The sequence below is a fragment of the Gracilibacillus boraciitolerans JCM 21714 genome (genome assembly GCF_000521485.1).
GTDB classification, from domain to species: Bacteria; Bacillota; Bacilli; order Bacillales; family Amphibacillaceae; genus Gracilibacillus; species Gracilibacillus boraciitolerans.
The window spans coordinates 346,029-576,714 of record NZ_BAVS01000001.1; the positions used below are offsets into that span (position 1 = coordinate 346,029).

General features: G+C 35.1%; 215 protein-coding genes, 47 pseudogenes and 1 other annotated feature (2 of these 263 only partly in view). Of the genes and pseudogenes, 24 read left to right on the top strand and 238 right to left on the bottom strand.

Annotated features, from left to right (window positions below; translation table 11 throughout):
- Both parE and JCM21714_RS01800 read right to left on the bottom strand, forming a co-directional pair.
- Positions 1–1,328, bottom strand: a pseudogene (gene parE, locus JCM21714_RS01795) (DNA topoisomerase IV subunit B); it reaches 632 nt to the left of the window's first position.
- Positions 1,329–1,402: 74 nt separating this feature from the next.
- Complete coding sequence (locus JCM21714_RS01800) at positions 1,403–1,816, bottom strand: CoA-binding protein (protein ID WP_035721254.1); 414 nt, start codon at positions 1,814–1,816, stop codon at positions 1,403–1,405.
- Positions 1,817–2,038: 222 nt separating this feature from the next.
- Here JCM21714_RS01800 and plsY point away from each other — a divergent pair, with 222 nt between their 5' ends.
- The 3 genes from plsY (at position 2,039) to yidD (ending at position 3,943) form a co-directional block, all read left to right on the top strand.
- The gene (gene plsY / locus JCM21714_RS01805) at positions 2,039–2,623 is read left to right on the top strand and encodes a glycerol-3-phosphate 1-O-acyltransferase PlsY (protein ID WP_035721257.1); all 585 of its coding nucleotides are present in this window, start codon (positions 2,039–2,041) and stop codon (positions 2,621–2,623) included.
- A 154-nt stretch (positions 2,624–2,777) separates the two neighbouring features.
- On the top strand, positions 2,778–3,701 hold the full coding sequence (gene folE2, locus JCM21714_RS01810; RefSeq protein WP_035721261.1) for a GTP cyclohydrolase FolE2: 924 nt from the start codon (positions 2,778–2,780) through the stop codon (positions 3,699–3,701).
- 14 nt (positions 3,702–3,715) lie between these two features.
- The gene (yidD, locus tag JCM21714_RS18995) at positions 3,716–3,943 is read left to right on the top strand and encodes a membrane protein insertion efficiency factor YidD (protein ID WP_084040540.1); all 228 of its coding nucleotides are present in this window, start codon (positions 3,716–3,718) and stop codon (positions 3,941–3,943) included.
- Positions 3,944–4,042: 99 nt separating this feature from the next.
- Here the strand turns inward: yidD and JCM21714_RS01815 are convergent, their stop codons facing one another.
- From JCM21714_RS01815 to JCM21714_RS01840, 7 genes and pseudogenes are all read right to left on the bottom strand, one after another.
- The gene (locus JCM21714_RS01815; RefSeq protein ID WP_035721266.1) at positions 4,043–4,345 is read right to left on the bottom strand and encodes a hypothetical protein; all 303 of its coding nucleotides are present in this window, start codon (positions 4,343–4,345) and stop codon (positions 4,043–4,045) included.
- Positions 4,345–4,770, bottom strand: coding sequence for an acyl-CoA thioesterase (locus JCM21714_RS01820; RefSeq protein WP_035721270.1), 426 nt, complete (start codon positions 4,768–4,770; stop codon positions 4,345–4,347). Before JCM21714_RS01820 ends, JCM21714_RS01815 begins: the two co-directional genes overlap by 1 nt.
- Positions 4,767–7,049 carry an AAA family ATPase gene (locus tag JCM21714_RS01825; RefSeq protein ID WP_035721273.1) on the bottom strand — a complete coding sequence of 761 codons (2,283 nt, stop codon included), beginning with the start codon at positions 7,047–7,049 and terminating at the stop codon, positions 4,767–4,769. Before JCM21714_RS01825 ends, JCM21714_RS01820 begins: the two co-directional genes overlap by 4 nt.
- Before the next feature lie 21 nt (positions 7,050–7,070).
- Positions 7,071–7,667 (bottom strand): redoxin domain-containing protein, encoded by a 597-nt coding sequence (locus tag JCM21714_RS01830; RefSeq protein WP_052000326.1) that lies wholly within the window; start codon positions 7,665–7,667, stop codon positions 7,071–7,073.
- 142 nt (positions 7,668–7,809) lie between these two features.
- A pseudogene (gene acnA / locus JCM21714_RS01835) lies at positions 7,810–10,519 on the bottom strand (aconitate hydratase AcnA).
- Positions 10,520–10,699: 180 nt separating this feature from the next.
- Entirely contained in the window at positions 10,700–10,804 is a 105-nt protein-coding gene (locus JCM21714_RS23330) for a hypothetical protein (RefSeq protein WP_305037888.1), read from the bottom strand.
- A 5-nt stretch (positions 10,805–10,809) separates the two neighbouring features.
- Positions 10,810–11,793, bottom strand: a complete 984-nt coding sequence (locus tag JCM21714_RS01840) for a PAS domain S-box protein (protein WP_268748262.1) — start codon at positions 11,791–11,793, stop codon at positions 10,810–10,812.
- Positions 11,794–12,001: 208 nt separating this feature from the next.
- Here JCM21714_RS01840 and JCM21714_RS01845 point away from each other — a divergent pair.
- Positions 12,002–12,488, top strand: a pseudogene (locus tag JCM21714_RS01845) (DUF2621 family protein).
- A gap of 46 nt (positions 12,489–12,534) precedes the next feature.
- Here JCM21714_RS01845 and JCM21714_RS01850 read toward each other — a convergent pair.
- The 6 genes and pseudogenes from JCM21714_RS01850 to JCM21714_RS01875 form a co-directional block, all read right to left on the bottom strand.
- The gene (locus JCM21714_RS01850; RefSeq protein WP_035721276.1) at positions 12,535–12,960 is read right to left on the bottom strand and encodes a Na(+)/H(+) antiporter subunit B; all 426 of its coding nucleotides are present in this window, start codon (positions 12,958–12,960) and stop codon (positions 12,535–12,537) included.
- A gap of 40 nt (positions 12,961–13,000) precedes the next feature.
- Positions 13,001–13,704, bottom strand: a pseudogene (locus tag JCM21714_RS01855) (cytochrome c biogenesis CcdA family protein).
- A 115-nt stretch (positions 13,705–13,819) separates the two neighbouring features.
- Entirely contained in the window at positions 13,820–14,044 is a 225-nt protein-coding gene (locus tag JCM21714_RS01860) for a YneF family protein (protein ID WP_035721279.1), read from the bottom strand.
- Positions 14,045–14,180: 136 nt separating this feature from the next.
- Positions 14,181–16,188 (bottom strand): annotated as a pseudogene (tkt, locus tag JCM21714_RS01865) (transketolase).
- A gap of 162 nt (positions 16,189–16,350) precedes the next feature.
- On the bottom strand, positions 16,351–16,578 hold the full coding sequence (locus tag JCM21714_RS01870) for a DUF896 domain-containing protein (RefSeq protein WP_035721281.1): 228 nt from the start codon (positions 16,576–16,578) through the stop codon (positions 16,351–16,353).
- A gap of 123 nt (positions 16,579–16,701) precedes the next feature.
- The gene (locus tag JCM21714_RS01875) at positions 16,702–17,367 is read right to left on the bottom strand and encodes a YneB family resolvase-like protein (protein ID WP_035721283.1); all 666 of its coding nucleotides are present in this window, start codon (positions 17,365–17,367) and stop codon (positions 16,702–16,704) included.
- A gap of 262 nt (positions 17,368–17,629) precedes the next feature.
- On the opposite strand from JCM21714_RS01875, the gene lexA reads away from it, so the two are divergent.
- Positions 17,630–18,253, top strand: coding sequence for a transcriptional repressor LexA (lexA, locus tag JCM21714_RS01880; protein WP_035721285.1), 624 nt, complete (start codon positions 17,630–17,632; stop codon positions 18,251–18,253).
- 156 nt (positions 18,254–18,409) lie between these two features.
- On the opposite strand, the gene JCM21714_RS01885 is transcribed toward lexA, so the two are convergent.
- The 124 genes and pseudogenes from JCM21714_RS01885 to JCM21714_RS23485 form a co-directional block, all read right to left on the bottom strand.
- Positions 18,410–19,339, bottom strand: a complete 930-nt coding sequence (locus tag JCM21714_RS01885) for an N-acetylmuramoyl-L-alanine amidase (protein WP_084040541.1) — start codon at positions 19,337–19,339, stop codon at positions 18,410–18,412.
- A 224-nt stretch (positions 19,340–19,563) separates the two neighbouring features.
- Positions 19,564–20,894, bottom strand: a pseudogene (gene glnA / locus JCM21714_RS01890) (type I glutamate--ammonia ligase).
- A 24-nt stretch (positions 20,895–20,918) separates the two neighbouring features.
- Positions 20,919–21,314: a MerR family transcriptional regulator gene (locus JCM21714_RS01895; protein WP_035721287.1), complete on the bottom strand. Its 396-nt coding sequence runs from the start codon at positions 21,312–21,314 to the stop codon at positions 20,919–20,921.
- A 146-nt stretch (positions 21,315–21,460) separates the two neighbouring features.
- Positions 21,461–22,680: pseudogene (locus JCM21714_RS01900) on the bottom strand (methionine gamma-lyase family protein).
- Positions 22,677–23,930, bottom strand: a complete 1,254-nt coding sequence (gene hflX / locus JCM21714_RS01905) for a GTPase HflX (protein ID WP_369403383.1) — start codon at positions 23,928–23,930, stop codon at positions 22,677–22,679. Before hflX ends, JCM21714_RS01900 begins: the two are co-directional and overlap by 4 nt.
- Before the next feature lie 78 nt (positions 23,931–24,008).
- A complete protein-coding gene (hfq, locus tag JCM21714_RS01910; protein WP_035721289.1) occupies positions 24,009–24,233 on the bottom strand; it encodes an RNA chaperone Hfq in 225 nt (74 codons plus the stop codon).
- Between the two features lie 38 nt (positions 24,234–24,271).
- Positions 24,272–24,868 (bottom strand): tRNA (adenosine(37)-N6)-dimethylallyltransferase MiaA, encoded by a 597-nt coding sequence (gene miaA / locus JCM21714_RS23450; RefSeq protein WP_369403418.1) that lies wholly within the window; start codon positions 24,866–24,868, stop codon positions 24,272–24,274.
- Positions 24,814–25,206, bottom strand: coding sequence for a tRNA (adenosine(37)-N6)-dimethylallyltransferase (locus JCM21714_RS23455; protein WP_369403384.1), 393 nt, complete (start codon positions 25,204–25,206; stop codon positions 24,814–24,816). Before JCM21714_RS23455 ends, miaA begins: the two co-directional genes overlap by 55 nt.
- Before the next feature lie 69 nt (positions 25,207–25,275).
- A pseudogene (mutL, locus tag JCM21714_RS01920) lies at positions 25,276–27,112 on the bottom strand (DNA mismatch repair endonuclease MutL).
- Positions 27,113–29,711: pseudogene (gene mutS / locus JCM21714_RS01925) on the bottom strand (DNA mismatch repair protein MutS).
- Positions 29,712–29,907: 196 nt separating this feature from the next.
- Positions 29,908–30,471, bottom strand: coding sequence for an outer spore coat protein CotE (locus JCM21714_RS01930; RefSeq protein ID WP_035721291.1), 564 nt, complete (start codon positions 30,469–30,471; stop codon positions 29,908–29,910).
- Between the two features lie 473 nt (positions 30,472–30,944).
- Positions 30,945–31,364, bottom strand: coding sequence for a YlbF/YmcA family competence regulator (locus JCM21714_RS01935; protein ID WP_035721293.1), 420 nt, complete (start codon positions 31,362–31,364; stop codon positions 30,945–30,947).
- Positions 31,365–32,945, bottom strand: a complete 1,581-nt coding sequence (gene miaB, locus JCM21714_RS01940) for a tRNA (N6-isopentenyl adenosine(37)-C2)-methylthiotransferase MiaB (protein WP_035721295.1) — start codon at positions 32,943–32,945, stop codon at positions 31,365–31,367.
- 113 nt (positions 32,946–33,058) lie between these two features.
- Positions 33,059–33,979, bottom strand: coding sequence for a dipeptidase (locus tag JCM21714_RS01945; protein WP_035721298.1), 921 nt, complete (start codon positions 33,977–33,979; stop codon positions 33,059–33,061).
- A 70-nt stretch (positions 33,980–34,049) separates the two neighbouring features.
- Complete coding sequence (locus JCM21714_RS01950; protein WP_035721300.1) at positions 34,050–34,310, bottom strand: stage V sporulation protein S; 261 nt, start codon at positions 34,308–34,310, stop codon at positions 34,050–34,052.
- A 125-nt stretch (positions 34,311–34,435) separates the two neighbouring features.
- Positions 34,436–35,237: pseudogene (gene ymdB, locus JCM21714_RS01955) on the bottom strand (2',3'-cyclic-nucleotide 2'-phosphodiesterase).
- Positions 35,238–35,308: 71 nt separating this feature from the next.
- Positions 35,309–36,874 (bottom strand): ribonuclease Y, encoded by a 1,566-nt coding sequence (rny, locus tag JCM21714_RS01960; protein WP_035721305.1) that lies wholly within the window; start codon positions 36,872–36,874, stop codon positions 35,309–35,311.
- Positions 36,875–37,242: 368 nt separating this feature from the next.
- The gene (gene recA, locus JCM21714_RS01965; RefSeq protein WP_035721308.1) at positions 37,243–38,289 is read right to left on the bottom strand and encodes a recombinase RecA; all 1,047 of its coding nucleotides are present in this window, start codon (positions 38,287–38,289) and stop codon (positions 37,243–37,245) included.
- Positions 38,290–38,483: 194 nt separating this feature from the next.
- Complete coding sequence (locus JCM21714_RS01970) at positions 38,484–39,740, bottom strand: competence/damage-inducible protein A (RefSeq protein WP_035721311.1); 1,257 nt, start codon at positions 39,738–39,740, stop codon at positions 38,484–38,486.
- Positions 39,740–40,319: pseudogene (gene pgsA, locus JCM21714_RS01975) on the bottom strand (CDP-diacylglycerol--glycerol-3-phosphate 3-phosphatidyltransferase). The gene JCM21714_RS01970 and the pseudogene pgsA overlap by 1 nt, the downstream one beginning before the upstream one ends.
- Before the next feature lie 163 nt (positions 40,320–40,482).
- Complete coding sequence (locus JCM21714_RS01980) at positions 40,483–41,397, bottom strand: helix-turn-helix domain-containing protein (RefSeq protein ID WP_235182540.1); 915 nt, start codon at positions 41,395–41,397, stop codon at positions 40,483–40,485.
- 259 nt (positions 41,398–41,656) lie between these two features.
- Positions 41,657–41,914 carry a DUF3243 domain-containing protein gene (locus tag JCM21714_RS01985; protein ID WP_035721316.1) on the bottom strand — a complete coding sequence of 86 codons (258 nt, stop codon included), beginning with the start codon at positions 41,912–41,914 and terminating at the stop codon, positions 41,657–41,659.
- An 86-nt stretch (positions 41,915–42,000) separates the two neighbouring features.
- Complete coding sequence (locus JCM21714_RS22655) at positions 42,001–42,303, bottom strand: SDR family oxidoreductase (protein ID WP_268748273.1); 303 nt, start codon at positions 42,301–42,303, stop codon at positions 42,001–42,003.
- Position 42,304: 1 nt separating this feature from the next.
- Positions 42,305–42,727 (bottom strand): SDR family NAD(P)-dependent oxidoreductase, encoded by a 423-nt coding sequence (locus JCM21714_RS22660; protein WP_268748263.1) that lies wholly within the window; start codon positions 42,725–42,727, stop codon positions 42,305–42,307.
- Positions 42,728–42,740: 13 nt separating this feature from the next.
- The gene (locus JCM21714_RS23465; protein WP_369403387.1) at positions 42,741–42,926 is read right to left on the bottom strand and encodes a hypothetical protein; all 186 of its coding nucleotides are present in this window, start codon (positions 42,924–42,926) and stop codon (positions 42,741–42,743) included.
- A complete protein-coding gene (gene yfmH / locus JCM21714_RS01995) occupies positions 42,911–44,023 on the bottom strand; it encodes an EF-P 5-aminopentanol modification-associated protein YfmH (protein ID WP_369403388.1) in 1,113 nt (370 codons plus the stop codon). Before yfmH ends, JCM21714_RS23465 begins: the two co-directional genes overlap by 16 nt.
- Positions 44,013–44,582: a M16 family metallopeptidase gene (locus JCM21714_RS23470; RefSeq protein WP_369403389.1), complete on the bottom strand. Its 570-nt coding sequence runs from the start codon at positions 44,580–44,582 to the stop codon at positions 44,013–44,015. Before JCM21714_RS23470 ends, yfmH begins: the two co-directional genes overlap by 11 nt.
- A gap of 5 nt (positions 44,583–44,587) precedes the next feature.
- Positions 44,588–45,298, bottom strand: coding sequence for a peptidase M16 family protein (locus JCM21714_RS23475; RefSeq protein ID WP_369403390.1), 711 nt, complete (start codon positions 45,296–45,298; stop codon positions 44,588–44,590).
- Between the two features lie 175 nt (positions 45,299–45,473).
- The gene (locus tag JCM21714_RS02005) at positions 45,474–46,196 is read right to left on the bottom strand and encodes a GntR family transcriptional regulator (RefSeq protein WP_035721320.1); all 723 of its coding nucleotides are present in this window, start codon (positions 46,194–46,196) and stop codon (positions 45,474–45,476) included.
- Between the two features lie 98 nt (positions 46,197–46,294).
- Positions 46,295–48,624, bottom strand: a pseudogene (locus tag JCM21714_RS02010) (DNA translocase FtsK).
- A 143-nt stretch (positions 48,625–48,767) separates the two neighbouring features.
- On the bottom strand, positions 48,768–48,986 hold the full coding sequence (locus tag JCM21714_RS02015) for a YlzJ-like family protein (protein WP_235182541.1): 219 nt from the start codon (positions 48,984–48,986) through the stop codon (positions 48,768–48,770).
- On the bottom strand, positions 48,986–49,705 hold the full coding sequence (locus JCM21714_RS02020) for a ClpP family protease (protein WP_035721324.1): 720 nt from the start codon (positions 49,703–49,705) through the stop codon (positions 48,986–48,988). Before JCM21714_RS02020 ends, JCM21714_RS02015 begins: the two co-directional genes overlap by 1 nt.
- Positions 49,706–50,062: 357 nt before the next feature.
- A pseudogene (gene dapA, locus JCM21714_RS02025) lies at positions 50,063–50,939 on the bottom strand (4-hydroxy-tetrahydrodipicolinate synthase).
- Between the two features lie 154 nt (positions 50,940–51,093).
- Positions 51,094–52,306, bottom strand: a pseudogene (gene dapG, locus JCM21714_RS02030) (aspartate kinase).
- A gap of 13 nt (positions 52,307–52,319) precedes the next feature.
- A complete protein-coding gene (locus JCM21714_RS02035) occupies positions 52,320–53,372 on the bottom strand; it encodes an aspartate-semialdehyde dehydrogenase (protein WP_035721327.1) in 1,053 nt (350 codons plus the stop codon).
- A gap of 94 nt (positions 53,373–53,466) precedes the next feature.
- Positions 53,467–54,060 carry a dipicolinate synthase subunit B gene (locus JCM21714_RS02040; protein ID WP_035721331.1) on the bottom strand — a complete coding sequence of 198 codons (594 nt, stop codon included), beginning with the start codon at positions 54,058–54,060 and terminating at the stop codon, positions 53,467–53,469.
- 69 nt (positions 54,061–54,129) lie between these two features.
- Complete coding sequence (locus JCM21714_RS20735) at positions 54,130–54,270, bottom strand: hypothetical protein (protein ID WP_235182542.1); 141 nt, start codon at positions 54,268–54,270, stop codon at positions 54,130–54,132.
- The gene (dpsA, locus tag JCM21714_RS02045; RefSeq protein ID WP_235182543.1) at positions 54,254–55,012 is read right to left on the bottom strand and encodes a dipicolinate synthase subunit DpsA; all 759 of its coding nucleotides are present in this window, start codon (positions 55,010–55,012) and stop codon (positions 54,254–54,256) included. Before dpsA ends, JCM21714_RS20735 begins: the two co-directional genes overlap by 17 nt.
- 150 nt (positions 55,013–55,162) lie before the next feature.
- On the bottom strand, positions 55,163–55,402 hold the full coding sequence (locus JCM21714_RS02050) for a YlmC/YmxH family sporulation protein (protein ID WP_035721333.1): 240 nt from the start codon (positions 55,400–55,402) through the stop codon (positions 55,163–55,165).
- A gap of 18 nt (positions 55,403–55,420) precedes the next feature.
- Positions 55,421–56,641, bottom strand: a complete 1,221-nt coding sequence (locus JCM21714_RS02055; protein WP_035721337.1) for a M16 family metallopeptidase — start codon at positions 56,639–56,641, stop codon at positions 55,421–55,423.
- A 114-nt stretch (positions 56,642–56,755) separates the two neighbouring features.
- A pseudogene (gene pnp, locus JCM21714_RS02060) lies at positions 56,756–58,874 on the bottom strand (polyribonucleotide nucleotidyltransferase).
- Between the two features lie 251 nt (positions 58,875–59,125).
- Positions 59,126–59,394 (bottom strand): annotated as a pseudogene (gene rpsO / locus JCM21714_RS02065) (30S ribosomal protein S15).
- 129 nt (positions 59,395–59,523) lie between these two features.
- Positions 59,524–59,697, bottom strand: coding sequence for a riboflavin kinase (locus JCM21714_RS23480; RefSeq protein WP_369403419.1), 174 nt, complete (start codon positions 59,695–59,697; stop codon positions 59,524–59,526).
- A gap of 14 nt (positions 59,698–59,711) precedes the next feature.
- Positions 59,712–60,464 carry a riboflavin biosynthesis protein RibF gene (gene ribF, locus JCM21714_RS02070; protein ID WP_369403391.1) on the bottom strand — a complete coding sequence of 251 codons (753 nt, stop codon included), beginning with the start codon at positions 60,462–60,464 and terminating at the stop codon, positions 59,712–59,714.
- A gap of 11 nt (positions 60,465–60,475) precedes the next feature.
- Positions 60,476–61,387, bottom strand: a complete 912-nt coding sequence (gene truB / locus JCM21714_RS02075; protein WP_035721341.1) for a tRNA pseudouridine(55) synthase TruB — start codon at positions 61,385–61,387, stop codon at positions 60,476–60,478.
- 87 nt (positions 61,388–61,474) lie between these two features.
- The gene (rbfA, locus tag JCM21714_RS02080) at positions 61,475–61,828 is read right to left on the bottom strand and encodes a 30S ribosome-binding factor RbfA (protein WP_035721344.1); all 354 of its coding nucleotides are present in this window, start codon (positions 61,826–61,828) and stop codon (positions 61,475–61,477) included.
- 21 nt (positions 61,829–61,849) lie between these two features.
- The gene (locus JCM21714_RS02085; protein WP_035721347.1) at positions 61,850–62,128 is read right to left on the bottom strand and encodes a DUF503 domain-containing protein; all 279 of its coding nucleotides are present in this window, start codon (positions 62,126–62,128) and stop codon (positions 61,850–61,852) included.
- Positions 62,128–64,220, bottom strand: a pseudogene (infB, locus tag JCM21714_RS02090) (translation initiation factor IF-2). The gene JCM21714_RS02085 and the pseudogene infB overlap by 1 nt, the downstream one beginning before the upstream one ends.
- Positions 64,221–64,280: 60 nt before the next feature.
- Positions 64,281–64,547, bottom strand: a pseudogene (locus JCM21714_RS19000) (L7Ae/L30e/S12e/Gadd45 family ribosomal protein); the annotation flags it as partial.
- A 1-nt stretch (position 64,548) separates the two neighbouring features.
- A complete protein-coding gene (gene rnpM, locus JCM21714_RS02095) occupies positions 64,549–64,818 on the bottom strand; it encodes an RNase P modulator RnpM (RefSeq protein WP_035721350.1) in 270 nt (89 codons plus the stop codon).
- A 12-nt stretch (positions 64,819–64,830) separates the two neighbouring features.
- Positions 64,831–65,977 (bottom strand): annotated as a pseudogene (nusA, locus tag JCM21714_RS02100) (transcription termination factor NusA).
- A gap of 13 nt (positions 65,978–65,990) precedes the next feature.
- Complete coding sequence (rimP, locus tag JCM21714_RS02105; RefSeq protein ID WP_035721353.1) at positions 65,991–66,464, bottom strand: ribosome maturation factor RimP; 474 nt, start codon at positions 66,462–66,464, stop codon at positions 65,991–65,993.
- Positions 66,465–66,773: 309 nt separating this feature from the next.
- Positions 66,774–71,078: pseudogene (locus JCM21714_RS22665) on the bottom strand (PolC-type DNA polymerase III).
- A 233-nt stretch (positions 71,079–71,311) separates the two neighbouring features.
- Positions 71,312–73,015, bottom strand: a complete 1,704-nt coding sequence (locus JCM21714_RS02115; protein WP_035721356.1) for a proline--tRNA ligase — start codon at positions 73,013–73,015, stop codon at positions 71,312–71,314.
- A gap of 31 nt (positions 73,016–73,046) precedes the next feature.
- Entirely contained in the window at positions 73,047–74,306 is a 1,260-nt protein-coding gene (gene rseP / locus JCM21714_RS02120) for an RIP metalloprotease RseP (RefSeq protein ID WP_035721359.1), read from the bottom strand.
- Between the two features lie 26 nt (positions 74,307–74,332).
- A complete protein-coding gene (dxr, locus tag JCM21714_RS02125; protein WP_035721361.1) occupies positions 74,333–75,478 on the bottom strand; it encodes a 1-deoxy-D-xylulose-5-phosphate reductoisomerase in 1,146 nt (381 codons plus the stop codon).
- A gap of 25 nt (positions 75,479–75,503) precedes the next feature.
- Positions 75,504–76,285, bottom strand: a pseudogene (locus JCM21714_RS02130) (phosphatidate cytidylyltransferase).
- Positions 76,286–76,299: 14 nt separating this feature from the next.
- Positions 76,300–77,067 (bottom strand): undecaprenyl pyrophosphate synthase, encoded by a 768-nt coding sequence (gene uppS / locus JCM21714_RS02135; protein ID WP_035721363.1) that lies wholly within the window; start codon positions 77,065–77,067, stop codon positions 76,300–76,302.
- A gap of 170 nt (positions 77,068–77,237) precedes the next feature.
- Positions 77,238–77,795 (bottom strand): ribosome recycling factor, encoded by a 558-nt coding sequence (frr, locus tag JCM21714_RS02140; protein ID WP_035721365.1) that lies wholly within the window; start codon positions 77,793–77,795, stop codon positions 77,238–77,240.
- Positions 77,776–78,522 carry a UMP kinase gene (gene pyrH, locus JCM21714_RS02145; RefSeq protein WP_035721367.1) on the bottom strand — a complete coding sequence of 249 codons (747 nt, stop codon included), beginning with the start codon at positions 78,520–78,522 and terminating at the stop codon, positions 77,776–77,778. The genes frr and pyrH overlap by 20 nt, the downstream gene beginning before the upstream one ends.
- Before the next feature lie 145 nt (positions 78,523–78,667).
- A complete protein-coding gene (gene tsf / locus JCM21714_RS02150; protein ID WP_035721370.1) occupies positions 78,668–79,555 on the bottom strand; it encodes a translation elongation factor Ts in 888 nt (295 codons plus the stop codon).
- Between the two features lie 83 nt (positions 79,556–79,638).
- Positions 79,639–80,397 carry a 30S ribosomal protein S2 gene (gene rpsB / locus JCM21714_RS02155; protein ID WP_035721373.1) on the bottom strand — a complete coding sequence of 253 codons (759 nt, stop codon included), beginning with the start codon at positions 80,395–80,397 and terminating at the stop codon, positions 79,639–79,641.
- Positions 80,398–80,553: 156 nt separating this feature from the next.
- The gene (locus JCM21714_RS02160; RefSeq protein WP_035721376.1) at positions 80,554–81,030 is read right to left on the bottom strand and encodes a DUF6115 domain-containing protein; all 477 of its coding nucleotides are present in this window, start codon (positions 81,028–81,030) and stop codon (positions 80,554–80,556) included.
- A gap of 11 nt (positions 81,031–81,041) precedes the next feature.
- Complete coding sequence (locus JCM21714_RS02165) at positions 81,042–81,347, bottom strand: hypothetical protein (RefSeq protein ID WP_035721379.1); 306 nt, start codon at positions 81,345–81,347, stop codon at positions 81,042–81,044.
- Between the two features lie 65 nt (positions 81,348–81,412).
- Positions 81,413–82,051, bottom strand: a complete 639-nt coding sequence (locus JCM21714_RS20760; protein ID WP_369403420.1) for a FapA family protein — start codon at positions 82,049–82,051, stop codon at positions 81,413–81,415.
- On the bottom strand, positions 82,008–82,793 hold the full coding sequence (locus JCM21714_RS20765; protein ID WP_052000328.1) for a flagellar assembly protein A: 786 nt from the start codon (positions 82,791–82,793) through the stop codon (positions 82,008–82,010). Before JCM21714_RS20765 ends, JCM21714_RS20760 begins: the two co-directional genes overlap by 44 nt.
- 2 nt (positions 82,794–82,795) lie before the next feature.
- A complete protein-coding gene (locus tag JCM21714_RS02175) occupies positions 82,796–83,581 on the bottom strand; it encodes a FliA/WhiG family RNA polymerase sigma factor (protein WP_035721382.1) in 786 nt (261 codons plus the stop codon).
- A 28-nt stretch (positions 83,582–83,609) separates the two neighbouring features.
- A complete protein-coding gene (locus JCM21714_RS02180; protein WP_035721385.1) occupies positions 83,610–84,104 on the bottom strand; it encodes a chemotaxis protein CheD in 495 nt (164 codons plus the stop codon).
- Entirely contained in the window at positions 84,104–84,736 is a 633-nt protein-coding gene (locus tag JCM21714_RS02185; RefSeq protein ID WP_035721388.1) for a chemotaxis protein CheC, read from the bottom strand. The genes JCM21714_RS02180 and JCM21714_RS02185 overlap by 1 nt, the downstream gene beginning before the upstream one ends.
- A gap of 3 nt (positions 84,737–84,739) precedes the next feature.
- Positions 84,740–85,207: a chemotaxis protein CheW gene (locus tag JCM21714_RS02190; protein ID WP_035721392.1), complete on the bottom strand. Its 468-nt coding sequence runs from the start codon at positions 85,205–85,207 to the stop codon at positions 84,740–84,742.
- A 10-nt stretch (positions 85,208–85,217) separates the two neighbouring features.
- Positions 85,218–87,257 (bottom strand): chemotaxis protein CheA, encoded by a 2,040-nt coding sequence (locus JCM21714_RS02195; RefSeq protein WP_035721394.1) that lies wholly within the window; start codon positions 87,255–87,257, stop codon positions 85,218–85,220.
- Positions 87,258–87,264: 7 nt separating this feature from the next.
- The gene (locus JCM21714_RS02200; RefSeq protein WP_035721397.1) at positions 87,265–88,314 is read right to left on the bottom strand and encodes a protein-glutamate methylesterase/protein-glutamine glutaminase; all 1,050 of its coding nucleotides are present in this window, start codon (positions 88,312–88,314) and stop codon (positions 87,265–87,267) included.
- Positions 88,315–88,320: 6 nt separating this feature from the next.
- The gene (locus JCM21714_RS20770; protein WP_235182546.1) at positions 88,321–88,677 is read right to left on the bottom strand and encodes a MinD/ParA family ATP-binding protein; all 357 of its coding nucleotides are present in this window, start codon (positions 88,675–88,677) and stop codon (positions 88,321–88,323) included.
- The gene (locus JCM21714_RS20775; RefSeq protein ID WP_235182547.1) at positions 88,674–89,177 is read right to left on the bottom strand and encodes an AAA family ATPase; all 504 of its coding nucleotides are present in this window, start codon (positions 89,175–89,177) and stop codon (positions 88,674–88,676) included. Before JCM21714_RS20775 ends, JCM21714_RS20770 begins: the two co-directional genes overlap by 4 nt.
- A gap of 1 nt (position 89,178) precedes the next feature.
- Positions 89,179–90,294, bottom strand: coding sequence for a flagellar biosynthesis GTPase FlhF (gene flhF / locus JCM21714_RS02210; RefSeq protein WP_035721400.1), 1,116 nt, complete (start codon positions 90,292–90,294; stop codon positions 89,179–89,181).
- Positions 90,291–92,328: pseudogene (flhA, locus tag JCM21714_RS02215) on the bottom strand (flagellar biosynthesis protein FlhA). Before flhA ends, flhF begins: the two are co-directional and overlap by 4 nt.
- Positions 92,329–92,422: 94 nt before the next feature.
- Positions 92,423–93,507, bottom strand: a pseudogene (gene flhB, locus JCM21714_RS02220) (flagellar biosynthesis protein FlhB).
- Positions 93,470–94,282: a flagellar biosynthetic protein FliR gene (gene fliR / locus JCM21714_RS02225; RefSeq protein WP_052000329.1), complete on the bottom strand. Its 813-nt coding sequence runs from the start codon at positions 94,280–94,282 to the stop codon at positions 93,470–93,472. The pseudogene flhB and the gene fliR overlap by 38 nt, the downstream one beginning before the upstream one ends.
- 3 nt (positions 94,283–94,285) lie before the next feature.
- Positions 94,286–94,555: a flagellar biosynthesis protein FliQ gene (fliQ, locus tag JCM21714_RS02230; RefSeq protein ID WP_035721403.1), complete on the bottom strand. Its 270-nt coding sequence runs from the start codon at positions 94,553–94,555 to the stop codon at positions 94,286–94,288.
- Positions 94,556–94,580: 25 nt separating this feature from the next.
- Positions 94,581–95,260, bottom strand: a pseudogene (fliP, locus tag JCM21714_RS02235) (flagellar type III secretion system pore protein FliP).
- Positions 95,253–95,879 carry a flagellar biosynthetic protein FliO gene (locus JCM21714_RS02240; RefSeq protein WP_052000330.1) on the bottom strand — a complete coding sequence of 209 codons (627 nt, stop codon included), beginning with the start codon at positions 95,877–95,879 and terminating at the stop codon, positions 95,253–95,255. The pseudogene fliP and the gene JCM21714_RS02240 overlap by 8 nt, the downstream one beginning before the upstream one ends.
- Before the next feature lie 58 nt (positions 95,880–95,937).
- Positions 95,938–96,303 carry a response regulator gene (locus tag JCM21714_RS02245; RefSeq protein ID WP_035721405.1) on the bottom strand — a complete coding sequence of 122 codons (366 nt, stop codon included), beginning with the start codon at positions 96,301–96,303 and terminating at the stop codon, positions 95,938–95,940.
- A gap of 23 nt (positions 96,304–96,326) precedes the next feature.
- Positions 96,327–97,538, bottom strand: coding sequence for a flagellar motor switch phosphatase FliY (fliY, locus tag JCM21714_RS02250; RefSeq protein ID WP_035721407.1), 1,212 nt, complete (start codon positions 97,536–97,538; stop codon positions 96,327–96,329).
- Positions 97,528–98,536: pseudogene (gene fliM / locus JCM21714_RS02255) on the bottom strand (flagellar motor switch protein FliM). Before fliM ends, fliY begins: the two are co-directional and overlap by 11 nt.
- Before the next feature lie 27 nt (positions 98,537–98,563).
- On the bottom strand, positions 98,564–98,980 hold the full coding sequence (locus JCM21714_RS02260) for a flagellar basal body-associated FliL family protein (RefSeq protein WP_035721409.1): 417 nt from the start codon (positions 98,978–98,980) through the stop codon (positions 98,564–98,566).
- Positions 98,977–99,195 carry a flagellar FlbD family protein gene (locus JCM21714_RS02265; protein ID WP_035721412.1) on the bottom strand — a complete coding sequence of 73 codons (219 nt, stop codon included), beginning with the start codon at positions 99,193–99,195 and terminating at the stop codon, positions 98,977–98,979. Before JCM21714_RS02265 ends, JCM21714_RS02260 begins: the two co-directional genes overlap by 4 nt.
- 50 nt (positions 99,196–99,245) lie before the next feature.
- Positions 99,246–100,139: a flagellar basal body rod protein FlgG gene (gene flgG, locus JCM21714_RS02270; RefSeq protein ID WP_035721414.1), complete on the bottom strand. Its 894-nt coding sequence runs from the start codon at positions 100,137–100,139 to the stop codon at positions 99,246–99,248.
- Positions 100,140–100,219: 80 nt separating this feature from the next.
- Positions 100,220–100,582 carry a TIGR02530 family flagellar biosynthesis protein gene (locus JCM21714_RS02275; RefSeq protein WP_035721417.1) on the bottom strand — a complete coding sequence of 121 codons (363 nt, stop codon included), beginning with the start codon at positions 100,580–100,582 and terminating at the stop codon, positions 100,220–100,222.
- Between the two features lie 12 nt (positions 100,583–100,594).
- A complete protein-coding gene (gene flgD, locus JCM21714_RS02280; protein ID WP_035721420.1) occupies positions 100,595–101,050 on the bottom strand; it encodes a flagellar hook assembly protein FlgD in 456 nt (151 codons plus the stop codon).
- 10 nt (positions 101,051–101,060) lie between these two features.
- On the bottom strand, positions 101,061–102,551 hold the full coding sequence (locus JCM21714_RS02285; RefSeq protein WP_035721423.1) for a flagellar hook-length control protein FliK: 1,491 nt from the start codon (positions 102,549–102,551) through the stop codon (positions 101,061–101,063).
- Between the two features lie 31 nt (positions 102,552–102,582).
- Entirely contained in the window at positions 102,583–103,176 is a 594-nt protein-coding gene (locus JCM21714_RS02290; protein ID WP_035721426.1) for a MotE family protein, read from the bottom strand.
- A gap of 4 nt (positions 103,177–103,180) precedes the next feature.
- On the bottom strand, positions 103,181–103,627 hold the full coding sequence (gene fliJ, locus JCM21714_RS02295; RefSeq protein ID WP_035721429.1) for a flagellar export protein FliJ: 447 nt from the start codon (positions 103,625–103,627) through the stop codon (positions 103,181–103,183).
- Positions 103,627–104,943 (bottom strand): flagellar protein export ATPase FliI, encoded by a 1,317-nt coding sequence (gene fliI / locus JCM21714_RS02300; RefSeq protein WP_035721432.1) that lies wholly within the window; start codon positions 104,941–104,943, stop codon positions 103,627–103,629. Before fliI ends, fliJ begins: the two co-directional genes overlap by 1 nt.
- Complete coding sequence (gene fliH / locus JCM21714_RS02305; protein ID WP_158413460.1) at positions 104,918–105,679, bottom strand: flagellar assembly protein FliH; 762 nt, start codon at positions 105,677–105,679, stop codon at positions 104,918–104,920. Before fliH ends, fliI begins: the two co-directional genes overlap by 26 nt.
- Entirely contained in the window at positions 105,672–106,682 is a 1,011-nt protein-coding gene (gene fliG / locus JCM21714_RS02310) for a flagellar motor switch protein FliG (RefSeq protein WP_035721438.1), read from the bottom strand. The genes fliH and fliG overlap by 8 nt, the downstream gene beginning before the upstream one ends.
- 15 nt (positions 106,683–106,697) lie before the next feature.
- On the bottom strand, positions 106,698–108,302 hold the full coding sequence (gene fliF, locus JCM21714_RS02315) for a flagellar basal-body MS-ring/collar protein FliF (protein WP_035721441.1): 1,605 nt from the start codon (positions 108,300–108,302) through the stop codon (positions 106,698–106,700).
- A gap of 46 nt (positions 108,303–108,348) precedes the next feature.
- Complete coding sequence (gene fliE, locus JCM21714_RS02320) at positions 108,349–108,654, bottom strand: flagellar hook-basal body complex protein FliE (RefSeq protein ID WP_035721444.1); 306 nt, start codon at positions 108,652–108,654, stop codon at positions 108,349–108,351.
- A gap of 28 nt (positions 108,655–108,682) precedes the next feature.
- The gene (gene flgC / locus JCM21714_RS02325; protein WP_035721447.1) at positions 108,683–109,141 is read right to left on the bottom strand and encodes a flagellar basal body rod protein FlgC; all 459 of its coding nucleotides are present in this window, start codon (positions 109,139–109,141) and stop codon (positions 108,683–108,685) included.
- Positions 109,142–109,143: 2 nt separating this feature from the next.
- Entirely contained in the window at positions 109,144–109,536 is a 393-nt protein-coding gene (flgB, locus tag JCM21714_RS02330) for a flagellar basal body rod protein FlgB (RefSeq protein WP_035721450.1), read from the bottom strand.
- Between the two features lie 267 nt (positions 109,537–109,803).
- The gene (gene codY / locus JCM21714_RS02335) at positions 109,804–110,568 is read right to left on the bottom strand and encodes a GTP-sensing pleiotropic transcriptional regulator CodY (protein WP_035721453.1); all 765 of its coding nucleotides are present in this window, start codon (positions 110,566–110,568) and stop codon (positions 109,804–109,806) included.
- 17 nt (positions 110,569–110,585) lie between these two features.
- Complete coding sequence (gene hslU, locus JCM21714_RS02340; protein ID WP_035721456.1) at positions 110,586–111,992, bottom strand: ATP-dependent protease ATPase subunit HslU; 1,407 nt, start codon at positions 111,990–111,992, stop codon at positions 110,586–110,588.
- A gap of 15 nt (positions 111,993–112,007) precedes the next feature.
- Positions 112,008–112,553, bottom strand: a complete 546-nt coding sequence (hslV, locus tag JCM21714_RS02345) for an ATP-dependent protease subunit HslV (protein ID WP_035721459.1) — start codon at positions 112,551–112,553, stop codon at positions 112,008–112,010.
- Between the two features lie 21 nt (positions 112,554–112,574).
- Positions 112,575–113,480 (bottom strand): tyrosine recombinase XerC, encoded by a 906-nt coding sequence (gene xerC / locus JCM21714_RS02350; protein ID WP_035721462.1) that lies wholly within the window; start codon positions 113,478–113,480, stop codon positions 112,575–112,577.
- Positions 113,481–113,889: 409 nt separating this feature from the next.
- Entirely contained in the window at positions 113,890–115,971 is a 2,082-nt protein-coding gene (topA, locus tag JCM21714_RS02355) for a type I DNA topoisomerase (RefSeq protein ID WP_035721465.1), read from the bottom strand.
- Between the two features lie 148 nt (positions 115,972–116,119).
- Positions 116,120–116,845, bottom strand: a complete 726-nt coding sequence (dprA, locus tag JCM21714_RS02360; RefSeq protein ID WP_235182548.1) for a DNA-processing protein DprA — start codon at positions 116,843–116,845, stop codon at positions 116,120–116,122.
- Entirely contained in the window at positions 116,806–117,015 is a 210-nt protein-coding gene (locus JCM21714_RS20780; protein ID WP_235182549.1) for a hypothetical protein, read from the bottom strand. The genes dprA and JCM21714_RS20780 overlap by 40 nt, the downstream gene beginning before the upstream one ends.
- Positions 117,016–117,080: 65 nt before the next feature.
- On the bottom strand, positions 117,081–117,986 hold the full coding sequence (gene sucD, locus JCM21714_RS02365) for a succinate--CoA ligase subunit alpha (RefSeq protein WP_035721468.1): 906 nt from the start codon (positions 117,984–117,986) through the stop codon (positions 117,081–117,083).
- 38 nt (positions 117,987–118,024) lie between these two features.
- Positions 118,025–119,191 (bottom strand): ADP-forming succinate--CoA ligase subunit beta, encoded by a 1,167-nt coding sequence (gene sucC / locus JCM21714_RS02370; protein ID WP_035721474.1) that lies wholly within the window; start codon positions 119,189–119,191, stop codon positions 118,025–118,027.
- Positions 119,192–119,668: 477 nt separating this feature from the next.
- Positions 119,669–119,953, bottom strand: a complete 285-nt coding sequence (locus tag JCM21714_RS02375) for an EscU/YscU/HrcU family type III secretion system export apparatus switch protein (RefSeq protein WP_035721476.1) — start codon at positions 119,951–119,953, stop codon at positions 119,669–119,671.
- Positions 119,950–122,007: a TP0910 N-terminal domain-containing protein gene (locus JCM21714_RS02380; RefSeq protein ID WP_500784394.1), complete on the bottom strand. Its 2,058-nt coding sequence runs from the start codon at positions 122,005–122,007 to the stop codon at positions 119,950–119,952. The genes JCM21714_RS02375 and JCM21714_RS02380 overlap by 4 nt, the downstream gene beginning before the upstream one ends.
- A 15-nt stretch (positions 122,008–122,022) precedes the next feature.
- Positions 122,023–122,790 (bottom strand): ribonuclease HII, encoded by a 768-nt coding sequence (gene rnhB, locus JCM21714_RS02385; protein ID WP_035721480.1) that lies wholly within the window; start codon positions 122,788–122,790, stop codon positions 122,023–122,025.
- Positions 122,791–122,859: 69 nt separating this feature from the next.
- Entirely contained in the window at positions 122,860–123,717 is an 858-nt protein-coding gene (ylqF, locus tag JCM21714_RS02390) for a ribosome biogenesis GTPase YlqF (protein ID WP_035721482.1), read from the bottom strand.
- A 23-nt stretch (positions 123,718–123,740) separates the two neighbouring features.
- Positions 123,741–124,295, bottom strand: a complete 555-nt coding sequence (gene lepB, locus JCM21714_RS02395; protein ID WP_035721484.1) for a signal peptidase I — start codon at positions 124,293–124,295, stop codon at positions 123,741–123,743.
- Positions 124,296–124,394: 99 nt separating this feature from the next.
- Positions 124,395–124,739: a 50S ribosomal protein L19 gene (gene rplS, locus JCM21714_RS02400; RefSeq protein WP_035721487.1), complete on the bottom strand. Its 345-nt coding sequence runs from the start codon at positions 124,737–124,739 to the stop codon at positions 124,395–124,397.
- Between the two features lie 132 nt (positions 124,740–124,871).
- Entirely contained in the window at positions 124,872–125,606 is a 735-nt protein-coding gene (trmD, locus tag JCM21714_RS02405; RefSeq protein ID WP_200868429.1) for a tRNA (guanosine(37)-N1)-methyltransferase TrmD, read from the bottom strand.
- Complete coding sequence (gene rimM, locus JCM21714_RS02410) at positions 125,606–126,115, bottom strand: ribosome maturation factor RimM (protein ID WP_035721492.1); 510 nt, start codon at positions 126,113–126,115, stop codon at positions 125,606–125,608. The genes trmD and rimM overlap by 1 nt, the downstream gene beginning before the upstream one ends.
- An 18-nt stretch (positions 126,116–126,133) precedes the next feature.
- Positions 126,134–126,520, bottom strand: a complete 387-nt coding sequence (locus JCM21714_RS02415; protein WP_035721494.1) for a YlqD family protein — start codon at positions 126,518–126,520, stop codon at positions 126,134–126,136.
- Between the two features lie 471 nt (positions 126,521–126,991).
- The gene (locus JCM21714_RS02420; protein WP_035721497.1) at positions 126,992–127,219 is read right to left on the bottom strand and encodes a KH domain-containing protein; all 228 of its coding nucleotides are present in this window, start codon (positions 127,217–127,219) and stop codon (positions 126,992–126,994) included.
- A gap of 19 nt (positions 127,220–127,238) precedes the next feature.
- Positions 127,239–127,508: a 30S ribosomal protein S16 gene (rpsP, locus tag JCM21714_RS02425; RefSeq protein ID WP_035721500.1), complete on the bottom strand. Its 270-nt coding sequence runs from the start codon at positions 127,506–127,508 to the stop codon at positions 127,239–127,241.
- Positions 127,509–127,586: 78 nt separating this feature from the next.
- Positions 127,587–128,952: pseudogene (ffh, locus tag JCM21714_RS02430) on the bottom strand (signal recognition particle protein).
- 13 nt (positions 128,953–128,965) lie between these two features.
- A complete protein-coding gene (locus JCM21714_RS02435) occupies positions 128,966–129,289 on the bottom strand; it encodes a putative DNA-binding protein (protein ID WP_035721502.1) in 324 nt (107 codons plus the stop codon).
- Positions 129,290–129,370: 81 nt separating this feature from the next.
- Positions 129,371–130,315: a signal recognition particle-docking protein FtsY gene (gene ftsY / locus JCM21714_RS02440; RefSeq protein ID WP_052000331.1), complete on the bottom strand. Its 945-nt coding sequence runs from the start codon at positions 130,313–130,315 to the stop codon at positions 129,371–129,373.
- Between the two features lie 72 nt (positions 130,316–130,387).
- Positions 130,388–133,540: a chromosome segregation protein SMC gene (gene smc / locus JCM21714_RS02445; protein WP_369403421.1), complete on the bottom strand. Its 3,153-nt coding sequence runs from the start codon at positions 133,538–133,540 to the stop codon at positions 130,388–130,390.
- Positions 133,541–133,569: 29 nt separating this feature from the next.
- Entirely contained in the window at positions 133,570–133,956 is a 387-nt protein-coding gene (locus JCM21714_RS23485; RefSeq protein ID WP_369403392.1) for an AAA family ATPase, read from the bottom strand.
- A 146-nt stretch (positions 133,957–134,102) separates the two neighbouring features.
- Between JCM21714_RS23485 and JCM21714_RS02450 the strand changes: the two genes are divergently transcribed.
- Positions 134,103–134,324 carry a DUF1128 family protein gene (locus JCM21714_RS02450; RefSeq protein ID WP_035721505.1) on the top strand — a complete coding sequence of 74 codons (222 nt, stop codon included), beginning with the start codon at positions 134,103–134,105 and terminating at the stop codon, positions 134,322–134,324.
- 449 nt (positions 134,325–134,773) lie between these two features.
- Here JCM21714_RS02450 and rnc read toward each other — a convergent pair.
- From rnc to JCM21714_RS02495, 11 genes and pseudogenes are all read right to left on the bottom strand, one after another.
- Positions 134,774–135,461: pseudogene (gene rnc, locus JCM21714_RS02455) on the bottom strand (ribonuclease III).
- A gap of 147 nt (positions 135,462–135,608) precedes the next feature.
- On the bottom strand, positions 135,609–135,842 hold the full coding sequence (acpP, locus tag JCM21714_RS02460; protein ID WP_035721508.1) for an acyl carrier protein: 234 nt from the start codon (positions 135,840–135,842) through the stop codon (positions 135,609–135,611).
- A gap of 37 nt (positions 135,843–135,879) precedes the next feature.
- Positions 135,880–136,620 (bottom strand): 3-oxoacyl-[acyl-carrier-protein] reductase, encoded by a 741-nt coding sequence (gene fabG, locus JCM21714_RS02465; RefSeq protein WP_035721511.1) that lies wholly within the window; start codon positions 136,618–136,620, stop codon positions 135,880–135,882.
- Positions 136,620–137,066, bottom strand: coding sequence for an ACP S-malonyltransferase (locus JCM21714_RS23490; RefSeq protein ID WP_369403422.1), 447 nt, complete (start codon positions 137,064–137,066; stop codon positions 136,620–136,622). The genes fabG and JCM21714_RS23490 overlap by 1 nt, the downstream gene beginning before the upstream one ends.
- Before the next feature lie 14 nt (positions 137,067–137,080).
- Complete coding sequence (locus tag JCM21714_RS23495) at positions 137,081–137,566, bottom strand: ACP S-malonyltransferase (RefSeq protein ID WP_369403393.1); 486 nt, start codon at positions 137,564–137,566, stop codon at positions 137,081–137,083.
- Positions 137,567–137,569: 3 nt separating this feature from the next.
- A complete protein-coding gene (plsX, locus tag JCM21714_RS02475) occupies positions 137,570–138,577 on the bottom strand; it encodes a phosphate acyltransferase PlsX (RefSeq protein WP_035721514.1) in 1,008 nt (335 codons plus the stop codon).
- A gap of 3 nt (positions 138,578–138,580) precedes the next feature.
- A complete protein-coding gene (fapR, locus tag JCM21714_RS02480) occupies positions 138,581–139,159 on the bottom strand; it encodes a transcription factor FapR (protein WP_035721835.1) in 579 nt (192 codons plus the stop codon).
- Between the two features lie 134 nt (positions 139,160–139,293).
- Positions 139,294–141,042, bottom strand: coding sequence for an ATP-dependent DNA helicase RecG (gene recG / locus JCM21714_RS02485; protein WP_369403394.1), 1,749 nt, complete (start codon positions 141,040–141,042; stop codon positions 139,294–139,296).
- A complete protein-coding gene (locus JCM21714_RS23500) occupies positions 140,937–141,317 on the bottom strand; it encodes a hypothetical protein (protein ID WP_369403395.1) in 381 nt (126 codons plus the stop codon). Before JCM21714_RS23500 ends, recG begins: the two co-directional genes overlap by 106 nt.
- 60 nt (positions 141,318–141,377) lie before the next feature.
- Positions 141,378–143,049, bottom strand: a pseudogene (locus JCM21714_RS02490) (DAK2 domain-containing protein).
- A gap of 47 nt (positions 143,050–143,096) precedes the next feature.
- The gene (locus tag JCM21714_RS02495) at positions 143,097–143,459 is read right to left on the bottom strand and encodes an Asp23/Gls24 family envelope stress response protein (RefSeq protein WP_035721517.1); all 363 of its coding nucleotides are present in this window, start codon (positions 143,457–143,459) and stop codon (positions 143,097–143,099) included.
- A gap of 415 nt (positions 143,460–143,874) precedes the next feature.
- On the opposite strand from JCM21714_RS02495, the gene rpmB reads away from it, so the two are divergent.
- Positions 143,875–144,063, top strand: a complete 189-nt coding sequence (gene rpmB / locus JCM21714_RS02500) for a 50S ribosomal protein L28 (protein WP_035721520.1) — start codon at positions 143,875–143,877, stop codon at positions 144,061–144,063.
- Positions 144,064–144,120: 57 nt separating this feature from the next.
- On the opposite strand, the gene spoVM is transcribed toward rpmB, so the two are convergent.
- The 14 genes and pseudogenes from spoVM to JCM21714_RS02565 form a co-directional block, all read right to left on the bottom strand.
- The gene (gene spoVM / locus JCM21714_RS23505; RefSeq protein ID WP_084040543.1) at positions 144,121–144,216 is read right to left on the bottom strand and encodes a stage V sporulation protein SpoVM; all 96 of its coding nucleotides are present in this window, start codon (positions 144,214–144,216) and stop codon (positions 144,121–144,123) included.
- A 109-nt stretch (positions 144,217–144,325) separates the two neighbouring features.
- On the bottom strand, positions 144,326–144,982 hold the full coding sequence (locus JCM21714_RS02505) for a thiamine diphosphokinase (RefSeq protein WP_035721524.1): 657 nt from the start codon (positions 144,980–144,982) through the stop codon (positions 144,326–144,328).
- Positions 144,983–145,110: 128 nt separating this feature from the next.
- Positions 145,111–145,764 (bottom strand): ribulose-phosphate 3-epimerase, encoded by a 654-nt coding sequence (gene rpe, locus JCM21714_RS02510; protein ID WP_035721527.1) that lies wholly within the window; start codon positions 145,762–145,764, stop codon positions 145,111–145,113.
- A gap of 1 nt (position 145,765) precedes the next feature.
- Positions 145,766–146,649 (bottom strand): annotated as a pseudogene (rsgA, locus tag JCM21714_RS02515) (ribosome small subunit-dependent GTPase A).
- Complete coding sequence (gene pknB / locus JCM21714_RS02520) at positions 146,650–148,650, bottom strand: Stk1 family PASTA domain-containing Ser/Thr kinase (protein WP_035721530.1); 2,001 nt, start codon at positions 148,648–148,650, stop codon at positions 146,650–146,652.
- Positions 148,644–149,396 (bottom strand): Stp1/IreP family PP2C-type Ser/Thr phosphatase, encoded by a 753-nt coding sequence (locus JCM21714_RS02525; RefSeq protein WP_035721533.1) that lies wholly within the window; start codon positions 149,394–149,396, stop codon positions 148,644–148,646. The genes pknB and JCM21714_RS02525 overlap by 7 nt, the downstream gene beginning before the upstream one ends.
- Positions 149,397–149,420: 24 nt before the next feature.
- A complete protein-coding gene (rsmB, locus tag JCM21714_RS02530) occupies positions 149,421–150,776 on the bottom strand; it encodes a 16S rRNA (cytosine(967)-C(5))-methyltransferase RsmB (RefSeq protein WP_035721536.1) in 1,356 nt (451 codons plus the stop codon).
- Positions 150,773–151,713, bottom strand: a pseudogene (gene fmt, locus JCM21714_RS02535) (methionyl-tRNA formyltransferase). Before fmt ends, rsmB begins: the two are co-directional and overlap by 4 nt.
- 13 nt (positions 151,714–151,726) lie before the next feature.
- On the bottom strand, positions 151,727–154,135 hold the full coding sequence (priA, locus tag JCM21714_RS02540) for a primosomal protein N' (RefSeq protein WP_035721539.1): 2,409 nt from the start codon (positions 154,133–154,135) through the stop codon (positions 151,727–151,729).
- A gap of 1 nt (position 154,136) precedes the next feature.
- Positions 154,137–155,342, bottom strand: a pseudogene (gene coaBC / locus JCM21714_RS02545) (bifunctional phosphopantothenoylcysteine decarboxylase/phosphopantothenate--cysteine ligase CoaBC).
- 88 nt (positions 155,343–155,430) lie between these two features.
- On the bottom strand, positions 155,431–155,646 hold the full coding sequence (gene rpoZ, locus JCM21714_RS02550; protein WP_035721541.1) for a DNA-directed RNA polymerase subunit omega: 216 nt from the start codon (positions 155,644–155,646) through the stop codon (positions 155,431–155,433).
- Entirely contained in the window at positions 155,643–156,266 is a 624-nt protein-coding gene (gene gmk / locus JCM21714_RS02555) for a guanylate kinase (protein ID WP_035721544.1), read from the bottom strand. Before gmk ends, rpoZ begins: the two co-directional genes overlap by 4 nt.
- 14 nt (positions 156,267–156,280) lie before the next feature.
- The gene (gene remA / locus JCM21714_RS02560; RefSeq protein WP_035721547.1) at positions 156,281–156,541 is read right to left on the bottom strand and encodes an extracellular matrix/biofilm regulator RemA; all 261 of its coding nucleotides are present in this window, start codon (positions 156,539–156,541) and stop codon (positions 156,281–156,283) included.
- Between the two features lie 47 nt (positions 156,542–156,588).
- On the bottom strand, positions 156,589–157,458 hold the full coding sequence (locus JCM21714_RS02565) for a YicC/YloC family endoribonuclease (RefSeq protein ID WP_235182550.1): 870 nt from the start codon (positions 157,456–157,458) through the stop codon (positions 156,589–156,591).
- Positions 157,459–157,610: 152 nt separating this feature from the next.
- Here JCM21714_RS02565 and JCM21714_RS02570 point away from each other — a divergent pair, with 152 nt between their 5' ends.
- The gene (locus tag JCM21714_RS02570; protein WP_035721554.1) at positions 157,611–159,323 is read left to right on the top strand and encodes an Rqc2 family fibronectin-binding protein; all 1,713 of its coding nucleotides are present in this window, start codon (positions 157,611–157,613) and stop codon (positions 159,321–159,323) included.
- Between the two features lie 321 nt (positions 159,324–159,644).
- Here JCM21714_RS02570 and pyrE read toward each other — a convergent pair whose 3' ends face one another.
- From pyrE to JCM21714_RS02670, 21 genes and pseudogenes are all read right to left on the bottom strand, one after another.
- A complete protein-coding gene (gene pyrE / locus JCM21714_RS02575) occupies positions 159,645–160,271 on the bottom strand; it encodes an orotate phosphoribosyltransferase (RefSeq protein WP_035721556.1) in 627 nt (208 codons plus the stop codon).
- Positions 160,264–160,971 (bottom strand): annotated as a pseudogene (gene pyrF / locus JCM21714_RS02580) (orotidine-5'-phosphate decarboxylase). Before pyrF ends, pyrE begins: the two are co-directional and overlap by 8 nt.
- Positions 160,964–161,877 (bottom strand): annotated as a pseudogene (locus JCM21714_RS02585) (dihydroorotate dehydrogenase). The pseudogenes pyrF and JCM21714_RS02585 overlap by 8 nt, the downstream one beginning before the upstream one ends.
- Positions 161,874–162,641, bottom strand: coding sequence for a dihydroorotate dehydrogenase electron transfer subunit (locus JCM21714_RS02590; protein WP_035721559.1), 768 nt, complete (start codon positions 162,639–162,641; stop codon positions 161,874–161,876). Before JCM21714_RS02590 ends, JCM21714_RS02585 begins: the two are co-directional and overlap by 4 nt.
- Positions 162,638–165,843 (bottom strand): annotated as a pseudogene (carB, locus tag JCM21714_RS02595) (carbamoyl-phosphate synthase large subunit). Before carB ends, JCM21714_RS02590 begins: the two are co-directional and overlap by 4 nt.
- A complete protein-coding gene (locus JCM21714_RS02600) occupies positions 165,843–166,934 on the bottom strand; it encodes a carbamoyl phosphate synthase small subunit (RefSeq protein WP_035721562.1) in 1,092 nt (363 codons plus the stop codon). The pseudogene carB and the gene JCM21714_RS02600 overlap by 1 nt, the downstream one beginning before the upstream one ends.
- Positions 166,931–168,214: a dihydroorotase gene (pyrC, locus tag JCM21714_RS02605; protein WP_035721565.1), complete on the bottom strand. Its 1,284-nt coding sequence runs from the start codon at positions 168,212–168,214 to the stop codon at positions 166,931–166,933. The genes JCM21714_RS02600 and pyrC overlap by 4 nt, the downstream gene beginning before the upstream one ends.
- A pseudogene (locus JCM21714_RS02610) lies at positions 168,214–169,108 on the bottom strand (aspartate carbamoyltransferase catalytic subunit). The gene pyrC and the pseudogene JCM21714_RS02610 overlap by 1 nt, the downstream one beginning before the upstream one ends.
- Positions 169,109–169,123: 15 nt before the next feature.
- Positions 169,124–170,504: pseudogene (locus tag JCM21714_RS02615) on the bottom strand (solute carrier family 23 protein).
- 139 nt (positions 170,505–170,643) lie between these two features.
- Positions 170,644–171,195: a bifunctional pyr operon transcriptional regulator/uracil phosphoribosyltransferase PyrR gene (gene pyrR, locus JCM21714_RS02620; RefSeq protein WP_035721572.1), complete on the bottom strand. Its 552-nt coding sequence runs from the start codon at positions 171,193–171,195 to the stop codon at positions 170,644–170,646.
- A gap of 212 nt (positions 171,196–171,407) precedes the next feature.
- Positions 171,408–172,318 (bottom strand): annotated as a pseudogene (locus tag JCM21714_RS02625) (RluA family pseudouridine synthase).
- Positions 172,315–172,788: a signal peptidase II gene (lspA, locus tag JCM21714_RS02630; RefSeq protein ID WP_035721574.1), complete on the bottom strand. Its 474-nt coding sequence runs from the start codon at positions 172,786–172,788 to the stop codon at positions 172,315–172,317. Before lspA ends, JCM21714_RS02625 begins: the two are co-directional and overlap by 4 nt.
- A 182-nt stretch (positions 172,789–172,970) precedes the next feature.
- The gene (gene ileS, locus JCM21714_RS02635; protein ID WP_035721576.1) at positions 172,971–175,736 is read right to left on the bottom strand and encodes an isoleucine--tRNA ligase; all 2,766 of its coding nucleotides are present in this window, start codon (positions 175,734–175,736) and stop codon (positions 172,971–172,973) included.
- 64 nt (positions 175,737–175,800) lie between these two features.
- Positions 175,801–176,018 (bottom strand) — a binding site (T-box leader).
- Between the two features lie 71 nt (positions 176,019–176,089).
- Positions 176,090–176,614, bottom strand: a complete 525-nt coding sequence (locus JCM21714_RS02640; protein ID WP_035721578.1) for a DivIVA domain-containing protein — start codon at positions 176,612–176,614, stop codon at positions 176,090–176,092.
- Between the two features lie 146 nt (positions 176,615–176,760).
- Positions 176,761–176,985, bottom strand: a complete 225-nt coding sequence (locus JCM21714_RS23510; protein WP_369403396.1) for a S4 domain-containing protein — start codon at positions 176,983–176,985, stop codon at positions 176,761–176,763.
- A gap of 8 nt (positions 176,986–176,993) precedes the next feature.
- The gene (locus tag JCM21714_RS23515; protein ID WP_369403397.1) at positions 176,994–177,482 is read right to left on the bottom strand and encodes a YlmH/Sll1252 family protein; all 489 of its coding nucleotides are present in this window, start codon (positions 177,480–177,482) and stop codon (positions 176,994–176,996) included.
- 8 nt (positions 177,483–177,490) lie between these two features.
- Positions 177,491–177,754, bottom strand: a complete 264-nt coding sequence (locus tag JCM21714_RS02650) for a YggT family protein (protein WP_035721580.1) — start codon at positions 177,752–177,754, stop codon at positions 177,491–177,493.
- 8 nt (positions 177,755–177,762) lie between these two features.
- Positions 177,763–178,197 (bottom strand): cell division protein SepF, encoded by a 435-nt coding sequence (locus JCM21714_RS02655; RefSeq protein ID WP_035721582.1) that lies wholly within the window; start codon positions 178,195–178,197, stop codon positions 177,763–177,765.
- Between the two features lie 10 nt (positions 178,198–178,207).
- Entirely contained in the window at positions 178,208–178,888 is a 681-nt protein-coding gene (locus JCM21714_RS02660) for a YggS family pyridoxal phosphate-dependent enzyme (protein ID WP_200868427.1), read from the bottom strand.
- Between the two features lie 21 nt (positions 178,889–178,909).
- Complete coding sequence (gene pgeF, locus JCM21714_RS02665) at positions 178,910–179,707, bottom strand: peptidoglycan editing factor PgeF (RefSeq protein ID WP_035721586.1); 798 nt, start codon at positions 179,705–179,707, stop codon at positions 178,910–178,912.
- Positions 179,708–179,770: 63 nt separating this feature from the next.
- Positions 179,771–180,064 (bottom strand): YlmC/YmxH family sporulation protein, encoded by a 294-nt coding sequence (locus JCM21714_RS02670; protein ID WP_035721589.1) that lies wholly within the window; start codon positions 180,062–180,064, stop codon positions 179,771–179,773.
- 141 nt (positions 180,065–180,205) lie between these two features.
- Here JCM21714_RS02670 and JCM21714_RS19015 point away from each other — a divergent pair, with 141 nt between their 5' ends.
- The gene (locus JCM21714_RS19015) at positions 180,206–180,379 is read left to right on the top strand and encodes a YfhD family protein (RefSeq protein WP_084040544.1); all 174 of its coding nucleotides are present in this window, start codon (positions 180,206–180,208) and stop codon (positions 180,377–180,379) included.
- A gap of 19 nt (positions 180,380–180,398) precedes the next feature.
- Here the strand turns inward: JCM21714_RS19015 and sigG are convergent, their stop codons facing one another.
- The 27 genes and pseudogenes from sigG to JCM21714_RS02785 all read right to left on the bottom strand — a co-directional run bounded on the left by sigG (position 180,399) and on the right by JCM21714_RS02785 (position 203,837).
- A complete protein-coding gene (gene sigG, locus JCM21714_RS02675; RefSeq protein ID WP_035721592.1) occupies positions 180,399–181,181 on the bottom strand; it encodes an RNA polymerase sporulation sigma factor SigG in 783 nt (260 codons plus the stop codon).
- A gap of 92 nt (positions 181,182–181,273) precedes the next feature.
- A complete protein-coding gene (sigE, locus tag JCM21714_RS02680; protein ID WP_148294949.1) occupies positions 181,274–181,993 on the bottom strand; it encodes an RNA polymerase sporulation sigma factor SigE in 720 nt (239 codons plus the stop codon).
- Between the two features lie 27 nt (positions 181,994–182,020).
- On the bottom strand, positions 182,021–182,947 hold the full coding sequence (gene spoIIGA / locus JCM21714_RS02685; RefSeq protein WP_235182551.1) for a sigma-E processing peptidase SpoIIGA: 927 nt from the start codon (positions 182,945–182,947) through the stop codon (positions 182,021–182,023).
- A 294-nt stretch (positions 182,948–183,241) separates the two neighbouring features.
- Positions 183,242–184,396: a cell division protein FtsZ gene (ftsZ, locus tag JCM21714_RS02690; protein WP_035721598.1), complete on the bottom strand. Its 1,155-nt coding sequence runs from the start codon at positions 184,394–184,396 to the stop codon at positions 183,242–183,244.
- Positions 184,397–184,464: 68 nt separating this feature from the next.
- Positions 184,465–185,758, bottom strand: a pseudogene (gene ftsA, locus JCM21714_RS02695) (cell division protein FtsA).
- A 140-nt stretch (positions 185,759–185,898) separates the two neighbouring features.
- Complete coding sequence (locus JCM21714_RS02700; RefSeq protein ID WP_035721601.1) at positions 185,899–186,282, bottom strand: small basic family protein; 384 nt, start codon at positions 186,280–186,282, stop codon at positions 185,899–185,901.
- The gene (locus JCM21714_RS02705) at positions 186,282–187,007 is read right to left on the bottom strand and encodes a DUF881 domain-containing protein (protein ID WP_052000332.1); all 726 of its coding nucleotides are present in this window, start codon (positions 187,005–187,007) and stop codon (positions 186,282–186,284) included. The genes JCM21714_RS02700 and JCM21714_RS02705 overlap by 1 nt, the downstream gene beginning before the upstream one ends.
- 4 nt (positions 187,008–187,011) lie before the next feature.
- On the bottom strand, positions 187,012–187,482 hold the full coding sequence (locus tag JCM21714_RS02710) for a DUF881 domain-containing protein (RefSeq protein WP_084040546.1): 471 nt from the start codon (positions 187,480–187,482) through the stop codon (positions 187,012–187,014).
- A gap of 13 nt (positions 187,483–187,495) precedes the next feature.
- Positions 187,496–187,696, bottom strand: a complete 201-nt coding sequence (locus tag JCM21714_RS20785) for a hypothetical protein (RefSeq protein WP_084040547.1) — start codon at positions 187,694–187,696, stop codon at positions 187,496–187,498.
- A gap of 9 nt (positions 187,697–187,705) precedes the next feature.
- Entirely contained in the window at positions 187,706–188,485 is a 780-nt protein-coding gene (locus JCM21714_RS02715) for a cell division protein FtsQ/DivIB (RefSeq protein WP_235182552.1), read from the bottom strand.
- A gap of 106 nt (positions 188,486–188,591) precedes the next feature.
- Positions 188,592–189,697, bottom strand: a pseudogene (spoVE, locus tag JCM21714_RS02720) (stage V sporulation protein E).
- Between the two features lie 85 nt (positions 189,698–189,782).
- Positions 189,783–191,129 (bottom strand): UDP-N-acetylmuramoyl-L-alanine--D-glutamate ligase, encoded by a 1,347-nt coding sequence (murD, locus tag JCM21714_RS02725; RefSeq protein ID WP_035721605.1) that lies wholly within the window; start codon positions 191,127–191,129, stop codon positions 189,783–189,785.
- Positions 191,126–192,115: a phospho-N-acetylmuramoyl-pentapeptide-transferase gene (gene mraY, locus JCM21714_RS02730; RefSeq protein ID WP_035721608.1), complete on the bottom strand. Its 990-nt coding sequence runs from the start codon at positions 192,113–192,115 to the stop codon at positions 191,126–191,128. Before mraY ends, murD begins: the two co-directional genes overlap by 4 nt.
- A 53-nt stretch (positions 192,116–192,168) precedes the next feature.
- Positions 192,169–193,623, bottom strand: coding sequence for a UDP-N-acetylmuramoyl-L-alanyl-D-glutamate--2,6-diaminopimelate ligase (locus tag JCM21714_RS02735; protein WP_035721611.1), 1,455 nt, complete (start codon positions 193,621–193,623; stop codon positions 192,169–192,171).
- A gap of 147 nt (positions 193,624–193,770) precedes the next feature.
- Positions 193,771–195,695, bottom strand: a pseudogene (locus tag JCM21714_RS02740) (stage V sporulation protein D).
- 80 nt (positions 195,696–195,775) lie between these two features.
- Positions 195,776–196,318, bottom strand: coding sequence for a PASTA domain-containing protein (locus JCM21714_RS23520; protein ID WP_369403423.1), 543 nt, complete (start codon positions 196,316–196,318; stop codon positions 195,776–195,778).
- Positions 196,292–196,989, bottom strand: a pseudogene (locus JCM21714_RS23525) (penicillin-binding transpeptidase domain-containing protein); the annotation flags it as partial. The pseudogene JCM21714_RS23525 and the gene JCM21714_RS23520, both read right to left, overlap by 27 nt.
- On the bottom strand, positions 196,898–197,974 hold the full coding sequence (locus JCM21714_RS23530; protein ID WP_369403398.1) for a peptidoglycan D,D-transpeptidase FtsI family protein: 1,077 nt from the start codon (positions 197,972–197,974) through the stop codon (positions 196,898–196,900). The pseudogene JCM21714_RS23525 and the gene JCM21714_RS23530, both read right to left, overlap by 92 nt.
- 10 nt (positions 197,975–197,984) lie before the next feature.
- The gene (gene ftsL, locus JCM21714_RS02750; RefSeq protein ID WP_035721614.1) at positions 197,985–198,368 is read right to left on the bottom strand and encodes a cell division protein FtsL; all 384 of its coding nucleotides are present in this window, start codon (positions 198,366–198,368) and stop codon (positions 197,985–197,987) included.
- Positions 198,369–198,403: 35 nt separating this feature from the next.
- Positions 198,404–199,345: a 16S rRNA (cytosine(1402)-N(4))-methyltransferase RsmH gene (gene rsmH / locus JCM21714_RS02755; RefSeq protein WP_035721621.1), complete on the bottom strand. Its 942-nt coding sequence runs from the start codon at positions 199,343–199,345 to the stop codon at positions 198,404–198,406.
- Positions 199,346–199,369: 24 nt separating this feature from the next.
- Positions 199,370–199,804 (bottom strand): division/cell wall cluster transcriptional repressor MraZ, encoded by a 435-nt coding sequence (gene mraZ, locus JCM21714_RS02760; RefSeq protein ID WP_035721623.1) that lies wholly within the window; start codon positions 199,802–199,804, stop codon positions 199,370–199,372.
- A 394-nt stretch (positions 199,805–200,198) separates the two neighbouring features.
- A complete protein-coding gene (bshC, locus tag JCM21714_RS02765; protein WP_084040548.1) occupies positions 200,199–201,701 on the bottom strand; it encodes a bacillithiol biosynthesis cysteine-adding enzyme BshC in 1,503 nt (500 codons plus the stop codon).
- A complete protein-coding gene (locus JCM21714_RS17945; protein ID WP_052000334.1) occupies positions 201,647–201,826 on the bottom strand; it encodes a hypothetical protein in 180 nt (59 codons plus the stop codon). Before JCM21714_RS17945 ends, bshC begins: the two co-directional genes overlap by 55 nt.
- Before the next feature lie 108 nt (positions 201,827–201,934).
- On the bottom strand, positions 201,935–202,321 hold the full coding sequence (locus JCM21714_RS02770; protein WP_035721626.1) for a DUF3397 family protein: 387 nt from the start codon (positions 202,319–202,321) through the stop codon (positions 201,935–201,937).
- 183 nt (positions 202,322–202,504) lie between these two features.
- On the bottom strand, positions 202,505–202,954 hold the full coding sequence (locus JCM21714_RS02775) for an RsfA family transcriptional regulator (protein WP_035721628.1): 450 nt from the start codon (positions 202,952–202,954) through the stop codon (positions 202,505–202,507).
- Between the two features lie 236 nt (positions 202,955–203,190).
- Positions 203,191–203,364 carry a 50S ribosomal protein L32 gene (gene rpmF, locus JCM21714_RS02780; protein ID WP_035721631.1) on the bottom strand — a complete coding sequence of 58 codons (174 nt, stop codon included), beginning with the start codon at positions 203,362–203,364 and terminating at the stop codon, positions 203,191–203,193.
- 32 nt (positions 203,365–203,396) lie between these two features.
- Positions 203,397–203,837, bottom strand: a complete 441-nt coding sequence (locus tag JCM21714_RS02785; protein ID WP_084040550.1) for a YceD family protein — start codon at positions 203,835–203,837, stop codon at positions 203,397–203,399.
- 258 nt (positions 203,838–204,095) lie between these two features.
- On the opposite strand from JCM21714_RS02785, the pseudogene JCM21714_RS02790 reads away from it, so the two are divergent.
- Positions 204,096–205,309, top strand: a pseudogene (locus tag JCM21714_RS02790) (nucleotidyltransferase).
- A 44-nt stretch (positions 205,310–205,353) separates the two neighbouring features.
- On the opposite strand, the gene JCM21714_RS02795 reads toward JCM21714_RS02790, so the two are convergent.
- Positions 205,354–206,373 carry a SepM family pheromone-processing serine protease gene (locus JCM21714_RS02795; protein ID WP_035721636.1) on the bottom strand — a complete coding sequence of 340 codons (1,020 nt, stop codon included), beginning with the start codon at positions 206,371–206,373 and terminating at the stop codon, positions 205,354–205,356.
- 168 nt (positions 206,374–206,541) lie between these two features.
- On the opposite strand from JCM21714_RS02795, the gene JCM21714_RS23535 reads away from it, so the two are divergent.
- Together JCM21714_RS23535 and JCM21714_RS02800 are read left to right on the top strand one after the other, a co-directional pair.
- A complete protein-coding gene (locus JCM21714_RS23535; protein WP_369403399.1) occupies positions 206,542–206,865 on the top strand; it encodes a hypothetical protein in 324 nt (107 codons plus the stop codon).
- Positions 206,814–207,737, top strand: coding sequence for a nucleoside recognition domain-containing protein (locus JCM21714_RS02800; RefSeq protein WP_369403400.1), 924 nt, complete (start codon positions 206,814–206,816; stop codon positions 207,735–207,737). The genes JCM21714_RS23535 and JCM21714_RS02800 overlap by 52 nt, the downstream gene beginning before the upstream one ends.
- Here the strand turns inward: JCM21714_RS02800 and coaD are convergent.
- The 7 genes and pseudogenes from coaD to JCM21714_RS02835 all read right to left on the bottom strand — a co-directional run bounded on the left by coaD (position 207,734) and on the right by JCM21714_RS02835 (position 211,612).
- Positions 207,734–208,218, bottom strand: a pseudogene (coaD, locus tag JCM21714_RS02805) (pantetheine-phosphate adenylyltransferase). The gene JCM21714_RS02800 and the pseudogene coaD sit on opposite strands and share 4 nt — an antisense overlap.
- Positions 208,211–208,780: a 16S rRNA (guanine(966)-N(2))-methyltransferase RsmD gene (rsmD, locus tag JCM21714_RS02810; RefSeq protein WP_035721639.1), complete on the bottom strand. Its 570-nt coding sequence runs from the start codon at positions 208,778–208,780 to the stop codon at positions 208,211–208,213. The pseudogene coaD and the gene rsmD overlap by 8 nt, the downstream one beginning before the upstream one ends.
- A 267-nt stretch (positions 208,781–209,047) precedes the next feature.
- The gene (locus tag JCM21714_RS02815; protein WP_035721641.1) at positions 209,048–209,323 is read right to left on the bottom strand and encodes a YlbG family protein; all 276 of its coding nucleotides are present in this window, start codon (positions 209,321–209,323) and stop codon (positions 209,048–209,050) included.
- Between the two features lie 42 nt (positions 209,324–209,365).
- A complete protein-coding gene (locus JCM21714_RS02820; protein WP_035721643.1) occupies positions 209,366–209,809 on the bottom strand; it encodes a YlbF/YmcA family competence regulator in 444 nt (147 codons plus the stop codon).
- Positions 209,809–210,108: a YlbE-like family protein gene (locus tag JCM21714_RS02825; protein ID WP_235182553.1), complete on the bottom strand. Its 300-nt coding sequence runs from the start codon at positions 210,106–210,108 to the stop codon at positions 209,809–209,811. The genes JCM21714_RS02820 and JCM21714_RS02825 overlap by 1 nt, the downstream gene beginning before the upstream one ends.
- Positions 210,109–210,119: 11 nt before the next feature.
- A complete protein-coding gene (ylbD, locus tag JCM21714_RS02830) occupies positions 210,120–210,512 on the bottom strand; it encodes a spore coat protein YlbD (RefSeq protein ID WP_035721645.1) in 393 nt (130 codons plus the stop codon).
- A gap of 68 nt (positions 210,513–210,580) precedes the next feature.
- Positions 210,581–211,612, bottom strand: a complete 1,032-nt coding sequence (locus JCM21714_RS02835) for a CAP domain-containing protein (RefSeq protein WP_052000337.1) — start codon at positions 211,610–211,612, stop codon at positions 210,581–210,583.
- Between the two features lie 169 nt (positions 211,613–211,781).
- Here JCM21714_RS02835 and JCM21714_RS02840 point away from each other — a divergent pair, with 169 nt between their 5' ends.
- Together JCM21714_RS02840 and ytvI are read left to right on the top strand one after the other, a co-directional pair.
- The gene (locus JCM21714_RS02840; RefSeq protein ID WP_035721648.1) at positions 211,782–212,153 is read left to right on the top strand and encodes a YugN family protein; all 372 of its coding nucleotides are present in this window, start codon (positions 211,782–211,784) and stop codon (positions 212,151–212,153) included.
- A gap of 110 nt (positions 212,154–212,263) precedes the next feature.
- Positions 212,264–213,322: a sporulation integral membrane protein YtvI gene (ytvI, locus tag JCM21714_RS02845; protein WP_035721651.1), complete on the top strand. Its 1,059-nt coding sequence runs from the start codon at positions 212,264–212,266 to the stop codon at positions 213,320–213,322.
- 48 nt (positions 213,323–213,370) lie between these two features.
- On the opposite strand, the gene JCM21714_RS02850 is transcribed toward ytvI, so the two are convergent.
- The 8 genes and pseudogenes from JCM21714_RS02850 to cyoE form a co-directional block, all read right to left on the bottom strand.
- Positions 213,371–213,826 carry a DUF420 domain-containing protein gene (locus JCM21714_RS02850; protein WP_035721843.1) on the bottom strand — a complete coding sequence of 152 codons (456 nt, stop codon included), beginning with the start codon at positions 213,824–213,826 and terminating at the stop codon, positions 213,371–213,373.
- Between the two features lies 1 nt (position 213,827).
- A pseudogene (ctaG, locus tag JCM21714_RS02855) lies at positions 213,828–214,738 on the bottom strand (cytochrome c oxidase assembly factor CtaG).
- Between the two features lie 153 nt (positions 214,739–214,891).
- Positions 214,892–215,215 (bottom strand): cytochrome c oxidase subunit IVB, encoded by a 324-nt coding sequence (gene ctaF / locus JCM21714_RS02860; protein WP_035721654.1) that lies wholly within the window; start codon positions 215,213–215,215, stop codon positions 214,892–214,894.
- The gene (locus JCM21714_RS02865; protein WP_035721658.1) at positions 215,216–215,839 is read right to left on the bottom strand and encodes a cytochrome (ubi)quinol oxidase subunit III; all 624 of its coding nucleotides are present in this window, start codon (positions 215,837–215,839) and stop codon (positions 215,216–215,218) included. It abuts the gene before it with no gap.
- Positions 215,832–217,697 (bottom strand): annotated as a pseudogene (locus JCM21714_RS02870) (cytochrome c oxidase subunit I). Before JCM21714_RS02870 ends, JCM21714_RS02865 begins: the two are co-directional and overlap by 8 nt.
- 26 nt (positions 217,698–217,723) lie before the next feature.
- Entirely contained in the window at positions 217,724–218,167 is a 444-nt protein-coding gene (locus tag JCM21714_RS23540) for a c-type cytochrome (RefSeq protein ID WP_369403401.1), read from the bottom strand.
- A complete protein-coding gene (gene coxB, locus JCM21714_RS23545) occupies positions 218,143–218,820 on the bottom strand; it encodes a cytochrome c oxidase subunit II (protein WP_369403402.1) in 678 nt (225 codons plus the stop codon). The genes JCM21714_RS23540 and coxB overlap by 25 nt, the downstream gene beginning before the upstream one ends.
- A gap of 92 nt (positions 218,821–218,912) precedes the next feature.
- Positions 218,913–219,816 (bottom strand): annotated as a pseudogene (gene cyoE, locus JCM21714_RS02880) (heme o synthase).
- A 423-nt stretch (positions 219,817–220,239) separates the two neighbouring features.
- Between cyoE and JCM21714_RS02885 the strand changes: the two are divergent.
- Positions 220,240–220,830: a COX15/CtaA family protein gene (locus tag JCM21714_RS02885; RefSeq protein WP_369403403.1), complete on the top strand. Its 591-nt coding sequence runs from the start codon at positions 220,240–220,242 to the stop codon at positions 220,828–220,830.
- On the top strand, positions 220,811–221,125 hold the full coding sequence (locus JCM21714_RS23550) for a COX15/CtaA family protein (RefSeq protein WP_369403404.1): 315 nt from the start codon (positions 220,811–220,813) through the stop codon (positions 221,123–221,125). The genes JCM21714_RS02885 and JCM21714_RS23550 overlap by 20 nt, the downstream gene beginning before the upstream one ends.
- Before the next feature lie 104 nt (positions 221,126–221,229).
- Here the strand turns inward: JCM21714_RS23550 and JCM21714_RS02890 are convergent, their stop codons facing one another.
- From JCM21714_RS02890 to JCM21714_RS02905, 5 genes and pseudogenes are all read right to left on the bottom strand, one after another.
- Positions 221,230–221,910 carry an IS4 family transposase gene (locus JCM21714_RS02890; protein WP_084040551.1) on the bottom strand — a complete coding sequence of 227 codons (681 nt, stop codon included), beginning with the start codon at positions 221,908–221,910 and terminating at the stop codon, positions 221,230–221,232.
- Between the two features lie 8 nt (positions 221,911–221,918).
- Positions 221,919–222,125 (bottom strand): DUF4372 domain-containing protein, encoded by a 207-nt coding sequence (locus JCM21714_RS20790; protein ID WP_035721661.1) that lies wholly within the window; start codon positions 222,123–222,125, stop codon positions 221,919–221,921.
- Between the two features lie 268 nt (positions 222,126–222,393).
- Positions 222,394–222,735 carry an FtsW/RodA/SpoVE family cell cycle protein gene (locus tag JCM21714_RS22670; protein ID WP_268748264.1) on the bottom strand — a complete coding sequence of 114 codons (342 nt, stop codon included), beginning with the start codon at positions 222,733–222,735 and terminating at the stop codon, positions 222,394–222,396.
- Positions 222,736–222,740: 5 nt separating this feature from the next.
- Positions 222,741–223,590: pseudogene (locus JCM21714_RS23555) on the bottom strand (FtsW/RodA/SpoVE family cell cycle protein).
- A 127-nt stretch (positions 223,591–223,717) separates the two neighbouring features.
- Positions 223,718–224,008, bottom strand: coding sequence for an Fpa/YlaN family protein (locus JCM21714_RS02905; protein WP_035721663.1), 291 nt, complete (start codon positions 224,006–224,008; stop codon positions 223,718–223,720).
- Between the two features lie 242 nt (positions 224,009–224,250).
- Here JCM21714_RS02905 and JCM21714_RS02910 point away from each other — a divergent pair, with 242 nt between their 5' ends.
- The 3 genes from JCM21714_RS02910 (at position 224,251) to JCM21714_RS17960 (ending at position 225,409) form a co-directional block, all read left to right on the top strand.
- Positions 224,251–224,706, top strand: coding sequence for a hypothetical protein (locus tag JCM21714_RS02910; protein WP_035721666.1), 456 nt, complete (start codon positions 224,251–224,253; stop codon positions 224,704–224,706).
- A gap of 104 nt (positions 224,707–224,810) precedes the next feature.
- Positions 224,811–224,999 carry a hypothetical protein gene (locus JCM21714_RS17955; protein WP_052000339.1) on the top strand — a complete coding sequence of 63 codons (189 nt, stop codon included), beginning with the start codon at positions 224,811–224,813 and terminating at the stop codon, positions 224,997–224,999.
- A gap of 38 nt (positions 225,000–225,037) precedes the next feature.
- Complete coding sequence (locus tag JCM21714_RS17960) at positions 225,038–225,409, top strand: YhcN/YlaJ family sporulation lipoprotein (RefSeq protein WP_235182566.1); 372 nt, start codon at positions 225,038–225,040, stop codon at positions 225,407–225,409.
- Positions 225,410–225,420: 11 nt separating this feature from the next.
- Here the strand turns inward: JCM21714_RS17960 and JCM21714_RS02920 are convergent, their stop codons facing one another.
- Positions 225,421–225,696, bottom strand: coding sequence for a YbyB family protein (locus JCM21714_RS02920; protein WP_035721669.1), 276 nt, complete (start codon positions 225,694–225,696; stop codon positions 225,421–225,423).
- A gap of 144 nt (positions 225,697–225,840) precedes the next feature.
- On the opposite strand from JCM21714_RS02920, the gene JCM21714_RS02925 reads away from it, so the two are divergent.
- The gene (locus JCM21714_RS02925; RefSeq protein ID WP_035721672.1) at positions 225,841–226,047 is read left to right on the top strand and encodes a YlaI family protein; all 207 of its coding nucleotides are present in this window, start codon (positions 225,841–225,843) and stop codon (positions 226,045–226,047) included.
- A 38-nt stretch (positions 226,048–226,085) separates the two neighbouring features.
- On the opposite strand, the gene JCM21714_RS17965 is transcribed toward JCM21714_RS02925, so the two are convergent.
- On the bottom strand, positions 226,086–226,448 hold the full coding sequence (locus JCM21714_RS17965) for a YlaH-like family protein (protein ID WP_235182554.1): 363 nt from the start codon (positions 226,446–226,448) through the stop codon (positions 226,086–226,088).
- 127 nt (positions 226,449–226,575) lie between these two features.
- Here JCM21714_RS17965 and JCM21714_RS20035 point away from each other — a divergent pair, with 127 nt between their 5' ends.
- Positions 226,576–226,752, top strand: a complete 177-nt coding sequence (locus JCM21714_RS20035) for a DUF5325 family protein (RefSeq protein WP_158413461.1) — start codon at positions 226,576–226,578, stop codon at positions 226,750–226,752.
- Between the two features lie 24 nt (positions 226,753–226,776).
- Here JCM21714_RS20035 and JCM21714_RS02935 read toward each other — a convergent pair whose 3' ends face one another.
- Positions 226,777–227,589, bottom strand: coding sequence for an inositol monophosphatase family protein (locus JCM21714_RS02935; protein WP_035721675.1), 813 nt, complete (start codon positions 227,587–227,589; stop codon positions 226,777–226,779).
- A gap of 140 nt (positions 227,590–227,729) precedes the next feature.
- Here JCM21714_RS02935 and JCM21714_RS24630 point away from each other — a divergent pair, with 140 nt between their 5' ends.
- Positions 227,730–228,113, top strand: a complete 384-nt coding sequence (locus JCM21714_RS24630) for a DUF1054 family protein (RefSeq protein ID WP_439644439.1) — start codon at positions 227,730–227,732, stop codon at positions 228,111–228,113.
- A gap of 32 nt (positions 228,114–228,145) precedes the next feature.
- Positions 228,146–228,355, top strand: a complete 210-nt coding sequence (locus tag JCM21714_RS24635; protein ID WP_439644440.1) for a DUF1054 family protein — start codon at positions 228,146–228,148, stop codon at positions 228,353–228,355.
- 36 nt (positions 228,356–228,391) lie between these two features.
- On the opposite strand, the gene JCM21714_RS02945 is transcribed toward JCM21714_RS24635, so the two are convergent.
- Positions 228,392–228,661 (bottom strand): UPF0223 family protein, encoded by a 270-nt coding sequence (locus JCM21714_RS02945; RefSeq protein ID WP_035721678.1) that lies wholly within the window; start codon positions 228,659–228,661, stop codon positions 228,392–228,394.
- A 145-nt stretch (positions 228,662–228,806) separates the two neighbouring features.
- Here JCM21714_RS02945 and JCM21714_RS02950 point away from each other — a divergent pair, with 145 nt between their 5' ends.
- Positions 228,807–230,264 carry an aminotransferase class I/II-fold pyridoxal phosphate-dependent enzyme gene (locus JCM21714_RS02950; RefSeq protein WP_035721680.1) on the top strand — a complete coding sequence of 486 codons (1,458 nt, stop codon included), beginning with the start codon at positions 228,807–228,809 and terminating at the stop codon, positions 230,262–230,264.
- Positions 230,265–230,306: 42 nt separating this feature from the next.
- Here the strand turns inward: JCM21714_RS02950 and JCM21714_RS02955 are convergent, their stop codons facing one another.
- Positions 230,307–230,686, bottom strand: partial view of a polysaccharide deacetylase family protein gene (locus tag JCM21714_RS02955; RefSeq protein WP_035721683.1) — the 3' portion only. 526 nt of this gene lie beyond the right edge of the window; 380 of the gene's 906 nt are visible here — the last part of the coding sequence; its start codon lies off the right edge, out of view; its stop codon occupies positions 230,307–230,309.

Sequence of the window (230,686 nt, forward strand, 5' to 3'; positions counted from 1 at the left end):
TCGCCCTTGCTTCGCTGAACCACCAGCAGAATCACCTTCCACTAAGTACAGCTCATTCTTCTCTGCGTTGCGAGACTGTGCTGGGGTTAATTTTCCACTTAATAACGTATCTTTACGTCGTTTTTTCTTACCACTTCGGGCTTCTTCTCTTGCCTTACGAGCAGCTAATCGAGCTTCTTTTGCACGAACTGATTTTTTAATTAACATCGAAGCAATATCAGGATTTTCTTCAAGAAAGTATAGTAGATGCTCCGCTACAATCGCATCTACTGAAGAGCGTGCTTCAGCTGTACCTAACTTTCCTTTCGTCTGTCCTTCAAATTGAAGTTTTTCTTCCGGTATTCTGACGGAAATAACTGCAGTAAATCCTTCGCGGATATCATTACCATCAAGATTTTTATCTTTGTCTTTTAAAATATTTACTTTTCTGGCATAATCATTAAACACTCTTGTGATCGCAGTTTTAGCACCAGATTCATGTGTCCCACCATCCTTAGTCCGTACATTATTCACAAAGGACAGCATGTTCTCCGCATAACCATCATTAAACTGAAAGGCAAAATCCAATTCCATGCCCTGGTGTTCCCCCCCTTCAAACGAGACAACTTCATGAAGCGGATCCTTCTCTTCGTTCAAATATAAAACAAAAGCTTTTAATCCATCTGGATATTGATAAGATTCTTCCACTTTCACTTCATTTCTTTCGTCGATTAATTCAATAATGATTCCTTTTAACAGGAAGGCAGCTTCTCTTAATCTCTCTGCTAAAATATCAAACTGAAAAGTATCTGTAGAAAAAATAGATTGATCAGGTTTAAAAGTTATTGAAGTACCAGTTTTCTTTGTATTTCCTTTTTTTCGAGGGTGGTAACTGGTTTACCACCATTTTCAAAGCGCTGTTGAAACTCTGCACCATCTCGCTGAATCGATACTACAAGCCATTCTGATAAAGCATTGACTACAGAGGCTCCAACACCGTGTAATCCACCACTTGTTTTATAGCCACCTTGGCCAAATTTACCACCTGCATGCAAAACCGTTAAGATAACTTCCGGCGTTGGTCTTCCAGTTTGATGCATACCAGTCGGCATACCTCGTCCCTGATCAGAAATCGTAATACTTTGATCCTTGTGTATCGTTACATTAATTTTGTCGCCAAATCCAGATAATGCCTCATCAACGGAATTATCAACTATTTCAAACACCAAATGATGTAAACCTCTTGCATCCGTACTGCCAATGTACATCCCGGGTCTTTTCCTAACGGCTTCTAAACCTTCCAATACTTGAATCGAATCATCACTATATATCATATTATTATTGCTCATTACTTTCTAACTACTCCTTCCCTGCACAACCAACTTATATACAAATCATAGAACATCCGTTCCTAAAAGTAAAGCTATCTCATTAAAACAGAATGAGCTACTTTAATACAACGATCCATGATGACAAATTTGCCATTCTCTGTTAGATAGTCATATGCAGATAAATCCTCAACACCTTGCTGCATCCATACATAGTTAGCATCTGTTTTAATAATCTTCTCTGATAATTCACGTAAATAAATAGATCTTCTAAATATATTTATTAACTCAAATGGTTCTTTGACTTCAAGAATTGTGTCATATGCTTTTTCACCTAAGACTTCATTCACGTTCGGATTAACCGGAATAATGCGATACCCTTCATGCTGCATTGCTTTTGCAATTTGATAAGATGTTCGATAAGGTTTATCTGATAATCCTATAACCGCAATCGTTTTTGTATTGGTAAGCATTTCTTGCATAAGTTGTTGTTCATTTATACTAGCCATTTTTGTAACACCTCATTTTTATTGATTAAACCATTTAATATGCTTTCACGCAAGTGTACTTTGTAGAGAAACAATAAATATAACCATTAATTGTTAGCTGCTATCCTTATAATTAACACAGTTTAAATAAAAATTAAATAAACAGTGTACTTTTTTTTAGCGGAACATGCTAAAATAATAACTATCTTAGCAATGATAACATTATATTTAAGGAGTTTGATGATGGAATACATTATTTTTATCATTTTAGCCTATTTATTAGGTTCCATTCCGACTGGTTTAATCGTTGGAAAAGTAGGTTACCAAAAAGATATAAGAGAACATGGCAGCGGCAACTTAGGTGCAACGAACACTTTTCGTGTACTTGGTTTTAAAGCTGGTATCATTGTCACCTTGGTTGATATTTTAAAAGGTACTCTGGCAGCAGCATTGCCTATTATTTTTCAAGTTACAGAAGTGTATCCACTTATTGTTGGCATATTTGCTGTTATCGGTCATATGTATCCGATTTTCGCAAAATTTAAAGGTGGTAAAGCGGTTGCCACTTCATCAGGTGTAATATTAGCTGTCAACCCGTTATTGTTTATTATTATGATTTTCTGTTTTTTAGGTATTCTTTATCTAACAAAATATGTATCATTAGCATCTATGTTAACTGGTATTATTACTATTATTGTTACTCTAGTGCAGAAAGACTACGATTTAACAATAGTTCTTTCCATTTTAACTGCATTTATAATTTATCGACATCAAGCTAATATAAAACGCATCTGGAACAAAACTGAGCCTAAAATAAAATGGATGTAACAGGATCCGACAATATGTTGGATCTTTTTTTATAAGGATTACTAGATTTACAGTATATACTATAATCATGCGCTTTATAAGATTTTTAAATTGAATATCTGGTAAAGATTGCGTATACTTTGAAATAGTTAAACATGAAAGGGGGGGTATAATCATGAAAGAAGTAAGCACCAATAACTTTCCGAACAAAGAAGAGAGACATAAATTATTTGGGTCAGTCGAACCCGGCAAAAAAATAAAACCTACTGAAAAAGATAAAATGCCGGATCTGCAAAATACTCAGAAAGACTTTTTATTTGATATAAATCAGGTTGGAATTGTAAACGTCAAACACCCTATTCAGGTTTCTGGAAAGCTAAAACCCACCACACAGACAACGATTGGTACATTTAAAATGACTTCATCGATTAATAAAAACCTTAAAGGAACCAATATGAGTCGATTCACAGAAATGATGCAAGAGTATAGTAAAGATAATACCTTCGAGATATCTGTTTCTAAATTAAAAATATTCGCCCAAAAGATGGCGGAACGTCTTGAACATGATAACAATCAAATAACGGTCTCCTTTCCGTGGTTTTTTGAGCGAAGTGGTCCTGCTTCTGATATTAAGGGTATGAACCATGCCGATGCTGAAATCTCTGTCATGTATGATAGAAATTTGGGGTATCGATTTGAGGTTTCCTTGCAGGGAACAATTACTACTTTATGTCCGTGTTCTAAAGAAATTAGTGAATATAGTGCACATAATCAGCGTGGGTTAGTAACTATGAAAGCAGAGCTAACAGGAGATTTTGATGAAGAGCAAATAGACTGGAAGCAAGCACTTCTTGAAGCAGCTGAAAGTAATGCCAGTGCCCGAATTCACCCTGTATTGAAACGACCAGATGAAAAGATGGTAACAGAGCAAGCCTATGAAAATCCTCGTTTTGTTGAAGATATGGTTCGATTAGTGGCAGCTGATTTATTTGAACTGTCATTTGTTCAAAAATTCACAGTAACTTGCCAAAATGAAGAATCGATTCATTTACATGATGCTTTTGCATCTATTTCATATGATAAATCCCTTCATAATTGAGGAAGGTGCTATTATTGCGAACAATTTTCATCTTATTTATTCGATTTTATCGATATTTTATTAGTCCGATGTTTCCACCAAGTTGTCGCTTTCAACCAACTTGCTCACAGTACAGCTTAGAATGTTATCAACGCTTTAATGTCTTTAAAGCAACCTATTTATCCATCAAACGGATTTTAAAGTGCCATCCTTTTCATCCTGGCGGCTTTGACCCTGTTCCGGATAAAAAGATGAAACTATAACAAAAAGCGTAAAATAACTATTGATAAAACAGAGTATTAAAGCCTGGTTACATACCAGGCTTTTTCTCTGCATTAGATAATTTAGAAACGATTAATCATTTATAAATTAAATTTGTTAATCTGCTCCCATTCATCTTCCCGTTCTAATATTTGTTTTTGCTTTTCTCCAAATAAATCAAAGTGCGGAAAATCTGGATTATGATGTATCCACTCTTTCCTTAATCCATACTTCTTTCCCCCCCACCTAATTAGCTTTTGGTAATCTGAACATCCCACTTTAGTAACAGTTTTACAACCTGGAAATCGATCATCTAGCCAATAATGGGTAATAATTGCTATATTCCCATTACTTACTTCATTTTTCCATGTCATTAATGTTTTTCGATCAATTCCAAATGCCATTATTTATCCTGACTTTCCAAAGCTTTTTGATATGCTTCATGCCAGTTTGGAAATTTCTTTTTTAAGGATAATGGGCGAAAGTTATCTTTATTTACAATAACATGTTGCGTTTCACCAGCTACGGCAACTCTATGGTCTTTGTCCAATATATGATATCCATATGTGGTACGAATACCATTATAGGATTGAACCCATGTTTCTACATACGCATCCTCTCCATAACGGATGGGATGCTTAAATTGGATATTCGCATCAATGATAGGCGAAACAATTCCTTCTTTCTCCATTTCATGATATTTAAAGCCTAACTCTTCTATAAATGCCGTTCTTCCAATTTCAAACCAGATTAAATAGTTTGCATGATAAACAACACCCATTTGATCTGTTTCCTGGTAGCGGACTTTAATCGGTGTAATTACTTTCATTGCGTCTTAATCCCCCCCCTAATAGACTTCCATGCTAATTCAAAATCTTTTTTAGTTAGTTGTTGAAATTGATCTAAGTCTGTTTCTTCCATATTCATTCTTAATGCCTGATATTGAATTGCTTCATTCATTAGATTAACAATAAAGCGGCCATTACCCGTTACTGCAATGTTTTCAAATTGATCCGTTAAATAGCTTTCAACAGCTTCACTTAGCTTATATTGATATTCTTTTGCATGAAAATGAGCCATCTCCAGAAGTTCATTTTTTGTGTAATCCTTGAAATCAAAATATTTTTTAAACCTTGACTCTAATCCTGGATTACTCGCAATAAATTGATCCATCTCATTTTTATAACCAGCTAATATTATTACTATATTGTCATTATGTTTTGTCATTTCATCTACTAATGTATCAATTGCCTCTTTCCCAAAGTCTTTCTCTCCACGATACAAGGAATATGCTTCATCAATAAACAGTACGCCACCTAATGCTTCGCGTATTTTATTCTTTGTTTTTATAGCAGTCTGTCCCACATATCCTGCCACAAGGTCACTTCTTGAAGCTACAACTAAGTGTCCGCGCTTCAATAAACCGCATTGCTTAAGAATTTGAGCAAATAGTTTTGCAACAGTTGTCTTGCCAGTACCGGGATTACCAGAAAAAACAGAATGTAATTGGATCGGAACGTTTGGCAGGTGAAGTGTTTTACGCTTTTGCTGAACTTGCACAAATGCTGATAACTTCTTCACTTCCTCTTTCACATTATCTAAACCAATTAATTCTTCCAATTTATCCATTGGCTCTGATGATTTCCTTTCATCATCTAATGTGGCAATATCTTCTTCAGTAATACGCATATGTTCGATCCAATTGTTTTCTAATGGCAGCTGGTGACGAGCCCCAATATGAAAAATTACTTTCAAAACTAAATCTTTTACTGTTCTAGCATTCCCAAATGACTCATCAACACGGGACTTTTCAATTAATGATTGGAATTGATACTTTGCCTTTTCCGTAAAAAAGTAGTCATTTTGCAAAGCTGTTTCTTCTGCTATCATCAACAATTCATCATTAGTGAAATCAGGTAGATTTATAAAATTCCCTTCTGAAAAGCGACTTCTTAAACCTTGATTGGACCATAAAAAATGCTGCATTTCTTCAGGATATCCAGCCATAATTACAGCGAATTTATTTGCGTATTCCTTACTTGTCATACTAGAAACTAATGTATCAATGACAGCTTGGCCATAGTCATTTCCAGTTTGTTCTTCTCTTTTTAAATTATAGGCTTCATCAATAAAGAGAACACCACCTAATGCCTTTTTGACATAATTTAACGTATTCTCTTCGCTTTGGCCCATGAATGATCCGACTAATTGTGAACGATTTACCTCTATTACTTCATTTGTTTCAAGCAGTCCTAATCGATAATAAATATTAGCTAATAAACGAGCTATTGTAGTTTTACCGGTACCAGGGTTTCCTGTTAAAACCATATTTAACCCTTGACCATCTATCATTTGGAAACCAGCTTCTTTTCGTTTTTGTTGATATTTTAAATACTGATAATAATGGTTAATATAATTCTTAACTTCATCTAATCCGATCATTTGTTGCAATTCTTCTAAAGGATCTGAGACTTGCTCTTCCTTGATAAATAGCGGTAATGCATCATAAAAAATAGTTATATAATAATTCAGCTTATCGATAGCATCATTATATGGTTGGATTTCCTTGCTCGATTTTCTCTGTTCTAGAATGTAGACCATTTCTTCAGAAAGATCTTCAATTTCTTCTATTTGATTGAAAATTTGATCATACACCTTCTTCAGATGATTTGGAGCCACTGAGTGGAGTTTTTTTAAGTTTAATAACTGATGCATTTTTTCTAATAATGCTTTAGCTTTTTTCAGCTTAACGGGATCAAAGTCAGTCTCTCGTATATTGTATAGTACTAATTCGAGATTCTGTAACACATTAAATACATAAAGAAAATGCTTCAATGATTGAACTTCTTCCACCATTGGAAGTTTAGTATGCTGCTTAAGCGCTTCTAAATGTTTATTTAAGTGATCATCTGTTACATTTCGCTTTAACCGAAAGAAGGTTAACATACTATATAGCAAAGCTTCGGAGTCTGCCTGAATTGGAAAAGGTGCTTGTTCCATCTGATCAAGGATGCGTAATATATCGATTTCAGTAAAGGGTGGAATTTCATCGAGATTATTCCAACTTTTTATTTTCGTATCAATCTCTTTCCATTCTTCTGGTGACACAAACATACTCCTTCCCTATCACTATGAATTGAATTCTTTTAATAATTGTTCCATTTGTTCGAGTGTAACTGCGCCATTAATGCGTTTCATAACCTTTTTATCACTTGTTCTAATCATAAAACTTGTAGGCATATTGATGATTGAGTATCGCTCATAAATAGTATTGTCTTTGTCTAATAAAATGGTAAATGTAAAGGATCCATTATCAACAAAGGTACGGATTTTTTTAATTGTTGGTTCCGTTTCTGTTACATTTACTGCAAGTATTTTGACTCTTTCCGGATGATTATCCTGAAAGGTTTGTAAGTTCGGCATTTCTTCTACACATGGTGGACACCAAGTTGCCCAAAAGTTTAAAAAAATATACTCTTGTGATTGGTTTAATGCTTCTATTTTTTTACCATTTAAAGTAGATAAGATAAAATTTGGCGCAATTTCTCCTTCTTGTAATTGCTTAACATTAGGAGCGGTAATGGCCACACCATCAACAGATGTATCACCAGAAACATCAATAATGTTTGGTTCTGCTTGTTTTTCACCAATAGGAGTAAAATTCATGACGAAAACAAGTACTATTAAAATAAATACAACAGCTAGCGAGAACGTATTCTTCCACATAATTAAACATCCTTTGATTTAACTCTATAGTAAATTATATAAGATTTTCACCTAGTCGTCTAATTATCGATATGATATCCATTTTCATAGCATAAAAAAGGATAGCCAATGATGTAATCGGCTATCCTTTTAATCTATTTCATTATGCTAGTTTATTACGTAATACCATTTGAAGAATACCACCATGACGATAATAATCTACTTCCATTTCACTTTCAAAACGGGCAATAGCTTCAAACTCTGTTACTTTACCATCTTCATCAGTAGCTTTTACTGAAACAATATCATGTGGTTTAACAGATTCATCTACTTGAACATCAAATGTTTCTCTACCAGTCAAACCTAGTGAGTCTGCACTTACTCCCTCTGTAAATTGAAGTGGAAGTACGCCCATCATCACTAAATTAGAACGGTGAATCCGTTCATAACTTTCTGCGATAACTGTTCTGATTCCTAATAAACTAGTCCCTTTCGCAGCCCAGTCGCGAGAACTTCCCATACCATAATCATTACCAGCTAATATAGCAAGACCAGTACCAGTTTGTTGATATTTCATTGCTGCATCATAGATTGGCATAATGTCTCCTGTAGGCCAGTAAGTAGTATAACCACCTTCTGTACCTGGAGCTAGTTGATTTTTAATACGAATGTTAGCAAATGTACCACGCATCATTACTTCATGATTACCACGACGGGAACCATATGAGTTAAAGTTACGAGGTGATATACCTTTTGATTGCAGATATTTACCTGCAGGCATATCCTTCGCAATGGCACCAGCTGGTGAAATATGATCCGTTGTAACTGAATCACCAAACTTACCAATTACGCGCATTCCATTTAACGGCTCTACTTTACCAGGTTCTTTTGATAATCCTTCAAAGAAAGGAGGATTTTGAATGTACGTTGAATCATCATTCCAAGAATATAAAGGCTGATCTGTTGTTTCAATTGCATTCCATTTTTCATTAGATTGAAATACATTGGCATATTCTTTACGGAAGATTTCTGGTGTAACCACTTTTGTTACTTCATTACGTACTTCTTCTATTGTTGGCCATAAATCGCTAAAGAATACATCTTTACCGTCTTGATCTTGACCGATTGGTTCATTTTGAAGATCAACGTCCACCGTACCTGCTAACGCATATGCCACTACTAATGGTGGTGATGCTAAGTAGTTAGCTTTTACAAGTGGATGAATACGGCCTTCAAAATTTCGGTTACCAGATAATACCGAAGAAACGGTTAAATCATTGTCAATAATTGCTTTTTCAATTTCTTCTTTCAATGGTCCTGAGTTACCGATACACGTTGTACAACCATACCCTACTAAGCTGAATCCAAGTTTGTCTAAGTATTGCATTAAACCTGAATTTTCAAGATAACTTGTCACAACTTTTGATCCAGGTGCAAGAGAAGTTTTTACATAGGCCGGAACTTCTAATCCTTTTTCTACTGCTTTTTTAGCAAGAAGCCCTGCACCAAGCATTACATATGGATTAGATGTATTCGTACAAGAGGTAATTGCCGCAATAGCAACAGCTCCTGTTTTCATAACAGATTTTTGACCGTTTGGATGATCAATTTTAACTTCTTTATCAAATTCTGACGTATCCAAGCCAAATCCTTGGTTACCCACTGGAGCGGTAATAGCTTTATTAAATGATTTTTGCATCTCAGACAATGGAACTAAATCCTGTGGACGTTTAGGACCTGCCAGGTTAGGCTCAAGTTCAGACAGATTGATTTCTACTAATTCCGTAAAATCAGCATCTGCTTGATCTGGTGCATACCACAAACTATTTTCTTTACAATATTTTTCTACTAATGCGATCTGTTCTTCACTACGTCCAGTTAACCGAAGATAATTTAGAGCTTCTTCATCTACTGGGAAAAACCCACAAGTTGCACCATATTCAGGTGCCATATTAGAAATCGTTGCACGATCAGCCAGTGGCATATATTGTAGACCTGGTCCAAAGTACTCCACAAACTTACCTACTACTTTTTTCTCACGTAAAACTTGTGTTACTTTTAAAGCTAAGTCAGTAGCGGTTGTTCCATTTGGAAAGCTACCAGTAAATTTAACACCAATCACTTCAGGTGCTGGAAGGTATGAAGGTTGTCCAAGCATACCAGCTTCTGCTTCAATACCACCTACACCCCCCCAACCAAGAACACCTAAACCGTTAATCATAGTTGTGTGTGAATCAGTACCTACCAATGTATCTGGAAATGCATTAAATTCTCCGTTATCATTTTCAACTTCATGAACGACATTTGCGATGTATTCCAAGTTTACCTGGTGTACGATACCTGTTGCAGGTGGAACTGCACGATAGTTATCAAACACTTTTTGTGCCCAATTTAAGAATTCATAACGTTCTGCATTACGTTCGAATTCAAATTTCATGTTAGCTTGAAGTGCTTGCTTTGTTCCATATTCATCTACTTGTACTGAATGATCAATGACAAGATCAACTGGAACTTCTGGATTGATTTTATCAGGTGAACCACCCATATCAACCATTGCTTTTCTTAATGAAGCAAGGTCAACGACTGCTGGTACCCCCCCTGTAAAGTCTTGCAGAATTACTCGGATGGTTTAAAAGGCACGTCTTCTCCTTTTTCTTTTCCCCCCAATTTGCTAGACTTTTTACATGCTCGTCTTTGATAACATGTCCATCATGTTGACGGATTAATGATTCTAGTAATACGCGTACCGAAAAAGGTAAACGGTCAATATTACCATAGCCAGCTTCTTCTAATGCTTTTAACTGGTAGTAATTATACGTTTTACCATTTAGATCGAACTGCTTTTTTGCTTGAAATGGATTATGATTAGTCATTTCGCCTAGTTACCCCCCCTTAAAAATTATCAAACCGAAATAGGATCTCTCGTATCTCTAAATACTATGTTTCATAGTATTTACCTTACTATTTTAAATGAAATCAATTTATAAGTAAAATATTTCACAGTAACAAATCGTATAAAACTTTTAAATAGTGCAATCTATAATTTCATATTGCTATTTTTTAAAGGGTAGATATATACAAAAAGTGCTTCCTTCGCCAATCTCTGATTCAATTTCTAACCGACCTTGATGACTTTCTATTATCTGATTTGAAATCATCAGACCTAACCCTGTACCATTTTTTTAGTGGTAAAAAAAGGTTCCTTTAGTTTGTGAATAAGATGTTTCGGTATACCGGATCCCTCATCTTTAATAGCAATCACACATTCCTCATTGATGCAATTTACCTTCACATGAATTTTTCCACCTTCTGTCATCTCTTCAATGGCATTTTTTATTAAATTGATAAAAACCTGTTTGATCTGGGAGCGGTCACAAGGAATAGTGATTTCTTCAATCACTTCTAAAATGAGGTCAATATCATAGAGGTTAGCCTGAGTGCGTAGTAATGTTATTACATCTTGAAGCAATTCGTGTATTTGCTCATTATTCTTATCATCTGTCATTGGTTTAGAAATGAACAGTAATTCTGAAGTAATAGTGTTTATTTTATTAATCTCATCGATCATAATATTATAGTATTCTTCCTTACTTTCAATCCCTCCTTGTAATAATTGAACAAATCCCTTAAGAGAAGTTAGAGGGTTTCTAATTTCATGAGCTATACCTGCAGCAAGTTGACCTGCAATCGACATTTTTTCAGATCGAATTAACATTTCCTCTGCCTGCTTTTTATCCGAAATATCTTTAGATAAAGCTAGAATCTTTTTATTGCCGTTCCAATATATAAATTGAACGATGGTTTCAAATATTATATACCGACCAATATGATTACGAATATGTATATAAATCTTTTGTTCTTCCTCACTATTAACAGCAAAATAGTTTCTAATATACTTTTGATCATCTCGTCTAATATAACGAAAGACTGATTTACCAGTTAATTGTTGTTTAGTAAAGCCTAGCATTTTTTTAACAGAATCTGAGATAAAGTCTATTTTACCTGAGGCATCACTTATACATATAAGATCAAAGCCGTGCATTTCTATTTTGTTTATAACAGCCTTTGGTAATTCAGAAAGTAACAGATTATTAGAATCTCCTTCTTCAACATTAGTACATTCTGACTGATCGACATAATTTTGCAAAGCTTTCCTCCCCCCCTAACTTTATATATATTAGATTTATAAATGAGTTATTTCATGCTATAATAGCATCGATCTTGTAAATTATATGAGAAAAATGGATTTTGATGACTGAATATACGATTCATTGTTATATTACTATATTTTACCTAAAAATAAAATATACTTTCTACTATTAAGGATGATAAAGAAACGGTAGGTGTTACGTAAGATGACTTTTAACTTTATGATGTTCATTATCATGTGGACATTTATTTTATTAGGATTGATGGTGATTGGTGGCTATTTTATGTTCCGAAAATTTTTAAAAAAGTCTACCAAAGGAGGATGGCAGATCAGACTTAGATTGGGAAAAATTTTATATAGAAAAATCAAAACATCTTTGGAAGGATTCAGAAAAAGACTTTCTGGAAGAATTGGTCGCTCCTGTACCTGAGTTATTTCGTGATGTAGCGAGACAGAAAATAGCCGGAAAAGTTGGCCAGTTAGCATTAGAGAGGAACGATATATCTATTAGTCAGGAAACACTTATTCAAGGATATATTATGGCTACACCGAAAAGAGACCATAAGTTTTTGAGAAAAAAATTAAGGGAAAAGAAAATTAATATTACACCATATGAAAAATATTTTAAATATTCACCTGAAGATTATCAAAATAAAAAATACGCAGCAAAGACACATAATAATAACCATTAAAAAGCGTGCCTTGCTGCGTTTTTATTTAGCATTAAGTTACTACCATCTAACGATCACTCGAAATCGTTAAAACAATTGTCATGGTAACCCCAATGACTGTTAAGTACACTCCAAGATCAAATAATAGAGCAGTAGCTAATTCCATTTCACCAAAAATTGGAAAGTGAAAATAATCATATGTTTGGCTTAGAAATGGTTCTCCAAATATAAAAGAGCCAACCCCTGTTGCTATCGCGATGAGTAAACCGGTTGTAAGTAGTATTCGATAATTAATAGGTAATATTTTATTGATCGCTTTCTCACCATAAGCCATATACATCAGAGTAATGGCAGCAGATGTCATTAAACCACCTATAAATCCTCCACCTGGAGCATTATGACCAGCTAAAAATAGATTGACTGAAAAGCCAAATAAAATAAAAGAAATTAATACTGTCATTGTTTTTAATATTAAATCATTTGTTTTCACCATTGATTATCTCTCCTATCACCTATATTTCTTTTAAAAATAATCAAAAACCTTGAAAATTAAAAATACCAGCTAAAAATGATGTTAATTTAGTCATAAAGTCAAAAAATAAGAAGAATCCCATAAAAATCATGACATATCCGCCAATTTTCACAAGTTTTTGAGAATTTCGTTTAATCCAATTCATTTTACCAATAAAGAAAGCTAAAATAAAGAAGGGAATGGAAAATCCTAAAGAATATGCCGTCATTAATAAAATACCCGTTTCCGTATTTGTTGCAGCAAGTGAGATCACAGCCATTAGAATTGGACCGGTACAAGGAGTCCATCCGAGCGAGAATGCCATTCCAATTACAAACGATCCAATGTACCTGCTGGGCGATTTTTAAAATGTAGTTTCTTCTCTTTCATTAAAAAATTAAAGTTTAAAGCACCGATAATAATGAGTCCAAAAAAAATAATCAGGATCGCACCAACCTGTCTAATCAGATCATCCCATCTGGTTAAAAACTCACCAATAAAACTTGTTGTAAAACCTAGAAGAATAAAAATACTTGAAAATCCTATCAGGAAAAATAAAGTATGTAAAATGCTTTTATAATTAAACATGGCACTTTCCTGTTTTATATCAGTTACACTCATCCCTGTTATATAGGAAAGAAAAGCAGGATAAAGTGGTAATACACATGGCGAAATAAAAGACAAAAAACCCGCGCCAAATGCAATAAAAATATTCACTTCTGTCAAAAAGGGTCACCCCCATATCATCTAATTTATAAGATATTTATTCCTATAAATATAATAAAACCCTTGCTCTTAATAAGCAAGGATTCTAATTCGACAATTATGTTACAATACGTCTTTATTTGTTATCCATCTGGTTGTTCATCGAACGCATCATTTGTTTAATTTTCTTTTGCGATGGTTTTTGGCCCATCTGCATCATTAATGTGCGTAACATTTGCTCATTAATCGGTGGGTTTTTCTTCAAGTAATTCATCATGTACTTTCTCGCAATGAAAAAGCCTAGCGCAACCCCTGCTAAGAGTGCTACCACAATCAATACGATTGCAAGTATTAAATTCATTCCAGTCTTCCTCCTTAAACTTGTCTCTAATACAGTATAGTAAAACTTACTTGATAATACAAGCCCATGTTTTACAGTTGTTATGTACATAAAAATGGGACGAGGAACCCCCCCTCCCCCCCTCGTCCCATTTAAATTAGAATAATTCGTTTACGTGTTTTACTACGTTTTCTACTGTGAAGCCATATTCTTCAATAACTTTATTTCCGTTAGCTGATGCACCGAATCTATCGATTGCAATTGTTTTGCCTTCGATACCTACATAGCGTTCCCAGCCAAAGGATGAAGCCATCTCAATACCTACACGGTTTTTAACAGCTTTCGGAAGTACGGATTCTTTATATGACGCATCTTGTTTGTCAAAACGATCAAAAGATGGAATGCTTACAACACTAACATCTTTTCCTTCTTCTTTTAATGCTGCTTGTGCTTTAATTGCTAGTTGTACTTCAGAGCCAGTAGCAATTAAAATAGCATCAGGCGTTGCTTTAGTAGCTGGACTTACCACATAAGCACCTTTTTTCACACCTTCATAGGCGTTTTTCAGCTGTTCCCTCAAGCGTTGGTAAGTTTTGACGAGTTAGAACAAGCAATGTTGGTTGTGAAGTAGCTTCTACCGCTAATCTCCAAGCGGCCTGTACTTCATTACCATCTGCCGGACGGATAACAGAAACATTTGGCATTGCTCTAAACGCTGCTAATTGTTCAACAGGCTCATGTGTTGGGCCATCTTCCCCCCCTACTGCAATTGAGTCATGAGTTAAAACATAAGTAACCGGCAGGTTTTGAATTGCCGACAAACGAACAGATGGACGTAAGTAATCACTAAATACGAAGAAAGTACCACCAAATACTTTTAAGCCCCCCCCGTGTAAAGTCATTCCATTTAACGCAGCTGCCATTGCATGTTCGCGTACACCAAACCAAATATTGCGTTCTTCAGGTGTTTCTGCTGAGAAATCACCAGAATTATTTAGATTGGTTTTATTAGAACCTGCTAAATCGGCACTACCTCCAAATAAAGAAGGTACACGATCAGCAATTGCATTTAAAACTTCACCGGAAGTAGCACGTGTCGCTGCATCATCTTTCCCAACCACGTATGTTGGGAGATCTTGATCCCAATCCTTAGGTAAGCGATTATTAAGTGCATCATCAAGTTCTTGTCCTAATTCAGGATAAGCTTTTTTATAATCTTCGAATCGTTTATTCCATTCCTGCTCTTTTGCTTTTCCATTTTCAACGATTTGTGATTGGAAATCTTGATAAACTTCGTCCGGTACATGAAATGCTTCATGTTCCCATTTATAAAATTCTTTAGTTAGTTTTACTTCATCTTCTCCAAGTGGTGCACCATGTGATGCAGCTGAAGCTGATTTATTTGGAGAACCGTATCCGATAACCGTTTTCACTTCAATTAAAGTTGGTTGATCCGTATTGGCCTTTGCCTTTGAAATTGCATCTGAAATAGCTTCTGTATCATTTCCGTCTTTAACACGAATCACTTGCCATCCATATGCTTTAAATCGATCTTCTACATTTTCAGAAAATGATTTATTTAAATCACCGTCAAGTGAAATATCATTGGAATCATATAGTGCAATGAGTTTTCCTAATTTTAAGTGACCTGCTAATGAAGCTGATTCATGAGAGATACCTTCCATTAAGTCACCATCACTTACAATAGCAAATGTGTAATGATCCACTACGTTATAGTTGTCTTTATTGTATTTTGCTGCAAGGTGTTTTTCGGCCATTGCCATACCGACACTCATTGCAAGTCCTTGACCTAATGGACCTGTTGTTGCTTCTACACCATCGGTATGATGTACTTCAGGGTGTCCTGGTGTTTTTGAATCCCATTGACGGAAGCCTTTTAAATCATCAATTGTTACATTAAAGCCAGCTAAGTGTAATAAGCTATACTGTAACATGGAACCGTGACCAGCTGATAATACAAAACGATCTCGGTTGAACCATTTTGAGCTTTTTGGATTAATGTTCATATGTTTGGTCCAAAGAGTGTATGCCATTGGAGCAGCACCCATTGGCAAACCTGGATGTCCAGAATTTGCTTGTTCAATTGCGTCTATAGACAATGTACGAATTGTATTAATAGACAATTGTTCTGTTTGGTTTGACATGATTTTTCCCCTTTCGAAATTCAAAATATGTACGCACATTTATAATCCTATAACGAAACGACATGAAAGACAAGTATATCAACTAAAAAAGAAGTTATTTTCTATAGAATTTTCAGTTTTTTCTAACTTTTTTGATTTAAAATCAGAGAATAAGTATTTATTTCACTTATTCTCTGATTTTAATTTTTTTAATTTTTCAGGAGTGACATCATTTCCCTCAGCGTCGACGATTGTCATTCCTTTCATATGATTTTTAAATGATTTTCTTACGTTTTTTAAATATGCTTCGCGTAGAGACTTTTGTTCGTTCTTTTCTTCTTCACTTAAGTCTTCTTTTTTTGATTTATTCGCTAATTCATTAATACGAGCAATTTTTTCTTTTGATAACATACAGTAAAAACACCTCTTTTACTTTAATATTATTTATTGTTCATTTGACAAATCAATTATTAGAGTATAATTCTTACCACTAATATAAAAAAGAGTATACCTGTTTTGTATACTGTTTTTATTCTAATTATTTTTTTGGGAATTTTCAAGTGATTGAAATTCTTGATAACGTCGATGAACAGTTGCCTTTGAAACATCATAACCCATTCCTTTCAGAACGGAAGCAATTTCTTTAAATGTTAAGTTATTTGATTTAAGTCTGACAACCTCATCTATCGGAAATTTTTTTCGCTCTCTACCGTGTGCTAAATGTTGATTTGAAAGATTATTAGCAGGTTGATAACCATTAGTGATCGCCTTTTTCATCCCTCTTTTAATTTTCGCATTATGAAGTTTTCTCTGATATTCTTCCACGATTGAGACAATTTGTAATACCATTGAGTCTCCTTCTGAAAGCTGCAATTCACCATTATGAGACAATGTATAAATTGTGATATTCAATTTACTTAATTGATGCAGTAGAGCTATCTTGGTATTCCCTCTCCCCCCCAATCTAGTTTCATCCTGTAAAAGTAAGATATCTGCTTTCTCATTCTGAAAATCATCTAACATTTCAAAGACACCAGGACGTTCTATCTCATAGCCGCTTTGTTTCTCTTTAATAACTTTAATTGTTTCGATTTGGAAACGATCGGCAAATGATTGCAATTCTTCTTGTTGTCTCACAATGGACGTTTCCTGAGTGTGTTTATCTGTACTGACACGACAGTATATAATAGCTTTCGTCATTATCTTTCTCCTTCATCTTATAAACTGGTAATTGCTGAGAAATAAAAGAAACCAATTGCTATTATAAAGGAAACTAAATAGAAAACATCTACTTTCGATAAATTTTTTAACATTTCCAACCCTCCATAGAACCTTTGTTCGTAACTTCATTATACACGAACGAATGTTCATGTCAACTGTTTTTTTCGAACGAATGTTTGTTTTATTTCCTATGCTATGCTATAATCAGATTAATAAATAATACGTATAAGGAGATTTAAATATGACAAATCTATCAAAACGACAAGAGGAGATACTGGCTTATATAAAAAAGCAAGTAGAGCTTAAAGGTTATCCTCCTTCGGTTAGAGAAATCGGCGAAGCGGTCGGACTTGCATCTAGTTCTACTGTACATGGTCATTTAGCTAGAATTGAGAAAAAAGGATATATTAGAAGAGATCCTACAAAACCACGTGCAATCGAAATTCTTCAGCAGGAAAATGAATTTGAAATTCCAAAAACAGAAGCAATATTTGCTCCTGTAATCGGTAAAGTCACTGCAGGTTTACCAATTACAGCAGTTGAAAATATTGAAGAGTACATTCCAATTCCATACAATGAAATGAATTCTAATGAGCAATTATTTGTGCTTATCATAGAAGGAGATAGTATGATCGAAGCCGGAATTTTAAATGGGGGGGATAAAGTTATTGTCAAACAACAGAACGTGGCCCAGAATGGAGATATTGTTGTTGCGATGACCGATGAAAGTGAAGCCACTGTAAAACGGTTTTTCAAAGAGAAAGATCATTTCCGTCTTCAACCGGAAAACGCCACAATGGATGCCTTGATTTATGATAATGTTAGTATTCTAGGTAAAGTAGTAGGTTTATATAGAAGTTTATAAGAATGAAGAAAGAGGTGCATGATATATGCATCTCTTTCTTCATTCTTAATAGCTAGACATATATTGTTCTCTTTCCACAGGGTGTACGTCGTTCGGATTATTAAGATTTTTATTTTAAGGGTACATTTTAATTTATTTTGGTTCTTTTTTGTTTAACTAAAAGGTTCCATTGTTCAATCTTTTTTGTAACTCTTTGATCACCATAGATGGTTCACTTATCACACCATCCACAGGTGTACCTATATATTGTTGCAACTTACGGATAGTTTGAGGTCCTAAATAACCATCAACCTTAGCACCAACTTTACTTTGTAATGCTTTTACTACAAGACTTCCACCTTCGATAAAAGTAATACCAGATACAATTTTATCTGTAACAGCATTTCGTAATTGGTTACTGATCACACTATCCACCACTGTGCCTAAGTATTTCTGCAATGCTTTTGTGGTTTTTTCTCCCCACCAACCATCTATTTTTAAGTTAGTTTCTTTAGTTTTTTTCTTAGCCTTAACCACATTAGGATCCTTTGCTTTTACTTTCTTTTTTAATCTAAATATCTTAAGCAAGCCATTCACATGCCCCCCCTGTGCAATGTCATTCAGAAAAGAATCATTTTTTAATCTTATTGCATCATTAGCAGCATCAATAAATCCGTTCTCCGTTAAAATAGCTGGCATGTGAGATTCGCGCAGCATATGGAAATCTGCTCTTTTCATCCCTCTGTTTGGCATCTGAATTTCAGCAGTAATTGCTTTATGCATGATGTTACGCATTTCAGCAGTTCTCGAACTATTAGACAACTGATTATAAATATAATCTTCATAACCTGTGCCTCCACCTGCATTAATATGAACGCTAATAAGATAATCTGCTCCCCCCCATCTATTGGCATCATTAGTTCTGCCGCTAAGTGATAATGTTTTATCATGGGTACGGCTAATACGAAAAGAAATACCTTGATACATACTTAGCTTTTTTCTTATTTTTAGTGAAATAGCTAACGTTAAATCCTTCTCTCTTAAACCGTTTCCTGTGGCTCCTGGATCCATACCGCCGTGACCTGGATCAATATATATTTTAGCCATTGAAAATCACCCCTTTAAATCATCATAGAAAAAACCATTCCTTTTGAAACGGCTAATCCTTGTTAATATTTTTCCAGCTTCTTGTATTTCTGATTTTTTAAAGGGATTTTCTGACACCATTACCACTTTTAATTATGACATTTCTTTTGGATAAGCCCTAGAAGAAATATCCATCAAAATAAATAAAAACCCCCCCTAACACGAATGTGTCAAGGTTCCTCGTATTAATAGCTAGACATATATTGTTCTCTTTCCCAAGGGTGTACTTGCGTACGGAACATATCCCATTCAATTTCTTTTGATTCAATAAAGTGTTCAAATAAATGCTCACCTAATGCTTCAATGATTATTTCATCTTTTTTCAATTCATTTAATGCATCCGCTAAAGTCGCTGGTAAGTCTTTTACTCCATTAGCTTCACGTTCCTCTTTATCCATGATATAGATGTTACGATCTACAGCTTCTGGAGCGTCCAGATTGTTTTCAATACCATCTAAGCCAGATGCTAATAATACTGCTAATGCTAAGTATGGGTTTGCAGCCGGATCTACACTACGTACTTCAACACGGGTACTGAGGCCACGAGAAGCTGGTACACGAATCAGTGGACTACGGTTTGATCCAGACCATGCTACATAACAAGGTGCTTCGTAACCAGGCACTAAACGCTTGTATGAATTTACTGTTGGGTTTGTAACTGCAGTAAAGGATAAGGCGTGCTTAATGATACCTGCAATAAATTGATATGCGGTCTCGCTTAATTCAAGTGGACCATTTTCATCTAGGAACGTATTGGTGTTTCCTTTAAATAATGACATGTTACAGTGCATACCAGAACCGTTTACACCAAACAATGGTTTAGGCATGAATGTTGCATGTAAGCCATGTTTACGTGCAATTGTTTTAACCACTAGTTTAAATGTTTGAATATCGTCTGCATGTTTTACAGCATCGGAATATTTGAAATCAATTTCATGTTGACCTGGTGCAACCTCATGGTGAGATGCTTCAATTTCAAAACCCATTTCTTCTAATTCAAGCACGATATCACGACGCAGTTCTCACCTAAGTCTGTTGGTGCAAGATCAAAATATCCACCTTTATCGTTTAAATCAAGAGAAGGATCTCCATTTTCATCCAATTTGAATAAGAAGAATTCAGGCTCTGTACCAATATTAAATGCTGTGAAACCAAGTTCTTTCGCCCTTTTTATGTTACGCTTTAAGTTATAACGAGGACAACCTTCAAATGGTGTTCCGTCCGTATTATATATATCACATATAAAACGAGCTACTTTTCCTTTTTCAGAAGTCCATGGAAATACCACAAAGGTATCAAGGTCTGGATATAGTTTCATATCGGATTCTTCAATACGTACAAATCCCTCGATAGATGAACCATCAAAAACCATCTGGTTATCTAAGGCTTTATCCAATTGGCCTAACGGAATCTCCACATTCTTTATTGTTCCTAATAAATCAGTAAATTGTAAACGAATAAACTTAACATTTTCCTCATTAATTTTTTGTTTTATTTCTTCTTTAGTTAATCCCATTGATTACTCTCTCTCCTTTATATTTTAATGGAAGAATCGTGATAATTCTCCCTGTCTCAACGATGTTTTGCCATTTCTTCCAGCATCTAATAGTTCTTTATGTAACATCTTACGAAGATCTTTCTCCGAAATTTCTGAAGCTTTTTTGTCTAAAAGTTCCTTACCTGTTTTCGGCAGATCTTTCAGGAGTAACACTTGCTTAATACCTGCTAAGTTTAGTCCTTTTTCAATTAATTCTTTTATTTCCAGTAGACGATCTACATCATTAAAAGAAAACAACCTTTGATTTCCTTCTGTACGAGATGGATATATCAATTGATGCTGTTCATAATATCTAATTTGCCGAGCTGTCAACCCTGTTAATGACTTTACAATTCCAATTGAAAATAAGGGCATGGAACGTCTATCAAAATCACCCATTACTTCACCCCCCCTTCCATCTGCCTACTATAAGTATATTATACATGATGTAATTTTCATGTCAAGAAATGTTAGAAAAGTTGACATGAAATATTTTTGAAAATGATTATTTCTATTTATGATTTTAGTTCCTTTATAATTGCTGATTATTTTAGTACTTTGACAGCTTCGATTACTGCTAATTTTACATGACTATAGGTGAGACCACCTTGTACAAATGCTATGTATGGAGCTCGAAGTGGACCATCAGCTGTCAATTCTAGACTGGCTCCCTGGATAAATGTACCAGCAGCCATAATGACATCATCATCGTATCCGGGCATCGGTGCTGGATATGGTGAAACATGGGAATTAACTGGCGACTGTGTTTGTATCGCTTGACAAAAGGCTACCATTTTTTCAGCATCTTGAAAAATGACAGATTGAATAAGGTCCGTACGTTTCGCATAATATTCTGGTGCGGTATCATATCCTGATGCTTTTAAATACGCAGAAGTAAAAATAGCACCTCTAAGTGCCTCACTTACAACATGCGGAGCTAAGAATAATCCTTGATACATTTCTTGAAGCATACCGATACTGGCACCTACTTCTTTTCCAATTCCAGGTGCTGTTAAACGATTGGCAGCCATTTCTACATACTTTTCTTTTCCAACGATATAACCACCCATTCTTACAATACCGCCACCAGGGTTTTTTATAAGGGAACCAGCTATCAAATCTGCTCCAATATCTGTTGGTTCCTCTGTTTCTACAAACTCGCCATAACAATTATCAACAAAAATAATCAGATCGTAATTTATGCTTTTAATCTCCTTTATTATTTCCTTCATTTCACTTATTGTTATCGAAGGACGGTCGTCATATCCTTTTGATCGCTGAATAGCAACGACCTTTGTTTTTTTGTGATAGCATGTCGCACTGCTTCCATATCAATTTTTCCATCTTTTAAGCTGATATCCTGATAAAGGATACCAAAATCAGCTAACGAACCAGTCACGTGTGTTTGATGACCGATCACTTTTTTTAATGTATCATAAGGTGCTCCAGTAATATATAATAACTCGTCTCCAGGTCTTAGAATGCCAAAAAGCGCTGTACTAATGGCATGTGTGCCTGAGGTTATTTGTGGTCTGACAAGTGCATCCTCCGATCCAAAAATAGAAGCATATACCATCTCTAATTTATTCCTTCCAAAATCATCATAACCATAACCAGTAGTCGGATTAAAATCACTATCGCTTACTTGATGTTTCTGGAAGGCTGCAAGAACTTTTTGTTGATTTTCTAATTCAATCTCCTGTATTTTCTGAAAAATTGGTTCGATTTTTTTTTCAATTTCCCTAATTAAAAGCGACGAATTCATTCGTGATTAAACTCCTTTATTTCTCTCATTATCGCGTGATTTGGATCAACATATCCCTCTAAATAATAGCTAAAATGCTTCTCCTGATATTCTTCCTTTTCCAATATCGTGTACTGACGAATTTTTGATAACTTGGTTGATTCACTTTCTGGCACATGTAAAGCAAAATGAGACCATTGTTCTTTAATAAGCCGTTCTGTCTTGTTTTTGACATGTTTAATATGATTGTCGTCCAACGCACTGATTAGCAAATATGGATGGGTTGTTGGCACAAAATCAGTCTTATCTATTAAATCTTCTTTATTATATATCGTTAAAATTGGAATCTTATCTGCCTCTAACTCAGATAATAATTGATAAACAGTTTGTTCATGGTTATCTCTATTCGGCGCTGCTGCGTCAATAACGTGGATGATAAGGTCTGCTTCTTTCACTTCTTCTAAAGTAGATCGAAAAGCAGCAACCAAAGCTGTCGGCAAATCTTGAATAAAACCCACCGTATCTGTAAGTAAAACCTCCAGATTAGAAGGTAACTTCATTCTTCTAGTTAACGGATCGAGTGTTGCAAAAAGTTTATCCTCATACAACGTATCACTTTTCGTTAAACTATTAAATAATGTAGATTTGCCAGCATTCGTATAACCTACAACCGCGACTTGAAATAATTGGTGACGTTTACGATTGCCCCGATATTGCTCTCGCTGATTTACAACTTGTTCTAATCGTTTCTTAATATCATCCATACGTCTTCTAATATGACGACGATCTGTTTCTAACTTCGTTTCTCCTGGTCCTCTTGTACCAATACCAGCACCTAACCTGGATAAGTCTGCACCTTGACCATGAAGTCTTGGTAACATATAAGTATATTGCGCTAATTCTACTTGCAGCTTGCCTTCTTTTGTTCGTGCTCTGGCTGCGAAAATATCTAATATTAGTTGACTTCGATCAATCACACGAACTTCTAGTTGTTCTTGCAGATTTCGAATTTGACCACCAGATAACTCTTCATTCGTAATGACAATTTCTATTTCAAACTCATTTATTAACTCTTTTATTTCTTTTAGTTTACCTTCCCCTACATAATAGGCGCGATGTGGCCTTGGTCTTTTTTGAATTATAGTCTTTATAACTTCGCCTTCCGCAGTTTTCACCAAAGCTTCTAGTTCATTTAAAGAATAATAAAATTGTTGCTCATTAGTTCGTTCATGCATAACGGCTGCTAACAGTACTTTTTCGATAATAATCACCTTTTTACCTTTTCTTATTATTTTTATTTTAATGCATAGAAAAGACGCTACTTTATTATAGCGCCTCCTAACAATCATTTATTCCTTTTCAAGCGTAATATTTTTTGCTGGAACAAAAGTAGAGATTGCATGCTTGAAAATCAATTGTTGCTTACCATCTGTTTCAAGTAATACAGTAAAATTATCAAATGCTTTCATTATACCTCTTAATTGAAAGCCGTTTGTTAGAAATATAGTCACTGGAATACGTTCTTTTCGAACTTGATTTAAATACTGATCTTGAATATTTACGGATTGAGACATGGTAGATCCTCCTCTAATTTCTCTATACTTTATTTATTCTATCTTTCTTTATAGAATCCTTCTAAATCTAATAAAATATTTTGAAAAACCTGCTCTTGGTTATCTTCTGTTATAGGATACCATTCCACAGGCATTTTATTTTTAAACCATGTATATTGCCGTTTAGCAAATCTACGTGAATTTCGTTTCAATAGCTCAACTGTCATCTCTAACGATTGTTCACCTTGTAAATAAGGGATGATTTCTTTATAACCAATCCCTCTCAATGCTTGAGAATCAGCTAAGCCTTTCTGATAATAATGGTTCACTTCTTCTATTAAACCATTTTCAATCATTTGATCTACTCGTTTGTTAATACGTTCATATAACAACTTTCGATTCATTTCCAGTCCGATAATACGAAAATCATACTTGGAATCGCTTTGTTGAGTTCTTTGATAATCGGTCATCGTTTTCCCTGTGCGATCATATATCTCTAAAGCGCGAATAACACGGCGAAGATTATTGGGATGAACTTTATCTGCTTGTATAGGGTCTACCCTTTTTAAACGATTATAAACCTGTCCGATTCCAACTCTTTCTATTTCTTCTTCGATTTTTTTCTGATAGTAAGTATCCCGCTTATTATCAGCAATTGATAGTTATATAATACGGATTGTATGTATAATCCTGTACCACCTGCAATAATTGGACGTTTATTATCAGCAATAATCGTCTGAATAGCGTCTTTAACGCATCTTTGAAAATCTGCAACAGAAAAATCCTGAGAAGGATCAATAATGTCAACCATATGGTGGGTGATACCAGACATCTCTTCTTTTGTCACTTTGGCAGTACCAATATCTAACCCTTGGTATATTTGCATCGAATCTCCGCTAATCACTTCACCATTAAAGGTCTTAGCTAATTCAATAGCAAGTGCTGTTTTACCTACAGCAGTAGGTCCTACAATTACCACTAATTTCTCTTTCAAGTTATCACTTCCAAAGATGCTATTACTTTCTTATTTCAGTATACAATAATTTATAACAAGCTTCATCTTTTACATGACTCTTTTAAACATTTTTTCCATTTCATACGTCGTAAATTGAATAATAACCGGCCTTCCATGTGGACATGTAAAAGGTTCCTGACACTGCCGCAAGTCATCAAGTAATCGTTGCATATCCTCAATATTTAAGTAGTGATTTGCTTTGATGGAGCGTTTGCACGACATTAAAATAGCAACTTGTTCTCTCAGCTTGTGGATATTCACTTGTTTATCATGAATCAGCTGATCTACCATTGCACGAATCATTTCTGTCTCTTCTTCTCTCGGAAACCAATAGGGATGAGAACGAACGATATAGGCATTTTGGCCAAAAGCTTCTAGAAATAAACCTACTTTTTCAAATTCATCTTTATACTGTTCGATTAACAGGGCTTCCTGTTGGGTGAATTCAAAGGTCAATGGTACTAATAAATTCTGAAGATGATTTTCGACTTCTCCAATTTTATCTCGATAAAATTCATATTTTATTCTTTCCTGCGCTGCGTGTTGATCAATAATGTATAGTCCAACATCATTCTGTGCCAGTATATATGTACCATGATGTTGTCCGATCGGATACATTTTAGGAACTCGATCGATATTTACAGTATTTGATTCTGTTTTGATCGACAGCAATTCATCGCTAGTCTTATCCTTCAGCCACGTTTGCTCTTCTTCAAAAGCAATATTTGAGCCTGTCGAATCTGTTTCTCTTATATACTCAGGATTAATCAGACCTTTATTAATCTCTGGCTTCACGTCTGAAAACGTATCTCTTTCAAATATAGTATGGTCAAATTCAAATTGTGGCTGATCAGACTTTTCCTTTTTAATGCTTGTTTTTTGCCCACTGGGAATTAAAGTTTGCTGATGCAAAGTATTCTTAACCATTTGTTCCACAGCTTGAAATAATTCCTTTTCCTTACTAAAGCGGACTTCCAATTTAGTTGGATGGACATTCACATCAATTAAATAAGGATCCATTGTTATATTCAAAACAACAATTGGTTGCCTCCCAATTGGTAAAAAGGTGTGATAACCGTTCGTTATCGCCCTCGCTAGTCCAAAGCTTCGAATAAAACGTCCGTTAACAATAGTGGTTATATAATTTCTGGAAGCACGGTTGATTTCAGGCTTTGCAATAAATCCACTAATGTCATAATCTAGTGTTCTGGTTTGAACAGGAATCATTTGGGTTGCTACAGACATACCATAAACAGAGGCAGCAATTTGTTTTAAATCTCCTTTACCAGCGGTTTGAAATATTCGCTTATCATTATGTGTTACTTCAAAGCGTATCTCAGGATGTGAGAACGACATGCGGTTAATAATATCAGTAATATGTCCTAATTCTGTATGAATTGTTTTCATATATTTCAATCTGGCCGGTGTATTAAAAAAGATATCCCTAACCGTAATTTCAGTTCCCTTACGAGCATCACTTCGAGCCTCTTCTATAATATGCCCACCTTCTAAAACTATTTTAGTGCCTGCTTCTTTACCTGTGGAAGTTTTCATTTCGAGTCGACTTACAGCAGCAATACTTGCTAACGCTTCTCCCCCCCGGAATCCTAACGTGCGGACATGAAAAAGATCGTCCTCACTACGAATTTTACTTGTAGCATGCCTTAAAAAAGCTTTCTTACATTGATCATGGGGGAATACCAATGCCGTTATCGGTTATTTTTATTTCCTGCAATCCTGCTTCTTTTACGTCAATTTTAATTGTTGTACTTTTAGCATCCACACTATTTTCAACAAGTTCTTTTACAACAGATGAAGGACGCTCAACGACCTCACCTGCCGCTATTTTATTAGCTAAATAATCCGGAAGTTCGTTGATTTGCATCTATTTTCGCCCCCCCTTTTGTTCTTGAACTTTCTTCTGTAATTGATACAGCTCGTTCATCGCTTCCATTGGAGTCATATCAAGTACATTCCATTTTTTTATTATTTCGATAATTGTTTTATTATCTGAGTTTTCTACCAGTTTAGCAGGTTGTTCTTGTTGGAAAAAAGAAATTTGTTCCATTGAGTAATCATTGTTATCGTTCTTCTGAACAGATGGAAGTTGTTCACTTGACTCACCTTCTAATTGTGATAAGATCACCTTTGCTCTATCAATTACTTCGTTTGGTAACCCAGCTAATTGCGCTACATGAATACCATAACTCTCATCTGCTGCCCCCCCATCATGGATTTGATGAAGAAATACTACTTTCCCTTCTATTTCTTCTGCTCGAACATGAATATTTTTCAATGCTGGTAAGTTTTCTTCCAGATCTGTTAATTCATGATAATGCGTCGAAAATAAGGTCTTCGCTTTTATATGACTGTGAATATACTCGATAATAGCTTGTGCTAAAGCCATACCATCATAGGTACTTGTACCACGACCAATTTCATCAAATAAAATTAAACTGTCTTTCGTTGCATGTTGGACGGCATAATTTGCCTCTAACATTTCCACCATGAAAGTACTTTGTCCAGATACAAGATCATCCGCTGCACCAATACGTGTGAAAATTTGATCAACAATGGAAATTTCTGCACTTTTTGCAGGAACAAAGCAACCAACTTGAGCCAAAATAACGGTTAATGCTAATTGGCGCATATAGGTACTTTTACCAGACATATTAGGCCCTGTTATTAATAATAAATGTTTATTATTTGATAAGTCGATTGTATTTGGGACAAATTCTTCTTTCATTACCTTCTCCACAACCGGATGCCGACTTTCTTCTAAATAGACACGACCATTTGTAGTGAAGGAGGGTCTCACGTAGTTATTTTCTTCACTAACTGTTGCAAAGCTTTGAACCACATCAATTTCACTAATAACTTCTGCTAAGCGTTGAAGTTCCGGAATAAAATTTTTAACCTTTTCTCTTATTTCCAGGAAAAGTTGATATTCTAGTTCTACACTTTTTTCCTCTGCTTCTAATATCAACGTTTTCTTTTTCTTTTAATTCCTCTGTTATAAAACGTTCTGCATTTGATAGCGTCTGTTTCCGTTGATATCGATCTTCTGGAACAAAAGAAAGATTTGCTCTTGTTACTTCTATATAATATCCAAAGACTTTATTAAATCCAATCTTTAATGATTTAATGTTTGTTTCTGTCTTTTCTTTTCTCTCTAACTCAGCAATCCAATTTTTTCCGTTCCGTGATGCATGACGATATTGATCTAAATCGGTGTGAAATCCATCCTTCAAAATGTTACCATCCATAATGGAAATCGGTGCATCTTCTGCAATACTCTGCTCTAACAGTTGAAACAATTCAGGTAAACTGTCCATATTATTTGCCATTTTTTTAATAGACTTATTGGCGAATTGTTTTAATTTTTCTTTTATGGCAGGCACTTTTGCTATCGACCGTTTTAATTGGATTAAATCACGTGCATTGACATTTCCAAATGAAACCCTTCCTGATAAACGTTCCAAATCATAAATCGATTGTAATGCTTCCCTTATTGCTTCCCGTTCAAAAAATTGATCATAAAAACCAGTAACAAGTTCGAGGCGATTCTCAATCAGCGATTTTGTTAATAGTGGCCTTTCTAACCATTTTTTTAATTTTCTCGCACCCATAGCTGTAACGGTGCGATCTATCACCCATATAAGACTGCCGAACTTTTCATTTCGCATTAAAGAGGAGGTTATTTCTAAATTTCGTTTAGAATACATATCTAGCGTCATATGTTCATTTAATTCAATTACTTGTGCTTTTTTAAGATGTTCTATAGCACGCTTCTGGGTATGAAATAAATAATTATATAACACAACACAACTATGTTGCAAATCAGCATTTTCCACATCTTCCACTAATATTTTCATATCCGCCGGAAGAGAGATCTCTTTAGCGAAGGATACCGTTAACTTCATTTTATCAGTTAAATCACTAATGAAATCAACGGATAAATCTTGCTCTACTACTATCTCTTTAATTGGTCGGTTGTATAACTCACTTAAGACGGCATCCCATCCGCGTGTAATATTCATTACAAACGTTTCACCTGTCGACATATCAGAATAGGAAAACGTAAAATGATTTTCATTTGTTTCAGTTATAGCTGCTAAATAATTGTTTTCCTTATCCTCCAGCATGTTACCTTCCATAACTGTTCCAGGCGTTATAAGCTGGACTACTTCCCGTTTGACAACACCCTTTGCTGTCTTCGGATCTTCCACTTGCTCACAGATTGCTACTTTATAACCTTTGTCGATCAAGGTCTTTATATAACTTTCTGCCGAATGATAGGGTACCCCACACATCGGTATTCCACCACCATCACGACTAGTTAAAGTTATTTCTAGTTCTAAGGCTGCCTTTTTGGCATCTTCAAAGAACATCTCGTAAAAATCTCCTAATCGAAAAAATAAAAAGCAGTCCTGATAATCTGCTTTTATATTTAAATATTGTTGCATCATCGGCGTATAACTCATACTCGTATCCTCCAAAATCCTTTCAATCTTGTATAAGTATAGCATAGATAAAGATTAGAGTTGAATTATAATTATTTTCAATGAAGCTATTATTATTCTAAATCATATTGTATACTGCAATATGATTAAACCGTAAAAAATAATACAACTTTACACAAAAAAATACAGTGTGAGCTTTCCCCCCACACTGTAAATATTATTCTTCTTCCTCATCGTCTAGAAAATCTGGATCGATTTCGTCTAGTTCATCATCTGAAATTGCAAGATCCCAATCCTCATTGTCATATACTTTTCCTTTCGGATCTACTTTCACACAGATTTTAGTTTCTCCAATCACTTCTACAAGAAATTCTCTTTCAACATCTACTTTGATTTTATTACCTTTTGTTTCAATACTACATTCCAAGCAGTTTGGTTGCTGAATGACTTTTGCAAGTACTTCACAATCGTCGCCGATGTGGTGTTTATCACGAATAGACAACGGGATGTAATCGCAATATTCTACGCGTTCTGTTACGACTTCTGTTTTAGTATTATCGTTAAAGGCATACCAGACATTGACATCATAGTGACCACTGATTTCTACAGTATCTTTTTTTACTAGTTTGGCATGGTAGTTATGATTGATAATCCAACAACCTAATATACTTGACGGCCTGTGTGGTGGTGTGATGGTGTTCGTTTCTTGCTTAAATTTTCTACCTTTCCCAATAACCGCTTTTGTTATAATTTCTCGGTATTGCTGATCTAGAAAAGACATGGAATTATAACCTCCCTCTTATTTCAATTCCATCATATGCGAGATATTCGTCTATAGTGCCATCATTATGATAAAAAAATGCTGGGCCATAGATTCTACTTCATCCTATGCAGAAGCCTAGAAAAGTGTACTTCATAAAAATATATTCATATGTATAATTTCAGCTCACAAACAAATTCTGCACATATGGAAGTTTACGCGCAGTAACTTATAAGATAATATTGATATGGTATAACTGCGTAACAAGCCGAAGCGGTTGTTACACCTAATATAAATTTCAAAATGACTACTCATTAAATCGAAGTTATGTCGCATCATCTTCCTTTTATTCATCAACTAATTCTTATTCTGTGCAATCTTAAAAAATATTTATTAGCTTGCAAAATAACTGGATACTTACCAATATATAATTTGTTAATTAACAAAAAACACATGATCAACTGTTTGTAGTTGATCATGTGTTTAAAATTGAGTTAACAGTGGCTTTGTCCCTTTTTCGAACCTGTTTCGCCAGCTAACAAATCGCCGCCTGTTGAGCGTATCACTTCATTGGTAATTTCTCTTGCAATTGTATTTGTCACTAGCTGTAAAATACCATTTATGACAACCTGTGATTCCTTGAATTCTTGCACAAGAGGAATTTCATCGATTTCTGCTTGCAAACGATCAATTTCTTCTTCCACGCGTTTCAATGCTTCTTGTTTGCCATACGCTTGAAAATTGACTGCTTGTTTTTGTAAGGCTTTAATTTTTTTAATTAAACTCTGAATTTTATTATTTTCATTCAATTTAGCTTCTAACTGTTTAAAGCGATCAATTTCTTCTATATTAGCCATTTTATTGGCTAAATTCTGTGCTTCTTCAATCACTTCTGCTCTCGTATATTTTGCCATTTAATTCACCTCAACTGCTGATGCAACCATTTCGCCATCAAGTGTCCATGTCTTCGTATTCGTAATTTTCACTTCTACAATTTCACCGATTACAGATTTCGGACCTCTAAAGTTAACTAATTTGTTACGCTCAGTATAACCGGATAGCACATCAGGATCTTTTTTACTTTCACCTTCTACTAATACTTTCACAGTTTGACCCAGGTATTTCTCCATTGCATCTGCCGATTGTTTATTTACCAAAGCATTTAATCGTTGTAGACGCTCTTTCTTCACTTCCATTGGAGTATTGTCTTCCCATCGTGCAGAAGGTGTACCTTCTCTTGGTGAATAAATAAACGTATACGCACTTTCAAATCCAACTTCTTCCATTAGTGACATAGTTTCTTCAAACTGTTCATCTGTCTCGTTTGGAAAACCTACTATAATATCAGTAGTTAACGTTGCATTTGGCATCGCTTGTCTTATTTTTTTAACTAAATCAAGATATTGTTCTCTTGTGTACCTACGTGCCATTACACGTAAAATATCTGAGCTACCCGATTGAACTGGCAAGTGGATATGATCTAACAGATTACCACCTTTCGCTAACACTTCAATTAAGCGATCATCAAAATCTCTTGGATGTGAAGTAGTAAATCTTACACGTGGAATATCAATTTTACTTATTTCCTCCATTAAGTCACCAAGGCCATATTCAAATTCTAAATCTTTACCATAGGCATTGACGTTTTGGCCTAATAAGGTAACTTCTTTATAACCTTGTGCAGCTAAATGACGGACCTCCTTGATAATGTCATCAGGCATACGACTACGCTCTTTCCCTCGCGTGTATGGAACGATGCAGTAGGTACAGAATTTATCACAACCGTACATTATATTAACCCATGCCTTAATTTTACCTTTACGGACTTTCGGAAGGTTTTCAATTATATCCCCCCCTTCTTTTGACCATACTTCTACGACCATTTCTTTGCCAAACATGGCTTCATTAATTAATTGAGGTAAACGGTGAATATTATGTGTACCAAATATTAAATCAATAAAAGGATGTTTTTTTAGGATCCGGTTTACCACCGATTCTTCCTGAGACATACAGCCACATACACCTAAAATTACATCAGGATTTTCTAGTTTAAGAGGTTTTAAATGTCCAATTTCACCAAATACTTTATTTTCCGCATTTTCACGAATTGCACAAGTATTTAATAAAATAATGTCAGCATCATTGGTTTCTTCAGTTGCTGTATAACCCATTTGGGACAGTATACCTGCCATAACTTCTGTATCGTGCTCATTCATTTGACAACCATACGTACGGATAAGAAATTTTTTCCCTTTACCTATTGCTCTCATCTCTAGTGGAATATCAAAATCATAATGAATATCAACATCTTTTTTCAAACGTTTTTTTGCCTTTTTCATGTTCGGTGGTTCATAGGTGGTTTGAAAATATTTAGAAATCAAGTCGTCACTTGTCATGTTCTTTAATCGGTCCAAATTATCATTCGCATCGGATTTTACGTCCGCCGAATTCTTTTGGTTGATTTGTTGACTTTCTAGTCGTTGCTTTTCATTCATTTATTTTTCTCCTTTCTTACCCCAAATCAATCTAACAAAGATAAAACTACTTCATCTATTATAGGGGGGGATTAACCATTGAAACACAAAGTCTATTTACTGATTTCTATCAATTATGAAGGGAAATGTCTAATAAAATTTAAATATTCCATTTTTTCACATTGTTTCCTATGAAATTTTTGATGAATTGCTACATCTAGATTCTGATAATCAGCAATCAAAACTAAGTCTTCTATGAAACGATCTGTACCGTCAAAATCAGAGCCAAATACAAGGTGATCTTCCCCCCCACCTAAATGTATAATATATGCAATATGTTGAAGTAAATCCTCTATTGTCGCCTTCCCTTGATTCACAACAAATTTTTCGACAAAAGTGATGCCAATTAACCCATTTTTTTTAATTAATTGCTTTATCTGTTCATCATCTAAATTTCGTCTGTGGTGACAAATCGAACGACTATTGGCATGAGAGACAATAACATGGTTTGCGATCTGGAGAGCATCTTGAAAACCTTCTCTGGAAACATGTGCTAAATCTACCCAAACTTGTTCTTTGTTAGCTAACTCAATCACCTCTATTCCAAAATGAGTTAGACCTGCTCTCCGCGTTTCATCTATACCATCAACTGCAAGGTTAGCATAATTCCAAGATAAACCAATCATCCTGACACCTAGTTGAATAAGCAATCGTAATTTGAACAAATCACTTCCAATACAGTCCAAGCCTTCTAATGTAAGAATCGCTCCTTTTTCAATTGCTTGTAACCTATCGAAATCTGCCTTTTCTTTTATCCATTTTATATTGGAATAGGATTTAATGATTTTCTCATGAAAGAGATCAACCATTTGCAGAGCAACGATAAATTTTGATTCATTTGGAACATATTCTGGTACGTATATAGCAAAGCATTGAATTTGGACAGGACTATACAACCATTTCTGATAATTAACATCTAATACCAAATCATTATTAAAATCAACCTGATGAGCCCACATTTTCAATAATGCATCACAATGGCAATCAATAATCATGAATTCACTCCTCCATTACACACAAAAACCTGTTTGTTTTAAAAACAAACAGGTTACTAATGATTCTTTATTATCTTGGTTCTACAATTAACTTAATTGCCGTACGTTCTTCATTATCAATCATAATATCTGTAAAAGCTGGAATGCAAATGAGATCCACTCCACTTGGAGCAACAAAACCACGTGCGATCGCTACGGCCTTCACTGATTGATTAAGTGCACCAGCACCTATTGCCTGAATTTCTGCTGTACCACGTTCTCGTAATACGTTTGCAAGTGCGCCTGCTACTGAATTTGGATTTGATTTTGCTGAAACTTTTAATATATCCATTCCTGGTACCTCCTTCAAATGCTATTGTTATCCCACTTTTACTATATTCATGATTATGAAAGATATTCCTTTTAATTATGAAGGATAAACGCGAAAATTTCAAATAAATTGACAGAAATATTCACTTATGAGAAGAAGGGATGATCATCATTGATTTGAATTCGTTCGATTTTCGATGCCTTACCAGTCGTTGCATCTATATCTATCAGTACACCACTCAACTGAGTTCTGCCTGACTTTGGCACCTCAAATCGAACCGGTAATCCGGTTAAGAATTTTTTGAGAACAGCTTGTTTTTCCATACCTAAAATTTCATCGTAAGGACCTGTCATGCCTACATCAGATATATAAGCAGTCTGGTTAGGTAAAATACGATTATCAGATGTTTGAACATGGGTATGTGTTCCAATAACTGCGCTAACCTTCCCATCTGTATACCAACCTAACGCTTGTTTTTCACTCGTTGCTTCCGCATGGAAATCGACAAAAATAATATTGGTACGTTTTTTTGCTTCCTTATATAGTTCATCAAACTTGCGAAAAGGGTCATCAACAGGTTGCATAAATGTCCTTCCAAGTAAATTAATAACGGCTATCTCTATACCATTGGATTTAATGTATACAATGTCCCTGCCAGGCATATTAGGAGGTAAATTACCTGGACGCACCATGTAGGTAGCATCATCAATAAAGTTAAAAATTTCTTGTTTATCCCAAGTATGATTACCCATCGTAACAGCCTGAGCACCCCACTCTAAAAAATTTTTATATATTTTTTCATTAATCCCTTTACCCGCAGCTGAGTTCTCGCCATTGATAATCGTTACATGGGGGGGTTGGTATTTCGTCTTTAACTTAGGTAAATATTCTTGGACCATATCTCTACCAGGTGAACCAACAACATCCCCCAATAAATAAAATCTTCATAAACTTCTACCTTTCTATTATAGCAACCATAGTTTTTCATAAAAAAGAGAGGCCATTAGCGCCTCTTTTTTTTATTTTGCGTATTCGACAGAACGGGTTTCCCTAATTACAGTTACTTTAATGTGACCAGGGTAATCCAGTTCATCTTCAATTCTCTTTCTAATATCTCTTGCAATCTTAGTAGATTCAATATCATCTATTTCATCTGGTTTCACAATAATTCGAACTTCTCTACCAGCCTGAATAGCAAAAGATTTCTCTACTCCTGCAAATGACTCTGAAATCTCTTCTAACTTCTCTAATCGTTTAATATAATTTTCCAATGTTTCACTTCGCGCACCTGGACGTGCAGCAGATAAAGCATCAGCTGCCGCAACAATTACAGAAATAATAGAGGTTGCTTCTTCATCACCATGGTGTGAAGCAATTGAATTTATCACAACTTCATTCTCTTTGTATTTTGTTGCTAGTTCTTTACCAATTTCAACGTGACTACCTTCCACTTCGTGATCAATAGCCTTTCCGATATCATGCAATAAACCAGCACGTTTAGCAAGTGTTTGATCTAATCCGAGCTCCGCAGCTAGTAATCCGGATAAGTATGCTACTTCTGTAGAGTGTTTTAAAACATTCTGTCCATAGCTAGTTCGATATTTTAATCGACCTAAAATTTTCACTAAATCAGGATGAAGACCATGAACCCCCCCAATTTCAAATGTTGTCTGTTCTCCAAATTCACGAATATACTCGTCGACTTCTCGTCTTGATTTATCCACCATTTCTTCTATTCTTGCTGGGTGAATACGACCATCCTGCACTAGTTTTTCTAATGCGATTCTAGCTATTTCTCGTCGTATCGGATCAAAACCAGATAAGATAACAGCTTCAGGCGTATCATCAATGATTAAATCAATACCAGTTAATGTTTCCAAAGTTCGAATATTTCGACCTTCACGACCAATAATTCGGCCTTTCATCTCATCATTCGGAAGATTGACAACGGAAACAGTGGTTTCAGCAACATGATCAGCTGCACATCGCTGGATAGCAAGGGATAATATATCTTTAGCTTTTTTATCCGCTTCTTCTCTTGCTCGATTTTCTGCATCTTTAATTATCATGGCTGTTTCATGTGTTACTTCTTCTTCCACACGTTGTAAAATAACTTGTTTTGCCTGATCAGTAGTATATCCTGAAATCCGTTCTAGTTCTGCTTGTTGCTCGCTTAACATTGCTCCAACTTTGCCTTCCATTTCTTCAATTTGTTGTTGTTTTTCTGTAAGCGAACTTTCTTTTTTCTCAAGTAATAATTCTCGTTTGTCTAAAGTTTGATCCTTACGGTTTAGATTTTCTTCCTTTTGCATGAGACGACTTTCAAGTTTTTGAATTTCTGCTCGACGTTCTCTTAGCTCTTCATCAGCTTGTTGACGAATTTTATGATTCTCATCTTTCGCTTCTAATAAAGCCTCTTTTTTAGCCACATCAGCGTTCTTATGACCTTCTTCGACAATTTGTTTTGCTAATTCTTCTGCGCTTGATATTTTCTTCTCTGCAACGGTCTTGCGAATCAGATAACCAACAACAATACCGACAAATGTAAGCAAAATGGAGATGGCAATAAATCCTAGAATTTCCACACCTTCACCTCCTCTTGCTATAAACTTGTACAACTTTTAAAGTCGGCATGTACAATGAATACTTTTTGTTAAATTTTAATGTATAATAATTTTTAAATTATACATTTTAATTTTAATCGTGAATTACTAAGATGTCAAGGAATGTAAGAATATCGTTGATTAATAAGAAAAATGATAAAAATACAGATAAATAGACAAAGATTAACTTATGCAGCAATTATGAAACGGTATTAAGTTTCGGCTTGTCCGCTTCTCTTTCCACGGATACTTCTCAACAGTAAGTGAACAGTATCTTTCTTTTATTCAAACAACATGGGCGTTCTCTAATGTAATAAAGCTCCGTAACCTGTGGTTGCGGAGCTTAGTTATTATTCTTCGAGTATACTTTGAGGAACATCTTCGGTTTCATCTGTATTTTCAGTTACCTCGTCTAATTCATAGTGAGCACGAATCGCTAAATAAATTTCATCTGCCATTGCTGGATTTTCCTTAAGGAATTGTTTGGCATTTTCTCGGCCTTGACCAAGTCTTTCCTCATTATAGGAATACCATGCACCACTTTTAAGTACAATATCCAAATCCGAACCAATATCCAGTAATTCTCCTTGCCTAGAAATTCCTTCCCCCCCATACATGATATCTACTTCTGCTTGTTTAAATGGAGGCGCTACTTTGTTTTTAACCACTTTAATACGTGTTCGGTTTCCGACCATGTCATTTCCGATTTTTAAAGTTTCTGCACGTCTCACTTCCAAACGAATGGATGAATAAAATTTTAATGCTCGGCCCCCAGGAGTTGTTTCTGGACTACCAAACATGACACCTACTTTTTCACGAATTTGGTTAATGAAAATAGCTGTCGTCTTTGATTTATTAATAGCTCCAGAGAGTTTACGTAATGCTTGTGACATTAATCGAGCTTGCAGACCCACATGGGCATCACCCATTTCGCCTTCAATCTCAGCCTTAGGTACTAGTGCTGCAACAGAATCAATAACAACCATATCAACCGCACCACTTCGAACTAATGCTTCTGCTATTTCTAATGCTTGTTCACCAGTATCAGGCTGTGATAATAATAACTCGTCAACGTTTACACCCAAATTTTTTGCATATACTGGATCTAAAGCATGTTCAGCATCAATAAAGGCTGCTTGTCCACCAGCTCTTTGTGCTTCTGCAATTGCATGAAGCGATACAGTAGTTTTACCTGAAGATTCTGGACCATATATTTCAACAACTCTTCCTCTTGGATAACCGCCTACACCTAATGCCACATCAACTGCGATTGATCCACTGGAAACAGTGGCAATTTTTTGTAAGCCTTGTTCTCCTAATCTCATAATTGAACCTTTACCAAACTGTTTTTCAATTTGTTTTAACGCCATATCTAAGGCTTGTTGTCTATCGCTCAAAATTATTCCTCCTTCATATTCCTAATACTATCTTACAACCTTTCTGCTCGTTTCACAAGTAAAAAGTCGAATAAATGTTCCCTTGTTTTTCCTTAATTTACGTATGAAAATTGAAAAAAAGTCAGAGGAAAAGCACCTTTTCAATCCTTATGATAGGTGAAAAAATGCTTTTTGCGCTGAATTATTTATTCTTTTCATTCCCTTTTTAGTTGATAATACACCATTTCATAAGCCTTTTTAACGGCTCTATTTCTGACAGTCTTTCGATCACCATGAAATTGAAATTTTTGTGTATTATAGCTGTTATCCTGATCACAAATAGAAATAAATACAGTGCCTTCCTCTTGATTTTCAAATTGACCTGGTCCAGCTACACCCGTAAAGCTAATTCCAATAGTAGACTGATAGGTTAATTTCACTTGTGATGACATTGCTTCTGCACATTCTTTACTTACTGTCCCGTGTGTTTCCAGTAGTTTTTCATCAATATTTAAGGCTTTTGCTTTCGAAAAAGACTGATAGACAACCGCAGCACCATTAAAAACCTCAGATGCACCTTGATGATCTACAATACTTGCTGCGAAAGCTCCACCTGTAAGGCTTTCTGCACTAGCAATGGTTAATTGTTGTTCTTTTAGAAGATCGAATACTTTTTGTCCAATATTCACTTGATCATAGCCATAAAGATATTGACCAACTATAGCAGTAATTTTGTTTTCTAAACCATCAATTAATTTATCTGCTTCTCTCAAACTATTAGCTTTTGCGGTTAAGCGCAGTGCTACTTCACCTTCTGAAGCTAATGGAGCAATGGTAGGATTTGTTTGATTCGAAATTAAAGATTGCAGTTCATGTTCCAGTTGTGATTCCCCCCCTATGCCGATAAATCGCAGCATTCGCGAATGAATGACAGCATCAAGCTTTAATTTCCTGGTCAAATATGGAATCACTTCCTCCATCATAATTGCCTTCATCTCACGGGGGGGTACACCAGGCATAAAAATCCACAACGTATTATTATAGTCAACAATTATTCCTGGAGCAATTCCAACTGAATTTTTTAGTACCATTGCACCTTTAAAAGTATGTGATTGTTTTCGATTATTTGGAGTCATCGTCCGATTATTTTTTGCAGAAATTTGCTCCATCTTAATGATAGTGGCTTCATCTTCTATAATTTCCAGCCCCGACAATTTTTGAAATGCCTCCCGTGTTAAATCATCTTCAGTTGGACCAAGACCTCCCGTTATAAAAACAATGTCAGATCGTTTATCTGCGTCACTAAAAATAGTAGTAAGTCGATTTTTATTATCTCCTACTACAGTATGATAATAGACGGAAATCCCTTGTTCTGCTAAACATTCAGATATCCAGGTAGCATTGGTATTCACGATTTGGCCTAATAAAAGTTCCGTTCCAACAGATACTATTTCCGCTTTTATATCTTTCATTATTTAGAAGCTCCCATCACATTCCAGTTTTTAACAAAGTATTCTACACCAGACACGATCGTAAGCACGAGCGCCGCATATAGTAAGATCATGTCAACAGGTATCCCGATTGCTGAAAATGGCACGTTATGTAACAACATTACGATGATCGCCAAAATTTGCAAAACAGTTTTTAATTTTCCCATTTGACCTGCAGCTAGAACAATACCTTCACCTGCAGCAACTAAACGTAGACCGGTAACTGCAAACTCACGACTGATAATAATAATGACCACCCATGCCGGAGCCATCTCTAACGCAATTAATAAAATAAATGCAGCAGAAACTAATAGCTTATCTGCCATTGGGTCAAGAAACTTACCAAGATTAGTTACAAGATTATACTTCCTTGCATAATATCCATCAAGCCAATCAGTAGCAGAAGCAACAGCGAAAATAATCATCGCGATCAAATGAGAAATCGGGATAGCCTGATCAGCGACCTGCCATGTTCCCCCATTCAAATGGATAGGATAATAATAAAATAAAAATAGGTATCAACATAATACGTGATATAGTAATTCGATTTGGTACATTCATTCCAATACACTCCCTCTTTCTAACAAACAAATTCTATTAATATTATTTTTATTCCCTTTACTCAAGCTACAAAACGTTTCCTAAATATAAATTTTAATCCAGATAAAAGTTTGTATATAAACAAACCCTCTTCTATGAATAAAGAGGGGGTTATCTCTGATTATTACTGTTTTACGATGGTAATCCACGCATCTTGAACGGCAGTTGGAGCTATTTCATCCGATAATGGCAACTCTTGGCCATTTATTGAAATACTTATATCTTGCGGCATCGCAAACCTTATATATAGCTCTTCTACTTCTGAAATATCTATTTCTGTTGGACTTTTATCAGTCGTTAAGGTCTCGTAATACAATCGATTTCCACCTTGATTTTCCATTTGTATCCAGTTTTGACTTACTGTATTTAAGGTGATGGTTAATTTTTCTTCGGTTGTTGTTACGGTGTAATACGATTGATTATTTTCATAACTGTCTAAGCTAATTTCAGTTGTCGGTTCAGAATCTTCAACATCTGCCTCTTCTCCATCTTTTCCAACTGCATTCTCATTTTCTGTTGGTTTTTCTTCTTCTTCCTGATTTGGATTTGACTCTTGATTTGGTGGTAACTGGACAGATTCTCCTGCTGTATCGTCACCATTATCTGCTGACGAGGGATCACTACCATTTCCAAAGTAATTTTGGTTAAATAACCAAACCAATACGATAATCCCAACGATTAGCAAAACAACAATCATACTTGGTAAAAACGAGAAAATAACTGGTGTATTTACAGCAGCTTTATTTTTCTTACTACTTTTCACCCGGGAGAGCGCAATGTTTTCCTCTTTTTCAAAAGGTAAATCATTTTTATATTCTTCCATTAGTTCTTCCGCATCTAATCCAAGTGCATTTGCATATTCTTTAATAAAAGCCCGTACATAAAACGATCCGGGCATAACTTCGAATCGTTCATTTTCAATGGCATCTAAATACCTAGCTTGTATCTTTGTAACTTTTTGAACTTCATCTAAAGATATATTTTTAAGTTCACGTTCTTGCTTTAATCTTTCTCCAATTCCCATAGTAACACCATCCATCAATCAGTAATCTTTATTCTATTTAAACAAACAATCTTGTTGCTAATTTCTTCTATTATATATGACGTTTTATCATTAGAATTTGTTTCATTTAAAATGACATATCCTTATCATATCTTAAAATATAACGAATGAAAAGTGAAATTATGTTAGAAAACAAGAAAAATTAAAAAACAGCAATATAACTTTAACAAAAAGATAGAAGAAATGATAAAACCCTATAAAACATAATTTGTTATGTTTTATAGGGTTTTAAATACTATTTCGATGCTTCGTTTTGAACAAGTTTAACCATTATATTTGCAATGGCATGTTGTTCTTTTGCATCTGCCGCATTCCATAAGTCACGCAAGATTTGTTCTTGATCATTTTTAGCTTGAATTTCTGTTGATAAATAATCACCAATGTCATACGCAAGTTCAGAAATAGCTTGATTACTAATTCCATTACTTTGAGCTTCATTTAAACGGTCACCCAAAAAATCTTTCCATGACTCAAAATTATCAATAACAGACATGTTCATTCCTCCTTTATCAGCATACATTACTATTTTTCGATAATTTCCTGAAAATATGCATGCAAACAAATAGCAGAATTAGTCAATTAGCTCCAAGCACCATTTACGCGAATAATTTCGCCCTGAATATAGGAGGAATGATCACCACATAAAAATTGAACAGCATCTGCCACATCCTGAACAGTACCTGCACGCTGTAAAGGAATTTCTTGAACAAGCTCATTTTTTTCATCATCAGTTAACATATTATTCATTTTGGTATCAATAAATCCGGGACTTACCCCATTGACATAAATATTACTTGGCCCCAGCTCCTTAGCTAAAGATTTAATGAAGACATGCTGGCCACCTTTAACGGTAGAGTATGCAACCTCACAACTAGCTCCAATTTCACCCCCAGATAGAAGTGATCATTACGATTTTGCCAATACGCTGGTGTAACATATCTGGTATAAGATGCTGCACTATTTTCCATGGGGGGGCTTTCAAGTGTAGATGCAGCATATTATCCATTTGCTGATCAGTCATATCTTGAAATAATCCAAAATAAGTGAATCCACTGGTGAAAATAAAATGATCTAATTGTCTTGGTAGTAACTTAAGAAATTGATCAAGACCTTCTTTAACAGATAAATCAGCTTGAATAATATCCAGTATTTGTTCTTTCGGAACTTTACTGATAATTTCATCTATTGCTGACCTGTTATGATGGTAATGTAATACCAATAAATGGCCCTGATTAGCAAATTGCATTGCGATTTCCTTACCTATATCTCCACTTGCACCTGTTATTAAGGTTCTATGTGTCATCATTTACCTCTACTCTCTACTCATTAGTAACGAAGCAAGTGGAAAGTTGTTGCTCTGTAATCCAAGTTTTTGAAAATTCTTTGATTTCTTCGTATGTCAACTGTTCTAACCATTGCACACTTTCAAAGAAATCAATCCCTAAAAGCTGATAATGTGTATATTGATTCGCAATAAACTCAAGAGAATTCATAGCTCGTAACAATTGGCCAATTTTTTACGTTTTATACGCAGAAAACTTTCTTGATCAATTGGTGATGATTGAATGTTTAACAATTCTTCCTTAACCTGTTGAGCTAACTTCTGTGGATCCTTTGTGTTACCGCCAATGATACTAAAACCAAAATCACGTTCTAAATTTGATTCACAACTGAAGGACTGATCAATGAGTCCGAGCTCATAAAGTCTTTCATATGCGACACCACTTCTTGAAAATAGATGATCCGTAACAATGTCCATCATCCATTCTTTTAACATAAATTCTTTAGGGTCTTTTGGAATATCTGTCTCCTTGACTCCGATTAATGCTTTAGGAACAGATACCGGCATTTTAATTGTTAATTCTTTTTCAGCAACATCTTTAGGTTCATCTGGAAAGCTTCTTATGATTGGATTAGGTGCTTCGAATTGTTTTTGCTCTTGATTCTCTTTTATAAATGCCATAGTTTCTTCTGGATCAACATTTCCCGCCACAAATAATACCATATTACTTGGATGGTAAAAGGTATGGTAACAGATGTATAAGTCATCTTTTGAAATCTCATCAATCGATTCAACAGTTCCAGCAATATCAATTTGAACTGGATGATGATGATACAGACTTTTTATGGTGCCAAAGAAGGCTCGCCAATCTGGCTGATCATCATACATACGAATCTCCTGAGCAATAATTCCTTTTTCTTTCTCAACTGATTGTTCAGAAAAGTATGGATCTTGCACGAAATCGATCAACGTTTTTAAACTTTCTCTGATTTTTGAGGTTGCAGAGAACAGATATGCTGTTTTGGTGAAAGAAGTAAAAGCATTGGCAGAAGCGCCTAGTTTTGAGAAGTCCTGAAAGACATCTCGATCCTCTTTTTCAAATAGTTTATGTTCTAAGAAATGAGCAATTCCGTCTGGAACAGTCTGTAATGCCTCTTCATTAAGCGGTACAAAGCTTTGATCAATCGAACCATAATTTGTAGTAAAGATGGCAAATGTTTTGGCCATTTCCCGTTTCGGTAAAATAAAAACACGTAATCCATTTGACAGTGTATCTGAATATATACTTTCCTCTATTTGTTGGTAATGATTATGCTTCATTTTGTGTGACCTCCTTACTAGTCAATAAATAAATCGTATCAAGTTGTACTTGATTGGCTACTTTGACAACTTCTTCTTTTGATACTTGTTTTATATTTTCCAGTAATTGATTGGGCGACAGTTGCGAATGTGCTAATATACTTTGATAATGCAGTTCAATCATTCCTTGTGGATTATCTAATGTTTCGCGTAATTGATTAATTGTCATTTCTTTTGTTTCCTTCAACTCGCTATCGCTAAATTTACCTTCACGCATTTGATCCATTTGCTCTAAAATAATCTCTTTTGCTTTCTGATATTGATCAGGACCAATTCCACTAAAGACAAACATAAGACCCTTATGACTTTCAATTCTGGATGCGGCATAATAAGCTAGACTATGCTTCTCTCTTACATTCATAAATAATTTAGAGCTAGGAAACCCTCCATACAATCCATTAAACACGTGGAGGGCGGCATACTCAGGATCATCGTAAGTTATATTAGTTCGATAGCCAAAATGCAGTTTCGCTTGATTGATGTCATCTTCTTCTACAATAGTTTGTTCTTCTGGTTCCACTTTAGCTATTTCTTTTTGATTGATGACTGCTTTCTATTACTTTTCACTAGATCCGTTACTTTTTTCTCTACATTCAAATCATTAATATCACCTAAGACAAATACATCTAAATGATCATTTTTCAGTATTTCTTCATAATACGCATATAAGTTTTCTGCAGTGATCGCTTCCAAATCTTCTTCATACCCATGAACACGTAAGCGATATGCTTCATCTTTACACATTTCTTCAATCAACCTGTTATTCGCAAAGTTCATTTTATCTTCTTTTAATGCTTCTATTTTATTTTTTAACGTTTGTTTCTCACGTTCTACAATTGTAGGATCGAATGACTGCTTGACAACTTTTGGTTGATAAATCACTTCTTTTAAGAAAGAAATTCCTTTATCTAACAGATCTTGCGAACCTGCAATATATTGTTCATTAGGTAATTCTAATCGAATCGTCAAAATATGATTTTCGCCTTTTTTACTGCTATCAATTGCCAGTACGGTGCCATATAGTTCATCCAGGTGTTGTCTCAGTTTAATTGCAGTTGGGAAATTTTTAGTTCCTTGTTGCAGAACATATGGCAATAGTGCTCTTTTTGTAACATTCTCTCTTGTCAGCTTCGCCATAAATTTCAACGATAAATGAATTGTTTTAAATTTTTTGGTATGTATAAAATGAACATCATAACCATCTTGCTGAATAATTCGATCTAATGTTTCTGACATAACCACTACTCCTTTTATATAATTCGTTATCTACTTATATTCTATCAATAAAACTAGAATATTATGCTCGTTAACAAAAACTGAAACCAAATACGACTTTCTACGTTAAGAAAGAGATAGCAATAGTCATTTTTAAAAAGATCTGGTGTTTGACCAGATCTTTTTTACAAAGCTATTATAATCTTTTTCTCAATACATAAAAACTAAAAACATCTGACCTGAAAAAATTAGCCGAATATAGGACTGGTTCATGATCCTTTGTATAATGCATCTGACGCAACAATAACAACGCCTGATCAGGTTCACAATTTAATATTGGTGATATTCGTTCATGATAACCAATAGGCTCAATATATGCAACTGCATAGTCGATCTCTTTATTTGAATATGTTTTCAGCGCCTCAAATATCGATTCCTGACTATGAATGATCTCTAATGGCATGAGCCTGTGATCTACACGATCAATACAATACACCACAGGTTCCGCGTCTGCTGTTCTCACGCGCTCCATCTGTGCAAATTGTTCAATTTCCAAGGGATCAAAACGATTCTTATCTTCATCTGTTGGTTCTGAAATCTCAGCTGATATATATTGGACACCAGGTACTTTTCCTGACTGCCGAATCATTTCTGTAACACTGCCTAACTGTTCAATACCTGAAGATAGTATTGGTTTAGCATGAACAAAAACACCAACACCCGGTCTTCGAAGTAGTATTTTCTCGTCTTCCAGTATCATGAAGGCGTCGTTAATCTCTTTTCTAGAAACGTCTAACTCTTTAGCTAATTCATATTCTGTTGGTAATTTCTCTTTCTCTTTATAATAGCCATTCTCTATTAAGTTTTTAATTTGTTGAACAACAGAAACTGCTGAGTCATTATTTAAATTAGATCGCATAATTTTCCCCCCCCAACCAATCTATATTCAATAAGAGTTTATTATTTACAAACAAATATAACACTTTTATTTCGAATAATAAAGAATCTTTTATCAATTTAGTTTGAAGTATGTGTTGCCATGTCATCTGTAGACTGTGATTGTAAAACAGTCCTGGGTTTAGATCCTTCATATGGACCAACAATGCCTCTTGCCTCCATTGCATCTATCAAACGTGCTGCCCTGGTATAGCCGATCCGAAAACGTCGCTGTAACATGGAAACACTGGCACTTTGCATCTCCAGCACCAATTGAACAGCATCATCATAAATATCATCGTCTACCTCTTGAACTACTTCTGTTTCTTCTTCTGGAATCATTTCATCCTGATATTGAGCTTTTTGCTGCTCAATACAGTGATCAACAACTCTCTCTACTTCATCATCAGAAAGAAAAGCACCCTGAATTCGAACAGGTTTAGATAATCCTACTGGAATAAACAGCATATCCCCCCCTCTTCCGAGTAATTTTTCGGCACCACCTGAATCGAGAATGGTACGAGAATCAGTTTGAGAAGAAACACTAAAAGCGATTCGAGAAGGAATATTGGCTTTAATCACCCTGTTATTACGTCTACAGAAGGCCGTTGCGTAGCTATTATCAAATGAATTCCTGCAGCACGCGCCATTTGAGCTAAACGTGTAATGGCATCCTCTACATCATTAGATGCAACCATCATTAGATCTGCTAATTCATCTACAATAACCACTATAAAGGGAAGCTGTGGCTGTTGATCTTCTGAATCTTTATTATGGCGCTTTATGTATTCATTATATCCTTCAATATTTCTTGTAGCTGTTTCAGAAAAAAGATCATATCTTCTTTCCATTTCAGCTACGACTTTTTTTAATGCTCGTGAAGCTTTCTTTGGATCTGTTACAACTGGTGATAACAAGTGTGGTATCCCATTATATACATTAAGTTCCACCTTTTTAGGATCGATCATCATCATCTTCACTTCATGCGGTTTTGCTCGCATCAGAATACTCGTAATAATACCGTTAATACATACGCTTTTTCCGCTTCCGGTTGCCCCCCCGGCAACTAGTAAGTGAGGCATTTTATTCAGTTCTGAAATAACTGCTTCACCGGCTATATCTTTCCCTAACGCAAAGGCTAGTTTATTTTGTATTTGCGTTTTTTTCGTTTCTAACACTTCTCTTAAAGTAACCATAGCGGTTTCCTCATTTGGAACTTCAATACCTACTGCAGATTTTCCAGGAATCGGAGCTTCAATTCGAATATCTTTGGCTGCTAAGGCTAAAGCTAAATCATCATGGAGACTTACAATTTTACTAACCTTTACTCCAGCTTCAGGATAAACTTCATATTTTGTTACAGAAGGACCAACATGAACTTTAGTTACACGGGCTTTTACACCAAAACTATGAAATGTTTGTTCTAATTTTCTTACAATTCGTTGTATATGCGTTTTATCTTGTTGCTTTCCATGATTTTTAGGAAGTTCTAATATATTTATTTGCGGAAGTTTGTAATCACGATTTTCAAACTCTGTCGTCGGTAATTGCTCGGATTCAGCAGTCTTCCATTCTTTTTCTGAATGACTTCCTTTTTCATTAGTCTCTGATACATTATCTGTTGATGTTTCAGCCATTTCCTCTATTACGGGCTCTACTATATCTATTTCCTGATTCGCATAAGCTATCGCAGGTAATTGTTCCTCATTATGATTGATTTCCTCTTTCACTAATAATTTTGTTTCATCTTTATTAGTCTTATTCTCATTTCTATGAGCTTTCCAATCTATTAAACTCTGTTTTCTATTTTTAAACATTTCTTTTATTTTATGAAAAAGTGTGGAAAATAAGTCACCCATTGATAGATTACTAAGAACAACTATTCCAATCACAACGAAAAAGAATGCTAAAATCTTTGCTCCATAATTGGAAAATAAAAAGTTACTAACAGCAAACAATAGAGCAGCATATAAGCCCCCCCCACCAAGATATGCAGATGACTTTGCACCTTGTAAATACTCGATATAAAAAGAATAACTCTGACCTATAATAGATGGGTATTGTTCAGGGAAGATATAAGCTAACTCAAAGGTACGAATATGTGTCCATAAAAGCAATCCAGATAAAACAAGATAAATACCGATCCATTTTCTTGTTTTCATGACAGGATATTTTCGTTTAATCATTAGAAAAACACCTAAAAATAATAGAAGAACAGGAACTATGAAATACCACGATCCAAAGAAAAACCGAAAGATATTCTCTAATAAGGAAGAAACTGCACCTTCACTAATCATGCTGGCACCACTTCCGAATATTGCTAAAAAAATGAATAATAATCCTACTAATTCTACTTTTATATTGGATTTTAATGTTTGTTTTTTTCGTCTTGTATTTTTCTTTTTAGCCATAAAGGTCACTCCTCAAAACTATCAACTAATTAGATTCAATATTCTTAAATGATTAAAGGAAGGAAATACCCTTGCCATCTTCTATAGCAAGGGTGCGATCATTTCTTCTATTATAGCATAGTTTATGAAATAGAACGAATATTCTATCGAAGCAATCTTTGATTAGATATGATGGTTCCTGGTGCGAAATCATTTAAAAGAAAATCTTGCGGATCTGTTGATAGCAATTGAATCAATTTTATATCACCATTTTCCAGTCGCTGAACCGAACATTGTCTATTTTGATATTCCATTACTTCAAATTGCTCATATTCATTTCCAAGGCCGTGTATATCATTATAACTTAACGGTGTATAAAGCATTATTGAATCAACTCCTGTGAATGTTTTTGAGTGTCAATAAATTCATTTAATTTTACCATTGCACCACTTATCCCGCCTTCTTCATTGATCAAGCCGTATTCAACAGCATCCTTACCAATCACATTTGTTCCAATATCTCGAGTAAGATTTCCTTTCTCAAACATTAGTTTTTTAAATTTATCTTCTGTAATTTTTGAATGTTCCGTAACAAACTGAATGACCCTTTCTTGCATTTTATCGATATATTCAAAAGTCTGTGGCACACCAATGACAAGTCCTGTTAAACGGATAGGATGTATTGTCATGGTGGCAGAAGGCGTAATAAATGAATAATCCGTTGACACTGCTATAGGTACACCAATGGAATGACCTCCACCTAATACAACAGAAACAGTAGGTTTTGATAAGGAAGCAATCATTTCAGATAGAGCTAGTCCTGCTTCCACATCTCCACCAACTGTATTTAAAATAACTACTAAGCCTTCAATTTTAGGATTTTGCTCAATTGCTACAATTTGTGGTATGAGATGTTCATATTTAGTTGTTTTGTTATGGGGAGGTAATTGCACATGTCCTTCCACTTGACCAATAATAGTTAAGACATGAATGTTTGAATCTGGCGCACTAGGTATCGTGGATTGACCAAGTTGTTGTATCTTTTCTACTAATGATGATGAGTGGGATTCATTTTCTTTCGTTTCTTCTTTTTGTTGGTTCATAGCTCTAACCCCCCCTTTACGCAATATTATTAATTAGTATGAACTACAATGAAAAATTCATACAAACCATAATAATATTGCTAAACCAACCTGATCCGATTAATTGCAAATAAAAATAGGTCACAATAGAAAGATTATGCGACATAACGCCTGTGGCAATTTTGAAATTGTTTTTTCCTGCTAAGCAGCTGAAGCGATTGTTACACCTAATATAAATCTCAAAATGACTGCTTATTAAATCAAAGTTATGTCGCATAATCTTCCTTTTATACATCAACTTAGCTTATTTTATAAATATACAAAGTGATACCCACGATTGTTTACATATAAATAAAGCGACTACTTGTATGTAGTCGCTTATTGGAAGGATTCGATTACGCGGAATAGATTTTGTTCTTCAAATGGAGATAAAGGTACTAAAGGTAATCGAACAGAACCTACGTCAATTTGTTGATATTTCAAAGCCGATTTGACTGGCGAAGGAGATGGCGCCATAAATAATGCTCGCATAATTGGTAGTAATCTGCGATGCAATTGAGCAGCTTCTCTAACTTTTCCATCCTCAAATAAATTGATCATTTCTCTCATTTCATTACCAATAATATGAGAAGAAACAGAAACAATACCAGATCCACCTATGGAATGAATTGGCAATGTCAATGAATCATCCCCCCCACTATAAACAGTAAATCCCTCTTCAACTTGCTCTAATATAGAAGCAATACTGTCTAAGTCTCCTGTAGAGTCTTTAACAGAAACAATATTATTTACTTGCGAAAGAGCAACAACTGTTTCCACATTTAATCGAACAACTGCTCTCGAGGGAATATTATATAACATGATAGGAAGTTTTGTTTCTTCAGCAACCGCTGAAAAGTGCTGATATAACCCTTCCTGATTTGGCTTATTATAAAATGGCGTAACAATAAGGGCTGCATCCACACCTATTTGTTCTGCTTCTTTTGTTAATTCGATGGAAGCCTGCGTATTATTATTACCAGTACCAGCAATAATTGGAACGCGACCATCTACTACTTTTACCACATGTTTAAATAAAGTTATCTTTTCTTCATGACTTAACGTGGGAGACTCCCCCCGTTGTACCTGCTACCACAAGACCTTCAGATCCATTAGCCAACAAGTGTTCCACTAATTGCGAAGTAATATTTAAATCAATTCGATTATTTTTATCAAATGGTGTAACCATCGCTGTTAATAGTCTACCAAAATCCATAATGTCACCCTCTCCTTTCCAATCTCCTTCACCTTATTTTAGAACGATAAACATTGGTTGTGTATTTTTCAGTATTTATTATGGTTGTAAAATTAAAGTATGGCAAATATGATTAGGCCACAAAAGGATAGAATTAAAAACATATATTTTATTTTTACTCCAATTGAAAAGCTACATGCAAAGCATTAAGTGCAGTTTCTAAATGCTCATTTTGGATCAATACCCAAATCGTACGATGGCTATCCGCTGACTGCAAGATAGGAATCTGCTTATTTGCTAAAGTTTGAACAATTTTAGAGGTAACACCAGGTAAGCCTGACATGCCTGCTCCAACTAGTGATACCTTAGCACAATCCTTCGTGTAGACAGGACTAACATTTAAAGCATTTAAAACGTTTCTAGCCAGTAAGTAATCTCGTTCGAAAATTGTGTAAACAACCCCCATTGGGAGAGATATTTATAAAATCTACAGAAATACCAGATTCTGCCATCGCTTTAAATACCTTCACATGTAATTGCTGAGGTTCTATTGTTTCTTGAATTTTAATTTGGGTAATATGATTCACATATGCTATTCCAGTGACTAGTCGATCATGAATATTCTCGGAATAATCTGACTCAGGAATATTTGTTATCAGTGTTCCCTTGTCTTTAAGTAAATTAGAACGAACTCGAATGGGTACATTAGCTTGCATAGCAATTTCTACAGCTCTTGGATGTATGACTTTTGCTCCTTGATACGCTAAATTGCAAATTTCTGTATATGAGATAGCCTCTAGCTTTTTTGCATTGGATACTACTCTTGGATCAGCTGTCATAATGCCATTAACATCCGTAAAAATATCTACATATTCAGCTCGTAATGCAACTGCTAACGCTGTAGCAGAGGTATCACTACCACCTCTGCCAATTGTTGTAATTTCATTATTATCCGTTTTCCCTTGAAAACCTGCTACAACTATAACTTGATATTTTTTTAACAGTTCATATATGTGTTTTGTATCAATCGTTTTAATCTGAGCATTTGAGAAATTATCTGTTGTAATAATTCCGGCTTCTCCACCTGAAATAGCGACGGATTCAATCTGCTTTTCTAATAGATCATGCGAGAATACTGTGGCAGAAATGATCTCACCACAAGATAATAATAAATCTTTTTCCTTATTGCTTAGTTCAGTTTGATTTCCATTGATCAAAGCTAATAAAGAATCTGTTGCATAAGGATCCGGAAAACGTCCCATTGCGGAAACGACAACTACTAATTTATAGCCTTCCGCAAGTGCTTCCTTAATATGACCAATTGCATGTAGCCTTGAAGATTTATCTTTAACAGACGTTCCACCGAACTTCTGAACTAAAACCCGCATGATCCCACCTCATTTATTTTTGTAGCCAGTTATTTTTTATTAATGATTCTGCAATTTGAACAGAATTCCATGCAGCACCTTTTAATAAGTTATCTGATACAACCCATAAATGAAATCCTTTGTCGTTATCTAAGTCTTTACGAATTCGTCCAACAAATACATCAGGCTTTCCTGCCGCTGAAAGAGGAGTAGGGTACACTTGGTTCTCTGGATCATCTTCTAGTACTACACCCTCAGCATTGCTAATTGCTTCTTTTAACTGCTCTACTGTCACACCGCTTTTATCCACTTCTACATAGACACTTTCAGCATGAGAAGTAAAAAATGGTAATCTTACACATGTTGCAGCTACTTGTACCGTATCGTCATGCATGATTTTTTTCGTTTCATTAATCATTTTCATTTCTTCAAATGTGTATCCATTCTCTTGAAATACATCAATTTGCGGTAATGCATTAAACGCTATTGGATAATATTTCTTTTCTCCTGTAACAGGTAGTAATTCAGCTTTTAGATCTTCACCTTGTAAAAATGCCTCTGATTGTGCACGTAATTCGTCTAATGCCTCATTTCCTGCACCAGACACTGCTTGATAGGTTGATACAATAACTCTAGACATTCCAAATAGATCTCTTATAGGTTTTAATGCTGCAACCATCTGTATAGTTGAACAGTTTGGATTAGCAATAATTCCATTATGACTCTTGATATCTTCTTCATTGACTTCGGGTACAACTAAAGGCACCTCTGGATCCATACGATAGGCACTAGTATTATCCACTACTACAGCACCACGTTTTACAGCTTCAGGTGCTAACTGTTTCGAAACACCTCCACCTGCTGAAAATAAAGCAATATCAATATTTTCAAAACTTTCTGGTGTGGCCTCCTGCACCGTATATTTTTTCCCTTGAAATTCCATTTCTGCACCTGCAGAACGCTTTGATGATAATAATAGTAAGTCTTTTATTGGAAAGTTCTTTTTATCCAGCGTTTCTAGCATTTTTGTTCCTACGGCACCTGTAGCACCTAAAACTGCTACATTATAAAGTTGAGTTGTTGTCATGTTATTTGTCCCCTTCCATTTGTTTCAATGTTTATTATAATTATCTACATTATCATAACATATAAATTAAATTTCTTTAATTATTTCGTCGTGATTAACGATTTCTTTCAATTATAACTGGTTGAATCTGTCTGTACTCCAGTGCTTCCTTCACTGTTTCAGGAATTAATGTCATATCAGACACTAAAGAATTAGGCTTTTTATATGGATCATCCTGACCATATGGCACAAAATAAATAAGCTTTGTTGCCATTAAACGCATTAAATTAACACCATTTAACCCAAGTGCATCATTGGTGGATACACCAATTACGATTGGATTCCCATTTCGAATCGTTGCTTTTGCAGCCATTAACACTGGTCCGTCAGTGATTGCATTTGCTAAACGACTCATAGAATTACCAGTTAAAGGCGCTAGTACCATCAAATCTAATGGCTCAGCAGGTCCTAATGGTTCAGCATCCACTATAGATGAAATCGGTTCACGACCAGTTATTTGCCGTACCCGATTCATATGTTCTTGAGCTTCCCCCCCAAATTTACTATCTGTATCTTTAAAAGTATGTGAAACAACTGGCACCAATTCAGCACCTAATTCTATTAATTTTTCCATTTGAGGAAAGACTGCAGCATACGTACAATGAGAGCCTGTTAAGCCAAAACCTATTTTTTTTCCTTCAAGTTTCACAACAATACCTCCTAAGCATTAATGCTAGTTATATGCCCATTATATGCTTAGCTTATATTGTTGTTACTTTCAAGAAGACTGTATTAAAGAAGCAATTCGATTTGCCATGATCTCTCCGGCGGTTTTTGGTGCCACCATACCTGGTAGGCCTAAGGCATGAATAGTTTCTATACCCCCCCGCTTTTTAGCAAAATCAAAATCTACCCCCACCAGGTTTGGAAGCCAAGTCAATAATGATAGCCTGATTATTCATTTTTTCTAATAAGGATCTATTCACTACTTGAGAAGGAACTGTATTTATTAATATTTGACACTTTTCAATTACGTTTCCTATTTGTTTAAATGAATAGCCCTGCCAACTTCTTTCATAAATTCGAGCTAAATCAGCTTCATTAATGGAGACGATAGAGACGTTTGCTCCCAAACCCGCAAATGCATTTGCCGTTGTTTCTCCGACACGTCCAAATCCTAAAATAAACACATTTGCATGATGAATGGTGATATCTGTATGCTTAATTGCTAACATAATAGCGCCCTCTGCTGTCGGTATTGAATTATAAATAGCGACATCGTCTCTATCCATCAGTCGAATTAAGGTTAAACCTCTTGATGAAGTATATTCATCCAAGGTCTTATTTGAAATCCCAGTAAAAACAAAACAATTTTGTGGTAGTGATTGAAACCACTTATTAGTTAATTGTATTCTTTGATTTGAAAACATTGTATCTATATATCCTTGGTCATCAATGCCTGTAATAGGTAAAACAACTCCATCAAGATTAGATGTATCTAAATTATCTATTGAAGATTGCATAACCCCTGTATAGCTTTGTTCCACTAAATCGAAACCTAAGATTTGAATATGGATATCACTCTTTTTATTCAGAGTCTGTATTAAAGGCAAATAACGAGCATCGCCTCCAATAATGACAATATTTTTCATTTTCTGCATTTTGTCACCTCACAAAATCACTAACTATATTATTTTTTCTAGACTATTATATGTAAGCATGGTACAGAAGTGAAGGGGCAACTATCATGGTTAAACATATCTTTAATCGAAAGCTTTAAAATAAAAAAACGAAGCTATTTATGCTTCGTTCTAAATTTGATCTGTCTCTACGATGATCATGTCATCTCCAATTTTTTTTATCTGTTTCCAATCGATACGTGAATATGTTTCTGTTTTTCTTAACCCAAACATACTATATTGTGGAATTGTAAAAGAAAGAATTTGACCCGTTTTCTCGTCCACTTCTAAATCAGTTTGACCTAATACACCTAAGCGAGAACCTGTAGTTAAGTCAATCAATTCTTTACTACTCAAATCATTAAACCGCAATTCTAACACCTCCAGTCTTTAATTAGGTGCAATAATGGCTGACGCAGCGTTACTTGAGTTCAATTGATTTAATATTATACTTATATCATCCTGAGTAACATTATCAATTTTCTGCAAAATATCATCTAATGACGGATGCTCATCTAATAGCAATTCATTTCTTGCATTACGGCTCATTTTGCTATTTGTACTCTCAAGACTTAACATATAAAGTCCCTTTAATTGTTCTTTACTATTTTTCCACTCTTTCTCTGTTAACCCATTATGATGTAGCTGATCTACAACTTGATCTATTTTTTCTCGGACCATATCTAACTGATGTTTAGATGTACCTGCATAAATAGTTAGTAAACCAGAATCCAAAAAAGAGCTATGGTAAGAAAAGATCGAATAAGCCATACCATCTTTTTCTCTGATTTCTTGAAAAAGACGAGAACTCATGCTTCCTCCCAATACATTATTAACAATCATCATTGGATAGATTAGCTTATCTTCCATTCCTACCCCCCCTTCATAACCTAAACAAATATGTGCTTGTTCTGTTTCCTTCGTTTGGTTAATATGATTGGCATGAAATGCAGGTCTAGGTTGTGTTATAGTTTGACTGTTCACCTTTATATCCATTGACAGGTAATGTTCAATGGTTTCGATAAAATCCTGCTTTACATTACCTACAATAGATATCACCATATTAGAAGGAAGATACTGTTCATTAAAACACCTAAATAGATCTTGTTGCGACAAGTTAGTCACGGTGGATTTCGAACCTAATATAGGCCTTGCCAAACTATTGGATTTATAAACTGCATCTGCTAAAAGGTCATGAATAATGTCATCAGGAGTATCTTCCGTCATATTTATTTCTTCTAAAACTACCTTCTTTTCTCTTTCTATTTCTGTCTCTTCAAATGTTGAATGTAGTAACATATCCGACAGTATATCAATTGCTAGCTCTTTATGGGTATCTAGTACTTTCGCATAAAAGCAAGTGTATTCTTTTGAAGTAAAGGCATTGATTTCGCCTCCAATACCGTCGAAAGCTTCAGCAATTTCTAATGAGGTTCGATTTTTAGTTCCTTTAAATAACATATGTTCAATGAAATGAGATATGCCATTTTGTTCTAATGTTTCATTTCGGGAACCTGTCTTCACCCAAATACCAATAGTGATAGATCTTACAGTTGTAATCTCTTCTAATACAATCCGCATACCATTTGAACATTCCTTACGATATAACAAACCAATATCTCCTCCTATACAGTTAAAACCATAAACCCAGTCAATTCTCCAGAATTAACGCTATATTTACTCTTAGATTATAAAAAGAAACTGGTTATCCAGCTTCTTTTTTTGTTACTTATTTTTTTCTTCTTTCTCTTTTTGATCAACCAGAACTGCTTTTCTAGAAAGATTCACTCTGCCTTGACGATCAATTTCTTTTACTTTAACCATAATTTGATCACCAATCGAAACAACATCTTCCACTTTGGCAATTCTTTCTTCTGCTAATTCTGATATGTGCACAAGTCCTTCTTTGCCTTTAAATAACTCTACAAATGCTCCGAACTTCTCGACGCGTTTAACTGTTCCAAGATACAATTCACCTACTTCTACTTCACGAACAATATCTTCAATTAACTTCTGCGCTTTTTTGTTCATTTCATTATCGATAGAGGAGATAAACACATGTCCATCTTGTTCAATATCAATCTTAACTCCAGTTTCCTCAATGATTTGATTGATTTGCTTACCACTCGGTCCTATTACAGCACGGATCTTATCTGGCTTAATATCCATAGTTAAAATTTTAGGTGCGTAGTTTGAAAGTTCAATTTTAGGAGATTGGATGGTCTCTAACATATGTGACAGAATATGCATACGGCCTATTTTTGCCTGAGTCAAAGCTTCTTCCAATATTTCACGGGATAAACCATCAATTTTAATATCCATTTGCAGAGCTGTAACACCTTTTTCAGTACCTGCAACCTTAAAGTCCATATCCCCCCAGAAAATCTTCCATACCTTGAATATCACTTAAAATCGTATAATCTTCACCTGATTTAACCAAGCCCATTGCAATCCCAGCTACTGGAGATGTAATTGGAACACCAGCATCCATCATTGCCATTGTACTTGCACAGATACTCGCTTGTGATGTAGACCCATTTGATTCAAGAACTTCTGATACTAATCGAATCGTATATGGGAATTCCTTTTCATCTGGTACCACTTTTTCTAAAGCACGCTCACCTAAAGCACCATGACCGATTTCTCGACGTCCCGGTCCTCTAATTGGACCTGTTTCTCCAACACTGAAAAGTGGGAAATTATAATGATGCATAAATCGTTTTGATTCCTCTGCATCAATTCCATCTAAAATCTGTACATCACCAAGTGCACCCAGTGTACAAATACTTAATGCTTGTGTCTGTCCACGTGTAAACAACGCAGAACCATGTGTTCGTGGTAAAACGCCTATTCGTGAAGAAAGGGGTCTGATTTCATCAATTTTTCTTCCATCAGGACGTATCTTTTCTTTCGTAATTAGACGACGTACTTCTTCTTTCATAATCTTATCTAAAACATTTTTTACCTGTTTTAATTTGTCAGCATCTGCTTCTTCTTCCTCAAAGGAATGTATTACATCTTTTTTTACTTGTTCAATAGCTTCTTCTCTTGCGCTTTTATCAAACACTTGGATAGCTTTGACCAAATCAGCCTTAGCTCTATCTTCCACTTCTTTTACAATTTCTTCTGCAGGTTCAAATAATTTAATTTCCATGTTCTCAATTTCAAATGCATCAATAATCTCTTCTTGAAAAGCTATAAGTCGTTTAATTTCTTCATGACCAAACATGATTGCTTCAAGCATGACACCTTCAGGTACCTCATTAGTACCTGCTTCTACCATATTTATGGCATCCTTAGTCCCTGCTACTGTTAAATCAATATCACTTTTTTCTCTCGCTTTTAAGGAAGGATTAACAACAAATTCCCCGTCAACGCGGCCTATTACAACACCTGCTATTGGCCCATCAAATGGAATATCTGATACACATAATGCAATGGACGATCCAATCATTGCCGCAATCTCAGAAGGTAAGTTTTGATCGACACTCATTACCGTGCTTATTACTTGTACTTCGTTACGGAAGCCATCTGCAAATAATGGACGAATTGGTCTGTCAATCAGTCTCGATGTTAAAATAGCTTTTTCGCTTGGTCTTCCTTCTCTTTTAATAAAACCACCCGGAATTTTCCCAACCGCATATAAACGCTCTTCATAATTTACCGTTAATGGGAAAAATGGTAAATCTTTTGGTTCTTTAGAAGCTGTTGCTGTTGCTAATACTGCTGTATCACCATAATGCACCATACATGCTCCGTTTGCTTGCTTTGCCAATTCACCAATCTCTACACGAAATGGATGACCTGCGATTTCAGTCGTAAATACTTTTTTTTCATCAACCATTATAGTACTCCTCTCAAAACAACTATGCTTGTCCTTCACTATAACTTATTTTAGCACGTTGTTTCCTCATATGTAACTAGTTCCATTTATTTAACTGCAAATTTGAATAATACTAGTATTTTCTAATTTGAATGGAATTAATCCGTAATTCTAGAATATTTACCAACATTATATCTTTAACATGATGCAAATTCTCACAAGTTTATTTTTACATACAGAAAAAGCGGGATCACTCCCGCTTTTAACTTGGTTTATCGACGTAAACCTAATTGTTGAATTAGTGTACGATAACGAGCAACATCATTATTACGCAAGTAGTTTAACAAGTTACGACGTTACCTACCATTTTCAATAGACCACGACGTGAGTGGTGATCTTTTTTATGAATGCGTAAGTGATTATTCAAATTATTGATATCCTCTGTAAGGACAGCAATTTGAACTTCTGGTGAACCAGTATCGTTCTCATGTGTTTTGTATTCACTAATAATTTCATTTTTACGCTCTTGTGTGATAGCCATCCTATTCACCTCCTAAAAATATCTTGAAACACCAATCCCCCTAGCAATCGACGGAGAAATCAAATTGCCAAGCAGATGGTTCCCAAATAAAACAATACAACTTTTCACCTTGAAATGCAAGTGGTTTCCTTAATTTATCGAAAAAAATTGTCGAACTTGTACTTCATCATCTTTTAATTTATCGATTAATTCTGTCACGTCAGAAAATTTTTCTTCATCACGGATATATTTTTTCCAATAAACTACTACATTCTCACCATATATATTTTCATCAAAATCAAAAATATGAACCTCTATTTTAATCGTCTCACGATCATCTAAAAAGTCGGATTATAACCAATATTAGCCATTCCAGAATAAATTTCATTGTCAATTTTTATTTCCACTGCGTAAACTCCGATACGTGGCAAAACATAATCGTCTTCGATCTTTATATTAGCTGTTGGATAACCGATCGTTCTGCCACGTTTATCTCCATGAATGACTTCCCCACCTAACGTGTATGGTCTTCCGAGTAATCTTTCCACTTCTTCCATCTTCCCACGTTTTAAATCGGCTCTAATTCTAGTGGAGCTTATTTTCTCTCCTTGAAAATCTAAACGACCAATTGTTGTAACTTCTGTATTTAAATGGACTAAATCATGAATATTTTCCATATTACCTGCACCCTTATGACCGAATGTAAAATCAAAGCCAGCCACAATATGAGTGATATGTAATTCATCTGCAAAATGTGTTAAAAACTCTTTTGGTGATAACTTTGCTAAGTTTTTATCAAAGCGAATAATATAAAGTCGGTCTACTCCCAATAATTCTATCTGCTTTATTTTCTCTTCTATCGGTGTAATATAGCGAATGGTTTCCTTCGTATTTTGTAATACAACAGATGGATGAGGATCAAAGGTAATAACAGCTGATTTTTTATTTGATTCTGCAGCAATCGTTATCGCCTTTTTGATAACTGTTCTATGTCCTTGATGAACACCATCAAAAAAGCCAAAAGCTGCAACAGTATTTGGTTGTTCATCTTTCGTTAATTGGTGAGGATACACAAGTGAGTGTACTTCCATCTGCATGTCACCTACTTTCTATCATCAAGTCTAAATACTCGAGCTGGTTTTATTTCTTTATGATTATCATGAAATTGATAAATTGCTAAAAGTTGATTATCAAAAACCATCCTGAAAAAGTCGGTTTTTGGCAGTTTGTCAGGTTTGGGTAACTTTTGTCCATAAAGAACTTTGCGTTTCGTTTCTTCATCAACTTCTAATTTGTCTAAATGTTTTAAACCTTTATCCATTGATAATAAAGGTATTTTCTGATTCTCATTTTTTAATAATTGAAGTTTATTTAAGGTAATTGTATCACTCTTATAAAAGTCGGCACTAGCTATTCTTATTAATTGTAACATATGGGCAGGAAAACCAAGCATTTTGCCAAGATCAACGCAGAGTGTGCGAATATATGTACCTTTCGAACACGTAACATCAAATTCAATTTGCTGTTCGTTATTTACATGATCATATGTAGTCGATAAAAAACGTATATTATGGATATAAATCTGTCGATATGGCCTTTCTACAGGGATCGCATTCCTTGCATACTCATATAGTCTTTTACCATTGATTTTTACAGCAGAATATAATGGAACCTGTTGCGTAATCTCTCCCTCAAAACTAGCCAATGCTTGTTCAATCTTTTCAGTGGGAAGTGCTGAAGCTACCTCTTTTATATCCTTTTTCATACCTGTATGATCCTCTGTATCGGTGGCATAGCCTAATAAAGCAGTCGCCCGATATGTTTTAGAAGTATTAAGCAGGTACGGAACAATTTTAGTTGCTTCACCAATACATAATGGCAAAACTCCTTCGACTTCTGGATCAAGTGTACCAGTATGTCCAACCTTTTTGGTTTGAAGAATTTTCCTTACTTTCATCACACAGTCATGTGATGTTAAGCCTTTTTCTTTCCATAATGGTAAAATTCCGTCCATTAGTTAACCCCCCAACGCATTAAAAAAACTTGAAAATTATTGATTATTTCAGTCAGAAAACCCTTGTATTTACAAGGGTTTCTAGTACTATTTATCTTCTGATTCATTTATTTCCCTTAAAATATGCTCAATACGATTTCCTCGTTCTATCGTATCATCAAAATCAAACATTAATTCTGGTGTTTTTCTTAGTCGAATTCTTTTACCTATTTCAGAACGGATAAATCCCTTTGCTTTAGCAAGACCAATCAGTGTATCTTGTTTTTTATTTTCATCACCAAGAACAGAAATAAATACTTTTGCTTGTTGTAAATCTCCTGTAACTTCCACGTCTGTAATTGTAACGAACCCAACTCGTGGATCTTTGATTCTACGAGAAATAATATCACCAAGCTCTTTTTTCATTTGTTCGGCGACTCGATTTGAGCGTAATTCACTCATCTGTATCACCTCTTTCCAACTCTATCTTATTTCGACATTTGTTACTGTTCTTTCTACTTCAGTAAAGAAATCGATCAATTCTAATGCCTGCTGGATAATTTGATCTCCTATTTCTGCCGATTCTGAAACTGTAACGATTCCAAATTTTGTGCGCTGCCACAAATCTTGAAAGTCTAATTCTGAAAGAGCAATATTTAAATCTTTTTGCAATCGATTTTTAATTCTTTTTAGTATTGACCGTTTATCCTTTAATGAATGACATTCATACAAGAAGATTTCCACTTCTGCATATGTGACCATTATACTTCGATTTCCTGCATCACATAGGCTTCAATTACGTCGCCTTCTTTAATATCATTATAATTTTTAATTGTAATCCCACACTCATAGTTTTGAGCAACCTCTTTAACATCGTCTTTAAAAACGTTTTAGTGTATCAATTTCACCTTCATAAATCACAACACCATCTCGAATTAATCGTATGCCTGCATCTCTTGATACTTTACCCTCTGTTACATATGCGCCTGCGATTGTGCCAATTTTGGAAACCTTAAAGATTTCTCTCACTTCAACCTGACCGATTACTTTCTCTTCAAATTCAGGATCTAGCATCCCTTTCATTGCTGCTTCTACTTCTTCAATCGCTTTATAGATGATTCGATGTAAACGAATATCAACTTTTTCGGATTCTGCTGCTTTTTTCGCGTTATTATCTGGTCTTACATTGAATCCAATAACAATTGCATTCGATGCAGATGCTAAAATAACATCTGATTCTGTGATAGCTCCAGCACCAGTATGAATGATATTAACTTTAACTCCTTCTACATCTATTTTCTTTAAAGATGCAGCTAGTGCTTCTACAGAACCTTGAACGTCTCCTTTTAGAATAACATTGATATCTTTAATATCACCCTGCTTAATTTGTTCAAATAAATCATCTAAGCTAACACGCGATTGTGTTCCACGCTTTTCTTCAATTTGTTTTTGCTGTCTCATCTCACCTATTTGGCGAGCTTGTTTTTCGTCTTTAAAAACAACAAATGAATCACCAGCTAGTGGTACCTCGTTTAAGCCTGTAATTTCAACAGGAGTTGAAGGACCTGCTGATTTAATACGTCTACCTAAATCATTAACCATAGCACGAATACGACCAAACGTATGTCCAACAACAATCGGATCGCCTACTCTTAGTGTACCATTCTGCACCAATAATGATGCAACAGGGCCACGACCTTTATCCAATTGCGCCTCAATTACAGTACCATTAGCTAAACGATCTGAATTTGCCTTTAGTTCTTCAACTTCAGCAACAAGCAAAATCATTTCTATTAAATCATCAATACCTTCACCTTTTAAGGCTGACAATTGCACGAAAATCGTCTCGCCCCCCCCATGCTTCTGGAACTAACTGATATTCTGTTAATTCTTGCATTACACGATCGGGATTAGCACCTTCCACATCTATCTTATTAACGGCAACAATAATTGGAACTTCCGCTGCTTTAGCATGATTAATAGCTTCAATAGTTTGTGGCATTACACCATCATCAGCTGCTACAACTAAAATTGCAATATCCGTAACTTGAGCACCACGTGCACGCATACTTGTAAATGCGGCGTGACCAGGTGTATCAAGAAAAGTCACTCTTTTATCATTTTCTCTAACTTGATAAGCACCAATATGCTGTGTAATACCGCCAGCTTCGCCTTCTGTAACTTTAGTATGACGAATCGCATCTAATAATGTCGTCTTTCCATGGTCTACGTGCCCCCCCATAATTGTTACAACAGCTGGCCGTTCTTTCAATTTCTCAGGATCTTCTTCATCTATATAATTTGCAAGATCTGCTTTATCAACCTCAACCTCACGTTCGACTTCCACACCATATTCACCACAAATTGACTCCAGCGCATCGTGATCAAGAGCTTGATTCTTAGTAGCCATCACACCAAGAGATATTAGTTTTTTAATAATTTCATTAGTTTGTTTATTTAATTTTTGAGCCAGCTCACTTACAGTTAATGACCCAGAATAGACTATCTTATCAGCTTGTTTTAATTGTTCTTGCTCCTGTTTTTCAACTTCCTGTGTTGGTTGTTCTGATTTTATTTGCTGATTATTTTGTTGGTTGTTTTTCGTTTGCTTTTGATTATTTTGTTGATTTGTATTGTGTTTTGGTTTCGATTGCTGATTATTTGAATTCTGATTTTTTGATGATTGTTCTTTCGATTTCGGCTGAAAAATTTGATCCAACTTTGTTTTCATTTCAGTTGAAATGGTTGACATGTGATTTGATACAGGTAGTTCTATTTCTTTTAATTTATTAATAATATCTTTACTTGATTTATTTACTTGCTTTGCGTATTCATATACTCGTATTTTTGACATACGTTCACCCCCCCGATTATTTTCATCAAGTAATGCCATCAATTTCATCGCAAATCCTTGCTCATCAATTGATACTGCTACACGACCTGATTTACCAACTGCCTGTGATAGTATATCACGCTCATCTACAAAGAAAAAAGGAACTTTATAAAACTTGCATTTATCCGTTAATTTTTTCCGTGTCTGATCTCCTATATCACTCGCAATTAATACTATTCTTGCCCTATTTGACTGAATCTCTTTTACAATTAATTCTTCACCAAATGTACATTTCCCAGCACGAGTGGCTAAACCTAATATATTTAAATAAGATTTCTTATTCTCCATATTATTCGCCTTCAATCAGTGTTCTTAATTCCTGATAAATCGTTTCTGGAACTTTTATTTCAAGGTGTTTTTCTAAGGCACCATTTTTCTCTGCTTGTTCGATAACTTTAATATCTTTAGAAACATATGCCCCACGGCCATTTTTTTTGCCTGTGGGATCAACAGAAACTTCGCCTTCCCTTGTTTTTACCACTCGAATTAAGGATTGTTTAGGCAGCATTTCCTGTGTTACTACGCATTTTCGTAATGGGACTTTTCTCTTTTTAGTCATATGAATTCCTCCTTACTTGAATAGATCTTCATCCATATCCTCGTAGGACTCTTCATAATCTAAGCTATCCTCGTATTCAAGACCTTCCAGACTCTCTTGCAAGTCCTCTTCTGTTACAAGACCTTCTTCTTTTGCTTCTGTTTCGCTTTTAATATCAATTTTCCAACCCGTTAATTTAGCAGCCAGTCTAGCATTTTGTCCACGCTTTCCAATAGCAAGGGAAAGTTGATAATCTGGGACAATTACCGTAGTCGCTTTTTCTACTTCGTTAACAAGGACTTGGCTAACTTTAGAAGGACTAAGTGCATTTGATACGTATACTACCGGATCTTCCGACCACTCTACAATATCAATTTTTTCGCCTTTTAATTCATCAACAATCGTTTGAACACGTTGGCCTTTTTGACCCACACATGAACCAACTGGATCAATCTCAGAATTTTCAGCATGTACTGCAATTTTAGAACGATCACCCGCTTCACGAGCTACTGATTTAACTTCTACAGTACCATCATAAATTTCTGGTACTTCCATTTCAAATAATCGTTTCAATAAACCCGGATGTGTTCTTGAAACAAAAATATTTGGACCTTTATTTGTATTTTCTACTTTTGTAACAAACACTTTTATTCGGTCATGAACATGATATGTTTCAGTTTGCATACATTCTGATTCAGGCAATTTTGCTTCTACTTTACCAAGATTCACATAAATAAATCTGCATCCATACGTTGGATGGTGCCATTCATAATATCTTCTTCACGATCGATATACTCATTAAAAATAATGCCACGTTCTGCTTCGCGAACACGTTGCGTCACAACTTGCTTTGCAGCTTGTGCTGCAATACGGCCAAAATCTCTTGGGGTTACTTCAATTTCTAATACATCACCAATTTCATAGCTTGGATTAATGGTGTTAGCTTCACCAATTGAAATTTGCTGTTGATAATCTTCTACTACTTCTACAATTTCTTTTTGAGCAAATACACCCATCGTACTTGCTTTCTCATTTAAATCTACCCTTACATTTGTAGCAGATTTAAAATTTTTCTTATAGGCGGAAATGAGGCTGCTTCTAAAGCTTCCATTAAAACATTTTTATCAATTCCCTTTTCCTTTTCCAAATAATTCATTGCCTCAAACAATTCTTTATTCACACTTTCTCCCCCTTTAATCAAAAGTAACAGCTAAGCGAGCTTTAGCTATCTTCTTGAACGGAATTTCAACTTCTTTTTGTTTTGTTTTCTCCTTATACCGAATACTTGCAACACCTGCATTAAAGTCAATTAATACTCCTGTAAATTCTTTTACTCCAGCTATAGGCTCATATAATTTCACATAAATATTCTTGCCTATATTACTTTCAAAATCCTTTTCTTTTCGAAGTGGTCTTTCAACTCCTGGAGAAGACACTTCGAGAAAATAAGGTTCTGAGACTAAATCAAGCTCATCTAATTTTTCACTTAGCTTCTCTGAAACATGACCACATTCCTCAATATCTATACCGTTCTCTTTATCTATATATACCCGTAAGAACCAATTAGATCCTTCCTTTTCAAAGGCTACTTCTACTAGTTCTAAAGAAAGTTCATCCAAGATAGGTTTAGCCAAATCTGAAGTTTTTTCTGCAATCTTTTGTGTCACTTTATTACCTCCTTTACTACCATATTGTCTTTAAGATATATTTCCCGTTTTTAATATTCCATACACATTTCTAAGTATGTAATGATAAATCCTTGCCATGAATGGCAAGGGATTTATCAAAACCCTATATCGTTACAAGAATAACTAAGTAAGAAGAAAGAGTGGGGGGGATTCCCACTCTTTTCCATTCACATCAAATCTGATCTAAATATAGCACAAACAACCTAAAAATGCAAGGGATTTAATGGATTCTTAATACAAATGCATACAAAGTAAAAACTCACTGCAGGCTAATTATTCTGAATATCATTAAAATAAAGACAGTTGGTTTTTATCAGCCATGCCTTCTAAACAACCATGTTGATCTAAATACTCTAATACAGTTTTGGAAATTCTACTTCGTTCTCTTAAGTCTTCTTTTGATAAAAATTCGCCATCTTTACGAACTTTTTCTATATTAATGGCTGCATTGGTTCCTAATCCATCTACCGCATTAAAAGGAGGTATTAAGCTATCACCATCAACTAAAAATTTAGTGGCAGAGGATCTGTATAAATCTACTTTTTGAAAATGCAAACCCCCCCGTTCGTTCATTTCTAACGCTAACTCCAAAACAGTTAATAAGCTCTTTTCTTTAGGTGATGCATCATTACCTTTATCCAAAATTTCCTTTATTCTATTACGTATAGATTCTGATCCTTTTACCATTATATCTAATTCAAAATCATCTGCTCTTACCGTAAAATACGCAGCATAAAAATAGATTGGATAATGAACTTTAAAATAAGCGATTCGAATGGCCATTAATACATATGCTGCAGCGTGAGCCTTTGGAAACATATATTTAATTTTTTTACAGGAATCAACATACCAATCAGGTACATCATGTTTTTTCATTTCTTCAATCCATTCGGGTTCAAGGCCTTTCCCCCTTACGGACAAATTCCATAATTTTAAATGCTAACGATGCTTCCAGACCTTTATGCATTAAATAAACCATAATATCATCTCGACAACCAATTACATCAGGCAAACCACAAATACCTTTATTAATAAGTTCCTGAGCATTCCCTAGCCAGACATCTGTTCCATGGCTTAATCCAGAAATAATTACTAATTCAGCAAACGTTTTTGGTTTGGTATCCTCTAACATTTGTCTAACAAATCGCGTACCAAATTCCGGAACACCTAGTGTACCTGTTTTGCACATAATCTGATCAGCAGAAACGCCTAAAACTTCGGTCCCTGAGAAAATTTTCATTACTTCTTCATCATCTGTCGGTACATTTACTGGATCTATTCCGCTTAAGTCTTGTAACATCCTAATCATTGTAGGATCATCGTGCCCTAATATATCTAACTTTAATAAATTATCGTGAATGGAGTGGAAATCAAAATGAGTCGTTTTCCATTCAGAATTACGATCATCAGCCGGAAATTGAATAGGTGTAAAGTCGTAGATTTCTTTATCATCAGGAACAACTATGATACCCCCCCCAGGATGTTGACCTGTAGTACGTTTTGCACCTGTACATCCTTTAACCAATCGTTCAATTTCTGCCTGTTTGATTGTTAGTTCTTTATCACTGGCATATCCCTTTGCATAACCAAAAGCTGTTTTATCTGCTACCGTACCGATTGTTCCCGCTCGATATACCTTGTCTTCGCCGAATAATACTTTTGTATAATTATGTGCTATTGCCTGATACTCACCTGAAAAATTCAAATCAATATCCGGAACCTTATCACCTTTGAAACCCAAAAAAGTCTCAAATGGTATATCTTGTCCATCTTTCTTTAATTCTTCGTTACATTTTGGACATTTTTTGTCTGGCAGGTCAAAACCACTGCCAACTGATCCATCATTAAAAAACTCACTATGCTGACAAGCTGGACAGACATAATGTGGTGGCAAAGGATTAACTTCCGTAATTTCTGTAAAAGTAGCAATCAAAGAAGAACCAACAGAACCCCCTTGATCCTACAAGATATCCATCATCCAATGATTTTTTTACTAGTTTTTGTGAGATGAGATAGATAACCGCAAATCCATGTCCTATAATACTTTTTAATTCTTTTTCGATTCGTTTTTCTACGATCTCAGGTATTGGTTCGCCATATACAGACTTTGCAAAATTGTAGCTTAATTCCCTTATTTCCTCTTCTGCTCCATCAATATTGGGGGGGGTATATAAGTCATCTTTAACCGGTTTTACTTCTTCAATTTGATCTGCTAATTGGTTAGGATTGGTAATTACAATCTCTTTTGCCTTATCTTCTCCCAAAAAGGCAAAGGCCTCCATCATATCAGTAGTTGTTCGAAAATAGGTATTAGGTAAGGTTTGGCGATTCAGAGGATTCCCACTCTGAGATGCAATGAGAATCTGACGATATAGTTGATCATTCTCTTCTAAATGATGAACATTTCCAGTCGCAACACACGGCTTCTCTAAATCGTCCGCCAATTGAACAATATTTCGGATAATATCAATAAGTTGTGCTTCATTTTGAACCAATTCCCTATCAAAAAGATGTACAAAATTACTTGGTGGTTGCACTTCAATATAATCATAAAATTTTGCCTTTTTCTCTGCTTGTTCTTTCGATTTTTGCATCATTGTTTCAAAGATCTCACCCTGATCACATGCAGACCCTACTAAAATGCCAGTTCGCAATTGCTGTAATTTGGATCTAGGAATACGTGGTACCCGAAAAAAATAATCAATGTGTGCCATAGATACTAATTTATATATATTTTTTAAGCCTTCTTGATTTACAGCCAGTAATGTAGCATGAAAGGGTCTGGAACGTTGATAAGCATTTCCTTCCCCCCCATATGTTGATTAAACTGATTATGATTTACGATATTGCGTTCCAGGGACAATTTAATAAATTTCCACAATAAATAGCCCGTAGCCTCCGCATCATAAATCGCCCGGTGATGTTGAGTTAATTCGATATCTAGTTTCTTACACAATGTATTTAATCGGTGATTTTTTAATTCCGGAAATAGTAATCTCGATAACTCTAACGTATCAATTACAGGATTACTTGCTTCTTCATAATCGATTCGATTAAATCCTGCATTTAAGAAACCCATATCAAAATCGGCGTTATGTGCAACTAAAATTGCATTCCCCCCCATCCATTGCTGAAAATCTTTAAGTACATCTCCCACCTCAGGGGGCATCTTGGACCATTTCATCCGTAATGCCAGTTAAATTAATAGTGGTGTCTGATAATGAATGATGGGGGATTAGCAAAAGATTCAAAACGATCAATTATTTCACCATTATGAACTTTTACAGCTGCTAACTCAATAATGGTGTCATATATGGCGGATAAACCAGTTGTTTCCACATCAAATACTACATAAGTATCATTAGCTAAATCGCGATCTGCTTCATTATAAGCAATTGGTACACCATCATCGACAATATTAGCTTCTACACCATAAAGAATTTTAACGCCACTTTTTTGACCTGCGGCATATGCTTCAGGATATGCTTGCACAACGGCATGATCGGTAATCGCAATCGCTTTATGTCCCCATTTACCTGCTTGTTCTACAAGCTTTGATGCAGATACTACTGCATCCATTTGACTCATTAACGTATGGGCATGTAATTCCACACGTTTTTCATCCTGAAAACCCGGATCTTCTCGTGTAATCGAAGGTACTTGTTGAATATCTCTAGCCATCATGGTCAACTCATTAGAAAAATTATCCGTTTGAATCGTTCCCTTAGCCTTGATCCACATACCTTCCTTTAATTGTTTAAATTTTTCAGCATCTTGATCACCTTTTGAAAACATTTTAATATGATAAGAGTCTGTGTAGTCAGTAACTTTAAGGACTAACAAATATCTTCCTGACCGTAATTCACGTATATCAGAATCAAATACATAGCCTTGGAAAACTACGCTCTTTTCTTCCTCAATTATATCTTTCATACTTACCGCAATTTCTTTAATTGGATAACCTAATTGAACTGGTCCAGTAGAAATTTCAGGATTTGATTCTTTAGCTCTTTTTTCCTGTGCTTTAAACGCTTCCTCAACCGTTTTTCGATCCTCAAATGCTTTCGCTTGTTGAAATTTTTCTATTTCTTCCTGCTGATCTCCGACTTCCAATTGAATTACTTTTCGTGGAAGTCCTACTTTTAAGCAAAATTGATCAAATCGTGCTTGAATGTCTTTATTTAATTGTTCTTCAATACGATTAGTTATAGTTAACATAATATTATTATCGTTAATTAGAGGTTTTTTATTTTCAAATGTGCGGTATTTGGGTGAATCTGTGGTGAGTTCGGACAAGAAAATAGTCCAATAATTATTCCAATCGTTTTCTTCTAAACTGGGTTCTTCTATCTTTATCGTCCATGTAACTTTGGCTATAGATGATAAGGCTTCTGTTAATTTCAAGATCAATACTTGATACACATCGGCAGGTATCGATTTTTCTAAATAAAAGTGAAAATGCCATTCTTGATTGGAACGATACACTTCTAATTTTTCAATGGAACCTTCTTGAAGGTGTTTATTTTTCATATCATCCGCTATCCCAATTTGCTCAAGTAGCAATTGAAACTTCTCTTTCTTAGAGATGCTCATTTTCGATCTCCTTTTCGTAATTACTAAATATTTTAAAATATTCATTCAATGACACTGCCGATCTGACTGCTACAATAATGTGCTACAACGGCAGGCTTATATGCTTTTTTATCTTATTGTAAAAATATACTTTTCTTTTTTAACTATAACGACATTTTCATAGAAAGCAACTGCTAGTTTTATAATGGATAAAGATAATTCCCTTGCCTATGATTAATGACAAGGGAATTGTGCTATTTTATTAAAGAGTTTATTTTCTCTACTATGCTTGTTACTTCGAAATCCTCTTGTTCCCCCCCATTCTCTCTTAGCTTACATTCCACTATTCCCTCAGATGCTTTCTTTCCTACTGTAATTCGAATAGGCAAGCCAATTAAATCACTATCTGCAAATTTAACACCTGGACGCTCTTTACGATCATCAAACAAAACAGAAATATTTTCCATTTGTAATTGATCATAGATTTTTTCTGATAACTCCAGTTGTTCTTTATCTTTTGGATTGACAGTAATTAAGTGAACATGATACGGAGTGATCGCTACGGGCCACTTGATGCCATTCTCGTCATTATATTGTTCAACGATCGCAGCTAAAGTTCTTGATACACCAATTCCATAACATCCCATAATCATCGTTTCCTGCTTACCTTGCTCATTTAAATATTGAGCCCCTAACTTTTCTGCATAGAATGTTCCTAGTTTGAAGACATGACCTACTTCTATCCCTTTGGCAAATTTAATGGTACCTAATCCATCTGGTGAAGGATCGCCTTCTTGAATAAAGCGCAGATCCTGATACGAAGTAATCTTAAAATCTCGGTCGATATTAGCATTTATATAGTGCTTGTCAGTTTGATTTGCACCACAATATACGTTTCGCATCACAGAGACAGCATAATCAGCAATGACTTCAATTGCCTCTGGGACATTAACAGGACCAATAGAGCCAGCATCTGCCTTAAATAGTTGCTTAATTTGTTCTTCCGTTGCTAATTCCACTTCAGAAGTACCTAAGGCATTCTTAAGTTTAATATCATTTATTTCATGATCACCTCGTGATAATACCAGTACAAATCGATCATCCACTTTAAAGAGAAGTGACTTAATACCATTCTCCAATGGCTGTTCAATAAACTTTGAAACTTGATTCATGGTTTTATAACCAGGTGTATCTATAAATTCTAATTTTTTAAAACCATCTTTACTTTCTTCATAAGTAACTCTAACAGGTGCCATTTCAATATTTGCTGCAAAATCAGATTGGTTGGAATATGCAATCGTATCTTCGCCTATTTCTGATAACACCATAAATTCGTGTGTGTCTTTTCCTCCCATTGCACCAGAATCAGCAATGACAGCTCGAAAATTTAATCCACAACGGCTAAAGATATTCTTATATGCCTGAAACATTTTATCATATGCTTCATCAAGGCTTTGATAAGAAGTATGGAAAGAATAGGCATCTTTCATGACAAATTCTCTACCTCTTAATAAACCAAAACGAGGTCGTTGTTCATCACGAAATTTAGTTTGTATTTGATAAACATTTAATGGTAATTTTTTATAACTTTTTATTTCATCACGAAGATGACTGGTGATGACTTCTTCATGAGTGGCACCTAATGCAAATTCTCTATCATGACGATCATGCAATCGCATTAATTCCGGACCTAATTTATACCATCTACCTGTTTGCTTCCACAAATCAGAAGATTGTAACGCAGGCATTAGCATTTCAACAGAACCAGCTTTGTCCATTTCTTCGCGTACAATCTTTTCGATGTTCTTCAATACTTTATTACCCAAAGGTAAATAACTGTACACACCGGATACTGTTTGTCTAATATATCCTGCTCTTACTAAGAGTTGATGACTTTTAATTTCAGCATCTGCAGGTGTTTCTTTTAACGTAGGAATTATCATTTGACTTTGTCTCATCTTCTTGCTTCACCTCATTGATTCTAAATAATTATAAAAAGAGTCGTTGAATATCATTCCAAGTAACAACGATCATCAGTAACATTAATAAAGCAAAACCAATAAAATGAACAACTCCTTCTTTCTGAGGATCGATTGGTTTTCCTCTAACTGCTTCTATCCCTACGAATATTAACCTTCCTCCATCAAGTGCCGGCAGAGGAACAAGATTAATAATTCCTAAATTGACACTAAGTACAGCGGTCCATGTTAAAAAGTTAAGAAAACCAGTTTTTACTACTTGATCTGTTGCATCATAGATACCTACAGGTCCTGATAACATATCTATAGAGAATTGGCCGGTTACCAATTTACCTAGATTTGTCAGAATTAAGGTAGACCATCGATATGTCTCTTCAAAGCTATATGGAATCGATCGCAAAAATGACTTTTCCAATGCTAATGTGACACCGACTTGCCCAATTTCTTGTTCAGGTGTTTCAATTAACGCTGGCGTCACTTCAAGAGATATTTGCTTATCACCACGAAGTACGGTCATTTCTAATGACTCTTCAGGACTTGCTTGCACAATTTCCTGAAATTCTTCCCATTCACTGATAGCTTGATCTTCAATTTTTAACACAGTATCATTCGCTTGAAAACCAGCCTCTGATGCAGGACTATTATCAACTACAGAACCAATTCGAACATCTTCAACAGGTACTCCCTGAATATTGGCCAACACGATAAAGATAACAATCGTTAATACAAAATTCATTAAAGGACCCGCAAACAATTGTAATCCTCTTTGTCCAACAGTTTTAGAAGCAAATTGACGATTATATGGTGCTATCTGAGTAGACTTCTCATCCATGATGAAATCGGCTTTTGGATTGACATGGAAAGAATATTTAGAGTCTGCATCTATCTCATATCCCTCAATAATAAGAGCATGATCCAGATCGATATGCTCTACTTCTATCACTAAGGCATCAGGGTGTTTCGCTTTATTGTTTACAATAATCTGATTGACTTCCCCCCCTGCATCATTAAAAGTTAACCCAATATGTTGTCCTGGCTTGATATCAACAATTTCAGGGTCTTCCCCTGCCACTCGAACATAGCCACCCATTGGCAGCAATCTGATTGTGTATAGAGTTTCGTTCTTTACGGTTGAAAAAACTTTTGGCCCGAACCCGATGGCAAACTCCCTCACAAGCATCCCTGTTCTTTTTGCTACATAATAATGGCCAAATTCATGAACAAAAACGAGCACGCCAAACATTAAAATAAAGGCAATTACTGTATTCAAACAAAGCACTCCTTTCCCTTTTCCACTTAGCGATAACTCTTAAGGATTTGTCTTCTTATTTCCTGATCTATTCCGTTAATCGTTTCTAAATCAGGATTGGGTATAATTGTGTGATTTATCAAAGCATTTTCGATTACTTTTTCAATTTCTAGAAATGTAATCTTTTCTCTTAAAAATAAATCAACTGCCACTTCATTAGCTGCATTTAAAACGGTTGGCATGGAACCACCCTGTTTACCAGCTTGATATGCAAAATCTAAACATGGAAATCTTTTTAAGTCCATTTTAGAAAAGTGTAATGTGCTTATTTCAATTAAGTCTAACTTCTTTGAAATAGGTAGAGATAAGCGGTCAGGATAGGTTAAAGCGTATTGAATTGGTACTCGCATATCTGGTGTTCCTAATTGAGCAATGACGCTTGTATCAGCATATTCCACCATTGAATGGATAATACTTTCTTTATGTTGAATGACATCAATCTTATCATAAGGTATATCAAATAACCAATGCGCTTCAATTACTTCTAAGCCCTTGTTCATCATGGACGCTGAATCTATTGTTATCTTATCGCCCATACTCCAATTTGGATGATTAAGAGCGTCAGCAACTGTTACAGATTTTAATTCCTCTCTGGTTTTATCACGAAAACTTCCACCAGATGCTGTTAATATAATTCTGTTTATATCATGATGCGCTTCACCATTTAATGCTTGAAAAATAGCAGAGTGTTCACTATCTACTGGTAGCAAATCTACACCATACTTAGCAGCTGCTTCCATCACTAAATGTCCTGCTGTAACTAATGTTTCTTTATTTGCAATCGCAATTTGTTTTCTGGTTTTTATTGCTGCTAATGTAGCTTCTAAGCCAATGCTGCCCATTACTGCATTTACTAATACGTCTGTTTCAGAATCGGCACTTATCTCCTCTAATGCTTCCTTCCCTACTAAAACAGATGTATGACTATTATGTATATCTAATGCTTGTCTAATTTTTTCATCTTGAACAACAACTTTCCGCGGATGAAATTCATTTATTATTTCTTGTGCTTTTTCAACGTTACGACCAAACGCGATTGCGTATAACCGAAATTGATTGGAATGTTCTCGCAATACATCTAACGTCTGCCGGCCTATAGAACCTGTCGCACCGAGTAATGTTATATTTTTCATTTAAAACGCTCCATTTAATATTAGTTTATGATATAAAATGAATAAAATGTAACAAAGGAAAAACAAATAACCAGCTATCAAAACGATCTAAAATACCGCCATGTCCAGGTAGTAATTTCCCTGAATCTTTTACGTTATAATGTCTTTTGATGGCCGACTCAACCAAATCACCAATTTGTGCAAATATAGATGCAATAATAGTAACAACTATCACCAATAATAGAGAGTCATGTACGTTATAGAAGTATTGGAAAATAACAGCAACTATACATGCTACAACAATTCCTCCCAAAGCACCTTCAACCGTTTTATTAGGACTAATCTGAGGCCATAGCTTATGTTTTCCAAAGGTTCTCCCAAAGAAATATGCACCTGTATCTGTCGACAGTATTACTAGAATAGCATAAAAAATATAGACTAGTCCATTTTCTACCTCTCTGGTTTGAATAAAATAATAAAAGCCTAGTCCTACATAAATGGCGGCTAGAATTAAAAAACCTGCATCTTCAAACGTAAATTTATTTTTCACCAGTACAGTGTAACTTAACAATAGTAGCACAAAAAACATGAGTATCTCTAATCTGGTCGAAAAAAGATATATTCATCTTGAAATAATAAAGACCATAAAAAGACCACACCTAAAAAAGTTGGAATAGGGTATTTTGTCATATGGCGCATTTGTAGCAATTCTAAGAAACCTATAGTAGCAATGATATACATTATAATTTGAAAGGATAAACCGCTTAAAAATATAAACGGAAAGAATATCAATATTGCAATGATTGCAGTAATTATTCGTGTTTTCATAATATTTTCACACCTTATATTCCACCATAACGACGTTTTCTTTTCTGAAAATCGTTGATAGCTTTTTCAAATTCTTCAAAACTGAAATCAGGCCACAGTGTATCTGTAAACCATAACTCTGTATAGGCGGCCTGCCAAAGCATGAAATTGCTCAATCTCAGTTCACCACTTGTTCTAATTAATAAATCTGGATCATCAATGTGTGACGTATACAAACGTTCCTCCAATGTAGATTCTGTGATGTCCTCAATCTGATACTTTCCACTCTGTACATCCTGACAAATTTCTTTCACGGACTGGATCATTTCAAAACGACTGCCATAATTAATTGCGATATTTAAAATAAGGCCTGAATTATTAACTGTTTCTTCCTTTGCCCTCATAATAGCTAATTTCGTGTTTTTAGGTAAATTATCTATTTCACCAATAGTTTGGATCCTAACATTTTCTTCAACTAACTCTGGCAAATAATGCTGCAGGAAATCTATGGGTAACTTCATAATATATTCTACTTCTTTGGAGGGCCTTTTCCAGTTTTCTGTTGAAAAAGCATATAATGTTAATACTTCTATATTAAAATGATTGGCTGCTTTCACGATTCTTTTAACATTGTCCATTCCTTCTCGATGACCAGCCACTCGAGGAAGACCTCTTTTTTTTGCCCAACGGCCATTTCCGTCCATTATAATCGCAATATGCTTAGGTATATTCACTAATCGACTTTCACTTTCCCCTAAAATATCTTCTTTGTTATTTTTAAAAGGAAGCTTAAACAAACGCATAAATTATCCTCCACCATTCGAAAACAGTTCATCGTATTTTATCACAGTGATACTCGCTTAACTGACTTCTCATTTGAATGAAAGTCTTTCTATATCTATCTGATTAAAGTGCAAAAACCCTCTTCTAAAAAGAGGGCTTTAACACTCAAAAAATATTCTGCCTTTTTTGCTTAGACTTCCATGATTTCTTGTTCTTTTTGTTTAGTTAAATCATCAATTTTTTTAATGTTAGCATCTGTTTCATTTTGCACGTCTTCTTGGAACCCTCTTAATTCATCTTCTGTTAGATCGCCATTTTTTTCGTCCTTCTTCAATTGAACATTTATATCACGACGTATATTACGAATTTGGACTTTTGACTCTTCGGCATATTTGCCAACAATTTTCACTAGATCTTTACGGCGTTCTTCAGTTAATGGCGGTATACTGATACGAATAACATTGCCATCATTAGAAGGAGATAATCCTAAATCTGCTTTTTGAATTGCCTTTTCAATATCTTTAACAGATGACTTATCAAACGGCGTAATCACTAATAATCTTGCTTCAGGAACTGAAATAGATGTTAATTGATTTAACGGTGTTAAAGCACCATAATATTCTACTTGTATACTATCTAGTAATGCTGGATTAGCTCTTCCCGCTCTTACGGTAGCTAAGCTTTTTGAATAAGCTTTTACTGCTTGATTCATTTTTGCCTGTGTATCCTTAATTAAAGCTTCTGACATTATGTTTACCCCCCCTTATAATAGTACCAATTTTTTCACCAGTCACTGCTTTTTTAATATTTCCTTCTTCAGAGATGGAGAAAACCAGCAAAGGAATATTATTTTCCATACATAATGAGGATGCGGTTGCGTCCATCACACCTAATCCTTCATTCAATATTTCCAGATAAGATAATTGCTCATATTTTTTAGCGTTTTTATCTAATTTAGGATCGGCTGTGTATACACCATCCACATTATTTTTTGCCATCAGAATAACGTCTGCTTCTATTTCAGCTGCGCGAAGTGCTGCTGTGGTATCTGTTGAGAAATATGGATTTCCTGTTCCTGCTCCGAATATAACCACTCGTTTCTTTTCTAAATGGCGGATTGCTTTACGGCGAATATATGGTTCTGCAACTTGCCGCATCTCGATGGAAGTCTGTACTCTTGTCGGAATTCCAACATTTTCAAGACTATCTTGTAAAGCTAAGGAATTCATTACGGTTGCAAGCATGCCCATATAATCAGCATTCGCACGATCCATACCCATTTCACTGCCTACTTTACCTCGCCAAATATTGCCACCACCAACAACAACTGCGACTTCTACTCCTAATTCAACAATATCTTTCACTTGTTTAGCAACAGATTGGATGATTGATGGTTCAAGGCCAAAACCTTGTTCACCACTCAATGCTTCTCCACTCAATTTCAATACAATTCTTCTGTAGTTAGCAGTAGCCATAATTACCTCCATATATGTATATATTATAAAATAAATTCACTTTAGATGCCAATGATATTGATAACGATAATTTTAATTAAAATTAACATTGTTGTGAATGGATTGTCAAAGAAAAGGGACACCAAGTGCCCCTTTTAAATTCCATTTATTTTTTATTTACTTGACTCATAACTTCTTCTGCAAAGTTATCTTCGCGCTTTTCAATTCCTTCTCCCACTTCATAACGAGCAAATGAGCTTATCGTTGCATTATGGCTTTTAACGATTTGTTTTACTTTTTGATCAGGATCTTTAACAAAGCTTTGATCTAATAAACATATTTCTTCAAAATATTTATTTAAGCGGCCTTCTACCATTTTCTCAACAATATTTTCTGGCTTACCTTCGTTTAATGCTTGTGTTTTAAGTACTTCACGTTCATTTTCAATATCTTCTGCTGAAACTGCATCACGGGATATATGTTTTGGATTTACTGCAGCGATATGCATAGCAATATCTTTGGCTATTTGCTCATTTGTTGTTCCTTCAAGTACAGTTACAACACCAATATTACCACCCATATGGATATATGCTCCAAATGCATCTGCATCTGTTTTACTAAATAGTGAAAAACGGCGTAAAGATAATTTCTCTCCTATTTTAGCAATAATGCTATGAATATATTGTTCTAATGATTCACCATTACCATTCAGAGGTTGTTGCAATGCTTCTTCAACAGTTGCTGGCTTTTCTGATAATATATGTTTTGCAAGCTCTTGTAATAAGTTTTTAAATTGATCATTTTTTGTAACGAAGTCTGTTTCACAGTTAACTTCAATAAGTACTGCATCATTACCGTTTACTTCTGCATAAGCAGAACCTTCTGCAGCAATACGATCTGCTTTCTTCGCTGCTTTAGAGATACCTTTTTCACGTAAATAATCAATTGCTTCATCAATGTTACCATCAGTTTCTTGAAGTGCTTTTTTACAGTCCATCATACCAGCACCAGTTTTTTCTCTTAGTTCTTTTACTAATTTAGCTGTAATTGCCATTAGCAATTCCTCCTTAAATAGATATCGGATCTTTCTGAAAAAAAGGCGATAAAAGGTCTCCCTCTTATCACCAACACCTTTAATTATTCTTCTACAGATTCAACTTTTGCTTCTTCTGCAGCTTCTACTTGCTCTTGCTCAGCAGCTTCTTCTGTTACTTCCCCTTGTTTTACTTCTAAAATAGCATCAGCCATTTTTCCAGTAAGAAGTTTCACAGCACGAATTGCATCATCATTAGCTGGAATCACATAATCTATTTCATCTGGATCACAGTTAGTATCGACAATACCTACGATCGGAATATTTAACTTATGTGCTTCAGCAACAGCGATACGTTCTTTTCTTGGATCAATAATGAATAAAGCATCTGGTACTCGATTCATATCTTTAATACCGCCTAAAAATTTCAATAAGCGATCTTTTTCTTTAAGAAGACCGACTACTTCTTTTTTTGGTAATACTTCAAAAGTTCCGTCTTCTTCCATTTTTTCAATATCTTTCAAACGATTAATACGTTTACGAATCGTACCAAAGTTTGTTAAAGTTCCACCTAACCAACGCTGATTCACAAAATACATTCCAGAGCGAATCGCTTCGTCTTTCACTGATTCTTGTGCTTGTTTTTTTGTTCCTACAAATAAAACTGTTCCATCATTTTCAGCGATCTCTTTCACAAAGTTATACGCTTCTTCCACTTTTTTAACTGTTTTCTGTAAATCGATAATGTAAATACCGTTTCGTTCCGTGAAGATGTATTTCTTCATTTTTGGATTCCAACGGCGTGTTTGATGTCCAAAATGAACACCAGCTTCAAGTAGTTGTTTCATTGAAATAACTGCCATGACTAATTTCCTCCTATATTTTGGTTTTTTTCTCCTCCATTTGTTTCATATGATACAAGGACTATATAATTAGCACCACTTATATCCTCCACAAACGTGTGTATTTAACACCAAAGATTAATATACCATATTAAAAATGCGCAATCAAGAAATAATTCACTTTTTTTGTTGAAATTTTAACAATAACTCAACCTCTGTTTTACCTTTATCCAACTTTTTGGCTATTTCATCAATGGTATAACCCTTATCATGCAAATGAAGAATTGTTGCCGTTGTCGAATTTTCGACTGTATCCTTTTCCATACCTATTGTTGAAATAGGCTGATATTCTGGCTCTTGTTGTGGTTGCTGAAGTGGAGGGCTCACAGATTTTGTATATTCTTTTTTGTGATTATCGGTCTCCTCATTATTTGCTTCGGTTGAATCTATTCTTTCAAATTGTTGCATGAAACGATCATTCTCTTCTTTTAATTCCACCAGGTAAATTGCAAGAGTATCCTCAACATTTCTCACTTGCTGATTAACGTTATCTTCAACTGTAGTTAATTCGTCTTGTCTATTTTTCAGTTGTCGAATTATGATAAATGTAATGACATGAATCATAAAACTAATAAATAATAATATATATAGCATAGTCAACCTTCTTATCTACTTAAATCCACTTTATTACCTAAATATGGATGTTTATGATGGTGTTCTTGTTGTTTTGTTTCTTGTTTTACATTATGTGAATCATGATTGTTTACTTCTTTATTTTTTTGATCGTTTTTTAGCTGTTCGCTTGCTTCTTGTTCTAAAACTTTTTTTCTTTTGTTAAGCTCTTCTTTTACTAATGACTCCGCTAACTGATTTTGATCAATCCTGCCTTGTTGTTGCATTTGCTCTTGAATTTTACCAGCATCTTGCGTTCTCGGTATAGCGATTTGCAGTTCTACTGCTTTCCAACTCATATGGATAACCTCCTATAGTCAATAGCAGTTCTTCATAGTAAGTCTTAATTATTATAACAGCATAATTAAAGAGATTGAATCGTTACTTCTTTATCTTCCAAATAAGCTTGAAAATATTTATGCTCTTGTTGCAGAATACGCTTGTATTTACCAAAAATCAATACTACATTTTCGTGTGCTTTACCTTTAACAATCAGCTTCATCTCCTGCATGTTGCCAATTTCAAATTGCAGCTCTGACAGTTCTTCATTTATTAACGATAATTGTTGACTCATCTTTTCAAACATATTGCGTTGTTTTAGTAACATGATACGTTCGGTTGCCATCAGTACTCCAACTGCATCTTTCTTTTGCTGAAGCTGATCACCTAGTATCCGTAACTTCTGTCTGCTTTCTTTAACTTCTTTTTGTTTCTTTTTTAGAGCGCTTACACGATCAACGACTTTTTTACTTACTCCAAAAGCTAATTCGGTTTTCGAATTTGCCTTATTTCCAAGTTCTTTTACTTCAATAACTCTTCCTGCAGAACTGCTTCCACCAATAATATTTCCATTGTTACATCGTATATCACCTTGTGCCACACATGTGGAATGCATAATCGATTTCTTTACTTTAATATCATTTCCTGCTGATAATTGAGCCTGATTAATATAATAAGATTCAATATTTTGTCCCCGCTTTAATGATTGCTTTGTCCATACCAGCTACACCTTCACTGATAAAGATGTTGCCTCCTGCATCTATATAAGAAGCCTCTACAATACCATAAACGATAACATCGCCTTTAGCAATTACTTTAAATCCTGTGGGAATATTTCCTCGTATAGTTACTGAGCCATTAAAATCAATATTCCCTGTTTTTAGTGATAGATCACCAGGTATTTCATATAATGGAAAAACATTGAGGATATGATCGCCAATAGATAATTGCCCATTAGTGCTTGCAATATAGGTTTGGTCCTTTTCGTTAAACGTAACATTTTTACCGGCTCTGCATTTAAACGGTTTGCCTTTTTTTTGTTTGATTGGCTGATTAAAAATATCTATTCCAGGCTCACCGTCAGTTGGGGGGGGAATCAATTGAGCTAAAAGATCATTCGCTTCTACCATGGGTATTTTAGTCACATCTCTAAAATTAGTTTTTTCTTCTTCACTTAATTCATTTTCAGTTGATTGTTTAACGATAAGTGAGCCATGCTTGCCATTCTCTGGTTTTTTTCCTTGTGCAATCACAAATTGATAATTATCTATTAATTTTTGCTGCCAGCCCGATGAATGCATATCGATAATTCCATAGAGGAGATTGTATTCTTCTATTAATAAGTTAATTTCTTCAATGCTGATATTTTCCGCTTGTTCTTCGTTGACAAGAAATAAAGTTGCTGTTAACTGATCTTCATCTATTTTAAGATCTATTTTTTCTTTTATCTCTTCTAACGCACTCATGACTATGCCCCCCCACCTATACTATTATATTTTTGGTATGACTGACGAACCTTAATAATAGCTTGCTTATGAATTTGTGAGATTCTAGATGTGGTTAAGCTTAATATTTTTCCGATTTCCGTAAACGTAAGATCTTTTTCATAAAACAGACTGACTACCAATTGTTCGTTTTCATTTAGTTTCTTTATGCATTTCGCTAATACCTGATAGCTTTCTTTCTGCACAACATTTTCCTCAGGTAAGGGTTCACGATCATCTGGTATAAATTGACCTATGCCTTCTTTTACATCTTCTGAACTGCTTTTATTCTTTTCCTCCATAGATAAAAGATTAGCAAAAAAACTATCTTTCAACGTCTCTTCAACTTCTTGAGCAGTTAAACCCAAGTGTGTAGCAATGTCTTCTGATAATATTTCGCGCTGCATTGACTGTTGTAATTCTTCAATGGCATGATCAATTCTTTTTACTTTATCTCTTGTAGTTCTAGGTAACCAATCTTCTTTCCGTAATCCATCGATAATAGCTCCTTTAATTCGAAAAGAAGCGTATGTATCAAATTTTAAATCCCGACTTGGATCAAATTTTAATATTGCATCGTATAGTCCAATTAATCCTAAACTTCTTATATCATCTTTATGTACACTTTTTGGAAGATTAATAGTAATCCGCTGGACATGGTATTGAACAAGATACATATAGTTTTCAATTAATGCGTTAGTGTTGTCCTCACTTTTGTTGCTAAACCAATTCTTCCACAAATAATCTTCTAACGTTGTATCTTTGACCATCGAATCACCTCAGTCCGAGTTTTTTTATCTATATTTGACAGACGCCACTATTTACTGTCCTTATTTCCAACATTCCTGTCTCAATATTAAATTCAATTGTTCTCCCTTTATTACCACGTACATCTTCTGCAATAAGCGGAATTCGATATTCTGCTAGTTTTGCTTTAACAGCTTCTACATTCCTATCACCAATTTTTAGTAAATTATTATCGGATTGAAATGAAAACATATGCGCTCCGCCTGCTATTTTAGCTTTTAACTTGCTTTTATAAGCACCTTCCATAACTAGCTGCTCTACTAACATGTCTATCGCGGTATCCGCATATTTCATCCGATTAATTAGATTTTTATTTGATGCAGTTGAATCTGGCAACATTACGTGTGCAAGTCCTGCAACTTTATTATGATCGAAAATTACAACACCGACACATGAACCCAAACCGGATGTTTTTAACGTAAATGGTGCTTTGGTTACTTTTAGATCAGCAATTCCAACTTTTACAACAGTTGCTGTCAGCATCATTAATCTTCGACCCCCCCTAGCGCTCTAAAAATTTTATCAAAAGAATTGGGATCCGGTAATAAAAAGAAATGACCTTTCACTGTCTCCTTAGTTTGATCATTCTCCTCTATCATAGTATCTATGATGATTGCATAGTCACTTTCCTGAGAGATTTCAACAAGTCCCTGCATTAAGATAGCTGCTGCCATATCAATCGTTAAATTTGGCACGGTTGGTTGTAAATTAATCGATGTGAAATCAGACAAGGCTGATAAATAAGAGCCTGATAAAATATTACCTATTTCTGATATCGCCGAAATAGCAAGTTCGTTATCTTCTAAATTTTCAGCAGAAGTGCCAATTAATTGTTCTACTAATGAGTGGGCTTCCTCAGGTGTTAAAACAAAGAACATACTGCCAGGGGGGGCTTCACCTTGTATCCGTAAAAACACACTAACAATTACTTGATCGGGCCCGCCAACGTACTCCATTAGATCATTAAAATCAACAATTTTAATAGCAGGAATCAACATATCTATTTTTTTGTTTAACAATCTTGATAAAGCTGTTGCAGCATTTCCTGCCCCCCCGATATTACCTATTTCTTTCAATATATCTAAATGTTGTTGAGATAAATTTTCCATGCTGACCATCGCTTAACCTTCTATTCCTTTTGCTGTGATAGATTCCTGAGAAAGTACTCTATCCAATTGCAAAAGCATGATTAATCGTTTACCAACCTTTGCTACACCTGCAATATAATCAACATCGACCGTTCCAATCACTTCTGGTGCGGGTTCAATTGATTCTTCTGGAATATCTAACACATCATAAGCGGCATCCACAATAAAACCAACATCATATTTCTCCAAATTAATAATAATAATTCTTGTACTGTCTGTTGGATCAATTCTTGGCATATTAAAACGTGATCTTAAATCAATAATAGGCGTTATAACACCACGAAGATTAAGAACCCCCCCATTGACAAATGACGCCGTCTGTGGAACACGAGTAATATGCTGCATCCGCTCTATTGCACCGACAACCTCAACTGGTATGGCGTATTCTTCTTTATTCAATTCAATTATAATTGACTTATGATTACTCATTACTTCCTCCATATTAATCCTCCTAGTTAATTAGTGTATTCGTATCAACTATTAAGGCAACTTGCCCATCTCCTAAAATGGTAGCACCAGATATCGCAAATACATTTCCTAAGTAATCTCCAAGTGACTTCAATACTATTTCCTGTTGACCAATAAATGAATCTACCACTAGTCCCGCCATTTTATCACCTTTACGGATAATAACGATCGAGTAAAATTCATCATTTTGTTGATCGGAAGGAACTTCAAAAACTTGTTTCAAATCTATCAGCGGAACAACTTTCCCTCTAAAATCAATGACTTTCTTATTATGTGCATTCAATATTTCTGACTTATTTATAATAGCCGTTTCGATTATAGAAGATAAAGGCACTGCATATTTCTCTTTTTCTACTTCTACTAATAGAACAGAAATAATTGATAATGTCAGTGGTAGCTGAATAGAGAATAAAGATCCTTTGCCTTCTTTTGATTCAATGGTAATCGTTCCTCCCAAAGATTCAATCGTGTTTTTCACTACATCAAGGCCAACTCCACGACCAGATATATCACTGATTTTATCAGCAGTAGAGAAACCACTGGACATGATTAACTGATTCACTTTTTTATCTGTCAATTGTGTTGCTTCCTCTTCGCTAATGACACGATTAGAAATCGCTTTACTAATAACTTTTTCACGATTAATCCCTGCACCATCATCAGATATTTCAATAAACACATGGTTACCACTATGATATGCCTTTAATAATAAACGGCCTACTTCATCTTTTCCGTTTGTTTTACGTATTTCTGGTGTCTCTACCCCATGATCTAATGCATTACGAATCAAGTGTACTAATGGATCTCCAATTTCGTCTATAACTGTACGGTCTAACTCCGTTTCAGCTCCCACAATTTCAAGGTTGATTTTTTTGTTGAGATCTTTTGATAATTGGCGTACCATTCTAGGAAAACGATTAAAAACTTGTTCTACCGGCACCATACGCATATTTAGAATAATGTTTTGTAAATCCCCCCCAGATATCCTCGACATTCTTTCTACTGTTTCTTGAAGTTCAGCATTTTTTAAATTACCTGAAATTTGTTCTAATCGACCTCTATCAATTACCAATTCTTCAAATAAATTCATTAATCCATCTAAACGGTCAATGTTTACACGAATTGTTTTCCCACCGACGGCTTTCGTTGTCTTACTCTTATTTTCACCTTGTTTTGTCTGTTGATTGTTATCTGCTTGCTCATTGTTATTTTCTGCTTGAGAATCTAAATCTTTTTGCTCGATTTTTTGTTCAAATACGGAGGCAGTAACCTCTTCAATTTCTGATACTTTTAATATTTTCTGTTTTACTTCCTCTGGAGTATCCTTCGTTACCAACAACACATGAAATTCTAACTCGAAGTTTTCTTCCTCTAGCTCTTGTACACTTGGATCAGCTTTTATCACCTCACCGATTTGTTCCAATACTTCAAATACCATGTACACACGAGCAGCTTTTAATAAACAGTTTTGATTCAATTTGACTTTCACTTCTAAATTATTAAAGCCATTCTCATCAGATTGATCTAAAACTGCTAGTTCAAATTGATCTAATTGACCGAAATGTATAGCATTTGAATTAGTTGAATTCAGGTTTTGGGATGTAGCTGTTGCAGATTGTTTGTTTGATTTAATAGGTTCTTCCTTGTCTTCAATTGCTTGTAAGGCTTTAACAAGATCTCCCACATCAGAAAAACCATTTCCACCATCAGCTATGTCTAAAACCATACCTTCTAGCTGATCTACCGCTTGAAATATGACATCAATAATGTCTGAGTTGATTTTCAACTGATCATTTCTTACTGCATCAAGTACATTCTCCATTTTATGGGTCAAATTAGCTAAATCTTTAAAGCCCATAGTTGCAGACATACCTTTTAGAGTATGGGCCGAACGGAATATTTCCCCCCCAATTGTTGCCATATTTTCTGGTTCGTTTTCCAGCACCAATATTTGATTATTCAATGATTGGATATGTTCTTTACTTTCTTCGATAAACATTTCAAGATACTCACTATTTTCCATAATTACTTCACCTCTTCTTAGGTATTTTCTGTACTAACACTTGACTAATATGTTCTAGATCTTCTACATAATCTACTAAACTAGTTTTTTCTGCTGCTTGTGGCATTCCATAAACTACACAGGTATCTTTTGACTGAGTAATTGAAATTGTTTTTGGATGCTCTTTTTTCAATAGAATGAGTCCTTTTGCACCATCACTACCCATTCCTGTTAACAAAACAGAAAGCGGATGACAGTTGGGAATTTTAGAAATAGATTCAAATAAGACATCTACAGAAGGCTGGTGTCCATTTACAGGCTGTTCTTCCCGTAGTTCCGCTTTTAATTGATTATGTATCTCTTTCACTCGAAAATGACAACCACCACGGGCTATATAAACATGTCCTGGCTTAATTATGTCACCATTTTCTACTTCTTTAACGGAAAGTTCTGAAAGTCTATCCAGACGCTCAGCAAATGATTTTGTAAATCCTTTTGGCATGTGCTGTACAATTACTATTGGCGCTTGAAAATTTCCAGGCAAAGTTGTAATGACTTGCTGTAAAGCGCGCGGTCCTCCGGTTGAAGATCCAATAGCTACAATTGGTCTATCACTACGGATCGGTTTATAATGAATTACCTTTAGATTTGAAATTGGCTTTAACTTCAATCTAAAATTAGCTTGGGCAGCATGTTCTGTTTTTTTAATTATCTCTTCTTCGATATCCTTAATATTTAGTGAGATCGAACCTGATGGCTTCGCTATAAAATCCACTGCACCTAAAGCCATTGCTTCCATTGTTTTATCGGCACCTGATTTTGTTAAACTTGATAACATAACTACTGGAGTGGGTATCTCCTTCATGATAAACTCTAAAGTTGAAATCCCATCCATTATTGGCATTTCCACATCCAGGGTGATGACATCAGGTTTCAATATTTTTATTTTTTCTAATGCGTCTTTACCATTTTTCGCAGTATTTGCTACCTCTAAATAAGATGAAGAATTGATAATATCTGAAATCATTTTTCGCATAAAAGCTGAATCATCAACAACTAAAACTTTTTTTTTACTCATAGATTTCTACCTCTCTGTTATTAATCTTTTTAGTCTGTTTAGAAATCCCGAATTTATCTTCTTTTTTGATAATTCACCTAAAAATTGCTTTGTTATTTGTTCCATGGCAACAGAAGCCTTTGATTTTGGTTTATGCAGGATAAAAGGGTGCTGAGCTATCACCGCTTCGACAACAGCAGAATCATCAGGTATTGTTCCAAGGGGGGGTCTAATATCATGTTTTAAAAATCGTTTGACTGTAAGAACCATGCGATTCATCGTATCAATTCCCTGTTTTTCATTTCTTGAACGATTAATAATTAAATGAATATCAACTGGATGTTGTAATAAAATATGCTTAACCATCGAATAAGCATCTGTCATGGATGTAGCTCCGGTGTTGTCACAAGCATACATTCATCAACTGCCAAAATATAATGAATCGTCTCTCGTGTAACCCCTGCACCCATGTCGAAAATAATATAATCATATTTCGTAAGTAATAGTTCTAATTGCTCAATAAAGAAATTTACTCTTTCTTCGTCTAAATAAAATATGTGATCCTGACCACTTCCACCTGCTATATAAGAAAGAGAGTTTGGTCCTGATTCTATAATATCATAAATCGATAAATTATTCTCAAACATATTTATAATTGAATATCTAGAAGATTTACCTAATAATATGTCAATATTACCCATACCTATGTCCAAATCAAATAATAGAACTTTTTTTCCTTCATTTGCAAGTGCTAACGAAAAGTTAAGAGCAATATTAGATTTACCTACTCCTCCTTTCCCACTTACTATTGCAATTGTTTTCGCATGATATTGACTATTTAATCCTGTTATTTTTTGTCTTAATCTTGCTGCTTGATCGGACATATTATTCATCACCAACAACTAATTTCGCAATTTGTTCAATGGATACTTTCTCAATATCATCAGGTACATTCTGACCATTCGTAATATATGCGACACCTATATTGTGTTTTAAACACAAATTTAATACAGGGCCATATGTCTTAGTTTCGTCTTTTTTCGTAAAGATAAGCTGTTTAATCGGGATATTGTAAAACCTTTGATAAATATCTTCCAAATCACTACTTCTGGTCGTTAATGATAAGACTAGAAACGTATCCACTTCCTGATTTAAATCTACAATTTTTCCTAATTCATTAATATATTTTTCATCCCTGAAATTCCTGCCGGCAGTATCTACTAACACGTAATCAAAATCTTTAAATTTTTCTTTTGCTTTTTGATAATCATCTAAATTGTATGCAATCTCAATAGGTACATCCAGAATTTTAGAATAGGTTTTCAGTTGTTCAATAGCAGCTATCCGGTATGTATCAGTTGTAATAAAAGCAACTTTCTTTTGCTGATTTAACACACAATCTGCAGCCAATTTGGCAATAGTTGTAGTCTTCCCTACTCCTGTAGGACCAACCAGGTGAATAAATTTTTTATCAAAGACTTCACCACCAAATATTCCTTTATTTGACAACCGGTGTTTAAGCTCAAACAACACCTGACTCCATACCTGATTCTCTTCTAGGTCTTCTTGCTTTACTCTCTGCTGTATCGCTTCAATAATGTTATAGGCAATTTCCTGATCTATTTCCTGTTGTAACATTTTATCGTACACCTGTTGGAAGGAAGATGAAAATTCTGTTTGCTGATTTGTTTGCTTTTGCATCCACTTTTTCATTTCTCTAATTTCCTGAAGGACATCTTCCTGATTTGTTTTAGCATTTTTTTGGGTTATCTCAACAGGCTGAGTAGTTGTCGTTTTTAAAGGTGTAGATTTTTTCTTCGGCAGTTGTGTTTGGTCAATGGCAGCCAGTACCTCTATTTTTCTCTTTTTAAATAACCCTAAGAACCCACCTTCATGTATCACTTTGGAATTTAATATGACGGCATCTGCCCCCCCTAACTCTTTACGAACTACTTGCATAACCTCTGGCATTGTAGTTCCTTTAAACTTTTTTACTTTCATGCTACCTTCACCATCCCGATGCTTTGAATTTCTGCAGTTGGTTCTATCTCATTGTAGGATAAGACAATCACTTGTGGATAAAAGCGATCTAATAATTGTTTAAAGTACATTCTAATTGTAGGTGAACATAAAATAACAGGTGTTTCCTCTTGTAAGCTAATGTTCTCTACATTTTCAGATACGGATTGAATCACCTTTTGCTGGGTATCCGGATCCATTGCTAAATAGCTGCCATGCTCTGTCTGTTGAATATGTTCTGAAATTAATTTTTCGACTTCACCTGACACCGTAATTACTTTTAATTGTTGTCTTCCCTGAACAATATCATTTGTAATTTGGGCAGATAAGGATTGTCTTACATATTCGGTTAAAAGATCAGTATCTGTTGTCATTTTGGCAAAGTCAGCTAACGTTTCAAATATGACTGGCAAGTTTTTTATGGAAACCTGTTCCCTAAGTAATTTTGCAAATACTTTCTGTACATCACCTACGCTTAATGGTTCTGGAGTTACTTCTTCCGCTAATATAGGGTTACTTTCTTTCAAATGATCTATTAATTGCTGTGTTTCCTGGCGCCCGATCAGTTGATGGGCAAATCGCTTAATTAATTCTGTTATGTGTGTAGAGACAACAGAAGGTGGATCAACTACAGTATAACCAGACATTTCTGCGTCATCTTTTGTTTCTTCCGTAATCCATTTAGCAGGTAATCCAAAGGCTGGTTCTATTGTATCGATTCCTTCGAGCTCATCATCTTCAATTCCAGGACTCATGGCTAAGTAGTGATCTAAAAGTAGTTCACCTCTTGCGACTTCATTACCTTTAATTTTTAATCGATACTCATTAGGATTCAGTTGAATATTATCTCGAATTCGTACTACAGGAATGACTAATCCTAATTCAATGGCAAGCTGTCGTCTGATCATCACCACACGATCAAGTAAATCGCCACCTTGATTAGAATCTGCTAATGGAATTAAACCATAACCAAACTCAAATTCAATGGGATCCATATTGATGAGCCCGACAACATTTTCTGGCGATTTCATTGCTTCTGATTCTGATTCATCGACTTCTTCTGGTGTAGTTGATTCTTCCAATTTCGTTTTTCTTGATAACAAATATGCACTACCTACTAATACTAAGGCAATCGAAGTCGTTAAGAAAAAGTTGATTGGCGTTAACCCTAAGAAAAAGATCGTTCCTCCTGCTATATACAATAATGTTGGATATCGAAATAATTGTTTTGTAACTTCAGCACTCAGATTACCTTCTGAGGCAACTCGTGTTACAACGATCCCTGTTGCTGTCGCAATCAGCAAGGCTGGGATTTGACTTACTAATCCATCCCCCCCCACTGTTAGTCGCATATAGATATCTATTGCTTCATTAAAGCTTAATCCTAACTGTGCCACACCAATAATAAGACCAAATGTAATATTAATAAGGACAATGATAATACCTGCTATCGCATCTCCTTTTACAAACTTGCTTGCCCCATCCATCGCACCATAAAAGTCTGCTTCATGTTCGATTTTTTCCCGTCTTTCTTTGGCTTGATGTTCATTAATCATACCAGCGTTCAAATCAGCATCAATACTCATTTGTTTACCTGGCATTGCATCTAGTGTAAAACGCGCAGCAACTTCCGAAACCCGCTCACTACCTTTCGTGATAACGAGAAATTGGATGATCACTAGGATGATGAAAACAACAAAACCTACTAAAGGATTATCACCTATTACAAATGTACCGAATGTCTCAACAACACCACCAGCGTCCCCCTTCAGAGAGGATAGATCGAGTAGTAGAAACGTTTAGACCTAATCGAAACAATGTTAAAAGCAGCAATAATGATGGAAACACGGAAAATTGCAAGGTATCTGTCGTATTCATTGCCACCAAAATAACAATTAATGCTAGAGATATGTTAATTAATATTAAAATACTTAACAGCCATCCTGGAAGAGGAATAACCAACATAATAATAATTGATATAACCCCAAATAATACAGAAAAATCTCTAGCTTTCATTCACTTACAACTCCTTTAGGTAAAACTCGGCTTCCTGTTTCTTTAAGGAAGGTTAAGGTATTACGTCAATGTCAATAGCTCAGGTAAATATTAATTATATCTTCTTTTGTATCCTGTATACATAGGCCAATATCTCGGCGACTGCCTTAAAATAATCTTCACTAATCACTTGACCAATTGACACTTGATCATATAATGCTCTTGCCAAAGGTCGATTTTCTACCATTACGATTTTATGATGTTTGGCTATATCTTTGATTCGCATCGCAACAAAATCAACACCTTTTGCAACAACATATGGCGCATCTGCTTTATTTTCATCATATTTGATGGCAATCGCATAATGTGTAGGGTTGGTAATCACAACATCTGCATTAGGAATTTCACTCATCATTCGCTGCATCGCCATTTGCCGCTGTTTCTCTTTAATTTTTGATTTTATGAGGGGGATCGCCCTCAATATTTTTATATTCATCTTTAACATCGTTTTTTGACATTTTATTTTGTTTTTCAAAATCGTATCTCTGATAGGTATAATCAATTACAGAAATAATCAATAAGCCAATGCTAGCGGCTATGCCCATTTGAATTGTCATCTGGCCAAAAAAAGCTAACGAGCTGTTCACTTCCTTATCTACTAACATCATGATTTCGTCGCGGTTTATCCAAATAATTGAAAAAGTAATGATTCCCACAACGGTAATTTTCAATAAAGATTTCACTAATTCTACAAGTGCTCTGACTGAAAAAATTCTTTTAGCCCCCTTGAATTGGATCGATCTTATTTAATTTCATTTTCAATGGTTCTGCAGTAAATAAAAAACCAATTTGCAGAAAATTCGATGCTATTCCAGCTACGATAGCGATTAACATGATAGGCGCCACTGCAATACTGATCTGTGACAAAAAATCTAAAAGCATTCGAAATATCTCTTCTTGTGTTACTTCATGATGAATATATTCCGTGAAGGTTTTACTATACATGCTTGTCATAGTGTCTTTTAAAAGACCACCTGTTATTAACAAAATAATAAATACAAAAAATAATAAAATAGCAGTATTAACATCTTGACTTTTAGCGACTTGTCCTTTTTTTCTGACATCCTGTCTTTTCTTTGGGGGGGTTGCCTTTTCGGTTTTTTCACCGGCGAAATATTGTAAATCTAACCTTACTTTCATTTGTTAAGCCCCCTCCGAACATTTGTATCAGACTTTGCATCGTTTCTAGCGTAAATTGAAAAAGTTTTTGAACAATCATCATATAAAAAGTCACAAACATAAATAACACAGCAAATGCAACTAATATTTTAAGTGGAAGACCAACAACAAAGACGTTAAGCTGTGGTACAGTTCTGGCAATAATCCCTAAAGCAACATCAACTAAAAATAAACAACCAACAATAGGTAACGATAATTGAAATGCCATCAGGAACATTTTACTAAAAGTTTGTAAGATCAAATCAATAGTATCAAATTGAATGAGCTGATCGAGCGGAATCTCTTCAAAGCTATATAGCAGTCCATTTATCAATAAATGATGTCCATCAACTGTCAACAGAAACAGGATAGCGATCGTATAAAAATATTGACCAATTAGTGGACTTTGAGCACCTGTCTGTGGATCTACCACATTAGCGATCGCAAAACCCATTTGAAAGTCAATAAACCCACCTGCGATCTGGATAGCACTTAAAATCAAGTAGGCAATAAGTCCAAGCAGCAAACCGATTGTTACTTCTTTCATAATCAGTAATAAGTACATACCATCAAAAGCTAATTCAGGAACCTCTAAGGTATAGAACATAATCCAGGCGATAAATACACCCATGCCAATTTTTAAATGTGTTGGTATATTTCGATAGGAGAATATTGGAACTGTTGCAAAAAATGCTAAAACACGAACTAAAATTAATATAAATGCAGGAAAACGATTAATATCTATTAATTCAAACATAGCTTATCTCACAAACTGATTTAAATTTTGAAATAAATTGGCAGTGAATTCAACCATCGTCGATAACATTCCAGGTCCAAATACTAATATTCCTAACAATACAGCAACAATTTTTGGAATAAATGCCAGCGTTTGTTCCTGAATTTGGGTAGTAGCTTGAAAGATACTAACAAGCAAACCAACTACCAATGCAAGTATTAAGATTGGACCGGTTACTAATAAGATTGTAAAAATCCCTTGTTCTGCTAATGAAATAACAAACTCTCCACTCACCTAAAAACTCCTCTCTACTCTTCCCTCACAATGGCAGAAACCCATCTAGTAATGATTGAGTAATCATATACCATCCGTCAACAAGAACAAATAATAAAATTTTAAATGGTAATGAAATCATTACTGGGGGGGTAGCATCATCATACCCATTGACATTAAAACACTCGCAACAGCCATATCAATTACAAGAAAGGGGGGGACGAAGATCATGAATCCCATTTGAAAAGCTGTTTTCAACTCACTGATTGCAAACGCAGGTACTAAAGTAGTGAGAGGAATATCCTGGATCGTTTCAGGTCGATCGATCTCTGCATAATTCATAAACAACGCTAAGTCTTTTTCTCGAGTATGTTTGGACATAAACTCTTTGATCGGTAAACTCGCATTTTCATATGCCTCTTCTAATGTAAGTTCTTCTTCAAATAACGGTTGTAACGCTTGTTCATTTACTTCCTGAAAGGTTGGAGCCATGATAAAAAAAGTCATAAAAAGGGCTAAACCAATTAACACTTGATTTGGTGGCATCTGTTGGGTTGCTAATGATGTTCTGACAAATGATAAGACAATTAAAATTCTTGTAAAACTTGTCATTAATATTAATATACTAGGAGCCAATGAGAGGACTGTTAATAGTAATAACAACCGAACAGAAGTCGATATACTTTCGGCATCTGAACCTGAAAATACATCAATAAGACTAATCATCATGTTTTTTTCTCTCTTTCAGCTTTTGGTATATTTTTTGTCTTCCTTCTTTCATTGTATAAAGCTCCTTATTAAACATCTCTTCAAAATTTTGTTTATGAGTAACTTTTGACTCTTGGGAAGTTTTCATAAATCTTTCTTTCCATTTACCCACTACATCTGGTGGATTTTCCTCTTGTTGTACAAGTTGTTCAATGGTGTGATCATCGGTAATTTCCATTAATAGTTCAATATTATCTGCTACACTAACAACGAAAAAACGATCACCTATTTTAATGGTTTGTATCGACTTGTTAGAACCTACAGTGATTCCGCCATAATTTTCAATTACCCTGTGGCTTTTGAAAAAACCGTTTTTTTTCTGTAAAAGTTTAGATATAAAGAAAATGAGTGCAATAACAATAGCTAGTGCAAAAAAGAGTTTCAAGAAACTAAATAGTAGGTTTGGTGAACTAACCTTCGTTACTTCACCAATATTTTCTTCCGTTGTTTCGTCTTCGGTATCCTGTTGATTTTCTTTTTGATTTTCTTTTTGATTTTCTTTTTGATCTTCAGATGGATTGTTAAACATATCATTTACCATGGCATGTGTCTCAGCTGTAGAAATATCTGATACCATAAAGATCCCTGTAATGACTATTATAAAAATAAATTTACGGTGAATCCTAACCACCTCATTAACCTATAACTTTTGAAATTGCTTCAATTACTCGATCTGCTTGGAATGGCTTTACAATAAAATCTTTTGCTCCAGCTTGAATCGCATCAATAACCATTGCTTGCTGCCCCCCCATTGCTGAGCACATAATAACTTTTGCCTCTTTATCAATACTTTGAATTTCTTTTAATGCTGCGATACCATCCATTTCAGGCATCGTAATATCCATTGTCACTAAGTCTGGTTGCAGCTCTTTATATTTTTCAACGGCATCTTGTCCGTCTTGTGCTTCTCCAACTACCTCATACCCATTCTTAGATAAAATATCCTTAATCATCATTCTCATAAATGCTGCATCATCTACTATTAATACTCGTTTAGTCATATCATTTCATCCTTCCAGCTTATCTATTTTAATTGTTTTAATCTATCTTCTTTACTTACAATATCTGTCACTCTGACGCCAAAGTTCTCATCGATTACCACCACTTCCCCCTTAGCAATTAATCGCTGGTTCACTAAAATATCGACAGGTTCACCTGCTAATTTATCTAACTCAATAATAGAACCTGATGATAATTCCAAGATCTCTTTTACAGTTCTTTTCGTTCTTCCAAGTTCTACTGTTACCTGTAACGGAATATCCATCAATAAATCTAAATTTCGACGTTCATTTTCCTGTAAGGAAACTTCTTCAAAATTAGAGAAGGAAGCTGCTTGAACTTCTGCATTTGAGCCTCCCACATAACTGCCAAGTTGTCTTGGTTGATGTGGCTCAGCAGTTGATGATGGATTCGAATCACTTGATTGCTGGCTCGATTGTTGTGATTTTTGATGATTATCTGACACACTAGTATGATCAATCGGACCAGGACTACTATCCTCTATCACAGTGGTTGAATTGCTGGCTTCACTAGTATCATCGGAGGAATTTAAGAGTTGATCAACCAGATCTTTAGCAAATGTAATCGGAAGTAATTGCATGATTTTCGAATCAATCAACGTTCCGATTTTTAAATGAAAGGATACTTTAACCAATACATCATCTTCCGCTGTTAAAGATTTTGTTTCTTCTGCTGTCACATCCATTACTGAAGTTATGGGAGGCGAAATATCAACCCTTTTATTAAAGACTGTTGACATGCTTGTTGCTGCAGTGCCCATCATTTGATTCATTGCTTCTTGAACAGCACTCAAATGAATGTCAGTTAGTTCATTCGTTTCCGGAGCACCCGCACCACCTAACATTAAATCAGCAATAATCGCAGCATCCTTAGCCTCTAATATAAATAGATTTGCACCAGTAAAACCTTCCGTATACTTTACTTCCACACCTACATATGGAGCTGGAAATTCTTCTTTAAGTTCACCTTTTTGAACAACACTAATAGTAGGAGTCGTGATCTCTACTTTTTGGTTTAAAATAGTAGATAATGTTGTAGCAGAACTACCAAATGAAATATTACCTATTTCTCCTAATGCATCTTCTTCAATTGAAGATAAATATTCATCTTTGGAAGCTTCAACATTCGCCGAATCCTCTTCAAAGTCTTCCGTATCATTAGAACCATTTAGCAGTGCATCTATTTCATCTTGGGATAACATTCCATCATTCATCATCTTCATCCCCCCCTCCCTTGATTTCCTCTATTACTTGAACCGCTAATTTTTGTTTTTGCTTTCCTGCCTGAACATAAAATTTCGGTTCTTGATCTACCATCAATGATAATGGCATATCTATTCCTTTATTAAGCATGATGGTATCTCCACGACCTAAGAAAAGAAATTCCTCTAACGTAATAGATGTTTCACCTAGAATAACCGATAAATCTATGCTAGTTTGTTTGATATTTCTAGCTAATGATTGATATTCTTCAGGTTTTCGTTCTTTTGTATTTTCATTTTGCATCCAGTAATGTACAGACAGCTTTGGAATAATAGGTTCTAATACCACATGTGGAATACAGATATTTATCATACCGCTACTATCCCCCCCGATCGTTGTATCTAATGAGACAACAACTACTGTTTCATTTGGAGACACTAATTGTAAAAATTGTGGATTCACTTCAAAATCCTCTAATATTGGATCAATTTCTGTAACGGAACCCCCATGCTTCCTGAAGATTATCTAATCCCTGTTCGAATAATTGGGAAAGTAAGGTAGTCTCTATTTCTGTAAGACTGTCAATCTTGTTTAGACTACCTCCTTTTCCGCCAAGCATGCGATCTAACATCGCATATGCAATATTAGGATTAAATTCAAATATTATTCTTCCATCTAACGGTTCTACACTATAAACGTTTAAGATCGTTTTGGTTGGAATTGATCTAATAAATTCCTCATATGGTATTTGATCCACTGAAGCAACTGAAATATGTACATATGTCCTCAATTGTGCTGAAAAATAGGTTGATAACAATCTTGCAAAATTATCGTGAATCCTCGAAATACTTCTAATCTGGTCTTTAGAGAATCTTAACGCTCGTTTAAAATCATAAACTTTTACTTTCTTTTCTTTTTCTTCTTCTTTTAATTGATTGGCATCCATTTCACCAGAGGATAATGCTGATAATAGGGCGTCAATTTCATTTTGCGATAGAACTTCATCTGCCATTTCTCCACCTCCATCCAGGTGTTTAATCTACTGAATCACTTTACTTGTTATTAACACTTCCACGATTTTTCCTTCTGTCATCTTCTGATTCATGGCCTCTTTCATGTTACTTTCTATCGTTGTTAAGTTTTCTTGAAAGTCTGTTGAAGAAAGAGTTGCGGATTGTTTTAGGAATATATTTTTCACTTCAAATTCACGTTTTTCAATTTCCGCTAAGGCATCTTTACTATTAGTTATGAATTGAAATTGGATAAGGACAAAGTTACCATCGTTTAAATCTGTTCTGATTTCTTCCGTTGTATAGGAATATTCGACCATTTCATCTAACGTCATTGCCTTACTATCATTAGTTGAATTATTTAGCAGGAAATAAAGAATAACAGCACCTGCTATCGTAATAACTAATAAGATAATCACAAGGATTTTTATAATTTTTGGATTCATTTAGTTTGATCACCTACTTCTCGCTGTACTTGATGAAGGCCAATCTCTTTATAAAATTGGATAACCATCTCTTTTACTTCTTCCTCTGTATCTTTGACAAACAATTTCTTTTGGTTGGTAAGTGTGATCGTTGTGTCTGGAAATGATTCAATGCGTTCGATGTAAATGGCATTCACAGTTATACGATCATTATTAATTTTCGTCAATGTAATCATAGTTTGAGAGGATTAAGGGATTAAACCTTAATCCTCTGCCCCCCCCTTTTTTATCGTTTTAAGTTCACTAACTCTTGTAAAATCTCATCGGAAGTAGTGATGATCCGAGTATTCGCCTGGAACCCACGCTGAGCCGTAATCATCTCAGTGAACTCTTCTGATAAGTCAACATTAGACATTTCTAAAGCACCAGCGACAATGGAAGCTGTACCATTGCCTTCGGGAGCATAAATATCTTCTAATCCATTAATTGCATCTCCATCATCTGTAAATACACCATCATTTACTGAAGAACGATACATGTTACTTCCTACTTTTTCTAAACCACCAGGATTGGAAAATTTGGCTAACATAATTTGACCAGCTGCCTGTGTTTCTCCATTTTCATCTACATAATTAACTACTCCATTACCCTGAACACTGAAACTTTGTGCCGATTCAGGAATTCTTATTCTAGAAGCTCCTGCAACAGCATTATCATTCTGTGCCAAACCATTTTGTCCTATTAAATATTGACCATTTGCATTTACTACATAATTATTATCATCTAAGTATAAATTACCAGCCCGTGAAAATAAGAGTTCCGTATTTGCAAAGTCCACTACACCAGCGTCTTGTGCTATTCCAGAACCGAACACAAACATTCCATCTCCCTCCAATTGAAGGTCTAATGGTCTTGAGGTTGTTTGTCGATTCCCTTGTGTATGAATATTGTCAATCGAACCTAGTTGTGCACCTGTTCCAACTTGAGCCGGATTAATACCACCACGAATATTTGTTGGTGCACTTGCGCCTGCTACTTGTTGACTCATCATATCTTGGAACATGGCACGTCCCTTTTTGAAACCAGCTGTATTTACATTTGCAATGTTATTACCTATTACGTCTAACTTCGTTTGAAATGCTTTCATACCTGAAATACCTGCATACATTGATCTTAACATATTGTTATGCTCCTTTTTTTGTTTGAATATATGTCGCTTCTGTCGGTCCACGACTTTAAGCTTCTCTAGTAGAGTCCAGCTTAATCAATAATGATCGTTCCATTTATATTTGTGAATATCTTACTTTGTAATTCAGACTTGTCCATCGCTGTAATCACGGTATTTTTTTGGGCATTGATGATAAATGCTGCCTGATCCGTAATCACCAAGGATTCTTTCACACCTTTTTGTTTTGCTTCTTGAAGTTTAGTTTCAATTGCCTGCCATTTTTGTTCACTAACGTCGATGTTTCTTGACATCATTCGCTGTTTTGCATGCTTGCTAATTTGCAATGGATAGTGCTGACCTAATATTTCTTTAAATGACGTTTCTACATTTTTTTGTCTGTGATTCTGTTGAGTTGGAAGAATATTTGGATGTATGGCATGAATTCGATGATCCATTGTCTCCCTCCTCTATTCGGTTGGACTTTCTTGTTTGATTCTTAGAACTTCATCGGTATAAATTTTTACATCATTTGCTAGTTCAAGTACAGCATATCCTTCTTGCTGAGAAATGGCCTGTACCTGACCTGTTACAACTTCTTTTGGTACTGCTATTTCACCAGTTTCCTTATCAATTCGGTAATGTTCGACTTCTTTACCAATTAGATGACTGTACTGAATCACAGGTGAAACGGTTTGATTTTTGACTAATGTATCAATTGATTTGGACATTTGCATCATTTGTTCTAATGAAGAAAATGTTGCCATCTGTGAAATAAATTCCTTATCCTCCATCGGGTTCAATGGATCCTGATTTTGTAATTGTGTCATAAGAATTTTCATAAATTCATCTTTACCTAAATTAGTACTGGGTTCTCTTGATTTAGGTTGACTGGCCAGATAATAGCTTGGATCAATCGTAGTCATCTTTTACCACCTACACTTTCGCATCCATTAATAGATCATGGAAATTAATTTGTTCTTGTTCTTCTGAATCGTTTTGTTGCCCGTCATGCTGATCACTTTGATTCTGACTATTTTCGTCTAGTGAATCATTATTTTCATCTGATAGTTTTTCCTGACCAGTTTGTGTTAAATTTTCCTGGCGTTCAATCACTACCTGTTGCGGTGAAAACATATGGCGCAGTTGATTTAAATTGCCTTCAAGTAATTCTTTCGCACCTTGTGATGCTACGATCATTTTTACGATCATTTCACCATTAACCTGGGTCAACTTCACCATCACATCACCTAAGTGTTCTGGCTGTAGTCGTAACATTAATTGGCTTGCTCCATTTGTCATTTTCATAAAATTACTCTTTTGAATAGCCTGTTGAAACTGCTCCATCAATTGTTTTTGAGCCAATTGTTGATCGGTATTCGTCTGCTGTGTATGAATCACAAATTGTTGCACTTTCGAATTAACTTGTTGATTCATGAGTGTCTGTAATTCTGTTTTTGACTGGCTTTGTTCCTGATTAATATTACCGCCTTGATTTTCCAATGCATTACTAATCCATTTGGCAATATCCTGTTGTGTTACTTTCTGACTTTGACCATAGTTTTTTTCCAAGGCTAAACGATTTTGAAAATTCTCTAAGAGCTTATTCCAAACCTCATTCGATTTAGGATGAGCTGTTGCTGCCAATAACGCTTGGGCATTTGTTTTAGCAGACTGATCTAACTGTGACCATTGCTTTAATACATCTTGTAATTGCTTTACATCTTGATTTGTAAGTTTATTCTGTTCCAACTTGTTTAATAAAGCTTCCACTTGATTTACGATCGATGTAACCTTCTCAGATTGATCCTTTGTGTTTAGTATGCTATTTACAGGAACAACCATGATCTGATTTATCCATGTATCCTTTTCAGTAGAGTTTTCCTGTTGACTTAGCATGGTAATTATTTCTGCAAGTGTTTCAAGCTGGTCAGGTTGTACCGATTGCATTAATTGAGTTTTGGAGATTGTTTTTGAATCTTGAAAAATAATACTCAATTCTTCTATTAATGCAAGTTGTTTTGTCGATAATTCCGGCAAATGTGCTAGGTTAGTCTGATTGCCACTTAATAATTCTTTTAAATTTTTTAATGTGTCTACATCTATTTCTTTTGTCAAAAGTTTCGCTAATGGATCCTTTGTTTCCCTATTTGATTCGAAATTTTCTACTAATTGCTGTAATTGGTCTGAGTCTGTTTGATTGCCGTTTAATAACTCTTTTAACTGTTTTAAAGTTTCAACATCTATTTCTTCGGGTAAACTTTCCAATAATGACTCAAGTTTATTTTGATTCAAATCCAGTCCTTTGACATTATTAGCTCCGAATAATTGTTGCTGAAAGGAAGAACTGCCGCTTACTTGAGATCTTATCGAACCGGTTAGTTGCGGTATTACTGAGCTTGACAATATATTTGCTGCGATAAACATTTAGTTCACCTCCTTTCATGGTTTTTATCGTTTATTGATTGACTAATTGGCTGCTGTAATCTGCAGCTATTTCTGGTTCCATCTCGCCTAATATCTCACCGCGAATCTCAGGATCTATCTGTTTTAATAATGAAATAGCAATCGAATTTTCCATGTTTTCAATGATCGGTGCGGCTGTTTTTGGTTTCATCGAACTAAATGATTCTGATAAGTCTTCATAAGCGCCGTCAGTGTTTTCATCCGTTTCTGGACCTGTTTCCTCTTGTTGTACTTCTGCTAATTGAGTCGTCAGGTTGGCTATCTCTTCTTCTAACTCTGCAATTGTAGTATCTTTGGTTTGCGTCTCATATTTTGCAGTCTCTAATTCCTCTTCTAAGTTTGCAATCTCCTGATCTTTTTTCGCCAAATTATTTTCATGTAATTCTTCCTCATCGGTCGCTACAGTTTGTGCTACAAAAGGAATTTTATTTAACGTTTCTTTCGTATACTTACCGACGTCAACACCCATTACATATAGAATGATTACTGTTATTATAATGGTGAATATTAGTGGCACTAATATAATAATAAGCCATTGAAAAATTCCTGGTTTTCTTTCTTTGTCTTCAGACGGATTAGTTGCCATTTTTTCACCTATCCTTACTTTCCGAATACTTACGAATCGATAGTTCATCCATTAACATCAAATCTTTCTTTTTCTCTACTTGTCTAAACTGTGCCTGTTTATTATCAATCAGCTTTTCTATTTTTTTCACTTCAATGTATTGTTCTGTAACTCGTTCCTGTAACAGATTCATCTTTTTTCTGGCCTTTTCTACTTTTTGTTGGATATTCAAAATATTTGGCGTTAAAAAATTTAAATATTGATGATAGGATTGTAATGTTTCAATTTGCGACTTATCATGTAAAGATTGCTTATAACTATCTTCAATTTCTTCTTTTCTTTTTAAAAGATCATATAAATTAGTAGCATAATGTTCGAACTCTGCCGCAGCTTCCTGATACTTAAACTGTGCTTCTTTTTTATCATTATCTTTCAGAAGTCTTATTTTTTGATATCCTTCGATTTGTTTCATTAGGAATTACTCCCCTGCAGCAATTGTTCTAGTTCATTGAGGGCAGTCTGATCCTCTACATTTTCATTCATATCTTGTTTTAGGGCATTCATTATTTTTGGTTGAAGCTGGATTGCCTCGTCAACTATTTTACTCGATCCTCTTTTATAGGCACCAATTTGAATCAGTTCCTCATTATCATTATAGGTTGCTAAAATCGTTCTAATTTTCTGTACCAGATTCAATCGATTTGCAGATACAATTTCTGGCATTACTCTGCTAACGGATTGTAAAACATTGATTGCTGGAAATTGACCTTTTTCAGCTAATTTTCTGTCCAGAATAAAGTGCCCATCTAATATACCTCTTGTCGTATCTGCAATTGGTTCATTAAAATCATCGCCGTCAACTAATACCGTATAAAAAGCAGTGATCGAACCATCTTTACTTGTTCCCGTTCTTTCCAATAATGATGGTAACAGCGCAAACACGGACGGTGTGTAACCTTTCGTTGTTGGTGGTTCACCTATCGCAAGACCTATTTCCCTTTGAGCCATTGCTACTCTTGTAACAGAATCCATCATTAAATTTACTTCATAACCAAGATCACGAAAATATTCACTGATCGCTGTTGCAGTAAATGCTCCTTTAATTCGCATCAATGCAGATTGATCAGAAGTTGCCACGACCACAATAGATTTTTTTAATCCTTCAGGGCCTAAGTCTCTTTCAATGAATTCCTTTACTTCCCGGCCTCGCTCACCAATCAGGGCAATTACATTAATATCAGCAATGCTATTTCTTGCAATCATTCCCAATAACGTACTTTTTCCAACACCACTACCAGCAAAAATCCCAATTCTCTGACCTTTTCCTACCGATAACATTGTATCAATTGCCTTGACTCCGACAGGGAACGGTGTTTGAATTCTAGGTCGTTCCAACGGGTTTGGTGGTGATTGTTCTGTTGGATGTTCTTTTAAACCTTTTGGTAATCGGGAACCATCCAGCATATTACCTGTTGAATCAATCACTTTCCCAATTAATGCTCTACCAATCTTAACCTTTAGGGACTGCTTAGTTGCTTCTACTAAACAACCTGAAGCAATATTATGCAAAGATGTATATGGCATTAATAAAACTTTTTCTTCATAGAATCCTATCACTTCAGCCATTATCTTTTGATTGGATATTTTATTATGAATGTAGCAAACTTCACCTATCCTTGCTTCAGGACCTCTTGCTTCTATTAATAATCCGACCACACGATCGACTTTGCCAAATCTTTTATAGGTATCGATATGTTCTATCTCATTCAGTAACATTTGTGTTTTCACGTGTGATCTCCTCCACTACATGAAATAGTCTGCTTCTAATTTCTTGTAACTGACTGTCCACAGAAGCATCAATTCTGCCGAAAGGTGTTTCAATTACAATCTGTTCTCCTATTAAATCTGTAGAAGGGTAAATCATAAATTCTATATCACTTTGGATAAGTGAATTTAATTCATCCTTGTTATCTAATAAAAGCGAAAAGTATTTACTTGAGACAAATAATTTAATTTTCGGATGATCTTTCACTTGTTCCACCACTGATTTCGCTACAGCTAAGAATCTGGAAGGCTCCTCATCCAATAACTGATGAAGGACTTTTTCAGAAGTGGTCATCGCAATCTGTAGAACTGTTTCATCACTTTCTGCGACAATTTTATGATATTCTTTCTTTGCATTTTCCAAAACATCTACAGCATCATGTATAATAGCTTGATATTGTTCTAAGCTATCTTGTTTTCCCTGTTCGAATCCTTGCTGGTAACCATCTTGCTGTGCTTTCTGTATTAACTGAATTTTTTCTTGTTCCCATTCTTCTTTTAACCTAATTATCTCTGCTTGTGCTGTTTCTTTTTTATTATCAGTTTTTTCAACGATTTCTTGTAAACTAGCTTCTGCTTCTTCTATCTGTTGATTTAGAGATTGCAATTCATCTTCTGCTTCAAATTTAGAATAATTTCGTCTCGTTACTTCTATTTTACGTAACTGAATTTGTCTTGGTGGTAGAGGATTATTAGACAATAATATCATCTCCTCCACCTCTTGCTATTACAATTTCTCCAACTTCTTCCAGACGTCTAATAGTAGAAACAATCCGTGATTGTGCTTCTTCTACATCTCGTAAACGGACAGGTCCCATAAATTCCATTTCTTCCTTAAAGGTTTCGGCCATGCGATTCGACATATTACTAAAGACAATTTCTTTCACTTCATCACTGCCAACCTTAAGAGAAAGTCGTAAATCATCGTTTTCTACTTCGCGAATAACTCGCTGAATCGCACGGTTATCCAATGTAACAATATCTTCAAAGACGAACATTCTCTTCTTAATTTCTTCAGCCAGCTCCGGATCATCAATTTCAAGCGTATCTAAAATGGTTCTTTCTGTACTTCGGTCAACACCATTTAATACTTCTACTACTGCCTGAATACCACCTGTTTGCGTATAATCCTGAGAAACTGTTGTCGATAATTTTCTTTCTAATATTTGTTCCACTTCCGCAATTATCTCTGGTGATGTTGAATCCATTAATGCAATCCTTTTTGCAATATCTGCCTGCATTTCCTGTGGTAATTCTGATAGAATTTGTGCTGATTGTTCAGAATCTAAATAAGATAATACAAGAGCGATCGTTTGTGGATGTTCATTCTGAATAAAATTAATGATTTGACCAGGTTCTGCCTTTCTGGCAAAGTCAAATGGTTTCACTTGTAAAGAGGATGTTAAACGATTTAATATATCTCCAGCCTTCTCTTCACCTAATGCTTTTTCAAGTACTGTTTTAGCATAATTAATTCCACCTTGTGAAATATAATCCTGTGCCATGGCGATTTCATGGAATTGTTCCATAATATCCTCTTTCTGGGAACCTTCCACTTTTTTCACTGATGAAATTTCTAGCGTTAATTTCTCAATCTCTTCCGGTGTAAGATGCTTATATACCTGAGCTGAAACATCAGGTCCTAAAGAGATTAATAGAATAGCAGCCTTTTGTTTACCCGTCAGTTGCTGTCTTTTCGCCATGCTAATTAACCTCCTTTAATCTTCTGATATCCAACTTCTAAGTAGTTTTGCAAATTCTTCCGGTTTATCTTGAGCATATTTTTCAAGTTGTTTACGTCTCATTGACGCATCAGAATCATCTGTATGTGTGATCGGTGGTATCTCTCGTTCTGTGAATTCAGTCGCTTCCACCTCTTCGACAACTTCTTCCTCTTCTGAACGTTTACGCCGCAATAAGATAATTAAGAAGATGATAGCTAATAATAAAACACCGCCAACTATGTATATCCATATAGGTATTACGGGAGTTACCTGAGCGTTTTGTAACACATTCGTTCCTTCAAATGGTTGCATTACAATTGATACTTTTTCTTCTGGTACAATTTCGCCGTATGTCTTATCAATCGAAGTTGTGACGATTGATTCTAATATAGACGCAATACTTTCCTCCACCTGTAACTGCTCTTGTGGTGTTAATTCTTCTATTTCACCGTTTTCTAGAACTCTTGTATTATCGATTGCTACTTGAATCCCTAAATCTCTAATCTTATACGGACTTTCTACAATGTCTCGCTGAATTCTATTAAATTCATTATTTACTGATTCTTTTACTAACTCGTAATCACCAATATTTCCATCTAATCCAGCAGGATAATTTGGGATTTCGCCTTCTTCAACACCGACAGCGCCCTCTTCTGGCTGTGCTCCAATGAAGGATTCAGTGATTGTTTCAATACTTACCGGCAACGTATCCATCTCTTCATTGACAGGTTCCACTAATTGCTCCACACGCTTTTCCTGCGTGAAATCAATATCGGCAGTTGCAGAAATCGCTACTTTATTCATACCGATCATTGAACCTAACATTCGTTGAACACGTCTTTCAATGTCCTTTTCTATGTCACTTTTGATTTGTTGTTGAGAGGTATGTGTATCCCCGTTCGCAAGAGAATTCTCATTATTTAAGTCATAATACTCAAAATTTTGATTCATAATGACGATATTATCAGTAGGCAGATTTGGTACTGATTTTGAAACCAGATGATACAGAGTATTAATCTGCGATGGTTCAAATTGATAGCCTGGTTGTGTCTGGACCACAATAGATGCGGTTCCTTCCTGTTGCTGATCACTAATAAACACTGGATCTTCAGGCATATTAATCATTACCTCAGCAGCTTCTATCCCATTGATTTGCGTTATAAGAGTGGCTAATTCCGTTTGCATGGCGTCCAATTTCATCACATCAAACTCATTATCTGTTACGCCCCCCCATGAACTATTTTCAGCAAAGAATGAATAATCAATACTGCCACTATCAGGTATACCCTGAGCTGCTAAGTCGACTAACAGTGAATCAGCATCTGCTTCAGGGACATTGACAGCAGTCCCAGCATTAGCGATCTCATAACCTACACCCCCCCGAGCATCTAATTCTTCTTTAATTTGACCCACTTCCTGTAACGATAAATCCTTATATAATGTGACCATATTATCATTGGAAGTAGTCAATACCGTCGTAAGAATAATCAAGGCTATTAGTAAACCAATTCCTCCAAAAAGTAATCCTTTTTTCATTTTGGACATTGATGAATAATATGCTGTAACTTTCTCCTTATATTGTTTCCATTTTTCGTTCATTTTGTGCCCCCCCCAACATCATTACTTGCATACAACAAATCAACTATTATACTTGTAATCTCATTATTTCGTTGTAGGCATCGACTACTTTTTTCTGAATCTGTACGCCTGTTTGTAGCATGATACTAGCTTTTTGTGAAGTAATCATTACATCATGCAAATCATTAATTTCCCCCCCTTTAGCTAATGCCTCTGTTTTCTGATCGGATGCTTTTTGCGCTTGATTAATATTACTAATTGCCTCTTTAAGATTTGTTGCAAAAGCTTGTTGCGCTTCACCTACTGATATCTTAGGTTCATTATTTATTTGATTATAATCAGGTTGGATATTTTGCAAAGAATAGATATTCATTGGACTTTTCACCCTTTCCGTTCTTCATTTACTTACCAATTTCAAGTGCCTTCATTAACATTGTCTTAGATGCGTTTAAAGATGTGACATTCGCCTCATATGATCTTGTCGCACTCATCATGTCGACCATTTCTTTCAAAGGATCAACATTTGGCATTTCAACATAGCCATCTTCATTTGCGTCAGGATGATTAGGATTATAAACTAATTGAAAAGGCTCGTCGTCTTCCACTATTTGAGTTACTTTTACCCCCCCGGAACCTTCACTTTCTCCTCGATAGGATGCATGTTGTAGGATAGATGAAAAACCTTGATCTTTCGGAGATAATACGGTCATTTTTCTACGGTACGGTTCATATTCACCTTCTGCGTTCACTGTCGCTCTAGTGGTATCCACATTTGCTATATTAGAAGCGATTGTGTCCATTCTAAGCCGTTGTGCAGTCAGACCACTAGCGCTCGTATTTATTCCATTAAATATAGACATTATTAATTACCTCCTCTAATAACGCTTTGTAAACTATTAAATTTGCCATTGATGCGGTCCACTAATGCTTGATAATAGATTTGGTTTTTTGCCAATTCAGACATTTCTTTATCAATATCAACGTTATTACCATTATGGTTATACATGGTTGATGTATTTGTTGTGACTTTTATATTAGAAGTATTTGTCGAAAAAGAAAGATGTCGCTCGTCTGTACGCTTTGTTTCAAATTGATTCGACAGTTGATTTTTAAGAACTTCATTAAATTGTACATTTTTAGACTTGTAATTTGCTGTATCAGCATTTGATATATTATGTGCGATCGTTCTATTCTTAACCGTTGCATAATCTAAAGAATTTTCGAGCGTTTGAATGGTACCTTGAAATAATGACATGTCAAATCCTCCACTTTTTTTATAAACAGTCATAAAAATTATTCCTCTAACGAATATTGTAAGATAAATAACACAAACTGTCTATGACTAATCGTCATATCATTACTAAAATAGGTTACTTTTTTTATAAAAATAGGTCTAAGGTCTTGATTTTAGTTAATTTTTTGTGGTTTTTTAAAAATTAATGTCGAAGAAATAGCATATATATGAATTTCAAAATAAAAAAAGTTCTCCATTTTAGTTTGGAGAACTTTTTTATAAATATTTTTATTTTAATTCATTTAAAAATTTATCATTTAGAACTTTAATATAGGTACCCTTCATTCCTAAAGATCTTGATTCAATCACACCTGCACTCTCCAACTTTCTAAGTGCATTGACGATCACAGAACGGGTAATACCCACCCGATCAGCTATCTTGCTTGCTACTAATAATCCTTCCATACCAGCTAATTCTTCAAAAATGTGCTCAATTGCCTCTAACTCACTATATGATAACGAACTGATTGCCATCTGCACAACAGCTGTACTTCTTGCTTCTTCTTCAATTTCTCCCGTTTTTTCATGCAATATCTCCATTCCTACCACAGTGGCACCATATTCGGCTAAGACTAGCTCATCATCCTCAAAAGAATCAGATAATCTACTTAATATTAACGTACCTAAACGTTGTCCACCACCTATAATCGGAACAATGGTTGTTAACCCGTTTTGAAATAAATCACGGTTCTCAACTGGAAAAGCTGTGTATTCACTATCAATATCAAGATTTGTAGTAGTGGTTGTGATATTAAATAAATTTTTAGTATAGGTTTCTGGAAATTGTCTTTCTTCTAACATTTTTTTCATTCGATCATTTTCAATCAGTTGATTTATAGCAAACCCTAATAGTTTACCTCTTCTGCTTACAATAAAGACATTGGCACTAATTACATCTCTTAATGTTTTGGCCATATCTTTGAAATCCACAGACTTTCCTTTAGTTTTCTGCAGCATCGCATTTATTTCTCTGGTTTTTTCTAATAATTGCATTTCATTCACCATCCAAGTTATAAAATAAATTGACTTAAATCTCTATTTGTTGCAATTGCTTTTAGTTTATCATTAACATAATGTTCCGTAATTTCAATATTTCCTATCCCAATATCTGAAGCTTCATATGACAATTCTTCCAGCAACTTTTCTAATATCGTATGTAGTCTTCTTGCTCCAATATTATCTGTTTCCTGGTTCACTTGATATGCTATTTCTGCTAGACGGTATATCGCTTCATTTGTAAAAGAAATGGTTATACCTTCTGTTTCCAACAATGCTTTGTACTGAGTTAACAGTGAATTAGACGGTTCTTTTAGGATTCGCTCAAAATCAGTAATAGTTAGTTTTTCAAATTCTACGCGAATTGGAAATCTACCTTGTAATTCAGGAATCAAATCAGAAGGTTTAGCCATATGGAAAGCACCTGCTGCGATAAACAACATATGATCGGTCTTAACTGTACCATATTTAGTAACAATTGACGATCCTTCTACAATTGGCAGGATATCTCTTTGTACCCCCCCTTCTCTCGATACGGTTGATGATTGTTCTTGTTTAACCGCAACTTTATCGATTTCATCAATAAAAATAATCCCCCCCATTTGTTCTGCTTTTTCGATTGCTTGGTGGATGACGTGGTCCATATCAATAAGTTTCTGTGCTTCCTGATCGATTAAAACTTTTCTCGCATCTTTAACTAGAAGACTTCTCTTCTTTTTCTTTTTAGGTATCAGTGAACCCAAGGCATCCTGCATGTTCATTCCCATTTGTTCCATTCCAGATCCTTGGAGCATGTCAAACATATTAGTTGTTTGTTCTTCTACTTCAATTGTTACTGTACGATCTTCAAGTTCACCAAGTTCTAATAATTTCTTTGTTTGTTGTCGTTGTTGCTGGATACTCTCTTTTGCTTCTTTATCCTGTGTTTGGTCCTCATGTGATTGTTGTTGATTTTGATTAAGAAAGAAGTCAAATGGATTTTTTGTAGAATTATTTTTCTTTTTTGATGGTACGAACAACTCCACAATTCTATTGTTAGCTAATTTTTCAGCCTTACCTTCTACTTCCTTCATCGCATCTTCTTTTACCATCCGTATTGATGTTTCAACTAAATCTCTTACCATCGATTCCACATCACGTCCAACATACCCGACTTCTGTATATTTTGTTGCTTCTACTTTAATAAACGGTGCGCCCACCAATTTCGCCAGCCTTCTGGCTACTTCAGTTTTTCCTACACCAGTAGGTCCTATCATCAAGATATTTTTAGGGACTATTTCATTTCTTAGTTCTTCAGACAGTTGCATTCTTCGATAACGATTTCTCAAAGCAACTGCTACCGCTTTTTTAGCATTCTCCTGACCAATTATATATTCACTTAATTTTTCAACGATTTTTTTAGGAGTTAGATTCAATGACATAAGGATCATCCCTTCTTATTCAAGCTCTTCCAATATTAATTGATTGTTAGTAAACACACAAATTTCCCCCCCAGCTATTTCTAAGGACGATTTGGCAATCTCTTTTGCTTCCATTGTTGGTGCATGTCTCTTTAAAGCTCTTCCAGCACTTAAAGCATAGTTCCCACCTGAACCAATTGCAAGGATGCCATCATCTGGTTCAATCACTTCACCAGTACCTGAAATTAACAATAGTTCTTTTTTATTCATTACGATTAACATAGCTTCTAATTTTCTTAAGTATTTATCATTTCGCCAATCTTTGGCTAGTTCCACTGCGGCCCGGGAAAGATTTCCATCATATGTTTCTAATTTGGCTTCAAAGCTTTCATATAAAGTAAACGCATCTGCTACAGAACCGGCAAACCCTGCTAATACTTGATTCTGATATAGTTTTCTTACTTTTTTTGCCGTATGTTTCATTATTACTTGATTTCCAAGTGTTACCTGACCATCACCACACATAGCTGATTTTCCATTATGTTGGACAGCGAATATTGTCGTCGCATGAAATGTTTCCATCTTTAGTCCTCCTCTAATACATTAACGATTCGCACGTGGATGTGCTGTATGATAAACTTTTTTTAAACGGTCTTTAGAGACATGGGTATAGATCTGAGTAGAAGATAAATTAGTATGACCCAATAATTCTTGTACAGCGCGCAAATCAGCACCATTATCTAATAAATGTGTGGCAAAACTATGCCTTAATTTATGTGGATGAATTTGAAAGGTTAGTGCTGCTTCTTCCACTTGCTTATTAATAATTAATCGTACACCTCTTGCTGTTAATGGATTACCTCTAGCATTTAAAAACAAAAAATTTTGTGGTTGACTTTTTTCAGTTATTAATAAAGACCGGCTTTCATTTATATAGTGAACAAGTGCTTTTTCAGCGTAGTCTCCAAATGGTACATATCTTTCCTTATTTCCTTTACCTAAGACCAATATGGTTTGGAGTTCGAAGTCAATTTTATCCATTGTTATATGCACACATTCACTGACTCTAATGCCTGTCCCATATAACACTTCTAATAAAGCCAAGTTACGTTTGCCAAGTTTTGAAGACCTATCAATAGCATCAAATAGTTTATTAATTTCTTCCTGGTATAGAAATTCAGGTATTTTATATGGTGTTCTAGGCAATTGTAAATGAACAAGTGGGTTCTCCAAAACAATCTTTTCTCTAATAAGAAATTTAAAAAAGCTTCTTAGCGTTGAAATGTGACGGCTTATTGACCTTTTCACTAGTCCTTGTTCATACAATGTTGTTAAATAGGTACGAATAATTGCATAATTAACAAGGGATAAGCTTTCTAAATTTTCTGATGTTAGAAATCGAAAAAAATGCGCTAAATCTTTTTCATAAGCCTCGATTGTACTTTTCGATGCATTCTTTTCGATTTGTAAGTACTCCAAATATTTCAACCATTCTTTATAATAATTCATAAGCCACCTCTTAATGCGTTAAAATAGTATCATAAGCAATTCAAGTCTGCAATTGTAATGGCAATATTGTTAACAGTTTATCAAAGATTACCTTTAATATTATATTATTCCCCTTAAAAGATTGAGCCAAAACAAACAATTACTCTTTATTGTAAGCAATTTCATTAATTACCTTATTTACTATAATACTAACATTAAAAAGTACATAAGAGAAACCAGACATTCCATCGTTTCATTTCAAGCCATTAACTTTCAACTTGATCCAACTATTTTTATATGGAATTATAACTATTTTCTAAACGTTTACTTGATTTAACATCAATCAATATCACTTCATTCTGGGCTATTTTTGTAATTATTCATAATAAAATGAAGCTTACTCTTTATATGAGTAAGCTTCTATATTATTCTATCCTTGTTCCTCTTCTTTATAATCGCATGAAGAACATTGTACTTGTGTATTTTTCTTTGATTTCTTCTCAACTAGCATTTTATTACATTTCGGACAATCTCTTCCTACTGGTTTATCCCATGAAATAAATTCACACTTAGGATAATTATCACAACCATAGAAGGTCCGTCGCTTCTTTGTCTTTCTTTCTACAATATTACCATCTTTACATTCTGGACATTTAACCCCAATCTCTTTCAAGATAGGCTTCGTATTACGACATTCAGGGAAATTAGAACATGCAAGAAATTTCCCATATCTGCCCATTTTATAGACCATTTCATGTCCGCACTTTTCACAATCAATACCTGCAGGTTCATCACGAATTTCAACTTTTTCCATTTCTTTTTCTGCTTTTTCAAGACGTTTATCAAAACCTTGATAAAACTGATCAATTATTTTTATCCATTGTGTATGACCTTCTTCAACTGCATCTAAATCCTCTTCCATTTTAGCAGTAAAAGCAACATCGATAATCTCAGGGAAAAATTCATTAATTAATTGAATGACGATTTCGCCAAGTTCGGTTGGAACAAATCTTTTATTATCTAATGCAATATAACCTCTCCGTTGTATCGTATCCAATGTTGGAGCATACGTAGAAGGTCTGCCAATACCTTTCTCCTCCATAGTCTTTACAAGTCTTGCTTCTGTATATCTTGGAGGTGGCTGTGTAAAGTGTTGGTTTGGTGTTATTTTTTCTGTTTTTACTATTTCACCTTCATTTAGATCTGGTAACCATTTGTCTGTCTGCTTTTGTTGATCATCGGTACTTTCGATATAGACTGTCATAAATCCTTTAAATTTAATTTTTGAACCTGTTGCTCTAAATTCTATGCCTTGGTTTGTAAGATGTACAGTCATCGTATCCATAACAGCTGATGCCATTTGACTGGCAATGAATCTTTCCCAAATTAGTTTATATAACTTAAGTTGATCTCTGGATAGTATTGATTTTACAGATTGCGGATCTCTTAAAGCATTTGTAGGTCTGATAGCTTCGTGTGCGTCTTGGGCACCTTCTGAATTTTTCGATTTTTTATTAATCCCAGTGAATTCTTTTCCATATTTATTTTCCACATATTCTTTCGCCTGATTTTTAGCGGTTTCAGAAATTCTTGTGGAATCTGTACGCATATACGTGATTAAACCTGTGACGCCACCTTCTTTTCTTCCTAAATCAATTCCTTCATACAATTGTTGAGCAACCATCATTGTTTTTCTTGCTCGAAAATTTAATTTCCTCGCTGCCTCTTGTTGTAAGGAAGAGGTAGTAAAAGCCAGTGATGGATTTCTATTTCGTTCTTTTTTATTTACTTTCTCTACTAAGAAGTCATTTCCTTTTAAAGTAGCTAATATCTGATCAACATCTTCTTTTGAACGCAGGGCTTTCTTTTTACCATCTACTCCATAAAAAGCTGCATCAAATGTTTGCTTTCCTTTATGAAAAACAGAATCAATACTCCAATATTCTTCTGGTTTAAACTCTTTAATCTCATTTTCTCTATCAATAATCATTTTAACGGCAACGGACTGAACACGCCCTGCACTTAAACCTTTCTTTACTTTCTGCCAGAGAAGTGGACTAATATTATATCCTACTAAGCGATCTAAAATTCTCCTAGCTTGTTGAGCATCAACCAAATCCATATTAATCGTTCTAGGGTGCTTAAAAGAGTCCTTGACCGCTTCTTTGGTGATTTCATTAAATACCACTCTACACTCAGAATCTAAATCAATATTTAAACTATGAGCTAAATGCCATGCAATTGCTTCCCCCCCTTCACGATCGGGATCGGCTGCAAGGAATACTTTATCCACTTTTTTGGCGGCAGTTTTTAATTCCTTCAAAACAGGACCCTTACCTCGGATCGTAATGTACTTTGGGTCATAATCATTTTTTACATCTACACCCATTTGACTTTTCGGAAGGTCTCTAACATGTCCCATCGAAGCTTTTACTTTATATTTTTTCCCTAAATATTTTTCTATAGTTTTAGCCTTAGCTGGTGATTCAACGATTACTAAATATTGTTCCATTATTCCTGACCCCCCCTCCCAAGAGGTAATTTCATTCTGTTAATCATATAGTATAATCATTCATTTCTAGATATGATAAATCTTCCCTATTATTAAATACTTTGCTGGTGTTTGTCAAACAAAGCAATATAAAAATATAAATTACAACCTAAATTTTCAATTGATTAGGATGGTGTATAATACATTCTTCTAATATATCGTTACTAGATAATACCAGCTTTGCACCATCTTGAATAAGCTGATTACAACCTGAACTAGTTTCAGCTAAAATAGACCCTGGAACAGCAAACACTTCTTTACCTTGTTCTAAAGCTTGATCTACCGTTATCAGAGTACCACTTCTTTTTTTTGCTTCAATTACTAGTGTTCCAAAACTTAACCCGCTAATGATTCGATTTCGCTCGGGAAAATGGTATTTTTGTGGAGGTTGATTTGGTGGATATTCTGAAATGATTAGATTTTCTTTGGAAATTTGTTGATATAATGATTGATGTTCTTTCGGATAAATATGATCAAAACCACCACCTAATACAGCAATAGTGGGACTCTGATGTTGTAAAGCTAACTGATGGGCAAAACCATCAATTCCAATTGCCATACCACTTGTTATAACAAGTTTATATTGAAATAAAGGTATAAGTAAATTTTTCATAATGGATAAAGCATTTACCGATGGATGACGTGTTCCTACTACGCTTAAATTAGGTGAATAAGATAATAAAGTTGAATCACCATGAAGATATAAAACAAGAGGTGGATCCGGGATGACTTTCAAGGATGAAGGATATTTTTGATTAAAAATTGTAATAACCTGGAATCTGTTCACATTTGCTACTACTTCTTTCTGTAATGATCTGTTATGAAGCTGTTCCACAATAAAAGTAGCTTTTTTTCACTTAAATGAAAATATTCCTGCCATTGTTGACCACTCCATTGATAACTCTGAACTAAATCAGGATCAAGTTTAATTACTTTCTTTAATAATGATCTACTCACACCTTTAATATGATGTAACAGAATGAGTCGCCATTCCCTTTTATCCATTTCTCCACTCCCTTTATATATGGAAAATAAGCCAAGAGTCATCTTAGCTTATTTTTCCTGAATGATTAATGAGTTTTACACTTATTGTATAATCCTTTTTCTTTTAAAACACTGATTAGCGTTTCACCCATAACAGCAGGTGTTTCTGCTACTTGAATTCCACAACTGTTCATCACTTTTATTTTTTCTTCAGCAGTACCTTTACCACCTGAGATAATTGCGCCAGCATGTCCCATACGTTTTCCAGGAGGTGCTGTAGCACCACCAATAAATCCTACAACAGGTTTTGTCATGTTAGCTTTTACCCATTCAGCTGCTTCTTCTTCTGCAGTACCACCAATTTCTCCAATCATCATCACAGCTTCTGTTTCTGGATCTTCATTAAATGCTTTTAGAGCATCAATAAAATCTGTACCATTCACTGGATCTCCACCAATACCAACAGCAGTAGATTGTCCAAAACCATTTTTAGATAATTGATGCACAGCTTCATATGTTAACGTACCTGAACGAGAAATAACACCAATATGGCCTTTTTTATGAATGTAACCAGGCATAATCCCAATTTTACATTCTTCAGGTGTGATTACACCTGGGCAGTTTGGTCCAATTAATCTTGTTTTCTTACCTTCCATATAACGTTTTACTTTAACCATATCCATTACCGGTATATGTTCTGTAATACATATTACAAGATCTAACTCAGCTTCAACAGCCTCTATAATTGCATCCGCAGCAAATGGAGCAGGCACATAAATAACTGAAGCATTTGCACCTGTCTCATTAACAGCTTGTGCTACAGTATTAAATACAGGTACTCCTTCTACTTCTGTTCCGCCTTTTTTAGGGGGGGTTACACCAGCAACAATTTTTGTGCCATATTCCAGCATTTGTTTTGTATGGAAAAGTGCTGTAGAACCGGTAATACCTTGAACAAGCACTTTTGTATCTTTATTAATAAATACACTCATGTAAATGGACCCTCCTTCTTCCTTTAGAGATATACTTTTTAGTTTTCATTAACTAGTGCAACGATTTGTTTTGCACCGTCTGCCATTGATTCAGCTGGTGTAATGTTTAAACCAGATTCTGCTAAGATTTTCTTACCAGCATCCACATTTGTACCCTCAAGACGGACTACTAGAGGAATTGTTAAACCAACTTCCTTCGTTGCTGTTACTACACCTTCTGCGATAACATCACATTTCATTATACCACCAAAAATATTAACAAAAATACCTTTAACATTTTTATCGGACAAAATGATTTTAAATGCTTCTGTTACTTTTTCTGCAGTAGCACTGCCTCCAACATCTAAGAAGTTAGCCGGATCACCATGATAGTGTTTAATAATATCCATTGTAGACATTGCTAGACCTGCTCCATTAACCATACAACCGATATTACCTTCTAATGCAATATAACTAAGATCAAATTTGGATGCTTCGATCTCTTTTTCGTCTTCTTCGTCGAGATCACGGTATTTCACGATATCTTTTTGACGGAATAATGCATTATCATCGAAGTTTAATTTTGCATCTAATGCAAGTACATCGCCCTCTGCTGTTGTAGCGAGTGGATTTATTTCAGCAATGGAACAATCCTTTTCAACAAATACCTGATATAGTCCCATCATAAATTTTACGGCTTTTCCTATTTCTTCAGCCGGAATATTAATATTGAAAGCTAATCTTCTTGCTTGATAAGGTAATAATCCTGTTACAGGATCAATCACTTCTTTAAAGATTTTTTCAGGTGTTTTATCAGCCACCTCTTCAATTTCTGTACCGCCTTCTTCAGATCCCATCATCGTAACTTTAGATGTGGAACGGTCTAATACAAGTCCGATATAATATTCATTTTTAATGTTACAGCCTTCTTCAATTAGTAAACGTTTTACTTCTTTACCATTAGGGCCTGTTTGATGTGTTACTAAGGTTTTACCTAGAATTTCGTCTGCATATGTACGAACTTCTTCGATATTTTTCGCTATCTTCACGCCGCCTGCTTTTCCTCTTCCACCAGCATGAATTTGAGCTTTGACTACCGATACCTTTGTACCAAGTTCTTTCGCAGCTTCAACAGCTTCTTCCACCGTGTATGCTACTTTTCCTTTTGGTACAGCGACACCGTAACTACGCAAAATTTCTTTGCCCTGATACTCATGAATATTCATCTTTCATCCTCCCATCTATTAATCACTGCTATCCCATTGTAAAAAAACTATTGACAATTGTCTAGAATATACAATGATTATTTACATCTTTTTTTCTAAGCGCACACAAAACAGGTTATTTTTCCACTAAAAGACCCTAGACAATATAACTAAACTGCGAAGTACTTCTTTGACAACAGTATTTAGATAACTGTAAATCCAACGCTGCGGAAAAACACTCCCTTTCCTAGGGGTGCGGCTTCAGCTCGCACTGATCCCTCAGGAGTCTCGCATTTTTCCTCCGCTTTGGATAGATCTCTGTTCAAATAAGATGAAATAAGCAATGATATCCATGTGCTAGCTGTCACTAACGTTGTAGAACCCTATTAAAGCGAAGTAAATGGACGGAGCTTTTACTTACATTCATCATACTTTCAAAATTGTCACTAATTCGCAGTTTATGTCTAATGTGTATAAAGGTGAAATGTTGTGGATTTTTCAGTTTTTATTTTTTAGCTTTTGGTCGACTTGATAAATATATGCAAAGACTTCTGCTACAACTTGATACAGTTCCTCCGGTATATTCTCATTAATATTTAACTGCGAGAGTAGTTCGACTAATGTAGGATCGGATTGAATTGGAATGTTATTTTGTTGTGCTCTGTCAATAATTTCTTCCGCAACATAGCCTTTTCCTGTAGCAGATACTTTTGGTGACTGATCATTCTCCATATCGTACTTTAAGGCAACTGCTTTTTTTCTGAATCTATCCTGCTCACTCATACTCTAAAATCTATCCCTTCTTTTGGAAGTGCTATAGATAATTGCTGCTTTGGACTTTTAATCATTGCCTGTGTATCATTTAAGGATTTATGAGAGACAGAGGATAACTGATAATTTAAGACATCTAACTTTTGCCTCAGGATTGGTTTAAATTGATCAATTAATGGTTTAAGTTCTTGTTCATCATTATACACCGTGATATGAATGACACGTTTCTGAATGGAAAGAGTCATCATAGTTTCTCCCAGGTTATTTAAATCAAGATGGAATAAAATACGACAATAATCTGGGTCGATTTCGTCACTATCACTTTTTTGTTTTCCTTCAAATTGCAAACGAATATCCTGGGCCAAACCGAATCGTTCACCAGGTATGTGAAAATTTTGCTGTGAGAGAGCTTGATCAGTTTGTGCCAAGTTGATTTGCATACCGGTTAATGTCTGGATTAATCGTTGAATCCGTTCACCACCAAATTCTGTATTTAGTTGATTAGCCTGTAATAAGTTTTGTTTAAGAGAAAAATCTTGATCACGTAACGATTGTAAAGATCCCTCTGATTGATTGACAGACTGTCGAATTAGTTGCAACATTTGTTCTTTATTTAAAGGCTGATTATCTGCCTCTAATAATATGATCAGATTACGAACCACAGCTTGTTCTGTTTGTGGTAATTGCTGCAGATTAATACGTTGCATCATTTCGACCATCTGCTGAATTTGGGTAGAAGATGGCTGGGCTTGCTGCAGCCAATTTTGAAACAAGTTTTGTTCGTTTTGTGGTAATAAACTCATGATAGATTGCATTACTGTGTTCAGATTAACTTGCATGTGATTAGTGGATCGAAGAGCTTGAGCCATACCTGATTCATCTTGTATTCCGCTTGTGTGCACAAAATGTTTGACAATATGTATAAATTGATTTTGAATACTTAAGGTACTCTTATCCACTTGATTGATATGTAATAATAAAGCTCGCAACGTATTTTGTTGCTGTTGTGGTAATTGCTGATTGATCAAATTCTGCAGGATTGAAAAAATCTGTTGTTGCTGACCTGCAGTGACTTGCGGTTGTTGAAGCCATTGCTGTAATTGAACTTTTTCTGATTGAGGCAATAGCTGCATTACTTTTGAAAAAAGCGGATGCTGTTGAAAAACGTTCTTCAATGATTCTGTAGCCCCCCCATCTTGTTGTATTGCCTGACTAAAACGATTAAGGAAAACTTCGAATGTCTGTAATTCATTCGCTTTTAAAGGTAATTGTTGTTGCAATACTTGTTGTAATTGTTTAGCCGTATCATGAAGCTGTGCAGTTGTTAAGTTTTGTGATGACATCATTTGTTGTATTATTGGTAAACTAACTTGATTAGTATTTAGTAATGTCTGTTGATGTGCTTGTACGAATTGTCGTAACGACGTGTTAGCATCACTATTATTTGCACCAAAAACAGCTAATTGCTGCTGTAAATTTGCTAACATTGGTTGCGGTTGCGACTGACCAGTTTGCTGAAGTAATTGATGTAGTTGACTTATTTGCGGACCTAGCTGTCTTGATTGAAAGGCTTTTAAACTTGAAAAAACCTGTTCGGTTAAAGGTAACCCTTTTTGCAACATCATTTGAACTAATGCTTGATTTATACCTGAACCTCCAAATTGTGCAATTATATTAGCAATTGCTTGACCATCTTTAGTTGTAAAAGGAATATTTTGATTAAGAAGATGTTGCATCCACGTTTTTAAATCACGATTATTTGATAATCCTATTTGCTGCATTAATTGGTCACTGACTACTCGATTTTGTATAGGTGCTTCACTAATTTTTTTTAATTGTATGATAGCTCCTACTGAGGTTACTTGGAACAAATAATCCTGTTTGGAAGCTAGTGATGTTTCCAATTGCGCTACGATTTTAGAGCCACCGAGCTGAATGGATGCTTTCTGATTTGGATATAATTCCAAAACTTTGCCTGTAATCAGTTGACCTGGTTTTAAATTTGCCTGTGGGGGGGTATCTAATCGTGCATGTTCTGAACGTAATCCAGTTGATAACGACTGCATGTATACCAATTAAAATCACTCCCTGTCTATATAGGATTTTAAAAAGCTTCTCCTATGATAGCTTGTTAATCCATTTTGTTGAATTGCTTCTAAATGCTGTTTTGTTCCATATCCACTATTTTTATTAAATCCATATTGTGGATAATCATTATGAATATCCGCCATTATCTGGTCACGTGTCACTTTTGCAACAATACTTGCTGCAGCAATTGATATACTTTTTTGATCTCCTTTAATTATCGCCATACTGGGTACCCTTAGCTGTTCCAAGTGCACTGCATCAATTAACACATAGTCAACAGAAGAAAGTTTTTCAATAGCTATATACATTGCTTTCTTAGAGGCTTGCAATATATTTATTTGGTCGATTTCGGCTGCTTCGACAATTCCAATGCTGTATTCTACCGCATGTGTCGTTATATATCTAAAAAAAAGTTCTCGCTTTTTAGGCACCTTCTTAGAGTCATCTAACCCTAATAATTTAAAATCTTTTGGTAAAACAACTGCAGCTACAACAACAGGTCCTGCTAACGGGCCTCTGCCCACTTCATCCACACCGACAATGCTTATTATATTCTTTTGCCAAAGTTGCTGTTCAAATCGGCTCATTTCGATAAATTTCTCTTCTTCCGCTTTTTTAGCCACTATACTATTTTGATATTGTTGCAGTAATTTTTTCACACCCATACGAGTATCTTTCTCTAAATATTGCAATACTTCATTTGAAGGTTCTTTATTTACCAGATAGTCTTTAATTTCGTTGATCGTCCATTTCTCTTCCATAACAAAACCTCGTTTCTTAAAATATCGGCATTTATTCAAAAAAATGAAGACATTCATAAGCGAATGTCTTTATTCTGAAGTATGTGGTTGCTCTAACGTGATATGCCCAAGTTTCCCTGAGCGAAGATCTTGCAGAATGATATCAGCAGTTTTTTCAAAATTAACATGACCACCTGATTCAAGACAACCCCCCCTTTGTTTGCCGATAAATTCAAAAACTTCATCCATATCATTGTATTGTTCTGTTAACTGATAACGATCTGTTAACATCTTTGGATAGTATTTTTTAAGATGCTGAATCACAAAAGCAGCCACATCTTCAATGGGAAGCAATTGATCTTTAATCGTTCCTATCGCTGCCAAACGATAACCAACCACTTCCTCTTCAAATTTAGGCCATAAAATACCTGGAGTATCTAATAATTCAAAATCTTTTTTTACTTTTATCCATTGCTGTTGTTTCGTAATACCTGGACGGTCGCCAGTTTTGGCAATTTTTTTGTTAGCAAGCCGATTGATTAATGTTGATTTTCCTACGTTAGGAATACCGATAATCATAGCTCTAATGGGTCTTGGCCGAATCCCTTTTTTCTTAAGTCTTTCCATTTTCTCATATGCCATATCTTTTGCTGTTTGTATCGCTTTTTGAATATCTCTTCGTTCATTAACATTAACGGAAATGGCCTTTATCCCTTGCTGTGAAAATGTAGATAACCATACTGATGTCCACTTTGAATCAGCTAAATCATCCTTCATTAAAACAGTCATTTTAGGCTTTTGATTCAATATTTGTTGTAATAAGGGATTTTGCGAAGAATATGGAGCTCGGGCATCAACAAGTTCTATCACAAAATCCACTAAATTCAGTTTTTCCTGTACTTCTCTCTTAGCCTTCGCCATATGCCCTGGAAACCACTGTATAGGCATACTTTCACCTCCATAATATAACTCTAGTTAACAAAACCTATATTTTTAATTGGCCAATATGTAACACTTGCAATCCCAACAATTTGATCGATTGATATATAACCGAGATGTCTACTATCTGTCGAATTTAACCGATTATCACCAAGTACAAAAACATATCCTTCTGGAACAACTTCTGAATTTCCCTGAATATCTTTCATATTAAAATTAGAAGTATACCTTGACGGATCATTCGTTAATTCATCATCCAGGAAAGGTTCTTCCACAGCTTCCCCCCCATTAATATATAATTGATCGTCTTTATATGTAATGGAATCTCCCGGTAAACCAATCACCCTTTTGATATAGTCCTTTTTAGCTGTAGCATGAAAAACAACAACATCAAAACGATCTGGTTCACTAAATAACAAACTGATTTTATTAACAATTAAGCGATCTTTATTTTCTAACGTTGGCATCATTGATGGACCATCTACAACGATCGGAACCGCTACAAACATTCGAAATAACACTACAATAATCGCTGTTATTATGATGGTTTTTATCCAGTCCATCCAATCACTCTTTTTAGTTTCCATGAAATAGGATCCTTTCCAATGTCAGTTTCCGAGTTTATATCTATAATTATATAGAAGAAAAAGGAGCCTGACAATGCAAGCTCCTTTTTACCAGTCATGTTAACGAATTTCTTTAATACGAGCTGCTTTACCACGTAAATTACGTAGATAATAAAGCTTCGCACGACGAACTTTACCACGACGACTTACTTCAATTTTTGCGATACGTGGTGAATGTACAGGAATTGTACGTTCAACCCCGACACCGTAGGAAATTTTACGAACGGTAAATGTCTCACTAATTCCACCATTTTGGCGTTTAATGACAACACCCTCAAATACCTGAATACGCTCACGCGTACCTTCAACAACCTTAACATGTACTTTCACAGTGTCACCAGCACGAAACTCAGGTAAATCAGTTTTAAGTTGATCCTTTGTAATGTCTGCGATTAATTGTTGCATTTTATAACACTCCTTCCAACTAATGCTCATACCGAAACTATACAGATAGCGGAACATCGTTTTATACCTTAAGTATTCACTTAAGCACAACTATCAATATATCATAAGACTTTTCGTATTTCAACTATTTTCTTAGAAAGTTTCCCATTCGGTTAACCATTTTTTTTCTTTCTCAGTTAATTCTAGGTGTTCTAGTAAATCTTTCCTTCTTAAATAGGTTCTTTTTAATGCTTCTTTTCTTCGCCACTCTTCAATATGTGCATGATTACCGGATAATAATACTTCCGGAACTTTTAACCCCCGGAAATTTGCAGGTCTCGTATAATGAGGATGCTCTAATAATCCAGTGGAAAAAGAGTCCTGAACAGCCGAGTCATCGTTTCCAAGAACTCCTGGCAGCAATCGAACAAGACTATCGATCACAACCATCGCACCTAATTCTCCGCCTGTCAGCACATAATCACCAATTGAGATTTCATCCGTTACAAGTTCTGTCCTGATACGTTCATCATATCCTTCATAGTGACCGCAAATAATAATTAACTGATCTTCCTTTGCTAATTCTTCTGCTTTTTTTTGGGTATATCTTTCTCCTTGTGGGCACATCAGAATAACTCGAGGGTTTTTTTTGCTCTCCTGTTCAATAGCTTCTACGGCATCAAAAATCGGTTGTGGTTTTAACACCATTCCAGCTCCTCCACCGTAAGGATAGTCGTCTACTTTATTATGTTTATTATCAGTGTAATCGCGAAAATTTATATAATTATATTGAAACGCTCCAGCCTCACTCGCCTTTTTTAACATAGAAGTTTGAAAAACCCCCCCGTCAAACATCTCTGGAAATAAGGAAAGAATATCGATTCGCATCATTCAAATAACCCTTCCATTGGTTCAATTTTAATTAGTTGAGTTTGCAGATCCACTTCTTTGACAACTTGTTCAATATAAGGAATTAAGAATTCTTTACCGTTTGTATTTTTTACCACCCATACATCATTAGCACCTGGAGAAAGTATTTCTGTTACATTTCCGATATGTTCACCATTCATTGTTTCGACAGTACAACCAATAATTTCGTGATAATAAAATGCATTGTCTTCTAATTCCGTTATATCTTCTTTTTTTATAAATAGATACATACCTTTGAATGGTTCGACGTCATTGATATTATCGTACCCTTCAAAATGTAATAAATCAAAGTTTTTATGTATGCGGTGACCGTCGATTTTAACATTGAATAAATTATTGTTACTATCTTGTATCCATAAAGTGGTACCTGCCTGAAATCGTTCTTCAAAATCCGTTATCCGTAAGACTTTTATTTCTCCTTTAATACCGTGTGTGTTGACTATTTTCCCTACTTTTAAATGTTCCATCTATTTTCAAACCACCTATTATGTAATTTTAGTTATGATGCCATCTTTGACAATAATTGATTTTTCCTCCGTTAGATTGTCCCAATTCATTCCTTCTTCAATAGTAATTAATGCCTCTACTTCTCCATCATTCATTTCACTGCCAATTGGTAAAATCTCCAGTTGTTCCAGCTTGTATGTATACCATTTAATATGATCTTTACGATTGGTAATTTCTTTTTTGAACTTCACTGCAATATCTGCTTTTTTACTTGCGGATCTTTGCTCAAGCTTCTTTTGTTCAAATTTCAATTGTTCACATTCTTGTTCTAATTTAAATATTTTTAATTGATATTCTTCACTAAGCTGTGCCTTGCTATCATCTGTGACAATTTTCTTTACGGTGACTTTTTTTATAATATTCATTTTCAGCCTCCCCCTCATACTATGTTAAGTATGGACACACCTAACAAAAGAATAGCATGTCAACAATCAAAAGCGCAAGTCACTCCGTCAAAAGAACTTGTGTAACCGACTACAAAACAAAATATATAATCACCATCGACACAAACTGCGAACAAGTGACAACTTCTAATCTAAAGCATTTTGATGAGATTAGTAGCATTATGATATTTCTCAAAATCGTTGTAGCGTAATACTTAAGCGTAGTCCATTTACGTAGACTCCTGCGGGAATAGCATGAGCCGAAGACCCCGCAACGAACAAAGTGAGTGAGGAGGCTAAGGCCATGCCCGCGGAAAGCGAAGTAAATGGACGAAGCTAGTGCTTCCACTTAACACACTTTCAAATTAACTTGTTACTTCGAAGTTTAGTTATTTCAGGTAGTGGTATTGTTATTTTCATACAAAAAAGAGGGGGGGTTGCCCTCCCTCTTTTTTACATGATATCTAAATAGATTTTCTTATTAGATTTCATTCCAGCTGCATATACAACTGTTCGGATTGATTTTGCAATTCGTCCATTTTTCCCGATCACCTTACCGACATCGTTTTCATGAACTTGAAGATGATAAACAATTTTGTTTTCCTCTTCTCTCTCAGTAACAACAATATCTGCGGGATGATCGACCAATGGTTCTACAATTGTTTCAATCAATGATTTCATCGCGAATCACATCACTTTGTTATTGATTTTTTGATTCGTGGAATTTCTTCATGATGCCTTCTTTTGAGAATAAATTACGTACCGTATCACTTGGTTTAGCACCTTTAGTCATCCAATCAAGTGCTTTAGTTTCATCTAATTTCACTTCAACCGGATTAACAACCGGATTATATGTTCCAATTTGTTCGATAATACGTCCATCACGTGGTGAACGAGAATCTGCAACTACGATACGATAGAATGGATTTCTTTTAGAACCCATACGTTTTAAGCGAATTTTTACTGCCATATCTTACACCTCCATATAAATGTCTTACACAAGATAAAATTGTATCAGATTTATTTTAATCTGTAAAGGGTTTTTACCTTACATGAATGGAAAATTTAATCCTTTAGGTTTTTTACCCTTTTTTCCTTTCTTACCTTGTTGCATATTTGTCATTTGTTTCATCATCTTCTTCATCTCTTCAAATTGTTTCAACAAGCGGTTTATTTCAGAAACAGAACGTCCTGAACCTTTAGCAATTCGCTTTCTTCTACTTGCATTCATCAGGCTGGGTTCCTGCCGCTCTTTTGTTGTCATGGACTGAATAATCGCTTCTACATGCGCAATTTGTTTTTCATCAAAGTCAACATTTTTAAGACCTTTCATCTTATTCGCTCCAGGAATCAAATCCATTAATTCATCAAGTGGTCCCATATTCTTTACTTGGCCCATCTGTTCCAGAAAGTCATCAAGCGTAAAAGTAGCAGTACGCATTTTCTCCTCAAGCTCTTTTGCTCGTTTTTCATCGACATTTTCTTGAGCCTTCTCAATTAATGATAAGACATCACCCATACCTAAAATACGGGAGGCCATACGCTCCGGATGGAAAACTTCAATTTGATCGAGCTTTTCTCCCACACCAGCAAATTTGATTGGCTTATCGGTAACAGCTTTAATAGAGAGCGCTGCCCCCCCACCGCGAGTATCACCATCTAATTTCGTTAAAATAACACCAGAAATTTCTAATTGTTCATTAAAACTTTCTGCGACGTTAACCGCATCTTGTCCTGTCATCGAATCTACTACTAAAAATACTTCATCAGGATCTACATTCTGTTTTATTTGTACTAATTCGTCCATTAAATCATTATCAATATGCAAACGACCGGCGGTATCAATTAAAACATAGTCCAAATGCTCTTCTTTTGCATGTTCCATCGCGTTATTAACTATATCTACAGGATTCGCATCTGTATCCTCTGCATATACTGGCATACTTAATTGCTTTCCAAGCGTTTCTAACTGATCAATTGCCGCGGGGCGATAAACATCTGCTGCAACGAGCAATGGTTTTCGATTATACTTTTTGCGCAATAAATTAGCTAATTTCCCTGTGGTAGTTGTTTTACCTGCACCCTGCAGACCTATCATCATAATTACGGTCGGGGGATTTATCAGCTACAGCGATCTTACTTTCATCTCCACCCATTAGATTAGTTAATTCTTCTTTTACTACTTTAATAACCTGTTGACCAGGCGTTAAACTTTCCATTACTTCCTGGCCAATTGCGCGTTCTTTTATTTTTTTTATAAAATCTTTAACTACTTTGAAATTCACATCAGCTTCTAATAATGCTAAACGAACCTCTCTCGTCATTTCTTTGACATCTTGCTCCGTTACCTTACCTTTACCCTTAATCTTCTGTATCGTACTCTGCAGGCGGTCGGCTAAACCTTCAAATGCCATATCAAACGCCCCCCTATTCCATTTCCATTATTTGTTTAATTTTTTCCGTTACTAGTGAATGATTATGATCGATCATGTCATCCAATTCCTTTAATAACGATTGTCGTTTTAAGAATTTTTGATAAAGCTGTAATTTTGCCTCGTAATCCTCTAACGTTTGTTCTGTTCTGCGAATATTATCAAATATCGCTTGCCTTGATACATGTTCTGTTTCTGAAATTTCACCAAGGGAAAAATCTTCTAAATAATACATCTCCATGTAATTTCTTTGCTTATTCGTTAACAGCTTTTGATAAAAATCATAAAGAGCGTTAATTCTTGTCGTTTTTTCTAACATAAAATAGCTCCTTGTTAAGTATAATGACTTTACACTTAATTTTAATAATTATGGATAACTGCTGTCAAGCTTCAAGACTATTTATTCGTCTTCCTCTAGCATATCAGCAAATAATCCATATACAAAGGCATGAGGGTCAAATATTTGAAGATCGGTGACTTTTTCACCCAGTCCTATAAGTTTAACAGGAATTCCAAGTTCTTTTCGAATCGCTAATACAATGCCGCCCTTCGCAGTACCATCCAATTTAGTCAAGACAATACCAGAGACATCTGTTGTTTGTGAAAATGTTTTGGCTTGGATTAAAGCATTTTGACCTGTGGTAGCATCCAAAACTAAGAGAACCTCATGTGGAGCATTAGGAACTTCACGCTCAATTACCCGTTTTACTTTAGACAATTCGTTCATTAAGTTGACTTTATTTTGCAATCGACCAGCTGTATCACATAATAATACATCTGCTCGACGTGACTTTGCTGCTTGAATACCATCATAGATAACTGCTGCAGGATCACTACCTTCACTATGTTTAATTACATCTACGCCAACCCGTTTTCCCCCCCACTCATTTAACTGCTCGATTGCACCTGCTCTAAAGGTATCTCCAGCTGTCAGTAATACTTCTTTTCCTTCAGACTTCAGTTGATATGCTAACTTCCCAATAGTAGTAGTCTTACCAACACCATTTACACCAACAAAAAGGATGACCGTTAAATCATTGTCTTGTATATTTAATGCGACATTATCATCTAACTCATCTGCTCCCTGGTAAATCTCGACCAATTTCTCTGAGATTACTTGTTTAACTTCTTGTGTGTCTTTAATGTTCTTCCTTTTTACTTCCATTTCTAATTCTTCGATTAACTCCATAACGGTAGAGACGCCAACATCTGCTGAAATAAGCACTTCTTCCAGATCTTCAAAAAACTCTTCATCCACTTTGCGATATTTAGCAACAAGATCATTAATTTTTTCTGAAAAAGATTTTCTTGTTTTACTCAGACCTTCTTTATATTTATCAGATATTTCCTCATTATTTTCATTGGATTGAAATTTTTCTTTTTAAACTTTTTTAAAACTCAAAATTTTACCTCCTTTTTATACTTCTAATAATTCTGGAGCTTCTTCTAATTTAACAGAAACTAAGCGAGATACCCCTGATTCCTGCATCGTAACGCCGTATAACACATCTGCTTCTTCCATCGTTCCTTTTCGGTGTGTTATTACGATAAACTGTGTATGTTTACTGTAATGTTTTAAATACTTAGCAAAACGCGTCACATTTGCCTCATCTAATGCAGCCTCCACTTCGTCAAGTACACAAAATGGCACAGGACGCACACGTAAAATTGCAAAAAGTAAAGCAATCGCAGTAAGGGCTCTTTCACCACCTGATAACAAACCTAGTTGTTGTAATTTCTTTCCCGGTGGCTGAGCAATAATATCTACACCAGTATCTAGCAAATGAGCTGGATTTGTTAATTTTAACTCTGCATGTCCACCACCAAACAACCGCTGGAAAACGACAGTAAATTCATCTTTAATTTGGGTAAATGTCTCTTCAAATTTTCTAGTCATTTCTTCGTCCATTTCAGCGATAATATCATATAAAGTTCGTTTCGCTTCAATTAAATCCTCTTGTTGACTAGTTAGAAATTCATATCGTTCTTTAATTCTTTCGTATTCATCGATTGCACCAATATTAACTGTACCCAATTCATCGATAGATTTCTTAATTAGCTTCACCTGTTCTTTTGCATCTTCCAAAATAGCTGGTTGCTCAAAGTCACTTTTCGCTTTTTCGAACGTAATGTTGTATTCCGTTTCTAAGAATTGTAATCTGTTTTCCAAATCAAGATCTAATCGATTTCGTTTAATTTCAATGGATTGAATCTCTTGTTTTAAGTACGATTCTTCTTTTTGGACTTGCTTAATAGATGCTTCTAATGTAATTACTTTTTGTTGTGTCTCTGCCCGTTGCTTGCGGATTTGCTGAAGGTTCTCTTGCTTCCTGTCTTTATCAGCTTTCTTGTCCTCAATTTCCTGGTCAATTTCTGCTTCTGTTTGTTGACTATTTTTAACAGCAATTAATTGCTTTAATTGTTTTTGTTTATCATTGATCAAGAACTGAATTTCAGTTATATCTGACTGAGTTTTTGCTGTTTTTTCTTTTTGATTGTTGAGTTTACTTCGCACTTCTGCCTCTTGCACTCTTAATTCCTGTAATTCCTGCTTCAATTGTTCTTCTTTAGCTTCAAAATTTTGATGTTGGTCCATTAATGACTTTATTTGAACATCTAAAGTTTCTAACTGCTCTTTTAACAGGAGTAGATCTTTTTCTATTTGATCAGCCTGTCCAGTCAACTGGGTACGATCTTCTTCTTGTTGCATTTTATCCTGATCATAAATCGATAACTGACTGTTTAAATGCTCTAAGGATAATTTCGATTCTTTAAAATTTTCCAAATGCAGCTGATATTCTTTGCGGACCTCTTCTAATTGATTAAATTGATCTGTTTTTTTTGACTCTAGAGATTCTAATTTTTCTTTTTGCGCTCTAATCTCTTTTTCATAATCCAGTACCCTTACATGGTATTCCTGATGCTTTTTGGTCAAACTTTTCAACTCTCTATCTCGGGTAAACAAAGATTGATTGTTGTTCTTCTTTGCCCCACCTGACATCGATCCTCCAGGATTAACAATATCACCGTCGAGTGTTACAATGCGGTATCTACGCCCTGTCTGCTGTGCAAACCTATTAGCAGCTGTTAATGATTTGGAAATAATTACATTTCCTAACAGTGACTGCATTATAACCATATACTTTGGATCAAACTCAATTAGTTCCACAGCTATTCCAATATAATCATGATCATTCTCAAGTAAATTAATAATATTGCTTGGCAATTGTTTTGATTTCATCGATGTTATTGGTAGAAATGTTGCTCTCCCTTTATTTGTCTTTTTCAACCAATGTATGGCTTCACGAGCGGATTTTTCTGTATCCACAACGATTTGTTGCGCTTGTGAACCTAAAGCTGTCTCCATAGCATCGATGAATCGATCATCAAATTCAATAAGCTCTGGAATGGCACCGTGAACTCCTGTAAGTACTTTCCGATCTCTTGCTTTTAATACCTCTTTAACACCAAAATAAAATCCTTGAAAATCTTCCTTTAAATCCTCTAACATTTCTTTCTTGGATTTTAGATTCTCAACCATTTGGTATCCTTTAACTAACTTTTGTTGCATATCATCCAGTAATTTAGTGTCTACTGTCATGTCACGTGCCAATTTATTATAGTCTGCTTGCATGATATCTAATTGTTGTTGCTGTTTTTTATAGTTAGACTCTGAATCATGAACAGCTTTTTGTAGTTTTATTCGTTCTTCATGAAGATGTTGCCATTTTGATGACTGCACGGTTTGTTTACCATGCATTCTTTCTAACTGTTGATGAATTGAGTTTTTTTCATTACGCTTTGCAGCTTGTTCATTTAATAAATCAATATAATCGCTTTTTAATGTTTCAATATCTGCTTCGATTGTATTTTTTCCTTTGTCCAGTTGTTCTGCCAGTGAAAGAATTCGTTTAGAAATATATTGATTTTGCTGTTTATTATCTTTCAATACATGACGTTCTTCCTTCAACTTTTGTTCAAGTTGCGTTCTTTTCTTCTGCGCATCCGTGATCTCTTGCTCCAATTTCTCTTTATTTTCCTGAAAATGTTGAAGTCTTTCTCTAAAAATCTTTTTGTTTCCTGTTAAACTTTCATGTTCCTGTGTCACCACAAGTAAGTTTTCCTGAAGAGTAGTTATCTGCTCATCTATTGTTTGAATGTCTTCTTTATAATGGTTATTTTCAGTTTCTCTTGTTTCTAACCAATTCTGTTTGTCTCTTAATATTTGACCTTTTTCATCTAGTTCTAATTGTGAATTTCCCCCCCATTTTTCATGAAGACTTTCAATTTCCTTCGCTAATAATCCTACTTCAATATTTTTAAGGCGTTCTTTCTGGGCTAAATATTCCTGAGCAATGGTTGCTTGTTGTTTTAACGGCTCCATCTGACCATCAATTTCATATACAATATCTTCTACACGATTTAAGTTCTCCTGCGTCTCTGCAAGTTTATATTCTGCTTGTTTTTTTCGATTCTTATATTTTAATACACCCGCTGCTTCTTCAAAAATGACTCTTCTTTCTTCAGATTTAGAACTAAGAATTTCTTCGACTTTACCTTGACTAATAATCGAAAATGCTTCCCGTCCTAATCCTGAATCTAAAAAAGCTCCGTGATATCTTTAAGACGACATGGCTGTTTATTCATTAAAAATTCACTTTCACCTGAACGATATACCTTCCGGGTCACGCTTACTTCCTGATAATCTACAGGAAGTTGATTATCAGAGTTATCTAAAACCAATGTTACCTCTGCAACATTCAATGCATTACGAGTATCACTGCCTTGAAAAATGATATCTTCCATTTTCACTCCACGCAAAGACTTGGCAGATTGTTCACCAAGCACCCATCTAATTGCATCGGTAATATTACTTTTTCCACTTCCATTGGGTCCAACTACAGCTGTAACTCCTGTAACAAATTCGATTTTGATCCGTTCAGCAAAAGATTTAAAACCAATAGTGTCTAATTGTTTTAAATACATGTTAAAACCCCTATTTATTGTCTTTTTAAGACTTTTCAAATATAGAAACACAAGTTATCCTTTGCATTTCAATTAATTTATTTTATCATAAACAGTAGAGTGTGAGAAGGAAGATTATCAAAATACGAATACAGGAGGATATTTCATTGAATTTAGAAGAAAAGTCTGAACAAAATTTAGAATATATTATTTATAATATGGGGAAAATGCTTCAAGTGGTTAATGACTCCATAATGAATCCGAAAGATTATGATTTAAATAATTATGAGGAATTAAAAGCATTATATGATTTATTGAAACAAAAGGGTAAATTAACAGTAGCCGAGATCCAGGCATTTATCGCTGAGCTAAGACAATACCGTAAATAATGATTAGCTCCAGCAATTTGACTATCCTACATCAAATGCACATTAGACAAAAACTGCGAACAAGTTAGAGCGTTCTTCATAAAGGATTATGATGAGTAGTTTACCATCGCTGCGGAAAAACACTCCCTTTCCTAGGGGGGTGCGGCTTCAGCTAACATTGGATAGAAAACCACTTTCCAAAGTGGATCTTCAGCTCGCACTAATCCCTCAGGAGTGTCGCATTTTTCCTCCGCTTTGGGTAGATCTCTGTTCAAGAGTCAGGAAATAAGCACTTTTTTGAATCTAGGATATAATTCTTTACTCTTCACGGGAATTATAAGAAGGTGCATGAAATTTCTGTCTATCACATAACTTTTTTAACAAATCTGTTACTTCGCAGTTTAGTTATAAATGAAAGTTTTCGGATGGAAAAACAGTCGCTATTTCTTGATAGGAAATAGCAACTGTTTTTAGTTTGGTAATGCATCTAAGGCTTGCTTTGCTGCGCGTTGTTCTGCTTCTTTTTTTGTTCGCCCTATCCCTTTACCTGCCGTTTTTCCATTAATTGTTACAACAGAAAAAAATTCACGATCATGTGCAGGTCCTTTTTCATCTATGATCGCATATTCCACTAATTTATTTTTGTGTTGTTGAACTGTCTCCTGCAGTTGACTTTTATAATCCATCGTATGCGAAAAAGCACCGGTCGTTATTTGCGGATACACATACTTATTCAAGAAAAAAATTACTTTCTCATAGCCCTGATCTAAATATAATGCACCAATAAAAGCTTCAAAGACATCCGCTAATAATGCTGGCCGATCGCGACCACCAGTCATTTCTTCTCCCTTGCCTAAAAGAACATATTTACTAAAATCTAATGATTCAGCAAATTTAACTAAAGCTGGTTCACAAACAATCGAAGCTCTTAGCTTTGTCAAATCACCTTCTTCAAGCTCATTATATTCACGGTAAAGATATTGCGAGACACCTAATTCCAAAACAGCATCCCCCCAAAAATTCTAGTCTTTCATTATCTAACAGATTTCTTTTCCGGTGCTCATTCACATAGGATGAATGCGTAAAAGCCTGCTTTAATAATTTTACATTATCAAAGTAAATTTCCAAATCTTTTTGAAGCCCATTAAAATCTGACACTCTATTCACCTACCAACATGATTCAATACTAGTCATTATTATATAGAAAAATCAGTCTATCGCCAACCCTATATTCTCAATGCTTTACTAATACTTAAAAAGTGAGAAAAGTCTTACTAGAGTAAGACTTTTCTCACTAAGACAAGTTTATTGGTTGCTGTTTATGTAATTTACAGCATCACCTACTGTAGAAATTTTTTCTGCATCTTCATCAGCAATTTCTATGTCAAACTCATCTTCAAGTTCCATAACTAGTTCCACCACATCTAAAGAATCTGCTTCTAAGTCATCTTTAAACGAAGCTTCTAATGTTACTTTATCCTCATCAACATCTAAACGATCGACAACGATTTGTTTTACTTTTTCAAACGCATCTGCCATTTTCCGTCACCTCCTTTCAAAGAGTAATTCTATCATATTACATAACCATTCCACCGTCTACCTGAATGGTTTGTCCCGTAACATAATTAGCTTGTTTTGAAGCTAAAAATAACGCAACGTTTGCTACATCCAAAACTTCTCCCAGCTTATTTAAAGGAATCAATTTAAGCATTTGTTCTTTTTGTTCATCGGTTAATCGATCTGTCATATCTGTAGCAATAAATCCAGGTGCAATTGCATTAACAAGAATATTTCGAGGTGCCAATTCCTTAGCAGTTGTTTTCGTTAAACCTATTACACCAGCTTTAGCAGATACGTAATTTGCTTGTCCTGGATTACCACTAATCCCTACAACTGAAGATATATTAATAATACGGCCACTTTTTTGTTTCATCATTTGACGGGTAACCGCTTTTGTACATAAAAATACACCCTTTAAATTGACATCAATTACCTCATCAAAATCTGCTTCACTCATTCTCATTAACAAATTATCTTTCGTAATACCCGCATTATTTACTAAAATATCCAAACTTCCAAATCTTGTTATCGTTTCTTTAATCATTGCTTTTACTTCAGACTCATTACTGACATTGGCTTTGAATTTAATTGCTTCGCCACCATTTGCGTTAATTTCTGAAACAACTTCTTCTGCACGATCATCGCTGCCAGCATAGTTCACGACTATTTTTGCTCCACTCTTGGCAAAACTTAAAGCAATCTCCCTGCCTATCCCTCGTGAAGCGCCTGTGACTATAGCTACCTGGTCTTGTAACATTATTCTTCCTCCTTGAACCATTTGATGAATTCATCTAAAGAATCCTGATCTTGCACGGCAAAAGTGGTAGCTCTTTTGTTTACTTTTTTCACTAAACCTGTTAGAACTTTACCACTTCCTATTTCTACAATTGCATCAAGTGATTCTTCTAGAAGCTGTTCAATTATTTCTTCAAATCGAACTGGTGAATAAAGCTGCTTCACTAATAATTCTTTTATTAAATCTGCTTCTATCACCTTTTCTGCCAGCACATTGGCATAAACAGGTATAGCTGCGTCAGACCATTTTATATTCTCCACTAATTGTTCAAAATCATTTGCGGCAACCTTCATTAAACTAGAATGAAATGGTCCGCTAACTGGTAAAGGTAACACTCTTTTGGCACCTGCAGTTTTTAATGTTTCAACCGCTTTATCAATCGCTGGCTTTGCACCTGAAATAACGATTTGGCCCGGACAATTTAAGTTGCAATCTCGATTACTTCATTCAAATCTTGGCTAATCTTTACCAATTCAGACTCTAAAGTATCTTTATCCATACCCAACACTGCTGCCATTGATCCTTTTCCTTCTGGATAGGCACGTTCCATTAATTTACCACGCTCGTGTACCAATAAGACTGCATCCGAGAAGGAAATTGCATCTGCAGTAACTAAGGAACTGTATTCACCAAGACTATGACCGCCTGTAACTACCGGCTTTATATTTTCTTCTGCTAACAATTGTGTTATCGCTGCACTTACCAGCAACAAAGCTGGTTGTGTGTTTTCCGTTTTAGTTAATTGTTCTTTTGGTCCATTAAACATAATAGATGTCAAATCATAACCTAAGCGTTCATTTGCTGTCTCAAACAGTTGTTTGATTCGATCATATTCCTGATATAAGTCTTGACCCATCCCTACTGTTTGTGATCCCTGACCTGGATAAATAAATGCTACTCTCTTCAAAATTTATTCCTCCTCAGTAGAAGTTTGCAATTGCTGTACTTCAGATTCAATTGTCTCTACTACATTTTCATCTACAATACTCATGGATTGTTTTATCGCACTAAAGATAGCTTGTGCATTTGAGGATCCATGTGCTTTGATCACAGGAGCACTAAGCCCAAATAAAGCTGCGCCACCATATTCAGAATAATCCAATTGGTTCTTTAATCCTTTTAACTCTGTCTTAGCTAACATTGCTGCGATTTTTGTTTTGGTATTGCTCATAAATTTCTCTTTCAGCATCGAAAAAAGAGTCAAAGCAGTTCCCTCAATTGTTTTTAACGCTATATTTCCACTAAATCCATCGGTAACAACTACTTCTGCCACACCATTTAATAAATCTCTTGCTTCGACATTTCCAACAAAATTAATCGGAAGTTGCTGCAATAAATCAAATGCTTTTTTTGTTAAGTCATTTCCTTTACCACTCTCTGTCCCCACATTTAAAAGTCCAACACGTGGATTTTCTACTTTCCGAACACTTTTCATGTAGATAGAACCCATTAACCCATACTGTTGCAAATGTTGTGGCTTGGCATCCACATTTGCACCTACATCCAATAGCAGAAATCCCTTTCCGTCAACTGTTGGCAAAGTAGGACTAAGTGCTGGCCGATCAATACCTTTTATTCTGCCGACAATAAATAATCCTGCACTCATCAACGCGCCTGTGTTTCCTGCCGAAATACAGGCATCAGCTTTTCCCGCTTTCACTTCGTTAGCCATTAACACTAAAGATGCTTTCTTTTTACGTCGAACGGCTTTTACAGGTACATCTTCACTAGTAATTTTATCCTCTGTGTGAATAATAGTAATCGATGGATGATTTTCTGTAGATTGTTTTATTTTACTCTCGTCACCAACTAAGGTAATTTGGAGATTATCAAACTGTTTAACGGCTTTTACTGCGCCGAGCACAATTTCTTTTGGTGCGTGATCCCCCCCACCCATTGCATCAATAGCAATCCTCATTACTTACCCCCCCTCTTTCTCTTGAGTTGATCGAAACATTTCGAAAACGCCTGTAAAAACTGGCTCGTTATCGACATGACTATGTACTTCCACTACTGTGCGATTGTTTATTTCCATACCGATTACTTTTGCTTTAGCAATAACACGTTCTCCTTCAACTACTTGCCTGATAAACTTGATATCTGCATTTGCTGTTAAGGCTAAGTCATCATTAATCACCGCTACAGCTAATGAATTGGCTTGCGCAAATAAATGATGGCCTCTCGCAATTTTATTACGTGTGAAGACATGATCAGCTGTAATATCCATAATCGAAATAGCCCGCTGATCCAATTCTAAATCAATTATTTCCCCCCCAATTACATCATCAATCGCTAAAGCTTTAACCGTTTCATTCCATGTAGAAGTTGCAACAGATTTAATTCTTTCTCTTAACTCTGGTATATTAAGTTCCATTCGATCAAGTCGAATCGTCTGAATACTGACTTCGTACATATTTGCTAATGCTTCGTCGGTAATAAAAGGTTTCTGTTCAATGGTTTCTTTCAAGCTGACTTGTCTTTCTTTCTTATTACGTTTCATACGATCCACCGTCCATCATTCTACGTCAACAATATCCCTTATTAATATTATGACTAGGTACTAATAGTAATATATAATACCATCGAAGATTATGCAAGTATCTCTAATTTAATAATTTTGTATCAATTTTAATTTCATTTATTAAATAGTTCATTAAACCTTGGTACTCGGGGGAATTTCCATTTATGTTGCTCCACAATTTCAATGGCGTCCGTTCGAGCAGTTTCCAATGCCCGATAATCGTGGACCATGTCCGCTAATTTAAATTCTGGCAAACCACTTTGTTTCACTCCAAATATATCTCCTGGTCCTCTCAACTCTAAATCACGTTCAGCCAACACAAATCCATCTGTTGTTTCGGTCATAATTCGCATTCTTTCTTTTCCGTTTTCGCCTTTTGGATCAGCTACTAAGATACAATAGCTTTGTTTTTCCCCTCTGCCAACACGGCCTCGCAGCTGATGTAACTGTGATAAGCCAAATCGATCTGCATCTTGAATCATCATTACCGTCGCATTGGGAACATTTACCCCCCCAACCTCAACTACGGTAGTAGACACTAATAGTTGAACTTTATTCTTAGCAAAATCTATCATAACCTGTTCTTTCTCTTCTGAGGTTAATCTGCCATGCATCAGTCCTACACTAGCCTTATCCTGTAATACTTCTTGCAATTGATGATAGAGATCTAACGCATTTTGGATGTCCAATTTATCAGATTCTTCAATTAATGGACATATTACATAAGCTTGAGCACCTTTCTTTATTTCTTTATATATAAAATTTACTGTTCTTTCAAACATGTTATGCTTTACCCAATACGTATCAATTGGTTTTCTGCCCTTTGGCATTTCGTCTATTTTGGAAACATCCATATCACCAAAAGCTGTAATCGATAGAGTTCTCGGGATTGGAGTTGCGGTCATAAACAAAATATCTGCTAAAATACCTTTTTCCCTCAAAGTATTTCTTTGTTGTACACCAAATCGATGCTGCTCATCGATAATAACGTAACCAAGATTTGCGAAATTTACCTCATCTTGAATAAGAGCATGAGTTCCAATCACGACATCACAGCTACCATTTTCAATATTAGCTAATATCTCTTTTCTCTTTTTACCTTTAATAGAGCCAGTTAGTCGATGGATCGTTACTACATCAGGTAATAATTCCCGCAATGAAGCTTCATGCTGCTCTGCCAGAATTTCAGTTGGCACCATAAATGCCACCTGCTTACCTGCTGTTACAGATCCATATAAACTAATGACAGCTATAGCAGTTTTACCTGAACCTACATCACCTTGTAACAGTCGGTTCATTCGATAAGGGGACTGCAAATCTTCGAGAATTTCTTTTAGTGATTTTTGTTGTGCAGATGTTAACGTAAAAGGAAAGGAGTCGACCAGTTTAGTTACCTTTTCTATTTGTATTTCTTGAGCATTTCCTTCCGTTTCTTCACGATTTCTCTTGCGGTAGAGCTGCATTTTTATTTGAAATAATAGCAATTCTTCATAAATAAATCTCCTTTTAGCATGCTTCAGCTGTTCAAATGAGGCAGGAAAATGAATCTGAGCCAAACCATCCTTCCGTTCAGGTAATTTATATGTTTCCAAATAAGAAACAGGTAATATTTCAACAATAGCGTCACGATAGGTCGCTAGAGCATTTTTTATAATTTTTTTTAATTGTGCACTCTTTATATCGCCTTTTGAAGAGTAGATAGGGGGGGTAATCGGACTTGTTTCATCGATACTCCCTTGTTTATAATTATCGATGGTTATTTGTAAGCGATGCTGATCCCACTTGCCATTAACAGACATCTCTTCACCTGGAACAAAGTGCTTTTTAGCAAAGGCACGGTTAAACAGAACACCCTTGACCACCACACCATCAATCGCAAAGAAACTACTAATCTCGATTTTCGTTTTTGATAAAACTGAAGGGTTGGTTCATGGATAACTTCACCTGTTATGGTTACTTTTTCATTATGTACTAGTTCATGAAGTAGCTTTTGTTCGTAATGATCATAACGATTAGGAAAATAATAAAGCAGATCTTCAACGGAATGGATTCCAATTTGTGCCAAGGTCTCTGTTAACTTAGGTCCAACTTCAATCACTTCTTGCACGGAAATATTATTCATACGATTCACACTCACTTTTATACTCGGCTTTTTAGAAAGAAAAGCTCTACCACATTGGATAGAGCTTTTCAAAGTTTATTCAATCGAAAAGATGTAAGAATAGATTGGCTGGTCACCTTGGTGAACCTCCACTTCGATATCTTCAAAATGATCTTCTATAAATGCAATAATTTCTTCTTCTTCCTTATCATTCGTTTCTTCCCCCCCACGAATTACCGTAACAATCTCGTCTTCCTCTACATCAATCATCTTTGTTAATAATTCTTTAATCACAGTAATATGGTCTGCGTTTGTTACTTTAATTTTCCCGTCTAAAAGCCCCATATAATGCCCATTTTCAATTGTCATACCATCGATTTGTGTATCTCGGACAGCATATGTAATTTGACCGGTTTTAACTGCTTTACATGACTCTGTCATTACTTGTTGATTCTCTTTTATTGATAGTTCTGGATTAAACGTTAACATAGCTGTCATCCCTTGTGGAATTGTTTTTGTTTGAACCACTTCCACATTACCTTCAGCTAATTCAGCAGCTTGCTCTGCAGCCATTATAATATTTTTATTATTAGGTAATATCAGTACGTTTTCTGCGTGAGCTTCTTTTACAGCATTCGCCAAATCTTGTGTACTGGGATTCATTGTTTGACCACCTTGAATAACCACGGTAGCTCCTAAACTTTTAAATAACTTCGTTAATCCATCTCCCATTGCTACAGTTACAATTCCAAATTTTTGTTTGTCTTTTGATTTTGCTGGTTTTTTATCGACGATATTTGAATGCTGTTCACGCATATTTTCTACTTTAAGATTAATAAAGCTGCCAAAACGTTGACCAAGATTAAATATATCTCCAGGATATTCTGCATGGATATGAACCTTTACAATTTCATCATTGGAAACTACTAGTAACGAATCACCATGTTTGATTAATTCATCTCTGAACTTTGCTTCATCGTATGGATGGTCTTTTAGCTTATCCTCTTCAAAGCGAACCATGAATTCTGTACAATAACCAAATTCAATATCATCTGTACTCATAAAATCCTGAGCCATTTTATGATGTTCGGCATGAACAAATTCATTTAAATTCATTGTCTCATCTTCAGAGAATTCTGGTACTTCTTCTCCTTTTAGCGCTGCCAAAAATCCCTCATAAATAACCACTAAACCTTGGCCACCGCTATCAACAACGCCTACTTCTTTTAATACTGGCAATAACTCAGGTGTTCTTTTAAGCGACTTTTTAGAAGCATGTACAACTTTTTCGAAAAAAGAAATAATATCTTTTTTCTTCCTCGGCTATTTTTTGCGCCTCAGCCGCAGTATCCTTTGCAACTGTAAGTATAGTCCCTTCCACTGGTTTCATTACTGCTTTATAGGCAGTACTAACGCCATTATCCAAAGCTATAACAAAACTATCTATGTCTAATTCCTTCTTGCCTTCTAAGCCTTTAGCAAATCCTCTAAACAGTTGAGATAAAATCACACCAGAATTACCTCTGGCACCCATTAACAAACCTTTCGCAAAAGCATTGGCTACAGCAGAAACACTGCTTTGATCTGACTTTTTTACTTCACTTGCGCCAGATGTAATGGATAAGTTCATATTCGTACCGGTATCCCCCATCGGTACTGGAAATACATTTAGTGCGTCAATTCGATCGGCATTATTTGTTAAAGAATTTGCCCCCCCAGCTAACACCATATTAGCTAACATTGATCCAGTTATATTTTTTTGAGTCACTAGCTACTTCCTCCCTCTGCTCCATTTAACAAAAACTACTATCGGAATTAATCCTGGATGACACGAACACCCTGAATATAAATGTTAATAGACCTTATTTTTAATCCGAGTGTTTTCTCCAGATTATATTTAACTTGTGATTGAACATTATGTGCTACTTCAGAGATTTTTGTTCCATAACTGACAATGATGTACATATCAATATGGACATGTTCTTCTTCCTGACGAACCACAACACCTTTCGCGAAATTCTCTTTTCTTAAGATTTCTGCAATTCCGTCTCTCAATTGGTTTTTTGAAGCCATTCCAACAATTCCATAACATTCAATTGCTGCACCTCCAGCAATTGTTGCTATCACTTCATTTGTAATTGTTACAATTCCATCATCTTTCTTGAGCTCAATTGACATCCTGCATCCTCCTTTATGAATCAGTAAAACGAGCATCCTAATATTCAGATAACTTCTATTATATCAGAAATAAGACTATTTAATTATAGAATGTATGAAAATAATAAGTATGTCAAGCATTCTCATATACCTAATAATAAATACACAATTAACTCAGCGTCAGCGAACGAGCGACAATTTTGAAAGTATGATGCTTATAAGGAAAAAGCTCTGTCCATTTACTTCGCTTTCGATAGAGTTGAATTTACAGTTATTTAAATACTGTTGTCAAAGAATTACTTCTTAACAGTTTGGGTTTTATTTCATTTTTACATGAATAATCATTGTTTTTTAATTTTCAAATTGCAAAATGGTTAAAAGTATGATAAATTATATAAGTATGTACAGAGTTAGTGTATTAGGAGGGAACAAAATTATGGGACGTAAATGTGTAATAACTGGTCGTAAAACGACTTCAGGAAATAATCGTTCACATGCGATGAACGCAAATAAGCGTACATGGAAAGCAAACGTACAAAAAGTAAGAATTTTGGTTGACGGCAAACCTCAACGTGTGTATGTTTCTGCTCGTGCGCTTAAATCTGGCAAAGTAGAACGCGTTTAATTCGTATATGCTTAATGAAAGATAGAAAAAGGCTCCCATACTTGAGGAGCCTTTTTCTTATTTCTTTCCTGACCCTAATATTGCACGAATAAAACCACCGATAAACCGCGGGAGCTTAATTGTATAAAATTTCATCATACCCCTCCTCTTCATCTCATGAAGAACTTAACATTCGTGATAATGTGGATTCTTATATAGCTTATGTGTGAACACCTATATAATTGCATAGCTTTCGTTAATTCTGGAAGATTTTCTTGATTCCTTACGAAAGTTTATCTTCTTCCGTGCTCTTTATTACTATTAATATGCCACTTTCGAATAAAAAAGTACCTTCTTGTTCAATTAAAAAATTTGAGATGCATCGGGTGCTCCCCCCCCAGTTAATCTTTTCGTTATGTAATGGATAATAAAATCCTTCCAATGATAATCCCTGGACTTCTGAACTAAAAGCAAGAAAAGAAATTAGTTCTTCTTTTCTTGCTGATATGTTATATCTACCAGGCTTATAGAGAGAAACTTCATTTTTGTAATCCATAATCACAGCTTCAATATTCTGCTCCAATAAACGATATAATAACTGAATATTAGCCAGTTCATGATCCAGCCTTCCAGCTGTAACGCCGAATAACATAATAGAAGTTGGATTATATGTTAGTGCAGTGACAATCGCTAACTCTAAATCTGTTTCATTCTTTTCACTGGGATACTCTTTATAAATGTTGGAATTATGTTTGATTCGATTTTTAATTTGATCTGAGACAGAATCAAAGTCACCAATTGCTATATCAATATCAATATTATAATTTAATAAATAATTTGCTCCTAAATCTGCTCCGATCCATAGATCTACTTTATCTTTGTAAATAGATAAATCAGCTAATGCTAAGAGCGGACCACCAGCGACAATTCCTATATTCATTTTAGCCAACCTTTCCTCAAAAATAGCAATCTGAAATAAAATGGATCATCATGGTGTAAATGAACTCTTCTCTGTTTTCCTCTATTCATACTTCTCAGGCAATTAGCAGAGAATGTTTAGGACGTTCATTAGTTGCTTTGCCGTATTTTTTTTATTGCATTTTCACGATCAATTTCATTAAATATAGCACTTCCTGCAACAAGCACATCTACTCCAGCTGCTATACATTGCTTGGCAGTTTCTTCATTTACACCACCATCAGCCTCAATTTCAAATGATAACCCTAATTCTTCACGCCACTTTGCTGCCTGTTTTACTTTATCTAATACTTCAGGTATAAATGATTGGCCGCCAAATCCTGGATTAACTGTCATAAATAATACAAGGTCTACATCCTTTAATATCGGTTTAATCATTTCTACAGGAGTTGCCGGGTTTATTACAACTCCAGGTTTTATACCAGCTTCTTTAATCAGATGAATCGTACGGTGTAAATGTGTGCACGCCTCTGCATGAACAGTTAAAATGTCTGCGCCTGCATCAACAAAATCCTGAATATATTGATCAGGATTTTCTATCATTAAATGAACATCCAATGTTTTATCTGTAATCGGCCTAATAGAAGACAAAACTACTGGCCCGATAGTAATATTTGGAACGAAATGTCCGTCCATTACATCAATATGAATATAGTCTGCGCCTCCTTTTAATACATCTTCAATTTCTTCTTTTAAAATCGAAAAATTTGCTGCTAAAATCGATGGTGCAATTTTCGTACTCATGTTAATACCTCGGCTTTCTATTTTTAATTTCTTCTGCAAATTGCACATAATTATCATAACGTTCTTTCAATATTTCTCCATTAACTAATGCTTGCTTTACAGCACATTTTGGTTCTTGTATATGCATACAACCCCTGAACTTACAATCATTCTGCAGCACGGCAAATTCTGGATAATATTGCGGTAAATTTTCTAATTGTATCTCCTTAAAGTCCAAGGAACTAAAACCCGGCGTATCCGCAACCAAACCACTTTCAAAAGGAATTAACTCCACATGTCTAGTAGTATGTTTACCTCTGCCAAGGCTTGCTGAAATATCATCCGTTTCCAGATTCAGTCCAGGTACAATTTGGTTTAATATCGATGTCTTTCCTACACCTGATTGTCCCGCAAATACGGAAACTTTATCATTCAGATGAATAGACAATTGAGCAATCATTTCATTATCCTTTGTCGATAAAAATTCTATAGAATAACCGATTTGCTGATAATAGGTTAACTTTTCTTTAACGGACTTAGCTTCCACCTCTGTGAGTAAATCCATTTTTGTGAAAAATAGTAAAGGTTGAATCGCTTTGGACTCCACTAACACAAGAAACTTATCCAAAAGATTCACGCTAAGATTGGGTTCCTTTACTGACGTCACGATAATAGCTTGATCAACATTAGCTATCGGTGGTCTTGTCAATTGATTATCTCTTTCATCAACTGAAATTATATATCCTTCTTTTATATCCTGATATTCGAATTCTACTTGATCGCCAACTAGAGGAGTAATTTTTTTTTGACGAAAAACTCCCCCCTTCCACGACATTGTATAAGCTCGCCTTCAAATTCTACATAATAAAATCCACTAAGAGCTTTTACAATTCTACCTTTTGGCATTTACTCACCCTCTGCATCTTTATAGGTTACTGTTTCTTCAATAATAAGTTCATCATCTCTTATCACCTTATATGTTGCCTCTTCATCAGGTGCAATCGTCAGTTGAATCGTGAATGACGTGTCTTCCGTTATTAATTCTACTTCTTGGTATAACTCTGATATCTGATTATTCATATCTTCCACATAAATACTAACTTCCTGTGGCTCAGGTTCACTTCCATCTTCTGTTGGCTGCTTAGTATACGGTACATTAAATGATTCATCATGAGTTATCTGTGTTTTCGGTTCTGGACCGGTTGAGACCGTAAGCGTAACAAGATCGCCTTTTTCAAGCTGCTGATTTGCTGATGGAGACTGGTCAATGACATATTCCTCTTCCACTTCTGCATCATGCTCTTTTTTAATATCTACTTTTAAATCATTTTCCTCTAAATATTTTGTTGCCTCATCTATATGAAGGCCGACTAATCGATTTAATGTCACTTGTTCTGGCCCTTTGCTAATTTCAAAGATAACATTCGTATCTCTTGGAACTACTTCCGTTCCAGGAGATGGTTGATATTGAGCGATTATCTCTCCAACAGGTTGATCGGAAAATTCTTCGTAAAATTTAACATCATTAAAACCTTGTTCTTTTAAAAATGCTTCAATCCGTTGATAATCATTACCAACATAATCCTCAAATACGATTTTTTCAGGTCCTAAACTGACAAAAACAGTGATATCTTTATTTTCTTTCACTGTTTGATTTGCACCGGGGGGGTTAGTATCTATTACATGATCCGCTTCAACTTCTTCGTTATATTCTTCTTTTTTGGTAACTGTCAGATTAAGATCTGTTAATTCCCTCAAAGCATCTTCATAACTATAACCCGCTAAATCGGGAATTTTTACATCTTTCGGTTGAAACAAGCCTGGCAAAATAAACAGTGCTATTAAAATAGCTCCAAATAGGATGATAAACAAACTCGTTACCCATACAAACGTTTTTTTGCGCTTCTTTTTCTTCTTTTCTTTCAGTTCATCACTATTATTATCACTAACTGCAGATTTCATAATCGTAGCTTGATCAATTGCAGCTGTATTCGATAAATCGTTATCGTCTGTCATAATTGGAATTGCTTTGGTAATGGTACCATCTGCTTCAGGATCTTCATATTTAGCAACATGTAATTGGCTTGGATCTAAGGAATGAGTTAATTCATCTTCCATTTCAAAAACGGACTGATAACGATGAAAGGGATCTTTTGTCGTTGATTTCAATACGATATTTTCTACTGATTGTGGAATTCGCGGATTAAATTCCTTGACAGATGGTGTCGCCGATTGTAAATGCTTTAAGGCAACAGAAACCGCCGATTGGCCTGAAAAGGGCAGATTGCCTGTCAATAACTCAAATAAGACAATCCCAAGTGAATAAATATCGGATTTGCGATTTGCCTTTCCGCCACGCGCCTGTTCTGGTGATAAATAATGCACAGAACCTAATACTGAATTCGTCTGTGTCAAAGCTGTAGCACTCAAAGCTACTGCAATCCCAAAATCTGTCACCTTTACCTGACCATACGGGTCTATTAGTATGTTCTGTGGTTTAATATCACGATGAATCAATCCATTGTCGTGAGCATGCGAGATAGCAGAGGTTATTTGTGTCATAATATCGATGACTTCTTCCACTTCAATAGGGGGGGCATGTAATTGTATGTATTGTTTTAAGGTCATTCCATCCACATATTCCATAACCATATAATAAATCTGCTCTTCATCCCCTACATCATAAATACTCACAATATTTGGATGAGACAAACTTGTAGCTGCTTGTGCTTCACGATGAAACCTTATAATAAATTCATTATCATTTGCATATTCCAGCCGCAAAACTTTAATAGCAACTTGCCTCTTAAGAATCGTATCATTTCCCAGATAAACATTTGCCATACCGCCGCCACCGATAAATTTAATGATCTCATAACGTTCGTTTAAAAGCTTGCCTTCTAACACTGAGATTCACCAACTTTCTCATGATGTTCGACAACTGCCAAAGTGATATTATCTTCTCCACCACGATCATTAGCTAAATCTATTAAAATTTGCGTAATATCGTCAGCATTATTATCTCTTATTAAGGCATGTAATTCTTGATCTGACACTTTATTTGATAAACCATCTGTACAAACTAACAATTGAGTAAACTCATCCCAATCTGTACTATAAATATCTGGATCTAAATCGAGCTCCGTTCCTACTGCTTTTAAGATGACATTTCTTCTTGGATGCACTTTAGCATCTGCTTCTGAAAGCTGGCCAGTCCGGACTAATTCACCAACAAGTGAATGATCTTCTGTCACTTGCTTCCACTTGGTTGAATTCAACATGTATGCCCTGCTATCACCGATATGAGCAATCACTAGATATTCTGATGTACATATTGCTGCTACGACAGTTGTACCCATCCCCCCCACACAATCAAGATTTGTTTTTGCTTTATGATAAATATCGTTATTCACCTTACGAACAGTATCTTTTAACCATTTTTTAAGTTTCTCTCTTTCAAATGGAACCTTTAAATCCAGCCAATATTTTTCAAGGTATTCTATAGCCATTTTACTGGCAACATCACCTGCCTGATGTCCACCCATTCCATCTGCAACAATTGCTAAAATTGCCTCCTGTCGACAAAATACTGCTACTGCATCTTCATTTAATTCTCTTAATTTTCCCTTGTCCGATTGATAAACATACTTCATCAATTAAAACACCTCTTCTCCCAATCAGCTAACCTTTATTAACTTTGTAATAAAAAATCCATCACTGTTCATATCCTGCGGAAAAATTTGCACACCAAATTCACTAATTCCAACACTATGTTTTAACAATTCTGGTAGCTCATCGAAAAAGAAAGGATCAACACGAAATGATTGATTTTCTTTTAGAAATGTTTTGATCACTTCTTCATTTTCCTGTTTATCAACTGTACACGTACTATAAATTAATTTCCCTTCTTTTTTAAGCAGTGCTTGGACATGATTCAAAATATCTAATTGAATTAACGATAAATTTTTCATGTCCTGTTCATTTTTATTATATTTTATATCAGGCTTACTACGAAGCACACCTAAACCTGAACAAGGAGCATCTACCAAAATACGATCAAACGATGCATCTGAATGTTTATGTCGTAACTCTCTTGCATCGGACTGATCAGCATGGATAGATGACAATCCTAATGTATTAGCTTTCTGCTTGACTAAATTTACTTTTTTTTCATGCAGATCATAAGCATAAACAGCACCTGTGTTTTTCATTTTTTCCGCAATGTGTGTTGCCTTTCCACCAGGAGCACTGCAGGGATCCAATACATCCATTCCATCTGATAAATCCATGAGCTCTGCTACTAACATGGAACTCTCATCCTGAATCGTAAACAAAGCATTTTGAAAACTGCTGTGTTTCAGAATATTTCCCTTTTCAATAACAATACCTTGGCTGGAAACGCTTGACTTAGAAACTTCTAAACCATCCATTCGCAAATTTTCAATTAATTCATCACGAGTAACACGCATTGGTTGAACTCTGACCGACATTTTTTTATGTGAGATATTCGTTTCACACATTTGTTCTGTAATATCTATACCATATTGATTAATCCAACGTTCGACCAACCAATAAGGATGACTGGTTTCAATACTGATTCGTTCAACCGGATCTTTAATTGCTCGATAATCTGGAAAGCCATCTCTTTGAGCAGAACGCAAAATACCATTCACAAAATTCGCGACACCTTTATGTCCTTTTCTTTTTGCAATCTCAACGGATTCATGAATAATGGCATGATCAGGAACTTTATCCAGATATTTCATCTGATAGAAGGATAAGATCAATAACCATTGGACCCATTTGTCGATTTTTTTCTTAGTTTGAATGAATGAAGTTAGATCGTATTCAAGCGTTAATTTTCGTTGCAGTGTTCCATAGACAATCTCTGTTAATAATGCTCCATCTCTTGCATCAAGATCATGGTTTTTCAGAATTTGATCAATCAATAGATGACTATATCCACCCTGATCTCCAATTCTAATTAATAAATCGAGCGCTAGTTTTCTGACGTTGTTAGTTGATTTGTTCATTCGCCTAGTCTCTCTCCTACTTTCATTTTACTACCAATTCCTCTAAGAAAATCTGAGAATAACATTTTTTTCTTTCCGGCAGGCTGTACAACTGTCAGTTTGATCAATATCTTATCACCTGTTGCTACACTTAGACCTTCTTCCTCTATCTCTACCACAGTTCCAGGTGAAGCAGAACTTTGTTTATTAGTTTTAATCGCCTTGTAGACTTTGAACACTTTTCCTTGCCATGTTGTAAACGCCACTGGCCATGGATGTAAACCGCGAATATGATTGTACACTACCTGTTGTGACTGACTCCAGTCGATCTTTTCCTGTTCACGTTTTATATTTGGGGGGGCAAAAGTTGCTAACTCTTCATTCTGTGCTGTTGCTCGTATTTCTCCAGAAAAAATCCCAGGAAGAGTGTCGATCAGTAAATCTGAGCCAACTACCGATAATTTATCATGTAATGTACCAACATCGTCTTTATCATCGATAACAATTTCATGTTGACTTATTACATCTCCTGCATCCAATCTTTCCGCCATATACATAATCGATATCCCTGTTTTTTATGACCTTTTAATAGTGCATAATGAATTGGTGCTCCACCTCTTAAATGCGGCAATAAAGAAGCATGTACATTAATACAACCATAAACAGGTATATCTAACAATCCTTTTGGCAAAAGTTGTCCAAAAGCAGCCGTTACGATTAGATCTGGATTTCTTTCTTCTATTTCCTGATAATTGTCCTTAATCTTTTCAGGCTGAAAAACTGGTATCGAGTATTTTTCTGCCGCTACCTTGACCGGAGGTGGAGAGAGAATTTTTTTTCTTCCCCGAGGACGATCAGGTTGTGTTACAACCAAATCTATATGATACCCTTCTTCTATCAACCTCTCTAATACTGGTACGGCGAAATCTGGAGTCCCCATAAAAATAATTTTTTTCATCGTAAAACCTCTCTTACATTAAGGAATATGGTTCAAAATCAACTTGTATCGTTAAATCATGACGATAAATATCATCATGATAATGCTTTAGTATTCTACGCATGACTTCTCTTTGGTTCGGTTCATCCTTATATTTTACCATGCACTGATAACGATATCTATTATTTATGCGCACAATTGGCGAGGGTGTTGGTCCTAATACAGTCGCTTGAGCTGACAAATGTTTAAATAGCAGCTTACAAATCGTTTTTGTCACCTCTTGAGCTTTTAATTGATTAGGATGGGAGACATTTATTAATGTCAAAAAATAATAAGGTGGATAATGAAATCCTTTGCGAGTTTCCATTTCCTGTTGGAAAAATTGTTGATATTGATACTGACTTGCTAGCTGAATACTATAATGTTCCGGTGTGTAAGTTTGAATGATTACTTCTCCAGGCAATTTATGTCTTCCTGCTCGTCCACTTACTTGTGTTAATAATTGAAACGTTTTTTCTGATGAACGAAAGTCAGGTAAATGTAACATGGTATCCACCGCTAATACACCAACAAGTGTCACTCTTTCAAAATCTAACCCCTTCGCTATCATCTGCGTTCCTAATAATATATTTGCCTCACCATTTCCAAACTTGTCTAAAAGACTTTTGTGAGAACCTTTTCTTCTTGTTGTATCAACGTCCATTCGAATAACCTTTGCTTCAGGAATATGCTCTCGTAATGCTTCTTCTACTTTCTGTGTTCCTGTTCCAAAATAGCGAATCGTCTTGCTTTTACACACTTGACATTCTTTTACCATTGGGATTTGATAATCGCAATAATGGCATTTGAGTTGATGTGAACTCTTATGATAGGTTAGCGCAATATCACATGCTGGACATTTCATTACATCCCCACATTCCCGACACATAACGAAAGTTGAATGACCGCGACGATTTAAAAATAACACTACTTGTTCTTTTCTTTCTATACGTGATTTAATAGCATCTAATAAATTTCGAGAGAACATCGTACGGTTCCCAGCATATAGCTCATCCCGCATATCGATAATTTCAACTGGCGGCATTTCACCTTCATTCATTCGATCGGGCATCTCTAATAATCGATATACACCCTTTTTTGCTCGTGCATAAGACTCTAACATCGGTGTTGCACTTCCAAGCACAATTGGACAGTTGTGATAACTACCTCGTTTCTTTGCAACTTCCCTCGCATGATATCGTGGCTGCTCATCTTGTTTATAACTTGTCTCATGTTCCTCATCGATAATGATGATCCCAATATTCTCAAATGGTGCAAAAATTGCAGAGCGTGCTCCAACTACAACCTTTACTTCCTTTTTATGAATTTTCGTCCATTCATCAAATTTCTCACCAGGTGATAAAGCACTATGTAACACCGCAACCTCTGAACCAAATCTGCCTTTAAATCGTTGGACCATTTGAGGTGTAAGAGCAATTTCAGGAACTAATACAATCGCTTCCTCACCTTTAACTAATACACGTTCAATTGCCTGTAAATATACCTCTGTTTTCCCGCTTCCAGTTACCCCGTGGAGTAGAAAAACCTCATCCTTTTTTGAATCAATTGCATCCCAAATTGGTTTTATAGCAGCCTGTTGCTGGCTATTTAAGGGTAAGGAAGTGGTTCGTTCAAATTCAGTATTCTGAAAGGGATCTCGATAAACCTTTTTATCTATTTTTTTTAATAGTTTTTTATCGACCAATTGATTAATGGTAGATGAAGTAGTTTGTAGCTTTGTTAGTAAAAGTTGCTGTTCTACTGGTTCAGGTTGTTGAATAAACCATTCCATAATTTTTTTCTGTTTTTTTGCCCGATTAGACATATCTTCTATTGCTTCTTCCAACAAGTATTGCTCTTTATTTGGACCAATAAACACTTTAGTTTTTTTTGTTTCCTTTGATTTAACAATATAATTAATTTGAACATGACCATTCTTTATTTCCTCTAATAATAATGCATAATTCCCATTTCTTTCGATAAATTCCTCAAAATCCATTATTGTCCTTCCGGCAAACAGTTGCTGTAATCCTTCCGGTAACTCTACATCTGTTAAAGCTTCAATTTCCTTTTTGTATTTCGCTTTTAATATTTGCGGTAACATCGCCTGAAAATTTTGAATATAGAAACTAACCGTCTGCTCACTCATCCATTTACCAAGTTGCAGCAATTCATCGGTTAAAACTGGAGTTAAGTCCATTACCTCATCAAGTGGCTTCAGTTTATCAAATTCTGAATGATCGCTCACTTCTACTACAAATCCCATTACTTTTCGTGGACCAAAAGGCACAGAAACTCTCATTCCTTTTATCACGATATTTTCTAATGGTTCAGGTATTAAGTAATCAAATGTATGATTTGTTTGGCTAGTCGGAACATCGACTATCACTTTTGCTACCTGCATACTAACCCTTCCCTATCTCTTCATCAATTAACTTTATTAGTTGATCCGCTATATCTTTTTTACTAGCCTGTGGAATAGCGTGTTCACTACCACTTTTTGTCATAAAAATTACTTCATTATGATCAGCATCAAAACCGATGTCATTTCTACTCACATCATTTAATACAATCGCATCGAGATTTTTCGAATCTAATTTTTTCTTGCCATATTGTTTTATATTTTCTGTTTCTGCTGCAAAACCTACTAAAAACTGTCTGTTTTTATTTTGACCTAGAGAACCTAGAATATCAACGGTTCTTTCCATGTCTACCGAAAAAGGTCCTGTCTTTTTCTTTATTTTCTGATCCATTATTTTTACTGGTCGATAGTCAGCAACTGCAGCTGTTTTTATCACAATATCCACCTGATGAAATAACTGCATTACTTGTTCATACATTTCCTGCGCATTCGTTATACGATAGAATGAAGATTTTGAGGAATTGCTAAATTTGTTGGACCAGAGATTAAATAAACCTCTGCCCCCCCATATTCCATAGCGGATTGGGCAAGGGCATATCCCATTTTCCCTGATGAATAATTAGTGAAATAACGAACAGGATCAAGCGCTTCTCTAGTTGGCCCAGCGTAATAAGGACCTTTTTATTTTTCCACTTGATTGTTCGGTTGGTTTCCATATCTATGAGTTCTACCATTTTCTCTGGTTCTTCTAATCTACCTCTCCCAATATAACCACATGCAAGGTAACCATCCCCCCCAGGTTCGATAAAGCGATATCCCCCCCAGCTTTCTAGTTTTTTCATATTTTCGATAACAGCAGGGTGCTGATACATATGCACATTCATTGCTGGTGCGATATAAATTGGTACTTGAGTAGCCAAAAGTGTGGTTGTTAACATATCAGTTGCAATGCCGTTTGCAATTTTGCCGATAAGATTAGCGGTAGCAGGAGCCACTATAAAAAATCAGCCCAGTCGGCTAAATCGATATGTGCAATAACATTAGGATCTTTTTCATCAAAAGTGTCTGTGTAGACTGGGTTTCTTGAAATTGCCTGAAAGGTAAGAGGTGTGACAAATTCTGTCGCATTCTCCGTCATTATTACGCGCACATCTGCGCCTGCCTGGGCTAATTTACTTGTCAAGGCAATTGCTTTATAAGCAGCAATTCCACCGGAAACGCCCAGCACTATTTTTTTCCCTTTTAACACATAGATGACCACCTTTCCATATATAGAAGAAACCCCCCCCGCAAGCAAAGCAATGCGAGGGAGTACTCTTCGAAACAAAATTTTCAGCCTATTCTTTCGGCATTACATAATCTGGATCAATAATTAATTTTTCTTCCAGTATTTCTTCTAATGCTAAACCAACAAATGTTGCTGCTTTTGGATTTTCCACATTATGGATTTTTGTATCTTGAATTTGTCTTGCTCTTTTAGCTGCTAACGTTACTAGCGTGTATTTCGAAACAATTTTTGTTTGTAACTTATCAATGGATGGTTCTAAAATCATTTGTCATCTACCTCCAATAGTGCTTTGTATTGTTTTGCTACTCGAGATCTTTTGCAATGCTCACTTTGTACAATGGATTGGACTTTTCTAACGGCATCTTCTATATTATCATTTACAACCACATAATCATATTTATCCATCATTTCAATTTCATTTCGTGCTTCTTTTAAACGATTGATAATTAAATCTTCTGTTTCTGTACCACGTTCCACAATTCGATTTTTAAGTTCTTCTAAACTCGGTGGGATTAAAAAGATAAATACCCCTTGCGGAAAATTTTCTTTAACTTGCAAGGCACCTTGTACTTCAATCTCCAGAAATACATCATGCCCTTTTTCAATCATTTCATCGACATATTGTCTAGGTGTACCATAATAATTTCCTACATATTTGGCATACTCCAACATCTTCTTTTCATGTATCATTTGCTCAAACTGTTCATGACTTCGGTAAAAATAGTCTACTCCTTCTTGTTCCCCCCCTTCGCGTTTTGTTCGGGTTGTCATAGAAATAGAATACTTTAAATTAGTATCTTGTTCAAATAAGGCTTTACGTACTGTTCCTTTGCCCACTCCAGAAGGTCCAGACAATATAAACAGTATACCTTTCTCATCTATCAATATAACTCCTCCTACTATTCTTCACTTATTTCATCATGGCTAATCACTCGTTGACCAACTGTTTCTGGCTGTACAGCAGATAATACAACATGATCACTATCCGTTACGATGACTGCTCTAGTCCGTCTTCCATATGTAGCATCTACTAACTTATTATTATCTCTTGCAACGGTAATAATTCGTTTTATTGGTGCGGATTCTGGTGATACAATCGAAATGATTCGATTTGCAGACACCACATTCCCAAAACCAATATTAATTAATTTTAAACTCATTCGCGTTCCCCCCCTAAAAAATTTAACAAACAACTATTTAGTAATAATTATTCTATATTTTGTATTTGTTCTTTCATTTTTTCTGCTTCACTTTTAAGATATACAATTTGTTCACTTATCCAAGGATCATTTGATTTGGAACCAATCGTATTCAATTCACGGTTCATTTCCTGTACAATGAAATCTAACTTTCTACCAACAGGCTGATTTTCTTCAATAATATATTGGAATTGTTTTAGATGACTATGTAATCTTGTTAATTCTTCAGAGATATCGCCTTTTTCTGCAAGTATCGCAATTTCCTGATATAATCTTGATTCATCGTAGACAGAAGTATTTTCGAGATATTTGTTTATACGCTCAAGTATTCGCTCCTGATACTCTATTATAACAATCTTTCGTCTTTCACCCAACTGTTTTATTTTATATTGTATTTTTTCAGACCGCTCGAGTAAATCCTTTTTCAATGCTGTTCCTTCATTCAATCGCATTTGAACCGTTTTATCTACTGCTTTTGCCAGAGTCAATTTAATGGATTCTTCTGATTCGGAATCAGCCTCTTCTACTTCCTGTATCGTAAATATATCCGGAAATTGTCCAAGCATCTCAATCGAAATGTCGCCTGATAATTGATAAGTTGATTGTAATTGTCGTAATTGATCGATGTATTGTCTTGCTAAGTCCCAGTCTGTATGTAATTGTTTTTCATTAGCTTTCTTACCTGTGACATGAATCGAAACAGCAATTTTACCACGTTTCATTTTCTCTTGAATAATCATTTTTAATTGATCTTCTATATGTAATAAAGATTTAGGTATATAAAACGAGATATCCAAGTATCGATGGTTAATTGTTTTAATTTCAACAGAGACTTCAATATCTTCTTTATGTAATTCTTCTCTACCATAACCTGTCATGCTAAGCATTTCATTACCACACCCATCAACTTTCGTATATTCAACACATTCTTACAATATCATATCAAAAAATACGATAACAAGACAAATTAAAGCATAGATTATTTTTTTAGATTCAAGTCATGTTATAATGTACGAACGAGGTGATAAAAATGGTTTTTGACGGAATTGTAACACGCGCTGTAACACATGAACTCAATCAAGGATTATCATCAGGGCGTGTTTTAAAAATATACCAGCCCACTGAAACAGAGTTACTTTTTACGATTCGAACATTTCGTGAGAATAAACAATTATTAATAAGTGCTCATTCCAGTTATGCACGCATTCACTTTACGAAGGATATATATGATAATCCGACTGAACCTTCAATGTATTGTATGATGCTAAGAAAATATTTAAACGGTAGTTTTATCAAATCTGTTAATCAATTGGAAAATGAAAGAATCATTCACATTCATTTTCAAACAAAAAATGAACTCGGTGATGAGAGTAAAAAGACGTTAATAGTTGAATTGATGGGAAAACATAGTAATATCATCTTATTAGATGATGACCGGGGAATTATTCTGGACAGTATTAAGCATGTATCAAGTGCGCAAAACCGATATCGTTCGATTTTACCTGGCAACAGTTATATCCAACCACCAAGTCAGGGAAAATTAAATCCGTTTGCAATAGATGGTGAGAAGTTTTTAACAAAGATAGACTTCAATGCTGGCAGAATTGACCAGCAAATTGTAAATACTTTAATGGGTGTTTCATTAGTATTAGCAAAAGAGATCGTCACAAGAGCTGGTATAGGGCAAACAACTGGATATAAGGATGCATTTGAAGAAATTCAAACAATGGTGAACAACCATGATTATCAACCATCCATCTATCATGCAAGCAAAGAAAGCTTTTATGTCTTAACTCTCGTATCTAATCATGGTGAAAGGGCAGAATATTCCACTGTTGGTGAAATGCTTGATGCCTTTTATTCTGGAAAAGCAGAACGTGATAGAGTGAAGCAAAGAGCTGGAGATCTACTTCGCTTTTTAACCATTGAGCAAAAGAAAAATAAGCGAAAGGTAATGAAACTCGATCAAACGCTTGAAGATGCCAAGCATGCGGACAGCTATCAAAAATATGGTGAGTTGCTAACGGCACATATGCATTTGGTCAAACAAGGTGACAAGGAAGTGGAAGTCATTGATTACTATGATCCGAACCAGTCAAAAATTATCATCAAACTTAACGAAAACAGATCACCCAGTGATAACGCGCAACTTCTTTTTAAAAAATACCATAAATTAAAAAAATCAAAGCAGATGGTTGAAGAAGAAAAGCGAAAAACCTTTGAGGAAATAAATTATTTAGATGAAATCATCGAACAGATTAATTTGGCCAGGGAACAGGATATTGAAGAAATACGGGAAGAGTTACAAGAACAAGGCTATTTAAAGAAAAAGATAAAAAAAGGTAAAAAGAAAAACAAACCAACGAAACCAGTACCAGAAAGGTATTACAGTACAGATGGAACAGAAATTTTAGTAGGTAAAAATAATAAACAGAATGAATATCTAACTAATCGTGTAGCACGTAAGGATGAGATTTGGTTGCATACGAAGGATATTCCTGGTTCACATGTCGTGATTCGTTCCATAGAGCCAAGTGAGGACACATTACTTGAGGCTGCCCAATTAGCTGCTAATTTTAGTAAATCAAAAAATTCATCCTCTGTTCCGGTGGATTACACATTAATCCGTCATGTAAAAAAGCCGAATGGAGCTAAACCCGGTTTCGTAACATATGATAATCAAAAAACACTGTTTGTCACACCAGACACTACCTATATTGCAAAATTAAAGGAAAAGAAATAAACATTATAAAATACAGAACAACCTGCGAACTATTAACAATCTTGAAAGTATGATGAATGCTAAGCAAAAGCTCCGTCCATTTACTTCGCTTTCCACGGGAGTCTTCGTAAATGGACTACGCTTCCAGAGTGTTCTACAAGTGTAGCGACAGTTAGCATATTGGTATCACTACATATTTCCTCTTATTCAAAAAGAAATTTATACCAAACGCAGGAAAAAGGCGATACTCCGCAAATGTCAGTGCAAGCTGAAGATCCACTACCGGTGTTTCTTGTCTGTTTTTAGCGAATTAGGTGTTTTGTTGCGGTTGCCCGGGAAATATTAGCTATTTCCTAATTCATCTCTCCACTGTAATAAATCAGTCTTTTCTGCTTCGGTAATTTCATTGTTCTCTACCAAGGCATCAGCAAGAATATCAAAATTTGTAATAGTGGAAAAAGTAACGTTTACCTCCTTAAATTTCTTATCAGCTTTTGCTAATCCATAAGTAAAAATGGCTAATACCTGTAACACTTCCGCACCAGCATCTTGCAAAACAATTGCACTTTCTATTGATGATCCACCAGTCGATATAAGGTCCTCAATCACGATGACTTTATCTCCCTTTTCTACCTTACCTTCAATCTGATTTTGTTTTCCATGTCCTTTTGGCGTTGCACGAACATACACCATAGGCAAATCTAAATAATCTGCCAACCATGCCGCATGGGGGGGAATACCGGCAGTGGCACAACCGGCGATAACGTCTGGTTTTTCTTCTAATTGTTCAATCATTTCAGCAAATTGCCTGACAATCTGCTTCCTCACTTTTGGATAGGACATCGTTAACCGATTATCACAATAGATCGGTGAATGAATACCTGATGTCCAAACAAAGGAACGGTCCGGTCTAATTTGAATCGCATCTATTTTATATAGAGCATTAGCTATCTCTTTTGATTTAAGCATGATTCCACTCCTCCATAACACGTTGATAATTTTTTTGGGGGATTTGTTGCTTGAGTAACACTTCTGCCAATCACTAATAAATCAGCACCTTTTTGTTTAGCGAGGGTTGGAGTTGCTACTCTCTTCTGATCGTTCTGACTGGAATCACTTAATCGAATACCAGGAGTCACGGTTAAGAATGAATTTCCACAAACTTTTTTATACGCTCAACTTCATGTGCAGAACAGACAACCCCCCCATCAGCACCACTTTCTTTAGTTAATAAGGCAAGCCTTTCTACTGCAACATTTAATGGCTGTTGTATATTTAACTCCTTATGTAACACATTTTCATCCATTGATGTCAGTATTGTTACTGCAATTAATTTAGGAACTTTGTTAACAGATCCAGCTTCAAGACCGCGCTTAGCTGCTATAATCATTTCACTGCCACCTGATGCATGTACATTGACAATATCTACTCCAAGTGATCCCAGATTATACATTGCCTTTTCCACTGTTGTAGGAATATCATGCAATTTCAAGTCTAAAAAAATGGGATGGTCATGCTGCTTTAACCAATCGATCATCGGTCTTCCTTCACGATAAAACAGTTCCATTCCAACTTTAACTGGTACACCGTAAAAATCATTAGCAGAAATAAAAGTTTTGACATCGTCTGCCGTGCGAAAATCTAATGCTAAATAAAAAGGTTTATTCATAAACATGCCCCTTCCCGATCGCTTCTTCAACGGACTTGAATCCATATTTTTCTAAAACATCTGGTAATTCATTAATTATCTCTGGACATGCTAAGGGATTTTGAAAATTAGCTGTTCCAACTGCGACTGCGTTGGCACCAGCTAATAAAATTCCACGACATCTTCTGCCGTGATAATACCTCCCATACCAATAATTGGAATATCTAAAGCCTGTCGAACCTGATAAATCATCCGGATCGCAATTGGTTTTATAGCAGGACCTGATAAACCTCCTGTTTTATTAGCAATAATTGGCCTGCGTTGCTTTAAATTGATTTGCATACCAGTTAACGTGTTGATCATTGATAGACCATCTGCACCAGCATCTGTAACAGCTTTTGCCATCACTACAATATCTGACACATTCGGTGATAATTTGACATAAACGGGATACTTACTCGCCTGTTTTACTTGATAAGTTACTTCTTTCGCAAGCTCTGTATCAGTACCAAATTGTACACCACCCTCTTTCACGTTTGGACACGAAATATTCAGTTCAAGCGCATGAATATCATTCGAATGATTGAACGCTTTTGTCACTTTCACATATTCTTCCACTGTACTGCCAGCAACATTGGCAATTACAGGTGTTTCAAACGGACGTAAAAAAGGTAACTCTTCGTTGATAATCGCTTCTACTCCTGGATTTTGTAAACCAATTGCATTTAACATTCCGCTAGCTGTTTCAGCTACTCTTGGCGTTGCATTTCCATATCGTGCTTCGCCTGTTGCAGCTTTTATAATGATTGCACCTAATTCGTTTAAATCATAAAACTGACTATATTCTTTACCAAATCCAAAGCATCCTGAAGCAGGCATGACAGGATTTTTTAAAGTTAACCCCGGTAACGTTGTCGTTAAGGTCATGGTAAGATCACCTCGTTTGCATAGAAAACAGGCCCATCTTTACAAATTTTCTTAGATTTTGATGGATCTTCTTTTAATGGAACAACACAAGCATAACATGTACCAACGCCACAACCCATCCGTTCTTCGAGTGAGATATAGCCTTCCTGTGTTTCTAATTGATCTGTTACTGCTTTTAGCATGGCAGTAGGTCCACAAGCAAAATAATAATCAATATCCGTCGAAAGCTCTGTAATAATATCTGTCACAAATCCTTTTGCACCATATGTTCCATCATTTGTTGCAACATAGGTGTCACCTAAAAGCTGAAATTTATCTTCATAAAACACATGGCTTTTCGTTTGAAATCCTAGAACTGATGTAATTTGGACACCCTTTTTCTTTAATGATTGAGCTAAGTAGTATAGAGGAGGGACCCCCCCTATCCCTCCACCTACAATTAAAGCATGGTCCAGTTGTAAACGATCTATTGGATAATAACTGCCACAAGGTAAAATAGCATCTAAAAAGTCCCCCCCAGCTTTACAGTTACTTAGCGCTCTCGTTCCTTCACCAAAAATTTTAAAAACAATTGTAAAAGTTTCCGCTCCTACATCAACATTTGCTACAGAAACTGGCCTTCTTAACATGTGATGTTTTAAAGCGATATGAATAAACTGACCTGGTTTTAGTTCTCGGGCTAATGGCGAATGCAAAACAACTTCAAACGTATCCTGAGCAATACATAAATGACTCTTTATCTTAAGCAATTGTTTGGATATCACAGTACGATTGCCTTCCCTTCTACTGCTGGTTTAGCAGTAAATGTTGTTGAATCAATCACATTTACGATCGCTTCAGCTGTATCAAGACTTGTTAAACAAGGAATACCATGTTCTACTGCTTCACGACGAATTCTGAAACCATCAGAGCGTGGTTTTTTCCCGGAAGTTAGGCTGTTTACTACAACTTGTACTTCTCCCTGCTCTATGATTGAAATTACATTTTTACCTTCTGCTCCAACCTTGCCTACTTCTGTTACAGGTAGATTAAGTCCTTTAATTGCCTTAGCCGTACCTTCTGTGGCGTACAAATGAAAACCAAGTTCAGAGAAACGCTTCGCAATTTCACACGCCTCATCCTTATCTTTATCTGCAACCGTTAGTAATACGGAACCTTCCATTGGTATTTTAAGACCTGAAGCAGTTAAACCTTTGTAGAGTGCTTTTTCTAATGTTCGATCACGACCGATTGCTTCGCCAGTTGATTTCATTTCAGGCCCAAGCATCGTGTCCACACTGCGTAACTTCGCAAAGGAGAACACAGGTACTTTAACAGATATTGTTTCTGGTTCAGGCAATAAACCTGTCTGATACCCCCCATATTTGCTAATGATTGACCAATTATACAACGTGTTGCCAGATTTGCCATGGTAACTCCGGTAATCTTACTTAAAAATGGAATGGTTCGACTTGCTCTTGGATTCACTTCTAAAACATAGACTTTATGCTGATGAACAACAAATTGAATATTGATTAAACCTTTTACACCCATTCTTTCAGCTATTTTAATGGTGATATCCACACATGTTTGTTTTGTTTCCTTTGATAATCGCTGTGATGGATAAACTGCTATCGAGTCTCCTGAGTGAACTCCAGCACGTTCGATATGCTCCATAATACCAGGAATAATTGTTGTTTCTCCATCACTAATGGCATCAACTTCCACTTCAATTCCTGTTAAATATTTATCTATTAAAACAGGATGCTTGTGTTTTATATGATTAGTTTTCGCTAAATAACTTTCTAATTCTTCTTCGTCATAAACAATTTCCATTTGGCTGCCACCAATTACATAGGAGGGGGGGCGAACTAATACAGGGTATCCGATGGATGCTGCTGCTTCTTTTGCTTGATCAAGCTGGCGGACACTTTTTCCTTTTGGTTGTAAAATATTTAACTCATGCAATAACTGTTCAAATTTATCACGATCTTCCGCGGTATCAATTGCCTCAAGTGATGTACCTAATATTTTCACACCACGCCGCTCCAGTCCTTCGGCAAGATTAATAGCAGTCTGACCGCCAAATTGAACAATCACCCTTCAGGACGCTCTAATTCAACGACATGCATGACATCTTCTAAGGTTAACGGCTCAAAATATAACTTATCAGAAACACTGAAATCAGTAGAAACTGTTTCGGGATTACTGTTCATAATAATTGCTTCGTAGCCCGCTTCTCTCAGCGCTAATACCGAATGTACAGTTGCATAATCAAACTCAATACCCTGACCGATTCGAATTGGCCCCAGAACCTATTACTAGCACTTTTTTGCGATCACTGACAACTGACTCATTTTCTTCTTCATAAGTGCTGTAAAAATATGGTGTCTCAGATTCGAATTCAGCTGCACACGTATCTACCATTTTATATACAGGAATCAGACCAGCATCTTTTCTCACATAATATACTTCATCAATTTCCACATTCCATACTCTGGCAATTTGAGTATCTGATAAACCAATCTCTTTTGCTTCTCTTAACATTTCTAAATCGTGTGGATAATCTGCCAATTTCTTTTCCAAATTAATCACATTTTTTATTTTTTCAAGGAAAATGCGATCAATTTTTGTTAAATGAAAGATTTCTTCAATATCCATACCTTTCCGAAATACTTCTGCTAATACATAAATACGCTCATCATCTGCCTTCACAAGGCGTTCCTTCAAAGTCTCTAATGAATCTTCTGCCAATTTCGGTAAATAGAAATCCTCACCACTGATGTCTAAGGAGCGAATCCCTTTTAACATTGCTTCTTCAAAATTACGGCCGATAGCCATTACTTCTCCTGTTGCTTTCATTTGTGTTCCTAAATGTCGGTCGCCTAATACAAATTTATCAAACGGAAAGCGTGGAAATTTTGTTACAACATAGTCCAGTGCCGGTTCATAACAAGCATATGTTGTGCCTGTAATAGGATTCATTATTTCATCTAATGTCATTCCAATGGCGATTTTGGCAGCGATCCTTGCAATCGGATAACCTGTTGCTTTTGATGCCAGTGCAGATGAGCGACTTACTCTTGGATTAACTTCGATAACATAGTATTGGAAGCTATCTGGATCAAGTGCTAATTGTACGTTACAGCCACCTTCGATGTCTAAAGCCCGAATAATCTTTAATGATGCAGAGCGTAACATTTGATACTCTCGATCACTCAAGGTTTGCGATGGCGCGACAACAATCGAATCTCCGGTATGAATGCCAACAGGATCAATGTTTTCCATATTACAAACTACTATTGCCTGATCCTTTTTATCACGCATTACCTCATATTCCACTTCTTTAAATCCTGCAATATTCCTTTCAATCAGACACTGGTTCACAGGTGATAATGACAAACCATTTCTTGTAATTTCTCTTAAATCAGCCTCGCTATAGCACATACCACCGCCACTTCCTCCTAGTGTGTATGCGGGACGAACGATTAATGGATAACCAATTTCATCAGCAAAATCCAATGCTCCCTCCACCGTAGTAACGATCCGACTATCAGGTACAGGTTCATTTAATTCAAGCATCAGTTTTCTGAATTTCGCACGGTCTTCCGCATTTTGAATCGCATCTAATCTAGAACCAAGTAATTCCGTTTGATATTCTTCGAGGATACCTGATTCATCCAATGCCACAGCCAGGTTTAAACCAGTTTGACCTCCAAGTGTTGGTAAAATTGCATCTGGGCGCTCTTTACGGATGATCTTGGATAAAAATTCTACCGTTAAAGGCTCCATATAAACCGTATCTGCTATCGTATCATCCGTCATAATTGTAGCGGGATTGGAATTAGCCAAAACGACGGTATATCCTTCTTCTTTTAATGACTGGCATGCCTGTGTACCTGAATAATCAAATTCTGCTGCTTGTCCAATCACAATCGGTCCTGATCCAATTACTAGAATCTTTTGAATATCTGTTCTTTTTGGCATTAGACTTCCTCCTTCTGTATTACTTGGTAGTTTTTAATATTTTCGATAAATTGATCAAACAAATAGTTCGTATCATCTGGTCCTGGTGATGCTTCTGGATGATACTGAACAGAAAAGGCTGGATATTTTGAATGCTTTACACCTTCTACCGTTTTATCATTAAGGGCAACTTGTGTAAGTTCCAAGTCTGTCTGATCAATTGACTCTTTCGTTACTGCATATCCATGATTTTGTGAGGTTATATACGTCCGTTCTGTTTCATAATCATATACAGGATGGTTCGAACCTCGATGACCAAATTTAAGTTTCTCCGTATCTGCCCCACATGCAAGAGCAAGTAACTGGTGTCCTAAACAAATTCCAAAGGTCGGAACGGTTGGTATGACTTGTTCGATCATTTTTATGGAACCAGGAACATTTTTTGGATTTCCAGGACCATTGGTAAGCATAATACCATCGGGTTTTAAGCGCAAGATATTTTCAGCACTGTAATTGTAAGGAACAACGGTCACATGACAGTTTCTTTTCGTCAATTCTCTTAAAATACCGTGCTTCATGCCGAAATCTACTAAAACAATACGATATCCTCTTCCTGGAGAGACATACGGTTTAATGGTGGACACTTGCTCCACTTGGTTTGTTAATACTTCCCAGTTGTTAACTTTATCGATTGCATGTTCATCTTCCTGATCTGCCTTTGTTAAAATCCCTCGCATTGTTCCGTGTTTGCGTAAAATTTTCGTTAATTTTCTTGTATCGATTCCCGCAATACCAGGTATCTGATTAACTTTCAAAAAGTTGTCAAGGCTTTCGTCACTTCTGAAATTAGAAGGAGTTTTACAAAATTCTCTTACCACAAATCCAAATATTGAGGGATTAATCGTTTCAAAATCATCGCGATTAATACCATAGTTACCGATTAAAGGATATGTCATGGTAACAATTTGTCCGCAATAAGAAGGATCAGATAACGTCTCCTGATAACCAGTCATCCCCGTATTAAAAACTACTTCCCCAATTCGTTCCTCTGCAGAACCAAAAGCAATACCTGTAAAAGTGGTGCCATCTTCCAAAATAAGTTGTCTTCTCATTGTGTTGCCTCCTCATATACTATTTCACCTTTAGATATGGTTACGACTGGTTTTCCAGTGACCTTCCATTGATGAAATGGTGTATTTTTGCCTTTTGATAAAAAGCTATTGCGATCAACAAAATAGGTAGTTTCTAAATCTAGTAATGTTAGATCAGCGCTATACCCAATTTCAATCCTTCCAAATGGTAATCCAAAAGTATCAGATGGCTTGATTGTTAACCAGTCAATCAGTTGTTTTAAAGTAAATCTTTCTTTCTTAACAAAATGGGTATGTAAAAGTGAAAATGCCGTCTCAAATCCAACAATGCCAAAGGGTGCATGTTCCATCCCATGTGCTTTTTCTTCATGGGTATGTGGTGCATGATCAGTAGCGATAAAATCAATCGTGCCATCCAGCAGTCCATCAATCAATGCCTGTTGGTCTTCCGTTGCTCGTAAAGGAGGATTCATTTTAAAATTTGCGTCATTTTCGCGAATCGCGTGTTCATTAATTAGCAAGTGGTGTGGAGTCACTTCTGCTGTCACTCGAATCCCTGCTTTTTTAGCATCTCTTATTACACGGACAGATTCTTTCGTACTAACATGACATACATGATAATGACATCCAGCTGCTTCTGCTAAAAGCACATCCCTGGCAATTTGTACGGATTCACATACAGACGGAATTCCTGGCAAACCTAATTTTTTGTTTACTTCTCCATCATGCATCACCCCCCCATCGTGAATTAATGAATTTTCTTCACAATGTGCGACAATCGGCATATCAATAGCTGCAGCTTGTTTCATAGCCTGGAGCATGATATCGGCAGACTGCACACCAACACCATCGTCCGTAAAAGCAAATGCTCCTGCTTTTTGTAATGCTGCCATATCAGTTAACCTATCTCCTACTAGTCGTTCTGTTATCGAAGCATATGGTAACACTCGTATCAATGCTGTTTCTTTAATTCGTTGCTGGATGGATTGCAGAATATCTACTGAATCTGGTGTTGGTTGAGTATTTGGCATGGCACATACCGTTGTAAAACCTCCTCGTGCTGCAGCTTTAGTACCTGTAGCAATCGTTTCCTTAACTTCTCCGCCAGGCTCTCTTAAATGAACATGCACATCAACAAAGCCAGGTACGACAACACGTCCTTTTCCATCCAGCATTTTTGCCTCAGGATCATTTAGCGTGTTGCCGATTGCAGCAATCATATCATCCTCCATCATGATCTCACACTGTTCCATATTACCATTATCCAATAATCGCCTGACATTGGTTAAAATTTTCATCATTATAGTTCCCCCCCTTGATTAAGTAGTGATGTTATAATTGCAATTCTGGCTGCTACTCCATTTTTCATTTGTTTAAATATACGTGATCGCTGACACTCCACTAATCGACTATCAATCTCTACCCCGCGATTTACAGGTGCCGGATGCAGAATAATGGCGTGCTTTTGCATTCTCGCTTCTCTTTCTAAGGTTAAACCATAATTATCCAAGTAATTGCATTCCGTTAGCGAAAACTGATCCAGGTGTCTCTCATGTTGAATTCGCAATAACATGAAGACATCAGCTATTTCGACTGCATCATCCATTGCAATATACGGAAAGGGCAATCTATCATCCTGCCATTCTTTCATTCCAGTCAGGTAAACATCACAACCTAAAGTTGAAAGAGCAATAGCATTGGATCTTGCAACTCGACTGTGTTTAATATCCCCCGGCTATCACAACCTTTAAGCCATGAAAATGCTGAAAATCCTGATATATCGTCACTAAGTCTAATAGACATTGTGTAGGATGTTCTCCTGTGCCATCTCCGGCATTGATTACAGGAATGGACAAAGATTCAGCTAATTGTTTGGCAATATTTTCTTGATGATGTCTCAACACGATTAAATTAGCTCCAATTGATTCATACGTTTTTGCGGTATCATAAATGCTCTCACCTTTAGTCACACTTGACTGATCCGTCATAAAATCTAGTACTTCCATACCTAACCTTCGTTCCGCCACAACAAAACTCATCTTAGTTCTTGTGCTTGGCTCAAAAAATAGATTAGCAGCAAAAAACTGTCCATTTAGGGGGGGTTCTACACCTCGTTGACTAATACCATTTGCCCTTTTAACTAATTGGATAATCTCTGTTTCAGACTTATCTTTCATTGACACAAAATGCTTCATCTTTAGTCCTCCTTTTTATTGATCATCTGACTCTGCAAACATTTGTCCATTACCATAACCAGATTCTTTATCAGGTAAGACAAGATTTAAAATAAGGCCGATTATTGCTGAAAGTGCCATACCTGCGATAGTTATATCTACATCACCTAAAGGAATATTAATGTAGGCACCACCGATGCCAATGACTAAAATTACAGAGGAAATGACCAGGTTTCGTTTTATTCCTAAATCTATTTGGTTATCAATCAGCATTCTTAAGCCACTAGATGCGATAATCCCGAATAAGAGTATCGATACACCACCCATTACCGACGTCGGTATCGAGGCAATTAACTCTGTAATGATTCCAATAAATCCAAATAGGATTGCTAAAACGGCTGCACCACCGATAACGAAGACGCTGAAGACTCTTGTAATAGCTAATACACCAATATTTTCTCCATATGTTGTATTCGGAGGACCACCAAGTAATGAAGCTATCATCGTGGCAACCCCATCTCCTAAAATAGAGCGATGTAACCCTGGCTTCCTAAGGAAATTTTTACCTGCAATTTTTGATAACACCATCTGGTCTCCAATATGTTCTGCACTGTTACGACAGCCACTGGCACCATCATCCAAATAATGCTCCAGCTAAATACCTCAGCAGGATTATAATTTACAAACGGGATGACAAATTCAGGCACTAAAAAGATGGATTGAATAACTTCTCCAATCGAGCTGCTATTGATAATGTTATGCCATACAGCCTGGATGCCACTTGTATCTATTATTTTTTCACCTGAACTAACCGTTACAATCAGTGAATAAATATATCCTCCCATAATTCCAATTAGAATTGGAATTAGGCCAAAAAATCCTCTAAACAATAAAGATCCGATAACAGTGATCAATAAGGTGACAATTGCCGAACTGAAGTGGATAGCACTATATTCCCCCCCATCTACATTCATTGCCATATCAATTGCTGTTGGCGCTAAGCCCAGACCGATGACAATAATAATTGGACCAACAACAACAGGTGGTAACACTTTAATGATCCATCCTGTACCAAACGTTCCTATGAGAAGCGATAACACTCCATATACCAATCCTGCTAAGAAACTACCAATCATTACTCCGCCAGCTCCGCCAATAGCCATCGCGCTAATAATTGGAGCGATAAAAGCAAAACTGGAACCTAAGTAGGCTGGTATTTGACCTTTTGTTATGAGCAAGTATGCTAATGTTCCTAAACCACTTGATACTAACGCAACCGCTGGCGAGAGCCTGTTAAGAATGGAACTAAAATCGTCGCCCCCCCAAACATAGCAAATAAATGTTGAATACTGAATATCAGCCATTGTGATAATTTTGGAACATCACTTAAACCTAACACCATATTTTTATCTGACATCTTCGTTCTCCCCCCCTTTTTCATCTCTATATAAAAACCTCTTTGCTGGTCGCAAAGAGGTAGATGTGTAGTTTCAATCCTATACACATATCCTTTTATTGCAACCTTGCAAGCATCTCTGTACTTGATTAAAGGTCTTCTATTCTTTCTCAAAAATACTGACACTATCTTCCTGATCCGTTTCCGTTAACCCGACAGTGATAATCTCATTTTGTGACGTCGGAATATTCTTGCCAATAAAATCTGCTCTAATTGGCAGTTCACGATGCCCTCTGTCAACTAATACTGCAAGTTGTATTTGTGAAGGTCTTCCTTGGTCCATAATCGCATCCATTGCTGCCCGTACCGTTCTTCCGGTATATAAAACATCATCAACTAGGATCACATTTTTACCTGTTACCTGTTCCTTTAGATTTGTATCATTTAATTGTGGCTCCAGTTGTTCGTCTACATGTGATAGATCATCACGATACAATGTAATATCAATTTCCCCAATTGGGACTGTTACCCCCCCTTCAATATCTTTAATTCTTTCCTGAAGTCGTCTGGCAATCGGAACACCTCTTGTTTTGATCCCAACAAGCATTAATCCGTCTACCCCCCCTTTGTTACGCTCCAAAATTTCATGGGCTATTCTCGTTAATGCTCTTCTCATAGCAGAAGCATCTAATACATTTGCTTTTTTATTCAAGATAAAAACCTCGATTCTTTAGCTATATTTCTATATTGATTAAAAAGAAGTGTCGTTTTTTAAGACCGATAAAAAAATCCTTAGACTCCGTGGGAGAATAAGGATTTGGATATACTTATAGTAATTGATCCGAGTTCCTTTCCAGCCTCACGGGACTGTTATTAAAGGTCTTTATGATATTGAATTAATTATGACAAAAACAGAGACTGAAGTCAATAACTTTTGCGAATGTTTTCTAATACTTTTTCAAATTTTGCTGGTAATGGTGCTTCAAATTCTAATGTTTCTTTTGTAACAGGATGCTCTAATTGCAAATGGTAGGCATGAAGTGCCTGGCCTTGTACATCAATACTTTTACGTTGCCCATATTTAGGATCACCAACAATTGGATAACCGATATATTTCATATGTACACGAATTTGATGTGTTCTTCCCGTTTCTAATATACATTTCACATATGTGAATTTGCCATGGAGACGTTCTATGACTTCGAAATTTGTTACGGCATCTTTTCCTTTTTCAGTTACGCCCATTAGCTGTCTGTCTTTTTCACTACGGCCAATTGGAGCATCAATTGTTCCATAATCATGAGGAATATCGCCATGAACAATTGCTTTGTATGCTCTTTTCATCTTTTTCTGTTTTAATTGTTCAGCTAACCCTCGTGTGCTAAATCATTTTTTGCTACTACCAGTAACCCACTCGTATCCTTATCAATCCGATGAACAATTCCTGGCCGTTTCACTCCATTAATTCCGGACAAATCATCACAGTGGTACAACAAGGCGTTTACTAATGTATCATCATAATGCCCTGCAGAAGGATGGACAACCATACCACTTTCTTTGTTAACTACAAGGATATCTTTGTCTTCATATACAATATCGATAGGGATATTCTTTGCTACTATGTCTAGTGCTTCGACTACTGGCACTTCCCATTCGATACGATCTTCATTTTGACATTTATAATTAGGTTTCACAGCAGTTCCATTAACTTGTACTAAATTTTTATCAAACCATGTTTTCATTTGAGATCTTGAATATTCCGTGATGGTTGTTAATAATTTGTCTATTCTATTACCTTGTTCCGTTTCCTGAACAATATATGGTGATTGATTCATTTCGCCTGCTCCTTTTTCTTGTTCCTTTCTTCGATGAACGTATAGATAAAAATAATGATTACACCAACAACTAATGCCGAATCCGCAATATTAAATATAGGATAATCATATGTACCAATATAAACATCAAAGAAATCCACGACTTCTTTTCTGAATAATCGATCTATAAAATTTCCGATTGCTCCACCTAATACAAATGCTAAGGCAGTGCCTAATAATGCATTTTCCTTTGCAAATTTCTGAATGTAAAAGATAATAAATCCTACTACAATGAGGGTTATGATATAAAAGAAGGTCATTTGTCCTTGAAGAATTCCCCATGCCGCACCTGAATTTCGATGTGATGTTAAATAAAAAAAGGATTCAATTACTGTAACTCTTTCGCCTATTTCCATATTGGTTACGATTAACCATTTAGTTATCTGATCTATAATGATCACTGCTAAAGCTAATCCATATACATGCCACATAATGTACCTCCGAAATTTTCTATTCCTATGCAATATCTCACTTTCACATTATACCATTATAAATCCAAATTAAAAATGAATAAGATGAAGTCTATAGGCAATTGAAACTCTTTTATTTATATAAATTTATAAGGAAGGCCATGTTCCTTCTTTTCAAGGAACATGGCCTTTTGTTCAAAGATTTATTCTGTCATGTCTGTATAGTTTTCCTTAACTACTGTTGCACAGCGTGTACATAGTGTTGGATGTGCTTGATCATCTCCAACGGTTTCTGAAATGACCCAGCAGCGTTCACAAGTATCCCCTTGATGCTTAGCAATCTTAACTGAAACGTGGTCATACTCTTTTTCAGCTTCTAAGTTATCGGTTAACTGAACATCAGACACAATTAATAATTGATGAAGATGCGGGATTTCTTTAAGCAATTTTGCCACATTCTCATTATTTGCCTTAATCGTAACTGCCGCTTCTAAGGACTTACCAATTATTTTTTCAGCACGTGCTTCTTCAAGTGCCTTTAAAATATCATGGCGAATATCCATAAACTGAGACCATTTCGTAACAAGTGTGTCTTGCCCTTTTATTACTCTGCTTTCGGGCATATCAGAAAGTTGCACATGTTCTTCCTGTACATTAGGAATGTAACTCCAAACTTCTTCCATCGTATGAGTTAAGATTGGCGTTAACAGTTGAACCAATGAAGTAATGGTTTCGTAATAAACCGTTTGAATACTTCTTCTCCTGTGATTGTCTTTTGCCTCGATATACAGAATATCTTTAGCAAAATCTAAATAGAATGAACTTAAATCAATCGTACAGAAATTGTGAATGGTTTGATAAACCGCAGAGAAATCATAGGCATCATATGCTTGTCGAGATTTATCAATTACTTGTTGCAAACGGAATAACATATATTGATCGATTTCCTCTAAGTTTTCATCACTGACGCGATTTTCGACTGAGAAGTCATCAAGATTTCCTAATATAAAGCGAAACGTGTTTCGAATTTTACGATATCCTTCGGCAGCTTGCTTAACTATTTCATCTGAAATTCTTACATCTGCATGATAGTCCACAGATGCTACCCATAACCGTAAGATATCTGCACCATATTGTTTCATTATTTTTGCAGGTACTACAACGTTCCCAACTGATTTACTCATTTTTCGACCTTGACCATCTAAGACAAATCCATGACTAATCACTGTTTCATATGGTGATTTCCCTGTTACTGCAACCGCAGTCGATATTGAAGAATTAAACCAACCACGATATTGATCAGAACCTTCTAAATATACATCTGCTGGACGTTGCAATTCGTCTCTTGCTTCTAATACACCTTCATGGGAACTTCCCGAGTCAAACCATACATCCATAATATCTGTTTCTTTTGTGAATTCACCATTTGGACTATGCTCAGATGAAAAACCTTCAGGTAATAAGTCTTTAGTATCCCATTCAAACCAAATATTTGAACCATGTTCTTCAAATAATTCAGCAACATGTGATATGGTTTCATTATTTATGATTGGTGTTCGATCCTCTCCATAAAAGACGGGGATCGGCACACCCCCCCATGTCCGTTGTCTTGAAATGCACCAATCTTCGCGATCACGTACCATATTATATAATCTTGTTTCACCCCAATTAGGTACCCAGTTAACTCGTTTAATTTCAGTTAAAATATCCTCTCGGAAATCCTTAATCGAAGCAAACCATTGGTTGGTCGCTCGGAAAATGGTTGGTTTTTTTGTGCGCCAGTCATGAGGATAGGAGTGCGTAATAAAGTCTAACTTAAGTAAAGCTGCTGCTGCTTCTAATTTCTCGGTAACCAGTTTGTTCGCTTCATCATAAAATAAGCCTTCAAACCCTGGTGCCTCCTCTGTGAAATAGCCTTTTTCATCTACAGGACATAACACATCTAAATCATAATTTTTTCCAATGATAAAGTCATCTTCCCCCCCATGTCCTGGTGCAGTATGAACAAGTCCTGTTCCACTTTCGGTTGTAACATGGTCACCTAAAATAATTAGTGAGTCACGTTCATAGAATGGATGTTTTGCTACTAAATGCTCGGCTTCCTGACCTTTAAATGTTTTTAGAATTTTTGATTCATTCCATTCAAATAATTCCTTTAAGTGATTCACTAATTCACTTGCTACTACATACTTTTGATTATCTGCTCCAACAACTGCGTACTCTAATTCCGGATGAAGAGCAATCGCTAAGTTAGCTGGAATTGTCCATGGTGTAGTAGTCCAGATTACAAACTTTTCATCACCATCTAATAAGTTTTTTCCGTCCTTGACATCAAAAGCTACATATATAGAAGCAGATCGTTTATCCTGATATTCAATTTCTGCTTCCGCTAGAGCAGACTCTGATGATGGAGACCAATATACAGGTTTTAATCCTTTATAGATATATCCTTTTTTTGCCATTTCACCAAATACTTTAATTTGTGCTGCTTCATATGCTTTGTTTAACGTAATATATGGATTATCCCAGTCTCCACGAACTCCTAATTGTTTAAACTGTGTTCGCTGATTATCAATTTGCTTTAAAGCATATTCAGCACATTTTCGTCTAAATTCAGCAACCGTCATTTTTTTGCGATTTACCTTTTTCTTTGCCAGTGCCTGTTCAATTGGCAATCCATGTGTATCCCATCCAGGTACATATGGTGAGTGGTATCCTGCCATTGATTTATACTTCACAATAAAGTCTTTTAATACTTTATTGAGTGCGTGTCCCATATGAATATCACCATTCGCATATGGTGGGCCATCATGCAGTATAAATAATGGTCTACCTTCTGTACGCTGTTGTACTTTTTCATATAATCGCTCTTCGTACCATTCTTGTTGTAATTGTGGTTCCTTATTTGGCAAATTACCACGCATAGGAAACTCTGTTTTAGGCATATTCAGTGTTTGTTTATATTCCATCGTAATTCCTCCTTATTTTTTTGAACATTTTAAATTTGATCACATAAAAAGTCCTTCACATCCCTGAAAGGACGAGAAGGACTCGCGGTACCACCCTTATAGATAGCTATAAAATTAACTATCCACTCTGATATTCGTAACGTGAATGACTCGTTTACACTTACTCGCTTCAGTGTAACTACTCATGGGTGATTTTCTATTAAGGTGCTATACTAGGCTCCCACCATCCCTAATTCGCTATTTTAGTATTCCTTAATATACTGTCCCAATCCGCGCATTTGTTGATCTGATCCATCAATGAAAAGTTTGTAGTATGAATTATATGTAATAATTCCATATTCGTCAAGGATTAATTAATATTGATTAGATTCTTCTCTATTTCTTCTTACTTCTTTATCTTCCTCATTTTCCATGTCCATGTCGAATAAGCCGTCCCAATCATCGTTCTCAACTAAATCTAGTTGAGCTTCCACCAGCATTTTTAATCTGATACGGAAAACTTTGGCTTGTTTTTTCAGTTCTTCTACTTCTAAAGCAATAGAACGAGATTTATGTAATGCCTCATTAATAATACGATCCGCATTTTTTTCTGCTTCTTTTATAATTAATTTAGATTCCTTTTTAGCATTTGCTTTTACTTCTTCTGCTGTTTCCTGTGCTACTAATATTGATTTGTTAAGAGTTGATTCGATATTAGAGAAATGGCTTACCCGTTCATTCAATTGTTCTACTTTGTCTTTTAACTCTTTATTCTCGCGAATTACTATTTCATAATCTTTGATCACTTGATCCAAAAATTCATTTACATCATCTTCATCATAACCTCGAAAACCTCTTGCAAATTCTTTGTTATGGATGTCGAGCGGTGTTAAAGGCACATTGGCCACCTCCTAATAGATGTCTTTCTGCTTTATAGATAATAGTATCATACTTTTTTGACAAATCACTAAACAATCTTACAAAAAGTTATAATAATTTTTCAAAAGTGATCCTAATTTTATCTTTTTTTGTCCGACCTTGTAATTCAGTTATTCGTGAACGCCCTTTTCCCCCTAATAGAAAGGAGATCCTCTTCTTCTAATAAAAATGCAGGTTGATCAATCGTTTGAAAATTCACCTTAACAAACCCTTTCTTTATTAACTGAAGTGCTTGTTGCCTAGACACTTGATATATTTCTTTAATCAGCACATCCAGTCTTAAAGAAGCACAAGTGGTAGTTTTCTCTTGCCATGTATCTTGTGAAACCAATCTTTTTGTTAAGGGGGGATACTTTCAAAGTTTATTCGGGCATTTTTAATAGCTGTTACATTTGTAACTAAATAGGTTGTAATATCTTTAGCTACAAGAATTTGAATGGTATCTTCCTGGATAACAATATCACCAATTTTCTTTCTTTTAACTCCTGCTGAGAGAAAAGCACCTAAAACATCAGGATGTTCAATGGATAGAAATTTCTGTGGAAAAGTTGCCTGTAGTAACTCTAATTCAAAACTCTCTGCATCTATTTTTTCATAGAACGGAGCTAGAATTGCTCTTTTTCTTTCTGCCTTTTCCCATCCACCACAGAATTTTAATTGTAATTCTTCATCATTACCAATAATTGTTTGAAAAATTCTTTGTTCTCGGGGGGGATGTAAAAAATCAATCACCTTTTGTTCATAACGAGTATGTACATGATCACGCCAAGACAATACTTGATCTATAAAAGGATATTCTTCTTTTCTGAAATGTTGATATAATTCCATGTCATCACCTAAATTAATCTAAATAAAAAATCTAAACCTCTCATTGCCATTTGCAACACAATAATGGCTACAATTGGAGAAATATCTATCATGCCTCCAATAGGTGGGATAATCTTACGAAATGGTTCTAAGTAAGGTTCCACAATCGAACCTAGCATTCGACCAAACGATGATTCCCTTGCACCTGGAAACCATGACATTAAAATATAAATTATAATTGCATATGAATACAACGTCATTGCATATGCCAAAATTTGGTGTATCAAACTCATTGTCTATTTTACCACCTTTGCTCGGGATCTGCTTCTTCCATAATTTCTGTGATATTACCTGAGATTTCAATATTTTCTGGTGTACATAAAAATGTTTGTGATCCTAACTTTTTGATTTGACCAGAAAGGGCATAAACGGTCCCACTCATAAAATCAATAATTTGTCTTGCTTGCAGTGTATCGGCACGTTGAAGGTTGATAACCACTGATCTCCTATTAACAAGATGATCTGCTATGTCCTGAACTTCATTATAAGATCTAGGCTCACATAATACCATTTTAGTATTCTTTTGGACAGAAGATAAACTAACTACATTTCCTTTATCATCTCTTTTTCCACTACGTGTAGGAGGTGTATATTGCTGTTCAACTTCCTCTTCTATAATTTCGTATTCCTCTTCGTCAATACCGAAAAAGTTGCGAAATTTTCCTTTCATACTCATATTTTCACCTCTATTCCTCGTATGGACCCACTAAACTAGTACCAATTCGAATATGAGTAGCACCTTCTTCAATTGCTAATTGATAATCATTACTCATTCCCATCGATAAATACCTGCATGGAGCCTGATCCCATTCTTTCTTTTGTATTTGATCTCTTAGTTCTCTTAATGTTCGAAATACATTTCGCACTAATCTTTCATCTTCGACAAATGGAGCCATAGTCATTAAGCCAATAACTTTAATATTTGGGTAATCTTTAATCATATTGATAAAAGTTTCTGCTTCCTCTAAAGCAATGCCATGTTTAGACTCTTCTCCACTGACATTAACTTGCACAAAGCAATCAAGAGGTTTACTTGCTCGTTTATTTATTTCCTTTACGATTGATTTTCGATCAATCGAATGAATATAATCTACTTTATCAATAATTTCCTTTACTTTTCTGGATTGTAACGAGCCAATGAAATGCCAGGTTGCAGCATCCCCTATTACTTTATGCTTGTCCAGTAAACCTTCTGTTCGGTTTTCTCCCAAATGATAAATTCCTTGTTTTACAGCTTCTTCTGCTTTTTCTATTGTAACATATTTTGTAACTCCAATAATCGTTACTTCATCTGAACTTCGATGAACCTTTTGACATGCCTGTTCAATATTTTGCTTGATAGTAACTAGATTGTTTGCAACTGACATGATAAACTCCTTTCTTTATCATTAAATAATAGCTATAAACCCCCCCATCATTCTTCCCGTCGGATGTTGTTCTTTTCGATGTGAAAAAAACATAGGATGATGTGATGTGCAATAATTTGAAATATGTATATTGCTGGCTGGAATTCCTTCGTCCAGTAAAAGAAGCTGATTTAATTTTTTCAAATCTAAGTGGTATTCACCATTAAATCCTTCATAGCAACTTCTATACTTAGATGGAACATACTGCAAAACGTGATCATTCACTTGATAACAGCTTTTACAAATACTTGGCCCAATCACTACTTCAATATCATCTAGATTTGAAGATAATTCTTCAAATTTTTTTATTGTCTGTTTCACAATATTTGCAACCGTACCTCTCCAACCCGCGTGAGAAATAGCAATAATTCCTTTAACTCGGTCCAAAAAATAAATAGGAACACAATCTGCAAATAACGCGGTGCACACTATTTTTTTACTTGTCGTGATTAGACCGTCCGTATTTTTTATAGCATCTTCTCTCGAGAAAGCACCTCTGCCTCTATAATATTCGTCGATGAATTGAACATGATTATTATGAACCTGATCAGCTATAACCCAATTGTCTAAAGAAATATTAATCCGATTTGCCATTCTTTTACGATTTTGCAAAACATGATCAGGATTATCTTCTACATGAAAACCTAAATTATTACTTTCATATGGGAACAGACTAACGCCATTCTCTCTAGTAGTAAAACCTGCAACAACATTGGCTTCAAGCCAACGATCGATCCACAGAATAGAATCCTGATGTTTGGTGATAAAGGGTTCTGTCATACTTCCCCTCCTATTTTAGATCATTTTATCATATTTTAGCATATCATAACAATTACAATACTATTACTGTTGGAATATTGTGCTATTATCTTCTTTTTGATTAATCTGAACGGTTGGGAATGCACCATTTTTCTTTACTAATATAACGTCATGACCAATTTTCATTACTTGTGCCCATGGAATCACGATCTCCCTGGTTTCACCAAACATTCCAAATACTTTTGATTTGGTAGCAACAACCAAATTAGTTATTCTTCCGATATCAACATTAATTTCTATATCTGTTAAATTCCCTATTTTCGTCCCATCTTCAATATAAACAATGTCTTTCGTTTGTAATGATGATAATGTAATCATATGATATAGCCTCCCTTTTTTACAATATATGTACTGTCACAAGTATATACTTATAAAAACAGAAAAATTGATATGTTATTTTACATTTTAACCACACTAATAATGTTTTTGCAGATTTAATTTTGAAAAAGGAGGATCCATATGGGTACAGATGAACATAAAAAGAAAACAGGTAAAAATTTCTTAGCACAAACTCCAAAGTATGACAAAACGGATGGCATTGATGTTGAATTCTCATCTGAATTAGCTGATGCAGAAGACACCGAAGCCAATAGCAGAAGTGAAAAAGCTGATAAACGAGTAAAAAAGCGATGAAAAATCATCGCTTTTTTACTTATTCAAACATTTCTTTGTTCATTTCTTTTATCGCTGCTTTTTCGAGTCTGGAAACCTGTGCTTGCGAAATACCAATCTCTTCTGCCACTTCCATCTGTGTCTTACCTTGAAAAAATCTTTTATTTAATATTAGTTTTTCTCGCTTATTTAAGCGATGCATACCCTCTTTAATCGATAAGTGATTTAACCAGTCATTATCCTTCACACTCTCATCACTTACCTGATCCATCACATAGATTGGATCGCCACCGTCGTTAAAAATAGGTTCAAATAATGATACCGGATCTTGTATGGCATCCAGTGCAAATATAACGTCAGTCACTGGAACTTCAAGTTCTTTTGCGATTTCCATTGGAGAAGGATCTTTAGATGTTTTATTTAACAGCTTTTCCCTGGTGTGTAATGCCTTGTAAGCAATATCACGTAACGATCTTGATACTCTAATCGGATTATTATCACGAAGGTATCTTCTTATCTCACCAATAATCATTGGAACTGCATAAGTAGAGAATTTTACATTTTGACCTAAGTCAAAGTTATCGATGGATTTCAATAAGCCGATACAACCAACCTGGAATAAATCATCGCCATACTCTCCACGATTATGAAATCTTTGAATAACACTAAGTACTAATCTTAAATTTCCATTCACTAACTTTTCCCTTGCATATGAATCCCCCCCATTCTGCATTTCTCTAAATAATATTCTCATTTCTTCATTCTTTAAAACAGGTAATGTTGCTGTGTCTACTCCACAAATTTCGACCTTGTGTCTTGTCATTTTTGTATCCTCCCAATTGGAGATCCTTCTCAAAAATCAGTATCACCAATCAGGAGTATTTTATGCATGTACCATCATTTACCATTAGATATTTAGACCATTTTATCAAATTCCTTTTGTAATCTTTTAATGATTTTTTTTTCTAATCTGGAAATATAAGATTGAGAAATTCCTAACAGATCTGCTACATCTTTTTGCGTCATTTCTTCATTATTTGTAAGACCAAATCTTAATTCCATTATTTGCTGTTCTCTCCCATTTAATTGCTCTAATGCTTTTCGTAATAAAGATTTATCTATGCTTTGCTCTAATCCTTTAAATGTTACGTCTTCATCTGTTCCTAACACATCAGATAATAATAATTCGTTGCCATCCCAATCTACATTTAAGGGTTCATCAAAGGAAACTTCCGTTTTTAATTTATTATTTTTACGTAAGTACATAAGAATTTCATTTTCAATACATCTGGAGGCATAAGTGGCAAGCTTGATTTTTTTTTCGGGATTAAATGTATTAATTGCTTTAATCAAACCAATTGTTCCAATACTAATTAAGTCTTCAATATTAATACCTGTATTCTCAAACTTTCTTGCAATATACACTACAAGTCTTAAATTTCTTTCAATTAACATTGCTCTTGCTGCTTTATCACCATTAGGCAATCGATTAATTAATTCGAATTCTTCTTCTTTTGAAAGTGGTGGTGGTAGTGCTTCGCTTCCTCCTATATAATATATTTCGTCTACTTTAAAGCCCATTTTCTTGAGGATTTTATAAAAAATCATTTTATGTTTTTGTTGTACGATTAGCATACCTTCCACTCCTTATTCAGTATAATCTCATCCTGTTTGTTGGAATAACTTCGGGTGTAATAAACAATGATAGCTATTATCAGCGACTAAATTCCCAAACTGAATTCCTACTAAAACCTTTTTATTAGTTACATGTGTATCCCTTAAATCTATTTGGACATAATCAGGCTTAAATGCAATCATAAAATCATGATGGCCGTTAACACCCTGATATGGAATTAAGCGAAATAAGGAATTTATAGATTGATCTTCACCTTCCATTAATTTTCGAAACGATTGTTGCAACTCTGCTAATTCTGCTTCGTTTAACCAATCTTGTAGTATTACTTCATCTACAATTATCACAGGTGTCTGTGTGAATGGATCAACTAAGTGGTTACCGCTATCTAGATATCCAGTTGTTTCAATTTTTTTATTTTTCCAAAATATAGTAACTTTATAATAGAATTCTTGATAAAATTGTTGCATTTTGTGCTTGTCCATTCGATACTTTGTAAAAAAGAAAATAATGGGGAAAAATATAATGACAAAAATCCCATGAATATGATCAGCTTTGATAGTGTTAAATGATTGAAGGTATTGTTCACTGGAAAATAAAAAGTGAATAGCAAATAAGCCGCCACCTATTGAAAAAGTCATAAAATAAAAAGTAAATAGTACTTTTAAATAGATGGCAACATTATGAAAACCAAATGCAATCCAAATAATAACAAAGGAATGAGTAATTTTAAGAAACCAGGTATCTATTGGAAATGTTGGGAAGATAAAAGATATCGGGACAATTAGGGATCCAACAAAACTCGCCAATAACAATCGGTACCATGATGAAATATGCTTCGTGACAGATTGAGTTAGTAATAGGATCATCCAATCTATCATAAAATTAAGTAGCCAGATAACTTCTACATATATAACCACCCGTTCCTTCCTCTCCATCGCATCGCTTGAGAACATTTACTTGTCTACAAGTATAAAGAAAGGTGGAAAAGAAGTCTGTCAGAGTTTGTATGCAAAATTCCTCTAGTTTTAAGAAATAACTACAGATAATGTTGAAATCTATCCCATAACTTTTTTAAAAATACGCCAAATTAATAACACCATTACAATTAAATCACCGAACCCGATATTACACATTTATTAACTTGCTAGACTAAAGGAAGATAGTCCGTAAATATTGTCTTCCTTACACGTGCGGAGTTTCTTGTTTCATAAAAAAAAGTTGCCAATTTTTATTGGCAACTTTTTTAACTATCTTCTTCTATTACGATTACGCAAGAATGTAGGAATATCTAATGTATCCTCTTCCTGTTTTGGTCGTTGTGGAGAGGACGTTTGGGTTTGGGCTTGAGATTGTGGTTGTTCTTGTGCTTTTTCCGGCTGTCTTTCCCTTTTTACAGGATTTGACTGCAGCACAGACTTAGGTTTGTTTTGACCATTTTTAATTTGTGTTTCATCAAAACCTGTGGCAATTACTGTCACTACTATCTCATCTTTTAAATCTTCATTAATAACAGAACCAAAAATAACATTTACTTCTTGATCTGCTGCAGACGTTACAATATCAGCTGCTTCCTGTACTTCATACAGACTTAAGTTGGTGCCACCTGTAATGTTCATTAACACGCCATGCGCACCATCTATCGATGTTTCTAACAGTGGCGAAGAAATGGCTTTTTTAGCTGCTTCAGTTGCACGACTTTCTCCAGTAGCGACACCAATTCCCATAAGTGCAGAACCTTTATCGGCCATAATTGTTTTTACATCAGCAAAGTCAACATTTATTAAACCAGGTGTCGCGATTAAATCAGAAATACCTTGCACACCTTGACGCAATACGTTGTCAGCTTCACGGAATGCTTCTAACATTGGAGTATTTTTATCAATAATTTCTAATAAGCGATCATTTGGAATAACAATTAACGTATCTACACTACCCTTTAAACCATCGATCCCTGACACTGCCTGAGTGGCTCTCTTTCTCCCCCCCTCAAAAGTGAATGGACGTGTAACAACACCTACTGTTAATGCTCCTACTTCCTTTGCTACTTGCGCGATTACCGGAGCAGCACCTGTTCCAGTACCTCCACCCATACCGGCAGTGACAAATACCATGTCTGCTCCCTTTAATATTTCCTCAATTTGTTCTTTACTTTCTTCTGCAGCTTTTCTACCTACCTCCGGGTTTGCACCCGCTCCTAAACCTCGAGTTAATTTCGTACCTATTTGCATTTTCACTTCTGCTTTAGATAAATTTAAAGCTTGAGCATCTGTATTTACAGCAATAAATTCCACGCCTTGTACACCATGCTCTATCATACGGTTGACAGCATTACTTCCACCGCCGCCGACACCGATTACTTTTATCGTCGCAAGTTGATCCATATTTGTATCAAAGTCTAACATGCCATTTCCTCCTAATTTGCTAGATTACTAGTCTGAATTTTTCTATGTTTTTACTTACTTCTGTTTCTTTAATCGAAGAAATATTTAAAGAAGTTCGCAATTTTGGGTTCTTTCTTTTCAGTTTCTTTTTGTTTTGTAGTTGTTTTTTTTGTACGAACAGGTTTTTCACTATTCGTATGGCTTGTGTTACTTTGTTGTATTTTGACTGCGTTTGTGAGTTCTTTCCCTTGTATTCTCGCATTCTTATATGCAAATTTCAAGATACCAATTCCAGCTGTATATTGAGGTTCTCGAACACCTATATAATCCGGAATTGCTATTCTAACATTGCTTTGAAAAATATCTTGTGCCAATTCAACTGATCCAGGCATACTCATGGTTCCACCCGTTAATACAAGTCCACCAGGTATTTCTTCATATCCCATTTTTTGAATTTCACGAGCACTATATAGTAATATCTCTTCTAATCTTGCTTCAATAATTTCAGCAAGATCTAATTGATTATGGAATTGTTTCTGATTACTACCAATAATATTAACATCAAATGTCTCTTCTTCATTTGCATCATTGTAAAATGCATGACCATGATTTAATTTTATATCTTCCGCTTCATCAGAAGTGGTTCGTAAGCCAATCGATAAATCCTTGGTAATATTGTATCCTCCCAGTGGAATAACACTGGTAGCTACTAATCCATCATCATCAAAAACTGAAACAGTTGTACTTCCACCACCAATATCTAACAAAGCAACTCCCAAGTTTTTTCGTCTTGGGATAAAGCTACTTCTCCTGTTGCTAGGGGGGGTTGCAAGCAAATATCCATTACACTTAAGTCTGCTTTTTCTACACACTTCAAAATATTATGTAACATTGTTTTCGAGCAGGTAATAATTGTTCCTTCCATTTCAAGACGCACACCAATCATACCTCGTGGATCACGGATTTCATCTAACCGTCAACAATGAACTGTTTTGGTATAACGTCTACTATTTCTCGCTCTGGTGGTATTGACATAACTTGTGCTGCATCCATTACACGATGAATATCCTCTTCAGAAATCTCTTTATTATCGCTAGATACAGCGACAACACCATGGCACGGCTGAAGTTGCACATGATTACCGTTGACACCAACAATAACTTGATCGATATGTATGTCAACCATACGTTCAGCTTGTTCAACTGCCGCACGTATGGAATGAACCGTTTCATCTATATCTACTATTGCACCCTTTTTCATACCAATTGATTTTGCTGTTCCTACACCAATAACATTCAAGGAATCACCTAAAATTTCTCCGATAATTACTTTTATTTTTGATGTACCTATATCCAAGCTGACTAAAATTTCACCGTTGTCCATGAGGCACCTCCTATTTCTATGCATTTATCTGCGTATCATATCATATAATAAACTGTGTTAAACACTATTATAATAAAAAACTCAATATTTTTCATGAATAAATGTAAATTTAGCGGAAAAAAATTATATATTTTGATTTATTAATTTATTTTTGTCGATATATCATTATTTTTCTTCGTTTTTTTAAATAAATAATATTTATCAAGTAATAATCTTCTAATTATTGCCAGGTTCTGAAAAAGACGGACACCAAAAGCAAAAATTGCCGCCAAATATAAATCAATGCCTAACTGCACACCTAGAAACGCTAATAAAGCTGCAAGTGAAACATTAAAGAAAAAACCTGAAATAAACACTTGTTGATCAAATTTCGAGTCAAGTTGTGCTCTTATACCACCAAATAAAGTATCAAGAGCTGCTAAAACTGCAATAGATAAATAATTAGAATACTCTTCAGGTATAGAGAGATTGGTCATAAAACCTAATAACAGACCTATGAGCAAGAATAATGCTGGCAATAACATTAACTTTCACCTACTTCTGGGATGTCACCAACGTGTACCTCTTGCAAATTAATAGCTCCATCATACTTTGGAAGGACCACTTTTTCCTGTTCTCTAATACTTATTGTAACATTTTCTAAGGCGAAATAATCATTTATTTCACTTACTTCAATATAATCTCTAAATTTTTCAATATCTTTTGTGATGATATGAATATCAGTTGGTAAATTTCCTATAGAACTATTATTAACATATACTTTTCCATTGACATCACGAATAGGACTAATATTTATAATGCGTTGATTTCCAATGGCTATTTCGTTTGCACCAGATGCATTTAATTCATTAATAAATAGCTGCAGTAATTCTGCATTTATCGACGGATATTCCTGCAACTCTTCATTTAAAAAAATTGGTTCGATAGTAATAATCATACCTTTACCAACTATTTCTGTTAATCCTGCCTTTTCACGCAGCTCTTGAATCGATTCCTTCAAAGAAATGATCTGCTGGTGTTCTGTTTGTTCCTGGTATTCAATAAGCGTCTTTTCAGCTTCGGCAATTTCCTGGTACAAATTCTGTTGTACCTTTTGTTCCTCTTGAAGTGCCGTTCTAATTTCCCATGTATCTCTAGTATCACGGGAATCTGGTTGTTTATTCGTATTGAATAATGTGGCAACCATAAACCCAATTAATAGACAGACTAATCCTATCATCAGCTTATGCTTAGTGAACACATTCTTCATTATGTCACATATCCTTTGCATGCATTTCTATTTTTGATTTTTTTTCAATAGTTACTTCTATATTATCCTGAACTAACATGTCAATAACTCCATTTTTTAAATTTAAGCTTACATCTAAAATGTCTTGATCACCGATTGCTGAAACTACAAATGGTGCTGGATACGCTGTTCCATCAACTGAAACAACTGGACCAATACAGGAAATGTAACTGTTTCGATAAATTCTTTGTCCATTAATTGCAATTGCTTTGGCACCTGCACTAAACAATTCGTTCACAGTTTGATGAATATGCCGGTCATGGACTATATATTGGTTTGCATGATCTTTAGAAGGAATATAACTAGCATCCTTTAAGGTTAACGTTATACCTTCTCCGCTTATTGGAAGTTCTCCAGTTAATTTTTGAAGAGTTATTTTAGTGTCAACTAAGTCCTTTAATTCATTAGGACCATCAGCTAATTCCTGCTCGATCAATTGAACATCCTTCTCACAGTCCTAAGTTCATTCTTAACCGCCTATTTGTTTCTTCAATATCTATTAGCTGTTTACGATAATAATAATCTCTTTCCCACTCTTGATCATTTACTTGAACGATTTCGGAAGTCGACTTTGTATGTTGATAACTGAACATCAACAAGAAACCAAGTATTAAGAAAACAAATGCAAATATTAGTTGTTTACTCCTCATTTTTTTCTATTATATCCTCCTCTTTTGCTTCCACTTGGTATGGAGTGAAAACTGCCCCCCACTTTCATCAATTTTAATCACGCCTTCTTCTTTAGGGTCTAGCTGCGAAACAATAGAAGGATAGCTATTTAAAGTAGATGATAAATTACGTATTGATGATTCGACCTCATGTCCATCGGTCATATAAAGTTTAATTTTATATGGATTGGCATCAGAGGGAATCCAATATATTTCTGAGATTAATACGGAGACATAAGACGAAAGCTTGGCAAGTTCATCTGACAGTTCCTGTAAATAGTGATTATCTTTAAATCCAGATAAAATAGGTACCTCCCCATCTACAGAAGTCCAATTAACTTCATCTAACAGTTCCCCCCCATTTTCTAATATAGGATGCAATTTACTGTCCAATTCCACATAACCGATATGCTTTAACTCTTTCACGTTAATGCTAATCGTATTCGGAAATGATTTGGAGACATCTACTGCTTTGATTTGAGGATGCGAAATAATAGCTTGTTCTATTTCTTTCGATTGAACACCCCCCCAAAAATTAGTGGATTCATCTATTTTACTTCGGTTTAAAATTTCCTCATTTTTTACCCAGTGTAGTCCACTGACCGAAATATGTTTTACATAGCTCATTGGCGATTGCATATAAACAACAATGAAAATTAATAAAAAAAAGATGAGCATATAAAATATTAATTTCTTATTTGCTTTTTTTCGACGTTCTTGTTTTAATTTTGGTATACGCTCTTCAATAGACACTACTCTCTTTTGCACCATTTAACTACTTCCTTCATCCAATAATCAGTTTACTAAATATGGTATATCTACAGTACGAATTATATCACAGGAATCATCTTTTCGAAATCACCCAAATCTCCCAAGTTTAAAGTTTATATTTACTTATGTTAATTAAAATACCAACTGAACACAGGGTTAATGTTAACGACGAACCTCCGTAACTTAGAAAAGGAAGTGTAATGCCAGTTACAGGTATTAATCCAATAACGACACTGATGTTTATCATCACCTGAATCATAATCATACTGACAATTCCCACTGCTAATAACCTTGCAAATAGATCTGGTGCGTAAACAGATATTAGTATACCTCTCCAAACAAATAAGAAAAAAAGTAAAATGACGAAGCCTGCACCGATAAAACCTAGCTCTTCTGCAATTATAGCAAAAATAAAATCATTATGCGGTTCTGGCAAGTAAAAATATTTTTGCAAACTATTCCCATAACCGACACCAAATAAACCACCAGGTCCGATTGCATATAATGATTGTATGATTTGAAATCCGGTTCCAGTGGATCTTGCCATGGGTCTAAAAATGCGGTTATCCGATTTATTCGATATGGAGCTGAAATAATTAGTAATAGAAAGCCAATAATTCCAAAACCGATCAAAAACATAAAGTGACTAATTCTAGCTCCAGACACAAATATCAAAAGGAAACAAGTTAATAAAAATACCATACCAGTACCTAGATCAGGTTGTAACATAATAAATAAAAACACAAAAAAGGTTAGTGACAATGGTGGGATGAATCCTTTTTTAAACTCTGTTATTTTATCTTGATGCTGCACTAAAAATCCACTTAAAAACATGATCATGGCAAGTTTTATAAATTCTGCTGGCTGTATGCTAAACGCTCCAACGCCAATCCAGCTTCTTGCTCCGCCCCCCCTCACCATTCCTATGCCAGGTACCAGAACAGCGATTAATAATAAAAAACAAATCAAAAAAATCCATTTTCGGTATTTTATCCATTTAAAGTAAGGTATATTGGCCACGATAAACATGGCAATTACTCCAACACCAGCAAATAATAATTGTCTTTTCAAGAAATAGAATGCATCATCAAATTTATAGGATGCCCAAATGGAAGAAGCACTGTAGATCATTATTGTACCAAGTGTTAGAATGGTTAGTATGATGCCAATTAATAAATAATCGGGTTTATGATCCTTTGCCACTTTTTGCATAAAAAAACCCCCATATTCCTCTGCGAATTAGGGGGGGGTAATCTTTTGTGATTGTAACTGCATACTATAATAGACAAGCCCCCTATTATAAGTTATGCACATAATCCATAAACATGTTGCCTCTTTCTTCAAATGTTTTATATTGATCCCAGCTTGCACATGCAGGTGATAATAAAACAACATCACCGTCGCTAGATATATCATACGCATATTGAACAGCCTCAGACATTGTCTCAACTAGTTTAATAGTAGGTACTCGATAGGCTTCTCCCATTTTCTTTATCTTATTAGCTGTTTCACCAAATAACACAAGTGCTTTTACATCTTTCATAAATGGTCCCAGTTCATCAAACTCATTCCCGCGATCAAGACCACCTGCTAATAGGATAGTAGGCTGCTGAAATGCACCTAAAGCTTTGGTTGTAGCTAAAATATTAGTAGCTTTTGAATCATTATAGAACAATCTTCCCTCCACTTTTTTCACAAATTGTAAACGATGGGATACACCTGTGAATGTCGTTAACACATCTTGAATCGATTGATTGGATATTCCTTCAATTTTCGAAACAGATATCGCAGCCAAAATATTTTCGAGATTGTGTTCCCCGACCAATGCAATAGATTCCAAATCGATAACTTTGGTTCCTTGAAAATAAATCGCTTGTTCCTTACAGTATGTACCACTTAGCACTTCTTGTTTGCGACTAAAAGGAATAAGTTTGGACTGTGCTTTATCAGTTATTTGAACGACACGCTCATCATCATAATTATATACCAGATAATCATGCTCTGTTTGATTTTTAAAAATGTTTGCTTTCGCATTATGATAATTTTCAAGCGTATGATGATAATCTAAATGTGCTTCAAATAGATTTAAAAGTACCGCAACTTTTGGTTTGAATACATCAATACCCAATAACTGGAAAGAAGACAATTCTGCCACCATTGTTTGTCGATCACTCATCTGTGCTGCAACTTCAGAGGCAACATGACCAATATTTCCAGCTAAGCAAACCGGAACATCTCCTTTTTTATACATCTCATAAATTAAGGTAGTTGTAGTAGTTTTTCCATTTGATCCAGTTATTGCAACCAGATGCTCAATCCCAAAGTACGGGATCAGTTCGATCTCTGTTAAAATAGGAATATCATATTCCATTGCTTTTTCTACTAAAATATTTTCATAGGGAATACCTGGATTCTTTATAATTACGTCAACGTTTTCTAATAGTTCAAGAGGATGATCACCTAAGACGACAGGGATATCTAGAGAACGTAATTGTTGAACATGTTCATTATTCTCTGAAGCTTTCAAATCATTTGCTACTACGTTTATACCATTAGCTGCTAAAAGCTTAGCAACTGCTGTCCCGCTTTTGGCTAATCCTAAAACAAGTACTTTTTGATATGGAAAATGGTTTAGTTTTCTCATGATGACAACACCTCAATATAAATTCCTAATACTGCAAATAAAATACCTACTGCCCAAAATGTAGTGACTACACGCCACTCCGACCAGCCCTTTAACTCATAATGATGATGCAACGGACTCATTAAGAAAATACGCTTTCCTGTCGTTTTAAATGATATAACTTGTATCATCACTGATAACGTTTCTAAAACAAATATTCCGCCGATGATTACTAATAAAATCTCCATTTTAAGTAAAATCGCAATTGCTGCAATAGCTCCACCAAGTGCTAAAGAACCTGTATCCCCCATAAATACTTTGGCAGGGTGGGCATTAAACACTAAAAAGCCTAATAAGGATCCAACAACCGATAAGCTAAATAAAGTTATATTTACTATATCAGGCATGCTATACCAAGCCAGAATAGCAAATGCACCAAATGCAACAACTGCTGTTCCTGCTAATAATCCGTCCAAACCATCTGTTAAATTGACAGCATTCGAGGCACCAACTAACATGACAATAATAAAAACGGGATAGAACCAACCTAAGTCAAAAGAAATGGATGTTCCCGGAATCTCTATGCTAGTTGAGAAATTATGCTGTAATAAGACGACGTAAAAAATAATTGCAATCACAATTTGACCAAAAAGTTTTTGTTTAGAAGTTAATCCTAAATTTCTTTTCAGAACAACTTTAATAAAATCGTCTAAGAAGCCTACTAACCCGAATCCAATTAATACAAGTAGCAATAAATAAATCTCATATCCTAATTCACCCTGATTTACTCGTGACACCACTATAATACTGGTAATAGTAATACTTAATATTATCATAACGCCACCCATAGTGGGGGTTCCCGATTTTTTTTGATGTGATTTTGGACCTTCTTCCCTTATGCTTTGGCCGAATTTTAATCTTTTCAGAAAAGGAATTAAAATCGGAGATAGTAGAACAGTAATTAAAAATGCGATTGCTACTGTAATTAAAAATGTATATTCATTCATCTATTCTCTCTCCAATCTGCTACACATTGTTACTACCAATCTAGTCTGTTCGATTATAAAAATTGCAGTGCTACCTTTTCATCATCAAAATCCAGAACTTGATCGCCTACAATTTGATATGTTTCATGTCCTTTGCCAGCAATTAAAACCACATCGCCAGATTTCGCTTGTTGAATCGCATATTTAATGGCAGCTTTTCGATCTAACAACACTTGATAATTTGTAAACTCTATTCCTTCTACCATATCATCGATAATCACTTGTGGTGATTCTGAACGTGGATTATCCGAGGTGAAAATAGCGTGATCTGCATATTGACAAGCAACTCCAGCCATAAGTGGTCTCTTACGTCGATCACGATCACCGCCACATCCAATGACGACATATACTTTCCCTTCACAAAAACGTCGAATGGTAACTAAAACATTTTCCAATGAATCTGGTGTATGAGCATAATCAATAATTACAGCAAATTCATTTTGATGATCAACAGGCTGAAAACGCCCTTTTACACCGGCAGTATTATTTAATACACTTTGGATATCTGTTAGTTTAATTCCTGAAGCAAAGCAAGCTGCCGCAGCTGCAAGAATATTATACACACTGAACATACCCATTAATTTGCTGCTTATATTTATAATACCTTCTGGAGTTTGCATATTAAATGATATACCACTAGCTTTTAATTCTAAATCTGTTGCTTGGAAGTTCGCTTTATTCGTTATCCCATACGTTAAAATAGGCTGCGAGGTAACTTTCTTTAGAAAGGATGCATGGGCATCATCCTGATTAATAATAGCATATTTTTTCTTCCTTTGGTTCAAGCTATTGCCTAATTGTGAAAAAAGTAAGCTTTTCGCAAATAAATATTGCTCCATCGTTTCATGATAGTCGAGATGGTCCTGGGATAAATTCGTAAAAACAGCAATATCGAAATCTATTCCATGAACTCTTCCTAAATCTAATGCGTGAGAAGACACTTCCATTGTAGCTACCTCTACATCTTCCTCCACCATTTTATTTAAATTTTTCTGTAGAAATAGCGCATCAGGTGTAGTGTTTTTAACTGGATAAATTTGATCTCTTATCATCATTTGTAATGTTCCAATCAACGCAGTTTTTTTGGAAACATATCGGTGAATTTCATCAATCATATGTGTAACAGAGGTTTTACCATTGGTGCCTGTCACACCTATCACTTTTAGATGGGTGGAAGGATGATCGAAAAATACATTCGCTAATAGTGCTAAAGCTCTTTTTGTATCCGGCACAACTACTACCGGTACGGAGAGCTGCAGTTCATGGTCTGCCACCACGACACTAGCACCATTATCCACTGCAGCCTGGGCAAATTGATGACCATCTACCGTATATCCTTTTATACAAATGAACAGAGATTCCGTCGTGATTTCTCGATGATCCATTTCGATATTTTTAATTGAAATTGTGTGCAGTGGCTGTTGACACTGAAAGTCGAGCAAACTATTTATTAATTTTTCTGCATTCATTTTTTCACCTTTTCTTTATTTGTTAACTATTAGTATTGTTAGTTTTAGAAGTAAAGAACATATATTTCTGTTAATATCATACAGCAAGTATTTAACAACCATATAATTATATCAGAAGGATACATTTATTTCGATAAAACTTTATTACTATTTATTACCTAAAACAAGCCTGATTTTACTTCCTTCTTTTACCTTTTCTCCAGCCTTCGGTGCTTGATCAATGATGTATTCGCCGTCTCCTATCACATCTATTTGTAATGAGATTAAATATTGTTGTAACTCTTTTCTATTCAAGCCGATTAAATCTGGTACTTCTACCAAAGGAGTATCTGGCCATTGATAGTCTTTTTCTATTCCGTTATCCTGCTTTGGAACACCGAGAGCTCTTAGACTGTCTTCGATAATATTACCTACTATTGGTGCTGCTACAACTCCACCAAATTGTACTACATTTTTAGGATTATCAATTGCTACATAGACAACAATTTCAGGATCGTTTGCAGGTGCAAATCCGATAAAAGAAACGATGTGGTTATTTTCCATATATCGACCATCAGGTCCAACTTTTTGTGCTGTACCGGTTTTGCCACCCACTCGATAGCCTTCTACATATGCACTTCGCCCAGTTCCTAAAGAAACTACCGATTCAAGTGTTTCTCTTACTACCTTTGATGTTTCCTTTGAAATGACCCTATTCTTTAATACGGGCTCCTTCTCTTTGATTGCTTCACTTGTAATAGGATCTATGATCGCCTTAGTAATATATGGTTCATACAGATAGCCCCCATTTATTGCTGCTGAAACAGCCATAACCTGCTGAATTGGTGTAACAGAAACACCTTGTCCGAAAGAGGTAGTTGCCAATTCCACTGGACCAACATTTTCTAAATCAAATAAAATGCCCTTCGCTTCTCCCTGTAAGTCTATACCTGTCTTCTCGCCAAAACCAAATTGTTCAATATAGGAAAAAAGCTTTTCTTTCCCCAACTTTTGACCGAGAACGATAAATCCAGGGTTACAGGAATTTTGAACGACTTCTAAAAAAGTTTGATGTCCATGTCCACCACTTTTCCAACAGTGAAGGTGTGTGCCACTAACTTCTATATCTCCATCATCAACATATTCATCTTCTTCAAGATCCACTAAATTTTCTTCTAAAGCAGCTGCTAACGTAATTATTTTAAACGTTGATCCGGGTTCATAGGTACTCCATATCGGCAAATTACGATTATACACCTCTGCGCTTATCTGTTTGTAATTAGCTGGATCAAAATTAGTCTAGAGGACATTCCCAGTATGCTTCCATCTTTAGGATTTACTGCGATGGCCACTGCTCCATCTGGATTATATTTTTCTTCAGCAATATCCAATTCTCTCTCCATAATGGTTTGTACGCGATTATCAATAGTTAATTGGAGATCCTTTCCGTCTACTGGTTCGCTATATTTATCGGCCATTTGAGGCATTCTTCTTCCTTTGGCGTCGCTATAAAATGATAAACTACCTGGAGTACCACTCAAATAATCTTCATAATATAATTCAAGTCCTGTTAAACCTTGGTTGTCAATACCGCTAAATCCAAGCACATGGGACATATATGCACCATTTGGATAATGTCTAATCGAATCCTCTGCTATATAGACACCATCCAAATTCAATGTTTGTACAGCGATAGCCTTTTCTTCGGAAATTTTCCGACCTTCCGGGTGAAGTCTAATTATCCGCTCATTTTTAGTAATAGCCTCTAGCGCATCTTGATACGTCATTCCTAGTACAACAGATAAAGCCTCTGCTGTTTTTTTAGGATTAACTATTTGCCTGGGAACCACCATAACTGTCGGTGCTGAAATATTTTCTGCCAGGACTTGCTGATTTCTATCGAGAATTTTCCCTCTTTCTGGCTCAAATACAATATCTCTACTCCATAATTCCTCTGCCTGAGCAATTAGAAAGTCTGACCAGACAAATTGCACATAGCCAAGTCGAATAATAATAACAGCCATAACCAAAAAAGCAAAAATAAACACAGTAACTATTCTCCGTTGCACCATCATATTGGTAATTTGTTTCATAACAATTCTCCTTTATTTCAAGAAACTGTTTGTCCCAATATATGATTGTGAAATTTCGAATAGAACACTGCGCTACATAGTTATCCTGTTTCTTCCTTTTCTTCAGAAGAGTCCTCAGACTCTTCTATATTGTTTGGTTGTTCCAGTTCTACCATCAAATAATCATTTTCATTAAAAGATGCTCCTGCCTCAACACTTTGTTTAACAATGTAACCACTTCCGACCCATTCCAAATCTAAATTCATAAAATCTTTAAATAGAAGAATATCTCGGAAAGACCATCCAGTCATATCAGGCATTTTCAACTGATCCGTTGCTATAAATACTTTCTGACTAGACGTAAGTTTTGCCCCTTGTTCAAGACTTACTTTAGTTATTTTACTACCATCACCAATAACAACAGGTCGAATGCCTGCCTCTTTTAATTCATTCACAAAAGCTTCCGTCTCTTTCCCAGCCCAGTCAGGAATTTCATTCACTTTTAGTGGTGCTGTTGCTTCTTTATCGGGATTAATTTGCAGATACCGGAGACTATTCTCCATAACATTTTTAAAAATAAACGAAACCGGTGCAGATCCAGACTCTGTAACGTCTAAATCCGGCTCTTTTACTGAAACATACATAATTAGTTCAGGATCATCGGCTGGTGCCATACCTAAAAAGGAGAATATATAACTCTCTCTACCTGTTTTATACATCCCTGCATCTGGATCTACGAAATTAGCTGTGCCCGTTTTTCCAGCTACAGTATAATCCTTAAGATTAAATATATTATGACCCGTTCCTTTTTCTGAAGTAATGACAGTTTCAAGTACTTCTAAGGTGCTTTGAGCTGACCCGGCTGAAATGGGTTCCCCCCCTACTACTTCTGGTTGATTCTGCATTAGGACTTCATTTGTATCATGATCCACTGTCTTATCTATGATATATGGCTTTAGCATTTTTCCATTATTCGTAATAGCAGTGGCAGCTTTCATTAATTGAATAGGGGTAGTGGTTGTACCTTGTCCATAGGAAGCTGTAACTTTCTCATCAGGATAATGATAAAGAATGTGTCCCGCAACTTCACCCGGTAAATCTATTCCCGTTTTTGATCAAAATCAAAAGCTTTAAGATACCCTAGAAATCTATCTGGACCAATTTTTTCATAGGCTAACTTTGAAGCAGCTACATTGGATGAACGCTGAATACCCTCTAAATAGCTAATCATTCCCCCATCCTCGTTTATTGTTATGATCGCCAATTGTACGTGAGTTGCTCTCCGCTTTGAAGGTGCCAGATTTATATAGTTCATCAGGGTTCCAGACACCTTCTTCAATGGCGGAAGCAAGTGTAAAGATTTTCATGGTTGATCCGGGTTCAAATGGTGTAGCAATCACATCATTATACCAATTATCCACATCTTCAAGATTATTTGGATTATAACTCGGTCGATTGCTAAGCGCAAGAACTTCACCGGTTTTCGCATTCATTACCACTGCCGTCATTCGAGTTGGCGCATATTCATCATTTACTTCTGACAGTGCATCCTCCATTAATGTTTGAATTTTCTGATCAATAGTAAGATAAACGTCATCACCATTTTCAGGTTCATTTATTACTTCATTAGGATTTAATAATTTAAAATTAAATTTATCTCGCTGGTAAGAAATCGAACCATCAACACCAGTTAATAATTCATTCATATAACTTTCAACACCATTAATCCCAATGATTTTATCCTCTTGTTTATCAGTTAAACCAATCGTATGCGAAGCAAACATGCCATTTGGGTAAAAACGGATTGGTTCTTCCATGAAATTAATTCCAGGCAACTCTAATGCTTCGATTTCATCTTTTTGTTCTTGATTCAATTCCCGTCCTTTGGAACCAAATTCGACTTGAAAACTATTTTTTTGCTTTCCTTCCTGAAGACTATTTAATACTACGCTTTCTTCCATTTCTAAAATCGGAGCCAGTTTTTGTGCGGTCTCTTCTATATTTTTTACGTGTTTAGGATTTAAACCGTTTGTCGTATATGTCTCATCGAGAATAGCATATATACGATAGACGACATGTTCCTGAGCTAAAGACATGCCATTACGATCGTAAATAGTACCTCTGCTTGCAGGTATTGTATATTGATTCGTTCTCTTCTCTTCAGCTAGTTTTTGTATAGAAACACCTGATACCTCTCCAGAAACTTGAATATACAGAAAACGACCAGCAATAACAAGAAAAGCAACAGAAAAAATCACAATCCAAACGGTTGGCATTATTTGTGTTGTTTTACTTTTCATATTTGAACACCTATTCTGTTAATTCGCTAGCTTGCTTTACTTGTGTATTTTTAATTTTCAACCCATTATCTTTTGCAATTTTAATAATACGTTCTGGTTGACTTAGCTCCTTTTTCTTTAATGCTAAATTCTTATTATGTACACTTTGTTGTTCGATTTGTGCGTTTAACGACTCTATATTCCGATTTAACTGATCGACAGAAGAACTAAAAGAAACAATGTAAGCAGAAATACAAAGAAACACCACAGCAAAGATAATATACATCATTTTTTCTCCACGTGTGATCCATCGTTTCTGTACTTTAACTTTCTTCTTAATAATCTTGGGTTGATGTTGTATCTCTTGGTCAAGATGGTCTTCTTTTTGCCATGTTCTAGCGTGCTGACTACTCATTGTTATTCCACCCTTCTATTTTTTTATATATTTTTTCATCTTTCTTTCACTTTTTCGATAATTCTTAGCTTTGCAGATCGGGAACGCCTATTCTCCTCTAGTTCTTTCTCAGATGGTAAAATAGGCTTTCGATTTACTAACTGAAAAGGTGGTTTAAACTCTTCGGGTATAACTGGTAAATTTTTTGGCAGAGGTGGAACAGTACTCCACTTTTTAAATGTTTGCTTACAAATTCGATCTTCTAAGGAATGAAATGTAATAACAGACATCCTTCCACCTATTCGCAAGGCCTTTCCAGCTTGTGCTAACACATCTTCAAATGCTTGCAATTCATCATTTACAGCAATGCGAATAGCCTGAAAAGTTCTTTTAGCTGGATGTCCGCCCGTTCTTCTAGCAGGAGCAGGTATTGCTTCTTTTATAATTTCCACTAAATCAAAAGTAGTTTCAATTGTTTTAACTATTCTTCTTGCTTCAATTTTACGAGCGATTTGTTTCGAAAACTTTTCTTCTCCGTATTTAAAGAAAATCGATACTAATTGTTCATAGGACCAATTATTCACAATTTCATATGCGGTAAGACTATCATCTTGATTCATCCGCATATCCAATGGTGCGTCATACTGATAACTAAATCCTCGTTCACCACGATCAAGTTGTGGTGAAGACACACCAAGATCGAACAAAATCCCGTCAACTTGATCTATATTTAACATCTCTAATTCATTTAACAGATATCTAAAATTACTTTTAACAAAGGAAATTTTATTTTTGTATGCACGCAATCTCTCTTTTGCAGCGTCTAAAGCATCCAGATCTTGATCGAATGCAATTAATTTTCCTTCATCATCTAACTGTTCAAGTATGTATTCAGAATGACCGCCTCCACCGAGCGTGCAATCCACATAAATTCCGTTTGGTTTTATATTTAGGCCATCAACTGTTTCTTTTTTTAATACTGTATAATGTCCAAACATGGGTCACCTCTGTCATATTGTCATTTACAAATCAAAATCCATCATATTTTCTGCGATTTCTGCAAATGAGTCTTCAGAAATATCAACAAACTCTTTCCATTTATCATCTGCCCAGAATTCTACGCGATTGGATACCCCAATCACCGCACACTCTTTCTCAATACCGGCATATGTGCGTAACGGTGCTGGTATATTAATTCTTCCCTGTTTGTCCAATTCACATTCAACAGCACCTGAAAAGAAGAATCGCGTGAATGCTCGAGCATCTTTTTTTGTTAATGGTAACTTTTTTAATTTTTCTTCTAAAAGGTGCCATTCATTCATCGGATATGCAAATAGACATTGATCTAGCCCACGTGTAACGACGAACTGCTCTCCTAGCTCATCTCTGAACTTTGAAGGTACAATGATTCGTCCTTTTATATCAATGTTATGTTGAAATTCCCCCCCCATGAACATATCCTAACACCCACTTTCTCACCTTATAGTACCACATCCCCCCCACTTTTCACCACATAAAATTCAAAAAAATATTTACTTGTTTGAAAGCGTCTTTAAAACAGTTTAAACATAAACGAAATTTATAAATACAGCAGTTGTTTTCTGTACAAATGTACAGTTTTCCCCAAAATCAAAAATAACAATCCAAGTCTTATACATTGATAAAAAGTTAGTTGAAGAACACGCCCCCCGGAAAGAAAAGTGGTCAAGCTGGAGCGGTTGTTACGCACAGGTTCCTATCAAAATTACCACTTCGAAGAGAAAATTCTCGATACCGCGAATTAAAGGATGATATATTTCTCCACTACAAAAAAAGGTAATTAGCTCTTTGGCCAATTACCTTTTTCATAAACTATAAATATACTACGTAGTGTTGTTTTTTCCAGTCAAACGGATAATTAGAAATATCCTTTAACCAATCATCCCCATAGATATTAAGAAAATAAAGAATATTCCATGTTCGTTCTTGTAATCCATTAAAGGGATTCACATGCATTTGAACAAAATCAAATTCATTTAAATGATCTGCATATTTACGCTTGAACTCTTGATTTATTCTATTCGCCAGGTGATCAACCTGTTTTAGTAATAATTCTAAATTCTTATCAGCAAATTGAGAAATATCATCTGATAAGTGAGTGGTTACTTCTTTCATTGGTCCGTGACCATCAATAATCATTCTTTTAAACTGATTTGCCATTTCATCTACAGGTGCTTGTGATTGAGACTTTAACCAATTTAGTCTATGAGACTGCACCCCCCCTTGATTAATAACTTGTGTTAAAGAAAGATTATATCTGTTAATTTGTTTCAGTACTTTCTGCTCTACCATAGTAAGCGATATTCTCGGAAGAACAGGTGGCATCTTCATTGATAAGCTATGAAAGGATCCTTTTAGAATAGACCAATAAGCCGCTTCACTTGGACCAGCGAAAAAAGCTAATGTAGGAAATAGTTTCTCTTGCATCAAAGGTCTCGTCACCACATTATTAGATAATCTTTCAGGTGTCTCAGTTGCAATTTTTAACAGCTCTTCCTCTGTGTACTGACATTCATTATTTTTGCCAACCCATATCTTATTCATTTTTTGCAACAATATTCTTTCATTATTTTCCTTAATAAATAAATGTCCGTCGTTTTCATTAGCTTCTACCGTAACATGATACCCATTTGTTTTCATTGTTTGAAGCGATTGAAAAACATCTTGACTGATCACAGGTTGATTTTGAATTATATCTTTAAAAAATGATACCTCTAATTGTCGAACATCTTTATCATCAGAATCTATCAGAATTAAACCCGTTTCCGCGAATAGTTCATGAATGAATAATGCAAAAAAGTCGACAAAGGTATCTGCAGTTTTTAAATGTTTTTCTAAATTTGTCACAATCTTTTTTGTATAAGTACTTTCCTTTAACTCACGTATGATTAAATTAATCCATTGAACTGCATCCTCTTTATCCAAAGAGCGATTAGATATCGAAACTCTTTCTGTATAATGATCTCCCATAGCATATTTCTTTAGATCAGTTCCATCTGGAAGGTACACATGATTTACTTCATCGTAATCGTGATCTTCCCCCCCTGCAATCCAAAAAACCGGTAAAACAGGGATGCCGAGCAGGATCGTTTGTTGTTTTGCAAATGAAATTATGGATATTATTTTATTAATCGTATATAAAGGACCTGATAATATACCCGCTTGTTGTCCACCAATTACTACCACACTGTTTGGATCCCTTAGTTTATCAATATTTTCAAATGTCTGTTGATCCGCTTGCCAGCCTTGATTTAGTTTGATTAAGGTATTTGCCAAAGCATTTCTATCAAAAGATACTTCATATAAATCACTAATTCGCTGCTGAAATACATTAGGATCATAGGATTATAATCAAAATGATCTAATAAGGATGAATCTCCTTGTTCGTAGTCATGAATAAATTTATTATGTAAATCGAGTCTATTGGATTCGATACGCATTAATGAACTGCCCCCCCTTCGTTTTTCAATATATACATTTGTAATCCATTAGTATTGTACATAATAGGAAAGATAAAAGCACATAATTTGTTTAGGTATTTATTATTTTCACACGATTAAGGATATATTATATATTATGCCATATATGATCGTTACAATATGTAATGCAAAAAATAGCAAGAAGGTTACTTTCTGAAAACGTTTCCATACTTGCATAAAAACAATATCTGTGTACCGTTGCCAATGGATAACGGTACACAAAAGAAAAATAATTAACAGAACAATCAAAATGTATCCAAATAAGTTAATAGAAAAAATGGAATAGATAACAGTACCTACAGATACAACATATAATCCGGTTGTGCTATTAACAGCTAAATGAATAGAATACCATTTGTGCTTTAAGATCTTATAAGATAGTTTATAGACTAAATAAGTCATGAGAAATGGTAATGTGATCATAAATGCTAATATATAATATAAGCCTTCTGCCATAAAAACAACCTCGCTTTTTAAAAGTGAAATAAATCGCACATCATTACTTTTAGTCATGTTTATTATTATAGAAGACTTTTTCACTTGTGCAAGGTATATTAATAAAAAATCAAGATAGCATACAAAAACCTCATCCAAAAGATGAGGCGATTTAAAAGAATACTTCATTAATTAATGAATGAATTAATGCTTAAGCTTATCTAACGCTTGATTGACAGTATAAACAAAGCTAAGATAATCTTGCAACTGTTGTTTCAATTTTTTATTTTCTTCAAATAAACTACGTAATTCCTGATGGTGGTCCATTTGCTGATAAAAATGTTGAAGCCTTTCTAATGTTTGTATTACTTCATGAATATTAGGCTGATCTTCATTCTCATATTTTATAGTGTGTTCTGAATCTAGCGTGAATTTCTTTCGATTGCTTTTAGCGAATTGAATCGCTTCATCATATTGCTTTCTAAGCGTGGCATTCCATCTGAACCCACATGCTGCAGAAGTACGAGATAACTTCCCTCCCACTTCTTTAAAAGCCTCTAATTGCGTTCTACCTTCTCGAATATAACGGATTACTGTTTCCGCTAACAAAATATCCTCATCACTTGTCCATGCATCCTGACGATTCCCTTGCACAATCCCACCTCCTCTATCCTTGTTTACAATGTATGCAACTAATAGAAGAGATAGACATATTGTACATATAAATCAGAAATCTTAATTCTGTTCATTGGCATCATCTCTCAATTTCATTATCAAAAATTCACAAGAGAAAGAGGAAGATGTCCCTATTAATAACGGTTTAGTTTTTTTATTATAAAAATAGTGGGAGAAATATTCCTCCACACTATTTTTGAGTACATCATATTAAATTATTGTTCAACTACTTGCTTTCCATCATATTGTCCACAAGATTTACATACATGGTGTGGTTTAGTTAGCTCACCACAATTAGAACATTCTACCATTCCTGGTACATGTAATTTTTTATGAGTACGACGTTGATTTTTCACCTTTTTAGAAGTTTTTCGCTTAGGTACTGCCATACATTACACCTCCTTTAAAGAGAAGTAAAGATTTATCCTTTACTATCTTCCTTGTTACTTTTGTCATTTAATAAAGATTTAAGCTTTTCGAGTCGTGGATCGACCTTTTCTATTTTTTCTTCACCTGTGATAAGAGTCCATCCATTTCCCTCTTTGACTGTATTTGCTTCTAATTCTTTCTTTTCCGCAAACACTCGTAAAGGTATCTCTAGTAATACATTTTCCTTTATATAAGGCATTAAGTCAAGTACCTCACTGTCATTTAAATGCACTTCTTCATCCTCGTAATAAGCAGATGTGGTAAATGACTCATACGCATCAATTGAGAAAACATAAGGGACATCTATCAAAGTCCTAGCACAAGGTAAAATCATCGTACCCTGAATCTGGAAGTCACAGATTATATCTTCTCCATCCATTCTAGCTGTTCCCTCCACTAGAACTGGTTCAATATATCGAATATCGTTATCCATATTTTCTATATCTGATATATCAATTTCTTCTTTAAAAGATATTGGTTCTCCCTGTGATCGATTCAGTTTTGGATATATAATTTCATATTATTCACCTCAAGGCAACAAGAAATATTTTAAAAGGAAATGAAGCATTTGTCAATATATTTTTACCACATAAACAACATTTAATCTTTAATATGCTATACTACTTACTACGATACACTTAGAATTTACACCCTTATTTATTTCATTCATTTTTTTACGAGGAGGTAGCCCATGAAAGCTTGTGGATTAATTGTCGAATACAATCCCTATCATAACGGACATCACTATCACTTTCAACAGGCAAAGAAAATTACTAACTCAGATTGTGTGATCGCTGTAATGAGTGGGAATTTTTTACAGAGAGGTGAACCCGCTATTATTGATAAGTTCAACCGGGCAAAAATTGCAATTGAGCAGGGAATTGATTTAATTGTAGAATTACCATACTTTTATGCAGTCCAACATAGCGAATTATTTGCACGGGGGGGAGCAATTAGAATATTGGACAGTTTACAAGTTGATTCGATTTGTTTTGGAAGTGAACATGGCAAAATTAACGATTTTACTGAAATGTATCAAATCATAAAAAACATCAAGAAGAATATGATTCCTATTTAAAACTGATGTTAAACAATGGAGAATCCTATCCTAAAGCTAATGAATTAGCTTTCAATAAAATTGGTGGTAATAAATTATTAATTGATTTTACAAAACCAAATAATATTTTAGGTTACCAATATGTTAAAAGCATCTATGACATAGATTCCAAAATCGTACCTATTACAATTAAGAGAATTAAAAATGACTTTCATGACAGTGAAATTAAAGACTCTATAGCAAGTGCTACAAGTATCAGAAATCAATTATTCCACGAGAATGAAGAAAATATTATACAAGCAGTTCCTTATAAATCAAAGGAAATATTGGATAATTATCGATTAAACTATGGTGCATGGCATTATTGGCAAAACTATTTTACTATTCTTAAATATCGTGTATTAACAATGTCAAGAAGTGAATTAAAGAAGATTCACGGTATGAAAGAAGGTCTAGAGAATCGAATTATTGAGAAGATAAGTAAGGCTACGAATTTTAATGAGTTTATGGAATTAGTAAAAACAAAAAGATACACAAAGACTAGTTTGCAACGAATTTTCGCCAACATATTAACAAATACAACATCAACAGAAATAAAGCACCTTATTGCTCAAGAGCAGCCTGATGGAATCCGTGTGCTCGCGATGTCTCCTATAGGTCGTCAGTGGCTAAATCAGCATAAACAACAAATAGAAACTACCATTTTTACTAGTAACAAGAAACCCTATCCATATCAGACAATGGATGAACGTATTGACAATGCGTATTACAGCATTTTACCTATTCCTGTTCAACAACGACTGCTGAAGCAATCATACCAAAAACCGATATTTAAGACGTCACAATAAAGAAAGCAGATAATCGCTTAGAATCCACGCCTACCAAAGAAATGTTATAAACTTTCCAGGTAGGCAACAGCATCTTCGAAATGGTCGACGGGTACAATTTTCATTTCAGTATTAATTTCTTCTGCTACTTTTTTTGCTAATTCATAGTTGGATCCTTCTCTACCATTTTCATTTGGAGCAAAAAATATTGCGCAACCAGCTCGATCTGCAGCTACAACTTTTTTATCGATACCACCGATTCTGCCAACATTGCCTTCATAATCAATTTCACCCGTTCCAGCTATTTGAAGCCCTTTCGTTAAATCTTCCTCTGTTAACTGATCATATATTTCTAATGAGAACATTAGACCTGCACTTGGACCCCCAATTTCCCCACTGGAGAATTGCAACTCTGGAGAAACATTAACATCACGATTGGTAACTAGACTTATTCCAATTCCTGGTTTTCCATCCAACTGCTCCAATGCTTTCAACGTAATTTCCTTCTCAAAAGTTTCTTCCTGCCGCTGAATTGTTACTAAAATCTTATCTCCTACTTGTTTACCAGACACATAATCAATTAAATCATTTGCTTCTTTTATTGTTTTTCCATCAATTTTCGTAATTTCATCCTCGGGTTGTAGGATTCCTTCTGCAGGCATATCTTTAACAACTGATACAACATAGACACCATTGTATTCAATTTCAATTTCCTTATTTGCTGCTTTATATGCAACCACTTTAGATGATTCTTGTGAGCTTTCCATCATCATTAGTTGTAATTGTCGATATTCACTATCTGTCATGCCTTCTTGTAAAACTTCTTCTACAGGTAAAATGTCGTAATAATCTTTAACTAACGCCAATATATATTGAAAAGGCGTTGCTTTACCTCCCTGAATGGTAACAAGATGCATGTCACCTTCACTCTCAAAACCACCTTTTACCTCTACTACAGGGTTAAGAGGATCAGCATGACCAGGTTTGTGAATATAATATGGCATCTGATAGCTGAAAAATAAGAATACAGCAATTAACGCTATTATAAACAATATAATGCGAACTTTACTTTTTACTTGGAACATAAATAGCCTTCTTTCTTCCTCTTACTATTTCCATAAAATCATTATGAATTGTAATATTTCATGTACAAGCTTGCGTATATATTAAACAATTGCCTATTGAAAACATTATTTATTTTACTACTATTTTAAACAAAGGTACAGAAAAGTGACAGTAAGGGAGTGCAAAAATTGAAGCAGAAGTTATATTCTATTCTATATGCGACCATATCCGTAATTATAGCGACTATGGTAATATACTTTCCTCGAGAAGTATTGAGTGCTAGTCAAAGAGGACTAGAAGTATGGGCAAGTGTAGTATTCCCTTCCTTACTTCCTTTTTTTATTGTAGCAGAACTGTTAATTGCTTTTGGGGGGGTGGTTCATTTTATCGGTGTGCTATGTGAACCAATCATGAGACCTTTATTTAATGTTCCCGGTGTAGGGGGGGATTTGTCTGGACAATGGGAATGGCTAGTGGATATCCATCCGGTGCCAAATTTACAGCGAGATTAAGACAAGAAGGACAATTAACACAAACAGAGGCAGAAAGGCTGGTATCTTTTACAAATGCCTCTAATCCTTTATTTATCATTGGCGCCGTCTCTATCGGTTTTTTTTATGATCAACAACTTGGAATTTTATTAGCAATTACCCACTATACCAGTAATTTTTTGGTAGGAGTGTGCATGCGATTCTATAAATATAATGAAAGAAATAATTATATAATGCCTCAATTTTCATTATCCAAAGCATTTGCCAAGCTTCATCATGCTAGAATGAAAGAGAGACGAACACTCGGTAAGATTTTAGGAGACTCTGTAACACATTCTATTCAAACATTATTAGTCATTGGCGGATTTATTATCTTATTTTCCGTACTCACAGAGATAATGCGCGAAGTTCATGTCGCACATTTTTTTGCAAATGGGATAGCAATTGGCTTAGAAGTTATGCATTTACCTAAAGAGATGGCGCTACCTTTATTTACAGGTTTTTTTGAAATTACAATAGGTGCAAATGAAGTTTCTCAAACCGACAGCTCTATCCTAATCAAAGCTATAATTGTATCCATTATCTTAGCTTTTAACGGTTTCTCTGTTCAGGCACAAGTTGCAAGTATTTTAGCCGATACAGATATTCGATTTACACCGTATTTTTTTGCTCGATTTCTTCATGCCATATTCGCTAGTATTATTGTGATATTATTATATGTACCAATTTATAAACATCAAACTGATTCTACAGTTGGTTCCTTTGTATTCTTGCCTTCAACTGTTTTTACTGAAATGGAAAAATATTATGACATATTCGAAAAGATTGGTTTTTTATTTACCTTAACGGTATTAATCGGATCCTTAATACTATTAGTAAAACAGAAAAATTAAGATTGCTGATATTTTTTTATTAATGCCTCTTCCACTACAGCCGGTACGAGATCTGAAACATTTGCTCGATACTTCGCTATCTCTTTGACCATGCTAGAGCTTAAGAAGGAATATTGATTATTAGTCATCATAAAAAAGTCTCAATTTCTTCATTTAATTTTCGATTCATTGATGTTATCTGCAATTCGTATTCAAAATCTGTAACAGCTCTAAGCCCTCTCAGTACTACTTGTGCATTTTTGCTTTGAGCATAATCCATTAACAATCCACTGCAAGAATCAATGGTAACATTGTCCATATCCGCAGTTGCTAATTGTAAAAGATGAACTCTTTCTTCCACACTAAAAAGTGGTTGCTTTGATTGGTTATTAAAAACAGCAACAATCACTTCATCAAAGACTTTTGCTCCACGGTGTATAATATCCAAATGCCCGTTTGTAACAGGATCAAAGCTTCCTGGGCATATCGCTAATCTAGCCATTCGATTTCACTTCCTTTTGGTATATAGTGATAGCTGTCGTATTGTTATATTCTTCATATTTTAAAATAATGAAATCTTCAAATTCATTTACCAATAAGGTATTAGGATCATGCTCACACACAATCATTCCATGATCTCTTACGATATTCATGGAGATAATACTGACTAATAACTCATTGTAAGATATTTTATGGTAGGGAGGATCTAAGAAAATTACATCAAATTGAATCCCTCTTTTTTTTATGGCCTTCAATGCTTTAAAAGCATCATTGCGATATACTTCAACTTTCTCTTCAATATGCAGATGATTAACATTCTGATAAATAATAGAAATTGCTTTTGGCTGTATATCGACTAAAATAGCTGTTTCCATTCCTCTGCTTATTGCTTCAATCGCTAATGCACCACTTCCCGCAAATAAATCAAGACAACTTCCACCATTAAAAAAAGGACCAATCATTTGAAATAAAGATTCTTTGATTTTATCTCCTGTAGGTCGTGTTAGTTGATTTGGTACAGACTTAATTTTGTTACCTTTATATTCACCAGCTATTACTCTCAAAGCATTTCCCTCTCTTCATCCATTCTAAAATCTCTCTTACTATAGCATGAAAGTTGGATAATTCTCAAATTACCAAGTATAAATCAATATAGATTGGTACAAACTTAAAGTAAAGCAACATATTTATTTGTTGCTTTAATTCGGAGAAGACTTACATTTCCCCCCATAAGTTCTTCCTCCGGTTTCTCCTCTCCCTTTATCTTTTTATTTTCTTATAAATAAGAAAATAAAAAGAGCCTGCAGTTAAATGATAACTGCAGGTTTTTTTTAAATTCCCATTTTATAATCATATTCTTTCGCTTTATCAACTATTTTACTTTCAAATTCTGTTTTGATAAACGGTTTATATGAAGGCTCTACCTTTGTGATAAAAGGTAATTTGAGCAACGATTGATAAGTATCATCGAACTGATTTTGATCTACATAAATTATCGCATATTTTAATTTTTTTGAAACATGAATCATATGGCCAAACTTTTTTATGTGCTTAACGTGTTTCATTTGATTAAACCAAACGATTAATCCTTGTCGTTTTACAATCATATCCGCACCTCACTTTTTTTGTAAATGATTCCGGTTATTTTGTCACGATACTTGACATCCACAACCACTGCTGCCAGAACCGCAACCACAACCACCATCAGTTAGAGCAGCACCATCCAGTGGTACTTTTACTTTATCACTGACACTAAAAGCAACCAACTGACTAATTTCATCTAATAAATTTTGTAAGTTTGTTTCAGCCATCTTATAGGCTGCAACGGTTTCATGCATATCCATTTCACGTTTTGCGACACGAATCTCTTTCATTATTTTACTATAATCAGGATGGTATCTGCCAAATCGCTCTACTTCATCATATGAGTCTTTAATTCCCATAAAGTAATGGATTAACTTTTGTGCCTTGGGATCATTCTCCATGAGTTCTTTTGCTCTATAAAAATTCTGCATTACATCTGATTCTAAAACCATTTGACCTAATGCTTCTGATTTATCTAAAGTATCAACAATTTCCATTGTTGCTAACATTATATCAACACCTCCGTATCATCTATCATACCAATAATTAACCAGAAATAAAAGAGGCAGTCTCTTAATCTTTCCAAGAGCCTGCCATTTGCATCAATAAACTTAACATTTGCATATTTTGTTGTGTTTTTTGCAGACGCTGGGGGCATTGTTTTCCCATAGAATTGTTTTGATGTTAATTCTAGTTCTTTCAAACGATTTGGATCTCTTGTCAAATAACGGTACCATTCTGGGTGATTACGAATAAAGCGCCATAAATCTTCACGTTGCTGTACTACTTGATATGTTTCTGGTTCCATTTATTTCCTCCTTAATCTTTTGGACGATAAAAAAATTGATCGTTTTGAGTTGAGGATGACATTTGATTATTCCTATATTGCTTAAACTGGTTGATAAGTACCAATATATTATCAATGGCTCCATTCAAATCATTAATATGGTTTTCGACTTGATTAACATCTAATTGACCAATGTGTTTCCATAGCTTCTGGTACAATTGATTACTGCTATCATTTTCTTCACTTTTAGCATCTGTATTATTTTTATATTGCTCCCAGCTTGGGTCTTCTTTACCTAAAAGGACAAATTTTTCATAGGTTTCTTGCAAATTTAAATCACCTTGTCTAATTTTTTTTATTAGTGGGGGATGAGCATGGATAAAATCTTTAAATTGTTGTACTGAAGGATGAGATGCGTTATTCATGTTTCTTTCTCCTTCCTCAATTTCTTCCTACCACAATATATGCATATTACCTATAGATGTGTACTATCCTATTTGTCAATAAAGTTCTGTGTATAATAAGATTGATATACTCCGACACCTAAATGAGTGTACTCTTTCTTTAATATTGCCTCCCTATGTCCTGAACTGTTAAGCCAGCCATGTATCACTGCCGGAGCGTCGATATAATGAGCAGCAATATTCTCTCCTGCTGAGAAATAGTTAGCCTGAGCAGCTATTAAGCGTTCCTTTAAACCATCACCATTCAAACTATAGTGCGAGAAGTAACTTTCAGTCTTCATATCTTTACTATGAGCTTTTGCAGCAATAGCCGCCTGCTCATCCCATGCTAAGTCATTCAAATTATACATGCCTCGTATTTCATTGGTAAGATCAAATATCTGTTTTTCGATACTAGCTTCCACCTTTGTATCCTCAATAAAATTATCCACTTCATTCAATTCTCCCCAATAAAATAATTCATAAGGTTTCAGTAACTCTAAAACGTTTTTATTCATAATCCGAATACCAGCTAGTGTTTCACTAAATTGATCAATATATAACTGTGCAAAAATTTGATCAGATAATCGAATTAATGGTCTTTCTTTTATATCTTGTTCTGATAATTTAAATCGTAAATTATCAACTTCAAAAGTATTAGTAAATGTATAAGCGCTTTGTAACTCGTCTACACCTTGTCCTATAATCAAGGGAAGTACATCTAAATTAGGTGAATTCGTATAGAAACTGATAATGGTAGCATTTTGAACAGCAACCTGAAAATAAAAATCCTTGTTATTATAAATCCACCACTCATAACCATACAGGGAGGGATCCTTTCGATCAGGCTCACCAAATTCAGATTGAAAAATATTTATATTCTTATTTATATATTTCCATAAAGCATTCTGCTGGACTATAAGGGAATGATCCTTAGGAAGATTGTCTTTGATTTCCTTTTTATAGTTTTGTGAAATATGGGAATAGACCTCCCTGGACTCTTCAAAGCGATTTAGATAAACAACACTGATAAATGCACATGCTAACCCTATAAGAATTGCTATTATAATTTTTAACTTCATCTTACACCACCTAATTTGGTTGAAAATTTATATTCAATTTTATAAACTATATGCTTTTTACCCTTTTTTAATGAAAATATTTATGAGGGAACATTCTTTTTAAATTGCATCTTTTATCATTTCATACTATGATAGTTTTAATGATATTATTAAATGGGGGGGTGTAACTATGAAATTTACAGAGACAGGAATAGAAGACATTTTAATTGATCTTAAGCCATTAGATCATGCAATGGAGAAAGCCAATTTTATACGTGCAGGTCAGTGGGACTACGAACGTGTTACATATGATTATAAAATTGGTTCACCTGAAAAAAACATTACCTATTACATAAGAGTGCAAGGTTATGCAATTGAAGGAGATGTTGACCGTGGAGATGCGGTAATAAAATTATTAACTCCTTTGTTAGGTAAACACTATTATCCTACGGGTATTGAATATGGGGGGGATAAAGAAGAATTCCCTGAAACTACGATCGAAAGAGCTGCTAAATTATTAGCAAATGCAAGACAAAATATGGAACCGTTTGTGAAAGAATAGTCTCAATTGAAAATCAATGACTGCATTAAATAATACAGTCGTTGATTTTCAATGAAAATTATATCATTCATCATTACTTTCTTTTTGAAAGGAGCCAGGATAATAGTTAAATGAAAAATATAAATAAAAAACATGTAAAACTTTTTTTTATCATACTTTTAATAATCGTTGCAGCTATACTAATTCTACCCGTTTCTATCCCCCCCATTATCTTAGCTTTTATCACGGCCTTAATTCTTAATCCTACCGTAAGATGGATTATTAAAAATTTAAAATTTAATCGCAAACTATCTGTTACAATTGTCTTTATTCTTTTTTTAGTGATACTAAGTACGATTGGTACCTATGCAGTAACTAAAATAATAGGTCAGGTTGCTAATTTTGCTGAGAACGCTCCCACTTATATTATTCACGTGAATAATCAATTGTTAGAGTGGGAAACCGATTTAGACCATTTCACTGAGGATTTACCACAGGAACTCGTAGAAGAAGTTAAAATTCAAATTCAAACAACAACAACTTCCTTAAGCAATAATTTTAGGGAAATATTACGAATTGAAGAACTTGCTAAGCTAGCAAGTAAGATTCCAGATTACCTAGTAAGTTTTATTGTATACCTAATCTCATTGTTTATGTTTATGCTGGAATTACCACGGTTAAAAGCTAATTCCTATAAACATTTAAAAGAAACAACAGCAGAAAAAGTAAAATTTATGAATGATCGATTATCATATGTAATCTTTGGCTTTTTTAAAGCTCAATTTTTAGTAAGTATCATCATTTTTATTGTATCATTAATAGGTTTATATATTATCGTACCAGAATACGCCTTAATAATGTCACTTATCATTTGGATTATCGATTTCATACCTATAATCGGCTCTATTGTAATATTAGGACCGTGGTCACTTTACATGCTAATTACAGGTGATTTATTTATTGGAGGTCAACTAGCGATACTTGCCATTGTATTATTGGCTATACGAAGAACAGTTGAACCGAAAGTAATGGGAAAACATATTGGTTTATCCCCACTTGCAACACTTATTGCCATGTATGTTGGTTTAAAACTTTTAGGTATACTAGGTTTTATAGTTGGCCCATTAATCGTAATCGCATTCAACTCTGCTAAAGAAGCAGGCATTATAAAAACAGACTTTAAAATATAAGATAAAATCACAAGAAAAAAAGCCAAGCAAAAGATTGCTTGGCCTTTTCTATGTTCCCAAAATTGCTTTAAGTAAACTTGTTGTTTCTCCGCCTTTATAAAAGATATATAGTAATAGATATACCGCAACTCCAGTAATTGCCGTGAAGAACCAAATAACACTAGTAATCGGTCCAATTTTCTGATGCTTTTTAATATTTCGTTTTAGAGCAAGTGTTAATGTTACTACACCAAATATTGCACCTGTTGTAGCTAATATGATATGAAAGATTAAAAATATTGTATAATATACTTTTAATTCCTCCGGCCCTCCAAAACTAGTATTTCCTATAAATATTGTTCTTGAAATATAAATAATAAAAAAGAATAAAGCACTAATTGCTGCTGCAATCATTGTTTTTTTATGTGCTTTGTATCGTTTTTTAATAATCAATTTCCAGCCAATTGCCATAAGAATTGCACTTAAGATAATAAAAAAGGTACTAAGCGTTGGTAATATCTCCAAATCATCCATTCCTTCCCTTTCTATATTTGTTCAGTTCGGTGAGTACTTGGTAGCGAATCAATTTGTCTGTTCCACTTCTAAACCAAGGAAAGAAGATGCGAGCCAAAACGGTACCATAAATAATTTCCTGAGTAATTTTCATAACAATACCACCAAGTTGTTGATCTTCAACAATACCAAGTGGAGAAAACATATCAGGTCCACTCAATGACAGACCGCTTAATACATCACCTGGAACACATAAAGCTAATGCTTGAATCCAGCCACCAGTCGCACCATACGTATTATAGATGACCTCAGATGAAAATATAATCAGAGCACAAGCAGGGGGGGTAATCAAAATACCATTTGCTGCAATATAACCAATCTTCAATAATGGTGACATCTTATCCTGCTCTTTTATTGGAGTAAAAATAGGCCACCAAACAATAAAGGCAGTAATTAAAATAGTAATAGAAATACTACTATGTGCCACTCATTTGCTTTAGCAAAATCAAAGACAATTGGGATGTGATATAAAGAAAACAATCCGTTAAATAACAATAAGGCTATTAATGGTTTAGTTAAAAGTTTTAATACATGTTTTAAAACCGGTACCTCAAATACCTTTCTCCAAGCCCAGGTTGGAATTCCCTTAATAATTAAGATCGGAAACAGTAAATAATACAAAGCCATTTGTAACATATGTGCTGTAAACATTATATGTGACATCAGATCCATAGGAGACCCTTTAATAATATATAATAATACTAACCCTCCATAAAAGTATAACACCTGTTCTACATTTACTCTTTTAGAATCTTTTCTATTTATAAAGATGATAAGATACGCCAATGCTAACGTCAAAATAAATAAAGCATAATATGGACTCCATAACGCTCTAAAACCAAAAATTTGTAAATCTTGTAGCATGTTTAATCACTCCAATTTATATCATAACGACTATTATATATTATACCGAAGATCTCTAAGATTAAAAAGGAAAACAGCCATTCTAATTTTTACAATTTAATGAACAAAAAAGTTGAGAGGTGTCCTACTTTCACACCTCTCAAACTTTTTACTTTACCACCATGCTAGAGCAGATAATGCGATAATACATAAAAATGCTGCAAATACTCCTCCATAAAACATAAAAGATGGTAACTCATGACCTTTATGACTCATATGCATAAAGTAATATAGCTGAAATCCAACTTGTACTGCAGCTAATACGAGCAAAATTGGTATTAGAAATAATTTGTCTAAACCAGATAGCACCATAGCAAAGGCAATTATGGTGAAAATGATCATTAAAGCAAACGTAATCACTTGTTGTTTCATTTCTTCTTTTCGTTTTTGCTTTTCGTATTCAAATTGAAAAGGAGTTTCTGTGACTTTTTCAGACATTTAAAGCACCCCCCCCATTAAATACACTACAGTAAAGATAAACACCCATACAACGTCAATAAAGTGCCAATAAAGGCTTGCAACATAGAATTTTGGTGCGTTGTATAAATTTAATCCTCTCTTAGCGTTACGAATCATTAGCGTACTGATCCAAAGTAATCCAAATAAAACGTGCCCACCATGGAAACCAACTAACGTATAGAAGGCTGATCCAAACGCAGAGGATCTTAAAGTAAATTCATAATGATGAATGTAATGATAGAACTCATAAATTTCAAATCCAAGAAATGCAAGTCCTAACGCTACCGTAATGCCTAGCCATATTAACATTTTCTTGAAATCACTATTTTTCATATGATACATGGCATAAACACTTGTCAACGAACTTGTTAACAACAACATTGTCATAATGAAAACTAATTCTAATCCAAATAACTCTTCTGAAGATTCCCCGCCATTTGTTGAATTATTTAAAGCGAGATACGTACCAAACAGACTTGCAAAGAGCACTGATTCTCCACCAAGGAAGAACCAAAAGCCCATAAATTTATTTTTACCTTCTAAGGTGGCCTTTTCAGGATTAAGAGGCATTTGTCCTGACTTTAATACATCATGTTCACTCATTTTCTCCTGCCTCCTTTTTCAAATCTTCTTTATGAATATGATAACCTAAATCATCTTTCACAGATCTGGTTAACATTGCCCCCCCAAGTGTAATACCCATTCCAATGAATACTAGGGTTAACCATACACTATCGACTTTTTGATAGATGAATCCAAACCCTGCGATGAACATACCAAAAGCCATGATAAATGGTAAGAAGGAGTTATTCGGCATGTGAATATCTGTCAATGGTTCTGCAGGTGTCATACCTTTTCTTCCTTCCGTTTTTTCAATCCATAATGGATCTAGACCACGAACTAAAGGTAATTGTTTAAAGTTATAGAACGGAGGCGGTGATGAGATTGCCCATTCTAAAGTTCTTGCATCCCAAGGATCTGCCCCCCCTACTTTCTCATTCTTAATTGATGTTTTAACAATATTGATTAACAGAACGATAGTACCTAGACCCATTAAAAAAGCACCAATCGTACTTATCATGTTTCCTAAATCTAATCCTTGGCCTTCTAAATAGGTCCAATAACGTCGTGGCATACCCATTAATCCAAGGAAATGTTGTATAAAGAATGTTAAATGGAAACCAGTAAAGAATAACCAAAAGGTCAGTTTCCCCCAATTTCTCATCTAATATTGTACCAAACATTTTAGGCCACCAATAATGTGTTCCTGCAAAAAGTCCAAATACAACGCCACCAACGATTACATAGTGGAAATGTGCCACAACAAAATAGGTATCGTGGTATTGAAAATCAGCTGATGCAGCCGCAAGCATTACCCCAGTCATTCCACCTAAAGTAAAAGTAGGTATAAATGCTAATGACCATAACATCGCTGTGTTTATTTGAATATTTCCACCCCCCCAAAGGTAAATAACCAGTTAAATATTTTGATACCCGTCGGTACAGCAATCGCCATCGTCGCTACAGCAAAAATAGAGTTGGCAGCAGGTCCTAGACCTACGGTAAACATGTGGTGTGCCCATACCATAAATCCTAAGAAACCTATTAAGACAGTCGCGAACACCATTGCCGTATAACCAAACAGACGTTTCTTAGAAAACGTAGAAATGATTTCACTAAAGATACCAAAAGCAGGTAATGCTAAAATATATACTTCAGGGTGACCAAAGATCCAGAATAAATGTTGCCATATAACAGAGTTACCACCCATAGATGAATTAAAGAATCCTGAATCAAATAAGCGGTCAAACATCATTAAAAACAAACCAACTGTTAAAGCAGGAAATGCAAATAAAATAAGTGCACTTGCTACAAAAGCTGACCAAGTAAATAACGGCATACGCATATATGTCATTCCTGGTGCACGCATATTCACAATGGTTACAAGGAAGTTAATCCCTGCAATTAAAGTACCTGCACCAGAGATCTGTAATCCCAGAACATAATAATCGACACCATGACCTGGTGAAGTTGTGGAAAGTGGTGCATATGCTGTCCAACCAGCATCAGCAGCTCCACCTGTAAACCACCCTACGTTCAACATGATTCCACCAAAGAAAAATAACCAGAATCCTAGTGAATTTAAGAATGGAAATGCAACATCTCGAGCACCAATTTGTAACGGCACGACTGCATTCATAAATGCAAAAATTAACGGCATTGCTGCCAAAAATATCATTGTTGTTCCGTGCATAGTGATTAATTCATTATAAAAACCTGCACTAACAAAGTCATTCATCGGTTGCACTAATTGCCATCTAATAGCTAATGCTTCTAGACCTCCAACGATAAAGAAGAAGCCACCTGCTACTAAATACAAAATAGCAATTTTTTTATGGTCTACTGTTGTTAAGTAATCCCAAATAGCAGAACCAAAACTTTTCTTATTTGTAGCTACCATTGTACTCACGTTTAGTTAACCTCCCTTTAATTGTTTTCTGCTTCGTTTTCTCTAAATTTCTTTACACTTTCTACTGGTTCATCCGTTGCTTTTAGCTCCATTAAAAAGTCTGCAATTTTTTCTGCATCTTCTTCTTGAATTGAATTATCCTGTAAATAAGGAGCACCAAGCATACCATTTCCTGGCTTTATAGAAGCTGGATCCATAATCCAATCTACAATGGCTTCTTTACTGTAATTTTTAATAGCTGCAACCTTTGTTCGATCTCCAAAATCAGCTAAATTAGGACCAACTATAGGATTATTTGCACTAGCATCAATAGCATGACAGTTTATACAGCTATTCTGAAACAACTCTTGTCCTTCTTGTGCTGATGTCGATTCAGCAGTATATTCAGGACTTGTATTCTTCATACCTTCTATCCATTGATCATATTCTTCCTGACTTACCACAACAACTTTAAAGTCCATAAGAGAGTGTGATCCCCCCCACAAAACTCTGTACATTTTCCCCAATAAACACCTTCTTCAAATGCTTCAATGAACATGGTGTTTTCATTATCAGGGTTTACATCCATTTTTCCGGATATAGACGGTAGCCAGAAAGAGTGAATGACATCACTGGACATCATATTTAAATAGACTTTTTCATTAACAGGGATATATAGCTCCTGGCTTGTTTGAATTTCTTCATTTGTATATTTAAAATTCCACCAAAATTGCATCCCCTGCACATTAATATTAATACTATCTTCTTTCTTTGATTCGTCTGCTAAATCATATGTACTAGCAATTGTTGGTACAGCGATAATAATTAGCAGCAAAATTGGAATCACAGTCCAAACAACCTCTAAAGTTTTATTCCCTTCAGATTGTTTTGGAACGTAATTTTCTTGTCCTTTTTTCTGACGAAATTTCATAATGACATAAATATATATCACCATTACTACAATAAAGACAAAAATCATTACTAATATTGATATCAAAATGATATTAAATGATTGCTCTGACCCATATCCTTTTGGCACTAATGCAGTTAGATTTTCTTTACCACATGCAGAAAGTATAATTACCAAAAAAGAAAATAATGACAGAGTTCGGATTTTTCCCATCCATTTTTTCATCTTTAACCCTCTCTTTCTTTTTAAACATAATATATTATTTAGAAAAACTTGAATATGATCAAGTTCTACTGACAGAAAATCAACTCTAATCATTATAACAAATTATTCGGTAAAGTTATAATAATCATTAAAAAGAAAATAATGGTCAAATACAATAAAGAATAGATAAACATATGATTTGCCCACTTAAACTCATTTTTCACAAAAAAACCTTTAATTGCTAAAGCTAACCACCCTATGTTAAGCATGGTTGCTAATGTAACAAACACGATTCCTATCCCTTGCAAAAAAAATGGTATCGGTAATAAACATATGACATATATTAACATCTGCCGTTTTGTAATAGAAATTCCATATATTACAGGTAACATCGGAATCTTGGCACTTCGATAATCCTCCACTTTCTTTATTGCAATCGCTAAAAAATGCGGGGGTCTGCCAGATAAATATCAATAAAAATAACACCCAAGCATTCGCACCTAAATTAGGTTCTACTGCTGACCAGCCAATTAATGGTGGTACAGCTCCAGATAGACTACCTATAGCTGTATTAATCGTATATCTGCGCTTTGTCCATATCGTATACAATACCACATAACTAAACCAACCAAATAGACCCAGAAGAGCAGTTTGTATCGATGCCAATGATAATACTAATATTCCTATTAGTGATAATGATATGCCAATTATTAACACATGCCCTATATCTATAGTTCCTGTTACAGTCGGTCTTGACTGCGTTCTTTTCATAATTTGATCGATGTCACGGTCGTAATAATTATTAAGAACACAGCCTCCAGCTATTACAAATGCCGTACCTATTAAGATTACCAATAAAACATGCCAATATTGTGATAAGGAGGAACCCGTATAAAATAAGGCTAACCAAAATCCAGCAAATGCAGTCATTGTATTCGAATTAATGATTCCAATTTTGACTAGGGATTTTAACTCTGACCAACTATACAGATATTCGTTAGTATACCTTGATAAAATTGTTCATTCGAGGAAAACTCCATTTTATCCATCTTTAGTTATAACCCCCCCCTTTCCATCAATTTTAACCATAAAAGTATGTAAATTGTTTGATAATTTAAAAAACCTACTATTAATTATCAAACAATGCTATTGTACCATGTATTCCTGCACTTCGCTAATTAAGTTGAATATTGATTTTAAAAAGTGACATTTTTGTGAACAATCGATTTAAAAACATATTTATGATACGAAGTTTCTCTATATTTGTTATAATTATAGAGGTTTTGAAAGTATTTGCTGTTTTTTATCCTGTTTACTGTTAGCATAATATATTGTTACATTAGTAAGTGGTTTTTAATCAAGTGATATTTTTATATACTCATGATAAACTATTCAAGTATTTTTGTGAAAAATGAGTGAACATATAATGAGGTGTATTACATGAAATTTCTAAAATATTTATCAGTGATAACAACCATTACCATGACTTTTGTGTTAGTTGGTGGAGCACTTGTCACTAAAACTGAATCTGGTATGGGATGTGGGGCTAATTGGCCTTTTTGTTATGGTGATTGGTCTCTGGAAATGTTCATTGAACTAAGTCATCGTCTTATATCAGGTGCTGCAGGTTTCTTAGTATTACTGTTATCCTTCCTAGCTTGGAAGCATATAGGTCATATTCGGGAAACAAAATTTTTAGCTCTGATATCTGCATTCTTTTTAATTGCACAGGGATTAATAGGTGCTGCTGCCGTGCTTTGGGCACAGTCTGACTTTGTATTGGCTCTACATTTTGGAATTTCTCTTATTTCCTTTGCGGCAGTATTATTACTGACATTGTTAATTTTTGAAGTTGATCAAAAATTTGATGCGTCATCCTTATACATACGTCCTGCTTATCGTAAACAATTCCTTTTATTGACGATTTACATTATGTTTGTTGTGTACACTGGAGCTTTAGTCAGACATATAGATTCTATTTTAGCCTGCCAAAGCTGGCCGTTTTGTAATAATGATCAGCTTCAACTTTGACTATCATCTTGGCCAATGGGTACAAATGGGTCATCGCTTTTTAGCTGGAATAGCATTTATCTGGACATGGAAAATATTCTTAAATATTAAACGAGATTATCGAGAGAGCCGAGTGATGTTTAAAGGATGGATGATTGCAACAGCATTTATTTCCATACAGGTTATCTTGGGAGCATTCATTATATTTACAATCGGAAACTTATTCATTGCCCTTTTACACGCCTTATTTATCGCATTATTTTTTGGACTATTGTGCTATTTTCTATTATTATCTTATCGCAGCTTAAAGAAATAAAAAACAGTGATTGATTTTATACATTGTTATCAGGTTTTTCATCTTGCTAAAACAAAAAAGGACAATAGGGCTTTACAGGTAGTCCTACATCCATTTTTTAATAATTATTTAGTTGATGGGACGTATGTTACATCATCTAAATGAAAAGCATCTCCTCTTTCATATTGAGCTAAGCTTTCTTCATAGATACGTTGGTGCCCCCCCATTTTCTGACGTCCACTGGATATTCGGTCAGATGTCTCACTTAATTCGGCTAAAAAGGTTTTCATTTGTTTACACCAGTAATCCTTTAGCCAATCTAGCATTTCCAGTAAAGAACCCTGATATCCTATGTGATGCTTGATGAGCAATGTTAAACAGAACACAATCATCGCGATATAAATCTGGTTGAACACGGCATTTTGGCTTTTTCCATATAGCTTTTTCAAGACCAAATGTTGTTTGACCGATTTGAAAAATAACTCAATTTGCCACTTTTTTCGATACAAATCGCTGATTTCTAGTGCACTCCTCTTGGCATCATTGCACACGATCCTGATCTGATTCCCTTCACTATCACGGGTTTCGATTAATCGTAAAGGATGTTTCATTTTCCCGATTTTGACAACGGCCTCTCTGATAATGGAAGAAGCAGGATCGATCGGTACCTCCTCGATCACTTGTACAATGGTATTGTTTTTGATTCGCGTAACAAAATGAAACCCATCATCACAATATGCATCAAATTTTTCGAAGTTATAATATCCTCTATCAAATACGCGAATGGCATCTTCTTCGGCTTTGATTAAAGCATCTAATTGTGTTTCATCTTTTCATTTACTCGCCTTAAACTAGGCAGTTCTTTAAGTTGAGCATAGATAAAAAGCTTTGTAAACGTAAGTAGATCAAGTTTTTTGACGTATTTGTCAATCGCTGCATGATCGATCATTTTTTGAATTACTTTTGAATCTAACGGATGTAGGTATTCCTTAAATACCGTTTTTATGGTATGATTGTCCATAGTTTACTCCTTATAATTAGGGATTTGGACAGGACTACCATACTCTAATTATAAGGCTTTTTTATGCACTTTTATAGTTGAAATTAACATTTATTCAAAATATTATTATTTCTATTTTGCTTGACTTTTGTCTTAAAAGTTTATGCAACGCTAGTGTAGGAAATTATAGAATTATGCCTTGTAGATAAAGTAAACGCAAGTAGCCACGTCCAGCTCCGAGCGCCAAAAACGTAGCGACTGGAGCGCTGCGCTTTTGTTCTGTTGCAAGTTATTGTGCGGAAGTTGTTTGCCTTCTTTTTCTATTATAGAATTGTACATTTTTTTCAGATTGATCCGGAATAACAGTTTCTTCATTAAAACGCTGATAATTAACATGTCTGGCGATATTATTTAGTATACCAACTGAAAACAATAAAACAACTAATGATGTTCCACCATAACTGACAAATGGCAATGGCACACCGGTAATAGGTAATAAACCGCTGATTGCACCTAAGTTAATAATCGCCTGAATACCTATCATTGCAGAAATTCCGATGGCGAGAAGACTCCCAAATGCATTCTCGCATTTCTTCGCTATAAATAATCCTCTTAATACGATAATACTCAAATTAATTAAGACAAATAATACCCCCCGAATAATCCTAACTCTTCAGCAACTACTGCCATTATAAAATCACTTTCTGCTTGTGTTAAATAACCTAATTTTTGAACACCTTGTCCAATACCCACACCAGATAAACCACCAGTTCCAATCGCTATATAAGACTGGATAAGCTGATATCCACTGTCATCCGGATCTTCAAATGGCTGATATGCCCAGTAAAACGTGATGCCTTCTCATCTGTTACCATCTGAAAACCTATTGCCACCAGTATTGTGACCCCTATAAAGATTAACAAAGATAAATGCCTAAACTTAATTCCCGAACTGAAAATAACCGCACAAGCAATTGAAAATATAATTGCTGCCGTTCCTACATCAGGCTGACTTATGATTAACGCTAATAAAAGACTGGTAATAGCTAAAGGAGGCAAAACAGCTTTAAAAAAGTCTCCTATATATGCTTGTTTCTTTGTATAGATAGTGGCAGATAAATAATTAGGCCAATCTTAACAAACTCTGATGGTTGTATAGACAACGAGCCAATATGTATCCATGACGTAGAGTAATTAATAGTAACTCCAAAAAATTTAACAGCCAGTAAAGCAATTATCATGATCAGCACAATCCATTTGGTTAGTTTCTGATAAATTTTATAATTAAAGAAACAGGCAAACAAGAAACCAATCAATCCAATTACTAACCATATTCCTTGCTTCAACGCCATCTCATATGCAGGATTATTATCAACCAATACTGACGTGACCATACTTGCACTGTAAATCATTACAATGCCAAACCCAGCTAGCAGAACTGGTGGTAACATTAATAAAAAGTCAAATGTTTTTGTTTTTTGCTTCATAATAAATACCTCAATATTTTCTATAGCATTAACTATATTTTAACATAATTATTGCAATGATTTATATAGTCCAAATTATATAATAGCTGTAAACAGAAAAACTTTGCCGAAATTGGCAAAGCTTTTCTCAGTTATTGATTTGAGTTTGTGATGTAGCATGTAAAATATTTAATTGCTTTTCTAAGTTATCTAATAGTTCTTTGCCCTCTTCTTCTCGAATCAGTTCTAAACGAACAGCAAAATCTATTTCTCTAGACAAGCCAAACATCTGTGTATCCAAAACTTCTTCATATAACGGACATTGTGGCATTGTTAAATGATCAATTTGAACTTTAATTAATTGTAGAATTTTATCCGCATCAGCCTTTAGAAGGGCATAGGCTTGCTTTTCTTTACTTATAGCCACTTCAGATATCAAAAGGATCCCCCCCTCCGAATATATAAAACTTCTAAGCTAATTTTAGCTCGAAATGGTGGAAATTGCAAGATAATACGGTAGAACATTATATTATTTGCTACAATCTATTACTAAGTTTATCAGAATATTACAGCACATGTTATTTAGCTGCTTGATATGTTAATTAAATAACCACTAATAATGCAATTTCCGTAATAGTCTGCTATCCTTAATAGTAACGCAAACATAAGAGGTGAATCATAATGATTATTCAAATTAAAGGCAATGTTAAATATCCAATCACATTAGATCCAAGTGTGTGGATATTTGATGACAGAAAAGTCAAATTAGAAGAAGGATTTCAAGACATACCACCATCCAATCATAAAGAAATTGAAACTAGTATTAAGCTCAACAAGCCATCAGTAAATAATAGTATTAAAAAATATAATAAGAAAGAATTATTGGAGAACTCTTATCTTATGCCAATTAAAGAGTTTATCGAAAATGCTGAAATGAGTGAAAATGTTTTAGAAGTGATGCTTTTCACTCAAGATGGTAGTGTTACTATTACTAAAGATCAACTTTTAAACAGTTTTTTACTTTTTTCTATTGACGGAAAACAAATAAAAGATCAAGGTCCTGCATATTTATATTTTGGTGATGGTTCTAACAAAGATAACCCTATTAAAGGAGTTAAAGAAATCAAAATGATATAGAGAAAATTACTATCTTTTTTAAAAATTTTCTACCTTTCTTTTCTTGTCAGTATATTTTATTTTAATTAACAAAAAATATACGCAAAAGAAGGAGGGATTATCAAATGAAATATGTAATAATCATCACCAGTATCGTATTTTTAATGATGGGCTGTCAACAGGAGATAAATGATGATGATTTATCAGCTAGTAATAATGATTATGGTATTGTGCAGGTGAAAAACTCTGATCCTAATACAAATACTGCAGAAGATTTAAACAATAAGGAAAAGGCTCAATATTTAGCAACCTAGCTAGTAATGTACCACAGGTAAATGATGCATCTGCTCTGATCACCAACCGAGGTGTTATGGTTAGTATTGATGTGAATGAAGATTTAAATCGTTCTCAGGTAGGATCAATAAAATATTCCGTTCTGGAGGCGTTGGAACACGACCCTTTCGGCCAAAAGGCAATTATTATTGCCGATGCAGATCTTCATAAACGAATACAGGCAATCGGAAATAAATTGCAAGAAGGACATCCAATTGAAGCTATTACTGAAGAGCTTGCAAATATAACGGGAAGATGGATGCCTGAGCTTCCTCTCAATGAAAAACAAACGGAAAATATTGATCAAAATAAACAAATGATGAATGAAGAAGAAAAGCAAGAATTAGAAAACATCAATCAAGAACAATCCAACCATCAAAAAGAGCGGTAAAAAATGAAGAGCTATTTAAATAGCTCTTCATTTTTTACTTTGTTATAATAATTTACCCCCCCAAATTGAGAACCTTCTGCAACCATATCAGCATTCTCAATATTATCTTTACCAGGATCCCCCCCTGCTTCTTCAATAGGTAAGCCGGTATCCTGCTTTTTAAAAGATTTTTTTATGTTATTAAATTTGTTTTTAACATTATCTCTTCGACTTTTATCTTTTAACATATAGGATAATGTTGCTACACCCGCAGCACCAGCCAAACTTAAAATATTTCTTTTACGCATTCTTGATCATCCTTTCTATATTCTATCTAGTTTAATTATACCCATACAATTTCAAATAAAACATAAATCTACACTATCTATCACGAAAGAATATTATATGTTATAATGACAGGAATTATAGAATGATTAATTTGAGGTGAAACAATGCGAGTCAAATGCGTTATATGTGATTCAATTATAAAAATAGATAATGATTGTCCAGAGGCAAAAAAACTTCGGAATCGCCTGATACACACTTATATGTGTCCTGAATGTGATAAAAGAATTAAAAAAAATACACTAGCAAGACATAAAACTGGTAACTTTAAACTTTACAGAAAAAAAACTGTACAGGATCAATATTTATCCTAACAAAAAGCTGTGCATTATTGCACAGCTTTTTGTTAGGCTTATTCTTTTTGCGTTCCTGATAGAGACGTAAACGATAAATCCCCCATAATAATTGCTACAATAAATAGACTTTCAGCAAGAGGAAGATTTAACCCGAAAATTAGTGTTAAAAAGAAGATTCCAATAAATAATAAAATATAAATTATAAAAGACTTAAGCGGTGGTAGTTTTTTAGCAAATCCAAATTTATAAGCCATAATAGCGAAAATTACTGTAGTAAGATAAAGCAACATAAATCCTCTTATTAAAATCGCCAATTCTCCATCATCTGCTACATTTACTTCTCCGCCTAGACCTTTCATAAAAAAGTCAGCGACAGGCCATAAGTTATCCGGTACTTGAATTACTGTTTCTCTTTGCATGTGAAACCTCCAAATTCTACGTTCAAACAAATCTATTATACTTTAAACCATATATAAATACAATTTCTATTAAAGAAAAATACTTTATGGTATGCTATGTATGATCTATATGATATGAGGTGACAAGATGAATATTCAGATTTCAAGGTTTCTATTAGCCATTTGCGTTATATTAGCATTTTCTGCAGTCGGAATCGGTATCGCTCTTCGTAACATTTGGTTTATCATTATCGCTTTTATAATAGGATTTGTACTAATGGGATTTGGCATCTCCATCAAAAAAAAGAAAGCTCATAAAAACTAGCAACCATTTGCTAGTTTTTTACTATTACTTAAGCTCAATATAGTTTTCTAACAACTCTTCTTTAATACACTTATTACAGGTTAAAATAGCATTCGTTCCTAACAAATCTACTGATTGACCATTTGCTTGAACGGTTATTCCTCCAACTTCATTTACTAATATCAGTCCAGCGGCAATATCCCAGGGTGCTAATCGCATCGTCACATAAGCATCTACTATTCCTTCTGCTACATAAGCAAATTCCAATGCTGCAGAACCATATGATCTTGTGCCACGTATATCCATTATTAGTTGCTGAACTTTTTTTTCATTAATTCTGTTATTATCAAAAGCCATACTGCTGTTCAACGCAATTATACTAGTATCAATACTTACTTGTTCGGTTAATTGAGGTAACTTTTCATTATTTCGAAACGCACCTTCTCCCCCCCTTATTCCAGTATATAATACATCTTCCATGACATTGTATATTAAACCTATCTCCCCCCCAATGCCATCATGATAAATTCCAATAGATATAGCAAAATTGCGCTTTTGATGTACAAAATTCATTGTTCCATCAATCGGATCAATAATCCATATTGTGCCATCTAATGTATCCACTTTATCTCCGTATCCTTCTTCACCTACAATACGATGCGAAGGGTACTTATCTCTTATCTTCTCAGCAAAAAATTTTTCAGTTTCCCGATCCACTTCTGTTACCAAATCGTTCGCACTAGATTTGGTATCAATTTGATATTTATCATCAATCTGAACACGAATTTGCTCCCCCCCAGCTTGATAAATCCATTTTTTTACATCACTATAAATTTGTTGTCGAATGGTCTTATCCATTAACTTTCCTCCATTCTCGTTAGAGTACCTACTATTTTAGCAAAGAAAAAGCTAAATGAAAAATGTATACTATTTCTTTTGCAAATAAACAATAATTACTTTAAACTTATAATGATATTAATTAAATGAAAAGGTGAAAAATGATGACATTTAACGGATTTAATGAAAAGGACTTTGAAACATTTCAAATTTCAGGTCTTGATGAGAGAATGGAAGCAATTCAGGAAAGAATCCAGCCAAAATTCAGGGATATATATAATGAAATTGAGAATGAATTAGCAGAGCTAGCAGATCATAAGATGTATCTTCATATCGCTAAACACGCTAGACGTACAGTCAATCCACCAAAGGATACCTGGTCAGCATACTGTCATAACAAGCGTGGCTATAAAAAACATCCGCACTTTCAAGTAGGCTTATGGAACGATAATTTATTTATATGGTTAGCATATATTTATGAGTTACCTCAAAAAAGTGAAATTGCAGAAAAGTTTTTAAATGATGTTGAGGATATAAAAAAATAATACCAGCTGATTTCCATATCTCAGTAAATCATATGAAAAATGAGGCATTTCTTATCTCCGATACTGATCTAGACCATGCATTAGAACGCTTCAAAAATGTTAAAAAAGGCGAATTATTAATTGGCAGAAAGATTGATGCAAATGATCCTTTAGTAAAGGATGGTAAAGCTTTAACTAAAACCATCAAAGAGACTTTTCAAGTTCTGGCACCTGTATACCGATCATCAATGACGATATACTGAAATAATTGCAGCTTGTCGTATAACTCGACAAGCTTATTACATTTTAATTAAATTTTTAAGATCAAGATCCTTTGCTTTTTTAATAACATGGTAAGGAACATATCCTGTTTGTTTTTCAAATTGTTTATCAAGTTGTTTTTCTTCACTTTTTGATGGCACTATTTCTTTATAACGATTGTATGCTACAATTAAGTCTTGTTTTAAAACACCTTTTTCATAAGTCTTCTCAATCATAGCGTAATAATTTACAACATCGATGATTTCCTTTGTTGTCCATGCTTCATTAATAGGATAACTATAATTCATTTAAAACACCTCATATTCAGATTCGCTCGTATTTTAACATGTTGAAATTGAGAAGTATAGTAAAATAACTAGCTATTCTTTTTCTAATTTGCTATAATACCATTTGCTTTATATTTCATTTACTTAAAGGAGCACTACCAAAAGCATGTATACACAGAATGATACACCACTTTTTAGTGGTCTACTAAAACATATTAATAACGAACCTAAGCCATTTCACATTCCGGGGCATAAGGCCGGAAAAGGAATGGACCCTTTATTTCAAGAATTTATTGGTTACAATGCATTAGCAATAGATTTAATAAATATTGAACCTTTAGATGATTTGCATCACCCTAGAGGTATCATTAAAGATGCACAACAATTAGCAGCAGAGGCATTTGGAGCCGATCACACCTATTTCTCTGTTCAGGGAACAAGTGGTGCTATCATGACAATGATCCTTAGTGTTTGCAATCCAGGAGATAAAATTATAGTACCGAGAAATATTCATAAATCTGTCTCATCTGCTATTATATTCTCTGGTGCGATTCCGATTTTCATCCACCCGGAAATAGACCATAAACTAGGAATTTCTCATGGTATAACACCTAATGCAGTTGAAAAAGCCTTAGAAGCACATCCTGATACAAAAGCAGTTTTAGTAATTAATCCTACTTATTTCGGTATCGCTGCAGATTTAAAAAAAATTGTAGATATCGCTCATTGTCATCAAATTCCAGTTCTTGTCGATGAAGCACATGGTGTTCACATCCATTTTCATGACCAGCTTCCCATATCAGCTATGCAAGCTGGAGCTGATATGGCCGCAACTAGTGTTCATAAGCTTGGAGGATCGCTAACTCAAAGCTCTGTTTTAAATCTTAAAGAAGGATTGGTTAATCACGAGCGTGTGCAGACTGTTATGTCAATGCTAACAACTACCTCTACTTCCTATATTCTATTAGCATCTCTAGATATAGCAAGAAAACACCTAGTACAGCAAGGTGAACGGTTATTATCAGAGACACTTAGTCTTGCAAAAATGACAAGAGACTATATTAATGAAATTCCCGGCTTATACTGTCCAGGTGAAGAGATATTAGGTACCGAAGCCACTCATGATTATGATCCAACAAAAATCATTATTTCGGTAAAAAATTTAGGCATATCTGGACATGATGTCGAAATTTGGCTCAGAGAAAACCATCAAATCGAGGTAGAACTATCCGATATGTATAATATTCTATGTATTTTAACACCTGCTGATGATAAGGATAGCATTAATTACTTATTAAATGCTTTAAAGGATTTATCACTAGAACTTGAAACGAATGTGAGGCAACAGAACGTAAAAGTTTCCATTCCTGAAATCCCTATACTTGCGGTCAGTCCTCGTGAGGCGTTTTACGCAGACTATGAGATCATTCAATTAGAAGATTCTGCTGGAAGAATAAGTGCAGAATCTATTATGATATACCCTCCAGGCATTCCAATTTTCATTCCAGGTGAAATTATCTCCGTTGATAACTTAGCATATATTTCCGAAAATATTAAATCAGGTTTGCCAGTTCAAGGGTTAGAAGATGAGACATTAAAAACCGTACGAGTCTTAAAAGAATGAATTGCATTCAAATAAAAAAGATCTCCAAATTGGAGATCTTTTTTATTCAGGTAGTTTTATTGATATTGGATCTGCCATTTCATAACCTTTTTTTCTTAATCCGTTCACAATATCTCCTAATGCCTCTGCTGTCCATTCTCGGTCATGCATTAATAAATTTGCACCAGGTTTTAGCAATGAATAAGGAACATCCACTTCTGGACCTTCTCCGGAAATCATCGCTTCTTTTAATTTTTCAGCATCCATATATGGTTTGAAATAATCATATCCATATGTCCAGTTCATTAATAGCATGCCTTCATCTTTTACTAACTGGGTAGCATAATCAGTATTTACGCCGTTAGGTGCTCTAAAAAATTTTGGCTTTTCTCCAATAATATCCTGGATTAAATTACTTAGTTCTAATATATCTTCTTTTTGTT

What these genes read in the sequence shown, in the direction of transcription:
- JCM21714_RS02920 (WP_035721669.1), bottom strand. Translation starts at nt 225,696, where the DNA reads ATGCGTAAAAGAAATATTTTAAGTTTGGCTGGTGCTGCGGGTGTAGCA.
- spoVM (WP_084040543.1), bottom strand. Translation starts at nt 144,216, where the DNA reads ATGAAGAGGAGGGGTATGATGAAATTTTATACAATTAAGCTCCCGCGG.
- JCM21714_RS02735 (WP_035721611.1), bottom strand. Translation starts at nt 193,623, where the DNA reads ATGAATGCAGAAAAATTAATAAATAGTTTGCTCGACTTTCAGTGTCAA.
- acpP (WP_035721508.1), bottom strand. Translation starts at nt 135,842, where the DNA reads ATGGCAGATGCGTTTGAAAAAGTAAAACAAATCGTTGTCGATCGTTTA.
- flgC (WP_035721447.1), bottom strand. Translation starts at nt 109,141, where the DNA reads ATGTCTATATTTAATGGAATAAATACGAGCGCTAGTGGTCTGACTGCA.
- rpoZ (WP_035721541.1), bottom strand. Translation starts at nt 155,646, where the DNA reads ATGATTTTAGAACCATCCATTGATAAGTTACAAACAAAAATTGTTTCG.
- JCM21714_RS02785 (WP_084040550.1), bottom strand. Translation starts at nt 203,837, where the DNA reads ATGGATAACGATATTCGATATATTGAACCAGTTCTAGTGGAGGGAACA.
- ylbD (WP_035721645.1), bottom strand. Translation starts at nt 210,512, where the DNA reads ATGAATAACGCATCTCATCCTTCAGTACAACAATTTAAAGATTTTATC.
- JCM21714_RS17955 (WP_052000339.1), top strand. Translation starts at nt 224,811, where the DNA reads ATGAAATATGTAATAATCATCACCAGTATCGTATTTTTAATGATGGGC.
- JCM21714_RS02275 (WP_035721417.1), bottom strand. Translation starts at nt 100,582, where the DNA reads ATGGATCATCGAATTCATGCCATACATCCAAATATTCTTCCAACTCAA.
- JCM21714_RS20785 (WP_084040547.1), bottom strand. Translation starts at nt 187,696, where the DNA reads ATGAGGAGTAAACAACTAATATTTGCATTTGTTTTCTTAATACTTGGT.
- JCM21714_RS02670 (WP_035721589.1), bottom strand. Translation starts at nt 180,064, where the DNA reads ATGATTACATTATCATCATTACAAACGAAAGACATTGTTTATATTGAA.
- rsmB (WP_035721536.1), bottom strand. Translation starts at nt 150,776, where the DNA reads ATGAACAAATCAACTAACAACGTCAGAAAACTAGCGCTCGATTTATTA.
- priA (WP_035721539.1), bottom strand. Translation starts at nt 154,135, where the DNA reads ATGCAGGTAGCAAAAGTGATAGTCGATGTTCCGACTAGCCAAACAAAT.
- JCM21714_RS24635 (WP_439644440.1), top strand. Translation starts at nt 228,146, where the DNA reads ATGAAAAATGAGGCATTTCTTATCTCCGATACTGATCTAGACCATGCA.
- pyrC (WP_035721565.1), bottom strand. Translation starts at nt 168,214, where the DNA reads ATGATGAAAATTTTAACCAATGTCAGGCGATTATTGGATAATGGTAAT.
- fliJ (WP_035721429.1), bottom strand. Translation starts at nt 103,627, where the DNA reads ATGAAACAAATCGAAGGATATCAAAAAATAAGACTTCTGAAAGATAAT.
- dpsA (WP_235182543.1), bottom strand. Translation starts at nt 55,012, where the DNA reads ATGCAGAAAATGAAAAATATTGTCATTATTGGAGGCGATGCTCGTTAT.
- sucD (WP_035721468.1), bottom strand. Translation starts at nt 117,986, where the DNA reads ATGAGTGTATTTATTAATAAAGATACAAAAGTGCTTGTTCAAGGTATT.
- JCM21714_RS01935 (WP_035721293.1), bottom strand. Translation starts at nt 31,364, where the DNA reads ATGGCAAAATATACGAGAGCAGAAGTGATTGAAGAAGCACAGAATTTA.
- JCM21714_RS01830 (WP_052000326.1), bottom strand. Translation starts at nt 7,667, where the DNA reads ATGTGGAAGAATACGTTCTCGCTAGCTGTTGTATTTATTTTAATAGTA.
- coxB (WP_369403402.1), bottom strand. Translation starts at nt 218,820, where the DNA reads ATGAAAAAATGGATGGGAAAAATCCGAACTCTGTCATTATTTTCTTTT.
- JCM21714_RS23530 (WP_369403398.1), bottom strand. Translation starts at nt 197,974, where the DNA reads ATGAAAAGTAAAACAACACAAATAATGCCAACCGTTTGGATTGTGATT.
- fliR (WP_052000329.1), bottom strand. Translation starts at nt 94,282, where the DNA reads ATGTTTGAATTAATAGATATTAATCGTTTTCCTGCATTTATATTAATT.
- JCM21714_RS02815 (WP_035721641.1), bottom strand. Translation starts at nt 209,323, where the DNA reads ATGATTGTAAAACGACAAGGATTAATCGTTTGGTTTAATCAAATGAAA.
- ytvI (WP_035721651.1), top strand. Translation starts at nt 212,264, where the DNA reads ATGAAAAATATAAATAAAAAACATGTAAAACTTTTTTTTATCATACTT.
- JCM21714_RS01875 (WP_035721283.1), bottom strand. Translation starts at nt 17,367, where the DNA reads ATGACGAAAGCTATTATATACTGTCGTGTCAGTACAGATAAACACACT.
- lspA (WP_035721574.1), bottom strand. Translation starts at nt 172,788, where the DNA reads ATGTGGCATGTATATGGATTAGCTTTAGCAGTGATCATTATAGATCAG.
- JCM21714_RS17945 (WP_052000334.1), bottom strand. Translation starts at nt 201,826, where the DNA reads ATGCGTATCGAATCCAATAGACTCGATTTACATAATAAATTTATTCAT.
- JCM21714_RS24630 (WP_439644439.1), top strand. Translation starts at nt 227,730, where the DNA reads ATGATGACATTTAACGGATTTAATGAAAAGGACTTTGAAACATTTCAA.
- ftsZ (WP_035721598.1), bottom strand. Translation starts at nt 184,396, where the DNA reads ATGTTAGACTTTGATACAAATATGGATCAACTTGCGACGATAAAAGTA.
- JCM21714_RS02865 (WP_035721658.1), bottom strand. Translation starts at nt 215,839, where the DNA reads ATGAGTGAACATGATGTATTAAAGTCAGGACAAATGCCTCTTAATCCT.
- ctaF (WP_035721654.1), bottom strand. Translation starts at nt 215,215, where the DNA reads ATGTCTGAAAAAGTCACAGAAACTCCTTTTCAATTTGAATACGAAAAG.
- JCM21714_RS02885 (WP_369403403.1), top strand. Translation starts at nt 220,240, where the DNA reads ATGAAATTTCTAAAATATTTATCAGTGATAACAACCATTACCATGACT.
- JCM21714_RS02165 (WP_035721379.1), bottom strand. Translation starts at nt 81,347, where the DNA reads ATGAGTTGGAAAGCAGTAGAACTGCAAATCGCTATACCGAGAACGCAA.
- JCM21714_RS02115 (WP_035721356.1), bottom strand. Translation starts at nt 73,015, where the DNA reads ATGAGACAAAGTCAAATGATAATTCCTACGTTAAAAGAAACACCTGCA.
- JCM21714_RS02285 (WP_035721423.1), bottom strand. Translation starts at nt 102,551, where the DNA reads ATGTTTATCGCAGCAAATATATTGTCAAGCTCAGTAATACCGCAACTA.
- fabG (WP_035721511.1), bottom strand. Translation starts at nt 136,620, where the DNA reads ATGTTACAAGACCAGGTAGCTATAGTCACAGGCGCTTCACGAGGGATA.
- JCM21714_RS02525 (WP_035721533.1), bottom strand. Translation starts at nt 149,396, where the DNA reads ATGAAGTATGTTTATCAATCGGACAAGGGAAAATTAAGAGAATTAAAT.
- JCM21714_RS02200 (WP_035721397.1), bottom strand. Translation starts at nt 88,314, where the DNA reads ATGAGTAAAAAAAAAGTTTTAGTTGTTGATGATTCAGCTTTTATGCGA.
- JCM21714_RS20780 (WP_235182549.1), bottom strand. Translation starts at nt 117,015, where the DNA reads ATGGATAAAAGGGAATGGCGACTCATTCTGTTACATCATATTAAAGGT.
- JCM21714_RS02565 (WP_235182550.1), bottom strand. Translation starts at nt 157,458, where the DNA reads ATGACAGGTTATGGTAGAGAAGAATTACATAAAGAAGATATTGAAGTC.
- flgB (WP_035721450.1), bottom strand. Translation starts at nt 109,536, where the DNA reads ATGTCATTATTTCAAGGTACCATTCAAACGCTCGAAAATTCTTTAGAT.
- JCM21714_RS02375 (WP_035721476.1), bottom strand. Translation starts at nt 119,953, where the DNA reads ATGAGTGAGCAGGATAGATTCAGAAAAAAAGCAGTTGCCTTAAAGTAC.
- pyrE (WP_035721556.1), bottom strand. Translation starts at nt 160,271, where the DNA reads ATGCTTAAATCAAAAGAGATAGCTAATGCTCTATATAAAATAGATGCG.
- JCM21714_RS01815 (WP_035721266.1), bottom strand. Translation starts at nt 4,345, where the DNA reads ATGGCATTTGGAATTGATCGAAAAACATTAATGACATGGAAAAATGAA.
- JCM21714_RS02015 (WP_235182541.1), bottom strand. Translation starts at nt 48,986, where the DNA reads ATGCTTTATACACCGTTAAGTTATAATGATATACACGGCCTTGGAAAT.
- mraY (WP_035721608.1), bottom strand. Translation starts at nt 192,115, where the DNA reads ATGAATGAATATACATTTTTAATTACAGTAGCAATCGCATTTTTAATT.
- JCM21714_RS01860 (WP_035721279.1), bottom strand. Translation starts at nt 14,044, where the DNA reads ATGAATTTAATACTTGCAATCGTATTGATTGTGGTAGCACTCTTAGCA.
- ileS (WP_035721576.1), bottom strand. Translation starts at nt 175,736, where the DNA reads ATGGAATATAAACAAACACTGAATATGCCTAAAACAGAGTTTCCTATG.
- dxr (WP_035721361.1), bottom strand. Translation starts at nt 75,478, where the DNA reads ATGAAAAATATAACATTACTCGGTGCGACAGGTTCTATAGGCCGGCAG.
- rpmB (WP_035721520.1), top strand. Translation starts at nt 143,875, where the DNA reads ATGGGACGTAAATGTGTAATAACTGGTCGTAAAACGACTTCAGGAAAT.
- JCM21714_RS02945 (WP_035721678.1), bottom strand. Translation starts at nt 228,661, where the DNA reads ATGAATTATAGTTATCCTATTAATGAAGCATGGACAACAAAGGAAATC.
- JCM21714_RS01980 (WP_235182540.1), bottom strand. Translation starts at nt 41,397, where the DNA reads ATGGATGGTGTTACTATGGGAATTGGAGAAAGATTAAAGCAAGAACGT.
- JCM21714_RS02705 (WP_052000332.1), bottom strand. Translation starts at nt 187,007, where the DNA reads ATGAAGAATGTGTTCACTAAGCATAAGCTGATGATAGGATTAGTCTGT.
- JCM21714_RS02650 (WP_035721580.1), bottom strand. Translation starts at nt 177,754, where the DNA reads ATGAGTTTGATACACCAAATTTTGGCATATGCAATGACGTTGTATTCA.
- JCM21714_RS02505 (WP_035721524.1), bottom strand. Translation starts at nt 144,982, where the DNA reads ATGAATATAGGAATTGTCGCTGGTGGTCCGCTCTTAGCATTAGCTGAT.
- JCM21714_RS02260 (WP_035721409.1), bottom strand. Translation starts at nt 98,980, where the DNA reads ATGAATCCAAAAATTATAAAAATCCTTGTGATTATCTTATTAGTTATT.
- JCM21714_RS23515 (WP_369403397.1), bottom strand. Translation starts at nt 177,482, where the DNA reads ATGGAATTATATCAACATTTCAGAAAAGAAGAATATCCTTTTATAGAT.
- JCM21714_RS02415 (WP_035721494.1), bottom strand. Translation starts at nt 126,520, where the DNA reads ATGAATATTATAAAAAAAGTCACCGTAAAGAAAATTGTCACAGATGAT.
- JCM21714_RS02795 (WP_035721636.1), bottom strand. Translation starts at nt 206,373, where the DNA reads ATGTTCCAAGTAAAAAGTAAAGTTCGCATTATATTGTTTATAATAGCG.
- JCM21714_RS20035 (WP_158413461.1), top strand. Translation starts at nt 226,576, where the DNA reads ATGAATATTCAGATTTCAAGGTTTCTATTAGCCATTTGCGTTATATTA.
- JCM21714_RS23550 (WP_369403404.1), top strand. Translation starts at nt 220,811, where the DNA reads ATGATCAGCTTCAACTTTGACTATCATCTTGGCCAATGGGTACAAATG.
- JCM21714_RS01970 (WP_035721311.1), bottom strand. Translation starts at nt 39,740, where the DNA reads ATGAAAGATATAAAAGCGGAAATAGTATCTGTTGGAACGGAACTTTTA.
- lepB (WP_035721484.1), bottom strand. Translation starts at nt 124,295, where the DNA reads ATGGAAACTAAAAAGAGTGATTGGATGGACTGGATAAAAACCATCATA.
- pgeF (WP_035721586.1), bottom strand. Translation starts at nt 179,707, where the DNA reads ATGACAGAACCCTTTATCACCAAACATCAGGATTCTATTCTGTGGATC.
- JCM21714_RS02175 (WP_035721382.1), bottom strand. Translation starts at nt 83,581, where the DNA reads ATGGTCAAAGATACAACGTTAGAAGATTATTTGTGGAAGAATTGGTTT.
- JCM21714_RS02495 (WP_035721517.1), bottom strand. Translation starts at nt 143,459, where the DNA reads ATGTCAATTGAGCTCAAGAAAGATGATGGAATTGTAACAATTACAAAT.
- rimM (WP_035721492.1), bottom strand. Translation starts at nt 126,115, where the DNA reads ATGGAACATTTAAAAGTAGGGAAAATAGTCAACACACACGGTATTAAA.
- JCM21714_RS02180 (WP_035721385.1), bottom strand. Translation starts at nt 84,104, where the DNA reads ATGATGCTGACAGCAACTGTTGTAAAAGTTGGAATTGCTGATCTAAAA.
- rpsP (WP_035721500.1), bottom strand. Translation starts at nt 127,508, where the DNA reads ATGGCAGTAAAAATTCGCTTAAAACGTATGGGTTCTAAAAGAAATCCA.
- JCM21714_RS02950 (WP_035721680.1), top strand. Translation starts at nt 228,807, where the DNA reads ATGTATACACAGAATGATACACCACTTTTTAGTGGTCTACTAAAACAT.
- JCM21714_RS20790 (WP_035721661.1), bottom strand. Translation starts at nt 222,125, where the DNA reads ATGGACAATCATACCATAAAAACGGTATTTAAGGAATACCTACATCCG.
- JCM21714_RS02825 (WP_235182553.1), bottom strand. Translation starts at nt 210,108, where the DNA reads ATGGAACCAGAAACATATCAAGTAGTACAGCAACGTGAAGATTTATGG.
- JCM21714_RS02290 (WP_035721426.1), bottom strand. Translation starts at nt 103,176, where the DNA reads ATGGCAACTAATCCGTCTGAAGACAAAGAAAGAAAACCAGGAATTTTT.
- frr (WP_035721365.1), bottom strand. Translation starts at nt 77,795, where the DNA reads ATGTCAGAAGCTTTAATTAAGGATACACAGGCAAAAATGAATCAAGCA.
- JCM21714_RS23330 (WP_305037888.1), bottom strand. Translation starts at nt 10,804, where the DNA reads ATGATTTCAAATCAGATAATAGAAAGTCATCAAGGTCGGTTAGAAATT.
- rsmH (WP_035721621.1), bottom strand. Translation starts at nt 199,345, where the DNA reads ATGTTTGGACATTATACAGTATTAAAAAAAGAAACAGTTGATGGCCTA.
- fapR (WP_035721835.1), bottom strand. Translation starts at nt 139,159, where the DNA reads ATGAAACGTAATAAGAAAGAAAGACAAGTCAGCTTGAAAGAAACCATT.
- JCM21714_RS02085 (WP_035721347.1), bottom strand. Translation starts at nt 62,128, where the DNA reads ATGGTCACATATGCAGAAGTGGAAATCTTCTTGTATGAATGTCATTCA.
- JCM21714_RS02005 (WP_035721320.1), bottom strand. Translation starts at nt 46,196, where the DNA reads ATGCGATCTAATTTAAATAATGACTCAGCAGTTTCTGTTGTTCAACAA.
- ribF (WP_369403391.1), bottom strand. Translation starts at nt 60,464, where the DNA reads ATGGAAGTACACTCACTTGTGTATCCTCACCAATTAACGAAAGATGAA.
- rpmF (WP_035721631.1), bottom strand. Translation starts at nt 203,364, where the DNA reads ATGGCAGTACCTAAGCGAAAAACTTCTAAAAAGGTGAAAAATCAACGT.
- JCM21714_RS01800 (WP_035721254.1), bottom strand. Translation starts at nt 1,816, where the DNA reads ATGGCTAGTATAAATGAACAACAACTTATGCAAGAAATGCTTACCAAT.
- flgD (WP_035721420.1), bottom strand. Translation starts at nt 101,050, where the DNA reads ATGACTACGATTGATCCAAGCTATTATCTGGCCAGTCAACCTAAATCA.
- rpsB (WP_035721373.1), bottom strand. Translation starts at nt 80,397, where the DNA reads ATGGCAGTTATTTCAATGAAACAACTACTTGAAGCTGGTGTTCATTTT.
- plsX (WP_035721514.1), bottom strand. Translation starts at nt 138,577, where the DNA reads ATGAGGATTGCTATTGATGCAATGGGTGGGGGGGATCACGCACCAAAA.
- fliY (WP_035721407.1), bottom strand. Translation starts at nt 97,538, where the DNA reads ATGATGAATGATGGAATGTTATCCCAAGATGAAATAGATGCACTGCTA.
- murD (WP_035721605.1), bottom strand. Translation starts at nt 191,129, where the DNA reads ATGAGAAAACTAAACCATTTTCCATATCAAAAAGTACTTGTTTTAGGA.
- ftsL (WP_035721614.1), bottom strand. Translation starts at nt 198,368, where the DNA reads ATGAGTAGTCAGCACGCTAGAACATGGCAAAAAGAAGACCATCTTGAC.
- topA (WP_035721465.1), bottom strand. Translation starts at nt 115,971, where the DNA reads ATGGAACAATATTTAGTAATCGTTGAATCACCAGCTAAGGCTAAAACT.
- JCM21714_RS02770 (WP_035721626.1), bottom strand. Translation starts at nt 202,321, where the DNA reads ATGGCAGAAGGCTTATATTATATATTAGCATTTATGATCACATTACCA.
- JCM21714_RS01930 (WP_035721291.1), bottom strand. Translation starts at nt 30,471, where the DNA reads ATGTCTTTTCTAGATCAGCAATACCGAGAAATTATAACAAAAGCGGTT.
- yfmH (WP_369403388.1), bottom strand. Translation starts at nt 44,023, where the DNA reads ATGAAGCATAATCATTACCAACAAATAGAGGAAAGTATATATTCAGAT.
- remA (WP_035721547.1), bottom strand. Translation starts at nt 156,541, where the DNA reads ATGAGTTTAAAATTAATTAATATTGGTTTTGGGAATGTGGTGTCTGCA.
- rnhB (WP_035721480.1), bottom strand. Translation starts at nt 122,790, where the DNA reads ATGGAAGAGAAATGGACGATCAACGAAATTAAAGACTATCTGGTAAAT.
- pyrH (WP_035721367.1), bottom strand. Translation starts at nt 78,522, where the DNA reads ATGGCTACTGCTAACTACAGAAGAATTGTATTGAAATTGAGTGGAGAA.
- truB (WP_035721341.1), bottom strand. Translation starts at nt 61,387, where the DNA reads ATGGACGGAATTTTACCATTATGGAAAGAAAAAGGCTTAACATCACAT.
- JCM21714_RS02435 (WP_035721502.1), bottom strand. Translation starts at nt 129,289, where the DNA reads ATGTTAGAAAAAACGACAAGAATTAACGCTCTTTATGATTTTTATCAA.
- lexA (WP_035721285.1), top strand. Translation starts at nt 17,630, where the DNA reads ATGACAAATCTATCAAAACGACAAGAGGAGATACTGGCTTATATAAAA.
- JCM21714_RS01945 (WP_035721298.1), bottom strand. Translation starts at nt 33,979, where the DNA reads ATGATTATTGATTGCCATTGTGATGCATTATTGAAAATGTGGGCTCAT.
- rplS (WP_035721487.1), bottom strand. Translation starts at nt 124,739, where the DNA reads ATGCAACAATTAATCGCAGACATTACAAAGGATCAACTTAAAACTGAT.
- JCM21714_RS02800 (WP_369403400.1), top strand. Translation starts at nt 206,814, where the DNA reads ATGGGAATGGCTAGTGGATATCCATCCGGTGCCAAATTTACAGCGAGA.
- JCM21714_RS02570 (WP_035721554.1), top strand. Translation starts at nt 157,611, where the DNA reads ATGGTTTTTGACGGAATTGTAACACGCGCTGTAACACATGAACTCAAT.
- miaB (WP_035721295.1), bottom strand. Translation starts at nt 32,945, where the DNA reads ATGAATGAAAAGCAACGACTAGAAAGTCAACAAATCAACCAAAAGAAT.
- JCM21714_RS23475 (WP_369403390.1), bottom strand. Translation starts at nt 45,298, where the DNA reads ATGTCAGAAACATTAGATCGAATTATTCAGCAAGATGGTTATGATGTT.
- sucC (WP_035721474.1), bottom strand. Translation starts at nt 119,191, where the DNA reads ATGAATATTCATGAGTATCAGGGCAAAGAAATTTTGCGTAGTTACGGT.
- plsY (WP_035721257.1), top strand. Translation starts at nt 2,039, where the DNA reads ATGGAATACATTATTTTTATCATTTTAGCCTATTTATTAGGTTCCATT.
- JCM21714_RS01870 (WP_035721281.1), bottom strand. Translation starts at nt 16,578, where the DNA reads ATGTTATCAAAAGAAAAAATTGCTCGTATTAATGAATTAGCGAATAAA.
- rnpM (WP_035721350.1), bottom strand. Translation starts at nt 64,818, where the DNA reads ATGACTAAAAAGAGAAAAGTCCCATTACGAAAATGCGTAGTAACACAG.
- uppS (WP_035721363.1), bottom strand. Translation starts at nt 77,067, where the DNA reads ATGCGTTTGTTTAAGCTTCCTTTTAAAAATAACAAAGAAGATATTTTA.
- JCM21714_RS01985 (WP_035721316.1), bottom strand. Translation starts at nt 41,914, where the DNA reads ATGTCTGTTATTGATAATTTTGAGTCATGGAAAGATTTTTTGGGTGAC.
- ylqF (WP_035721482.1), bottom strand. Translation starts at nt 123,717, where the DNA reads ATGCCTATACAGTGGTTTCCAGGGCATATGGCGAAGGCTAAGAGAGAA.
- JCM21714_RS17965 (WP_235182554.1), bottom strand. Translation starts at nt 226,448, where the DNA reads ATGCAAAGAGAAACAGTAATTCAAGTACCGGATAACTTATGGCCTGTC.
- tsf (WP_035721370.1), bottom strand. Translation starts at nt 79,555, where the DNA reads ATGGCAATTACAGCTAAATTAGTAAAAGAACTAAGAGAAAAAACTGGT.
- xerC (WP_035721462.1), bottom strand. Translation starts at nt 113,480, where the DNA reads ATGAATTATTATAAAGAATGGTTGAAATATTTGGAGTACTTACAAATC.
- JCM21714_RS02190 (WP_035721392.1), bottom strand. Translation starts at nt 85,207, where the DNA reads ATGGAGGAAGTAATGAGTAATCATAAGTCAATTATAATTGAATTGAAT.
- folE2 (WP_035721261.1), top strand. Translation starts at nt 2,778, where the DNA reads ATGAAAGAAGTAAGCACCAATAACTTTCCGAACAAAGAAGAGAGACAT.
- JCM21714_RS02020 (WP_035721324.1), bottom strand. Translation starts at nt 49,705, where the DNA reads ATGAACCAACAAAAAGAAGAAACGAAAGAAAATGAATCCCACTCATCA.
- JCM21714_RS02420 (WP_035721497.1), bottom strand. Translation starts at nt 127,219, where the DNA reads ATGAAATCATTGATTGAAACAATTGTAGAACCATTGGTCGATCATCCC.
- sigG (WP_035721592.1), bottom strand. Translation starts at nt 181,181, where the DNA reads ATGACAAGACACAAGGTCGAAATTTGTGGAGTAGACACAGCAACATTA.
- hfq (WP_035721289.1), bottom strand. Translation starts at nt 24,233, where the DNA reads ATGTCTCAATCCGTAAATATTCAAGATCAGTATTTAAATCAAGTTCGA.
- JCM21714_RS02035 (WP_035721327.1), bottom strand. Translation starts at nt 53,372, where the DNA reads ATGACAACAACTCAACTTTATAATGTAGCAGTTTTAGGTGCTACAGGT.
- JCM21714_RS02660 (WP_200868427.1), bottom strand. Translation starts at nt 178,888, where the DNA reads ATGTCAGTTGCAAACAATCTAGTTACTATCAAGCAAAATATTGAACAG.
- JCM21714_RS01850 (WP_035721276.1), bottom strand. Translation starts at nt 12,960, where the DNA reads ATGGTGAAAACAAATGATTTAATATTAAAAACAATGACAGTATTAATT.
- JCM21714_RS01885 (WP_084040541.1), bottom strand. Translation starts at nt 19,339, where the DNA reads ATGGCTAAAATATATATTGATCCAGGTCACGGCGGTATGGATCCAGGA.
- JCM21714_RS02195 (WP_035721394.1), bottom strand. Translation starts at nt 87,257, where the DNA reads ATGGAAAATAGTGAGTATCTTGAAATGTTTATCGAAGAAAGTAAAGAA.
- JCM21714_RS20775 (WP_235182547.1), bottom strand. Translation starts at nt 89,177, where the DNA reads ATGTCCGATCAAGCAGCAAGATTAAGACAAAAAATAACAGGATTAAAT.
- JCM21714_RS01820 (WP_035721270.1), bottom strand. Translation starts at nt 4,770, where the DNA reads ATGAAAGTAATTACACCGATTAAAGTCCGCTACCAGGAAACAGATCAA.
- JCM21714_RS20770 (WP_235182546.1), bottom strand. Translation starts at nt 88,677, where the DNA reads ATGACAGATGCTTATTCGATGGTTAAGCATATTTTATTACAACATCCA.
- JCM21714_RS02715 (WP_235182552.1), bottom strand. Translation starts at nt 188,485, where the DNA reads ATGGTGCAAAAGAGAGTAGTGTCTATTGAAGAGCGTATACCAAAATTA.
- JCM21714_RS02910 (WP_035721666.1), top strand. Translation starts at nt 224,251, where the DNA reads ATGATTATTCAAATTAAAGGCAATGTTAAATATCCAATCACATTAGAT.
- mraZ (WP_035721623.1), bottom strand. Translation starts at nt 199,804, where the DNA reads ATGTTCATGGGGGGGGAATTTCAACATAACATTGATATAAAAGGACGA.
- flgG (WP_035721414.1), bottom strand. Translation starts at nt 100,139, where the DNA reads ATGTTAAGATCAATGTATGCAGGTATTTCAGGTATGAAAGCATTTCAA.
- hslV (WP_035721459.1), bottom strand. Translation starts at nt 112,553, where the DNA reads ATGGAAACATTTCATGCGACGACAATATTCGCTGTCCAACATAATGGA.
- fliE (WP_035721444.1), bottom strand. Translation starts at nt 108,654, where the DNA reads ATGAATATCTATTCTTTGCAAAATATCCAACCTGATTATAATCAAATA.
- fliG (WP_035721438.1), bottom strand. Translation starts at nt 106,682, where the DNA reads ATGGCGAAAAGACAGCAACTGACGGGTAAACAAAAGGCTGCTATTCTA.
- sigE (WP_148294949.1), bottom strand. Translation starts at nt 181,993, where the DNA reads ATGCTAATCGTACAACAAAAACATAAAATGATTTTTTATAAAATCCTC.
- JCM21714_RS02160 (WP_035721376.1), bottom strand. Translation starts at nt 81,030, where the DNA reads ATGCTATATATATTATTATTTATTAGTTTTATGATTCATGTCATTACA.
- JCM21714_RS02265 (WP_035721412.1), bottom strand. Translation starts at nt 99,195, where the DNA reads ATGATTACATTGACGAAAATTAATAATGATCGTATAACTGTGAATGCC.
- JCM21714_RS02240 (WP_052000330.1), bottom strand. Translation starts at nt 95,879, where the DNA reads ATGGTATCAGATATTTCTACAGCTGAGACACATGCCATGGTAAATGAT.
- spoIIGA (WP_235182551.1), bottom strand. Translation starts at nt 182,947, where the DNA reads ATGTTCTCAAGCGATGCGATGGAGAGGAAGGAACGGGTGGTTATATAT.
- JCM21714_RS02840 (WP_035721648.1), top strand. Translation starts at nt 211,782, where the DNA reads ATGAAATTTACAGAGACAGGAATAGAAGACATTTTAATTGATCTTAAG.
- JCM21714_RS23520 (WP_369403423.1), bottom strand. Translation starts at nt 196,318, where the DNA reads ATGTATGTTTCAGTAAAAGAGCCGGATTTAGACGTTACAGAGTCTGGA.
- JCM21714_RS01950 (WP_035721300.1), bottom strand. Translation starts at nt 34,310, where the DNA reads ATGGATATATTAAAAGTTTCAGCAAAATCAAATCCAAATTCAGTAGCA.
- JCM21714_RS02245 (WP_035721405.1), bottom strand. Translation starts at nt 96,303, where the DNA reads ATGACTAAACGAGTATTAATAGTAGATGATGCAGCATTTATGAGAATG.
- codY (WP_035721453.1), bottom strand. Translation starts at nt 110,568, where the DNA reads ATGCAATTATTAGAAAAAACCAGAGAAATAAATGCGATGCTGCAGAAA.
- hslU (WP_035721456.1), bottom strand. Translation starts at nt 111,992, where the DNA reads ATGTCATTGAATCTAACTCCTAAAAAAATCGTTGAAAAATTAAGTGAA.
- JCM21714_RS02820 (WP_035721643.1), bottom strand. Translation starts at nt 209,809, where the DNA reads ATGTTAGCAACAATGGAAATTGTTGATACTTTAGATAAATCAGAAGCA.
- JCM21714_RS02600 (WP_035721562.1), bottom strand. Translation starts at nt 166,934, where the DNA reads ATGAGAAGACAACTTATTTTGGAAGATGGCACCACTTTTACAGGTATT.
- JCM21714_RS19015 (WP_084040544.1), top strand. Translation starts at nt 180,206, where the DNA reads ATGGGTACAGATGAACATAAAAAGAAAACAGGTAAAAATTTCTTAGCA.
- JCM21714_RS23485 (WP_369403392.1), bottom strand. Translation starts at nt 133,956, where the DNA reads ATGTATTTAAAACAATTAGACACTATTGGTTTTAAATCTTTTGCTGAA.
- JCM21714_RS02700 (WP_035721601.1), bottom strand. Translation starts at nt 186,282, where the DNA reads ATGTTATTGCCAGCATTATTCTTGCTCATAGGTCTGTTATTAGGTTTT.
- JCM21714_RS02835 (WP_052000337.1), bottom strand. Translation starts at nt 211,612, where the DNA reads ATGAAGTTAAAAATTATAATAGCAATTCTTATAGGGTTAGCATGTGCA.
- JCM21714_RS22660 (WP_268748263.1), bottom strand. Translation starts at nt 42,727, where the DNA reads ATGATGACACATAGAACCTTAATAACAGGTGCAAGTGGAGATATAGGT.
- trmD (WP_200868429.1), bottom strand. Translation starts at nt 125,606, where the DNA reads ATGCGAATCGATATTCTTTCCTTATTTCCAGAGATGTTTGACGGGGGG.
- JCM21714_RS20765 (WP_052000328.1), bottom strand. Translation starts at nt 82,793, where the DNA reads ATGAGTGCGTTAGAAGAGATAAAAGAAAAAATAGATCTTAAAATAGAT.
- flhF (WP_035721400.1), bottom strand. Translation starts at nt 90,294, where the DNA reads ATGAAAGTAAAAAAGTTTAAAGGAACTACAATGCCAGAGGTTATGCAA.
- JCM21714_RS02185 (WP_035721388.1), bottom strand. Translation starts at nt 84,736, where the DNA reads ATGGTCAGCATGGAAAATTTATCTCAACAACATTTAGATATATTGAAA.
- JCM21714_RS02925 (WP_035721672.1), top strand. Translation starts at nt 225,841, where the DNA reads ATGCGAGTCAAATGCGTTATATGTGATTCAATTATAAAAATAGATAAT.
- fliF (WP_035721441.1), bottom strand. Translation starts at nt 108,302, where the DNA reads ATGAACGAAAAATGGAAACAATATAAGGAGAAAGTTACAGCATATTAT.
- JCM21714_RS02655 (WP_035721582.1), bottom strand. Translation starts at nt 178,197, where the DNA reads ATGAGTATGAAAGGAAAATTTCGCAACTTTTTCGGTATTGACGAAGAG.
- rbfA (WP_035721344.1), bottom strand. Translation starts at nt 61,828, where the DNA reads ATGAGTGAATTACGCTCAAATCGAGTCGCCGAACAAATGAAAAAAGAG.
- JCM21714_RS02935 (WP_035721675.1), bottom strand. Translation starts at nt 227,589, where the DNA reads ATGGATAAGACCATTCGACAACAAATTTATAGTGATGTAAAAAAATGG.
- JCM21714_RS02380 (WP_500784394.1), bottom strand. Translation starts at nt 122,007, where the DNA reads ATGCAGTCGTTATCAACTGGATTACGTTCAGAACATGCACGATTAGAT.
- rpe (WP_035721527.1), bottom strand. Translation starts at nt 145,764, where the DNA reads ATGAGTACGAAAATTGCACCATCGATTTTAGCAGCAAATTTTTCGATT.
- JCM21714_RS01895 (WP_035721287.1), bottom strand. Translation starts at nt 21,314, where the DNA reads ATGGGTGATTTTGATAGACGTTCCATGCCCTTATTTTCAATTGGAATT.
- JCM21714_RS23540 (WP_369403401.1), bottom strand. Translation starts at nt 218,167, where the DNA reads ATGGACTTTAAAGTTGTTGTGGTAAGTCAGGAAGAATATGATCAATGG.